The organism is Puniceibacterium antarcticum (genome assembly GCF_002760615.1).
Lineage (GTDB): Bacteria > Pseudomonadota > Alphaproteobacteria > Rhodobacterales > Rhodobacteraceae > Puniceibacterium > Puniceibacterium antarcticum.
This window is the reverse complement of record NZ_AWWI01000121.1, coordinates 115344-340604: the sequence shown is the minus strand read 5'-3', so window position 1 is coordinate 340604 and position 225261 is coordinate 115344. Positions and strand designations below refer to the sequence as shown.

Sequence of the window (225261 nt, the reverse complement as noted above, 5' to 3'; positions counted from 1 at the left end):
TTCTCCTGTTTTTCTCGCGGCGCCATGGGCAGCGATATGCGAAATACGGTGCGTCCGGGCACGGATTCCACGGAAATCCAGCCGTCGTGTTCCGACACGATCTTGCTGACCAGGGCCAGACCAAGACCGGTGCCGTTTTCCTTACCCGAAACGAAGGGTTCAAAAATCTCGTCTTTGATGTGGTCCGGCAGCCCCGGGCCATCATCGATGATCTCGATCTGCAGTGGCAGCGACTGGCCCGTCCCGTCGGCACGGCGCAGACGGAAGCTGTGTTCGTAAAAGGAATGCAGCCGGATCGTGCCGCCCCGGGAATCTGCCGCCTCCGAGGCATTCTTGACCAGATTCAGCACCACCTGCAGCAACTGATCCGGATCGCCATAGGCCATGGGAAGCGAGGGATCGTAATCCTCGACCATCTTCATATGGGCGCCAAACCCCAGCAGAGCCGAACGGCGGGCACGGTCCAGCACGTCATGCACATTGACCTCGCGCCGTTCGGGCGGGGACAGGTTGCCGAACTGTTCGACCTGTTCCAGAAGCTTCACGATGCGACGTGTCTCTTGAACGATCAGATCGGTCAGTTCCAGATCATCCTTGGTCAGCGACATGGACAGAAGCTGCGCCGCGCCGGTGATGCCGGCAAGCGGGTTCTTGATTTCATGCGCCAGCATTTCGGCCATGCCGATGGCAGATTTCGCGGCGGATTTCACCGAATGGCTCTGGGTCATGCGCCCGGCCAGTTCGCGCGGGGAAATCAGCAGGATGGTCCAGCCGGGACGCCCCTGCACCGGTGCCATCTGCAGATTGCACACCAGCGGCGCGCGGCGCCCGGTGCCCACATCCACGTCATTGACGAACAGCGGCGTGCCCTGCGCACGGGCGCGGGCCAGACTTTCCTCAAGCGGGGCATCGACGGTCAGCCGGTCCCAGATCGGCTGACCCATCAGCCATTTCGACGAGTTGTTCATGAACCCCTCGGCGGCAGAGTTCATGTCGGCAATCCGCTCTTCTGCGTCCAGCAGGATCGCGGGCACTGGCAAGGATGACCAGAGCATCAGGTCGGTTTCGGCGTTCATGCGGCAACCTTTGCGGGCAGCGCAATGATGTCTGCGATCAGGCAAAGCACCTCAGCCGGATCCTGTTCGGTCAGCACCCGGCGGCGCAGATCTGTCGGCGTCACGGCCTGATCCATATACCAGCCCAGATGTTTGCGCGCGACCCTCCCCCCCAGATCGACACCGTAAAAGCCAAGCATCGCATCGTAATGGGCGCAGATCATGTCTGTCAGTTCCGTTCCTTGAGGGATTGTCGGCGGCGGGGTGTCGTAAAGGTCAGCCGCAATTTCTGCCAGCGCCCAAGGGCGGCCCTGCGCGCCCCGGCCGATCATCACGCCATCCGCGCCAGACTTTGCCAGTGCGGCACGGGCGGTGGCGGCATCGGTGATGTCGCCATTTGCGACGACGGGGATGTTCACGGCCTCTTTGACCGACCGGATCGCTGCCCAGTCGGCAGCGCCCTTGTAAAACTGGCAGCGGGTGCGGCCATGTACCACAACCATCTGCACACCCGCTGATTCCGCCCGGCGGGCAAGGTCAGGCGCGTTCAGGCAGTCGCTGTCCCAACCCAGCCGCATCTTGAGCGTCACGGGCACGTCGACAGCACCCACAACCGCCTCAATCAGGGTCAGCGCGTGATCGGGGTCGCGCATCAGGGCAGACCCGGAATAGCCGCCAACGACCTTTTTCGCCGGGCAGCCCATGTTGATGTCAATGACCCGCGCGCCGTTGGCGGCAACCATCCGCGCGGCTTCGGCCATCCAGTAGGCATCACGCCCGGCCAGCTGGACCGAGGTCTGCGCCGCATCCAGACCCAGTTCGGCCCGTTCGCGTGTACCGCGCCGGGCCTGCACCATTTCCTGGCTCGCGACCATTTCGCTTACCACCAGACCCGCTCCAAAGCGGGAAACCAGACTGCGAAAGGGCAGATCGGTGATTCCCGCCAGCGGGGCCAGCAGAACCGGGACAGAAAGCTGTGTCTGGGCCAGCCTAATATTCAAGCGCCTATTCCTTGTGCATTTGACCAGCAGGTAGCGCGGGCATCCGTAGCATACAATGACGAGAGACTGTTTTGACGCCCTAGAATTCCTGTTTGCTTAATTCTTCGGCAGAAACCCGCTAGAGATTGCACAGCCTTCGCGCAGAGCCTAAACCGAGGGCCAGCAAGAGGACGCGCCATGACAATCGCCGCTTTGATCGTTGCCGCAGGCAAGGGCACCCGCGCGGGTGGCCCGATTTCCAAGCAATGGCAACAGATTGGCGGAAAAGTCGTTGCGCGCTGGACGCTGGAACGCTTTGCGCATCTCGATCATCTGATCCTTGTCGTGAACAGGGACGATATGGGGATTGCCCATGAGGTCTGCAATGGCCTGCCGGTCACGCTGGTGGCCGGGGGCGCGGATCGCGCCGGATCGGTGCGCGCGGGGCTTGAGGCCTTGGCCGATCTGGCGCCCGATCTGGTGCTGATCCATGATGTTGCGCGGCCCTGCGTCGATGCGGCTGTGATAAGCGCTGTGATTGCCGCCTTGTCCGGCGCTGATGGCGCGGCCCCCGCCCTGCCTGTCACCGACGCGCTTTGGACCGGTGAAGGCGAGCGTGTCAGCGGCACACAGGACCGCACCGGGCTGTATCGCGCGCAGACACCGCAGGGGTTTCGCTATGACGCGATCCTTGCCGCCCATCGCGCCCACCCCGGCGGTGCGGCGGATGACGTGGCCGTGGCACGCGCCTTTGGCATTGATGTCGTCATTACCGACGGTGATGAGCGCAACCTGAAGATCACCACCCCCAGCGATTTCGCCCGGGCCGCAGCACTACTGGAGAGCAAGATGGATATTCGCCTGGGCAACGGGTTCGACGTGCACCGATTCTGCGAGGGGGATCATGTGATGCTTTGCGGTGTCAGGGTGGCGCATGATCACGGGCTGGACGGCCATTCGGATGCTGATGTGGGCATGCATGCGGTGACCGATGCGCTTTATGGTGCCTTGGCCGCGGGCGATATCGGTCGGCATTTCCCGCCCTCGGATCCGCAATGGAAAGGCGCCGAAAGCCATATCTTTCTGCGCCATGCCGTAGAATTGGCACGTTCCAAGGGGTATGAGATCAGCAATATCGATGTCACGCTGATCTGCGAATACCCCAAGATCGGCCCTAATGCGGCGGCGATGATGGAAAAGATGGCTCAGATCATGGAGATGCGGATGGATCAGGTTTCAATCAAGGCGACCACCTCGGAACGACTGGGCTTTACCGGGCGCGGCGAAGGGATCGCGGCGCTGGCCACCGCCGCACTGGTGCGGACATGAGCAAGATCATCGCAACCGTTCTGGGCGTCGGCTATCTGCGCCCCGCACCGGGCACCTGGGGGTCGCTCGCCGCGCTGCCGCTGTTCTGGGTCCTGCATGTGCTGGGCGGTTTCTGGCTGGCCCTGCTGGCCGTGGTGGCGGTCTTCGCGCTTGGCTGGTGGGCCACAGAACGTGAAATCGCCGGCAAGGCGGACCATGACCCGTCCGAGATTGTCATCGACGAAGTGGTCGGCCAGTGGATTGCGCTTTTGCCGATCTCATTCGGCGCGGGCATGATGGGGGCCGAAATCACACGGCTCTGGCCCGGCTGGGTCGCGGGCTTCCTGCTGTTCCGGCTGTTCGACATCTGGAAGCCATGGTTTGTCGGCTGGGCCGACCGGCGCGGCGATGCCTTGGGCGTGATGCTGGATGATGTGATCGCCGGGCTGTTCGCGGCGCTGGTGGCAATTGTCATGGCTGGCGTGGCGCATGGGCTACTGATGTGAGCGGACCCCTCCCTGACACCATTCTGGAACGTGCCAAAGCGCAGGGGCTGACAGTCACCTGCGCTGAGAGCTGCACGGGCGGCATGGTCGCGGCGGCCCTGACCGATTTGGCCGGATCCTCGGCGATCTTTGAGCAGGGATTCGTGACCTATTCCAACCGCGCCAAGCAGGAGATGCTTGGCGTGTGCGCCGCAACGCTTGAGGCGTTCGGCGCGGTGTCCGAACAGGTCTGCGCCGAGATGGCGGCAGGCGCGCGGGCGGCGGCGCAGGCCGATGTGGCGGTGTCCATCAGTGGCATCGCGGGGCCGGGCGGGTCCGAGTTCAAACCCGAGGGCCGGGTGTGTTTCGGCCTCGCGGATGCCAGGGGCGTGCAGTGCGAAACCGTTGAATTTGGCGCGTTGGGCCGCGCAGCAGTGCGCGCGGCGGCGACAGAACATGCGCTGCAGCTGATCCTTGCGGCGCTGAGGCGTGCCTGATCAGCCGTAAAGCTCTTTCGCGCGGCGTTCAAAGGCACGCACGATACGCTGCATCGCCTCGTTGAACACCAGCCCGATGATGCGCTGCAGCATCGTGTTCTTGAATTCGAAATCGACAAAGAACGACACTTCGCAGCCGCCTTCGATATCGTGGAACGCCCAGTTGGATTTAAGATAGCGGAATGGCCCGTCGAGATATTCGGTGTCTATTCTCATGTCTTCGGGGAACAGCGTCACCCGGCTGCCGAACTTTTCGCGAAACACCTTGAAGCTGATCACAAGGTCGGCCAGCATCACGCTGGCATTGCCTTCGGGTGTGACAGAGCGCACCCGGGCCGCCGCACACCACGGCAGAAACTTAGGATAATCCTCCACATCCGCCACCAGATCGTACATCTGCTGGGCCGTGTAGGGCAATGTCTTGGTCTCGGAATGGGTCGTCATGGGCCCTCGTCTCTGGCTGCGTGCTGATCGCGGTCGCCGCGGCCCGTTTGCGCCGTGACATTGGCTGTGCATGTCGTATGCTGCGCCCGGAAAATCAAGGGAAACCAACAAGAGAGCCCTATGACACAACGTCTCTATGTGATCGACGAAATGATTTCGGCCAAGGCCATCGCAGCCAGGATCGAAGTGCTTTGCCATAAAATTCACACCGAATTCGACGGTACAGACAAGCTGGTCGTCGTCGGCCTGCTGCGCGGATCCTTTATCTTTATCGCCGATCTGGTGCGCGAACTGACCCTGCCGGTCGAGGTCGATTTCCTTGAAGTTTCCTCTTACGGGGATGCGATGCAAAGCAGCCGAGAGGTGCGCATTCTCAAGGATCTGCGCGGCCAGATCGAAGGGCGGGATGTGCTGGTGGTCGAGGACATCGTCGACACCGGCTATACGCTGAGCCACGTGACCAACCTGCTGAACTCGCGCAATCCCGCGCGGCTGCGCACCATCGCCCTGCTGGACAAGCCCTCGCGGCGCGAGGTCGATTTCAAGGCGGACTGGACTGGCTTTGAAATACCGGATGAATTTGTCGTCGGCTATGGCATCGACTACGCGCAGCGCAACCGCAACCTGCCCTATATTGGCAAGGTGCGTTTTCCGGACGCAGACGCACCAGCAGAGTGATCTGGCGGCGGCTTTGCAAATTGCAAATTCGCGAAATGCAGATCACAGTTGGTCATTTGCAGGAACAATTTTGCAAATTTGCAAACAGCCCGAGGACTTTTGAGTTGTTCGCCCCAAAAGTCTGGGGCGGCTGACACAAGGGCCGGGTCGGTTTGGTCCAAGAACACCCAAATTATTACCGATGATCCGTCCCAATCTGCGCCGCCAGATCAGAGGCCCCTCGTCCAGAAACAACTGTCACAAAAACTTTTATTGCGCGGGAACGCTTATACAAGGTTACCTAAGGGCACGCATAGGGAGATCATGATGAAGAAGACACTTGTTCTGCTGGCTGGTCTGGCCGTCTTTGGCGGCTCTGCGGCCTTGGCTCAAGCCGATTTTTCGGGTCAAATCAAGGCCCGTCAGGGCCAGTTCCAAATTCTGGCAATCAACCTGGGTATTCTGGGCGGCATGGCCAAGGGCGAAACGCCCTATGATGCCGAGCTGGCGCAGCATGCGGCAGATTCGCTGGTGGCGGTGTCGCATATCTATGAACCGCCGCTCTGGCCCGAAGGGTCGGACAACATGAGCCTTGACGGCACCCGCGCCCTGCCCTCGATCTGGGATGAGCGCGACGATTTCCTGTCGAAATGGGCCGCGCTGGGGACGGCTGTGAGCGGCATGCAAGAGGTCGCCGCCACGGGACAAGAGGCGATTGGCCCGGCGCTTGGCAAGGTCGGTGGCGCCTGCAAGGCCTGCCATGACAAGCACCGCGCGCCCAGCGGCTGAGGCCCTTCATGCGCAAGACATTGATCCTTGGCGCGCTGGCGGCCCTGATGGCCGCCGGTGGTGTTCTGTTTGTGACCCGCGCCCAACCTGTTGACAGCGCAGTGTTTTCCGGCCTGACCGGCGATGCGGCACAAGGTGAGGTGGTGTTCACTGCGGCGGGCTGTGCGTCCTGCCACCATGCGCCGGACGCGACGGGTGAGGCCAAACTGGTGCTTGCCGGTGGTCAGCGGTTCACCTCGGATTTCGGCGTGTTTCTGGCCCCCAATATCTCGCCCGATGCACGGGCGGGGATTGGCAGCTGGAGTCTGACGGATTTTGCCGGTGCTGTGAGCAAAGGCGTCACGCCAGAGGGGCAGCACCTCTATCCCGCCTTCCCCTATACCGCCTACACCCATATGGCGCCACAGGAGGTGGCCGACCTCTGGGACTATCTGCAAAGCCTCCCGCCAAGCGACACGCCCAGCCTGCCGCATGAGGTAGGATTTCCCTTCAACATCCGCCAGAGCCTGGGCGTATGGAAGATGCTATTCATGACAGATCAATGGGTTGCACCAGACACAGAGGACGAGACCCTGACCCGGGGCCGCTATCTGGTCGAGGCGCTGGCCCATTGCGGCGAATGCCACACGCCGCGCAATGTGCTGGGTGGATTGCAGCGCGACGCCTGGCTCAGCGGTGCGGCGAATCCCAACGGCACAGGCCGCATTCCGGCACTGACACCGGACAAGCTGAGTTGGTCAGAAACGGATATCGCCTATTACCTCGAAACCGGCTTTACCCCCGATTTCGACAGCGTCGGCGGGCACATGGTTGCGGTGGTGGAGAACTTTGCAAAGCTGCCCGCGTCAGACCGCGCAGCGGTGGCCGCTTACCTGAAGGCGCTGCCGCAACCAGCGGAAAACTAGCGAAAACCGGCATATGGAAAGCGTATGGAAACCGTATGGTTTTTATATGGCTGCGCTACAGAAAAAGCGCAGAGAGCGGACGGCCCTCTGCGCTTTCTGTCTTTGCAATTATGCAAATCCAACATCGCAAACTCTGCAAACGCCGCGTGCTGCAGTGCCCTGCAAACCCGACAGGCGTCAGGCGCTGGCGAGCTTCAATTCCCGGGCGGTGCGCAGACGGGCGAAATCATCGCCCGCGTGGTAAGACGAACGGGTCAGCGGCGTTGCCGACACCATCAGGAACCCCTTGCCCAGCGCCGCGCGTTCATAGGCGGCAAATTCATCCGGGTGCACAAAACGGTCCACGGCATGGTGTTTCGGTGTGGGCTGCAGATACTGGCCGATGGTCAGGAAATCGATATCGGCGGCGCGCATGTCGTCCATCACCTGCATGACGGCCTGACGATCCTCGCCCAGACCGACCATGATGCCGGATTTGGTGAACATCGACGGATCCATTTCCTTGACCCGTTGCAGCAGACGCAGCGAATGGAAATAGCGCGCGCCGGGGCGCACCTCTGGGTAGAGGCCTGGCACGGTTTCAAGGTTGTGGTTGAACACGTCGGGGCGTGCAGCGACGACCTTTTCCAGTGCTTCGGGGGCGCAGCGGATAAAATCGGGCGTCAGAATCTCGATCGTGGTGCCGGGGCTGCGGTGGCGGATGGCGCGGATGGTCTGGGCAAAGTGTTCGGCCCCGCCATCTTCGACATCGTCGCGGTCGACCGATGTGATGACCACATGGTTCAGGCCCAGTTTCTGCACCGCATCGGCAACGCGGCCCGGTTCAAAGGCATCCAGCGCCTCTGGCGGTTTGCCGGTGGCGATGTTGCAGAAGGAACAGGCGCGGGTGCAGACCTCGCCCATGATCATCATCGTCGCATGGCCCTGCGACCAGCACTCCCCCACATTGGGGCAGCCTGCCTCTTCGCAGACGGTGACAAGCTTGTGTTCGCGGATAATGCTGCGTGTTTCCGCATAGCCCTGACCGCCCGGCGCCCGCACCCGGATCCAGTCGGGTTTCTTGGGCTGGGCGTTGTCCTTGCGCCGCGCCTTTTCGGGGTGGCGCTGCTCGGGAATTTTCAGATCTCGCACGTGGTATACCCCGCGTAATTTTTTAAGACTTGATGCATAGCATAAGCAACTGCAGAGGGCAGTACCAGTGCCGCATAGCCGTCATGCAATGCGGAGCATTCCAAAATTTAACGAGTATGCCCTCTGTTCTGCCGCTTTTCCCCCGCTGCCCCACAGACCGGTTCACCACGCGCCGGGGCACAGCGCCGCCATTGCGCAGCCCTGCGGTATGATGCCTGATAAGAAAATCCTATCGAAAGTCGAAATAATTTTCATCGGGAACTATCGGCCTGCGCGCACCGTTTCGTCGGTGCAGAACATCAATCCGGAGGGAAGTCCCATGACCAAGCGTCTGACAACAACCGGCGGCGCGCCAATGCCCACCAATGACACATCCAAGACGGCAGGCCCGCGTGGTCCGCTGCTGCTGGATGATTATCAGCTGATCGAAAAGCTGGCGCATCAGAACCGCGAGCGAATCCCCGAACGGGTCGTTCATGCCAAGGGCTGGGGCGCCATCGGCACCTTTACTGTGACCCATGACATTTCTCACCTGACACGGGCGAAACTGTTTTCGACGGTCGGCAACAGCTGCGACGTGCTGGCCCGCTGGTCCACCGTCGCCGGTGAGCCGGGTGCCGCCGACGCCGAGCGCGATGTGCGGGGGTTTTCGCTGAAATTCTACACCGAAGAGGGCAACTGGGACATGGTCGGCAACAACACGCCCGTGTTCTTTGTCCGTGACGCCTACAAGTTTCCGGATTTTATCCGCACGCAGAAGCGTCATCCGCGGACAAATATGCGCTCGCCCGAGGCGATGTTCGATTTCTGGGCCGCCCAGCCCGAATCGGTGCATCAGGTGACGATCCTGATGTCGGATCGCGGGATTCCGGTGAATCCGATGCATATGAACGGCTACGGCTCTCACACCTTCAGTCTGTGGAATGACGAGGGCACGCGGACTTGGGTCAAGTTCCACTTCAAGACGCAGCAGGGCCACAAGCATTACACCAATGCCGAGGCGGAAATGTTGATCGGCAAGACGCGGGAAAGCTATCAGGAGGATCTGTACAACGCGCTCGATTCCGGGGAATTCCCGAAATGGACGCTGAAGATTCAGGTGATGGAAGAGGAAATGGCCAACGAGGTCGATTTCAACCCGTTCGATGTGACCAAGGTCTGGCCGCATGACCAGTTTCCACTGATCGAGGTGGGCGAACTTGAGATGAACCGCAACGCGCCGAACTATTTCCAGTATGTGGAGAATGCCGCCTACAGCCCGTCCAACGTTGTGCCGGGCATCGGTTTCAGCCCTGACAAGATGCTGCAGGCCCGGGTCTGGTCCTATGCGGATGCGCATCGCTATCGTCTGGGCACCCATTACGAGGCGCTGCCCGCCAATGCGCCGAAGAATGCCGAGGTGCAGCACTATCACAAGGATGGTGCCATGCGCTTCTTCACCAATGACTTCGACAACCCCGATGCCTATTACGAGCCGAACCAGTATGGCGGCCCGGTGGCGGACCCGTCGGTGACGGAACCGGCACTGAAGATCGACCCGGAAGCCTTCCGCTATACCCAAGAGGTGACAGAGGCGGATTTCATCCAACCCCGCGCGCTCTATGCCGAGGTGATGGATCAGGACGAGCGTGACAGGCTGCATGACAACATGGCCGCCGCGATGGGGCCGTGCTCAGAGAGCGTGACCGAGCGCTGGCTCGCTGTGCTGAAACGGGTGCATCCGGACTATGAATCGGGTGTGCGCGAGGCGCTGAAAACCGCCGGGGACGTGAACGCGGTGCCGGTCACGGATGACACCCAAGTCGACGCCGCCGAGTGAGCAGCACCGTCCCCCGCACAGACGACTGAGCGGGGGACGGGAAAAGGGGTTTGGAAAGAAATTTACAGATTTAAGCACGGATCTGACCGTGGCAGGGGCGCTGCCCCCGACGCCCTGACGGGCGCCTCCCCCGGGATACTTCCGGGCAGATGAAATCTGTGGGACTGTCTGGCTGCGGCGGGGCCATGGCAGAAACCGCGGGCCCTAGCCCAGACGGTGGGTGACAGCCTAGCCGATCAGCCCGCCGCCTGCGCCAATCGTTTCGTCATAATGGCGGCGCAAGCGCTGCAGTGCGATGCGCAGCACGATCTTGCCAGAGCGGGCCGACCAGCCTCTGCGTTTTTCGGCCGTTTCCAGCCCTTCGAGATGGCAGCAGCACCGCACTGCCACATCGGCAAGTCCGGGGCCGAGGTCTGCCAGCGCGGCTGAAACGCGGCTGTGGGCGGCTGTGGCGCCGCGCGGGATTTCTGTCCCACAACGGCTGGTCTGCACACCGGCGGTCAGGAACTGTTCCCAGTTCTGGCCGATGCGCGCCCCCATCTGGCTGAGTTCGAAATCCTCGCGCAGGCGCTCTCCGGCGCTGACCAGATCATCGCCGAGAAAGGGGGTGCCATCGCGATCGCGCCGCCGGGCCAGAGCGGCCAGCGGGCTGTCGCCGACTGCATAGCGCGGACGCAGGCCGCGCGGATCGGTGTCCTGACGTTCCATCGCCTCTTCGGCGGCGCGTCCGGTCAGCGGGCCAGAGGTAAAGCCAGTCTGCGCCTCGGCAAAACCGCGCAGGCGGCTTTCCTGTTCGGCCATCAGCTGGGTCAGGGCAGAGCGCCCCGCCGCCGTAATCCGGTAGCGCGCGATCCGTCCCGGGGTCACGCAGACGATCCAGTCCTTGAGCGCCATGGCCTGGGCGATGGTGCTGTCAACCACGGCGGTGCGGGTCGCGCCCCCCTGGGCCGTATCGCGGACCACGACGGCCTTGTCCATCTCTGCCGCCACAGCCAGAACCGCGCCGGGTTCGCTGAGCCGTCGCAGGATCCGGCGCGCTTCGCGGGCCAAGGTTTTTTGATCGACATTGGCGGGGTATGCGGTGACTGAAGCATTCATTTTGGCAGTTTCCTTTTCATGATGTCCGATGATCGGGGAGAACAGCTGTTGACCCAGACGGCGCAGCGCCGCATCAACCAGGGGATCATCGCGGCGGCTTTCCAGTTTGCGCACCTGACGCAGCACGGTTGAGGCATGGCAGCCCGCTCGTCTGGCCAGCACCCGTATCGGCAGGCCGGTTTCGATATGGGCGAGGTAGTGGCGCGCAGCGTCCGGCAGCCATGCGGGCAGGGCATCGTCGGTTTCGTAGCTCATGCTGCGGATCATCGTCCGGCTTCCTTTGCAGCTGCTGAGATACCCACAGAGATATCCCCACCTTATTGCGGAACACTTGCGTGTTATTGTTACTTCATGGTTAACAAATTTACACTTACGTAAGCATTGTTGCGAAACTCTAAACAGTTGTGAAGGGCGCGGGCGGTTTCTGGCGCCACCGCGCAACACCCTCTTTTCGTGTGCCATGCTGATGGTCCATTCAATGAGGAAGACCCCAATGACCGACGCCCTTCGCATGCTCGAATCGATTCGCCGCCCCCGGCTGCTGATCCGCACCGCCCGGATCGGGATGGCAGACTATCGGCGCAGCGCGCAATTGCAGAGGCTGCTTGGGGTCAGCCATCTGCCGGACAATGGCACCGCCCTGCGCCAACTGATCACGATCGAGGAGGGGCTGGAGCAGCAGCGCAGCGCCAGCGCTGCGGGCTATTCGCTCAGCCGTCATATCGAAGTGCTGGTCGCAATGATGGGAGAGGCGCAGCTGCTGCGCGCCTCTGGTCCAATCACTTTGATTGCCGCAGAGTGATGCGGCCCCTCCAGCGTGTCAGCTGAAATCCGGATCGCAAAGCCGCGATCCCGGCCTTCGGCAGAAGGCAGGACCGCGGGCTGATGATGTCAGGTCAGACCAGATGCGCCTTACAGCAAGGCATCGGGCATGGACGCTTTTTTCTGCGCGACAAAGGCGTCAAGCGCCTCGGCAATGGCCGGGTCCAGCGCAGGCTGCTGATAGGTGGCCAGCTGCTGTTTCACCCGGAGGGTGGCCAGCGCCATGGTGTCACGGGCGCCCTCCTCGCTCCAGGTTTCGAACGGTTTGTAGTCGAACAGATCCGAGCGCCAGAAGGCATCCTTGAAATTCGCCTGCGTGTGCGCGCAGCCGAGGTAATGGCCCCCCGGCCCCACCTCGGCAATTGCCTCCATCGCCTGGGCGTTTTCGTCAATCTGCACCCCACGTGCGAGGTGATGCAGCGTGCCGAGCTGGTCCGCATCCATCACGAATTTCTCGTAAGAGGACACGAGCCCGCCTTCGAGCCAGCCGCAGGCGTGCAGCATGAAATTCACGCCGGACAAAAGCCCCATATTCAACGAGTTGGCCGTTTCATAGGCCGCCTGCGCATCGGGCAGTTTCGATCCGCAGAACGCCCCGGCAGAGCGGTAGGGCAGACCCATCCCGCGCGCGAGCTGCCCCGCGCCATAGGTGATCAGCGAGGCCTCGGGCGTGCCAAAGGTCGGCGCGCCGGAGTTCATGTCGATCGAGGTCACAAACGCGCCGAAGATCACCGGCGCGCCCGGGCGCACAAGTTGGGAATAGGCGATGCCGGCCAGCACCTCGGCCAGCACCTGCGTCAGCGTGCCCGCAACCGACACCGGCGCCATCGCCCCGCCGACAATGAAGGGGGAGATGATGCAGGCCTGATTGTTGGCCGCATAGATTTCCAGCGCCCCCATCATCGTGTCGTCAAAGGTCATCGGCGAGTTGATGTTGATGAGGCTGGTCATCACCGTGTTGTCCTGCACGAACGTCTTGCCAAACAGCACCTCGCACATCTCGACGCTGTCCTGCGCGCGGCTGGGTTCGGTGACCGATCCCATGAAGGGCTTGTCCGACAGCGTCATGTGCGCGTGCAGCATGTCCAGGTGGCGCTTGTTCACTGCAATGTCGGTCGGCTCGCAGACCGTGCCGCCGGAATGGTGCAGCCATCTGGACATATAGCCCAGCTTCACAAAATTGCGGAAATCCTCCATCGTGGCATAGCGGCGGCCCTTTTCGGCATCATGCACAAAGGGCGGCCCGTAAACCGGGGCAAGGACAAGGTTCCTGCCGCCCATCACCACATTGCGCGCTGGGTTGCGGGCGTGCTGGGTGTACTGGGATGGCGCGGTGCTGCAGAGCTGGCGCGCCAGACCGCGCGGGATGCGCACCCGCTCACCCTCGATCTCGGCACCCGCATCCTGCCAGCGCTTGAGCGCGGCGGGATTGTTGACAAAATTCACGCCGATCTCGGCCAGCACGGTTTCGGCATTGGCCTCGATGATCTCAAGCGCCTCTTCGCCCAGAACCTCGAAATTGGGAATGTTGCGTTCGATGTATTTCGCCGTCTCGATGCTGATTGCCGTGCGTTCGGCCCGCCGGGCCGCCCCGCCACCGCCACGTGCCCTGCGCTGTGTGCCTGCCTCTGCCATATCGCTCTTCCCGTGGTGACGTCTGTTGCGGCCTGTCTAGTCCAGAGCGCGCGGCCAGCGGATCAGAATAGCGGCGGATCCGGTGCAAAAGCGACATTGTCCCGGCTGGTCCCGCCTGTCTGCGTGCCCGCCTGTCTGCGCGCCGGAGTCGAAATTCTTAAAATACCAGCTTTAAAGAAGTGTTGAGAGATTCGACCGCAAGACAGACGCAGATGCGCCGACAGGGCGCCGCAACCTGCCATTGAAACGGGATCGTCCGACATGAACCGATATCTCTCTGCCCTTTCCCTGACCCTTGCCGGCCTCTGCGCCGCGACGTCCGCCCATGCCGAAGATCTGTGTCTGGGGTTTGGGCCGCAAACGCCGCGCGACATCGGGTTGCGTGTCGGAATGAACCCGCGCAGCTTTTCCCCGGCACCAGCGCCAGACAACATGAACCTGTGCAATCTGCACACCCACACCAATGCCGAACACAAGGGGCCGGGATTTTCCATCTATGCCGGGGACGGGGAAAATGGCGGCTATCAGTGCAACGAAACCGCCACGCTGAGCGCGTCGGAACTGAAGGATCCGGCCGGTGGCCACGGCGCCTTTCACGGCGTGAAGCCCGGCGACACGATCGAGGTGCACTGGGTGTTCACCTCTTGTGACGTGAGCCCGGGGCCGGGACTGGGAGCGTGCTCTTCGGCGGCTTGCGCCAATCCGCAGCTGCGGGTCGAAGCGCAGGCCTTTCTGGTGGTGAACGACCCCAGCGCGCTGGATTTCACCGAATTCGCCAAGGTCACGGTTGGCCCGAACGGGCGCTTTCAGCCCACCGCCCTGCCCACGGGTACGGGCACCCCGGTGCTGTTCGCCGGATCAACCACCGGGCCGCAATACACAGAGGCGACGTGTTCGCCGCTGCAGGTCACCTGGAATGTGCGGCCCAACTGCGCGCGGCTGGACATCTCTTCGCTGAACCGCTGGGTGGCCGAGGAAAATGTCTTTGAAGAGGAACACAGCCATGGCGTGCGCCAGCTGGTGACCGCGCCGGAACTGTTGTCGTCGATCAACTGACGGCTTGCTGGTTGGGTGAGGCAGTGGGGGCGCTGCCCCCGTCGCCCTTGCGGGCGACTCCCCCGGGATATTTTTGGGCAGATGATACGGGGGGTCTTGTACGGATGGAGGGCAAATCGCCACCTTTGGTCGCGGATTTGTGCCATGCGCAGGCCCGGCGCGGTTGGCATCGCACAAAGGCGGCGCGCGGGGTGACTGCCCTCTTGCGCCGCGCGGCGCTTGGCCCTAATGGGCTGGCATGACCCAGACCCAGCATGACCGCCTGTTGATTATAGACTTTGGCAGTCAGGTGACGCAGCTTATCGCGCGTCGCCTGCGCGAACTGAATGTCTATTGTGAAATCCACCCTTTCAATCTGGTGACAGAGGCCTTTCTGGCCGAGTTCGCCCCGAAAGCGGTGATCCTGTCCGGTGGCCCCGCCTCGGTCTTTGACGAGGGCGCGCCGCGCCCGCCCGCAAAGGTGTTCGAACTGGGCGTGCCCGTCCTGGGCATCTGCTATGGCCAACAGGTCATGATGCATATGCTGGGCGGCCATGTGGAACGTGGTCATGGCACAGCCGAATTCGGCCGCGCCTATGTCACGCCGAGCGAGGATCGCATTGATCTGCTCAAGGGCTGGTTCCTTGATACGCGCGAACAGGTCTGGATGAGCCATGGCGACCATGTGAGCAAGATCGCTCCGGGGTTTGCGGTTTACGGCACCTCACCCAACGCGCCGTTTGCGATCACCGCCGATCTGGAACGCCGGTTCTATGCCGTGCAGTTCCACCCCGAGGTGCATCACACGCCGAACGGTCGCACGCTCTATGAGAATTTCGTCAGGGACGCCGGGTTCACCGGTGACTGGACGATGGAGGCCTACCGCGAGGAAGCCATCCGCAAGATCCGCGAACAGGTCGGCGACAAGAAGGTCATCTGTGCCCTGTCCGGCGGCGTCGATTCCTCGGTTGCGGCGATCCTGCTGCACGAGGCGATTGGCGATCAGCTGACCTGCGTCTTTGTGGACCACGGGCTGCTGCGTCTGAACGAGGCGACCGAAGTGGTCACCATGTTCCGCGAACATTACAACCTGCCGCTGATCCATGCCGATGAATCCGAGCTCTTCCTTGGCAAGCTGGACGGCGTCAGCGACCCCGAGACCAAGCGCAAGATCATCGGCGGTCTGTTCATCGACGTGTTCCAGAAATACGCGAACGGGATTGAGGGCGCCGAATTCCTTGCCCAGGGCACGCTTTATCCGGACGTGATCGAATCCGTGTCGTTCAGCGGCGGGCCTAGCGTCACGATCAAGAGCCACCACAATGTCGGCGGCCTGCCCGAAAAGATGGGGCTGAAGCTGGTCGAACCGCTGCGCGAGCTGTTCAAGGATGAGGTCCGCGCGCTGGGTCGCGAGCTGGGTCTGCCGGACAGCTTTATCGGGCGGCATCCCTTCCCCGGGCCGGGTCTGGCGATCCGCTGCCCCGGAGAGATCACCCGCGAAAAGCTGGAAATCCTGCGCAAGGCCGACGCTGTCTATATCGACCAGATCCGCAAGCATGGGCTTTATGACGAGATCTGGCAGGCCTTTGTGGCGATCCTGCCCGTGCGCACCGTGGGTGTGATGGGCGACGGGCGAACCTATGATTTTGCCTGCGCGCTGCGTGCGGTGACCTCGGTCGATGGCATGACCGCAGATTATTATCCGTTCAGCCATGACTTTCTGGGTGAAACCGCCACGCGGATCATCAACGAGGTCAAGGGAATCAACCGCGTCACCTATGACGTGACCTCGAAACCTCCGGGCACGATCGAGTGGGAGTGATCCACCTGACCGGCACCCTGCGCTGCGCCCCCGATCAGCAGCAAAATGTGCGAGACGCCCTGCCCGACCATATCGCGCTGACCCGCGCTGAACCCGGCTGTCTGGAATTTGAGGTGGTCGAAACCGCGCCGGGCCTGTTTGCCGTGTCAGAGCTGTTCAGCGATCAGGCCGCCTTTGACGCCCATCAGACCCGCACCCGCGCAAGCGCTTGGTTTGCCGTAAGCGAGGGCATGGTGCGCGAGTACAAGATCACCACGGTCTGATCCGGCCTTGCCGATTTCCGCCCGCTCTGGACAGATGTTGCGGGGCGTGATCAGACCTTGCCCCTGAGCCGACATCACCAGAGGATAAGCCATGTATGCGCCTGATGCTCAGGACATAAGGATCATATCGAACGATCTTGCAGAGCGTGACGGGCTGACGCTCATTTGTGTGTTTCGCAACGAATTTTATCTCCTGCCAGCGTTTCTGACTCACTACCGCGCTTTGGGTGTCTCGCGGTTCATACTGCTCGACCAGGGGGATGTGATGCTTCTGGACAGCACCCGCCGCTATGGTGACAGCGTGATCAAAGAGGAACGCCCGCCACGGCGGCGCAGCAAAACCGACTATCGCCAGATCCACCTTTGGCGCACGGCGCTGGCGAACCGCTTTTGTGACGGGCGCTGGATGGTGCAATGTGACGTGGACGAATTTGCTTCTCTGCCCGAAGGCCGCCGATTGGACCAACTGGCCCGGCGTCTGGAGTCAAATGGCAAGGCCGGTGCCTGGGCCGGCATGATCGACATCTACCCGCGTCACATCAGCGATCTGGGTCCAGAAGCCGACGCCGCCCAGGACCCCCGTGAGGGCCAATGGTATTTCGATGCCACGCGGCACTTTTCGCTGCGCCGCGACGGCAGCGCACCGCGCCATCACTATGCAGGCGTGCGTTCGCGGCTGAACCGTGCACATCTCGCGCATGCAAAACCCGTCGGTCTCTGGACTGCGCTGAAACTGAAACTGCTGGGGGCGCGCAAATCCCCCTCTGGCCGGTTCGTGAAGCCGCTGCTGCAAAAGTGGCAGCGCGGCAATTACTATCTCTCCTCACATGAGACCACGCTGAAACTCAGGCCGCATGTTCTGATCCCGCTGCTCCATTATCGCTACACCCCGGCGCTTTATGAAAAGGTCGGCTGGGCCATGGACAGCGGTGGCTATTCCAAGGGCAATTCCGATTATTTCACAATCAACAGCCTGCTCGCCAATATGACCGCCGCAAATGCGTCTTTTTTGGCGCCCGTCTCGCGCAGGCTCACCGGCTACAACGACCTCAAAGCCACCCGCAACGCCAGAGGTCTGGACTAGGCGCGCCCAGAAAGCGGCCTCTTCTGCCCAGTCATGATATGCAGGGTTGCCAAGCGCACCAAGGTCGGCAAGACAGTCGCAACCATGCCACAACTTTGAAAGCATCCCGATGAGCGATACCCTGCGCGCAGGCCTCTGGATGATCGGGGCCATCATCTCCTTTACCTCGATGGCAGTTGCGGGACGTGCGGTGTCGCTTGACCTCGATACCTTTGAAATAATGATGTATCGCAGCATGATCGGACTGGTTCTGGTGCTGGTCATCGCCAGCATGGCACGCACGCTGAGGCAGATCACCACCCGCAGTCTGGGCTGGCATCTGATCCGCAACATCAGCCATTTCACCGGCCAGAACCTGTGGTTCTATGCCATTGCCTCGATCCCGCTGGCGCAGGTCTTTGCGCTGGAATTCACCTCTCCGCTCTGGGTGATCGTACTCTCTCCGCTGGTGCTGGGCGAGAGGCTGACCCGGACGCGGGCGATTGCGGCGCTCTTCGGATTCATCGGCATCCTGATCGTCACCCGCCCCAGCCCCGAGACCATGAACTTTGGTCTGCTCACGGCCGCGCTCGCCGCAATCGGCTTTGCCGGATCTGCGGTGTTCACCCGCCGCCTGACCCGGACAGAGACGATCACCTGCATCCTGTTCTACCTCACGGTGATGCAGGCGGTCTTTGGCCTGATCTGTGCGGGATTTGACGGCGATATCGCCTGGCCCAGCGCCGCAAGCTGGCCCTGGATCCTGGTGATCGGCTGTGCCGGTCTGATGGCGCATTTCTGCCTGACCACAGCGCTGAGCATTGCACCGGCGACCGTGGTGATGCCTATCGATTTCGCGCGTCTGCCAGTGATTGCCGTTCTGGGCATGCTGGTCTACAGCGAACCGCTGGATCCATTCGTGATTCTGGGCGCGGCGATCATTTTCGTGGCGAATTATTACAATATCTGGCACGAAACCCGTCCCCACCCCCGAAACGTAACGTAACGAAGGCATGTCGCCTTTGTGACGTTCGGTCAATTATTGAACAGTTTGTTAACCACTGTAGCCTTTTCTCTGAGGAGAGAGACATATCATGAGGGAAGAGGACAGAATGAAGACTTTATTGGTCGGCGCTTCGGCGCTCGCCTTTGCCGCTGCCGGTTCCGTATCGGCGGGCGGTATCGAACGCACCACGCAATCCGCCATGGTGCTCTATGAAACCGGCAACCACGCAGAACTGTCCTTTGGCTTTGTGTCGCCAAGTGTCAGCGGCACGAGCGTGAATGGGCAGGATATCGACAACGTCGCCAGCTCCTTCTGGCTGCCAAACGCCTCGATCAAGATGCAGCTGAGCGAGACGCTGTCTGCCGCACTGATCATTGACCGTCCCTTTGGTGCGGATATCGCCTATGAAGACGGGAACGCAGTGCTGGGCGGAACCACTGCCGAAGCCTCAAATACGTCAATCACCGCCTTGCTGAAGTATCAGTTCAACCCGAACTTCAGTGCCTTTGGTGGTTTGCGCCATTCGCAGGCCGAGGGGGAAATCCATCTGAAGGGCACAGCTTATGGCCCCGTCAGCGGCTACAACGTCGACCTCAAGAGCGACAGCGCCTATGGCTATGTCCTGGGGGCGGCTTACGAGCGGCCCGATATCGCGCTGCGCGTGGCGCTGACCTACAATTCCAAGATAACCCATGACTTCAAGACCACGGAAAGCGGGCCGTTCCCCGCTCTGAACGGCAGTTCGACCACGGACGTTGATCTGCCCGAAAGCTGGAACCTCGAATTCCAGTCTGGCATCGCCAAGGACACGCTGCTGTTCGGCTCCGTGCGCCACGTGAGCCATTCGCAGTTCCGGCTTGATCCGGACAGGTTCGTTGCTATCACCGGCGACGGGCTGATCGATCTTGAGGATTCGACCACCTATCGTCTTGGTGTGGGTCGGCGGTTCAACGAAAAATTCTCCGGCTCCATCGCTGTCGCGTATGAACCTGCCGGTGATGAGCTTGTCTCGCCCCTCGCGCCGACAACGGGGTATACCAGCCTCACCGTTGGCGGCAGCTACAATATCGCCACAAATGTAACCCTGTCGGGCGGAGTCAATTACACATGGCTCGGGGATGCAAAGCCGGAAACCGGCACGCCCGATGTGGCCCGCGCAGATTTCGAGGACAACTCGGTGGTCGGCGTCGGCATCAAGATCGCTTACAAATTCTGAAAACCCTCGCGTGAATGTCACGACCGCCTGGCACCACGTCGGGCGGTCTTTTCCGTGTGCATGGTGACAGCTGAAACGTTGCAGGCGCGAAATGTCGTGAAGCCGCAGGTTCCGGGTCGCCCCGGCCACGGGCCCCGCCTAATGTCCCGGCAGGACAGGCAAGACGGAACCGCGCGATGACACAACAAACCTCTCTCTCGGGCCGGGCCTGGGGCGAACTTGCGCTTCTGGCGCTGATCTGGGGCGGCTCATTCCTGTCGATCCGCACCGCCCTGGATGAAATCGGGCCATTCACCTCGGTGCTGCACCGCACCTTCTGGGCGATGCTGGTGCTTTGGGTCGTGATCGCCCTGCGCCGCATGCCCCTGCCGCGCGATCCCCGGATCTGGGGCGCGTTTGCCGTCATGGGGCTGCTCAACAATGTCATCCCGTTTTCCCTGATGGCCTGGGGGCAGCTGCATATTCCCACCGGGCTCACCTCGATCTTCAATGCCGCGACGGCAATCTTTGGCGTGCTGGTGGCGGCGCTGGTCTTTGCAGATGAACGGCTCAGCGCGCGCAAGGCGCTTGGCGTGGTGCTGGGCTTTGCCGGCGTGGCCATCGCCATCGGCCCCGGTGCGCTGACCTCTTTGGACATCACCTCGCTCGCACAACTTGCGGTTCTGGCGGGCACGCTGTCCTATGCCTGCGCCGGGGCTTGGGCGCGCAGCACCCTGCGCGGGGTGCCACCGCAACTGGCGGCCGCGGGCATGCTGACCGCATCGACCCTGATCATGGCGCCGCTGACCCTCTGGGCTGAGGGCGTGCCAAGCCTGACGCTGCATCCCGTCACCTGGGCCGCCATCGCCTATTACGCGGGCATCGCGACGGCGCTGGCCTATCTGCTGTATTACCGCGTGCTTGCCATGGCGGGCAGTGGCAACCTCATGCTGGTCACGCTGCTGATCCCGCCCGTCGCCATCACCCTGGGCGCGCTGGTGCGGGGCGAGGCACTGTCGCACAACGCCTACGGCGGCTTTGCCCTGCTGGTGCTGGGGCTGGTGGTGATCGACGGGCGCATCTGGGCGCGGCTGCGCGGGGTTTGACCTTGCCGCGCGCGCTGGCTACCTAGCGGGGCAACTCCTCTCTGATCAAAGGCGCGCCTTTCATGCTGTACGATTCTGCCGATGCCTGGCATGCCGCCCCTCGCAAACGGGTTCTGCTGTTCGCCATGTCCGGGCTGGGCAAGACCCATGTGTCCAACATGCTGCGCGACGGTGGCGACTGGTTTCATTACTCGATCGATTACCGCATCGGCACCCGCTACATGGGCGAATACATCGCCGACAATGCGAAACACGAGGCGATGAAGGTCCCGTTTCTGCGCGAGCTGCTGATGAGCGATTCGATCTACATCGATTCCAACATCACTTTTCACAACCTCACCGCCGTGTCGTCCTATCTGGGCAAACCCGGTGCTGCGGACAAAGGCGGCCTGCCCATCGCCACCTACCAGCGCCGTCAGGATCAGTTTGCCCGCGCCGAAAAGCAGGCGCTGCTCGACACCGGCTATTTCATCGACCGGGCCGAGGGGCTGTATGGCTATCCGCATTTCGTCTGCGACACCGGCGGGTCGATCTGTGAATGGGTCGATCCCAAAGATCCCGCTGACCCAATCCTGTCAGAGCTGTCGCGCCACTGCCTGATGGTCTGGATTCGCGGTACCGAGGCGCATACCGCCGAACTGATCCGCCGGTTTGACCGCGCGCCCAAGCCGATGGCCTATCAGCCGGAATTCCTGCTGCGCGTCTGGCGCGAATACCTGTCCCTGCATGACTGCGCCGAGGGGGACGTGGACCCCGATGCCTTTATCCGCTGGACCTATGCGCAAGCGCTGGCCCACCGCCAGCCACGGTACGAGGCGATGGCGAACAACTGGGGCCTGACGGTGGATGCTTCTGATCTGGCCGACATCACCACCCCGGCAGAATTCGACGCGGTGATTGCAGCGGCGCTGGCGGACAAGGCCTGAACATACATCGCTAACGCTGCCTGCACAGCAATCTTGTGATACGCGCCGCCCTGCCCTATCTCTGACCGCCCGAGATGTAAGGATCCAAAGATGCCCATCAAGCTGCCCTCTGACCTGCCCGCCTACGCCGTTCTGTCGCGCGAGGGTGTCATGGTCATGCCCGAGGATGCGGCCAGCAAACAGGACATCCGCCCGATCCGCATCGGCCTGCTCAACCTCATGCCGAAAAAGATCCAGACGGAAACCCAGTTCGCCCGGCTGATCGGCGCGAATCCGTTGCAGATCGAATTCAGCCTGATCCGCATGTCCGAACACGAGACCAAGAATACCGCCGCCGAGCATATGGAGGCCTTCTATCGCCCCTTTTCCGAGGTCGAGGCGACGGGCGAGAAATTTGATGGTCTGATCATCACCGGTGCGCCGATCGAACATCTCGACTTTGAGCAGGTCACCTACTGGGGCGAACTGCAGCGCGTGTTCAACTGGACCCAGACCCATGTGCATTCCACCTTTGGCGTCTGCTGGGGCGGGATGGCGATGATCCACCATTTCCACGGCGTGCAGAAACATCTGCTCGACCACAAGGCCTTTGGCTGTGCGCGGCATCAGAACCTTGACCCTGCCTCGCCCTATCTGCGCGGCTTTTCCGACGATATGGTCATCCCCGTCAGCCGCTGGACCGAGCTGCGCCGCGACGAGATCGAGGCCGCAGGCCTGCCTGTGCTGATCGACAGCCCCGACACCGGCCCCTGCCTGGTCGAGGATGCGGCCCATCGCGCGCTCTATATCTTTAACCATCTGGAATATGACAGCGACACGCTGAAACAGGAATACGACCGCGACGTGGCCTCTGGCACGCCAATCAACATTCCGGCCAATTACTACCCCTCGGACGACCCCAGCCAGAAACCGCAGAACCGCTGGCGCAGCCATGCACATCTTCTTTATGGCAACTGGGTGAGCGAGCTCTACCTGACGACTCCGTTTGACATGACGCAGATCGGCACATCGAGCACCGATTTGCGCAAATAGCCAAAGGTGTCCCGCATGACCGCCCGTCTCCTCTCTGTGCTCTCGCTTGTCTTTCTGACCGGCTGTTCCGTGATCATCGACAAGCGCGCCAACACGCGCGAGGCTGAGGCGATCCGCGACTGGCCGCCCCTCGGGCAGTTCGTGGATGTGGGCAACGGGCGCAAGGTTCATGCCTATGTGACCGGCTCCGGCCCCGATCTGGTGCTGATCCACGGCGCGTCGGGCAACCTGCGCGATTTCACCTTTGATTTTGTGGACCGGGTCAAGGATCGCTACCGCGTCATCGCCTTTGACCGGCCGGGTCTGGGGTATACCGACCGCGCCGCGCCCGCCTATGGCGGTGCGTTCAATTCAAAGGCCGAAAGCCCGGCGGAACAGGCCGACATGCTCTGGGCTGCGGCGCAAAAGCTGGGCGTGAAAAACCCCATCGTGCTGGGCCATTCCTATGGCGGATCGGTCGCCATGGCCTGGGGGCTGGACCATCCGGCGGCGGGTCTGGTGATTGTCGCGGGCGCCACCATGCCCTGGCCCGGTGATCTGGGCCTGTCCTACACGGTGCTCGGCTCATCTGTTGGCGGGGCGGCGGTGCCACCGCTTGTCACCGCCTTTGCCAGTGACGCGCAGATCACCTCTGCCGTGGCAGGGATCTTTGCCCCCAATCCCGTACCTGCGGGCTATACCCAATATGTCGGCCCCGGCCTGACCCTGCGCCGCGCATCCCTGCGCGCCAATGCGCGCCAGGTGGACAGCCTGCGGCCCCATGTGGTTGAAATGTCCGCGCGCTATCCCGGGATCACCATCCCGGTCGAGCTGGTGCATGGCGGTGCCGACACCACCGTGCCGCTGGAGGTGCATTCCCGCCCGCTGGACGCGCTGCTGCCCAACAGCCACCTGACCGTGCTGCCCGGTGTCGGCCATATGCCACATCACGTGCAGCCACAGGCCGTGGTGGACGCGATTGACCGCGTGGCGCGCAAGGCGCGGCTGCCCTAAGGCAGCCCTGCCCCTGCCGGGTTGCGCACAAACCGGCGTCGCAATTTTGCGTATTTGAAAAGAGAAGAAGCAGGGGGCGGCTCTGTTGCTGACAGGGCATGGCCGGGATCAGGGCCATGGTGCGCGCTTTGGGGTTTGCGGCATCTTGTGGACATCGGGTGCCGCGCATTGCGTTAATCCGCTTAACATCCCATATTGCCTTCAAAATACAGGACAAGTTTCATGGATCTTCCGTTCGACGGCGCCATCAGCGCTTTCTTCGAAAACGACGCCCCGAAAGAGGTGCGCGATGCCATTCAGCGGGGCGACAAGGATGATATCCTGTCCCACAACTACCCCTATTCCGAAGAAATGCCGAAAAAGGCCTATGAGAAAGAGCTGGAAAAACTCCAGATCGAACTGGTCAAGATGCAGTCCTGGGCCAAGGAAACCGGCGCGCGCATCGCCATCCTGTTCGAGGGGCGCGACGGCGCCGGCAAGGGTGGCACCATCAAGCGGTTCCGCGAAAACATCAATCCACGCGGCGCGCGGGTTGTGGCCCTGCCCACGCCCTCAGATACCGAGGCGACGCAATGGTATTTCCAGCGCTACATCACCCATCTGCCCGCTGCGGGCGAGATCGTGTTCTTTGACCGGTCCTGGTACAATCGCGGCGTTGTCGAACATGTCTTTGATTTCTGCACGCCCGATCAGCGTCAGCTGTTCTTTGCGCAGGTGCCGGATTTCGAAAAACTGCTGGTGGCCGATGGCATCCACCTGTTCAAGGTCTGGCTGAACGTCGGGCAGGCCGAACAGCTGCGCCGCTTCCTTGATCGCGAAAAAGATCCGCTGAAACAGTGGAAACTCAGCTGGATCGATGTAGAGGGGCTGAAACGCTGGGACACCTATACCAAGGCGATCCCTGAGACGCTGACCATCACCCACACCCAGGCCGCGCCCTGGACCGTGATCCGTTCGGATGACAAGCGCCGCGCGCGGCTGGCCGCCATCCGCACCGTGCTGTCTGCGCTCGATTATCCCCGCAAGGACAAAAAGGCACTGGGCAAGATCGACACAAAGATCTGCGGCGGACCCGAGCTTTGGGATGCCTAAGCGCGGCTACCATCACGGCAATCTGCGGCAAGCGCTGGTCGATGCCGCCCTCACCCTGATCGAGGCGAAGGGCCCGACCGGTTTCACCCTGTCCGAGGCCGCGAAACAGGCGGGCGTCACCCCGGCGGCGGTCTATCGTCACTTTTCGGGACGCGAGGATCTGATCGCCGAAGCCGCGCTGCAGGGCTATGAGATCTTTGCCGACCTCATGCAATATGCATATGACAACGGCCAGCCCTCGGCCCTTGCCGCATTCGAGGCGACAGGCCGCGCCTATCTGGCCTTTGCGCGCAAATATCCCGGCCACTACATCGCGATGTTCGAAAGCGGCATTTCGGTCAATCACTCGCCCGAACTCGCCGCCATTTCGGCCCGGGCACGCGGCGTGCAGGAACGCGCGGCGGCTGGCCTGTCGCAACACATCCCCCCCGCCAAACGCCCACCTGCGGCCATGGTTTCAGCCCATATCTGGGCGCTGAGCCACGGGGTTGTTGAGCTTTACGCGCGCAATTCTCCGGGTCTGCAAAGCCCCTATCCGCCCGAGGATCTGCTGGAATCCGGCATCGGCATCTATCTGCGCGGTCTTGGCCTGCTGCCGCCGGACGTCTGAGCGTCAGATCGTTTCGACGCGAGGTTTTCTGCCGCTTCGCTGCGTCAAATCAAGGGTTTGAGCGCGAAGGGCGATGATCTGTCTCTCTGGGTATGGCCGAAACGCCTTAGCGCCGCAGCCGCGCCAGCGTTTGCGTGATCTGCTCTTCAAGCACGCTCAGCAGGGTGCCATTGTCGAAGCGCTCTGCTGCCACCTCTGCCGCGCGCGCGCCGATGCGCTGCTTGTCTTCCGGGGTCAGCAGCATGGCACGCAGGGTCTGCGCATTATAGGCCTCGGCGTCATATTCATCGACCATGAATCCCGTCTCTCCTGCGGTGATCGCCTCGGGAATGCCGGCGTGGCGGGTCGTGACAATCACGCAGCCAGCCGCCATCGCCTCCTGAATCGCCGTCGGCAGGCCTTCGGTGTTGCGATTGCGCGCGGTGACCGAATGCTGCAGGAACATCTCTGTGCGAACCATCGCGTCGCGCACCTGATCATGCGGCAGCGCGCCGGGCAGCGACACGGCATCCTGCAGACCCAGCTCTTGTACCAGGGCACGCGCCGGTTCCAGCAACTCTCCGTCGCCGATCATCGTCAGCCGGGCTTGCGGCGCGACCTGATGTGCCGCGGAAAAGGCACGGATGGTCAGCAGCGGCGCCTTCTTCTCAACGAACCGCCCCAGCGCCATGCAGGACCCGGGCACCTTCTGAACGGCGCGAAACCGCGCGATGTTCACGCCCGACGGGATCACATGCGCATTCGGATGCGTCACCCCGACCGAGGCGAGGTTGTCCAGCAGGAACTGCGACACAGCAAAGACACCCGCAAGCCGGGGCATCATTTTCTGATAGGCGCGCTGCACATGCTTGTGACGAATGCGCGACGATGCATCCGAGCCCCGGAAATAGCAGAACATCGGAATTCCTGCCGCCGCGGCGATGGGCGCGGTGGTCACGCCCTGCGGGCCAAATTCCGACAGGATGAAATCCGGCCTGTGCGTTTGAAGAAAGGCCAGCATGGCGCGGCGCTCTGATCCGAACGGCACCGATTGCGTGCCATGGGTCACGTGATTGGCGGCACGCGCAAAGGGTGCGATGATCCTGTCCGTGCCCTCGTGCTCATGTGCCGAGCGGATGAAAAAACGTCCGTCCAATGGCCGCAATCCGCTGTCCTTGTCCGCAAGAACACAGGCAGCACCACCGAAAAGGTGATCGATGTGCCGGTTCACAAACGTCTGACCCGGCGAATAATAGGATTCAACGGCAATGCAGGGTTTCAAAACAGACTCTTTTCACCCTTATTGTTCATCTTTGCCCTGCAGATCCTGACGCAAGTCGTCAAACAGAGCGTCCCATTTATCAAGCACCCGGGTCAATTCATATTTCTGAACGCTCTGAGGTGCGCGTTCAGACAGAAACTGCCTTGATTGCGTGTCCAGCATTGCCGAGTTCATCGCCTTTGACAAAGTCATATCGCTGGCATCCTCTGTGATCAACCAGCCATTCTGGCCCGGGATGACGAGAGACCGGACAGCAGGCGTGGCGGCAAATCCGATCACCGGCGTGCCGCGCGCCATGGCCTCGGCCAGAACCAGACCGAAGCCTTCGAATTGCGAGGGATGCACCAGCAGCGACGCCCGGCTGTAGATCTCGAAAATCCGCTCCGTAGCGCCGGGCAGGGTGACCTGCCCGTTCAACCCGAGTTCCGAAATCATCGCTTCAAGCCTCGGCCGCTCCGGCCCCTCACCGTAGATGGCAAGGCGCCATTCCGGAAACGCCGACGCAACCAGCGCCCAGGACCGCAGGAGCATGTCAAACCGCTTGACCGGAACAAGCCGACCAACCCCGATGACAAGGCATTCGCGCGGCAGGTCCCGGACCGGTTTTTCCGGGATTTCTATCGGATTGGGCAGCACCCGAAGCAGGGCAGTACCAGTATCCGCCTCCAGATCCGCAAAATGTTCTTCCAGCGGGAAAGACACTGCCGCAGCACGTGCCAGCGCCGAAAGCGTGGCGCGTGCCTTGGCGTCTCTTGGCTGAAACAGACGGTGCGGATGGTTGTGCAAAGAGGCGATCACCGGCACCCCGGCAAGCGCAGCACCGACCCGGTCGATGGCGCTGATCGCGCTTCCCATGAAGCCGATCACGACATCGGGTCTATTGTTGCGGTAATGCGCCCTCAGGGCGGCGACAAACGGCGCCTGCATGAGAGAAAAACGCGCGGCTTCAGTCAGACGCCCCGAAGGAATGAACCGCCGCGCAACTTGCGCAGAAAGTGCAGCGCGCCATGTCTGCCTGTGGGTCCACAAATTGCAGGGGCTGACCCCCGAGGAAAACCCGTAGACCGGCAGCGACATGTCCTTGCTGAAGGAAAGAACCTCCACCTCATGCCCGCGCCGGGCCAATTCAAAGGCCACATCCCGAAGAACTCGCTCGGCTCCTCCGTCCGCGCCGGAAAGCCGCCCGATCACAAAGCTAAGTTTCAAGAACAGTCCCCCTCAAAGGCGCAGAGTTTCTTTCATACGCTCACGAGCAGAGGCGATCTCGCCACCATGACAATAAAAAAGCCACGCTGTGCTCTGTGACAGCGTGGCATCTTGTTGCGATTCCGCAGCTTCAGCGCTTGGAGAACTGGAAGCTCTTACGGGCCTTGGCGCGACCGAACTTCTTGCGTTCCACGACGCGGCTGTCGCGGGTCAGGAAGCCTGCGGCTTTCAGGGCTGCGCGCAGCGAGGGGTCGTAAAGCTGCAGAGCTTTCGACACACCATGCTTGACCGCGCCGGCCTGACCGGACAGACCGCCACCCTTGACCGTTGCGACAACGTCGAACTGGCCTTCGGTGCCGGAAACAGTGAACGGCTGCTTCAGGATCATCTGCAGCACGGGACGTGCGAAGTATTCGTTGATCGGCTTGCCGTTCACGATGACCTTGCCGGAACCCGGCTTGATCCAGACGCGGGCGACCGCATCCTTGCGCTTGCCGGTCGCATAGGCACGACCCAGCGCGTCACGCTGCGGCTCACGCGGGGCGGCCATCTGGACAACAGCTTCGATGTTGGCAGCTGCGCCCAGCTCTTCGAGGGAGTTGATTTGCTCAGCCATTATTTTGCCACCCGGGTGTTCTTGGAGTTCATCAGCTTCACATCCAGCACTTCGGGGCTCTGCGCCTCGTGGGGATGCTCGCCGCCTGCATAAACGCGCAGGTTGGTCATCACGTCACGGCTCAGACGGTTGCCCGGAAGCATGCGCTTGATCGCCTGAACGACAACGCGCTCGGGGTGCGCGCCTTCCAGGATCTGCTGCTTGGTGCGGGACTTGATGCCGCCCGGATGTCCGGTGTGCCAGTAAAAGTTTTCCTGACGCTTGTTGCCGGTCATCTGCACTTTTTCAGCGTTGATGATGATCACATTGTCGCCCATATCCATGTGCGGTGTGAAGGTCGGCTTGTGCTTGCCACGCAGGCGCATGGCGACGATCGAGGCGAGACGGCCCAGCACCACGCCTTCGGCGTCGATGATGATCCATTTCTTCTCGATGTCTGCAGGTTTTGCAGAAAAGGTTTTCATATTGGGGTTACCCTTGGTTTTGACGTGTCCCGGACCAATTGCTTAGGCGCAGTGGCCCGCGAAATCCGATTGCCGGGTTATACGGGCTGCGCGCGCACAGTCAAGCGCGCAATGTTTGAATTATACATTACAAATCAATTACTTAAAATTACGGTATCCAGATACCCCACATTTTACGCCCTCACCGCAGCCCCGACCCCATCCGCCGCGGGCTCGCCCCTCACCCCGCGCCAGAAACCGGCGCGCACTGCAGGTGCGCCCCGCGGGATCAAGCCCGCATATCTAAAAGCGTGGGATCAAGCCTGCACATCTGAAAGCACGGGATCACGCCCGCTCAGACGGAAATCTGCTCGGGCGGGTTGTCGAGCAGCCCCCGCAGCCGCCACACCGCCGCCTCAAAGCTTGCCAGCGTGACCTGCGCATTGACCGCAATCCGCACCGCATGGGGGGCAAAGCCGTCGCGCAGCGCGAATTCATCCGCAGACCGCACCTGAACCCCCTGCGCCTCGGCCGCCTGACAGAAGGCCCCCGCCCGCCAGCCCGCAGGCAGCTGCAGCCACAGAAACGGCATGTCCTCGCGCCAGACCAGATCATGGGTGCCCAGCACATTCACCGCGACCCGTATATACCTCTCCAGCTCGTCGCGCACCCGCGTCATGATCTCGGGCGTCTCACCCCGTGTCAGGATATCCTCGGTCAGATCCGCCAAGGGCCGCGCGAGACCAAAGAACCCGTGTTCTGCCACCCGCCGCAGATCCGCCCGCCGCCCCTGTGGCGCAATGGCAAAACCGATGCGCAGGGCCGGCGTGATGGTCTTTGAGATCGACGAGACGTACCAGCTTTGCTCGGGCAGCAGCGCGCGATAGGCCAGCTCGCGCGCCCGCCCCACCCGGTAACAATCATCTTCAAGGATCTGCAACCCGGTGCGCCGCGCCACCTCAGCAATCTCGCGCCGCCGCTCCAGTGGCGTGAACAGCCCCGTCGGATTGTGCATCTCGGGCGAGGTGCACAGCAACTGCGCCCCATGCTTGCGCACCAGCGCCTCAAGCGCATCCGGTACAATGCCCTGGGCATCCATCGGCACGCTCACCACCTCGGCCCGCAACAGCTCTGCCGCCCGGCGAAAACCCACATAGGTCAGCTCTTCCAGCAGCACCACGGGGCGCGGCCCGCGCAACACCGCCTGCATCACCAGCGAAATGCCGCTCTGCCCGCCATGGCTCAACACAATATCCTCATTGTCGAGCGACCCAAGCGGCGTACCCTTCAGCCAGCCCATAACCGCGCGGCGGGCAGGCTCGAACCCCTCGCGCGACGGATAGTTGAGCAGATTGAGCGCAGGCCGCTCTGCCAGACGCCGCAAGGCATCCTGAATCATGCTGACCTGCCCCATATCGGGCAGTCTCGGCGACAACAGCCGCACCTGATCGGTCTCTTCAGGGGTATTGTGCCGCTGCCATTTGGCGTCAAGCGCCGGCACCCGCGCCTCCGGGTCCGCCACAAAGGTGCCGCGTCCGACCTCGGCCCGCAACGCGCCCTCATCCGTCAGGATGGTATAGGCCCGCGCCACCGTGCCCGGCGTGATGCCCAGTGACCAGGCAAGCTCTCGCACAGGCGGCAGCCGGTCCCCAACGGCAAGCGCCCCCTCCTCGACCGCCGACCGGATCGCCCCGGCCACCGCCCGATACTTGGGACCCGCCCCGCCTGACTCATAACGATTCAGAATTGTATCCATTACAATCTTTCGCTCGACGCCGCGTAACCGGCATTGTATCAATAAATAGTAGCAAAACCGCTACATTGTGTCAATACAATTTCAAGGAGTTCTCCCATGACACCGGCATCGCACGCCCCGCATATCGCCTTTCTCAGCGCCGAGTCCAACCTCGCCCCGCTGCCGGCCTTTGCGTTGTTCGCGGCGGTGGTGCTGACGAAATGGAGCACCCGACACCGCACCCGCAAGGCGCTCGCCAAGCTCGAGCCGCACATGCTCAAAGACATCGGCCTGGACTCAGACGCCGCACGGCACGAGGCCAGCCGCATGTTCTGGCAGGGCTGATCCCTGACCTGTCAGACCTCTTCCCTGGGCGCGGCTCTGCCGCGCCTTTTTTTTGCGACTCGCGGCTCTGCCGCGCCCTTTTTTGTCTCCGCCGAAAGCACGTCCTGCCAAGCGTTCCACAGGCACACAGGGCCGTCCCAAAGAAATTTTATGCCTCCGGCGGGGATATTTATGGACAGGTGAGGCGTGGACTCCGCCCCCCCCTTCATCTGCCCTTAAGTATCCCGGGGGTGTGGGGGCTGGCCCCCACTGCGACGCTCATCGTCGGGGCGGCAGTGAATAGGTCAGCGACGCACGCGCCACAGGCTCCGGCGCACCTTCGGAAAACAAAAGAACGTCACAGACCGACAGCGCCCGCCCCAGCTTCAGCACCCGGCACTTGGCCAGCAGATCCTGCCCCGCCGCCGGTTTGCGCATAAAATCAATCGAACAATTCGTGGTCACTGCCAGCGCCTCCTGCCCGATGCGCGCCATGGTCGCGACATATGCCGCCACATCCGCAAGCGCGAACATCGACGGGCCCGACACCGTGCCCCCGGGGCGCAGGTGTTCGTCGCGCACGAACAGCCGCATCACCAGCAGATCCTCGTCCAGCCGGTCGATCCCGAACATGCCCTTCACTTGTGGGAACACCTCGTCCAGGAACGGTCCCATCTCCTCGGCTGTTACTTTGAGCGCCATGCTTGTCCTCCCCTGACCTGCCCGGATAAGCTGCCGCCAACTGTCGGGGAGGACAAGATGCCAATCATCATCCGCAAGGACACCGGTGCCGTCCGGCATCTGACGCTCAACGCGCCGGACCGGCTCAACCCACTGTCGGACGCCATGCTCGCAGCCCTTCAGGCCGAATTTGTCGCGCTGATGGATGACCGCAGCATCCGCGCCGTGATCCTGTCGGGCGCGGGCAAGGCGTTTTGCGCGGGGCACGACCTGAAAGAGATGACCGCTGGGCGTGCCGCCACAGATGGCGGTGCCGCCTATTTCAAGGATCTGTTCGACCGGTGCGCGGCGATGATGCAGACCCTGCCGCGCCTGCCCCAGCCGGTCATTGCGCAGGTGCACGGCATTGCCACCGCCGCCGGCTGCCAGCTTGTCGCCTCCTGCGACCTTGCCATTGCCGCGACCGGCACGCGGTTCGGCGTCAACGGTGTGAACATCGGGTTGTTCTGCTCCACCCCCATGGTGGCCCTGTCGCGCAACATCCCGCGCAAGCAGGCGTTTGAGATGCTGACCACTGGCGCCTTTATCGACGCCGCCCGCGCCGCCGAGCTGGGGCTGATCAACCGCGTGGTTGCATCCGAGGATCTGGAGGCCGAGACCCTCGCCCTGGCCCAGACCATCTCGGCCAAGCTCGGCTCTGCCGTCACCCTCGGCAAGCAGGCGTTTTATGAGCAGATCCAGATGCCACTGGACCGCGCCTATGCCTTTACCGGCGATGTCATGGTGAAAAACATGCTGGAGCATGACACGGAGGAGGGTATCGCCGCCTTTTTAGGCAAACGCAGCCCGGAGTGGTCGCAATCCTGACCCGTATCCGCAGCCATACGAAATCCATACGCTTTCCATATGCCGTCCATAACGCGGTTTCGCTTGCCTCGTGACAAGTCCTCGCAAACCGCCTAAAGGGGCGGCATGACACAAGAGCTACATATCGTCGGCGGCGGAATGGCCGGATCCGAGGCCGCCTGGCAGGCCGCAAACCGCGGCATCCCAGTGGTGATTCACGAGATGCGCCCAAAGGTGAAGACCTTCGCGCACAAGACTGAAAACCTTGGGGAAATGGTCTGTTCCAATTCCTTCCGTTCGGATGATTCCGAACAGAATGCGGTCGGTTTGCTGCACTGGGAAATGCGCACGGCGGGCGGCTTGATCATCAACACCGCCCATGAACACCGCCTGCCTGCTGGCGGCGCGCTGGCCGTGGACCGCGACGCCTTTGCCGCGACCGTGACCGAAAGATTAAAGTCGCATCCCAACATTCGGATTTCATTCGAGGAAATCAACGAACTGCCGTTTGACGGCCAGTGGATCATCGCCACCGGCCCGCTGACCTCCGAAGGGCTCGGCCGCGCGATTCAGGCGGAAACCGGCACCGAAGCGCTGGCGTTTTTCGACGCCATCGCGCCGATCCTCTATGCCGACAGCATCGACATGTCCAAGGCCTGGATGCAATCGCGCTATGACAAGGGCGAGACCGAGGAAGAGCAGCGCGCCTACCTCAATTGTCCCATGGATAAAGACACTTACGAGGCGTTCATCGACGCGCTTCTGGCCGCCGAAAAGACCGAATTCCACGAAGGCGAGACAGCCGGATATTTCGATGGCTGCCTGCCGATCGAGGTGATGGCCGAACGCGGGCGCGAAACGCTGCGCCACGGGCCGATGAAACCAGTCGGGCTGACCAATCCGCATCAACCGGATATTAAGGCACATGCGGTAGTGCAGTTGCGCCGGGACAATGCGCTTGGCACGCTGTTCAACATCGTCGGCTTCCAGACCAAGATGAAATATGGCGCGCAAAAGGATGTGCTGCGCCTGATCCCGGGTCTTGAAAATGCACAGTTTGCCCGCCTTGGCGGCATCCACCGCAACACCTTCCTGAACTCTCCCACCCTGCTCGATCACCAGATGCGCCTGAAATCAAAGCCGAATATACGCTTTGCCGGCCAGATCACCGGGGTCGAGGGCTATGTTGAATCCGCCGCCATGGGCCTGCTCGCCGGGCGTCTTGCCACGGCGGAACTGTTGGGGATGGACCTGCCGCAGGTGCCGCAGGACAGCGCCCATGGCGCGCTTGTGCATCACATCACCGGCGGGGCCGAGGCAAAGACCTTTCAGCCGATGAACGTGAATTTCGGCCTGTTCCGTCCGCTCGATGGCGTAAAAGGTGGCAGACGCGGCCGCGTGACCCGCTACAAAGGCTACACAGACCGCGCGAAAGAGGCCTGGACCACCTGGCTTGACACCCAGACACTGGACGCAAACGCCGCAGAGTGATTAACTGACGGAATGGCCAGAACATTCCTCGACAAAGTCTTCGGCGTAAAGACGCCGGGGAACATGCCACCCCTCTTCGAGGGATGGTCCAGCGCTGACGAGGCCGAGCTGGCCGAAAATGGCTATGCCACCCCGGCACGCGCCGCCAAGGCACTGGCGAAACACCTGCCAGAGCGCGACCAGCCGATACTGGATTTTGGTTGCGGAACAGGGCTTTCCGGGCAAGCGTTAAAGCAGATCGGCTTTCAGGTCATCGACGGTTGCGACATCTGCCCGCAGATGCTGGCCCTTGCCGGGGAAAAGGCGCTGTACCGCGACCTCGCCCTTGTGAGCGCTGAGGATCCGCTGAACCTCGCCCCCGGCAGCTATGCCGCGATCACCGCCATCAGCGTTCTGGGCGACAGTGCCGCACCGCCAACGCTGCTTGACCGGCTGATGTCCAGCCTTACCACCGGCGGCAAACTGGTGTTTTCCATCAACGACCACCTGCGCCGGAAACGCGGCACCATGGCGCGGATGAACGAACATCTCGACACTGGAAACGCGCGGTTGCTGCACGCAAAACACGGCGCGCACCTGCCGGGGATCGATCTGAAATCCACAGTCTATATCCTTGAAAAGAATTGACCTTCATCACGCGCTTTGCCCCGTCCCCCACCGGCCCGCTGCATCTGGGACATGCGTTTTCCGCGTTACTGGCCGAAGGCAGGGCACACGCCCGCAAGGGTCAGTTCCTGCTGCGGATCGAGGATATTGACCGCGCGCGCAGCAAACCGGAGTGGGAGCGGCAGATCTATGACGATCTCCACTGGCTGGGGCTGCACTGGGATGCCGCCCCCCTGCGCCAGTCCGACCGTCAGACCAGCTATGACGCCGCCCTCGACACGCTCTGGAAGCGTGGCCTGCTCTATCCCTGCACTTGTACCCGCCGCGACATTGCCGATGCCGCCAGCGCCCCGCAAGAAGGTGCCGCGCCCGTCACCGGGCCCGACGGCCTTGTCTATCCCGGCACTTGCCGCGCGCACCCGAGACACGGGCAGCGCCCCCACGACGCAGCCCTGCGCCTTGACATGGCTGCCGCGCTCAAGACACTGCAAAGCCCGGCCAGGCTCACCTTTACCGAAACCGGAACTGGCTCACAGGGCGAAACCGGCCAGATCATCCTCCTGCCAGACACCCTGCTGCACGACGTTGGGGATGTGGTGCTGGCCCGGCGCGACATGGGCACCTCCTATCACCTCTCCGTGGTGCTGGACGATGCCGCTCAGGGCATAACCGAGGTGACCCGCGGCGCCGATCTGTTCGAAGCGACGCAAATTCACGTTCTGCTGCAAAGGCTTCTGGGCATTGTGACCCCGAGCTATCACCACCACAGGCTGATCCGGGACACGGCGGGTAAACGCCTCGCCAAACGCGACGATGCGCGCGCCCTGTCGAAATACCGCGCCGAAGGCTGCACGCCTCAGGACATCCGCACCATGGTCGGTCTCTGACTCAACCCGCGCTTCTTCTCTTCAAAAATACGCAAAAACCGACCGCGCCACAGCCACAGCGCTCAGGCCATGGGCGCCATCAGCTCAACCTCGTCGCCGTCCCGCACCGCCCGATAGAAACAGCTCCGCCGGTTCGTGTGACAGGCCGGACCGGTCTGGCGCAGCACGACAAGCAGCGAATCCCGGTCACAATCCACCCGCAGATCCACCAGTTCCTGCACATGACCCGAGGTTTCGCCCTTGATCCAGAATGCCGCGCGCGACCGGGACCAATAGGTCACCCGCCCGGTCTCAAGCGTGCGCTCCACTGATTCGGCGTTCATCCAGGCCATCATCAGCACCTCGCCGCTGTCCGCATCCTGCGCAATCGCGGGAATCAGACCGTGCGCATCATAGACCAAAGTCGAAGGATCGAAGGGCATAGTGAAAAAACCTTTTTGCATCGGCGATATTGGCCCCTATTTAAGAGGCAGACAGCCAGAGGGAAAGCCATGTCCGGCGAAAACGATCTGATCAAGCTCTACTCAACGCGCATTTTGGCGCTTGCGGCGGATATTCCGAACACCCGGCGGCTCGACGCCCCCGATGCGACGGTCAAGAAGCGCTCGCCGCTCTGCGGCTCCACCGTGACGGTGGATCTGAGCTTGCAGGACGGCAGGGTCAGCGCCTTTGGTCAGGATGTGAAAGCCTGCGCTCTGGGGCAGGCCTCGGCCTCAGTTGTGGGGGCGGCGATTATCGGCTGCACGCCGGATCAGATTGTGACGGCGCGCGATGCCCTGCGCGCGATGCTGAAATCCGGCGGACCGGCACCCGCAGCCCCCTTTGACGGGCTCGAAGTGCTGCGCCCGGCGACGGAATACAAAAATCGCCACGCCTCGATCCTTTTGACGATCGAAGCAGCGGCAGAGGCAGTGGAAAAAGCGCTATCGTCGCGCTGTGCCTGATCGCGCGGCGATTTCAAGAAACATTAACTGACATTCCTGCGCCGTTAACCCAAGATTAACCGTGATCGATCAATATCTTGGCCAGGGCGCAGGGACAGGCCAACAAAAATAAAAAAGCCGCCGCACTTCCGGGAAGAAGGCGGCGGCAAGTGGCGCAAACCGTGGGATCCGGGTCCGCTCAGACTTGGGGGCAGGCAACCCCCGTTCAGGCAGTGTCAGACGCGGCGCATCAAATTTGGGACAGGATGCAAAGGCGCCCGGAACGGTTCACGCTGGCAGGAAACTGGGTCAGCTGAGGGCAGGCAGATGCAGGCCGACAACAAGCATGACGATAAGACTGAGAGCACCGATACAATCGGCCAAAAGCGTGTGTTTTGACCGGTGGGCGGCTGTTCTGATCTGATCCAACATCTTGTCACCTCCATTGACATCTCTCTGTTGCCTCTTTGTTCTCATATTCTTTACCTTGTGTAAAGAACTTTATGAGAACAAATGAGAACATCTGGGAACAGACTGTGTCCGGTTGGCGTACGATCCCTGCGCCGCACTCACCCCACCGAGATCAACCGGATCGCCTCATCCTGCCGCATCAGCCACAAAAGCACCCGTGCCGCCTGCCCTCTCGGGCTGGTCAGATCAGGGTCTTCGGCCAGCAATTTGCGGGCATCAGACTGTGCCACGGCCATCAGCCCGGACTGATGTTCCAGATCTGCAATGCGGAACTTCGGCAGCCCGGATTGCGCCGTGCCGATCAGGTCTCCGGAGCCGCGCATTTCCAGATCAACCTCCGAAATGCGAAACCCGTCTTCGGTTTCACGCAGCGTGGTCAGTCGTTTCGATCCTGTCTCACCCAGGGGCGGTTGGTACAGCAGCAGACAGGTCGAGGCTTGATCGCCCCGTCCGACACGCCCGCGCAACTGGTGCAGCTGGGCCAGACCAAAGCTTTCGGCCTGCTCAATCACCATGATCGTGGCGTTTGGAACGTTCACACCCACCTCGATCACCGTTGTCGCCACCAGAACCGCAGTGTGTCCCGCCACAAAGGCCGCCATCGCGGCATCCTTTTCGGCAGGTGGCAGCTGACCATGCACCAGCCCGACAACACCTTCCCCCAGCACCGCGCGCAGACGCTGGAACCGTTGCTCTGCGGCCATAAGGTCGACCTGCTCACTTTCCTCGACCAGCGGGCAGACCCAATAGGCCTGCCGCCCCTCGGCGATGGCCTTGCGCAGATGGGTCACCACCTCGTCCAACCGGTCCAGCGACACCAGCGCGGTCTGGATCGGTTTGCGCCCGGGCGGTTTCTCGTCCAGCACCGACACTTCCATATCGCCATATTGCGCCAGGGCGAGGCTGCGCGGAATAGGCGTCGCCGTCATGACCAGAACGTCGGCACCAGAACCCTTGCGGCCCAGCTCCATCCGCTGGCGCACGCCAAACCTATGCTGTTCATCAACTATGGCGACGCGAAGATCCTGAAACTGCACGTCTTTCTGGAACACCGCATGGGTTCCGACAAGAATCTGAATATCCCCCCGCTCCAGTGCTGCCAGTTTTGCCTGCCGTTCGCTCCCCTTGTCTCGCCCGGTCAGCAGCTCCAGCACCACGCCCGCCGACTCGGCCAGCGGCTGCAGCCCTTCCAGATGCTGGCGCGCCAGAATCTCGGTCGGGGCCATAAGCACACCCTGGCCATTTGATTCCACCGCGACCAGCAGCGCCATGAAGGCGACCAGCGTCTTGCCCGACCCGACGTCACCCTGCAGCAGACGGTTCATCCGCTCGGGCAGCGCCATATCTGCGGCAATCTCCTCGATCGCGCGCAGCTGCGCGCCTGTTGGGCGATAGGGCAGTGATTGCAGCACCTTGTTGCGCAGGCGCCCTGTCCCGGCCGAAATGATGCCCGCCGCCCGCCGCCGATGCGCACGGGCCAACGCGAGGGTCAACTGATGGGCCATGAACTCGTCATAAGCCAACCGCTTGCGCGCAGGCGCCGTAGCACCCAGATCCGCCAGTGTTTCCGGCGCATGAGCCCGGCGCAGCGCCTCGCGCCACTCCGGCCAGCCCTCCTTGGCCTTTTGACCTGGATCGATCCATTCCGCGAGGTCCGGAAGCTTGTCGAGCACATCCGCCGCCGCTTTGGTCATGGTCTTGAGCGTAAGGCCCGAGGTCAAAGGATAGACCGGCTCAAACGACGGCAGGCTGTCCGCCTCTGCGCTGGTCACCACATGGTCGGGATGCACCATCTGCGCCACGCCATCAAACAGTTCGACCCGCCCCGAAACAATGCGGCGCTCGCCGGTCGGCAGCAGTTTCGAGAGGTAATCGCCGCGCACATGAAAGTAGACGAGCTGAAAGGCGATCTCGGAATCCTGCACCGTGATGCGATAGGCGCCGCCCTTGTTGCGCGGCGGGCGGTGCTCACCGATCTCAACCTCGACCGTGATCACCCCGGGCAGAACCGCATCGCGGACGCTCGCGCGCAGGGCCCGGTCGATGCCGGAATGGGGCAGCGTAAAGGCCAGATCGCGGGGCGCCACGATATCCAGCTGGCCCAGCGTCTGCGCCACCTTCGGTCCAACACCGGCGAGCTTTGTCAGCTCACCAAAAAGCGGAAACAGAACCTCCGGACGACCGCTCATGCCTGCCCGATCAGGGTCAGCCAGCCGTCCTCATCCAGGATCTGAACCCCAAGTCCTGCAGCCTTCTTCTCTTTCGAGCCTGCCCCCGGCCCCGCTACAAGGATATCGGTCTTGGCCGAAACCGACCCCGAAACCTTGGCCCCTAAAGATTCGGCGCGCGCCTTGGCCTCTGCCCGGGTCATCCGTTCCAGCGTGCCGGTAAAAACCACAGTCTTTCCCGCAACCGGACTGCCATCCGTCTTTGGCCGCTCGGCCTCCTGCACCTCCAGATGCGCCAGCAGCCGCTCGATCGAGGCGCGCTCGGCTTCCTGCGAAAAGCTCGCGGTAAGGGACTGCGCCATGACCTTACCCACGCCGTCGATGGCCAGAAGGTCGGAAAAAGCCGGATCTTCGGGATCAGCTGCGGCGCGCATGGCCGCATGAAATGCATCCCATTTGCCATAGTGCCGCGCCAGAAGTGCCGATGCCTGTTCGCCCACATGCCGCAACCCCAGAGCATAGATCAGCCGCCGCAGCGCGATCTTGCGGCGGTCCTCGATGGCGGCAAACAGATTCAGCGCAGACTTTTCGCCCCATCCCTCGCGGTTTTTCAACAGCTGCAGACCAGACCCGTAGTTTCTCTGCAGATCAAAGATATCCGCAGGTTCCTTAATCCAGCCATCAAGGTAAAGCTGTTCCACCTGCTTGGCGCCCAGCCCCTCGATATCAAAGGCGGCGCGGCTGACAAAATGCTTGAGCTTTTCGACAGCCTGCGCCGGGCAGATCAACCCTCCGGAGCAACGGCGCACAGCATCGCCCTCCTCTCGAATGGCATCGCTGTCGCACTCGGGGCAGCGTGTCGGAAATTCGTAAGGCTCTGAATCGGCTGGCCGTTTGGTCAGGTCCACATCTGCAATCTTGGGGATGACGTCGCCAGCGCGATAGACCTGCACCCAATCCCCCACACGGATGTCACGCCCTTCGCGGATCAGTGCCCCGTTCGAATCCTTGCCTGCAATGTAATCTTCATTGTGCAAGGTAGCGCTGCTGACCACCACTCCCCCGACGGTCACTGAGGAAAGCCGTGCAACCGGGCTAAGCGCGCCGGTACGCCCGACCTGAATGGTGATGGCATCCAGACGCGTCCAGGCAAGTTCGGCAGGAAACTTATGCGCAATCGCCCAACGCGGCGTGGTAGAGCGGAACCCGAGCCGTTCCTGCAGCGCAAGATCGTTCACTTTGTAAACGACGCCATCGATATCATAGCCCAATGTGGCGCGCTGCTCTTCGATCAGGGCGTAATGTTTCAGGATCTCTGCCGGACCATCACAAAGCTCGGTCAGGGGGTTGGTCTGAAATCCCAGCATGTTCAGCCGCGTGATCGCACCGAGTTGAGTGTCGCTGAGCGTTTCAGAAAGCTCCCCCCAGGCATAGGCGAAAAATTTCAAAGGCCGGGCGCGGGTGACTTCGGCATCCAGCTGGCGCAGGCTTCCGGCGGCAGCATTGCGCGGATTGGCAAATGTCTTCTGACCCTTTGCCAATTGCCGCTCATTCAGGGCGGCAAAATCCGCGTGGCTCATATAAACCTCGCCGCGCACCTCCAGCAGGTCCGGCGCGCCATCGAGTGTTTCGGGAATATCCGCTACTGTGCGCGCATTGGCCGTGACATTTTCGCCCACAGCCCCGTCGCCGCGGGTGGCGGCCTGAACAAGACAGCCCCTTTCATAACGCAAACTCAGCGACAGACCATCAATCTTCGGCTCGGCCGTGTAACGGAGCTCTGCTGTATCATTCAGACCCAGATACCGGCGAACCCGCGTGTCAAATTCGTTTATTTCCTCGGCTTCGAAGGCGTTGCCAAGCGACAGCATCCGTATCGCATGGGTGACCTTTGAAAACCCGTCAGCAGGTGCTGCGCCGACCTGATCACCTGGACTGTCGGCGCGCTTCAAATGTGGGAAACGCGCTTCCAAGGCCGCATTTCGCAATTTAAGACGGTCGTATTCGCTATCTGCAAGCTCTGGCGCATCTGCTGTGTGATAAGCAGTGTTCGCATGCCCCAGTATCCTGGCGAGCCGCTCGAGTTCTGTACGTGCCTCAAGCTCGCTTAGCGCGTCTACCCCAATATCTGCCACCAGTTCCGGCCCTCTGAAAGTCGTTTATCCCGGCTCACTGATAGGCGTGGGACCCGCGCAGGTCCAGAGGCAGCATCACCCGATCAGGCGGACGGCTCAAGCGCCAATCGCAAGCGGCGTCGCGCGATCCTTTCCGCCATCGGGGTCGCGCAATACATAGCCACGCCCCCAGACCGTTTCGATGTAGCTTTCCTCGCCCGTTGCTTCCGACAGCTTCTTGCGAAGCTTGCAGATAAAGACGTCGATGATCTTCAGCTCGGGCTCGTCCATTCCCCCATAGAGATGGTTCAGGAACATCTCTTTCGTCAGCGTCGTACCCTTGCGCAGACTCAAAAGCTCCAGCATCTGGTATTCCTTGCCGGTCAGATGAACCGCCGTTCCATTCACATCGACGGTCTTGGCATCAAGGTTGACCGAGATTTTGCCCGTATTGATGATCGACTGCGAATGGCCCTTAGATCTGCGTATGATCGCGTGAATACGCGCAATCAACTCATCCCGATGGAAGGGTTTGGTCAGATAATCATCTGCGCCAAATCCGAATCCCTTGATCTTGCTCTCCGTATCGTCGGCACCAGACAGAATGAGAATCGGTGTTTCAATCCGCGCCAGACGCAACTGACGCAAAACTTCATGCCCGTTTATATCGGGGAGATTGAGATCCAGCAGAATAAGATCGTAGTCATAAAGCTTGGCCAGATCGATGCCTTCTTCGCCAAGATCAGTGGCGTAGACATTCAGGTTGGCGTGGGTCAGCATCAGCTCGATGCTTTTTGACGCCGTAGGATCGTCTTCGACCAGAAGCACTCGCATAAGCTGTCTCCGTTCAGGAACTAGTACAAAACTGAAAGTGAACAAAAAAGGTTAACGCCCAATTACTTTAACATGATCAACGCGAGTCAGGCCAGCTTAGATAAGATACAACTCAGGGTTGCCTGTACTTCTGTAACGTTGTTGCCTTCAGAGCATCCTCGCCAAATGTGGCGACCGCCTTCACCCAGGCATGCAGCTCATCTTCGCTTAAATTGTACCGTTCCAAAGCTTGATCCTGGGTCAGAAGTCCATACAGAACGGCACGAACGACTGTCGCCTTGCGTGATGCAACCCAACGTTTTGTTTCAGGCGGCGGCAGATCCGCGCGTGTCATGACCGAACCATCCGGCAAATTCACGGCCCTTGGACCGTCTATCTTTTTCAGGTACATCTCGCGTTCCAATCTTGTCCTTGCCTATATGGACGGAACGCGTTTAACGGCTGGTGAAACAGCCCCTTGAGAATACCTCGGATTTTCCTATATTCCCGAGGATCATCAGGAGAATACAATGCCCCTCGACCTGCCCAAGCTCAACTCGCTTGGCCTGCCAAAGCCGGTTTCGCAAACACGTGTCGTCGTCGCCATGTCCGGCGGTGTGGACAGCTCTGTCGTGGCAGCCCAGCTGGCGGAGGAAGGCTATGATGTCGTGGGCGTCACGCTGCAGCTCTACGACCATGGCGCCGCACTGGCCAAAAAGGGCGCCTGCTGTGCCGGGCTCGACATCCATGACGCGCGTCGGGTGGCCGAAACCATGGGCTTTCCGCATTACGTGCTCGATTACGAAAATGTCTTCCGTGAAGCCGTGATCGACGAGTTCGCCGAAAGCTATCTGGGCGGCGCAACACCCGTCCCCTGCATCCGCTGCAACGAACGGGTCAAGTTCAAGGATCTGCTGCAAACGGCCAAGGATCTTGATGCCGACTGCATGGCGACCGGCCATTACATACAGCGCAAGGTGGGCGCCAACGGTCCGGAACTGCACAGCGCGGCCGATGCAAACCGCGACCAAAGCTACTTCCTGTTCTCGACAACGCCAGAGCAACTGGACTACCTTCGCTTTCCCTTGGGGCACCTGTCTTCCAAGGCCGAAACCCGTGCTTTGGCAGCAAAATATGGGCTCAGCGTTGCCGACAAGCCCGACAGCCAAGACATCTGCTTTGTGCCAAATGGCAACTATGCCAGCGTGATCGAAAAGCTGCGCCCCGGTGCGGCAGAGCCCGGCGAGATCGTCGATACGGAGGGCACGGTTCTGGGCATCCATAACGGCGTCATCCATTATACGGTTGGTCAACGCCGCGGTCTTGGCATCGGGGGGCTGGCCGATCCGCTTTATGTGGTGAAGCTGGACGTCGATGCAAAAAAAGTGATCGTCGGGCCGAAAGAGCTGCTTTCGACCCGCGTTGTTCCGGTGCGCGAGATCAACTGGCTTGGCGATGAGCCCTTCGACAGCCGCCCGGAATGGCGGATTGCTGTCAAGGTCCGCTCGACCCGCCCCCCGCGCGAGGCGATCCTGCGCCCCCTTTCGGCGACCGAAGCAGAGGTCGAACTGATCACCCCAGAAGAAGGCGTCTCGCCCGGTCAGGCCTGTGTGTTCTACGACCCCGACAGCACGCGTATACTGGGTGGCGGGTGGATCTGGCGTGGGCAATAGGCCGCTGACCTGATCGCGGCTCCTTGCCCAGACTCCGGCCAGCCCTCGCTCTGGCCGGAGTGTGTTTCGCAAGATCAGTGTGCTTTCTAATATAAATAGCGCTTAATTCGAAACATTTTTCCACAAATTCTGACAGTGACGGCGAACAATGGCACGCCTGTTTCACCATACTCACCCGTACCCACCGAAGAAGCAGCCCGCTCAGCCTCCGTCCAATTTCATCTGCCCCAAAATATCCCGGGGGAGCCCGCGCCCGCGCGGTCGGGGGCAGAGCCCCCTCCTGATCACGTCAGAAACCTACAACCGTGGCGGATGCCCTCAGACCCGCCGCAGTGCAAGAACGGCGTTGAGCCCGCCAAACGCAAAAGCGTTGGACAGCGCATATTCCACGGCGACGTCCCGTGCCTCATTGGGAACAACGTCCAGAGCGCATTCCGGATCAGGTTCTTCGTATCCGATCGTCGGCGCGATCACTCCGTCGCGCAGCGCCATGATGCAGGCCAAAAGCTCGACCGCACCGGTGCCACCAATCAGGTGTCCGTGCATCGACTTGGTTGACGAAATCATCAGCTTGTCCGCATGGGTGCCAAAGACATCCGCGACGGCGGCACATTCCGTCTTGTCATTGGCGGCGGTGCCTGTGCCATGGGCGTTGATATAGCCAATCTTATCGCGCGGGATGCGCGCATCGGCCAAGGCACCGGAAATCGCACGGGCAGCGCCCTGTTTGGACGGCATCACGATGTCCGACGCATCAGAGGTCATGGCAAACCCGACGACCTCAGCCATGATCTCTGCACCGCGCGCACGAGCGTGTTCAAATTCCTCAAAGACAAAAATCGCGGCACCCTCGCCCTGCACCATGCCGTTGCGATTGGCGCTGAAGGGGCGGCAGGCGTCGCGGCTCATCACGCGCAGGCCTTCCCAGGCCTTGACCCCGCCAAAGCAGAGCATGGATTCGGACCCACCCGTCACCATGGCCTTGGACATGCCGGAGCGCACCATCGCAAAAGCCTGAGACATCGCATGGTTGGAAGAGGCACAAGCGGTCGAGACCGTAAAGCTCGGCCCCTTGAGGTTGTACTGCATCGAGACATGGCTGGCGGCGGCGTTGTTCATGAGCTTGGGCACAACAAACGGATGCACCCGATTCTTGCCGTCTTCATAGACCGAACGATAATTGTCATCCCATGTGCCGACCCCGCCCCCGGCGGTTCCCAGCACGACGCCGGTTGTCGCGGCCAGTTCGCCCCCGAAGGTCAGACCAGACTGTGTGATTGCCTCTTGCGCCGCCATCAGGGTGAACTGGGTGAAACGGTCATAAAGAGTCAGCTGCTGACGGTTGAAGATCGCCTCCGGCTCGAACCCCTTGACCTGACCGCCGATCTTGATCGACAGGCGGTCCACATCGCGAAACTCAAGTTCAGCAATGCCACAACGGCCTTCGCGCATGGCCTCCAGCGTTTCCGGGACGTTTTTTCCAAGTGCGTTGATCGTGCCCGCACCTGTGATGACAACGCGATTCACGAGGTTTTCTCGTCCACCAGCCGCTGGATGCCCTCGACGATCGACCGCACGGATGAGATGTCGAAATCGCTTTCTGCCGGATTGTTTGCATTAAAGGGGATGTTGATGTCAAAGGCCTCTTCAATGGCAAAAATACTCTCGACAAGGCCGAGACTATCCACACCCAAGCTTTCGAGCGTGCTGTCCATCTGCACCTCGTCCACATCAAGCAACGCCTGTTCTGCGATGATTTCGCGTACTTTCGTTTCGACGTCCATGGCCAAAGTTCCTTTGCCGTGCCCTCTTCCCGCTGATTTAGTCGGTCTCATCCAGCTTGGAAACCCGTTTCTGCAGCCCGGCAAAGTCCCTCATAAGCCGGGGCAACCGGCGCAGGGCCTTGTAGCTTTCCAGATGCGTCTCCATCTTGACGGCCGGATATCCCAACATCACGCGGCCTGCGGGGACGCTGGACAGTACCTTGGTGCCGCCACCCGTGATTACATTGTCGCCGATGCGGATGTTGTCGCTGACCCCGGTCTGTCCGCCCAGCACAACGTTGTTGCCCAGCACGGTGGACCCGGCGATTCCGACCTGCGAGCAAATCAAACAGTCGTGCCCGATGATGACATTGTGGCCGATCTGAACAAGATTGTCGAATTTTGTGCCATTGCCCACAAGGGTGTCGCGCACACTGCCCCGGTCGATGCAGGTGTTGGCGCCAACTTCGACATCATCGCCAAGTGTCACGGCCCCCAGCGAATGGATACGCGCCCAAGCCTGCGCATCCTCGCCCCCCGTGCCGCCCAGCGTATCACGAGCACGCTCGACCCCGGAAACCTCGGGGGTGACAAAAGAAAATCCATCTGCGCCGATAACCGCGCCAGGCTGGGCAATGAAGCGCGCGCCGATGGTGACCCGCGCGCCAATACGTACGCCAGAATGCAAAAGCGCGCCGTCGCCGAGGGTGGCGTCCCAGCCGACATGACACTGCGGCCCGATGACCGACCCTGCTCCGATCCGCGCACCCGCAGCAATGATGCTGTAGGCCCCGACTGAAATACCCTGCCCCAGAACCGCCGTAGGATCGATCAATGCGGTCGGATGAACACCCACATCATATCCCTGCCCCTTGTCCATAAGCGCCGAAAGGCCGGACATGGCATAACGCGGGCGCTTTGACAGAATGGCGGCTTTCAGCCCGTAGCTGCGCCAGTCGGCATCTGCCCAGAGCATTGCCGCGCGCGCCTGCCCCTGTCCCAGCGCCGCCGCATAGTCCGGGCGCATGGCAAGCGCGAGCTGGTCAGAGGTGGCGGCGCCCGGCTCACCTATGCCGGTCACGACAATATCCAGATCCCCCTCAGCCTGTAGGCCAAGAGAGGATGCAATGTCTTTTATGCTGTGGCGCATGCCAGCCTCCCGGGAATTATCCGGCTGGTTTTAACTGCCTTGTGTCGGCAGGACCACCCCTGCATCACTCAGCGCCGCCCAGATCCGCGCATCGCGATCATAGATGTCGCGGCGATAGTTGATCCTGCCCTTTGCCGACGTAAACGCGGTGCGATAAATCAGGTGCACCGGCACAGGCGTTTCAAGCGAGATCGTGGACTCTTTACCAGTGCGCAGCCGCGACTGGAACACCCCCTCTGGGTCATCTGTCTGACGTGACAGCAGCGCATAAGCGAAATCCTTGGGATCCCCCAGCCGGATGCAGCCATGACTGTAGGCGCGCACCTCGCTGTTGAACAGGCTCTTTGACGGGGTATCATGCAGGTAGATGTTGTACTTGTTTGGGAACATGAACTTCACCTGCCCCAGCGCGTTGCTGGGCCCGGGCGGCTGGCGCATGGAATAGGGAAAGCTGGACGCCGAATATTGTCCAAATCCGGCGGCCCGATTCACCGATTGCCCACGGCTGTCGGTGATCTCGAGATGCCCAACGGCCCCCGGATTGTCGCGTAGCTTCGGCAGATATTCTTTCACCACAATCGAGCGTGGCACGTACCAACTGGGGTTGACGACCATATATTCCATGACGTCGGAAAACTCGGGCGTTTCACGATCAGCCGGAACTGCCCCGATCACCGAGCGCGTTTCAAAGGTCACCTTTCCGTCGTCTATGATCTTGGCGTTGAATTCGGTCAGGTTCACGCGGATGTGACGCTTGCCCAGCCCACCGGGAAGGTTCAGCCAGCGTTCCCGCTCCATCGCAACAAGGATGGACTGAAGCCGCTCTTCAACACCTATGTTGATCTGCCCCAGCGTGTCACGCCCGGCGACACCATCGGCGGTCAGGCCATGGTCACCCTGAAACTGCATCACGGCGGCCTTCAGATCGGGATCATAGCTCGCCGAAACGCTGCGCCCCATGTATCCCATTGCAATCAGCCGGTTGCGCAACGCCACAACAGCGGGTCCGCTTTGCCCCGGCTCGATCTTGCCCGAATTCACGACAGGACCCCATCCGCCCTGCGTCAGCTTGCGCTCAAGCAGCATCTTTTCCTTCATCAGCCGCGCATATTCCTGTGACTGAGGCGCGAGCGCACGGATGGCGGCGCGAGGGTCATTCTGCATCAGCGATGCCAACGTCAGCGCGGGATCGCGCAGCGGCACTTCGCGCTTGATACCCGACACCACATCACCAGGCTTCAGGATACCCGTCTGGATATCATGCGCGTATGCCACAAAGGCACGCGTTAGCGCCACTTCGACCTCGCCCTGCTCTTGCGCATTTCGCACAGTGCCCATCATGGCAATCAACCCGTCGGCGCCATAGCGGGTGGCTGGCAGACCGTGCGACTTGGCTTGCGCCAAAGCTTCGAACAAAGCCTGACGACGCGCCAGATCCTGCGCCGAGGCGCCTGTCCATATAGGCGCGAAGTCCCGCGCACGATAGAAGGCCGCAATACTGTCGTCCTTTGCCAGGGCTTCGGCGACCGCCAGCTTGTAGGACGTGACTTGCGCCTGCCCGACCTGTGGCACGGACAAGCCAAAAGAGGCCGCAACCAAAGCGACAAACAGGGCCCGACGAGGCAGAAAGGGCAGATGAAACGGCATTACAGTATTTCCCGATGCGACGATGCGAATATTTCCGTTGTCTCAGAGTGGCTTGACCACTGTCCACTCACTTTTGTCGTGATCGCCGAACTGAGGCCGTATTGGTACCCAACTGTATCCCTTAGGATTTGGTTCCAGTGCGACTCGGCCACAGCAGACCAATTTTGAGCAGATTCTCGCCGAAAAGGCTTGAAAAACAGAAAACGCAATTTTTTCGGGTTACAGAAAATTCACCATTGTGACATAACTTTCTTGCATTCTGACACGAATTAGCACCGTCCGCGCAACGTCGTGGACATACAGGTACAGACACGGGACAGGCTCTTTACCATGACCAACGCAAGCGCGAACGGTATCTCGCGACGCGGCCTTCTTGGCGCGTTCGCAGCAACCATGATCACGGCAGCACCGACTTACGCCAACGCAGCAGGATTTCTGCGGGGCGGCGGCGACATCAGACGGGTCAAGATGTACTCGGGGCGGACAGGCGAACGTCTTGACATGATCTACTGGGTTGAGGGCGATTATATCGCCGATGCGGTTAAGGAAATAACCTATTTCATGCGCGATTGGCGCAATGATCAGATCAAGAATATCGACCTGCGCACTGTCGATATCATGGCGGCGGCCCATAACGTGATGGATGTCAGCGAACCCTACATGTTGATTTCCGGCTATCGCAGCCCCGAAACCAACGCGATGCTGCGGGCACGGTCTTCCGGCGTGGCGCAGAACTCTCGCCATTTGGTCGGACAAGCCGCAGACCTTCGTCTCGCCTCTCGATCAGTCAATCAAATGGCGCGCGCGGCGTCTGCCTGTCATGGTGGCGGCGTAGGGCGCTACACGGGCTCCAATTTTGTACATATGGACTGCGGTCCTGTGCGGTCTTGGGGCAGCTGATTCTGGCTTCGCACGCAACAAGATGACTTTCGAACAACGGGGCGCTTTCGGGCGCCCCTGTTTCATGTCTGAGACTTGACAAGAAACAGTCACTCTATCGGTGCACCCGTTCTCCATAAGTGAAAACGCAGCAACAACGGTTTTGTTCCGGGGTCCCGGATTTTTTCTGAAATTTTCTACAATTCGTCTGAAAGTACGAATGGCGCGGTTGACGGGGCTCGAACCCGCGACCCCCGGCGTGACAGGCCGGTACTCTAACCAACTGAGCTACAACCGCGCATCGCAACGGAGGACTTATGGGCAGTGATGGCGCGGTTGACGGGGCTCGAACCCGCGACCCCCGGCGTGACAGGCCGGTACTCTAACCAACTGAGCTACAACCGCTCACTGCCGCATGGTCTCCCAAGCGTGTGGCGGTAATAGGGGGAGTGTTCTGCCCCGTCAAGCGAGGAATCCAAGAAATTTCACTCCGCTGCGAAACAACGCTTAACCCCGGCACAGATCCGCATTTCTTGCAGCTTTACCGATCTGGCAAAGGGATGAATTCACTGTCATCTCCGGGTGGCAAGTGGAATCGGCCATTGGACCAGTCCCCGCTCCGCCAAGCCTCTTTCGCCTCCTCGATCCGTTCTTTCGACGAGGCGACAAAATTCCACCAGATATAGCGGGGGCCTTCCAGCGTCTCGCCTCCCAACAGCATGACCCGGGCACCCTGCTCTGCCGCTGTCAGGCTGATATGATCGCCCGGGCGGAACACCATCATGCGGCCCGCCTCATAGCGTACTCCTGCCACCGTTACGGCGCCTTCGACCACATAGACACCGCGATCCTCATGATCGTCCGGCAAGGGCAGCGTCGCACCGGCCTGCAGAACTGCATCGGCATAGAACATCTCAGAGGCGGTTTTGACCGGCGCACGTTCCCCATAGGCGGCCCCCAGGATCAGCCGCACCTGCTTGCCGTCTCCCTCGATCATCGGCAACTCATCACGACCTGCGTGGATGAATTCGGCTGGGCGGTCCTCGTGATCCTTGGGCAGGGCGACCCAGGTCTGGATACCAAAGAAGGGCATAGGCTCGGTTTGGGTCGCGTCATCGGTGCGTTCAGAGTGGGTTATTCCATGTCCGGCAACCATCCAGTTCACCGCGCCGGGTTCGATCCAGGCATCCGTGCCGAGCGAATCTCTGTGATGCATCCGCCCCCGGTAGAGATAGCTGATGGTTGCGAGACCAACATGCGGGTGCGGCCGCACGTCCATGCCCCGCGACGGTAGAAATTCGGCCGGGCCCATCTGGTCGAAAAATATGAAAGGCCCCACCATCTGGCGTTTGGGGGCGGGCAGCGCGCGACGCACTTCGAATCCCCCCAGATCCCGCGCACGAGGCACGATCACAGTCTCTATGGCATCGACCTCGTTTCCAGTCGGGCAATGCGGATCAAGGGCAGGATTCCAGCTCATGGCGTACGCTCGCTTTGTGTTTCAAGAGGAGCCTAGACATTGGCTGCCCATGCGTAAACATGTCAGCTCTGTACGATACCTGATCGCGCGAAGAGAAATGAAAAACCGTAGAAGGTCGCGTTATCGATGTGTACTTCTGCCAAGTTTAAGGTATTGCGTTTTTTTTGTTCGCAAAACTCAGAATAACACTAAGTGAGGCTGGGTTGGGGCTGAACCGAACCTGCATCCTGGGCTTTGCACAAGAATAAAGTTTAGAAAAATTTATTTATACATGATTATCTTCACTCAAAAACTTAGGCTCTGCTCCCTTTTGGGAGACCGCTTCAACCTGAGCGTTCAGGATTTTTGCGCAATCTTGGCAAAGCGCAAAGTCGTTCTTTTCATCTGTCTCGCAGTTACGGTGATGATCACCATGGATACGTCCAGACCACAGGTCACGCTTGACCTATGGATGAAGGCGGTTGTCTGGCCTGCCTCTGTTGCGGCTTTCCTGACGCTGTATGTTGTCGGTTTGGCGATCTTCGGCGTGATCCAGATCAAGATCATCGATGTGGTCTTCCCCATCCAACTTGTCAGCGTGCTGAGCTTTATTCCTGCAGGTGCGGTCGGCGAATACCTGTCTTGGTATTTGACGAACAAGGTGTTCGAGGTCGATGTGATGGCGCGGGTAATTTTCTTTCTGCCCTGCCTTCTGGTGCTGGAGACCGTATTCTACCGGTTTGTCCTGCCCACGATGCTGCCGATGGCAGAGCTTGCATGCGCTGAAAAAATCGCAACTGCGACGATTGCGCAACCTGCGCTTGCGACACCTGCAACCGCAGCGACGGAGGATGGAAAAGCACCCGAAGTGCGGTATCTGCTGATCGGTAATCACCGGGTACCCGTGTCCCGTATCCGCCACATCGAAGCCCGGGAACACCATGTCCGCGTGACGATGGACAGCACGATCCTCACCCGACGCGCCCGACTTGGGGACATTGTCGCCCAAACCTTACCCGAAGACGGATTCCAGCCGCACCGCTCTTGGTGGGTGTCACGAAACGAGGCTCTGGAGATAGAGCGTGAAGGAAACCGTCACAGTCTGAAGCTCCACGACGATACTCGCATCCCGGTGGCCCGCACTCGCCTGTCCGAGGTGCAGAATTGGGTCGCAGAACATTCTGACAAAAGTGCAGATCTGCACTGCGCGCAGTCAGATAAAAGGCTCAAAGTTCCCGGAACCTCAAAGGCGCCCGCGAACCATATACGACCGGCAAACAGGCACAGCGTCTAACGGCACAGTTCAGAATGCGGCAGACAGTTCGCCAATTTCAGATGATGCAAGCTGGGCATCAATCGGGACCGAAACAGGATCCGCCAATGCATGAGTCGCCAGGATCACGCCAAGAAACACCGCAACCCCTATCTCCAGCCAAATGAAATTTGCCCGCTTCACAAAGCGCTTCCAGTTCATGTCGATATGCCTCTGCCCGGCGTTTTGCTTTTGAAGCCAAGGTGGTCAGAACTGCCCAAAGCGCAAGGCATAATGTTGTGACAATTTTTTAGTTTATAGCTTTGGAACAGCCGCGCCGCCCGCGACAGAACAAAGCCTTTCCGCTGGAGGTTACGCCAACATCGCAACGTCGTGCTCAGCGTGTTTCGGGTTCAACCCGGGACGTAAAAAATCGGATCTTCGCGCCCGCTCAAGGAAAGAGGCCGCGAAGATCCGAGTACGGTGTATTCCCAACGCCTTGAGCGGGCGCAGATGACGAGACAGGCCTATTCAGCATGAATCGTGAAAACTCTGTACCAGAACCCTGCCGGTCAGACGGCCCATTTTTCGCGAACGCCAATTTCCATCTGGTATGATGCGATCAGCCGGTCGACGGCCTCGCGCGCAACCCGGTTGTTATTTTCGGAAAACCCAAGGCTCGCCACCATTTTCCAGTGCCCGTAAATCAGCGTCACAAAGAGATATCCGATTTCATGGCAGGCGCTTCGGCTCAGCGACGGATCGTTCACACGAACCTCTTGTGCGATGGTGGACTGAAGCTGCGCATAGTGATTGTGCAGGCTTTGTCGCACTTTTTCCGATCCGGTCGCCAACGACATCATGGCATCATAGACCCCATCATCCATAGGTTTTGCCAGATTTTCGCCGGCAAGAAAATTGAAATAGAAGTCCAGAAACAAAGAGAGCCGCCCGCTTTTGTCCGCATTCAAAATCCCCTCCGCCAGCGCCTCTTCATAGGCGGCGGCAAGACCATCGCAGACCGAAACCATGAGTTCTTCAGGATTCGGAAAATAGTGGCGGACCAGTTGCCGTGACATCTCTGCCTCTTGCGCGATCAAGTCGTAAGACGGCGTGGGCAATCCGTGCTTTCCGATGGTTCTGATGGCTGCCTGCACAATAGCAGGTCTGCGGATGTCCGCGATGGGTTTGACCATTTGAAATTCCACACTTAATTTATCTGAACACAATATTAACCATATGTCTTAGGACACAGCAGAATGAATGTCCAATCACCCCGGAATGCACGGAGATTAAAAATCGCGCTTTGCAAAACTCTTGGGCAGTCACACAGAGCTATGGCGCAGTGTTGTGGCAGGCTTCAGTAAGAAAAAATGTGGCGCCTCCATCTGCATCTGGCCTAGAGTGATGATCCAACGCTGAGTTCAACAGCGTTGCAGAATGGCAAGATACCACACAGGATACCACGGTTCTGCGACCTGCCCACCCCAAGAGGTCAGCTAATCAGCCCGCCCAAACGCCCAAGCATCGGCGGGAATCCCTAGGGGCACGATATCATTGCCGCGTTCTTATTCGGGAGATAGTTGAGAACGTTGCGCATGCTGGTCGTGGCCCGCGCATTGATCGCTTCTGTGGTGACGGAATCGTAACTTTCGACCGTAAAAACTTCAGTACTGCCATACGGATGGCCAGGCTGATCTGCTGAGAGCTCTTTTGCCTCAGGGTCGCAATCATCTCGGAAACTCCTATACCTCAGGCAGATCAATCCTGAGCCCTGAACCGCCCGCATATAAAAGGTCCCAAGAGAACACGATTGATCAAAGATGAAGAGATTCCATCTTCCTGCCTTTTGGACTGCGCTGACCGCCGCGCTCTTCACCATGGCGATGCACCCCGCCCATGCTCAGGGCATGCCGGATGCCTCGACTGGTCCGGTCGACGTGGGCGTAACCACTGCAGAAATACAGACGGTGCCCTATATCTTCACCCCGCCCGGGCGCGCGGTTGCATTTCAGGATGCGAATATCCATCCCACCGATCTGAGGACCGTTGAACGGATCGATTACGATCTGGATGCGCAGGTCGCCACAGGGGATCTGACGTTCACCCTGCAAAGCGAACGCTATGCCGCCGCCACCTCCGCCGAGGCGGAAAAAAAGGGTGCAGAGGATGCCCTGTCGTGGGCGCAGCAGAAGGTGGATCGCTATCGCAATCTGGTGGGGTCGGGTGTGACCCAGGCAGATCTTGACGCTGCCGAGGCGTACCTGCTTTAGGCAAGGGCAACGCTCAGCTGTGCAAAATCCGCCGTGACCGACGCCAATCTTGATCTGGTCGGCACAGAGATCCGCAGCCCCATCGACGGCATTCCCTCTGAACCCGCAGTATCCATCGGCGCGATTGTCACCGCAAATCAGGCCGATGCGCTGGCCACGGTCACCCGGCTCGACCCGATCTATGGGGGCATCACCAAATCCATCGCCCGCATGCTGCGCTTGCACGAACGCATCAGTTCAGGCGAGCTGACGCGCGGCCAAAGCCTTGACGCGAGCATGACGCTTGAGAACGGCACGCTTTATGATGGCATGGACACCTTCGTCAGCCCAAGTACCTCGGTTTCGACAGCCACCGGCACGCTGGATCTGCGCTTTCAGTTCGACAACCCAGACCGGCTGATCCTCCCCGCACAGTTTCTGCGCGTTGCGGTGACGCTGGGCACGACGCAAGCGATTGAGGTGCCACAGCGGGCGACACTGACGGCCTGCTGACCGCCTTTGTGGTGCGCGACGGCACAGCCGAACAGGTGACCCTGGCCGAAGCCGGCAGCTTACCAGAACATCTGGATCGTCACGAACGGGATTACGCCGGGTGGCGGACATTTCGCGACGCTGAGATGGCCGGGTCACTTTTTTCCAAGGGCTTCCTTCAGCAGATCGGCCTGCATGCTCAGATCTGCAAACAAGCGCTTCAACCGGCGGTTCTCGTCTTCCAACGCCTTCATCTGGCTGATCATGGACGCATCCATGCCGCCACACTTCGCACGCCACTTGTAGAAAGACGCCGTGCTCATGCCGTATTCCCGGCACAGCTCGGCAACCTGCAAGCCACCTTATCCCTGGCGCAGCATCGCAAGGATCTGGAGTTCGCTAAATCTCGTCATCTTCATCAGAGTCTCCTCAGTCATCTTGCTGAGAAAATTCTACGTCCGCATCCCCTTAGTTGCTGGGAGAATTACCGCGCTGAAGGCGGTGAAAATATACCTGCTCAACGATGGAAAAGATACGGTCGCTGCGGTCTTTGCCAACCTCGGATTCAACTTTGGCGGCAGCAGGTAGAATTCCGCCGTGGCTTTTATAAAGCTGCGCGATTTTGACGAACGCACAGAGGAAGTTCTTGGGGCCGAAGCGCTGGTTGGACGTGCCAGTGCGCATTTCGCCGGTTACCGCGCGGGGCAGATCATCTTCATTCAGCCCCCGGCTATTCAGGGCCTTGGCAATTCATCGGGCTTTTCGATGTATCTTGGCAACCAGCGCGTCAGATCTGCAGAATTTGCGCACCAGCGTTGCGGCTGACTGTCCTGCCCAGCGCATCGATATCTATCAGCAAAAGGTTGAAACCTTCGGCCTCAACCTGTTCGAAATCAACGCCATGCTGTCCATCATCTTTTCCGGAGCCGAGGTGGTCGTAAAGGCAGTCGCTCGCTACCGCATGCAGCCCGACAATATCGACGACTGGCATGCCCGCAACGGCCGTGGGGAAATGGTGCCCTTCTCGGCATTTGCCACAACCAGCTGGCAATCGGCGGCCAACCGGCTCGTGCGCATGGACGGCTCTACCGCGATCGAGATTTCGGGATCAGAAGGCACCAACACCAGTTCGGGTGAGGTTATGGATCGGATGAGGGCGCTGACCGCAGAGCTGCCCGGCGGTTACAGCGTCGCCTAGACAGGGCTGTCCTATCAGGAACGCCAGTCGGGCAGTCAGGTGCCCTATCTTTATGCCTTGTCGGTTCGGGTCTTCTTCCTCTGCCTTGCCGCACTCTATGAAAGCTGGTCGATCGCGGTTTCGGTCATGCTGGCTATGCCCATCGGCGTTCTGGGCGCCCTGCTGGCGACCTGGCTTTCCGGTCAGCAGAACGATGTCCATTTCAAGTTCGGCTTGCTGACCACAATCGGCCTTTCCGCCAAGAACGCGATCCTAATCGTCGAATTCGCCCGCGACCTTGAAGCGGTCGACTCCAGCACCCTCGAGGCGGCGCTGAACGCCGTGCGCCAGCGGTTGCGCCCGATCATCATGACCTCGCTGGCCTTCATGCTTGGGGTTCTCCCGCTGGCAACGGCGACCGGGTCCGGGGCGGCAGCGCAGAAATCCATCGGCATCAGCGTCTCTGGCGGCATGTTGACGGCGACAGCCCTTGGAATACTTGCCGTACCCGTCTTTTATGTGGTCATCCGCAAGATCACCTTTGGAAAAAAGCCAAAACTGAGGACGTCGCAGAGCGCGGCACCTCAGCGTGCGTGCAGTCCGTCGACAAAAATATCAAGCAGGCGCAGCACCTGCGCCTCCCACTCCGGATCGGGCGCACGTCCGTAACACAGCGCATAAACCGCCGACAGCAGATCTTCGGCAGTCACATCGCCCCGCATTGCCCCCTCTGCAACGGCGCGCGCCAGCAGTTGCCCCAGCGCCGCCTTCATCCGCGCCGAAAGCTCGGCGAACAAGGCCTTGGAGTCATCCGTCGCCACTACGGCGAGCGCCCCCAGAAGTCCGCGTTTCGTGGCCACCAGACCCACAACCGCATGCAGCCAGGCGCGCACTGCGTCAGCGCCGTCACCGGTCTGCTCCAGTTCGGAGGCGAGATTGATCAGCTGTTCGACCTCGTGGCGGTAAACCGCCTGAAACAGCGCCTCGCGCGTCGGGAAATGCCGATAGAGCGTGCCGATGCCCACGCCGGCACTGCGCGCGACCGCCTCCAGACTTGCCCCAGGGCCACCCTGCCCTAGAACCTCCTTTGCAGCCTCGATCAGCCGGTTGCGGTTGCGCTGTGCGTCAGAGCGCGGTTTGCGGCGGGTAGAGTTCATCTTCCTGCAAGTCTTCCCTTGATAAACGGAGGCATCCTCCGTATAATGCTCTCGACACTGGGGTCACAGACCCATGTCATAACTCCCCACTATACCCGCAGGGTTGCACAGGCCACCCGCCCCCGTAGATCTCGTACCATAAAGCCAATGGAGGATGCATGTCCTATCCCATCAGCCTGACCGTCAACGGCCTCCGCCGCGACGTCACACTCGAAGACGCGCGCGTCACCCTTCTTGATCTTCTGCGCGAACGCCTGGCGCTTCCGGGCACCAAAAAGGGCTGCGACCGTGGCCAATGCGGCGCGTGCACCGTGCTGATTGACGGTCGGCGCATCAATTCCTGCCTCACCCTTGCCGTCACGCTGGACGGTGCCGAGGTGATCACAATCGAAGGCCTTGCCAATGGGGATATGCTGCACCCTGTTCAGGCCGCATTTGTCGAACAGGACGGATTCCAGTGTGGCTACTGCACCCCCGGCCAAATCATGAGCGCGGTCGGCCTGATCGCCGAGGGCCACGCCGGAACTGACCCCGAACGCATTCGCGAAGGGATGAGCGGCAATCTCTGCCGCTGCGCCGCCTATCACGGCATCACCCGGGCGGTCAGCGACGCCACCCGCCGCATGGCCGAAGACAAGACAAAGGCATCCGCATGAACCTCTTCGATTACATCCGCCCCACCTCAGTTTCTGACGCTATCGCCGCCTGGCAGCCCGGTGCGGCCTATCTGGGCGGAGGCACCAATCTTGTGGATCTGATGAAAACCGGTGCCCTGCGGCCGGGCACGGTTATCGACATTACCCGCCTGCCCGGCGTTGACCGGATCGAAACCCTGCCCAACGGCAGCACCCGGATCGGCACGCTGGTGCGCAATTCGGATCTGGCCCATGATCCCGATTTCGCAATGGCCTTCCCGATGGTGGCAGAAGCGCTGGCCTCTGGCGCATCCGGACAGCTGCGCAATGCCGCGACACTGGGCGGCAATCTTCTGCAGCGCACCCGCTGTGCGTATTTTCAGGATCCGCACAGCGCCTGCAACCGCCGCTTTCCCGGCGCAGGCTGCGATGCACGTAACGGTGACAGCGACAATCACGCCATTCTCGGGTGGAGTGACGCCTGCACTGCCACCAACCCATCGGACCTGTGTGTGCCGCTCATGGCGCTTGACGCCGTCGTGGAAACGCAGGGACCACAGGGCAAACGCGACATCGCGCTTGCAGATTTCCACCATCTGCCCGGCGCTGCACCCCATCAGGAAACCGCGCTTGAACCGGGGGAACTGATCCTTGCCATCCGCCTGCCTGCCAATGCGACCGCATCGCGTCATAACAGCCGATACCTGAAGGTACGCGAGCGGACCTCTTTCGCCTTCGCCCTCGTCTCGGCCGCAGCGGCGCTGCAACTGGAGAATGGCCGGATCAGCGCAGCGTGCCTTGCCCTTGGGGGGGTCGCCGCAAAACCTTGGCGCGTTCCGGCGGCAGAGAAGCTGATGCTGGGTCAGATCCCCGGTGCCGATCTGTTCCGCCGCGCCGCCGAGGTGGCACTGGAAGGCGCGGTGCCCTCTGGCGACAACGGCTTCAAGATTGACCTTGCCCGTCGCACCGCCGCCCGCGCCCTTGCACTGGCCGCCGCAGGCACGCCTGCACAAATGCCTGCCCTTCCTGCCTCTGTTTTCGGAGAGTCCGCCCATGTCTGAAACACTGCGCTTCGGCTCAAGCTCGGGCCAACCCACCACCCGCCGTGACGGGATCGCGAAGGTGACCGGCGCCGCCACCTTTGCAGCCGACAACCATCCTGACGGGCTGCTCTATGCGGTCTATGTCCCTGCAACCATAGCACGGGGCACGGTCACCCATCTGGATGTCACTGCCGCCAAGGCCCATCCCGGTGTCGTCGAGGTGCTGACCCCGGACAATTGCCCACCTTTGCCGGGAGGCCCGGACACAAAGCCGTTCAGGTTTTCCTTCAGCTTCGAGGCGCTGCAGGACAACACGGTGCGCTATGCCAACCAACCCATCGCGCTGGTGCTGGGCGAAACCTTCGAGGCCGCAACCGAAGGCGCCAAACTGTTGAACCCGCAGTACAACGCCTTGCAGCCCCGGCTGGGACTGGACGGCACAACGCCCTTTCCCACCAACGGTGACGGCTTTGGAAAACCGGGCACCACTGTGCACGGTGATCCGGATGCGGGCCATGCAGCGGCTTTGCAGGCAGTGGATGTCACCTACGAAACCCCCGCACAATATCATAACGCCATGGAAACCCACGCCATTGTCGCAGACTGGGACGGCGATCACGTGACACTCGACCTGCCCAATCAGGCCATTGTCATGTCCTGCGCCGCTTATGCCCATCACCTTGGCATTCCAGCAGAAAATGTGACGATCCGCAGCCCTTACCTGGGCGGCGGCTTCGGCTCAAAGGTGATCATCAACGGGCCACAGATGCTGGCGATCATGGCCGCGCGCATGACTGGGCGGCCCGTCAAGCTGATGCTGCGCCGCGATCAGATGTTTGGCCCCACCGGGCATCGCGGCGCCACCCGACAGCGGCTGCGCATCGGCATCGGCGCGGATCACAGGATGACCGTGCTCGACCACGACTCCCGCGCCACAACGTCGTCGTTTGAAACCTTCGTCGAAAGTGCGGCAAATGCTTCGCAGGGGCTGTATGCTTCGGGTGCGCTGCGATCCACACATCAGGGCGTGCGCATCGACTCAGGCACCCCCGGCCCGATGCGCGCACCCGGTGAAGCGACGGGATCCGCCGCGCTGGAGTGCGCCATGGACGAAATGGCGTTTGAGGCCGGGATCGACCCGCTGGAGTTCCGGCTGAAGAACTATGCCGAAAGAGAGCCGGGCACGGACAAGCCCTACTCCTCCAAAGCGCTGCGCCAATGCTACGCTCAGGGTGCGGAACGATTCGGCTGGGCCGGGCGCCCGCTTGCCCCGCGCCAGATGAAAGATGCCGATGGCCTGCTGGTCGGCTGGGGCATGGGTACGGCGCTATTCGCGGCGCCGATGTTTGCCGCTCAGGCCCGCGCCGTGCTGCGCCCGGATGGCACCGGCCTGGTGGAAACCGCCGCCAGCGACATGGGGCAAGGCGCCTGGACCGCTTTGGCCCAGATCGCCGCCGACAGCCTTGGCCTGCCACTGGATCGGATCGAATTCCGCTCCGGCAGTTCGGATTTGCCCGATGCCGGGGTTGCGGGCGGCTCGGCCCATACTGCCAGCGCCGGTGGGGCACTGCATGCTGCAGGCACGGACGCAATCCGCCATCTCGCCGACATTGCCACCAAAGATCCCGCCTCACCTCTGTTCGGCACTGGCAATGCCGGGGTGATCGCCCGGGCCGGGCGGCTGCACGCAAGCGATGATGACAGCCGCAGCGAAAGCTTTGCCGATATCATCGCCCGCGCCGGTGGCGCAGAGGTCGAGGGCAAGGGCAATGTCTCGCGAAGTCCAGAAGCGGCAGAGGCCCATGCCATGTATTCGCATGGTGCCGTCTTTGCCGAGGTCAAGGTTGACCCGGACCTCTTTCAGATGCGCGTGACGCGCCTTGTCGGGGCTTTTGCCGCCGGGCGGATCATCAACCCAAGGCTGGCCGAAAGCCAGTTGATGGGCGGCATGATCTGGGGCACCTCCTTTGCCCTGCATGAAGAGGCAAAGTTCGACGCGCGCAGCGGCAGGATCATGAATGCCGATTTCGCGGGCTATCACATCCCGGTCAATGCCGATGTGCAGGGGCTTGAGGTCATCACCGTGCACGAAGATGACCCCTATGTGAACGCGCTTGGCATCAAGGGTGTCGGGGAAATCGGCATCACCGGTACCGTCGGCGCCATCGGCAATGCAATATGGCACGCCACCGGCACCCGCGTGCGCCGCTTTCCGATCCGCATTCAGGATCTTCTCGCCGGGTCGTAAACGTACGGGCCCCCGACCGGATCGACCGGTCGGGGGCACATCTGATCTGCGCAACCTCAGCGAATGGTGCCTCGCGCGTCAATCACCAGCGTCAGGCCATCGCCCCGCTTGTGCCACGTGTCTGATAGGCGCCAAAGCCCTTGGCGCCCAGCACCACGCCATCCAGCACAATCGTCTGACCGCGCAGGATGGTGCGCACCGGCCAGCCCTTGATCTGCATGCCCTCATAGGGCGTGTAGTCCGACCCGTGGTGCAGACGTTCCTGTGTAATCACCTCTTCCCGCGCAGGGTCCCACAGGGTGATATCCGCATCCGCCCCGATCACCAGCGCGCCCTTTTGCGGGTATAGCCCGTAGAGCTTGGCCGGATTGGTCGAGGTCAACGCCGCAAAGCGTTCCAACGTGATCCGCCCCTTGCTGACCCCTTCGGAAAACAGGATCGGCAGGCGCGTTTCCACCCCGGGAATACCGTTGGGCACCCACTTGAACGACGTGCGCGCGCGGGGATTGTCCTTGCCCGTCCCGTCCGATCCTTCAAAGAAGAACGGGCAGTGATCGGACGAAAACACCTCGAAGGTGCCATCTCGCAACCCTTCCCAGATCGCGTTCTGGCTGTCGATGTCGCGCGGCGGCGGAGAGCAGACGTATTTCGCCCCCTCAAAATCCATGTTCAGACCCTTGAGGTCATCGCGGGTCAGCGCGATGTATTGCGGGCAGGTTTCGGCATGCACCTTCATGCCGCGCTTTTGCGCCCACTGGATCTGCTCCATCGGATCGCGCCCAGACACATGCACAATCATAACCGGCACATCGGTCAGCTGCGCATGGCTGATCGCGCGATGGGTCGCCTCACGCTCGGCAATCTGGTGATGCGCCTCGGCGTGGTAATAGGGCGCGGTCTTGCCCTGTTCCTCCAGCCTGCGGGTCATGTGTTTGATCGCGTCATGTCCCTCGGCATGGACCATGACCAGCGCGCGTTCGCGCCGCGCAACCTCAAACACCTCCAGCAGTTCGGCGTCGTTCAGCACCAGATCGTCATAGGTCATGAAAACTTTGAACGAGGTATAGCCATCGCGCACCAGCGCGGGCAGTTCCTGACCCAAAACCTGCGGCGTCGGGTCCGAAATCACCAGATGGAACGATACATCTGTGTAACACTGCCCCTCGGCTTGTGCGTGATAGGCGGTCACACAATCGCGCAAGGAGGTGCCTTTGACCTGCATCGCAAACGGCAGCACCGTGGTGTTGCCCCCCGCCGCGGCCGAACGTGTGCCGCTCGCGAAATCATCCGCCATCACCGTCCCGTCCGAGGTCGGTTGTGCCAGATGTACATGCGCATCGATCCCGCCGGGCAGCACCATCAGACCGGTGGCGTCAATCTCCTCCTTCGCGCCCTCGATCCGGCTTGCAATATCGGTGATCACCCCGTCGCGGATGCCCAGATCGGCGCGGAATCGATCCGAGGCGGTGACAATCGTCCCACCCCGGATGGCCAGATCATGGGGCGCGCTCACGAGGCCAGCGCCAGTTCGGACACCACCTGACCCAGCGCCGCCGTCAGCTTGTCCACCTGCGCGACCGAGTTGTAATGCACCATCGACACGCGCAACACGCCGCTATGCCCTGTCTCGCCCAGATCCTCGATCAACCGACGCGAATGGAAATCCCCAAACCGGATCGCAATGCCATGGGCATCCATCGCCTGCGCAATCACACCCGAATCCAGCCCGTCAAAGCGAAAGGCAATTGTCGGCACGCGGTTGCTCGCAAAGCCGCGTCCGATCATCCGGCACTCATTGCGCGCCGTGATCCAGTCGATCAGTCGCTTGGCCAGCACATCTTCCTGCGCGGCAATGCCTTCAAAAGCCATTTCCAGCAACTGACGTTTTGACCCTCTGCCCCCCATACGCGCGCCCAGATCCGCGAAATAGTCCACCACCGCCACAGTGCTGTAGGCGAGTTCGTAATTGGGGTTACCCGGCTCCAGCTTGCCCGGCACTTTGTCCTTGCCGTAGAAATAATGGTACTGACCATCCAACTCGCGCAGCAGGTCATACTTTCCATACATCACGGCGTGGTGGGGCCCATAACACTTGTACATGCTGAAAATGTAGTAATCGACATCCCAATCCTGCACATCAATCGCCCGATGCGGCGCATAGGCGACGCCGTCCACACATAGCTTTGCCCCCTTCTCATGCACAAAGGCCGCAAAGTCCTTGACCGGGTTCATCCAGCCCAGAATGTTTGACGCGTGATGCACGCAGACCAGTTTGGTCCGCTCGGTCATCAGCGGTTCCAGATCCTGCAGGCGCATGGTCAGGCTTTCTGGGTCCAGCGGCCAGTTGCGGACCACAATCCCGAATTCCTCAAGCTCTTTCCAGGGGCCGATATTGGATTCGTGATCCGCATGGCTCACCACGATCTCATCCCCCGGCTGCAGCTGGCGTCGCATCGACGCAGCCAATGTGCGCATCAGCTGGGTCGTCGACGGGCCAAACACGATTTCTTCAGCATGCGCGGCATTTACCAGCGTCTGTGCGGCCTCACGCCCCAGCCGCAGCCCTTCGGCGGCGGCCTGTGACACCGCATAACTGCCGCCAATCTGCACATTACGGTGGATCAGGAATTCGCTGATCTTGTCCACGGCCCCGCCCAGGATCTGGCTACCCCCGGCGTTGTCAAAGAACACCCAAGGGGCTGCAAGCCCCGGAAACTGCGCCTGCACATAGTCCAGATCAATCGCATCGCTCATATCTTGTCCATTCGTCATAAGTCTTTAGTGGTTCAGCACGGCGCTGAGGAAATTCTGCGTGCGCTGTTCTCTTGGCGCGCCCAGCACCTGCTCGGGTGGGCCGGTTTCGATCACCTCGCCCCCGTCCATGAAAATCACCCGGTCAGCCACCTGCCGGGCAAAGCCCATCTCATGGGTCACGACAATCATTGTAACCCCGGTCCCGGCCAGCGCTTTCATCACATCCAGCACCTCGCCCACCATCTCGGGGTCCAGCGCCGAGGTCGGCTCGTCAAACAGCAGCACCTGCGGCTCCATCGCCAGCGCGCGGGCAATCGCCACACGCTGCTGCTGCCCCCCGGACAGCTTTTCAGGGTATTTGTCGGCCTGCTCGGCAATACCGACGCGGGCAAGCAGCGCGTTGGCATGATTTGCTGCCTCTGCGCGGCTGGTTCCCCGCACCCGGCGCGGGGCAAGCATGACGTTTTCGCGCACCGTCAGATGCGGGAACAGGTTGAAGTTCTGGAACACCATCCCGACCTCTGCCCGCACTTTGGCTAGGCTGCGGCCCGCAACAACCGGAATGCCGTCCACAAGGATCGCACTGTCGCGGCTGAACTCCTCCAGCCGGTTGATACAGCGGATCAGCGTGGATTTGCCGGACCCGGACGGGCCGATCACACAGACCACCTCGCCCTTCGCAATTTCAAGATCGATGCCGCGCAGCGCCTGGAACGTTCCATAAAACTTGTTGAGGGCGCGAATGCTGACTGTGCTCATCTTCGCCTCCCTGAATTGAAGTGTCTTTCAAGGTAGGACACCAGCAGCACCAGCGGCCAGAGAAAGGCCAGATAGATCAGCGCGGCGCCGATCAGCGGTGTCGGGTTGGCCGCCAATGCCTGCGCCTGGGTCGCCTGTTTCAACAGATCCGGCATGGCGACAACAGAGGCAAGCGCCGTGTCCTTGACCACATTGATCGAATTGTTTGTCAGCGGCGGAATGACGATGCGAACTGCCTGCGGCAGGATCACGTCAAACATCGTATGGCGATGGCTCAGACCCAGCGCCGCTGATGCCTCAAACTGACCATTGGGGATCGCCTCGATCCCTGCGCGGAAAATCTCGGCCGTATAAGCGCCCGATACAAGCGTCAGTGCCGTCATGGCAGAGACAAAGGCAGTGAGGCGCAAACCGACAAACGGCAGCGCATAATAGACCACGATCAGCAGCACAAGCAGGGGGATCGACCGGAAGATGTCGATATAAATCCGCATCAGGATCCGCACCGGTGCCACCGCATAAAGCCGCAGCAGCGCCACAACCAGACCCAGCACCAACCCCGCCACGATGCTTGCCGCGCCCAGTTGCAGCGTTAGCCAAAGTCCATCCAGCAGCATCGGCAGGCTGCGTTTCAGCACCGCCATGTTCAGAAAGGTGTCAAAGACGTCCATATCAAACTTTCACGTCAGAACGCGGCCCGTGGCACAGACCGCGTTCCTTTGGGTTACTTGAGTGTCGGCATATCCATGACCGTCGCGGTCGATGTGCTCGATTCGGGGGCTGCACCAAACCACTTTTCATGCAGGCTGGCGATCACGCCATCCGTCTTCAGCTCGGTCAGAACCTCGTTCACCTGCGTCGCCAGCGGCGCATCCTTGGCGAACATCATAGAATATTGCTCTCCGGTCAGGATGCGCTGCACAACCTTCAGTTCCGGCTTGTCCTTGGCATAATACTGCAGCGCAGGAATATCCGAGATATAGCCGTCAATCCGCCCAGCGACGAGGTCGAGCATGGCAGGAGCCAGACCTTCGTAGCGGCTGATCGTACCAAAGCCGAGCTGTTCAGCATGGTCCGTCGCCCACATGTCGCCGGTGGATCCGGTATCGACCCCCACAACCTTGCCCGACATTTCGTCCAGACCTGCAGGACCATCGGCCAGAACGGTCAGCGACTGGTCGCTGTCATAATAGGGCTGCGCAAAGCTGACGGATTCCAGACGCGCGGCAGTGATGGTGATCGAAGACATCGCTATGTCGATCCGCCCCGACTGCACCGCCGAAAACAGACCATTGAACGGAATGTTCACGATCTCGACCTCGCGGCCCAGCTTTTCCGCAACGGCGTTCACAAGATCGACCTCGAAGCCCACATTGGCGCCAGAGGCATCCTGAAACTCCCACGGCACGTTGCCGATATTGGCGCCGACCTGCAGCGCCTGCGCCCAGGCAGCCCCACCCAACGCGCCCGAAGCCGCCAGTGCAATGGCCGCAACTTTGGTGATTTTTCCAAACATGATGCAGATTTCCCTGTTGTTTCTATTTTTTACGATTCAGACTGGTCAGACTGGTCTGACCGGTCTGACCGATTTGAAGCACGCCCGGCCCGATCATGCAACCGGATGTTTGGCGGTCCAGGAAAATTGGCGCTATAGACGCGCGATGCCGTAACGAAAGGTCAAGAATGAACCACCAAAGCGACAAGGCACCCGTGACCCAGGCGATTGCGCGCAAATTGCAACAGATGGTGCGCAGCGGCGTTCTTAAACAGGATGAAAAGATCCCGTCGCAGCGAATTCTGTCAGAACAGTTGGGTGTATCGCGCGCCTCGCTGCGCGAGGCGCTCCTGACGCTTGAAACACTGGGTCTTGTGCGCACCTACCCCGCGCGCGGTACCTTTGTGGTGGGCCAGCAGAGCGCCCGCGACAGCGCGCCCGAACCCTGGCGGTTCGAAGCGCAGTATTCCATTCTCGAAGTGTTCCAGTCCCGCCTGCTGATCGAATCAGAGCTGTGCCGCCTTGCCGCGCCGCATGTGACGCCCGCGATCGCCGAGGTGCTGGAACAAGCCACCAACGTTTTTGAACAAGCCTGGAAGGATGGCGACCTTGTCAGCCATGTTGAGGCAGATCTGACCTTTCACGCCCGCATCGCCGAGACCTGCCCGAACGAGATGCTGAAACGGCTTTACCACTCGATCCGCGATCTGCTGACAGAAAGTCAGCGGGTGCCGATCCCGAACACGGCCCTTGTACGCATGCAGGCCTCTATTGCCGAACATCGCGCGATACTGGACGCATTGCGCAGCAATGCGCCCGACCCGTCCGCCGCCGCCATGGCCGCGCATATCCGCAACACAGCCGCCTGCGCAGGCATTCGGATTTAACCCGAAATTCGGTCGAGTGACGGGCGGCCCGCTCGCGGGCCGCCCGCACATGTCAGAAGTTCAGCGAAATGTCGCGATGGACCGAACTGCAGGACGCGACGAACAGCGCCTGTTCCCGAGGCAGGCGTGGCTGCTGACGCAGACCAATGGTGCCCTTTATCGCCAGATCGTAGGCCTGCAACGCGGGCAGCAATTCGCGCTCAGCCCGGCTGCGCCAGTCCATCTCACCGGCCAGAAGTTCCTGCGCCTCGGCAAGGTTCTCCATCGCCTGCTCGGAATCGGGCGAACGGCTGTCGATCTCGCGCCGCGCATCCGACAACAGGCTGCGCAGGTCGTTTGCACCTGCCACTTCGCCGACCATTCGCTCGACTTCCTTGAACCGCGCATCCGCCGTATCGCGATCCATGCCCGGCGCATCGGCCACCAGCGCATCAATCGGCGCCTTCAGCGCGGCCAGCCCTTCGGCACCGGCAATGATCTGCTTGAGCTCGACCATCGGCTGATAGGCCTGATCCACCGTGCGCTGATACAGGCTGCGCGTACGGCGGTCATTTGCGGTGATCTTGCCGTATTCCGCCTGCGTCGCGGCCCAGCTTTCAGGGATCTGTGCCAGCAACGCGGCCTTTTCGGCCTCTAGCCGGTCAACCCGCGCCTGCAGTGCCTCACTATCGCCGAACCCCCGGCTGATACGCAGGTTCAGATCATCCAGCGTGGTGTCGATCCGGCGTGCATCGCTTTCCAGCCCCCGCACAAAGGTATGTTCAGGCCGATAGGCAACAGCCCCCTCCCGAAGCTGCACCTTCAGCGCTTCGATCTCCTGCATCAGCTGCATCGACTGTCTTGCCTTTTCAATGCCCTCAGTAAAGTCGCGCGCCAATCCCCTGGGCAGATAGGACAGATCCAGCGCACCTGCCGTGTCGATTGCGGAACTGATGGCATCACCATTCTGACCGAATTCCTGCGCCACATAGTTTTCAACACAATACTGCAGGGCCGGATTGATCGGCGGCGGCGCGGTTTCCGAGGTCAGAGAGGCCCGCGTCGGCAGATAGTTCACCAGCGGCGGATAGGCGGCGACAACAAGCAGAGCAACAATCTGCAAGCCGATAAAGGCGACAACTCCCTTGTAGATCTGAATCGTGCGCACCGCCGCTGGGGCCACACCGCGCAAATAGAACAGCGCAAAGCCAAAGGGCGGCGTCAGGAAGGAGGTCTGAAGGTTCAGACCGACCATCACGCCAAGCCAGACCGCCGAAACGTTCGCTTCCGGATCAGCCAGCAGGATGGGTGCTACGATGGGCACCACGACCACGGCAATCTCGATGAAATCGAGAAAGAAGCCGAGCACGAAGATTACACCCATCACGATAAGAAACTTGGTCCAGAACCCGCCCGGCAACCCTTCGAGGAAATGCTTGACCAGTTCTTCGCCGCCAAAGGCACGGAAGGCCGCTGTCAGCATCGCCGCCCCCAGCAGGATGATGAACACCAGCGATGTCGTCTTGGCCGTCTCGACCATGACGCCCTGCAGGGCGTCGTCGGTGTTATAGGCGCGATATCCGCTCCAAGCGATGGACAAGACGATCAAGAGCACCCCGACGCTGGCCAGCTGAATGCCAAGGATATCCCTGTCGGACCGCACGTTCTGGATGTTGGTGTTGAAATTACTCAGCACAAAGGTCAGCAGCAGCATTCCCAAAAGCGCCATGACCGCAGGCACATAGCGCAGCCTGCCGCCCGGATGCAGCCGGTAGCCTGCCATGACCATGGCCCCCACTGCACCGATGGCCCCCGCCTGATTCACCGTAGCGATACCTCCGATGATCGACCCGAGCACCAGGATGATCAGTGCCAGCGGCGGCACCATGGCCAGAAATACCTGACCGGCAAACCGGAAGTCATACTTGCCCTCATATGGCACGGCGGGTGCATATTTCGGACGTATGATTGCAACGCCTAGGATGAAAAGGATGTAAAGCCCGACAAGCAAAAGTCCTGGCACCAGCGCGCCAAGGAACATGTTACCTGCTGAAGTCGAGACAACCGCGAATTCCGATGGCATTACAATCTCGCCCGTCACCGCCTTGTACAGCGTCTGACGCGTCTGCCCCGCCTGATCGGTGGCCGATGCCAGCTGGTCAGCAAGGATGATCAGCACGATTGAAGGCGGAATGATCTGCCCCAGCGTGCCGGAGGCGGCGATGATCCCCGAGGACAGCGGATTGGCATAGCCGTTGCGCATCATCGCCGGCAATGAAATCATACCCATGGCGACCACGGTTGCACCAACGATGCCGGTGGTGGCGGCCAGAAGTGCGCCCACAACAACCACCGAAATCCCCAGACCTCCCGGGATAGGCCCGAACAGCTGTGCCATGGTGACCAGCAGATCCTCGGCGATCTTCGACCGCTGCAGCATGATCCCCATGAAGATGAACAGTGGAATCGCAATCAATGTGTCGCGTTCAGGTTCCCAGTACACGCCGCGCAGGTTCGTCACCCCCGCGCTCAGCCATTGCGACGGCCCACCTGCGGCAAAAAAGGCGTCGGTGCTGCCCATGAAGATATACCCAGACCCCGCCGCCAGAAGGACGGTGATGATCGCTGATCCCGGCAGGGCAAAGGCCACCGGATAGCCCGACCCCAAAGCCGTGGCCATGATAACGATCAGCAGGAGAAGAAAGAAAAGTTCCATATCGGTTCAGTCCTGCCTGCTTACATCATTTCAGCGTGCGTCTCGCGCGCGCCGGGTTCACCGCGCCGGTCGGCGACGGCCTCAAAAAACTGCGCGACGAACTGAAACATCATCGTCACCGCAAAGACAGCTAGAAAACCGGCCATGAAGTATTTCACGTACATTCCGAAACCGGACTGCGTCACCTCGAACACTAGGATCGGTCCGACGATGATGCTGGACGACGACCCGAAGCCGATGATCAGGATCGTCCAGCACAGCATCATGCCCAGCAACACCGCTCCGAATGCGTTGGTGCGCCCCTGTTTCTTGCGTGACATACCCGCATACAGCAGATCCACCCGCACATGCCCGTCCTCAAGCAAGGTATAAGCCGAGGCGAACAGGAACAGAGCGCCGTACCAGAACCGTACGAGATCGGCCATGAAGGCCTGTTCATAGGAAAACACGAACCGGCTGAGCACGATCAGAAGCTCTGCCAGCACGACCAGCAGGGCAAGCCAGGTGAACGCAACGCCGCGTGTGACGGCGGCGATCAGGATCCCCAGCAGGATCAGCGGCACGTGGAAATAGACGCCGCGATACTGCGACCGGCCCAGATTTCCCGCGATGTCAGATCCGACAAGCTGATCCAGCGTGCCATCCACCCGCATGAAGGACAGCAGCGCATCACCGACACCCACAAGCACCACCACCCAGAATGCGGCGCGGATCAAAAAGGTGTTGAACGCCGTGATCCGGGCTGCCTCGTCGCGCAGCGCCTCATCGGGGCGGCGCATGACAAGCGCCACCGCCAGCAGGGCGAAAGCCGCATAAAGCGCCACCTGCAGAAAAGAAAGCGCCCCACCCCCGGTCATGATCGCCGAGGCGCCGGGCAACCCGAACCAGTAAGTGAGAACTGAATTGGCAAGAAAGGCCACCATCATGGCCAATATGATCCAGCCAAAAGCACGCGCGACAATAGCACGGCCTGCGGTCGTCTCTGTCATCCTAAAATCTCCCCGTCCCGCGTATTTTTATCGCCGGTTATTTTTCCGGGACAGGTGTGCCTGGCCCGGTGTCGCCCGGCCCTGATCGGGCCGGACAAAGATCCTGCTTCAAATATCGAGGAAACGGTTGCGCTTGGCGATATAGGGCGCGTCGGAATAGTTGGTCCAGACTCCGACGTTCTTGCGGGCTTCAAGGTAGCTGTCGACAATTTCTGCCGCCAGCGGGCTGTGATCACGGGTTTCCATGATCACTTCCTCGGACGCCGCACCAAAGGCCTCATAGACGTCATCGTTGAACTCGCGCAACTCAACGCCGTATTCGTTGATCAGACGGTTGAGGTAGATACCGTTTTGATAGTTGGTCTCGGCGGGCTGCATCGCGTTCTCTTCGGCGCAGGCGACCATGATCAGCTTCTTGTCCTGTTCGGGCACTGTCGCCCACCAGGACGCATTGATGCCGATGTCGACCTGCGATGCCGGTTCGTGGAAACCGGGCCAGTAGTAGTATTTGGCCGCCTCATAGAGCTTCAGGAAATAGTCATTCCACGGCCCCACCCATTCTGTCGCATCAATGGCGCCCGAAATGAGGTTTTCATAGATCTGCCCGCCGGGCAGCGACACGGGAGAGGCGCCGACCTTGGCCATGACGTCGCCGCCAAGCCCCGGAATACGCATTTTGAGCCCCTTGAGATCCTCGGGAGAGTTGATTTCCTTGTTGAACCAGCCGCCCATCTGCAGGCCAGTGTTGCCGCAGGGAAAGCCGACAATGCCGAATTCATCCCCCAGCTTGTGCAGCAGTTCCTGACCGCCGCCAAACTTCATCCAAGCGTCCATTTCTGTGTAGACCAGACCAAAAGGAACAGCGGTGAATGGTGCCCAGCCGGGGTGCTTGCCCTTCCAGTAATAATCGCAGCCGATATAGGCCTGTGCGTTGCCCGATGCGACCTCGTCAAAGCTGTCAAAGGCGCCGACACGTTCGCCTGCGGCAAAATACTGCACCGCGATACGGCCTTCGGTCAGTTCCTCGATGCGGGCGGCGCAACGCTGTGCGCTGGTCCCCAGACCCGGAAAGTCGCGGTTCCAGGTCGAAACGATGACCATGTCCATCCGGCCTTGCGCAATCGCCGGTGCTGCAAGTGCCGCAGCCCCGACTGTACCGCCAGCAGCGGCCTTCAGAAATTTCCGTCTTTGCATTGGTCGTATCCTCCGTGTTGGTCTGCCGCATCGCCCCTCCCCGGGACGTTTTTTTCCATGCGGCGACTATTTTGTTATATCCCGGTGCTTTGCGCACCCTGTCGTCCAGTACGTGCCCCACCGAGATAACAGTGATGTGGCGCGCCATAGTCCCCGGGCAACCACAGTCCTGCACCTTGATGGCAACCCATATCTCCCTCGCCTGTATTTTGTGCAAAACCTCAGATTTTCGTCTGTCAGTAGGTCTGTTTCAGTCTCAGGCGCGGAATTGTAATCAATGGATTGCCCCTCCCACAGCGCCTTAACTTTCCCATCCTGTCAAGCCTCCAGCAGCCGCTGCACGGTGGACCTAAGTACTGTTTCATCTTCTGGGCTCTGCTGCGGGTTGCCACCCCTGTGCCCCCATACGGTCGTGAGCTCAGCATATTGCCCGTTAGACATGTGCTCAGCTTCGGCCTTGATGTCGCGGGCGCGGAAATACAGGTCCGTACTGGCCGCCATATGCACCGTGCGCGCGGTGATCGCGCCCAGCGCGGCCCGCAGATCGCCGTTGAAACGGTCATTGTCGCTGATGTCGCAGCGCTGCCAGGTGTCGAGCAGCGACAGCAGGTTGTGCGGGTCGCGGTGCAGGAATGTCTTGTCCCAGGTTTCGGCGAGGTAAGTCTCGATGTCGTCGTAACCAAGGCTTTCGTACACCCGCTCGCGATAGAACGCCTGCGACAGCGCCCATCCCGCATAGACCCGCCCAAAGGCGCGCAGCCCGCGATCCGGATGCGCGCTGAACGCTTGGCCGTCCCAGGCCGGATCGGTGGTCAGCGTGGCCCGCAATGAATCAAGGAACACCCAGTTGTGCACCGAGGTCTTTGCCGTGCCGCAGATGGTAAAGATCCGCGCCACCGCATCGGGAAACAAGGCCCCCCAGTGCAGCGCCTGCTGCGCCCCCATGGACCAGCCATAGGCCAGCGCCAACTGGTCGATGCCAAGGTGCTGCGTGATCAGCTGGTGCTGCGCGGTCACATTGTCCACATGGCTGAAGCGCGCAAACAGCCCGGTTTCCGGGTTGCGCTCCATATTGCTGGGCGAAGAGGATGCACCGTTGCCGAACATGTTCACAGCGACGATGAAATACTTGCTCGGGTCCAGCACCCGCCCCGGCCCGATCAGCCAGGCGACATCAGCGTCCACAACGCCGTAAGAGGTCGGATAAAGGATCGCGTTCGACCGGTTGTCGTTCAATGTGCCATACGTGCGATAGGCTAGGGTCGCCTTTGGCAGCACCTCGCCCGACTGCAGGACAAAGTCCGCGATATCATAATGCTGCAACTGGGGTAGCGGATCTGTCATGTGGTACTCTCCTGTCTGAGTGACGCGAAGAGTTGCACAGATGCCCGTCAGCTCAAACGGCTTTGCGTGGCTACCAGGCCGCCAGCGCCATGCTCGGCACCGTGCGCATATCCGCCTCTGCGCCGCGATCCACATAGTCCCAGGTCGCAAGCGCGATCATCGCGGCATTGTCCGTCGCCCAGCGCAAAGGCGGCAGACAGGGGATTATGCCCGCCTCGGTACAGATGTCCTCGACCAGCTGGCGAATCTGCTGACTGGCCGCAACGCCGCCCACCACCACCAGCGATTTTGCCGCGTGTTCGCCCAGCGCCCGGCGCACCTTGGTGCCCAGCACATCCAGACAGGCTGCCACAAAGGACGCCGCCACATCGGCGCGATCCACACCGGGGTCCTTTTCCAGCATCCGCGCAACGCTGGACTTGAGTCCGGAAAAGGAAAACTCGTATCCCTCACGGATCATCGGGCGCGGGAACCGATGCACCGCCCGCCCCGTCGCCGCCAGCCGGTCCAGTGCAGGCCCACCCGGCATGCCAAGGTCCAGCATCCGCGCCACCTTGTCATAGGTCTCTCCGACGGAATCATCGCGGGTGGTGCCCAGAACGGTGATCTCTGTCGCGCTGAGCATATGACACAGCAGCGTATGCCCCCCCGACACCAGCAGCAGCAGGGCCGGATAGGTGATGCGCTTTTCCTCCAGGTCAGGACTGCGCAAATGGCCGCGCAGGTGATTGACGCCAAACACCGGCTTGCCCCAGGCCAGCCCCAGCGCCTGCGCCGTGTTCACCCCCACGATCAGCGACCCGATCAGCCCCGGACCGCGCGTGACGCCAATGGCCCGGATGCGGCTGATATCCCCATCCACCACCTTCAGCACCTTGCTAACGGTGGGCAGAACCGCCTCAAGATGTGCGCGGCTGGCCAGTTCGGGAAAGACGCCGCCAAATTCCGCATGGATGTCGAACTGCGACACAGTCTCGCAAGCGATCACCCGCCCCCCGCGATCCACAAGCGCGACAGAGGTGTCATCGCAGGATGTCTCGATCCCTAGAACAAGGTCCGCTGTGCTCATGCCAGATACTCCGCCAACTCTTGCGCTGATAGCACGCCGTGCCGTTCGATCACCGGCGGCACCTTGCGGCAATTGACCAGAGTCGAAGGTATTGCGCCACACTCACGCCCCTCGATCACCAGATCCGGCGCGCCGGTCAGCTGCGCGGCGGCGGCGGCGGCGGTGCCCAGCGTGCCCAGCCCCGACCGGTTCGCGCTGGTGACCAACAGCGGCCCGGTCCGGTTGATCAGCTCCAGCAAAAAGGCATCGTCGGGAATGCGGAACGCCAGCTCTTCGCGGTCCTGCAACCACGCCGCCCGGCCTGTATCCCGCAGCCCCACCGCCATGGACAAAGCCCCGGGGCAAAAGGGCGACGCGACCAGCACGCGCACCAGATCGGTCACGTCAGCACCAATCGCCTCAAGCTGAGCAATATCCGAAATCATCACGGCCAAGTTTTTGTGCGCCGGTCTGTCCTTCAGCGCGAAAATCCGCGCCACAGCGCCTGCATTGTCCGGCAGGGCAGCAAGGCCAAAGACCGTATCCGTCGGCAACAGCACCACGCCGCCTGCGGCGAGGCAGTCCGCCGCGCGGTCCACAACGGGGTTCGCTGCTGTGCTGGTCAAGGCGTGGCGTCCTTCAATCTCTCATGGGCTCTCATGGGCCGCGACAAACGGTGCCGGGGATCTAATGCGCGCGCCCTGCCCGCGCAACACCAAACCCACTTAGAAACCCTCAGACAGGCCCCAGACCTTCGGCTGACGTGATCGGCTCCAGCACGGCAACACCGCCCACATCCGCGGGCGGGCGGCGGGTGGCCTGAGAAAATATATCGAGGCCCGGCGGATCGATCTCCATCCTATGCAGACCGTTCAGTGCTTGCGGGTCCAGCCGCAACCGTGCCAAAGGGCCGGCCACAGCAATCTCGCCGCGGCTCTCGATCAGCTGCCCCAGCACCGCGTCAGGCTGGTCACAGCCGACCCCCTCAAGCCGCCCCTCAATGTAAAAAGCCCAGAACGCCAGCCCGCCCTGCGCCGGGCGCATACTGCAGATCGGCAGAGCGCTGGTCTTGCGCGCCTCAAGCATCAGCAACTCAAGCGCCGACACGCCCGACAACCCGACTGACCCTGCAAAGGCCAGCGCATTGGCAAAGCTCACCCCCGCGCGGGTCGACGACAACCCACCCGGGCCAAGATCGACGCAGATCTCGACAATATCGGCCAGCGTACAACCAGCGCCGTCCATCAAAGCGTGAAACAGATCACCAAGATTTTTGGACTGCGTCGTGCAATCCTTGGCATGAATCTCATGCAGCAACGCGCCAGTGTCAGACAACAGCCCCAGCCCGAAGGTCGCCGAAGATGTCTGGATGATCAGCCTCATGTCAAACCCCTGCGTCCGGCCATCTTGCGCGAAGCTGCGCCATCAGCCCCTGCCAGCGCTTACCGGTGCTGGCAAAGGTGTAAACCCGCCCCTCGCTCTCCGCGTCCTCAAAGCTGATGGCGATGCGCAGCGGATCGACAAAGGCCTCCGCCACCCGCTCCCCCCATTCGATCAGCGCCACGGAGTCGGGAAAGAATTCTTCGATCCCAAGGTTGTAAAACTCATCCACCCCGCTCAGCCGATAGGCGTCGATGTGGAACACCTCGAACCTAGGGCAGGTGTAAATGTTGGATATTGCATAGGTCGGGCTCGACGGCTGTTCGGCGCAGTCAAGCGCGCGGCAAAGCGACGTGACAAATGTGGTCTTTCCCGCCGCCAGCGGTCCATCTAGCAGCACCACATCGCCCGGGGTCAGCGCCTCTGCGATAACCCCAGCCAGCGTGGCGGTTTCGGCCAGCGTGCCGCTGGCCAGAACCAGCGTATTTGCCGCCTTGAATGCGTCTTGCGAACCCTGTGGCACCGCTCTGCTCTCCGACATCATGGATTTCGGGGATCCCCCCGGTTCGCGCAGGGCAATACCCGGTTCGTGGCCGAAGTTCCAGTTCAGAACCGCGCGACGCGGTATCCTCAGGCCACGCGCTGCCCCAGTGACCAGACCGACACCGGGCGCGCCGTCTTTCCGACCATGCGCAGCCGCACCAAATCAGCACGCAGCCCGGGCACAATCCGCCCCCGATCTTCCAGCCCGACGGCCCGCGCCGGGGCGCTGGTCACGGTCGCCAGTGCTTTTGGCAGATCGCCGGTCATCTGCGCCAGTTGCACCGCCGCCGTCAGCAGCGCTGCCGGGACGTAATCCGAACTCAGCACATCCAGCAGCCCATCGCGGGCCAGATCCGCCGCCGCCACATTGCCGGAATGCGACCCGCCCCGCACGATGTTGGGCGCACCCATCATCACCGCAATGCCCGCCGCACGGCAGGCCTGCGCCGCCTCTTTTGTCGTTGGAAATTCGGCAATCGCCACACCATGGGCAGCACTTTGTGCCACATGTGCGGCGTTGGTGTCATCGTGGCTGGCCAAAGCCGCACCAAACCGCGCGGCGGCGGCTACGGCAGCAGCTTCGTGCCGGGGGCCGAACGTTGCCTGAAGCTCTTTCAGCTCGGCCACATAGGCGTCAAAGACCTTGTCCTCCAACCCATATTTGCCCTGAATATACTGGCGGAATTTGCCCACATCGACAAACTGCCGCTGCCCCGGCGTGTGGTCCATCAGACTGACCAGACCGACGCGATCCTCGGGGCCAAAGCCGTCAAGCTCGTCCGACAGGGTCTGCGAACACATCTCGGCGCGCAGGTGCAAATGGTGGCTGATGCGCAGATGCCCACCTGCGCGCAGCGCGTGGATTTCCGACGCCAACGCGCGGGCATAGGGTTTGTAGCCCATGCCGGTGGGCGATTTGATTGACCCGACGCGCAATGCGTCAAACACCGTGGTGATGCCACAGGCCGCAAGCTCACCGTCATGGGCCAGAATCGCCGCCTCATGTGGCCAGTCGACGCCGGGGCGCGGGCTCAGGTGGCGTTCCAGATTGTCGGTGTGCAGCTCGATCAACCCAGGGCTAACCAGATCGCCGCCGCAGTCAATCGCCCCGGCAGGGACCTGCGCGCCCGTGTCGATCTCTGCGATCAGCCCGTCGCGGATCACCAGCGATCCGGTGACAATTTCGCGCTCCATCACAAGGCGGGCGTTGGAAAGGATAATTTGGTCCGTCATCATCTGCACTCTTTCAGGGGCCGGGCGTCTTGCCTGCACAGGGCGTGCATTGGCCGGGATCGGGATAGGGTCAGACCGCTCACGCGGTATCGTTTTGTGACAGGGCGCTCAGCGCTGCGGTAAGCGAAACCTCAAGCGGGCCACCGTTGTCGATATGCACCACCTCGGCCTCGTCGGGCATGGGCGGCACTGCGCGGGCAAGGCGCCGGGTGATCTCGGCGCCTTCTTCGCGGCCCCGCGCACCCAGCCGTTCGGCCAGTACCTCGGGCGCGGCACTCAGCGACAGGATCAGCACCCGGGGAAAGACGCCGATCGCCACAGGCAACAGCGCGCGCGACAGGTTGGCGATCACGTCCTGACCCGCGCGCACCCGCTCCACCGCCTCGATTGGCACACCGTAAGACAGGCCATGCGCCCCCCAGGACAGGGCAAAGGCCCCCGCCTCCTGCAGGCGTCTGAATTCTCCGGATGTGACCGACAGGCAGGCCTCGGTTTCGTCTGTGGGCCGGGTGATGACGCGGCGCACCTCGTAAAGGTCGGGCCGCGCGTCGCTTAGGGCGCGGATCAAAGTATCCTTGCCCACGCCCGAAGGGCCCACAACTGCGATCAGTCGCCCCATCATGCGGGCACCGCCTGCGGCGAAAACACCGTCACATCCACCTCTCGATCCGCAATCTCCGCCCGGGCCGGTGCGTCATGAAAGATCCCGACCAGCGCCGCGCCGCGCGCCTTGGCGTCACGGATCAGCTGCAGCACCACGGCGCGGTTGACGGGGTCGAGCGAGGCTGTCGGCTCGTCCAGCAACAGGACCGGATAGGGATGCACAAAGCCGCGCGCGATGTTCACCCGCTGCTGTTCGCCCCCCGAAAACGTCGTCGGCGACAGACCCCACAGCCGCTCGGGCAGGTTCAGTTGCGCCAGCAGCGCCCCGGCACGGTCGCGCGCCTCACCCTCTTCCATCCCCAGCGTCAGCAGGGGATCGGCCACCACATCCAGCGCAGGCACCCGGGGCACCACCCGCAGGAATTGCGATACATAGCCCAGCGTCCCGCGCCGCAGCGCTGACACCTGCCGGGGTGTGGCCGTGGCAAGGTCCAGCCCCGCCACTTCGATCACCCCACCCGCAGGGGCATAATTGCCCTGCAACAGCCGCAGCAGCGTGGATTTGCCCGATCCAGAGGAGCCGGTCAGCGCGACACATTCCCCCGCCCGCACGGTCAGCGCGGCACCCTGCAGCACCGGGATCACCGTTCCACCCTGCGCATGCAGGGCAAAGTTCTTGGACACGTCCGCCACGCGGATCATCACCTGAGCAGTCATGTGGGCAGCACCGAATTCACCAGAAGTTGCGTATAGGCATGTTGCGGATCGTCCAGCACACGGTCCGTCAGCCCCTGTTCCACCACCTGTCCGTGGCGCATCACCATCAGCCGGTCGGCCAGCAGCCGCACCACCCCGATGTCATGGGTCACGATCACCACAGACAACCCCATCCGCCGCACCAGACCGCGCAGCAGATCCAGCAGCCGCGCCTGAACGCTGACATCCAGACCGCCGGTGGGTTCGTCCATCAGCACCAGCTTCGGCCCGGTCACAAGGCCACGCGCAATCTGCAAACGCTGCTGCATGCCGCCGGAAAAGGCGCTGGGGCGGTCGTCGATCCGGCCCGGATCAATCTCGACCCGCTCCAGCCAGTCCTCGGCCGTCTTGCGGATGTTGCCGTAATGCCGCGCACCACCCGCCATCAGGCGTTCGCCCACATTGCCGCCCGCACTGACGTTCATGCGCAACCCGTCGCGGGCGTGTTGGTGCACAAAGGCCCAGTCGGTGCGCATCAGCCGCCGCCTCGCAGGCTCCGGCAGGGTCAGCACATCCTGCCCCTGATAGACCACCTGCCCCGCATCCGTTTCCAGATGCCCCGCCAGACAGGACAGCAAGGTCGATTTGCCCGACCCGGATTCACCGACAATCCCCATGACCTCACCCGGGTACAGATCAAACACCACATCCTTGCAACCGATCCGCGCGCCGTAAGACCGCGTAAGACCCGAGACCGACAACAGAGGTGTGTCCTCCAGGACCAGGGCTGTATTCACCACATTCATGCCCGCCGCTCCATGCAATAATCCGTATCAGAACACTGGAACCGCCGCGTGCCCTGATCATCGGCCACGATCTCGTCCAGATAGGTATGCGTCGCCCCGCAAAGGGCACAGGCGCCATCAGCCTTGGAGGCCTCAAACGGGTGATCGTCAAAATCAAGGCTCTGCACGCTGGTGAACGGCGGCAGCGCATAGATCCGCTGTTCCCGCCCTGCGCCAAACAGCTGGATCGCCGGGCTTTCCAGCCGTGGGTTGTCGAACCGCGGGATCGGCGAGGGGTCGAACACATGCCGCCCGTTCACCAGCGCCGGATAGGCGTAAGAGGTCGCAATCGCGCCGTGCCGTGCGATGTCTTCGTAGAGCTTCACATGCATCAGCCCGTATTCCTCCAGCGCGTGCATCCGACGCGTCTCGGTCTCGCGCGGTTCCAGAAACCGCAGCGGCTCGGGGATCGGCACCTGATAGACCAGCACCTGATCACTGCGCAAAGGCGTTTCGGGAATACGGTGGCGGGTCTGGATCACGGACGCCTCAGCGGTACGGGTGGTGGTCGCCACCCCCGCCACCTTAGCAAAGAACGACCGGATCGACACGGCATTTGTGGTATCGTCCGACCCCTGATCGATCACCTTCAGCGTATCTTCGGGCGTCAGGCAGGCCGCCGTCACCTGCACGCCACCCGTGCCCCAGCCATAGGGCATCGGCATCTCGCGGCTGGCAAAGGGCACCTGATAGCCCGGCACAGCCAGCCCTTTGAGGATCGCGCGACGGATCATCTTTTTCGTCGGCTCATCCAGATAGGCAAAGTTATAATCGCTCATTCCGCAGCCTCCATCTGTGCTTCGGTTGCCTCGCGGCGCAGGCGTCGGATCAGCTGCAGCTCGGCCTGAAAATCGACGTAATGCGGCAGCTTGATATGTTCGAGAAACCCGGTCGCCTGAATGTTGTCGCTGTGCATCAGCACAAATTCCGCATCCTGCGCCGGGGCGCCGACATTGTCCTCGCCCAGCTCCTGCCATTGCAGCGCGCGATCCACCAGACTCATGGAAATCGACTTGCGCTCGCACCGGCCCATAACCAGACCATAGCCCCGGGTGAACTGCGCAGGCTCCGTGCGCGACCCGGTGAACTGGTTCACCGTCTCACATTCGGTCACGACAATCTCGGCAAAGTCGATGGCAAAGCCCAGCTCGGGGATCTCGACAGCCACTTGGACCGTTCCAATGCGCAACTCACCGACAAAGGCATGGGTGCGCCCGTATCCGCGCTGCGTCGAATAAGCGAGGCCCAGCAGAAACCCCTCATCCGCCCGCGCCAGCGCCTGCAGCCGCAGCGGCCGTTCGGCCGGTAATTCCAGCGGCGTGCGGGTCAGATCCGGCGGCGTGGCATCGCTGCGCGGCTCATCCCGCAGCAACCCTTCGCGTCCCAGATGGTCGGACACGCGGGACCGGGTCTGTGGCGCGGTCTCGGCGATCTTCGCCGCCGCGGCCTCGTCCCCTGCCGCCAGCGCGAAATCCACCAGCCGGTGGGTATAGTCAAATGTCGGCCCCAGCACCTGCCCGCCGGGGATATCCTTGAACGTCGCCGACACCCGGCGTTCGCATATCATGGCCCCCGTGTCGATCGGTCTGGATGATCCGAGACGCGGCAAGGTGGTGCGATAGGCGCGGATGAGAAAGATCGCCTCGATCAGATCACCCCGCGCCTGCTGCACCGCCAGCGCCGCAAGGTCGATGTCATAAAGCGACCCCTCGGACATCACCCGCGCCACCGCCAGCGCCAGCTGTTCGGCAATCTGCGCCGTGCTCATTGCAGGAAGCGACCGGTCCCCCCGGCGTGCCTCGGCGAGCCAGGTGTGGGCGGCGGCAATCGCCTCTTCTCCGCCTTTTGCTGCGACGTACATCAGCCATCCTCCGCAATGCGTGTGGACCGGGGCAGCGCCGCAAGGCGGCTGCCGCAGGTCAGAAACAGATCCACCCCCAGCGGATAAAGCGCGGCGTTCAGGCGCAGGGCATCGGCATCCGGCAGCGACATCTGTACCTCCGTCTCGATCCCCGGGCCGGTCAGGCGCGGGCCATCCCCAGAAATCTCAGCCATTTCAACGATCAGCGTGGCAGAGCGGTCGGGATAATCCGGCGTGCCCACCGGATAGGGGTTGAGCGGTCCCAGATCGTCCCAGCGCCCCACGGCAAAGGCCGCCTCTGCCGCGCTGCCCGCCTTGGGCGCGCCGGTGTGAAAGGTCAGCCAGTCCTGCGACTGCGCTGCATCGCCGGTCAGCAGCACCGGTGTCGTGCCATCCGTCAGGGTCAGCAGCAACAGTGCCGCCGCCGGGGACAGGCCCGGAACCTCGGGGCCTGTGATGTTTTGGATCGTTCCAGGGCAGGCCATTGCCTGCATCGCCGCGCGAAAGGCACGGGCCGACTCCTGCGGTGGGTTGGCAAACCCTGCGGCCAGCGCGTTCATGCGTCTTCTCCCCGGACCAATGTCTCAAAATTCACCCGCGTCGCTTCGGCCTTTCGGGCGATGATGTCGCGGTGCGCGGCCTCTTCTGTGGCAAGCGGCTCAAGCACGCTCTGGCGCACAACATCCGCATCAGTCCCCTGCATCAGCGCATCCACCAGCGCGGCGCGGGTGGCATGATCGCGGCTGCGCCCCTGCACAAAGGCATGACCTTCGCGACCATCCTCCAGACGCAGGGCACAGCGCGTCGCCGTCACCTCGCCCAGATTGAACGGCGCGCCAACACCGCCGGTGCGGCCCTGCACCATGACTGATCCGGCCTCGGGCGCGCGCAGCCAGCTGTGTTTCGGCATCTCACCCAGTCCCGCCAGACAAGCGGTCAGGGTGTCGGGGGCTGATCGGGCCAGCAGGCCCATCCATTCGGCTCGGGTCATGATTCCTCGTCTATATCGACAACTGGACAACTCTTGATGCGACAACTATACAAATACACCCCAAAGGCAAAGTGAAACTTTGATGACAGCGCAAAACCGAAGCCCAAAATCGCACAGCGCCCCGGGGATATCCCGAGGCGCTGCAGGCAGATCAGCACAGGCACACGGCAGTGCTATTCGTAGCGATCCAGAAAATCCTCGGCCGACAGCTTGCGGAAATCCTCCAGCCGGGCGCGCAGGGTGGCGTGATCCCAGTCCCACCATTCCAGCGCCATCAGCCGCTCTGCCGTTTCCTCGGGCAGACGGCGCCGGATCGGCTTGGCCGGCACCCCGGCGACGATCCAGTAGGGCGGCACATCCTTGGTCACAACGGCCCCCGACGCAACGACCGCACCATGGCCCACCGTCACCTCAGGCTTGACCATCGCCATGGCGCCGATCCAGGTGTCATGCCCCAGATGCGCGACCCGCGACTGACGCTGCGCGAACCAGTCCTGATCCACCTCCGCATCCTCCCAATAGTCACTGGAACGATACAGAAAGTGATGCAGCGACGCCTTTTCCATCGGGTGATCCGTCGCCCCGATCCGGGACATAGCGGCGATATTGGCAAACTTACCGATCTGCGCATTGGCAATATCCGCCATCCGGTCACAGTAGGAATAATCCCCGAGATGGGAATGTGCCACGCGACTGCCCTGCCCGATCTCGACATAGGCGCCAAAGGTGCAATCCTCGGTGATCTCGCAGCCGGAATGCAGGAACGGCGCGTCGGGACTTAGTCTTACTGACATGGCTCAGCTTCCCTTGATCAGCCTGCGCCGCAGCCAGCCCGACAGCGAATCCATGGCAAAGACCATCATCACGATCAGCACGATGTAATAGGTGACCTCTTCCCAGTCCTTCTGGGTGATGATCGCCTGCGTCAGCAACAGCCCGATACCACCCCCGGTGATCGCGCCGATGACCGTGGCAGACCGGGTGTTGGATTCCATGTAGTACAGGATCTGGCTCAGCAACACCGGGATAAGCTGGGGAATGACGCCGAATCGCGCCCGGGCAAAGGCGCCCGCGCCGGTCGAACGCACCCCTTCGATCTGTTTCGCGTCGACGTTTTCCAGCGCCTCGGAAAACAGCTTTCCGAAGGTCCCGGTGTCGGTCAGCATGATCGCCAGGGTGCCGGTCAGCGGGCCGGGGCCATAGGCGCGCGACAGAACCACCGTCCAGATCAGCCCGTCCACCCCGCGCAGGAAATCAAAGATCCGCCGCGTGACCTGCCGGAAGACACCCAGCGGCGCAAAGTTGCGCGCAGCCAGAAATGCGACCGGCAAGGCAATCATCGCCGCGCCCGCCGTGCCCAGAAACGCCATCAGCACGGTTTCGAACAAAGCCCAGAACACCTCTTTGTGGCGCCAGACCTGATTGTTCCAGACATCCGACCAGATCGCCCCGGCCTCGCCGCCAAAGGCGGCTGCGGCCAGCGTGCCCGGCGACATGCCGTAATACTTGCTGTCGAGGGTGAAAAAGAACAGCTCCCAGCCGGGGAAATAGCGCATGATCTCGGTCTTGGAGCGGGTGATGTTCACGCGCCCCTCGGGGGTGGTGATGGCCACGCGGTTGCGCGCGACATTGATCCAGTCCGGGACCGGCCCCTCGGGGAAACGCGCCTCGACCCCGCCCGATCGTGTGGCCGATGCCGTGATCGTGCCATAGCCCGGAATGTCGAACCGCACATCGCTGGTGCCCGAAAGCGTCACCAGATAGCCAGAGCCGAGATCGACAACCGTCTGATCGCCGGTCTGAACCCAGTCCGGGCTTTGCCCCTCGGGATAACGCCCCTTACGTTCGCCCTCTACTGCAACCTCGACAGCGCCCGAGTTGTTGTCGCGGGTCACATGGACCTTGTAACTGACCATATCGGCCATCAGGATCCTGCCGTTTTCACCATTCGCATCGGCGATGACCTGCGGGCCGTGAAAGGCAAAGAAGATATAGACCAGATAGGTCAGCACCAGCAGCGGGATGCCAAAGATCCAAAGCCGCATCCGCGACATGCCGCGCGAGGTGTCGGTGTAATAGGCGCTGATATCGCTCATGCCTTGGCCCCTTTGGTCAGACGGTTGCGCAGGGAACCGCCAAGCTGATCCACGGTCACGATGGTGACAAACAGCAGAATAAAGATCGCCGCCGCCTCGTCGAACTTGCCCGGCCCCCAGGACATGGCGTTGCGCAGATCATACCCCAACCCCCCGGCCCCGACAAAACCCAGGATGGCAGAGGCGCGAATGTTGATCTCGAACCGCAAGAGCGCATAGCTCAGCCAGTTGGGCGCGACCTGTGGCACGATGCCAAACAGCATCCGCTGCGTCCAGCCCGCCCCGACCGAGCGCAACCCTTCCAGTGGCCCCTGCGGCGCGTTTTCGGCCACTTCGGAAAACAGCTTTCCCAGCGCGCCGGTGGTGTGCACGGCGATGGCGATCATCGCCGGGATCGGCCCGCCGCCCAGGATAAAGATCAGGATCAGCGCGATGACGATTTCCGGCACGGCGCGAAAGATGTCCAGCACCCGACGGATCGGCCAGATCGCCCAGGGCGCCGGTGCAAGCCCGCGCGTCACCAGCAGTGACAGCATCCCGCCGATCAGCGCACCAATCAGCGTTGCGGCCCCGGCGATGTTGATCGTCTCGATCAGCGACGGGAAATACTGCCACAGCAGCGCGGGCAGGTCATAGGCCTTTTCCCAGGCTTCGGACATCACGTCAGCGGGAAAGTCAAAGATATGGGGCAGGCCGTTCAGGAAACCGCCGGCATTGCGGTCATTCGCGGTCAGGAACCCGGCGACCAGCAGCAGAACAAAAATCAGCACTCCCGCCCCGCTATAAAGGCGGCGCAAGCGCATTTCGGAAAGGTACAACGTGGTGACGTCGGCCTGACGGGCGGCGGAGGAGGCTGTGATATCTGTCATGATACAAAACGGGCGCAGAGGGGAATGCCCCCTGCGCCCAGTCTTTTTTCTCAGCCGCCGATCTCGGCCTTGCGCACGGCAATGATCGTCTCATAGGCGTCATGGGTGATCGGGGTGAAACCGGCGGTTTCGCCCGAGGCAACGCCATAGGCGCATTCCGGATCGGTGGTGATCAGGTTCTTGACCATCTCGGTCATCTTGGTCTTCACATCCTCGGGCAGGGCTGTGCGCAGAACAACGGGGCCTTCAGGGATCGGCTTGGATTCCCAGATCTGCACCAGATCGTTCATGTCGACGATTCCGGCATCTGCGGCCTTGCGCAGTGCGCCCGAATTGTAGCCGTCTTCCCAGTTGCCCAGACCGTCGGCCCAGGTCACACCCGCATCAACGTCGCCGTTGTTGACCGCAACGATGGTCTGCTCGTGGCCACCGGTGAACACGACCTCACCGAAGTAATCGCCGCTCTCCATGGATGCGCCGGTTTCCTGCGGGATCTCGACAGACGGGATCAGGAAGCCGGAAGTCGAGTTCGGATCACCAAAGCCGAATTTCTTGCCCTTCATATCCTCAAGCGATTTAATGCCGCTGTCTGCGCGGGCAAAACCGATCGAGTGGTAGGAATAGGCTCCGTCCAGGTTGGTCTTGACCAGAACAGGGGTCACGACGTTCGGGTCCTGCAGGTAGACGGCAGCATAACCCGACGCGCCCAGGATCGCCATATCAAGCGTCCCGCCCAGCAGACCCTGAATCACACCGTTATAGTCGGCGGGGGTGAAGATCTTGACCGGAACACCCAGCGCTTCGGTGGCGTGATCCGCCAGGCACTGGTTCGCCGTCATGCGGTCTTGGGCGTTCTCGCCACCCAGAACGCCGATGTTGAATTCCTGGATGTCTTGCGCCATCGCGGCGCTTGTCAGGGCGGTCGTGGCCAAAATGGCCAGTGTCATGGTCTTGAAGGTCATCGAATGTCTCCCAAAGGATGTGGACCAGCCCCCATTCGGACGCCGGTATCGTTCAAAAAGCGTCAGACTGCGGCCTTCGCCTCGCGGATGGCGGTGACGGCTGCGGGGGTTTCACGGATCTCAGTCGAGGTCGCCTCTTCCGAGAAATCCGCACCGGCGCCATAGATGTCGCGCGCAACGCCGGTGGTGAGCTGTTCGGGCGTGCCGTCAAAGACGACCCGGCCCTGCTTCATACCGATCACCCGGTCGCAATAGCGCCGTGCGGTATCAAGCGTGTGAAGGTTGCAGATGACGGTGCGCCCATCCTCGTCATGGATGCTGCGCAGCGCTTCCATGACCGCCTGCGCGTTCATCGGATCAAGCGAGGCAATGGGTTCATCCGCCAGCAAAATCTTGGGGTCCTGCATCAGCGCCCGCGCAATGGCGACGCGCTGCTGCTGACCACCCGACAGGGCCTCGGCCCGTTTGGCGGCATGTTCGTGAATGCCAAGCCGCGCCAGAATCTCGATCGCGTGGCGAATGTCGGCCTCTGGCCACATGGCGGTCAGGGCGCGCAGAGTGCCGGTGCGGTAGAGCGTGCCATGCAGCACGTTCGACACCACATCCAGCCGCGGGACCAGATTGAACTGCTGAAAGATCATCGCGCAGTCGGCATGCCAGCCACGGACCTGACGGCCCTTCAGCGCGGTCACGTCGCGTCCGTCAAAGGTGATGCGCCCGGAGGTTGGTGTTTCCAGCCGGTTGAGCATCCGCAGCAGGGTGGATTTCCCCGCGCCAGAGGCTCCAATGATTCCGATCATCGTGGGGCGCGCCACATGGATCGAAACCCGATCCACGGCGGTTGCTGCCCCAAAGCGGCGTGTCAGGTTTTCGATCTGTAACAAGGGGCCCCCAGGCTTGCGTCTGGGCGGTGTCTAGGGGCCGTTCGTGACAGAGAGACGACGCATATATGACAGTTTCACTAAGGCTCCCGTCAAAGACGTATGCGGCGCTGAACCACCCTCAATCCGGGATTTTATGTCGCCGTCTCAAGGGCCTGTGCGGCAACAGCCTCTGGCGAAAGGGCGCCGGCATGCTGGATCACCTCGCGTGACAACTGGGCCCCGGCGGCAATATTCTGCGCCATTGTCCCACCCGACAGGGCACTGACAAGGTATCCCGCGTTGAAACTGTCCCCCGCAGCGGTCGAATCAATCACGCGGGCCACCGGCGCGGGGGCCACAGTCACGCTCTGACCATCCAAAGCACCCAGAATCGGATCCGCACCGTTCTTGACAATCACCTCTGTCACGCCCGCCGCCTGATAGCGCGCCAGCGTGTCTTCGGGCGAGCCGTCACCGAAATGCGCCGCCTCATCGTCGAAAGAGGCCAGCACGATATCGCTCAGCCCCGCAAACCGCATCACGACCTCGCGCATCTCGTCCATCGTGGCCCAAAGGCGTGGCCGGATATTGGGGTCAAACGCCACCTGCCCGCCCGCCGCGCGGAACTTTGTCAGCGCAGCAGCCAGAGTGTCTCGCCCCGCGCCTTCCAGCACGGCCAGCGTGATGCCAGACAGACAGACCAGATCAGCGCCGTCAAAGGCCTCCTCCAACTTTGCGCCATCCTCAGCCATCCGCCGCGCCGCACTTTGACTGCGCCAGTAGGAAAAACTGCGCTCGCCGTCCTTGAGGCTGATCATGTACAGGCCCACGGTCCGGTCCGCATGACGCTGCACATGGCGCGTGCCGACCCCGGCGGCAGTCATGAACCCGGCCAACTCGTCCGAAATCGCATCCTGACCAATGGCCGAGACGAAATCGACACTCCAGTCACGCGGGCACAGATGGCGCGCATACCAGGCCATGTTGAACGTATCTCCGGCAAATCCCTTGCGGAACGCCGCACCATCCGGCGCGATCTCGACCATGCATTCGCCAACAAAAACCAGACGCATCGCTCTACTCCTCATCCGAAAACCAGCTGTGATTGGTGGACCGAATCTGCTGGATGATCGCCTCGATCGTGCCCAGATGCGCGCGCATCGCCTGCACCGCCCCGTCGACGCTGCCCGATCTCAGCGCGGCCACAATGGCGATATGATCGTCATAGGCGCGCTGCGATCCCGATCCCAGCGACAGGAAGCGCACCCGGTCCGTATGCGCCTTGTTTTCGCGGATCACATCCCAGACAAAACCCACGCCCGCCCGCGAACACAGCACCTGATGGAACACATCGTCCAGACGATGGAACGTGGCCTTGTCCCCTTTGGTCACGGCGGCCTTCTGCGCGTCAAGTATGGGCTGAAGCGCGCTGAAATCTTTCTCGGTAAAGTTCAGCGCCGCCTGACGCATCACCTCGACCTCAATGGCCGAACGGATGAACCGTGCCTTGCGCACATCCGCAATGTGGATCTTGCTGACCAGCGTCGCCTTCTGCGGCTGGATCAGCAGAAAACCCAGCTTGGACAGCCGGTAAAAGGCGTCGCGCACCGGCTGGCGCGACACGCCCAACTGTTTGGCCACTTCGGATTCCGACAGCTTGGTGCCCGGCGGCAACGCTAAGGACTGCACTTGCGCATACAGCGCCTCGAACACCTGATCGGTGACAGAGGACCGCGTAACGGTTTCGAGCGGGCCAAGAACAGCTATTTCGGTCACCACACGGCTCCTCCGGATTGACTTGAGATTCAAACTAGCATATTAGTATGCCAGAATACTAGGTGGTTGTAATCTAATCAACCTCACACGGATCCAAAAGCGAGCAATTCCTTGTCCAGACTGCACCCTGACAGATTGTTTCCCATCGACGACAGCACCCGTGGCCTCGCCCGCGCATTGCATAACAGCATCAAAGACCTTCCGATCATCAGCCCGCATGGCCACACCGACCCGCGCTGGTATGCTGAAAACGCGGCCTTCCCCGATCCCGCGCAGCTGTTTGTCACGCCTGATCACTACGTCTTCCGGATGCTGTTTTCGCAGGGTGTGCCGCTCGAATCCCTTGGGGTCCCCCGCGCCGATGGCGGGCCTGTCGAAACCGATGGCCGCAAGATCTGGAAGCTGTTTGCCGATAATTATTACCTCCTGCGCGGCACCCCGTCGCGGATGTGGGTTGACCACGCCTTTGCCGAAGTCTTTGGCATTGAGCAGGAATTCACCCCTGCCACGGCTGACGCGATCTATGATCATATCAGCGATTGCCTGACGAAACCTGAATTCCGCCCCCGCGCCCTGTTCGAACGGTTCAACATCGAACTGATCGCCACAACCGAAAGCGCGCTGGACGATCTGAAATGGCACAAGATGATCGGCGCATCCGGCTGGACCGGTGGCAAGGTCGTCACCACCTATCGCCCCGATTCGGTGGTTGATCCGGAATTCGACGGTTTCGCCGCCAACCTCGCCACCTTTGGCGACCTGACCGGCACCGACACCCAGACATGGGCCGGATATCTGGATGCCCACCGCATCCGCCGCGCGTTTTTCAAGGAACATGGCGCGACGGCATCGGACCACGGCCACCCAAGCGCGCGGACCGAGAACCTGTCGACCCAACAGGCCGAAGCCCTGTTCGACCGCATCAAGGGCGGCAAAGCCACGCCAGAGGATGCTGATGCCTTCCGGGGTCAGATGCTGACCGAGATGGCAAGGATGAGCATGGACGACGGTCTGGTCCTGCAGATCCACGCCGGGTCGCGGCGCAACCACAACCCCGGCATCCTGCATAAATTCGGCCGGGACAAGGGATTCGACATCCCCGGTCGCACCGACTTTGTAAACGATCTCAAGCCATTGCTCGACGCTTTTGGCACGCAACATGAACTGTCGATCATCCTGTTCATGCTGGATGAAACCACGCAAAGCCGCGAACTCGCGCCGCTTGCAGGGGTCTACCCCGCACTCAAGCTCGGCCCGCCCTGGTGGTTCTTTGACAGTGCCGAAGGCATGAAGCGGTTCCGCGAAAACGTGACCGAAACCGCAGGCTTCTACAACACCGCCGGGTTCAACGATGACACCCGCGCCTTCTGTTCCATCCCCGCCCGGCATGACGTCGCCCGGCGCGTGGATAGTGCATACCTCGCCACGCTGGTCGCCACAGGGCGGCTGAACGAGGACGAGGCTTACGAGGTCGCACAAGACCTCACATACCGGCTTGTGAAAAAAGCCTATCGGCTCTGACAAAGCTATTCTAGGGAGGAGACCCAAGATGACACTGACCAAGACACTGATCGGCACCCTGCTGACCACCGTCGCCCTGACCGGCGCCGCCTGGGCAGAGTGCGAAATCACGCTGAAATCGTCCGACACACACCCCGACGGTTACCCCACCGTCGAAGCGGTCAAAGCCATGGGCGAAGCGCTCAAGACCAGCTCGGATGGCCGCATCTGCATCGAAATCTTTGCCTCTGCACAGCTGGGCGAAGAGAAAGACACGATCGAGCAGACCCAGTTCGGCGTGATCGACCTCAACCGCGTCTCGCTTGGACCGTTCAACAACATCGTGCCCGAAACGCAGGTTCCGTCCCTGCCCTATATCTTCCGCTCGGTCGATCACATGCACACGGTGATGGACGGCCCGGTTGGTGACGAAATCCTCGCCGCCTTTGCCGGTGCCGATCTGGTTGGCCTGACCTTCTACGACGGCGGCTCGCGCAGCTTTTACAACTCGGAAAAGCCGATCACGTCGATGGCCGACATGGCAGGCATGAAATTCCGCGTGATGCAGTCGGACATGTTCGTCGACATGGTCTCGGCTCTGGGCGCCAACGCCACCCCGATGCCCTATGGCGAGGTTTACTCTTCGATCCAGACCGGCGTCATCGACGGGGCCGAAAACAACTGGCCCTCCTACGACACCTCGGGTCACTTCGAAGTCGCCAAATACTACACGCTCGATCAGCACCTGATCGTGCCCGAAGTGCTGGTGATGTCCAAGATCAGCTGGGACAAGCTCAGCCCCGAAGATCAGGCGCTGGTGAAACAGGCCGCCAAGGATTCGACCCCCGTCATGCGTGATCTCTGGCAAGCCCAGGAAAAGGCATCCGAGGACAAGATCCGCGCTGCCGGCGTCGAGATCGTGACCGACATCGACAAGACCCCCTTCATCGAAGCGATGGTCCCGGTCTATGAAAAGTACGTCACCGACGACAAACTCAAGAGCATGGTCGAGCGCATTCAGGCGACTGAATAACCTCTGATCCCTACCGCGGCCCGTGCCCCCCGCGCGGGCCGCACCTTTTTTCCCTTGATTGAGCGGACTCCATGAAAAACGTCGCGCTGGCGACCGGCCTTTTGGCGCGGTTGGCCCTCTGGATCGCCGGGATCGGCCTTGTCCTGATGACTGTGATCATCGCGGCGCAGGTTGTGTTCCGCTATCTCCTCAACTCTTCCCTGATCTGGAGCGAACCCGCCTCGGTCATGATCATGGGCTGGTTCATCTTTCTGGGCGCCGCCGTGGGCATCCGCGAAGGTTACCACCTCTCCTTTGACATCCTCCTCTACGTGCTGCCCGAAAAGGCCAAGCTGTTCCTGCACACGGTGTCGGATCTGGTGGTCGCGGGCTTTGGCGCCGGCATGGTCTGGTTCGGCTGGGAGCTGGCGGAAAAGACCTCTGGCAACATGGTGCCCTCGCTCGGCATTTCGGGGGCGTTCGATTTCATTCCCATCGTAGGCGGCGGCGTTCTGGTCGTGCTGTTTTCGATTGAACGGGTGGCGCGCCGCGCCGCCGGATTGCCCACCGCCCGCTTTGGCGATGACGCTGACATAGAGGCCTGAACACATGGAACTCTGGGTACTTTTCGGCACCTTTGTGGTGCTTCTGCTGATCGGCACACCGGTCGCCTTTTGCCTTGGCGTGTCGTCCTTTGCGACAATCGTCTATCTGGGTCTGCCCCCGGTGGTGGTGTTCCAGCGGCTGAATTCGGGCGTGTCAGTGTTCGCGCTGATGGCGATCCCCTTCTTCATCTTCGCCGGTGATCTCATGGTGCGCGGCGACATTGCCCGCCGGCTCGTCGCCCTTGCCGGGGCCATGGTCGGGCATCTGCGCGGCGGGCTGGGGCAGGTCAACGTGCTGGCCTCCGTCATGTTCGGCGGCGTGTCCGGCTCGGCTGCCGCTGATGCCTCGGCTGTGGGCGGCCTCATGGTTCCGCAGATGAAGGAACGCGGCTACGGCGTTGATTATGCTGTAAACCTCACCGTCGTCGGCTCGATCATCGCGCTGCTGATCCCGCCCAGCCACAACATGATCATCTATTCGATCTCGGCAGGCGGCAAGATTTCCATCGCCGATCTCTTCACCGCCGGCATCATCCCCGGCGCGATTCTGGCCCTGTCGCTGATGACCGCCGCCTATTTCGTCGCCCGCAAACGCGGCTACCCGACTGAACCCTTCCCCGGCCTGCGCGCCCTTGGCCACATCTTCCTCTCGGCGGTGCCCGGCCTGATCCTTGTGGCGATCATCTTTGGCGGCGTGCGCTCGGGCATCTTCACCGCCTCGGAATCCTCGAACATCGCCGTGGTCTATGCGCTGCTGGTCACGCTGCTGGTCTACCGCACGCTCAGCTGGCACGACTTCATCGAGGCGACATTTGCCGCCGTACGCACCACAGCCATGGTCCTCATGGTCATCGGCTGCGCGGCCGCCTTCGGCTGGCTGCTGGCCTACACCCGTGTGCCCGCCGCGATGGTCAGCGCCCTGCAGGGCGTGTCCGACAACCCCATCGTGATCCTGCTGCTGATGAACGTGATGCTGCTGATCCTCGGCACCTTCATGGACATGTCGCCGCTGATCGTGATCACCACGCCGATCTTCCTGCCCGTCGCGGTCGCCTTCGGCATCGACCCGGTCCACTTCGGCGTGATCCTGATCCTCAACCTCGGCATTGGCCTGTGCACACCGCCCGTCGGCGCCGTGCTCTTTGTCGGCTGCGCCGTGGGCCGCATCCCGATTTCCGAAGCGATGAAGTCGATCTGGCCCTTCTACGGCGCGGCCTTTGCCACGTTGATGGCCGTCACCTACATCCCGGCGCTGTCGCTCTGGCTGCCTGCGCTCTTTCACTAAGGGACAATAAGATGCTGAAAACATACCCCGAAGTCGATGCAGACCCCGGTGTACGCCGTCAGGTTCTGTCCGAAAACGAACAGCTGATGGTCGTCGCCTTCCGGTTTCAGAAAGACGCCCAAGGCAAGCTGCACAACCACCCGCATGTCCAGTCAACCTATGTTCAGTCGGGGCGTTTCACCTTCACCCTTGATGGTGAAGCCTTCGAGGTCGGCCCCGGCGACAGTTTTGTCATCCCGTCCGAGGCACGCCATGGCTGCACCTGCCTTGAACCCGGCACGCTCATCGACACCTTCACACCGCGGCGCGACGACTTTCTGTAAGCGCGCGAAGACGACACCAACCCAAAGGACTCTCCCCATGACCGACGCACAAACCCGCTACGCCATCGACCCCGCCACCGCCAAGACGCTCGACACACAGGGGCTGCGCGATCATTTCCATGTGGGGGATCTGTTCCAGCCCGGTCAGATCAAGCTGATCTATTCCCATTACGACCGCCTGCTGGTCGGCTCTGTTGTGCCCGATGGCGCCGCACTGACGCTGGACCACATCCCCGAAACCGGCACCAAGACCTTTCTCGAACGCCGCGAACTCGGCGTGCTGAACATCGGTGAAACCGGCGAAATCACGGTCGGCGGCGACACCCACACCATCGAAAACGGCGAAGTGCTCTATGTCGGCATGGGCGCCGGTCCGGTGACCTTCTCGGGCAAGGGGCGTTACTACGTCCTCTCCGCCCCCGCGCACCGCACCTGCCCCACCCGCCTGATCAAGATCGCAGATGCCCGCCGGGTCGAACTGGGATCGAAAGAACAGGCCAACGAACGTGTGATCATCCAGCTCCTCCACCCCGAGGTCTGCGAAAGTTGCCAGCTCCTGATCGGCTACACCCAGTTTGCCGAAGGCTCTGTCTGGAACACCATGCCCGCCCACCAGCATGACCGCCGGATGGAGGCGTATCTTTATTTCGACATGACCGCCGATCAGCGCGTCTTCCACTTCATGGGCCAGCCCTCGGAAACCCGCCACATCGTCATGGCGAACGAAGAGGTGGTGATTTCCCCGCCCTGGTCGATCCACGCCGGTGCCGGCACAGGCAGCTACACCTTCTGCTGGGCCATGGCCGGTGACAACATCGACTTCACCGACATGGACATGATCCCGATGGGGGACTTGCGGTGAGCTTTTCGCTTTCAGGTAAAACCGCCCTCGTGACCGGTGCCAATACAGGCATCGGTCAGGCCATCGCCATCGCGATGGGCGAGGCTGGTGCCACGGTCATCTGCGCGGGACGCTCCTCCTGCGCGGACACTGTTGGCATGATCGAAAACGCCCGCGAACTGCGCCTTGATTTCGCCGACCCGATGGTAGCCAAGGACACCTTCGCCGCCGAACCCATCGACATTCTGGTGAACAACGCAGGCATCATCCGCCGCAATGACTCGGTCGACTTCACCGAAGCCGACTGGGACGATGTGATGGATGTGAACCTCAAGGCGGTGTTCTTCAATTGTCAGGCCTTTGCCAAGGCCATCCTCGCCCGCAGCGGCACCGGCAAGATCGTCAACATCGCCTCCCTGCTGTCGTTTCAGGGCGGCATCCGCGTGCCCTCCTACACCGCCTCAAAGCATGGCGTTGCCGGTCTGACCAAGATCCTGACCAATGAATGGGCGGCCAAGGGCATCAACGTGAACGCCATTGCGCCGGGCTATATCGAAACCAACAACACCGAAGCGCTGCGTGCCGATCCTGACCGCAACAAGGCGATCCTCGAACGCATCCCCGCAGGCCGCTGGGGCGAGGCCAAGGATATCGCCGGCACCGCAGTATTCCTCTCCTCGCCCGCCGCCGATTACATCCACGGCGCGGTCCTCAACGTTGACGGAGGCTGGCTTGCCCGCTGATCTGCTCCCCCTCACCCGCTCAGATGCGCCGCAGCCCGGTCTCGGCATCGTCCACCTTGGCCTTGGCGCGTTTTTTCGGGCCTTTGGTGCCGTCTATATCGCTGAATCCATGGCGAAATCTGGCGGCGACTGGGGCATTCTGGCCGCCAGCCTGAAAAGCCCCGGCACCCGCGATGCGCTCGCACCACAAGGCTATGCCTATACCGCGCTGGAAACCGGCCCCAATGGTGACACCACACAGGTGATCGAAGTGATCACCGACATGATTGTCGCGCCCGAGAACCCCGCTGGGCTGGTCGCCGCCATGGCAGATCCTGCAATCCGCATCGTGACCCTGACCGTCACTGAAAAGGGCTATTGCCACAATCCCGCGACAGGTGATCTCAACCTCGAACATCCTGACATCGCACATGACCTGACCAACCCCCTGCCGCGCAGCGCACCCGGTTTCCTCGTGCGCGCGTTGCAGGCCCGTCGCACCGCAGGCCTGCGCCCCTTCACAGTTCTCAGCTGCGACAACCTGCCCCACAACGGTGCCGTCGTGCGCAAGGCCGTGCTGGATCTGGCCCAGGCCATAGATCCGGATCTGGCCGCCTGGATCGAGACCGAGGGCCGCTTTCCTGCCACGATGATCGATCGTATCGTTCCAGCGACCAAACCCGCCGATCTGGACCGGGTGTCCGCGCTGACCGGCACATATGACGCAGCCCCCGTTATCCACGAACCTTTCCGCCAATGGGTGGTCGAGGATGACTTTGTCGATGGCATGCGCCCCGATCTGGGTGCTGTCGGTGTCGAACTGGTCAGCGATGTCGCCCCGTTCGAACTGATGAAGCTGCGGATGCTGAACGGCACCCATTCGTCGCTTGCCTATCTCGGTTACCTCGCCGGCCATCAGACCATCGCCGACACCGTGGCCGACCCGGTCTTTGCCGATTTCGCCCGCCGCCTGTGGCAGACCGAAATCATCCCGACCCTGACCGCCCCAGAAGGCACCGACCTCACCGCCTATGCCGACGCCCTTCTGGAACGGTACAAAAATCCGGCGATCCGGCATCTGACCTGGCAGATCGCCATAGACGGCAGCCAGAAACTGCCCCAGCGCCTGCTTGGCACCCTGAAAGACGCGACGACACCCTGCCCGGGCCTCTGCCTCGCCGTGGCGGCATGGATGCGCTATGTCGGCGGTGTAGACGAAAAGGGCGCGACAATCGATGTGCGCGACCCGCTGGCCGAGACTCTGAAACGCCTCTCTGACACTGCCAATACCGGCGAAGACAAGGTCGCCGCCCTGCTGTCCCTGCGCAACATCTTCCCCGACCAAATCGCGGGCAAGATAAAGGCACCCGTGACCGCAGCCTATCACACCCTGATGACACAAGGCGCACGCGCCGCCGTTCAAGAGGTCCTGAAATGATCGAAAGCTGGCGCTGGTACGGGCCTTTTGACACCATAACCCTGCCCGAAATCGCCCAGACCGGCGCCACCGCCCTCGTGCACGCCCTGCACGAGGTGCCCTATGGCGAAGTCTGGACCAAAGATGCCATCGCCACCCGCAAGGCGGAAATCACCGGGGCCGGATTCGACTGGACCGTGACCGAAAGCCTGCCGGTGCACGAGGCGATCAAGCGTGGCGATGGCGATCTGGCAACCCTTTTTGCCAATTACCGCCAGTCCATGGCCAATCTCGCTGCCAATGGCATCACCACGATCTGCTACAACTTCATGCCGCTGATCGACTGGACCCGCACCGACCTCACCTCTCCTCTGGCGCGTGGCGGCACCTGCCTGCGTTTTGATCAGGCGCGCATGGCGGCGTTTGAAATCCACATGCTCGCCCGCACCGGGGCCGAGGAGGATTATTCCCAAGAGGTGCGCAACAAGGCGGCGATCTGGTTCCAGCAATCGTCTGAGGCAGACCGCGACGCCCTGCTGCAGGCCATCATGGCCGGCCTGCCCGGCGCTTTTGACCGCTATGACATCGCCGGTCTGCGCAACGCTTTGGAACGTTACAACGGCATCGACCGCGCCACCCTGCGCGCCAATTACAAACGCTTTCTGCAAGAGGTCATTCCCGCAGCCGAGGATCTGGGCATGGCCTTCTGCGTCCACCCGGACGATCCGCCGCGCGACATCCTTGGCCTGCCGCGCGTCGTCTCGAATGCCGAAGATATCGACTGGATCCTCTCCGCCGTGGACAGCCCCGCCAATGGCCTCACGCTCTGCTCAGGCTCGCTTGGCGCAAACCCGGCCAATGACGTGCCAGCCATTGCAGAACGGTTCGCCCGCAGCATCCGCTTTGCCCATCTGCGCAATGTGCACAAGGACCCGGATGGCTCGTTTGAAGAGGCGGCGCATCTGGACGGTGACACCGACATGGTCGCGCTGATCAGCGTACTGCTGCGCGAAGAGGCCCGCCGCCGCGATCAGGGTGAACCCTTTGCCCAGATCCCCATGCGCCCGGACCACGGCCATGATCTTTTGTCCGATCTGGAACGTGACAATTTCCCGGGCTATCCGCTGATCGGGCGCATGCGCGGGCTGGCCGAACTGCGCGGCGTCATCCGCGCGCTCGAACAGATGCCGCTATAAAGGCAGCGCTGTTGTCGATTTGATCTCTTCCATCGACAACAGCGCGGTCACGTTATGCACCCGCACCTCTGAAATCAGCGCCTGATAAAAGGCGTCATAGGCGCGCGCATTCCTGACCCGCACCTTCAGGATATAATCGATATCCCCCGCCAGCCGGTGCGCCTCCTGAACCTCGGGGCGTTCCTTCAGCGCCTTCAGGAACGCCTGCTGCCAGGCGGCCTCATGCTCGGACGTGCGGATCAGCACAAAGAAACACGCCTCGAATCCCAGCGCCTCAGCGTCCAGCGCCACGGTCTGCGCGCCGATCACCCCGGCCTCGCGCAATTTGCGGATTCGGTTCCAGACCGGCGTCTTGGATGACCCCACCGCCTTGGCAATATCGTCCAGGGACCGGCTCGCATCCGTCTGCAGCTCGATCAGGATTTTCCGGTCTGTGTCGTCGATGCGAACCATAGTTCCGCCTTTTGCCCCGCGACGAAACCAGATGTCCGCCTATGGCGTCCACTTAGAACAAATGTCCTTGTTTTCGCAATACCCTAGCCAGAAAGCAGGACAAAATTCTATATACAGGGTACAATCGCAGCCACAGCCCGGAGTAGCCCGATGCAACATTTCCCGATCTTCGTCGCCCTCGCCGGTCGGCGCGTCGTGCTGTCCGGTGGCGGTGAGGCGGCTTTGGCCAAACTGCGCCTCCTGCTCAAGACCGAAGCACACCTGACCGTCTTCGCGCCTACCCCCGCGCCCGAGATCGCGACATGGGCCGATACGGGCCGCCTGACGCTGATCCGCCGCGCGATGGAGCCGGGCGATGCCACCTGCGCCGTGCTGTTCTACGCCGCGGACGAAGACGCGGCCGAGGATGCGCGCACCACCCGCATCGCCCGCGCCGATGGCGCGCTGTGCAACATCGTCGACAACCTTGCCGACAGCCAGTTCATCACCCCCGCCATCGTTGATCGTGACCCGGTCACCATCGCCATCGGCACCGAAGGCGCGGCGCCCGTGCTGGCCCGCGCCATCAAAGCCGATCTCGAAGAACGCCTGCCCTCCAGCCTTGGCACGCTCGCGCGCATCGGCAAGGGCTTTCGCAAGATGGCCGACGCGCTGCCCATGGGCCGCAAGCGGCGCGACTTCTGGTCCGATTTCTATTTCGGTGCTGGCCCGCGCGCCCTGACAGAGGGCGAGGATCAGGTGCGCGATACCCTGAACAGCCTGCTCGACCAGCACCTGATGGCCGAGGAAAAGCCAGGTCATGTGGCCTTTGTCGGCGCAGGCCCCGGTGATCCTGAACTGCTGACCCTCAAGGCCCGCAAGGCGCTGGACACGGCGGATGTGGTGATCCACGACCGCCTGATCAGCGGCGAAATCCTCGAACTCGCCCGCCGCGAGGCGGTGATGGTTGATGCCGGGAAAGAAGGCTTCGGCCCCTCGATGACGCAAGAGCATATCAACGCCCTGATCGTCGAACATGCACAGGCGGGCGCGCAGGTGGTGCGGCTGAAATCTGGCGACCCGACCATATTTGGTCGTCTCGACGAAGAAATCGACGCCTGCACAGAGGCCGGTGTCACCTGGCATATCGTGCCCGGCATCACCGCCGCCTCTGCCGCCGTCGCCGAAATCGGCCAGAGCCTGACACGGAGGCAGCGCAACGCCTCGGTGCGATTTCTCACCGGACACGACATGACGGGCTTTGCCGATCACGACTGGAAGACGCTGGCCCGCACTGGAGAGGTCGCCGCGATCTACATGGGTAAGAAAGCCGCGCGCTTTATTCAGGGCAGGCTGATCATGCACGGCGCCGATCCGGCAACCCCGGTCACGGTGATCGAAAACGCCTCTCGTCCCGATCAAAAGGTGATCGCCGCAACGCTCGCCACCCTGCCCGCAGACCTGGCCGAGGCCGCGATGAGTGGCCCCGCCCTGACCCTTTACGGTCTTGCCCCGCGCGCCGCACAGGCCGCCCTGACCAGCCTCAAACAGCAGGAGTTTGCCTGATGCCCCGTGATTTCAAACCCAAGGTCGTGACCGCCAATGCCCTGCTTGAAGGCGATGTGATCTACCTCACCGAAGATGACAGCTGGACACGCGAGCTGAAACAGGCCGAGGTCATCACCGATGAGGCCGTCGCCCAGATCCGTCTGCTCGACGCCTCCTCGCGTGTGGCAGAGGCGGTCGGCGCCTACCTTGCCGATGTGATCGACACACCGGATGGCCCCGAACCGGTGCATTTCCGCGAGGATTTCCGCCGCAAGGGCCCCTCGAACCATTTCCACGGCAAACAGGCCGCAGGGCAGTGACAAAAATCTTGTGAAAGATTTTTGCCAATTCTTTTTCTTGAAAAGAATTGGTCCCGCCCCGCCGACAGGAGACCAGAATGTACCGCTATTCCGATTTTGACGCCGCCTTCGTGGCGACGCGCAACCGCCAGTTCCGCGCCCAGGTCGAACGCCGCATCGACGGCTCCCTGACCGAGGATGAATTCAAGCCCCTGCGCCTGATGAACGGGCTCTATCTGCAGCTGCACGCCTATATGCTGCGCGTGGCCGTGCCCTATGGTACGCTGTCCTCCGCCCAGATGCGCCAGCTGGCCTATATCGCGGAACGCTGGGACAAGGGGTATGGCCATTTCACCACCCGCCAGAACATCCAGTACAACTGGCCGACCCTTGGCGATGTGCCGGACATGCTCGACGCGCTCGCCGAGGTGCAGATGCACGCCATCCAGACCTCGGGCAACACCATCCGCAACGTGACGGCGGATCATTTCGCCGGCGCCGCCGCGGATGAAATCGCCGACCCCCGCCCGGTCGCCGAACTGATCCGCCAGTGGTCCACCGACCACCCGGAATTCCAGTTCATGCCGCGCAAGTTCAAGATCGCGATCACCGGATCACCCAATGACCGCGCCGTGACCCGCGCCCATGACATCGGCCTGCGCATGGTCGAACAGGATGGCGCACGCGGATTCGAGGTTCTGGTGGGCGGTGGCCTTGGGCGCACGCCGATGATCGGCAAGGTCATCACCGAGTTTTTGCCCGAGGCCGATCTGCTCCCCTATCTCGAAGCGATTGTGTCGGTCTGGAACCTGATCGGGCGGCGCGACAACAAGTACAAGGCGCGCATCAAGATCACCGTGCATGAACATGGCATCGACGAAATCCGCCGTCTTGTCGACGCGCGCTTTGCCGAGCTGCGCCCGGCCTTCGGCGGTGTCGATCAGCAGATGCTGGCCGAGTTCCGCGCGCAGTTCGCCTCGCCCGTGCTGAAATCTGCGCCGACTGATGCTTATGACACCGCCTATGCCAAGGATCCGGTGTTCCGCTCTTGGGCTGACACCAACCTGACCGCCCATCGCGATCCGGATCATGCCATCGTACAGATCAGCCTCAAGGCCCACGGCGCCACCCCCGGCGACGCCTCTGCCGATCAGATGCGCGCCATGGCCGATCTGGCCGAACACTACGGTCATGGAGAGCTGCGGGTCAGCCATGAGCAGAACATCGTCCTGCCCCATGTGCACAAATCCGACCTGCCGCAGATCCACGCGATCCTGCAGCAGCATACCCTCGCCACCGCCAACATAGGCCTGATCTCGGACATCATCGCCTGCCCGGGCATGGATTACTGCGCGCTGGCCACCGCCCGCAGCATCCCCATCGCACAGGAAATCGCCACGCGCTTTGACGATCTCAAGCTTGAACACGAAATCGGCGATCTCAAGATCAAGATCTCGGGCTGCATCAACGCCTGCGGCCATCACCATGTGGGCCATATCGGCATCCTCGGACTCGACCGTGCGGGCGTTGAAAACTACCAGATCACGCTGGGCGGGGATCACACCGAAACCGCAGCCCTTGGCGCGCGCACCGGCCCCGGCTTTCCGGCAGAGGAAATCGTGGGCGCGGTGGAAACCATCGTGCACACCTATCTCGACATCCGCGAAAGCCGCGAAGAGACCTTCATCGACACCTTCCGCCGCACGGGCATGGCCCCCTTCAAGGCCGCGCTTTATCCGGAAAAAGAGGCCGCGCGGAATGCTGCATGATCGCGCAGCCCTCCGTTTGCCTGACGAATTCTCAGGCGACGGCGTGGCGGATCTTGCCCCCCTGCGTGCCCGCGTCGCGGCGCTGAACGCCCGTTATCGCCATCATGGCGCGACGGACGTGCTGCGCGGCGCGCTCAAGGACCCCGAGGCCGGGCGCATCGCCATGGTGTCAAGCTTTGGCGCGGAATCCGTTGCCCTGCTGCACCTTGTCGCCATGGTGGACCGCAACACGCCGGTGCTCTTCATCGACACCCGCCTGCTGTTTGCCGAAACGCTGGAGTATCAGGCCGAAATGGCCGAACGGCTGGGCCTGCGCGATGTGCGCATTCTCAAGACCGATGCAGAGACGCTGAAACAGCGCGACCCCTACGGCGCGCTGCGGTTTTCCGACACCGATGCCTGCTGCGCCCTGCGCAAGACCGTGCCGCTGGAAAACGCGCTGCAGGGGTTCGATGGCTGGATCACCGGGCGCAAACGCTATCAGTCCGGCACCCGCGCCAGCCTCGATTTTTTTGAACTCGAAGAGGCGACAGGCCGCATCAAGGTGAACCCGATGGCCCACTGGGCGCCCGAGGATATCACCGCCTATATGGACGAAAACCGCCTGCCCCGGCACCCGCTGGTGGCACAGGGCTATCCGTCCATCGGCTGCCAGCCCTGCACCAGCAAGGTCGCCGCGGGCGAAGATGCGCGCGCCGGGCGCTGGCGCGGCCAGAACAAGGAAGAATGCGGCATCCATTTCATCAATGGACAGGCCGCCAGAAAAGGAGAGAGCGCATGAGCGTGATCGTCACCGACACAGGCTTTGCCCCCGACGACTGGACCGGCGGCTTTGCCGCCCTTGATGCGGAACAGACCAATGCCGCAGCCCTCGACATGCCCTCGGACACGCCGGAATCCGCGCTGAGCGGCGCGGTTCTGGCCGCCCCCATGCTGCGCATCGCTTTTCCGTCTTCCGCGGACGGGCGCGGCTTTACCCTCGCGCGGCTGCTGCGCCTGCGCGGCTACACCGGCCGCCTGCGTGCTCAGGGCCATGTGATCGCCGATCAATACGCCATGGCGCGCCGGTCGGGCTTTGACGAGGTCGAGATTGACGACGCCCTTGCCGCCCGTCAGCCCGAGGATCAGTGGCTGTTCCGCGCCAACTGGCAGGACCATGACTATCAGAACCGGCTGCGCGGCTGACACCAGCGCCCAAGTGACGCCTTTCCCTGACAGACACCCCAAGTTAAGAAGGTGCCGGACCCAAGCGTCCGGCAAGTGAAACAAATGACCGAGCACCGCCCCGTGAGCCAGACCGTGACAGACGCCACCGCCGTAAAACGCCCCACCCTTCCGGATGCGCAGAAAGTCACCGAGGTGACGCACTGGAGCGACCGGCTGTTTTCCTTCCGCATGACGCGTCCCGCCAGCATGCGCTTTCGCTCCGGCGAATTCGTGATGATTGGCCTGATGGGCGAAGCGGACGCAAAGACGGGCAAGAGCAAACCGCTGCTGCGCGCCTATTCCATCGCCTCGCCGTCCTGGGATGACGAGCTGGAATTCTATTCGATCAAGGTGCAGGACGGACCGCTGACCTCGCGCCTTCAGCACATCCAGGTGGGGGATGACATCATCCTGCGCCCCAAACCCGTCGGCACGCTGGTGCATGACGCCCTGCTGCCAGGCAAACGGCTCTGGCTGTTCGCCACCGGTACCGGTTTTGCGCCCTTCGCCTCGCTCCTGCGCGATCCGCAGACCTATGAGGATTACGAAGAGATCATCATCACCCACACCTGCCGCGAACTGGCGGAGCTGACCTATGGCGCGAAACTGATCGAATCGCTGCAGACGGACGAGCTGATGTCCGAGCTGATCGGCCCCGAGAACCTTGCCAAGCTGCGCTATTACCCGACCACCACCCGCGAACAGAGCCCCAAGATGGGCCGGATCACCGACCTCATGCGCGACGGCAGCCTGTTTCGCGATCTGGGCGTGCCCCAGCCGACGCAGGACAGCGACCGCGCCATGGTCTGCGGCAACCTGGCCTTCAACCTTGAGATCAAGGAAATCCTTGAAAGCTACGGGCTTGAGGAAGGTGCGAATTCCGACCCCAAACATTACGTGGTCGAAAAGGCGTTTCTGGACTGAGATCTGTTGCGCCTGCGGCATTTTCGAAGGCCGCTATGCCCCCGCCCCCTGAGAGGGCGGGCAAACAGTGTCAGGGGGCTTTGCCGCCATCCCCTGAGGGGGCAGACAATAGAGTCGGGGGCTTTGCCCCCCGGGCCTGCGGCCCGTCCCCCAGGATATTTTTGGGCAGATGAAACCCGGAGCTGTTCATTCAGCAGCCGCCCTGCCGGGATGGATCGGGCGCCACATCCTCTTTGGGCGCAAAACTGGCGCCGGATGCGGTGGAAACCTTGGGGTTTCGCCGATTTGCCGCTTGAAACGCAGGTCTGTGGCGATTACCTTGCGCCCCTGACGCGAAGGACACAAAAGGAATTACACCATAGCCCGCAGACCCCATAACGCGCCCCCAACGCGCGAAACCGGCCCCCGCATCAACGATCGCATCCGTTCGAATGAAATTCGCCTGATTGGCGCGGATGGCGAAAACGTGGGCGTCGTGACCCCGGCCCGTGCCATGGAAATGGCAGAAGAGGCCGGCCTTGATCTGGTCGAGATTTCTCCCAATGCGGCCCCGCCGGTCTGCAAGATCATGGATTTCGGCAAGTTCAAATATGAACAGCAAAAGCGCGAAGCCGAAGCGCGCAAGAAGCAGAAGATCATCGAGGTCAAGGAAATCAAGTTCCGGCCCAACACCGACATCCACGACTATGAAGTCAAGATGCGCTCGGTCTTCAAGTTTCTTGAGAATGGCGACAAATGCAAGATCACGCTGCGGTTCCGTGGCCGTGAGATGGCGCACCAGAATCTGGGGCGCGAGCTGCTTGAGCGGGTCGCAGAGGATGTGAAGGAAGTGGGCAAGATCGAGAACATGCCCAAGATGGAAGGCCGCCAGATGATCATGATGATCGGACCGGTGTCCAAATAATCTGATCCAGTCCGGGTTTTTCAGGGGGGTGCGCCACGGCGCGCCCCTTTTGTTTTGCCCCATGCACATGCAGCTAAACCGCAAAAAGTTCCCTCCCTTGCAAAAAATAAACAGTGTCGGCAAGGACATACCGTTCCTGACATTCCCCGTCAGCGGCGTTACGCTCACCCTTGGGGAGTCGATCTGTCACACTTGAACGGAAGGAGAGTCTCAATGCCTCACCCCTCTTCAACCGGCACGCCACGCACCATCGTGACCTTTGCCGGTGCGCTCGGCGGCTTTGCCGTTGCGCTTTACAATTATCTCACACCGCTGACCGGCGTGAACGGCACCGCTGGCGCCTTGCTTGTGGTCGTCGCCTGTTTGCTGATCGCCATCGCCGCGATCCTGATCCAGCTCAGCCGCAACACCACATGGCGCGGCGTGCTGCGCTTTATGGTGGGGCTGGGCGGTGTTCTGACCGCCGTGGCCGCCTATTTCCTGCACGAATGGGTGCTCATGGCCGCCATGGGTCTGGTGATCATCGGGCTGGCCTTTGACATTGCCCAGACATCGCAGACAACCACGGGGGTTCCCGCATGATCCGTTCTTCCTCGGCCCTGACGGCCGTACTCCTCAACGCGACCCTGATCGTCGCCCCCACCATCACCCTTGCGCAGGACACGGCAACGCCCGAATCTCAGGCCGCAGAGCCTGCGCAGACCGCGCCGCAGACCACAGAGACGCCCCAGCCCGCGCAAGACGAGGCTGCAACGGCAGACGAAACCGCGCCGGATGAGGCCGACACCGCAGCCCCGGACCGTTTCCCCGGCGTAGTTGACCCGATCCTCGCCACCACGACGCGGACCCGCTCTGACATCCCGCTGGTGCCCGAAACCGCCACCTGGGACGGCTTTCATGGCCAGCTCAACGCACAGAAATATTCACCCCTGGCCCAGATCACCACCGACAATGTCGCTGATCTGAAAAAGGTGTGGGAGGTGCACACAGGCGACGTCTCTGACGGCTCCGGCGATGTGCCGGCCACGGTCTGGTCCGCGACACCGGTCTTTGCCAATGACACGCTCTATATCGGCACGCCGTTCTATCGCATCCTCGCGCTGGATCCGGCCACCGGCGACGAAAAGTGGTCCTTCAACACCGACTCCACACTTGAGGCGCTGACCCAGCCCGCGCTCAAGAACCGCGGCGTGTCCTATTGGGAAAACCCCGAACCGGTCGCGGGTGAGACCTGCCAGAAGATTGTCTATATCGGCACGATGGATGCCCAGCTTTTTGCCGTTGACGCGGATACCGGCGAAAAATGCACCCGCTTCGGCAAGGACGGCGTGCTGGATGTGAACCAGTGGAACACCGTGAACGACCGTTTCCCGTTCTCGGTCCTGCAGCCGCCGACAATCACCGGCAATCACGTCATCCTCGGCTGGGCGGGCAAGGACTGGGCCTATGCCGAAGCCCCTCCCGGTGCGGTGTTTTCCGTCGATCCGCAAACGGCCGAACTTCAGTGGGCGTTTGAAACCCTGCCCGAAGAGATCCGCCAGAAGACCGGCACCGCCAACGTCTGGACCCATATGTCGGTGGATGAGGGTCTGAACATGGTCTATCTGCCGGTCTCCTCGCCCTCGCCCAACTATTGGGGCGGCAACCGGACCGAGGAAATCCCCTATGCCACCTCGACCACCGCGCTGGATCTTGACACAGGCGAGGTCGTCTGGTCGCGCCAGTGGGTGCACCATGACATCTGGGATTACGACATCAACTCTGCCCCGACCCTGATGGACATCACCGTGGACGGACAGGAAATCCCGGCCCTGATGCAAGGGACCAAGATGGGCTTCCTGTTTGTGGTGAACCGCGCAACCGGCGAAGACGTCTGGCCGATCGAGGAACGCCCGGTTCCCGGCGGTGACGGCACGGTGGATGGCGAATACTATGCCCCCACACAGCCCTTCCCGACCATTCCCGCGCCGCTGCTCGATCAGGCGGAAAAGCCCGAAATCTGGCCAATCGCCGATATTGTCGGCATGGGCTCCTGCAGCAAACTGTTCGACAACCTCTGGTATGAGGGCTTGTATACCCCCCCCACCACCAAGGGCGAAGGCACGCTGGCCTACCCGGACTCAGCCGGTGGCGTGCAATGGGGCGGCGTGGCGTTTGATCCCGAAAGCCAGACCGCCATCGTCAACACGTCGCACATCGTGCAGTATATCAAACTGTTCTCGCGCGAAAATTACGACGAGCAAACCGGTGGTTCAGGCAATGAAAACGGCCTTTATCCGCAGGAAGGTGCAGAATACGGCATGTCGCTGAACAACGCGCAGAACTGGCTGGGCATGCCCTGCTGGAAGCCGCCCTTCGGTGAACTGGTCGCGCTCGACATGCACACCGGGGACGTCAAATGGCGCAAGCCCATTGGCTCGTCGCAAATGTACGGCTTTTTCATGCCCGAAAGCATGGGTTCGCCCACCATCGGCGGCCCGGCTGTGACCAAGGGCGGTCTGGTCTTCATCGGTGCCACGATGGATGCCAAGGCCCGCGCCTACAGCCTTGAGACCGGCGAAGAGCTTTGGTCCGACCAGATGGAGGCCCCCGTGGTCGCCAACCCGGCGGTCTATGAATACCAGGGCCGTCAGTATGTTGCCTTTATCGGCGGCGGCAATTCGATCCTGAAACCCGCCGTGGGTGATCAGGTCGCGGTCTACGCCCTGCCGGAATAAGCTCTGGCGCTTGAAAACAACAAAGGCCGGGGGCAGTCACCTACTCCCGGCCTTTTCTTTGGAACGTTCTGATAGCGTGTCAGCCTTCACGCGGGCGTGGCCGTGTCGGGATCTCTTTCAGCAGCCCGCCGACCCCCATCCCGGCAATATCGCGCGGCGTGACCGGGACACCGCACAGCATCCGCTCCATCACCCAATCCGCGCCGTTCAGCGCGGGCGAACGGGCACAGCCCGGCAATCCGATCACCGGCACCCCGTTCAGATCGCCGTAAAACAGCAAGTTCCCCGGATCGACCGGCATGCCGTAATGGATCACCCGCCCCCCCGCCGCACGCAGCGCCGACGGTGCCACATCCGCAACATCCGACGTGGCAGACGCGGTCAGAATAAATATCGCCTCGGCCTCGGATGCGTTAATCGCGGCGGCCAGCGGCGCGGTCTCATGGCGCACGAGGCAGATGTCGTCCAGCGCCCCCCCCAGCCGCTCAAGCCTGTCGCCAATCGCTTTCTGCCCCTTCACCCCGTCATCCGATTCGACAAAGGTCTGGATCAGCTGCGCGCGGCGCACGGTCACGGGGCGCATCCGCAACCCGTCCTGCCCCAGCACGCAGGAACGTTCCAGCGCCACCTCGGGCACGGCGTAAGAGATGATCTTGACCGTCGCCACCATGCCCCGCAGCGCCATGCGCTGCCACTCGGGCACCGTCGCCACGGTGATCATCGGATGCACGGCATTGATCGCATCGATCTTGGCGGCCTCGACCTCGGCCACCCCCAGACACTCGGCAAAGATGTTCACACGCCCGGTCGCGGCCTTGCTAATGCGCAGCCCCGCGCGCGCCGCATCCGGCACCAGCGCCTGCGCCAGCCGCGCGGCAGCGGCATCCTCGGACACATCGCCCGCCTCCAGCCGCGCCACAATCACTTCGTCCACGCCCGCCGCGGCCAGCGTCGCGATATCCGCCACCGCCAGCAGCTTGCCCTTGCGCAGCCGCCCGCCGTCCAGCGGCACGGAATGCGCCAGCACCGCGCCCTCGGCCTCACTCAAAGGAACGCTGCCAAAGATCACGCGCCGCGCCTCAGCACACGCGTCATCTCGGCAATCACCGACACGGCAATCTCTGCCGGGCCAGAGGCCCCGATATCCAGACCAACCGGCGCATGGATGCGCCCGATCTCCCCCTCAGAAAACCCCAGCCCCTCCAGCCGCGCCACGCGCTTGGCATGGGTGCGGCTCGATCCCAGCGCCCCGATATAGAAACACCCCGACCGCAGCGCCTTTTCCAGCGCCGGATCATCCAGCTTGGGATCATGGGTCAGCAGCACCAGCGCCGTGCGCGAATCCAGCCCCTCGGCCTCAACCGCCTCATCCGGCCAGTCGTTCACGACCCGTTCCCCCGGAAAGCGCGCGGCAGAGCCAAAGGTCTCGCGCGGGTCGATCACCACCGGATCATAGCCCGCGATCCGCGCCATCGGCACCAGCGCCTGCGCGATATGCACGGCCCCCACCACGATCAGCCGCAAGGGCGGGTTGTGAATGGCGACAAAGCGGCGCGTGCCCTCCTCGAACCCCGACCGGTCCATGCGGAACCGCTCGGGATAGCCCTCAGTGACCAGCACCCGCGCGCCAGTCTCCAGATCCGCCACATAGGCGACGGGCTTGCGCGCCGCCCGCGCCGCCACCAGATCAGCCAGCATCGCCTCGGACAACACAGCCCCCACCGGTTCCACCAGAATGCGGATCGTGCCGCCACAGGCAAGGCCCACGGCAAAGGCATCGCCGTCACTGACGCCAAACTCCAGCTCGCGCACGCCGCCGTCTTCCAGCGCCTCAAGCGCTTCGACAATCACCGCGCCCTCGACACAACCGCCGGAAACCGACCCGACAATCTCGCCCGCCCCCGATATCGCCAGCTGCGCGCCGACGCGACGCGGCGCCGATCCCCAGGTTTCGATCACCGTGGCAAGCGCGGCGCCGACTCCGGCCCGGTGCCAGGTCAGTGCCGTCTCCGGTGCGGTATCAAATCTGTCCATGTGCAATCCCTCCAACGGGTGTCTATCATGCCCTTCAGATGTGTCGCCCCCTCCCTTGGTGCAACGGCCCAGCCCGCACCACCCGGAAATCAGGGCGTAAAGTTCGTCAAGCAGACCAGACACCAGCGCGCGCCGCAGACGCGCTCCGTGGGATCACCCCCGGCGCAGGGATCACACCGCCTGCGTCACGTCATAGCCATAGAGCCAGTCGAACTGATGCACCATCCGCCCGGGCGCAAACCGCCCACCCGCGCGCAGCGCCAGATGCGCCGCCCCCCGGATCAGCGGATTGCTCAGATGATATTTCCAGGCATTGCCAGTGGCCGCGTTGATCACCTGCACCGCGCGCGGACGGCGCAGCGTCTGATACCGCCCCAGCCCCTCTGCCAGACCGTCCCGCTCCAGACAGGCGGCCAGCGCCCAGGCATCCTCCAGCGCCATGTTCGCGCCCTGCGCCAGAAACGGCAGCGTTGGATGCGCCGCATCCCCCAGCAGCGCCAGACCCTCGCCATGCCAGCGCTTGGCCACCGGATGGCGGAACAGCCCCCACAGCCCCGGCGCCTTAACCCCCGCCAGAAGCGCCGGCACATCCCCGCCAAAGCGCGCAAAGGCGCGGCGCAGGTTCTTGGCATCGTCGCGGTGGGTCCAGCCTTCCTCGGTCCAACTGCGGCGCTCCTCGACGGCGACAAGGTTCACAAAATCCCCGCCCCGCAGCGGATAGCTCACCAGATGCCGCCCGGGGCCCATATGCACCCGCGCCTCTGGCGGATGGTCGCAGGTGTTGGGCACCACCGCGCGCCAGGCCACCTGACCGGTGAACCGCGCCGGGGCCTGCCCGTTCAGCACGCCTCGCGCCACAGACTTCACCCCATCCGCGCCGATGATCAGATCCGCCGGACAGCTGTCACCATTGGCGATCACCGCCACGGGCTGTGCCCCCATGCGCACCCCGCTCACCCGCTGCAACAGCCGAATCCGCACGCCCGCCGCCCGCGCCCCGTCCGCCAGCAGCCCGATCAGATCAGCCCGATGCACAAAGTGATAGGCCTGCGCCCCGTCAAGCCGCGCCAGATCCAGCCGCAGCACCTCTGCACCGTCCCGGTAATCACGCAAGCTCACCGCACCGGCGCGTACAGCTCCCTCCAGCGTCAGCCCCAGCGCCTCCAGCACCCGCAGCCCGTTGGGCGACACCTGCAACCCGGCGCCGACCTCACAAATCTCGCCCGCCTGTTCCAGCACGACCACATCCGCGCCACGCTGACGCAGCGCCAACGCCGCCGCCAGCCCGCCGATGCCGCCCCCGATCACCGTGATCTGACTGCCCTGCAGACCCATTTCCGAAATCCCCTGCCCGAATGCCAAACGCCGGAGCATTGCCCCGGCGTTCTGATCTCTGGTCTCGCGCGCTGAAAAAGCCAGCCCGTTCGTCGCTTGCTCACACGCCGTTCAGTCGTCCCGGTGCACTTTCTCGCGCCGCTCGTGACTTTCCTGCGCCTCAAGGCTCATGGTCGCAATCGGGCGCGCATCCAGCCGCTTGAGGCTGATCGGCTCTCCGGTCACTTCACAATATCCGTATTCCCCGTCGTCGATCCGGCGCAGCGCCGCATCGATCTTGCTCACCAGTTTGCGCTGACGATCCCGGGTGCGCAGCTCCAGCGCGCGGTCGGTTTCCTCGGACGCGCGGTCGGTGACATCGGGGATGTTGCGGGTGCCGTCTTGAAGACCCTCGATCGTGTCACGACTGTCGGCCATCAGGTCAGACTTCCACGTCAAAAGTTTGCGACGGAAGTATTCAAGTTGACGGTCGTTCATGAACGGTTCGTCTTCTGCCGGACGGTAGTCGTCGGGAAGAAAGGATTCTGCTTTCATCTTGGTCCCCTCATAAACGCCCACATCTGTCATGGTAATGTCCTCAGATATCTGGCACTTCTTAACGCAGCACTTAACCCAAGCCCCCCCATATGTCACTAGCCAATAGCAATGGGTTGCGGGGTTTCTGGGCCAATGTGACGACACTGCACAAGGAGCGCACAGTGATGAAATTCGAGGGAACGGATGACTATGTCGCCACCGGCGACCTGACCATGGCCGTCAATGCCGCCGTGACCCTGGAACGCCCCCTGCTGGTCAAGGGCGAACCCGGCACAGGCAAAACGGAACTGGCACGTCAGGTCGCAAAGTCCCTTGGTTTGCGCATGATCGAATGGAATGTGAAATCCACCACCCGCGCCCAGCAGGGCCTTTATGAATACGACGCCGTCAGCCGGTTGCGCGACAGCCAGCTGGGCGATGAGCGGGTCAATGACGTCTCCAACTACATCCGCAAGGGCAAGCTCTGGCAGGCCTTCGAGGCGGATGAAAAGGTCGTTCTGCTGATTGACGAGGTCGACAAGGCCGATATCGAATTCCCCAACGATCTGTTGCAGGAACTCGACCGGATGGAGTTCCACGTCTACGAAACCGGCGAAACCATCGCCGCCCGCCAGCGCCCCATCGTGATCATCACCTCGAACAACGAAAAGGAACTGCCCGACGCCTTTCTGCGCCGCTGTTTCTTTCACTACATCCGCTTTCCCGAACCCGAGACCCTGCGCAAGATCGTCGAAGTCCACCACCCCGGCATCAAGGACGCGCTGCTGACCACCGCCCTCACCCAGTTTTACGAGCTGCGCGACCAGCCCGGTCTCAAGAAAAAGCCCTCGACCTCCGAAGTGCTCGACTGGCTGAAGCTGCTGCTGGCCGAGGACCTGACCGCAGAAGACCTCAAACGCGACGGCGCCAACGCCCTGCCCAAACTGCACGGCGCGCTGTTGAAAAACGAACAGGACGTGCACCTGTTCGAACGTCTGGCCTTCATGGCGCGGTGTCAGGGGCGGTAACCCGTTCCCACTGATCCGCAGGGCACCGGCGAACGTATCCTGATCGAGCAGGATGGATGGGACAGCCCGATGCCAACGATCTTTGACCAGCGTATGACCGCACAGATAGACGGCGATTTTGTCGTCTTTCTGATTGGCCTGCGCATCAACACGCCGTGGAAGGTCACCAAATGGCTTCCCGCTGTTCGTGCCATGCCCCGGATGCTGCGCGAACTGGACAGCAGGCCAGCGTCTGAAACCGGCTTGCTCGGCCATTCTCAGGCCGGTCTGGGCACGATCATCCAGTATTGGCGCAGCTTTGATCATCTTGAGGCTTACGCAAATGCCCGCGACAGCGCGCATTTCCCGGCGTGGGTGGCGTTCAACAAACGGATGAAGACCTGCCGCGCCGATGTCGGCATCTGGCACGAGACCTATCTGGTGCGCGCCGGCCAATACGAAACGCTCTATTCCGGCATGCCGCCCCATGGCCTTGGCAAGGCGGCAACCCTTGTTCCGGCCACCGGCTCACGCAGCGGCGCGCGCACGCGACTTGGGGGCACCGCCCCGCAATCAGAGGTTTAGCCCCCGGCGTGAACGGTGGGGACAAGACATGCAGCGTCGCAAGGTTCCAGATAGGTTCCCACAGGGTTCTGACGTGAAAAGACGCTGCACCGCAGCAGGCACCTTCCCGCCGATCAACGAAATCGCACGCCGGAACAAGAATGCGCGATCCGGGTTAGCCCTGCACTGTCCCTCACGCACTAGAAAGGTGCTACCATGAAAACCATGCAGGACGCGTTTCACCACACTCTCAAAGACATTTATTACGCCGAAACGGCCATCTCGAAAGCCTTGCCAAAGATGGCCAGCGCCGCCACCGGCAAAGAGCTGAAGGCCGCCTTTACTGATCACCTCGAAGAGACCAAAGAGCAGATCAAGATCCTCAAGGCCGTCTTCAAATCCATCGACCAGAAGCCCGAGGGCGAAAAGTGTGATGCGATCGAAGGCCTGATCAAGGAAGGCGAAAGCATCATCGAAGAGGCCAGTGGCAAGGCGCTGCAGGCCTGCCTGATCGGGGTCGCGCAGGCCGTCGAACATTACGAGATCGCCCGCTACGGCACCCTGCGCGAATGGGCCAAAGAGCTGGGCCACACCGAAGCGCACGATTTGCTGACGCAGATCCTCGACATGGAAAAGGCCGCAAACGCCAAGTTGACCGGCATCGCCGTCGAATCCGTCAACGCCTGATCTGCCCAACGCCCGACGCCAAGGGGCCAGTCACACCTGTGGCTGGCCCCTTCATATTTCACCACGGCTCGCAATTTGATCAAAAATTCCCTTGGCGCCTCCCGCCCTCTCCCGCTAGGTCTGTACCAAAAACATTTGCATGACGAATTGAGGACAAAGATATGAGCACCCCCATCACCATCCGCCCCCTGCGCCCCGAAGACAAAGACCAGTGGGCCGCCCTCTGGACCGCCTACCTCACCTTCTACGAAACCTCGCGCCCGGCCGCGCTGTATGACACCTATTTCGACCGTCTGATCGGCACCGACCCGCAGGATTACAGCGCTCTTGTCGCCGAACAGGACGGCAAACTCGTCGGCCTCGCCCATTACCTGTTTCACCGCCACGGCTGGTCGGTGGAAAACGTCTGCTACCTGCAGGACCTTTATGCCACGCCCGACACCCGCGGCACCGGCGTCGGCCGCGCCCTGATCGAAAGCGTCTATGGCGTCGCCGACACCGCAGGCGCGGCGAACGTCTACTGGCTCACCCAGGAGTTCAACACCACCGCGCGCCAGCTTTATGACCGCATCGGCACCAAGACCCCGTTCATCAAATACTCCCGCAGCTGATATCCCCTGCGACCCTCGGGCGCGCGTAACTCACATGGACTCTGCCCCCCGGGCGCGGTACGGCTGCGCCCCGGACGGGGCCCGCCCCGCCGCCGCACCGCCCCGAGGAGAGCCGGACATGATCGTGATCGCAGCAGCGCTTCTGGGCGCATTGACAGGCGGCTTCAAGGCCCGCAACCGCAAGGGCAATGCCGCCGACATCGCGCAATACGCCGCAGGCTTCGGCATCTTCTTTGCGCTGATCGGGCTGATCGTGACAGTCGCCCTCGACAAGATTTTGCTGTAAGGCTCGGGGCATGTTTGTCCCCTTCTTCCAAAACCTGCGCAACGCCGCCGTCCCGGTCTCCTTGCGGGAATACCTCAGCTTTCTCGAAGGCATGAAGGCCGGTCTTGCCACCTATGACGCCGAGGCATTCTATTACCTCGCCCGCACGGCGATGGTCAAAGACGAACGCCACATCGACCGCTTTGACCGCGCCTTTGCGGCCAGCTTCGAAGGCCTCGACCAGATCCCGATGCAATCGGTCATGGACGCCGTCGACATCCCCGCCGACTGGCTGGCCAAGATGGCCGAAAAACACCTGAGCGCCGAAGAAAAGGCCGAGATCGAGGCGCTTGGCGGTTTCGACAAGCTGATGGAAACGCTCAAGGACCGCCTCAAGGAACAGCAGGGCCGCCATCAGGGGGGCAGCAAATGGGTAGGCACGGCCGGCACCTCGCCCTTTGGCGCCTATGGCTACAACCCCGAAGGCGTGCGTATTGGTCAGGACGAATCGCGCCACAAGCGCGCGGTCAAGGTCTGGGACAAACGCGAATTCCGCAACTTCGACGATTCCATCGAACTGGGCACCCGCAACATCAAGGTCGCCCTCAAACGCCTGCGCAAATGGGCCCGCGACGGCGCCACCGAAGAGCTGGATCTTGACGGCACCATCCGCGCCACCGCCGAACATGGCTATCTGGATGTGCAGACCCGGCCAGAGCGGCGCAATGCGGTCAAGGTGCTGCTGTTTCTCGATGTCGGCGGCTCGATGGACCCGCATGTGAAAGTGGTCGAAGAGCTGTTCTCTGCCGCCCGCGCCGAATTCAAGCACATGGAATATTTCTACTTCCACAACTGCCTCTACGAAGGCGTCTGGAAGGACAACAGCCGCCGCTGGGATGCACAGGTTCCCACCGCCGAAATCCTGCGCACCTATGGGTCTGATTACAAATGCCTGTTCATCGGCGATGCCTCCATGTCGCCCTACGAAATCGCCTATCGCGGCGGCGCCAATGAACACTGGAACGAAGAGGCCGGACAGGTCTGGCTGGAACGCGCCCGCGCGCAATGGCCCAGCAATCTCTGGATCAACCCGATGCCGGAAAAACACTGGCAATACACCCAGAGCATCGCAATGATCCGCGAAATCTTCGAGGGTCAGATGGTCCCCATGACCCTTTCAGGGCTTGAGACCGGCATGAAATCCCTCACGCGCTGAACCGCACTTTCCGCCATAGGTGCGCGCCCCCTTTCCGTCTGGACCACCGTTTCATCTGCCCTTAAATATCCCGGGGGTCCGGGGGCTGGCCCCCGGCACAGCCACAAAGGCACAGCGCCGCCCCTCGGCCATCCTCCAGACCTGTCCCAAATGCACCGGGAGCCCGCACATGACACGCCCGCTGCCGCCCCTTGCCATGATCCTGCTGCTCTGGGCTGCGGGGCTCGGCGCGGCCGGGCAGTTCGCCAAGATCTCCGTCGCCTTCCCGGCGCTGCAACTCACCTACCCCGAGGCCGGCGCCGCCCTTGGTTTCGCCGTCTCGCTGCTCAGCTTCATCGGGATGGTGCTCGGCCTTGTGGCGGGCATGATCGTCGCGCGGCTTGGCTACCGCAGACTGCTGCTGACCGGGCTGGTGCTGGGCGCACTGATGTCGGCGCTGCAGGCCAGCCTGCCCGCCTTTCCCCTCCTGCTCGCCTCCCGCCTGATCGAGGGCCTGTCGCATCTGATCATCGTCGTCGCCGCCCCGACCTTTATCGCGGAACTGGCAACCGACCGGCTGCGCCCTTTCGCCATGACGCTCTGGAGCACGTTTTTCGGCCTCGCCTATGCCCTCGCCGCCTGGGGCGGCCTGCCACTGATTGCAGCCTATGGCCCCGGCGCGCTCTTTGCCCTGCACGCCGCCTATATGGCGCTGATGGCCGGGGTGCTCTGGCGCACCCTGCCGCATCTCGACCGTGTCAAGGACACGCCCCTGTCGGTCAAAGAGATGCTCAGACAACACCTGCAGATCTACCGCGACCCTCATCTCAACGCTGCCGCCCTTGGCTGGCTCTGCTACACGCTGACCTTTGTGGCGCTGCTGACCGTGCTGCCGCTGGTGCTGGGCCCCGACGCGCCGTCATGGCTGCTCGGCGTGTTGCCCCTGACCTCGATCGCGGTGTCGATGACGCTGGTTGTGGCCCTGCTCAAACTGATGCCAGCAATCCGGGTGGTGATGCTGGGCTTTGGCCTCTCTGCTGCAGCCGTCTGCCTGATCCTTGCGCAGCCGGGCGCGATCTGGCCGGTGGTCACACTCTTCGCCACGCTGGCGCTGGTGCAGGCGGGCAGCTTTGCCGCCATCCCGCAGCTCAACACCACGCCCCGCGACCGCGCGCTCGCCAATGGCGCGGTGGCGCAGATGGGCAACCTCGGCAACCTCGCGGGCACACCGATCCTGCTCGCGATGCTCACGACCTTTGGCGCCACCGGCGGGCTGGCCGTGACGCTGGTCTGCTATCTTCTGGGTCTTGGCCTGCACCTGCGGGCGGCCGCCGCAAGGGCACAAAGGCCCCGACGCACAGCCATATGAAAACCATACGGTTTCCATACGCCGTCCATATGCCGTTTTTCGGGGTCTGATCAGACCTCAGGACATCTCGGCCAACCGGGCAACGTAGCGCGCCAGCGTGTCGATCTCAAGGTTGACGCGGTCACCTTCCTCCACATCCCCCCAGGTCGTCGCGACCTTGGTATGAGGAATGAAATTGATGCCGAAATCGCAGCCATCAACCTCGTTCACGGTCAGCGAGGTGCCGTTGAGCGCAACAGATCCCTTGGGGGCGATGAACCGGGCAAGCGCCTTTGGGGCGCGCAGCACAACACGGGTGCTATCCCCTTCATCTTTCACGGAAATCACCTCAGCCTGACCATCCACATGGCCCGACACGATATGGCCGCCCAGCTCGTCCCCGACCTTAAGAGCACGTTCGAGGTTCACCCTGTAACCCACTGACCAGGAAGCGATATTCGTCTTGCTTACAGTCTCCGCGCTGATCTGCACATCGAACCAGTCGCTGCCCAGTGCCACCGCCGTCAGGCACACGCCGCTGCAACAAATCGACGCGCCGATATCAATGCTCTGCGTGTCGTAATCGGTGACGATCCGCGCACGCAAATCGCCACTCTGTTCGAGCTCTCGGACTTCTCCGATATCGGTGATTATTCCGGTAAACATTTGATTTGCGCCCCTTTTCCCGGCCAGCCCGCAGGGGCTGTGCACCGTTCCGCACCTGGCCCCAGTGTCGCCGGTCTCGGTCGATCCGCTGGGGTTTCAGGGCATTGGATAGTGCGCTCGCATCAGCAACGCAACCATCAGGCGCATGGCAAGGCCGCTTATCCCGCCCGGCGCCGCCAGCGGTGCAAGACATCCGCTCCCACGGAGCGGGTCTCGACCAGATCAAAGCGCGGCGCCTCGATCAGACGACCGATTCCCATGGCCCCAACCCCCGGACGACCCTCAGCACCAATGGCCAGACCGGCGGTGAAACCGATCAGCGAATCCACCAGATCCGCCGCCAGCAAGGTCGCCGCCAGCGTACCGCCCCCTTCGCAGAACACCCGCGTCAGCCCCGCCTTGCCCAGCCCCTGCAGAACCGACGCCGCATCCACCTGCCGCCCCTGCAGCGCAGCGGGGATCAGTTTGGCGCCAAGCCCTTCCCAGGCCTTTCGAATTTCACTCGGTGCATCCGGCCCATGACAGATCCAGACCGGCACATCCTTTGCGCTGCGCGCCAGTTGCCCCATAAGCGGCAGGTCAATCAGGCGGGACACGACCACACGTACCGGCTGCGCCCTGCCGCCAAAGCCGCGTACGGTCAGCGCCGGATCATCGCTCCGCGCGGTGCCCGCGCCCACCATCACCCCATCGTGGCGCGCACGGATCCCATGCACCAGATGGCGCGCCGCAGGACCGGTGATCCAGCGGCTTTCCCCGCTGGCCGTGGCAATGCGACCGTCAAAGCTGCTGGCAAGCTTCAGGGTCACAAAGGGACGGCCCTGCCGGGTGCGCAGAAAGAACCCGGCGTGATCCTCGCTCGCCGCTTCGGCCATCATACCGGTCACAACCTCGATGCCCGCCGCCCGCAGCATGGCAAAGCCTTTTCCCGAAACCCGTGGGTCCAGATCCTGCACTGACGCCACAACCCGTGCAACACCCGCATCAATCAGTGCCTGCGCACAGGGGGGTGTCCTGCCATGATGCGCACAGGGTTCCAGCGTGACATAGACGGTCGCCCCACGCGCCGCCGCCCCAGCCTGTCCCAAGGCCACAACCTCGGCATGCGGGCGGCCACCGGGCTGGGTCCAGCCCCGCCCGACGATCCGATCTCCGGCGACAATCACGCAACCGACAGATGGGTTCGGCCAACACAGCCCAAGCCCTCGACGGCCCAGGCTCAGCGCATGGGCCATATGGCGCAGCTCCGCTCCGGTCATCACCGCCCCGCTCACTTGGTCGGGGGCGTTTCGGGCCGCAGTTCGCTCACGAACTTGTCGAAATCATCTGCCGCCTGGAAGTTCTTGTAAACACTGGCAAACCGCACATAGGCCACGGTATCGATCCGCGCCAGAGATTCCATGACGATCTCACCGATCTGTTTGGACGGGATGTCAGTCTCGCCCATGCTTTCCAGCCGTCGCACGATGCCGCTGATCATCTGATCCATGCGCTCAGGCTCGATCGGACGCTTCTGCAAAGCGATACGAATAGAACGTTCCAGCTTGTCACGGTCAAAATCTTCACGGCGGCCATTGGTCTTTATCACCACCAGATCGCGCAACTGCACCCGTTCATAGGTCGTGAAACGTCCCCCGCAGGCCGGACAAAAACGTCGCCGCCGGATTGACACATGATCTTCGGCCGGACGTGAATCCTTCACCTGCGTGTCAATATTTCCGCAAAACGGGCACCGCATGGGCCGTCCCCCTCGATTTTTGAAATCTGCCTCTGGAATGGGGTTATCCCCTGTTATCCACATCCACTATAGGAGGGCGGCCATAAATTGGGTAGCAGGAATTTTTACGCCCCAGATGATGCGCCTTTACCCTACAAAACCTGCGCAAGCCGCCCCTGCTCCGCCTTCAGCGGCTCAGATGCGCCACAACCTGACGCATGTGGGGCGCTCTGCGATGTTCGAACAGGTAGATCCCCTGCCACGTGCCCAAGGCCAGCACGCCATCACTGACCGGAATCATCAGCGACACGGGCAGCAGCGCCGCCTTGATATGCGCTGGCATATCATCCGGCCCTTCATAGGTATGGGCCAGATAGGCCATGGAGGGATCCGTCGTCGGTGGCACCAGACGATGAAAAAAAGCGTTAAGATCGCTCTTTACCTCGGGATCGGCATTTTCTTGAATCAGCAGACTGGCCGAAGTATGGCGGATGAACAACGTTAGAAGACCCGTCCCCTTGACCCATCCCGCCACATCGCGGGTAAATTCATAAAGCCCCGGCCCCTCTGTCGAAAGTGTGAAGCTTGTCTGCAGACATGCCATCTGTGCAATTGTCCTTCCCGAACTAACTTTTCCTCCGGGACGCCGCGTCATGACGATGCAGCGCCAGTCTGAGGAGGCGATCATGAACGAGATGACACCACAGCGGCGGCTGACAGCCAAGGACTTCGATCCGAAACTTCTGGAGCTCTATGACTTTTATGCCCATGGGCAGATCTCGCGTCGGGAATTTCTGGACCGCGCGGGAAAATACGCCGTTGGCGGCCTGACTGCGGCAGTCCTGCTGAACATGATGCTGCCAAACTATGCGCTTGCTGAACAGGTGTCGTTCAACGATCCCGACATTACCCCGGAATATATCACCTACCCATCCCCGCAGGGCCATGGAGAAGTGCGCGGCTATCTGGTGAAGCCCGCAAATGCCGCGGGGCCCCTCCCTGCCGTGGTGGTGGTCCACGAAAACCGCGGGCTAAACCCGTATATTGAGGATGTCGCGAGGCGGGTTGCCAAGGCCGGCTTCATCGCGCTGGCACCCGATGGCCTGTCCTCTGTCGGGGGGTATCCGGGCAATGATGCCGAAGGGCGTGATCTCCAAAGCACGGTCGACGGCGAAAAGCTGATGAATGACTTCTTCGCCGCTTACGAATTCATGGCCGGCCATGACGGCACCACAGGCAAAGTAGGCTGCGTCGGCTTCTGTTATGGCGGCGGTGTGTGCAATGCGCTGGCGGTGGTCTATCCGGAACTCGGTGCGTCTGTGCCGTTCTATGGCCGTCAAGCCGCCGCATCAGACGTTCCGAGGATCCAAGCGCCGCTGCTGCTGCAGTATGCCGGGCTAGATGAGCGAATCAATGAAGGCTGGCCCGCATATGAAGCCGCGCTAAAAGAAGCGGGAAAGACCTATACGGCGCATATATATGAGGGCGTAAACCACGGCTTTCACAACGATTCCACACCAAGGTATGATGAAGCAGCCGCAAATCTAGCTTGGGATCGCACCATAGCGTTTTTCAACGAGCACCTCATGGAGTGAGAAGCGCCGCCTTGTTCCAACCGGACCGTCCCTGCAGGACGGTCCCTTAGGCTGACTGCTCAGACACCACGCAAATTACAGAGGGCAAGTCGTCATCCACGCCGAACAGCAGCGGCGTTCCATCGTCCGAAACCGTGGGCATCTGGGCAACCTGTGACAGAGTTTCGCGACATTCAGCAAGTTTTGTCGCAGGCACCTCGATTTCAATCACGGTCAGTTCGTTTTCAAACGATGACCCGCTCGCGGCAAAGGCTGCTGCGGCGACAAATATCAAACTTGCAGTTGTGGCGAAAAGGCGTGTCATCGTTTTCTCCTTTGCGTTTCGAGGAGGTAACGCTGTCATTCGGCAATTGGTTTCATGTGCCGCCAAAACGAAGAACAGCGCCTTCAAAAGAAGACTTCCCCCGGATGCAACAGATGGCGGGACTCGCGCGTTGATCCTCCAAGGAAACAAGGAGTTCTCATATGACAGCCAAGACGCTTTTCATCACAGGTGCCTCGTCCGGCATCGGTGCCGCCACCGCCCGCGCAGCTGTGGCCAAGGGCTGGAACGTCGGCCTGTTCGCCCGCTCCAAAGACAAGATCGACGCATTGGCCCAAGAGCTGGGAAAGGCCGCCATGGCCCTGCCCGGCGACGCGACCAGCCTTGAGGACCAGCAAAAAGCGATGGCCGCCATAGCCGAATCCTTTGGCAGCATTGACGCCGTCTATGCCAATGCAGGAACTGGGCTAAACACATCCGGCACGGATGCGGGCGACCCAGAGGAATGGCAGGCACTGGTTCAGCTCAACATCCTCGGCGTTCTCTGGACTGCCAAGGCGGCGATGCCGTACCTCAAGGACAGCACCGGACACCTGCTGATGACCGGTTCCGCCGCCGGGCGCACCCATATCAAGGGATCGGTCTATGGCGCATCGAAATGGTTCGTGCATGGCTATGCTGGCAATCTGGCGGAAGAGATGCGGGAATGGGGCGGTCGCTGTACGGTGATTGCGCCAGGCATGGTCGACACGTCGTTCTTTAAAGAAGCGAAACCGGACAAGCTGAAACCCGAGGATGTCGCCGATGCCGTCATGCATGCGCTGACGGCAGATCCGCGTGTCACTACGCGCGAAATTTTTCTAATGCCGACACACTGACCGGGAATCGGGCACGGGGGCTGCTTCGTGCCCGACACTCTGGCTGAACAGGCGACTTTTGGCCGGAAAGGGTCGATCAGACCTGTACCACGGCGCCACAGCAACTAGGGTTCGCCGTGATGATTGAGCACCTTATCACAGAATATGGCCTGATTGCCGTCTTCATCGGCTGCGCACTGGAGGGCGATACCGTCGCGATAACCGGCGGGGTACTGACCTTTCAGGGGCTTCTGAGCTTCTGGCCCGTTGTGCTGGCGGCGACAGCCGGAGCGATCGCAACCGACACGGCAACCTTCTGGCTGGCCCGCAGGTTTCGCGAACATCCCCGTGTTTTGCGTGCCGTGTCCCATCCGCTGTCGCAACGGTTCACGGCGACCCTGCTGTCGCGTCCGCTCTTGCTGGCCTGCGTTTTCCGTTTCATTCCGGGGGGACGCACCGTGGCACCAGTCATGCTGGCAACGGCCTCTTCCATCCGGGGCAAGACCTATACAATTGCGACAATCATGTCGGCCGGAGTCTGGGGATTGCTGATGGTGTCGATGGGCCGGGAACTGGGCGAATTCATGACCGAAACACTGGGTCATTTCACCAGAACCGAGATCATCCTTCTGGTTGCGCTTGTGATCCTCGCGCTGTTTCTGCTGAGCGCGGTCTGGCGCTATTTCCGCGCAGATACTCCTAAAACGTGAAACGGGCCCGCGCTGGCGGACCCGTCTTTCTTACAACATTTCAAAAGCTTATTGATCGAGGAACGAGCGCAACTTGCGCGATCGGCTCGGGTGCTTGAGCTTGCGCAGCGCCTTCGCCTCGATCTGACGGATCCGCTCACGCGTCACGCTGAACTGCTGACCGACCTCTTCGAGCGTGTGGTCGGTGTTCATGCCAATACCGAACCGCATCCGCAGAACACGTTCCTCGCGCGGGGTAAGCGACGAAAGCACCCGCGTCGTGGTTTCCTTCAGGTTCTCCTGAATGGCGGAATCCAGCGGCAGGACGGCATTCTTGTCCTCGATGAAATCGCCAAGCTGCGAATCTTCTTCGTCGCCAATCGGCGTCTCCAGCGAAATCGGCTCCTTGGCGATTTTCATCACCTTGCGGACCTTCTCCAGCGGCATCTGAAGCTTTTCGGCCAGCTCTTCCGGCGTCGGTTCACGCCCGATTTCGTGCAGCATCTGACGACCGGTGCGGACCAGCTTGTTGATCGTCTCGATCATGTGCACCGGGATACGGATGGTGCGTGCCTGATCCGCGATGGACCGGGTGATCGCCTGACGGATCCACCAGGTGGCATAGGTCGAGAACTTGTAACCACGGCGGTATTCGAACTTGTCCACGGCCTTCATCAGGCCGATGTTGCCCTCTTGAATGAGGTCAAGGAACTGCAGGCCACGGTTCGTGTACTTCTTGGCGATAGAGATGACGAGGCGAAGGTTCGCTTCGACCATTTCCTTCTTGGCCTGACGGGCCTCTTTTTCGCCCTTCTGGACCTGCTGCACGATGCGGCGGAATTCGCTGATATCCAGACCGACATACTGGCCGACCTGTGCCATGTCCGAGCGCAGTTCTTCGACCTTGTCCGCCGAACGTTCGATGAACATCTGCCAGCCACGACCGGATTTTGCGGCCATACGCTCCATCCAGTTCGGGTCCAGCTCGCGACCACGGTATTCATCGACAAATTCGCGGCGGTTGATGCGCGCCTGATCCGCCAGCTTCACCATGGACGAATCGATGACCATGATCCGCTTGTTGATGCCGTAAAGCTGATCGATCAGCGCTTCGATCCGGTTGTTGTGCAGATGCAGTTCGTTCACCAGCAGCACGATTTCCGAACGCAGCTTCTGATAGCGGCCTTCGTCATCGGCGCTGAAAGAGCCATCCTCGTTCAGGGTGGCCGAAATCCGGCTGTCCTGCATCGCTGCCAGTTCTTCGTAGTCGCTGGCGATGGTGTCGAGCGTTTCCAGAACCCGCGGTTTCAGCGCGGCTTCCATCGCGGCGAGCGACATATTGGCCTGCTCGTCCTCTTCCTCGTCATCGTCACCGCTGATCGGATTGCCGTCAGCGTCCAGCTCTTGCTTGCCATCGTCGGACTTGCCCAAATCCGACGAAGCAGCGGAGGTATCGACGACCGGAGTGTCCAGTTCGCCGTCTTCGCCCAGCTGGTTGCCGAATGTCGTCTCAAGATCGATCACGTCGCGCAGCAGAATGTCTTCGGAGAGAAGTTCGTCCCGCCAAATGGTGATCGCCTGAAAGGTCAGCGGGCTTTCGCACAGCCCGGCGATCATCGTGTTGCGCCCGGCTTCAATCCGCTTGGCGATGGCGATTTCGCCCTCACGGCTCAGCAGCTCGACCGAACCCATCTCGCGCAGGTACATCCGCACCGGATCGTCAGTGCGGTCCAGCTTTTCGCTGTTGCCCGACGACAGGGCGACATCCTTGTTGGACGAGGCGTCGACCAGTTCGGTCGAGCCTTTTTCCTCTTCTTCGCCATCTTCTTCGTCGGTGACCTGGATGCCCATTTCGGACAGCATCGACATCACATCCTCGATCTGATCGGAACTGACCTGATCAGGCGGAAGAACTTCGTTCAACTGGTCGTAAGTGATGTAGCCACGTTCACGCGCGTCAGCGATCATCTTTTTGACGGCAGCCTGGCTCATGTCGAGCGAGACTTCGTCGTCCTGGACTTCTGGCTTGGCGTCGTCGTTATCTTTGGCTGCCATATGGTGCTCCTGTCAGGGGCGGGTGAAGGGGCGCGGATGCGGCGAAGTGATTCGTAAAAACGAATCAATAGCGCGGTATCCTGATTCGCACACCCGTTTACCCTGATTTGTTTACTTATTCCTCACCAATCTAGTGAGATTTCCTAGGTTTGCCACCACGGGTGGCATCTAATGATTCGAACAGCGTCCGACTACGCTGCAATTCTTCTGCATCCAACTGCACCCCATTCGCGGCTGTGACATAATCCGCGCTGTCTTCTTGCTGCGCCCGCTGCGCAGAAGAACGCGCCTCTGCGGCCTGACCCAGCCGCCATGTGACGGATTCATCCGCAAGATCCCCCTGCAGATCCTCAACACCTTCGGCAATACCCAGGGTCTGCCTGCGGTGCGCCTCCAGCTTCGCCAGCTCCTCTGCCACGGTCATCCGTGCCAGGTCGGCATTACCGGGATTTCGTACGCAGGGAGTTATGGCAACGTGGCGTGCCGAATACAGGGTTTCAAGGGCCTGTCCACCAATTGCTGCCTCAGCAAGGCGCCGCACCTCTGCCGGGGCCTGCCCCAAAGAGCGCAGAAGACAGTCGCGCAAATCGCGGTGCACGGCATCACTGCAGGGCATCAGTTCAAGCTGCGGCTCGAATTCATCAACCAGTTGAGGGGTAGAGAGCAATGCCGCGAGGATCACCGCCTCACGCAGCTGTTCCTGCGCCTGTTCGCCAGCCGAAACAAGAAGCGAGGCCTTGGCACTGGCGCTTGGCGGTTTTGGTGCATTCCAGGCCGTCTTGCCCCAGCCGCCAGACGTCCGCTTGGCTGGCCGCTGACGGAAGAGGCCCCATCGCAACTGCTTGATATCTTCGCCATAATGGCTGCGCAGACTTGGATCCTTAATCTGCATGATCCTCTCGCGCAGCACCTTGTCCAGCGCGGCCTTGCGTTCGGGACTGTCGAAAACCTTCCCTTCCGTCTCGCGCTGCCACAGAAGCCGCACCATGGGTATGGCGGCATCCAACACCTTGCGCACGCCCCCTGCCCCCTCGGCCCGGATCAGATCGTCCGGATCCTTGCCCTCTGGCATAAGCGCAAAACGCAGCGATTTTCCGGACTCCAGCAAGGGCAGCGCCAGATCGATCACCCGGTAGGCGGCGCGCACCCCCGCCGTGTCGCCATCCAGCGCTACAACCGGTTCCTGAGATATCCGCCACAGCAGCTGCAGCTGCATTTCCGTCACCGCCGTGCCCAAAGGCGCCACCGCCGCGCCAAAGCCGGCCTCGACCAGGGCAATCACATCCATATAGCCCTCGGCCACGATCAGCGGCTGACCTTTGCCCGCCGCCGCACGGGCGGGGCCGTGATTATAGAGGTTGCGACCTTTGTCGAAGAGCTCTGTCTCGGGCGAATTCAGGTATTTGGCGGTGTCGCTCGGGTCCATCGCCCGGCCACCAAAGGCGATGCAGCGGTCGCGCGCATCGCGAATCGGAAACATGATGCGGTTGCGAAAGACATCATAAGGCTTGCCGCCCTTGGACGAAGCCTTACCCAGCCCCGCGGCCATGATCAGCTCTTCGGCGACCCCCTTGCCACGCAGATGCTCCCAGAGCGCCTGCCAACCGTCCGGCGCCAATCCGATACCAAACTTTTCCCGCGTCGCTTCGGACAGGCCACGCTTGTCCAGATAGGCCCGCGCCGCGCCGCCCGCGCCGGTCTTCAACTGCAAGCGATAGAAGGCGACAGCCATTTCCATGACCTCTACCAGCTGCGTGCGACGATCCGCCTTGACCTGCGCTTGCGGATCCCGCTCCGGCACAGGCATGCCCGCCTCGGCGGCGAGGATTTTTATCGCCTCCATGAACTCGACATTCTCGGTCTCACGCACAAAGGAAATCGCATCCCCTTTGGCATGGCAGCCAAAGCAGTAATAGAATCCCTTGCGGTCATCCACATGGAAAGACGCGCTTTTTTCCTGATGGAAGGGGCACGGCGCCCACATGTCACCCTTGCCCTGATTGGATTTATGCGTGTCCCACATGACTTTGCGCCCCACGACCTGAGACAGGCTCGTGCGTGTGCGCAATTCATCCAGGAAACCAGGGGGCAGACTCATGCGCGTATTATCCCAAGCGGCCGTGCCAAAGTCCAGTGGCACGAACAAAGCTGGCATGGACAAGGGGCTCTGCCCCCGTCCGCGCGTTGCGCGGCCTCCCCCGGGATATTTGCGGGCAGATGAAGCACACCAACATTTCGGCCTTCATCTGCCCTTAAATATCCCCGCCGGAGGCATCACAAGTGTTCAAAACCTGTGACACCCAAATCCGGGCGTCACGCCTGCCGCGCGCGCCGCTGGATCAGTCTTATTGCTTGAGGCAAGCCTGCGCCCAGCTGTCGCCCACACCAGCGCCCAGCTGGTCCTGCGGCAGGGTGTAGACCCAATCGACCACGGCAGGCACAATCGCTGCGTATTTCTGGGAGGGGCCTTTCAGGCTGGCTTCGACCTGCTGTTTCGCAGCACCATTGTCCGCACCTGCGCTGCGCGCCCCAACCGCCTGCATCACCAGTCCGGCCTGCAGAGTGCATTCCGTCTTATCCAGCGCCAGTGCGCCCGTGGCGGTCAGGGTCAAAGCCGCCAGTGCGGTCAGCATCGTGAATTTCATAAGCAAGCTATCCTGTGTCTGCGGAATTATGGTCACAGGATAATGCCTGCCCGGGGCACTGTCACCCATGCGACGGTGCGCTGATTGATGACATTGCCGTGTGATCGCGTCTTGTGCCGTGCGGATCATCCGGCATAGGCGGCCCTGCGTTCTGTCGCGTCCAGCACATGGGGCTGGGCGACGGGGCGGCCTTGTTCATCAAAGAACGGGCTTCTGCGGGCCGTGCCCGCGAGATAGGCCTTGGTCGAACGGCGCAGCAGCCCGCCAAGCATACCGATCAGTCCCTTATCCTTTTTCGGGGCTCCGGGTTCACGCAGCGCCATTTTGGTAAAACCGAGGCAAGCGACAGGTCCGAAGGGCGCGATATCCGCAAACAGCGGCCGCCACAGGCCCGCCAGCGGCACTTTGGATGTGCCTACGGTATTGGCCAGCGGCGTGCCGCAACAGGCCGCGTACCAGCGGTACAGCCCCTTTTGCGACAGCCGCAGGCAGGCGATTTGCGCAACCCCAGCCGTGATCTTGATGTGCGCAGGCAGCACCTGAACCAGCGGAGAGCCGCCGCCCGGTTCGAGCTGGTCCGCAACCTTCATATGATGAGCGAAGGCGCGGCAATCGGCGCAATAGCAAATCAGATGGCAGACGTCGTGTGGGGTGACATCGTGCAATACGCCCCGGAGTGCGCCGCAGCGGCAGGAAAAGTCGAGATCACCCGGCATGAAGCGCACCCCTTGCTTTGTCGCGTTTGCAGCAACTCTTCCCGATCAAGAGAAGAAAGAAAAGCTGCAAGGCGTGCGCGCTGTGTTTTCGTCACAGACCCTTTGCGCGGTAGCTGGCCGCAACCTTGCCGATCGAAACAAGGTAGGCCGCCGTGCGCAGATCCTTGACGTCCCCGCGCCCATGCCAGACCTCGCGCATGGATTGGTAGGCAATGCGCATCGTGTCATCGAGGCCGGAGCGGACCAGTTCAAGCTCGCCAGCGCCGCGCAGGTATTTCTGTTTGAAATCCGGGCTCAGCGTCCAGGTCTTGCCCAGGGATTCGGAGATCCGTTCAAGCTCGTCCACCACCAGTTGGTGACGCGATTCCTCCTGGCGGCGCTGCATGCGGCCAAAGCGGATGTGGCTGAGGTTCTTGACCCACTCAAAATAGGACACGGTTACGCCCCCGGCATTTGCATACATGTCCGGAATGATGATCGTGCCCTTTTCGCGCAGGATATCGTCGGCACCGGCGGTGATCGGGCCATTCGCGGCTTCGACAATCAGCGGGGCCTGGATCTTGTGCGCGTTGCCGAGGTTGATGACCCCCTCAAGCGCTGCGGGAATCAGGATGTCGCAGGGTTCTTCCAGAACGGCGTTACCGTTTGGCGTGACAGAACCGTGCGGATAGCCGGTGATGCCGCCGTTTGTGGCGATCCACTGGTGCAGATCCTCGACATCGATGCCATTCGGGTCGGTCACCGCGCCGTCCCGTTCGATCACAGCGGTGATGCGGCAGCCGTCTTCCTCGCTCAGGAACTTGGCCGCGTGATAGCCCACGTTGCCAAGGCCCTGCACGATGACGCGCTTGCCGTCGAGCTTGCCCGACAGGCCGGCCTTCGCGATATCCTCTGGGTGGCGAAAGAATTCGTGCAGCGCGTATTGCACGCCCCGGCCCGTCGCCTCTGTCCGGCCCTGGATGCCGCCGGCATTGATCGGCTTGCCTGTCACACAGGCGGCCGCGTTGATGTCTGTGGTGTTCATGCGGCGGTACTGATCGGCGATCCAGGCCATTTCGCGTTCACCCGTGCCCATATCGGGCGCTGGAACGTTCTGAGAGGGGTGGATCAGGTCGCGCTTGACCAATTCATAGGTAAAGCGGCGGGTGATCAGTTCCAGTTCGTGTTCATCATAGTCGCGCGGGTTGATCCGCAGTCCGCCCTTTGAGCCGCCAAAGGGGGCTTCGACCAGCGCACATTTGTAGGTCATCAGCGCAGCGAGCGCCTCGACCTCGTCCTGATGCACGTTGGGAGCGTAGCGGATGCCGCCCTTGACCGGTTCCATATGTTCGGAATGCACCGACCGGTAGCCGGTGAAGGTCTGGATGCCGCCGCGCAGCCGCACGCCAAAGCGCACCGTGTAGGTGGCATTGCAGACACGTATCTTTTCCTCAAGGCCAGGGCTGAGATCCATCAGCGCCACGGCGCGGTTGAACATGAGGTCAACACTTTCGCGAAAGCTCGGCTCGTGGATGGGGGTGGCAGACATAGACTTCTCCATTTGCGACGGCGACAGCGACTCAGTTTCGCCTGTTTTTCGTGCACCCACCCTAGGACAACCTATCCCGGATGACGCCCCCCATTCTGCCTATGCGCGACACTCCGCAGCGGACTGCCCTGCACAAGACACAGTTGAGCGCTGCGTGCCGTCGCAAAAGACGCAGAAAAGCCTTCAGAATATACTAAAATCGCCTGCTTTTAGGGGACCTTGACCGCGTTTAGTCGAATTTTGTCAGATCGCCCGGAACCGGGCCATTGCCTGCGATCATGGCGGCGATCATATCGGCCATGGGACGGGTCAGCGGCCCGGGGGTGACGCCGCCCACGGCAACGCGCCGCCCCAACCGCCACCACATGCCCGGGCGCCAGCAGCGCGATTGCGGCTGTTTCAGAATCAGGGTGAAGCCGTTCGAGGGTTTGAACGCGAAGACCCCGCGATCAATCTTTTCCACATCGGCGATGCGCGCCAGAACCGTGCCGGTGCTGTCGCGCAATTCGTGTTCGGTCAGTTCGATGGCGACGGTGGTGGCGCGCATCATTGCGTAGCCCAGCCAGAGCGCGCAGGTGCCCATTGCCAGCAGAAGGATTTGCCAGACCACAGTCGGCGGCGTTGTCGCGGCGATGTAGATCAGCATGACGCCGAGGATCCAGAGCATGCCAACGCCCACCACCCGCCGATACGCCGAGGCGCCGACCTCTGCCAGTATCCGTGTATCGCTCATCCCTGCCCCTCCGTTCGGTTTGGCCGCTCTATAGCGGATCCGGCGGGAGCGGAACAGGTGGGCTGATCTGCGGTGATTGCGGCGAAAGTCAGCGGATCAACCTGCGCAGAGTCTAGACCGGCAGAGTTACCAAATGGTTGTCCCAAGCGCGCGGTGCCGTGTTGAGGCGGGACAAGGCACCGTCGGCGACGCTGCACAGCCCGCCCAGACCGTCCGTCGTCATGAAGCCGGATTGTGCCGGGCCAACGCCCGAGACATCTGCACGGCTGATCATTTCCTGGAACGTTCCATTGGAGTCGAACACGCTGAGCACGCCCCCGTGCGGCGAGGTCAGGGCGACCTGCGCGCCGTTCCCGCTGAAGGCGATGGAGCCTGCATAGCCCTGCATCCGCATCTGTTGCGGTTCGGGGGCGGAGGCCAGTATCGGGGCCGATCCGCGACGGTGCAGCCCTAAAAGAGGCGTGAAAACATCCCCCGCCTCCTGCGTCTGCATGGCAAAGGCGACCAGCCCGTCGGACTGCAGGGCAAGGTGGCGGATCGAGTTCTGGTGCAGTTCAGGCGCGAGGGTGATCTGTTCAAGCAGCTCCCCACTGGCGCTGAAATAGCTGAGGTTCGGCATCATGGTGTCGAGGTTGAGCTTGGTCCGCTCATCATCCAGTGCGGTGCGAATGCCGCCATTCGCAATGACCAGATCATCACTGCCCGGCAAGCGCGCGATTTCATGCGGGCCGATGCCCTGTGACGCCCATTCGCCGGTGCGCCGATAGGCGCGCGTGGCATCCCAAAGGCCGATGACACCCTGCCCCGAGGCGGCATCAATCTCGGACGTATAAAGCACATCGCCGGCAGCGGAAAAGGCGCCATGGCCATTGAAACGGCGACCCTCTGGCAGGGACAATTCGTGAAGCACATGGCCATCCGCGCAGTCGATAACGAGCGCATAGGTGCCGGGACGTCGGGCAAAGGCCACGGCCAGCGGCTTGTGCGGGTGACCGGCGGCGGCATGGCCACGTGCAGGCAGCGGGACGCGGAATGTGTCCTGCCCCGAGGTGCCCAGACCGAACAGCGCATAGCTGCCGTCCGGTTCACGCGCGGCGGCCAGATAGCGGGGGTTGCCCGCATCGGCCCATGTGAGCGTGGGCAGCGCAGAGGCGGCAAGCAGGGAGGTGAGGAAGGTGCGGCGTGTGGCCATGATCAGTCCCCGTCCCCGGCGTTGAAGCCTTTGCTCACCCCAAGGGCGGGGCCGACTTCGGACAGGACAGCAACCTCGGCCGCCTTGACCTTTTGTTGCAGGATCTCGACCTTGAGCCGGTCGCTGACATCGCTGACCATGTCGAAAGTCGGATCGTTCAGCTCTGCCGCCGTGCTGGCCGCAGCGGCGAACGCCGCGTCGGTTGCGGGCAGGGGCGCGTCAACCAGCGTGTCGGTCAGGTTCTGCAAGGCGTTGATTGACAGGGTGACGTTGCGCAGGGACCGTTCGGAGCGGCGCGCCTCTGCCCGGTTGGGGCGGGGGCTGTCAAAGGTGCCAAGCGGGCGGCCAAGGCGTTCGTTGGCCGTGAATTCCAGACCGGCGACGAGGTTGGTGTAAAGGACCTGAAGCCCCTCTTCCCTGGTCAGGTAGGTGGTGTTGCCCGGCGCGCCAGCGGTGCGCAGGGTTTCTGCATATCCATCTTTCCACGCGTCCGACACTTTGCCCGCGATATCCGCCAGATCGGCGGTCACGGCGCGGACCAGATCGCAGGTATAGGGGGCGGTTGCATCGAACTGGTCATCATAGAGCAGGAATTCCAGCGCAAAGAGGCCCCGTGCGGCGACCGAGACATCCTTGAACGCCTTGGGGTCTTTCACGATGGGGTCTTCGTCGGCGATCAGGCGGGACAGGCCCTTGGGGGTCATCCCCTTGGCATCTGGCCAGAAGGCGATGATGACCGAACGGCCCTCGTCCTCGACCGGGCCGAAACGCAGATGGCTGACGCCCATCCAGGCGTCAAAGGCGGCGTTCCAGTCGGATTTGAGCGTGTCGGGTTCGCAGCTGTCGGCGGCAGCGTCGCTGAGCGCGGCGGTGGTGTCGGCAAAGGCGGCGTAGCCCGGCAGGATGTAATCATCGACGGCATGAGCCAGATCAGCAAGGGCGGGGCTGGCGGTCAGGGCCAGCGCGGCGATGAGGGCGGGAAAATGTTTCACAGGCTCTCCAGATAGGTGATCAGGGCGGCGCGATCGGTGGGCGGCATGTCCATCACGGCCTGTTTCTGCGGCTCGGCTTCGCCGCCATGCCACAACACGGCCTCGAGCAAAGTGCGGGCGCGGCCATCGTGCAGATAGGTTTGCAGCCCGCTGACGGTTTGCGTCATGCCGATGCCCCAAAGCGGCGCTGTGCGCCATTCACTGCCGCTGGCCAGACCATCGGGGCGGTTGTCGGCAAGGCCCGGGCCCATGTCGTGCAGCAAGAGGTCTGTATAGGGCCAGATCAGCTGAAAGCTCTGCTCGGGCTGACCGTCAAGCCGGGAGGTGACAAATTTCGGCTGGTGACAGGAGGTGCAGCCGGTTTCGTAGAACACCTGCTTGCCCTGCAGCACCGTCGGGTCATCCACATCACGCCGCGCGGGCACGGCGAGGTTGCGCGCGTAATAGGTGACAAGGTCCAGACCATCAGCACCGATTTCGCTGTTCTCAGGGCTGCCGGTGTTGCCGTTGGGCGCGGCGCGGCAGTCAGCCTCTGCCGCTGTGCAATCGCCGTAACCTGCGGGGAAGATGGGCGTGGAAATGCCCATGTCGCCAGCAAAGGCCCCGGCGGATTGTTCGCGGATCGACGGGGCGCCGGCCTTGTAGCCAAAGCGGCCCAGCATCGGGCGGTTGAATTGCGCCGACCAGACCTTTTGCGCACGGCCCGAAATGCCATCGCCATTGGCATCCTTGGGGTCGGCAAGGGCAAGGATATCCTCGGCCGGGATCGCCTCAAGCAGGCCGAGGCCGATCATTTGCGGGGCGACCCGTGGCGAGAGCATCGCGCCGGGGGCCAGCGGGCCATAGCCGAGGTCAGCGGCCTTGTAGGTCGGCACACGCAGGCTGGCGGTTTCGCCGCCAGAGAGGGTGATGGGTTCATCCGCATAGGAGACGTCGAACCGGTATTCGGCCTTGTGGCCCTGAATGGCGAAATCCTGCATCTGACCGCCATAGGTCGGATCGGGGCGTGTGCGCGGCCCACCCTCGCCTATACCGACAAGGAAGGCTTCGATCTCGCTCATCGGTTCGTCATCGGCGGCGGGGACAGAGACGCGCAGGAAGATCGACACGGCGTCATCATCCGGCCCCTCGGGCGGGTGGCCGCGACCATCCTTGAGATGGCAGGACTGGCAGGAGCGGGCGTTGTAGAGCGGGCCGAGGCCGTCAGAGACAAGAGTCGACGACGGGGACGACACCCAGAGCTTGCGGAACAGGCCATCGCCGACCTTGAAATCCAGTTCTTTCTCAAAGGCCATATTGCCCGAGGACTGGGAAAAGGCATCTGCCGTGTCGCGCGCCCGCACTGTGGCGGCGCCACCGCCATTCGCCTCGAACGGTTCAGCGGTGGTGAAATCCGCGGTGGGGCTGGTGGCGGCGCGGATGCGTGCGATCTCGGCCTTGGTGCGGGGGATGGCATCCAGATGCGGATGCGCGAGGTCTATGGAGCTGTCGGACTGTGCTGGTGGCGCGAAACCGGCGCAAACAAGAAGGGCGGCGATCATCGTGAGCTGCAGGCGTGCAAGGGGAGTCATGCTGAAACGTCCATGGGAAGGGCCCTACCCAGACAGGTGCCGGACCGGGCTTAATTTGTGGTCAAGATGCAGGTCGCACGCGCCAAGTTCAACCCGGCGCGCCGCTGCATCTTTTGGGGCAGTTTACTGGAAGACTGCGTTGGGATCGTCCAGACTGTCCGATCCTTCGAGCGTGATACCGCCGAGATCAAGTGCCGTCACAACCCGTTCAATCGCACGGGTCTGCACCACAAGGGCATCCACCGCGGACATCACCAGCTCTTCGCCTGTGTCATTGCCGCGGGCCAGCATCATATCATAAGCCATGCCGTCTTTGGTCGCGTCCACGATCTGGGTCATCTCGACCATGGTCGCGTCCAGATCATCGCGCAGTTCGGCGTCGGCCGGGGCGTTCACTTCCCCCACGAGGTCAGACAGGGACGCACCGTGGATTTTAGTACCATCGAGGCGGGTGTATTCGCCAAGATAGGCCTGCTGGATGCCCAGAGCGTCGTAATAATGGCTCCACTGGGTGTTGTCCGAGAAGCAGTCATGCTCTTCCTCGGGGTCGTTGAGGAGCACGCCCAGCTTCATCCGCTGGCCAGCCAGTTCGCCGTAAGACAGGGATCCCATGCCGGTCAGGATAGCCGTCAGCCCGGCGTTTTCGTCGGAGGTGAGGGCCGTGCGTGCATCGCCTTCGGGTGCCCATTGTGCCACCATCCATTCGAGGTCTGATAGCAGCAGGTCAGACGCCGCGTTCAAGTAATCGCCGCGACGGTCGCAATTGGCATTGGTGCAGTCGTCACCAGCGGCATAGTCGGTCCAGGACCGTGTGCCGGCACCTGCGTCGGTGCCGTTCAGATCCTGCCCCCAGAGCAGAAACTCTATGGCATGATAGCCTGTGGCGACATTCGCCTCGACCGCGTCAGCCTCTTGCAGGGAATTTTCAAGCAGGTCCGGGGTAATTTCCGATGCGTCAACTGTCTGACCAGACAGGGTAAAACTGGGGTTCGCAATGACGTTCAGCGCGGCGTAGGCGTTTTCATCCGTCGCGCCGCCATAGGCTGCATCCACATAGTCGATCAGACCTTCGTCCAGCGGCCAGGCGTTTACCTTGCCTTCCCAGTCATCGACGATCGGGTTGCCGAAACGGTAAACCTCGGTCTGCATATAGGGGATGCGGGCGGCGATCCAGGCGGTGCGGGCGTCGGCCATGGTCTGTTCGGACGGTGTGGCAATCAGCGCCTTGATCGCGGCGTCCAGCGCCTGTGCGGTGGTCAGGCTATCGGCGTATTTTGCAGCGGCAATATCGGCGTAGGTGCCAATAACTTCTGACTTTTCAACGGCCAAGGCCGGGCAGGCCGTCAGGGCGGTGGTGGCCAGACTGGCGAGAAACAGGCGTGTCATATGGAACCCTCTCCGTAAAATAACCGGGTAATTTACCCGCTGTGCGACGGAATCGCGATGGCTGCAACCTGACCAATTCACTCAGACAAGTCAAATCCGATTATTTTAGTGGGTCATGACAGCGCCCCCGGCAGCCCAAAAAAATCATGGAATCCTGCCGGGGTTTTCTGGCCCTGATCAGACCAAAATCACCGTATGGAAGGCGTATGGAAATCGTATGGTTTGCGTATGGCTGCGACTATGGCGCAGGGGTCAGCGGGTCACGACAGAATCTCGAATTTCAGCACATCGACCATGCCCCGGTCGGTGATCTTGAGCGAGGGAATGACCGGCAGGGCGAGGAAGGCGAGTTGCAAGAACGGCTCTTCCAAAGTGACACCCAGAGACCGCGCGGCGGCGCGCAGATCGGTCAGGGCGTCGCGCACAACCTCAAACGGTTCAAGGCTCATCAACCCGGCGACGGGCAGCGAGAGTTCGGCGAGGATCTTGCCGTCTTTGGCGACGACAAAGCCGCCCTCAATCTCGCTCAGTCGATTGGCGGCGAGGGCCATGTCGGCGTAGTCGACACCGACGCAGGCGATGTTGTGGTGATCGTGACAGACGGTCGAGGCGATGGCCCCCGATTGCAGGCCGAAACCACGCACGAACCCGGTGGCGATATTGCCGTTCTTGCCGTGGCGTTCTATCACCGAAATCCGCGCCAGATCGCGGGTGGGATCGGGGTGTTTGTCGCCTTCGTGCACCGGGATATCCTCGTGCAGGTGGTCGGTCAGGATCTGGCCCGGGCGGATGCCGATCACGTCGGTGGCGCTGCGGTTGGCGCGGGCGCGGAAATCGATGGCACTGACCTGCGGCGCGCGGACGGAATTGCGGCCCACCGGGTCGATGATGTCGCGCGCGGCAAAGGCGGCGTCATTGACCACCCTGCCCGCGCACAGGACCAGCTGCGCATTGCAGCCGCTCAGCGAGTCGATGGCGACGATATCGGCGCGCTTGCCCGGGGCGATCATGCCGCGATCCTTGAGGCCAAACGCCTCAGCCGCGGACAGAGACGCGGCGCGATAGGCGGCGAGCGGTGGCGTGCCAAGGGCGATCAGCGTGCGGATCATGTAATCAAGGTGGCCATGTTCTGCGATGTCCAGCGGATTGCGGTCATCGGTGCAGAGGCACATGTAGGGCGCTGTGCGTTCGGTGAGCAGCGGCTGGAGCGCGTGCAGATCCTTAGACACGGACCCCTCGCGGATCAGCACCCGCATGCCCTTGCGCAGTTTTTCGAGGGCTTCGGGGGCGCTGGTTGCCTCGTGTTCGGTGCGGATGCCTGCCGCGATATAGGCGTTGAGGTCACGGCCCGAGAGCAACGGGCAATGACCGTCGATATGGCCGCCGTCGAACAAGGCCAGCTTTTCCATCGCCTGTGGGTCGCGGTGGATCACGCCGGGGTAGTTCATGAATTCGGCCAGACCGATCGCCGAGGGGTGGCCCATCAGCGGGGCAAGATCCGCAGCCAGCAGTTCGGCCCCGGCGGTTTCCATATGGGTCGAGGGCACGCAAGAGCTGAGCTGGACGCGGATGTCCATCACGGTGCGCTCGCTCGCGGATTGGAAATAGCGGATGCCGTCGGCGCCGATGACATTGGCAATCTCATGCGGGTCGCAGATGGCGGTGGTGACACCACGCGGCGCGACGCAGCGGTCGAATTCGAACGGCGTGACAAGCGAGGATTCGATGTGCAGATGCGTGTCGATGAACCCGGGCACAAGGGTGAGCCCGGTGACGTCGATCACCTCTGTGCCTTCGTAGCCGTCGCAGATGCCGACGATGGTGTCGCCGCAGATGGCGACATCGCCGGTCAGCATCTCGCCGGTCATCAGATCAAAGATCTGACCGCCGCGCAGGACCAGATCGGCGGGTTCGTCGCCGCGTGCCTGTGCAATACGCTGTGTGAGATTGGACATGTGTCAGCCCCCTGTTGTCAGAATTGCCTTTGGTTCAGCCTATAGCGCAATGATGCCAAGGTGCCACTGACCTGCACAGATTTCATGAAGGGGGCGGGACAAAAAAAAACGGCGGGTGTTCTCCCGCCGCTTTTTCTGACGCAAAGCTTGCGCCGGCTCAGATAGATTTCATGTGAATGCGTTTAGCCCATGCGGGATCTGTCTTCATCCTTCATGTCATTCACATCGCGCCGGCTGGTAAGCGCCACGATAAGAGCCGCAATCAGGGTGAGAGCGGCCAATCCAGCAAGGAATATGTCCGTCGTCATAGCTCTTTCCTCATGTTGCCTTTGGCTGTTCAACGCGCGCGGAACCTTGCAAGTTCCGGAACCCGTGGGCTGTTCACGGGTTTGGGATGTAAGGAGGCATCACAATGCTAAGAAGTTTCGATGATCTTGTCAGATATCAGGCCCGAATGGGCGAAGATCGCTTTCCCATCACCGACCTTTTGTTCAATGCGCAGGACGGCGCGCTGAAATACCTGATGGTGGATACAGGCGGCTGGCTGGACAGCCAGCAGGCGCTGGTTGCGGCCTCTCTGGTCGGGGAGATGACTGTGGACACCGCCGAGGTGGTGCTGAAGGCGACGCCCGAGGAGTTTGCACAAGCGCCGCGCTGGGAGGGCGAGCATCAGCCGCTGTTTCCGATCCTGAGCAATCTGCCGCCGCTGGTTGTGGGGCCGTTTGGCGGGACCTATGCGCCGCTGGCGCTGGCCGCCGAGATCGACGCCGAAACGGACGCCGAAGACGCGGACAGGGACCCGCGCGCAGAGGCCGCGATGAAGCGGTTCGAGACGGCAAAAAGCTGGCTGGGGGTGGATATCTTTGGCCGCGACGGCGCACTGGGCGTGCTGGACGATCTGCTGCTGGACCCTGAAACGGGGCGGATCACCCATCTGGTGATCGACAATGGCAAGGTTCTGAGCGGCAAGCTGCTGGTGGTGCCCTATTCGGTGCTGCGCTACCGCGCGGGCGGCGGGCATCTGGTGCTGGACACCAATGCCGAAGCCTTGGGGAAGGCGCCGCAGATAGATCAGATCGACCGGCTGGAGCGGCACTGGCATCACGATGTGCACAATTACTACATGATCCCGGTCTGACCGCTCAGGCGTCGGAGGCATAAAGCGCGGCTTCGACGCTGGCCTCTTCCTCGGCCGCGGCGATCTGGCCGACCTGTGCCGCATGGGCGCGGGCGGCCTGGGCAAGGGCCGCAAAGATGCGGCGGTGGGCGCGGCGGTAGAACAGGTGTTCGGGATGCCACTGCACGCCCATGGCAAAGGGGTCTGTGGTGCGTTCGATGGCCTGGATCATGCCACCGCTGTCGCGCGCAGCGACACGTAGCTGATCGCCCAGACGGTCAACGGCCTGAGAATGCAGCGCGTTGACATAGACCTGCGCCTGCCGCGTGGTGCGGTAGAGCAGGCTGTCAGGAGTCACATTCACACATTTGCGCGGCAGTATCGTCTTGTATTGTTTGGAATCGTAGACGCGATAGGCGTCCTGATGCAGATTTCCGCCGAGCACAATGTTGAGCATCTGCGAACCGCGACAGATCCCGAGGATCGGCAGGCGTTTTTCGAAGGCGCCTTCAAGCACGGCCTTTTCCAGCGCGTCGCGGTCGGGATCGAGGCGGACGCCCATGCGCAACTCGCCACCATAAAGCGTTGGGGCGATGTCGTCGCCGCCGCCGATGATGACGCCATCAACTGCGTTCAGATCAACCTTTTCCGACCCGCTTTGCCAACGCACGGAGCGCGCGCCCGCGATCCAGAGGCTGAGCTTCATCAGCGGATAGATCCGCCAGCCTGACTTGCGCGAGACGGTGACACCGATGACGGGGCGATGTTTCTTGCTGAGCAGGCTCATAAAGCTGCCTGCACCATCGTCCTTGAGGCCTTGGTCCAGTCCCCCCGCAGGGAGGTGAAGGAGCCGCGGTGCTTTTTCCAGCCGTCTTTGAGCTGGTCCAGGAGGGCGGCATTCTGCGCGATCTTTTCGACCGTCACCCAGCGGTTCCATTCCAGCGCGAGGGACCAGTCATCCTCGTCCATGCGGCAATCGGGCAGACGGTAGTGATAGGTCGGGCGCGCGCCGATGGGTTTGAGGTCCATCACCTTGCCCACGCGATCCGGGTCCAGATGGGTGAACAAAGCGAGCATATCGAGCGCGTGGTTCCGCGACGGTGCCTTTTTGAGGTAAAGGTCGATGAGCGCGGTCATGTCCGCGATGCCCCCCCGGGCCAGCGCATCCACAAGCGCGCGCGGATAGGGATCGACAAAGGGCAGCGCGCGGCGCGACAGGTCAATATGCGCCTCGTCACGCAAGGCATCCTCGTACAGCGCAAAGGCGGTCAGGATCGGCAGGACGTCGGAGAGATCAGTGCCCGTCACCTCTGGATTGAAATGCACGCCGAAGCCGAGAAAGATGCCGGCATTGGTGCCGGTGGCCCCTGCCCTGCGCAGGCTTTGCAGGACGGCATCCAGCTTCGGAATGTCGGAAGGCTGCAGCGGGGCTGTCACGATTTCGACCGGCACCACGGCGGCGGCGATTTCGCGGATGCACTTTTCCAGCTGGGTTTCGGCATCAGCCAAATAGCGGCTGTCGAGATACACTTCGACGTCGCCAAGGCTGCTGCCACGCAGGACACTCCCCTGTTCGGGGCGGGTGTCGATATCGCCGCCCAGGTCCTGTTGCATGATCTCTGCCACACGTTCCTCGGACAGGCCACCAAGTTCCACCTCGACCCCAACGCGGCGGATTTCACCGGCGTTTGTGCGGGGCATGGGGAGATCTATCAGAGAAACGCTCATCTTGGGGCTGCTCCTTTGCGGGGGCGGTCAGTAATCGCCCGCTTCGGGGATGAAATCGGTCAGGGTGAATTCGACACGCACGGTATAGATGTCGTCAATGGCGCCTTGTTCAAGTTCACCGCCCAGCTGGGTGGAAAAAGCACGAATCAGACGCGAGCCAAGCCCGGTGCTGTTTGAGGGTTCACAATCCTCTCCGCTGCAGGTGTTCGAAATCTCGATCACTGCGCGGTTTGCGCCCACCCGGTTGAAGCGGATCGAAACACGCGAGGCACCATTCGGATCGGGGCGGATGTATTTCACCGCATTGGTCAGCGCCTCTGCGGTCAGCAGTGACAGCGGGACCGCCTGATCCGGGTAAAGTTCGACATGCTCAAGATTGGTCTCAAGCTTGACGCGTGACGGGCTTTGATCCGCCACAAGAGACATCTGATGGATCAGATCGTCCAGCAGGCGCCCGGCATCCACATGGCCCAGATCTTCGGTCTGGTAGAGGTTGCGGTGGATCGTGGCGAGGCCGCGGATGCGTTCCTGGAGACGGCGCAGAACCTGTTGGGTCTCATAGGAATCGCTTTGGCGGATCTGCATGTTCATGATCGAGGAAATCAGCTGCAGGTTGTTCTTGACCCGATGATGCACCTCTTTCAGCAGGATCGTCTTTTCGCGCAGGGCGTTTTCAAGCTGCGCCTCGTCCTGCAGGATGGCGTCGGCCATGTGCAGGAAATCGCTCTCCATGTCGCGCAATTCAAGCGCCATCTGATCGCCGGCCGTGACCTGAGGCACACGGCGGTTGCGGGCGAAGTTGCGCATCTGCTGGCTGAGCGTGCGCACATGGCGGATCACCAGACGGTTGATGGCAAGAAAGGCCACGATGACGCTGGCCGCCCACATGAGGAACGGCAGCAGCTTGGCAAAATCGTTGACCTGAACGGCCGTGGCAGCGCTGCCGTCCTGTGGCCAGATGCTGAGCGCGTAGACCAGCCCGGGCACCAGTGGGGCGACAGCAAAGATCCGGGTCTGACCATCGGCGCTGCGCGCCTTGAAGCTTTGCGCGGTGGTTTGCGACAGGGTGGCAAGGTCGAGCGCATCCGGCAGCAGTTCAACCGTGTGTTCGCGGGGCGAGCGCGAGGACAGCACCTGCCCCGAGGTGTTGAAGGTCAGCAACTCGGCCATATCGCTGTCGGGATCGGGCAAGGCGCTGTCACGCAGGCCGATCGCCGGGATCGACAGCGCCACATAACCTGCGAGGGTGTCGTTGCGATAAAAGGGTTCGGCGACCATCAGGACCGCGGTCTTGCTGATGCGGGGGGCCTCGTTCAACTGGACGGTCGAATGGGGATTGTTGACGATAAACTGGAAATTCGGCGAAGTCGAGATATCGATGACCTCTCCAGACGAAGAGCAGCGCAGGATGCCATCCTCGGACAGGATACCAGCGAAGGACACGCCGGGCTTTGAGGTCACGTATTCCTTGAACAGGGCGGAACACTGCGCGTCATCGTCCGGAAACAGGATCGCCGCAGAGCCGAGCGCCTGAGCGGCGCCCAGAGCGCGCAAGATGGTCTGACGTTCGCCAGAGGCGGCGGATTCCGTCAGTGCGGCAAGGCTGAGCTGCGTGCGGGCACGGGTTTCTTCGCTCAGCTGCGCGGTCTGCATATAGGCGACCACCCCCAGGGGAATGAGGGCGATCGACAAAAAGCCGATGATGCGCGCCGCCAGCCCGCCGGGCAGCGGGCGGGGGCCTGCAGCTGCGATCATGTTAACCTACCGACGCTGTTCTGTTGCCTGAGATCACCGCAAGTGTGGCACCATCGGTCATCTCCAGCGCCTCTCCCATGTCGAGATGCATGAGTTCAGCGAGGCGGGCACGGGCGCGGTTGGTGCGGCTTTTGATTGTGCCGACAGCGACGCCGCACATGCCGGCCGCCTCTTCGTAGGAAAAGCCGGAGGCCCCGACAAGAATAAGCGCCTCGCGCTGTTCATCGTTGAGTTTGGCAAAGGCCGCGTGGAAATCGGTCATCTGCAGGCGGCCGTCATGAGCCGGCTTTTCGGAAAGCGAGGCGGTGTAGACGCCGTCGACATCCGCGACTTCGCGACCGGCCTTGCGCCGGTTGGAATAATAGGTGTTGCGCAGGATCGTGAACAGCCAGGCGCGCATGTTGGTGCCAGGCTGGTAGCTGTCGATCTTGGTCCAGGCCTTCACCAGGCTGTCTTGCACCATGTCATCAGCCAGCGCGCCGTTGCGCGTCAGGCTGAGCGCAAAGGCACGCAGCGCCGGAAGGTGTTCGACGATCTCGTCACGGGGATCACCGCTCATTTTGTATCCCCATGATTTCCGTCACCCTGCTGATTTTTCAGCTGAGAGAGCAGATCCAGAAATCTGTCGGGAACTTTTTCGTCCAGCATGTCCTGATAAACCCGCTTGAGGTTTTCATCGATTACTTGTGACTGCTGTGCCTTGTTGCGATCCTGCGCCATTCTCTTACCTTGTATTTTGGATGCGCCCCAGCACCCCAACCCGTCGACAGCGCCGCAGCGCCATGAGAAAACGACAAAAAACCGCTTTTGCCGCGCTCTTCTCGGGAACTAACTGGCGCTGCAGACGTTTGGTTCCAGAAAAAGTGCAAGAAGGACAATAAACATGACACAGGTGGATCTCAGCAGCGAAGTTGGCGCTGCTCTGCCGTACCTTCGGCGTTACGCGCGCGCTCTGACGGGCAGTCAGAGCAGTGGTGACAACTATGCGGCAGCCACTCTGGAGGCGGTTCTGGCCGACCGCAGCATCATCGAGGAGGCGTCTTCACCCAAGGCCGGGTTGTTCGCGATGTTCCACGGTATCTGGGTCACCACAGGTGCGCCCGTGGAAGCCGAGGATGCAGGCCCCCGGGCGGCTGCCCAAAAACATCTCCAGCGTCTGACGACAAACAGCCGAGAGGCGCTTTTGTTGCATACGATCGAAGAATTCACCATCGACGAGGTGGCCGAGATCATGCAGATCGGCGATGACGAGGCCGAAAAGCTGCTGGATGTTGCCCGCCAGGAAATGGCAGACGGCATTTCCGGCCGGGTTCTGATCATCGAGGACGAGGCGATCATCGCCATGGACCTTGAAAGCATCGTGGCCGATCTGGGCCACCGGGTTACAGGTGTGGCACGGACCCGCGAGGGTGCGGTCAAGCTTGGCACATCCGAAGCGCCGGACCTGATCTTGGCCGATATCCAGCTGGCGGACAATTCGTCGGGTGTGGATGCGGTGCGTGACATCCTCGCCCAGCTTGGCGATCGTCCGGTGATCTTTATCACCGCCTTCCCCGAGCGTCTGCTGACCGGCGAGCGGCCTGAACCGGCCTTCCTGATTTCGAAACCCTATTCCGAAGATCAGGTGCGGTCGGCAATTTCCCAGGCGATGTTCTTTTCATCAACAGAAACGCTCAAGGTCTGAGGCACGGGTGAAGCGACCGTCGTCGCTGGAAAAAGAAAAGCGCGCCCGGAATTCCGTGGCGCGCTTTTGCACGTGTTGACTTAGGGCGCGGGTGTCAGACCTTGCGGACAAACCGCATGATCAGCGCGACCACGAACAGTACGAGGAAGATCACAAAGAGGATCTGTGCGATCCCGGCAGAAGCAGAGGCGATACCGCCAAAGCCGAAGACACCAGCGATGATTGCGACGATAAAGAACATAAGAGCCCAGTAGAGCATGTGTTCAACTCCTGATTGGAAAGGTCAGACGCGGCTGCCGACCGACCGAGGCCCGGCCAGAAGCCAGATGATGAAGCCAAGGATCGGGAGGACGAGGATGAGCAATGTCCAGAGCACCTTTGATCCGGTGCTGCGGTTGGACCCGAAGATCGAGATGATCGCGTAGAGGTCCAGCCCGAGGACAATCAGGCCGCCCAGCCCTGCATATTCCAGCATGTGACGTTCCTTTGTTTGATCCCGCCACTGTCGGTCAGGATTTCTGGCAGATTAACGTCACAAAGCTGTGTGAGGTTCCCATGACGGCTTCGAAATTCAACCGACATGCACCAAGTGCCTGGACTCTGTGAGTTTGCCGGTCCGGGGTCCGGGCGCGCCTTTCCGCAGGGAAGGAAAGGCGTTCTGGGCGGTGCTTGTGTGCAGGTTGGCCACCGGAGACGTGTCTTCAGCACCTGCCGAAGTACTCGCTGACGAGGGGGAGGAGGGGTGCGAAGCGGCGGCGCAGGGCCTTGCTCGGGAACGCAAAAACCGGAAAACCAGCATGCGATACGGGGAATTGGTTACTATAAACAGGTGGTTACGTTAACCAGTGTGAACGAATCCCCCCATTTTCCGCGCTATTTGCAAAGATAGGTGCAGAATTTGTGATAAGGTAAACCTCTGTTACCCTGTCAGCCAAAAGGAGTTTCATATGCACTTCTCGGTCCTTCCCCCCTGGGCCGCCCCCATTTCGACGGGCCATCCCTTCGGCCTGCCCGGAACCAGCGACCAGACCAAAAGTGTAACGCGTGTTCCCACCGTTTCAAAGCAATCGTCCAGCGACTCAGGCATGATGCAGGAAAAATCGCCCTCGCAGTTCTGGCGGGTCGTCGGTGGACAGCCTGACCCTGCGACTCATGTCGCGCCACCGTCTATCATGCAGCTGAAAATAAGCGCCCTGTTGGAACAGCAGGCCCCGCTTTTGCAGGACACCGCAGAAGAGCGCGAAAAAGACGCGGATGAAGTCCGCCGCGACGCCGGCGCCGAAGAGACGGAAAGCGAGGTTCAGTTTGAGGAAGCCCGCCCTGATGCGCCGCAAACGCCGTCATCGTCGGGGTATGGCCAGCTTTCCGAAATGGCGCAGGACGCTGGTGCAAAGATTGAGGGCATCACCGCCTGAGGCCCGATCCTGGAGCGAAACGCCCCTGCCCTGCCACGGACCCCCGCCACAGCATGTGAGCGGGGCCGGGCGCTGAGCCAAGAATGGCTGCCGCAACAGCATCGCTTTTCATGCCCGGACTGATGTCCTATAAGCGGGCAACCGCATGCGCAGCCCAAGGGCATCGCGCGACAGGAACCGGGCGAGGATGGCATGACCAAGAAAACTTATGACTCTGACGTGGCCTTTATTCAGGCACTTGCAGAACTTTTGCGTGAAAACGATCTGACCGAATTGCAGGTCAAACGGGATTATGGCGAAGACGACAGTCTGAACGTCCGGGTGAGCCGCATGCAGCCGGCCCCCGCCCAGAATTATGCTGCGCCCCCGGCGCCCGGCTACGGCGCGCCAATGGCACCAGCGGCACCGGCCCCTGCGGCTGAAATGGCCGAAGATCCCGCATCCCATCCAGGCGCGGTCACCTCTCCCATGGTTGGCACGGTCTACATGCAAGGCGAGCCGGGCTCGCCGCCCTTCATCCGCGTCGGCCAGCAGGTGTCCGAAGGCGACACGCTGCTGATCGTCGAGGCGATGAAGACGATGAACCACATCCCGGCGCCCCGCGCGGGCACGGTCAAGCGAATCCTTATCGAGGATGGCGCCCCGGTCGAATACGGCGCCCCGCTCGTGATCCTCGAATAAGGCACAGGCAATGTTTGACAAGATTCTGATCGCCAACCGCGGAGAAATCGCCCTGCGAGTCATCCGTGCCTGCCGCGAGATGGGTATCGCCTCTGTGGCTGTGCACTCGACCGCCGACAGCGACGCAATGCATGTGCGCATGGCAGATGAAACCATCTGCATCGGCCCGCCCTCGTCGACCGACAGCTACCTGTCGATCCCAGCGATCATTTCAGCCTGTGAAGTCACCGGCGCGCAGGCGATCCACCCAGGTTATGGCTTTCTGTCCGAGAATGCGAAATTCGTGCAGATCGTCCAGGACCACGGGCTGACCTTTATCGGGCCGACCGCAGAACATATCCGCGTCATGGGTGACAAGATCACCGCAATCGAGACGATGAAGGCGCTGGGTGTGCCCTGCGTTCCCGGCTCTGGCGGCGCTGTACCCGACTTGGACAGCGCCCGCAGCATGGGCGCCGAAATCGGCTATCCGGTGATCATCAAGGCGACAGCCGGTGGTGGCGGACGCGGCATGCAGGTTGCGCGGAATGATTCGGAGATGGAGCGCGCCTTTCTGACCGCCCGCTCGGAAGCGAAGGCCGCCTTTGGCAATGACGAAGTCTATATCGAAAAATATCTGACCACGCCGCGCCATATCGAGATCCAGCTGTTTGGCGACGGCAAGGGCGGAGCGGTGCATCTGGGCGAACGCGACTGTTCGCTGCAGCGGCGGCACCAGAAGGTGCTGGAAGAGGCCCCCGGCCCCTGCATCAGCGAAGAAGAACGCGCACGGATCGGCAAGGTCTGCGCCGATGCGGTGGCCAAGATCAACTATGCAGGCGCGGGCACGGTCGAGTTCCTGTATGAACAGGGTGAGTTCTATTTCATCGAGATGAACACCCGCCTGCAGGTCGAACACCCGGTCACCGAAGCGATCTTTGGCGTTGATCTGGTGCGCGAACAGATCCGCGTGGCCGCAGGGCTGCCGATGTCCTTTGTGCAAGAGGATCTGAAGATCAACGGCCATGCGATCGAAGTGCGCATCAATGCCGAAAAGCTGCCGAATTTCTCGCCCTCTCCGGGGCGGATCACGCAGTACCATGCGCCGGGCGGTCTGGGCGTACGGATCGATTCCGCGCTGTATGACGGCTACAAGATCCCGCCCTACTACGACAGCCTGATCGGCAAGCTGATCGTGCACGGGCGCGACCGGACAGAGGCGCTGGCGCGTCTGAACCGGGCGCTGGGCGAGTTGATCGTCGATGGTGTGGATACGACAATTCCGCTGTTTCATGCCTTGCTGGAAGAGCCTGACATCCATTCCGGCAATTACAACATCCACTGGCTGGAACACTGGCTGGATCAGACGCTGAAACAGGGCTGAGGCGCGACATGAGCGCGGTTGCGCCCAAGACTTTTCGAAAAAGTCTTGCCAAAAGTTTTCTGAAAACTTTTGGCGGCGCGGCGTCGTGACTGTCTCGCCGGATCTGTTGTTGCAGGCCTATCGCAACGGCATCTTTCCAATGTCAGAAAGCCGCGACGACCCGGATATCTTTTGGGTTGACCCGCAGCGGCGGGGCGTGTTTCCGCTGGATGGCTTTCACGTCTCGCGCAGTCTGGCGCGCAGGCTGGTGCGGGGTGGCTATAGCGTCACCATCAATACGGATTTTACCGGCGTGATCGACGCCTGCGCAGACCGTGCAGAGACCTGGATCAATGCCGAGATTCGCGCGCTTTACACCACCCTCTTTGCGCTTGGGCGCGCCCATTCGCTGGAGGTCTGGCAGGAGGGGGTTCTGTCGGGCGGGGTCTACGGCGTCACCATCGGCGCGGCATTCTGTGGCGAATCGATGTTTTCGCGCCGTACCGATGCGTCAAAGCTGGCGCTGACCTGGCTGGTGGATCACCTGAACCGCACCGGGTTCACCCTGTTTGACACGCAGTTTCTGACACCGCATCTGGCGTCTTTGGGCGCGGTAGAAATCAGCCGGATCGAATACCATAACCGGCTGCAGCGGGCGGTGGCACAAACAGCCGATTTTTCAGGGGTGCCGCTGGCGGCGTCCGCTCAGGACGTTCTGCAGCGCATGACCCAGACGTCGTAGCGCGGGTGGTCCATGGCGTTCAGCGCCGGGGCCGAGGCGACCATCCAGCCGCGAAAGATCGGATCCGGCTTGCCCGTCTCGCGAATCGTGACAAAGGCATAGGCATCGCCTGCCGGGTCATCCTCTGGGTAGCGGCAATCGTCCAGTTCCACATCAATGCGCCCAAGAGCCTGATGTTCACCGTTGGACAGCTGCATGTCGGTGACTTTGCCGCTGAGCTTGTCCAGAGCGCGCAGGGTTGCGCCATTTGTGTCGGTCACGGCCTCCTGGGCGGAGGCAGAGGTGGTGATCGCCAAGATAACAAGCACTGCAAAACGGATCATTTAACCCTCTTTTCGCAGGGTCTCACCGGGGTCAGGGACGCCGATGCGCTGCTGCGGCTCTGATTTGTGGACATGGTTATTCCGGGCTCCACGCCTCGTAATCGCTTCGATCCTTCGGGGTCACGCGGCGGATCGACCCGGCAGGCGCATAGGCCTGCGCCGTGCCCGTGAGGTTTTCCTGATGCGGTTTTTCCCAGACCTTGTGGGCCATGGGCCGTTCGGTCGGGGGTTCCTGATAGGTGTGATGCAGCCAGCCGTGCCATTCCGGACCGATCCGCGTGGCTTCGGCTTCGCCGTTGAAGATGACCCAGCGCCGCTTGCCGTCAGCGGTCTGATAGAAGATGTTCCCTTGCGAGTCATCGCCCACCCGCTGGCCTTTGCGCCAAGTGTAGAGTTGGGTGTTGAGCGTCTGGCCGTTCCACCATGTCACGGCGCGCAAAAGGGTGCTGAGAATGCCCATGGATGACTCCTCTGAAGGTCTGTGCCCTCTATGAACCATCCCGGGATCAAGGTCCAGCGCGGCCTTGCCGCAGCTGCATCCTCAGCCCCCGGGACAGCCGGATTTTCGCCTACAATTCAAAGGGTCTGAGGTGCCAGTGCGGTCAGTTCGATTTCGATGCGGTATTTCGCATCGATCAAGCCGCATTCGATCATCGTGGCGACCGGCGGATTGTCCCCGAAGGTTTCCGCTAGGATCGGCCAGCATTTTTCGAAATCCGATGCGAGCGGCAGATAATAGGTCACCCGGACAGCATCAGAAAAGCCCGCCCCGGCCTGACGCAGGGCCCAGCCGATGGTGCCAAGCGCCGTGCGGCACTGTTCTTCGACCGTGTCGCCCTGCCCCACCGTTCCGGCCACATGCACAAAGCCACCGGCGACAACGGCGCGGCAATAGCCGATCTTTTCCTCGAAAGGACTGCCGGAATGGATGCGTTTGATGGTCATGAGGAGGTCCTTTCTGGGGTGGCCAAGACGGATCAGATCAATCCTCTGGCCGCGACAAAGTCAATATGATCCGGCAGGCCCCGGATGCAAAAAGGGCGGGGTTTCCCCCGCCCTTTGGTCGTCCCATGAGGAAAGATCAGCCCGCTGTTGCAGGCTCTTTCTTCTGGTCGGCGTAGATCATCAGAGGCCTGGCGTCGGAATTCACCGCCTCTTCGTTCACCACAACCTCGATCACATCGTCCATGCCGGGAAGTTCGAACATGGTTTCGAGCAGGATCGCTTCGAGGATCGAGCGCAGGCCACGGGCACCGGTCTTGCGCGCAATGGCCCGTTTCGCAATCGCCGTCAGCGCGTCGTCGGTGAAGGTCAGCGCGGTGTCTTCCATTTCGAACAGGCGCTGGTATTGCTTGACCAAGGCGTTTTTCGGCTGGGTCAGGATGGTGACCAGCGCGTCTTCGTCCAGATCTTCGAGCGTCGCCAGAACCGGCAGACGGCCGACGAATTCCGGGATCAGACCGAATTTCAGCAGATCCTCTGGTTCAAGCTCTTTGAAGACCTCGCCCACGCCGCGCGATTCGACGTCACGCACATCGGCACCAAAGCCCATGGCAGAGCCCTTACCGCGCTGCGAGATGATCCGATCCAGACCCGCAAAGGCACCGCCGCAGATGAACAGGATGTTGGTCGTATCGACCTGCAGGAATTCCTGCTGCGGATGCTTGCGCCCGCCCTGCGGCGGAACGGAGGCAACCGTGCCTTCCATCAGCTTGAGCAAGGCCTGTTGCACACCCTCACCCGAGACGTCGCGGGTGATCGAGGGGTTTTCGGATTTGCGGGTGATCTTGTCGACCTCGTCAATATAGACGATGCCGCGCTGCGCGCGTTCGACATTGTATTCCGAGGATTGCAGCAGCTTGAGGATGATGTTTTCCACATCCTCGCCCACGTAACCAGCCTCGGTCAGTGTGGTTGCATCCGCCATTGTGAACGGCACATCCAGGATGCGCGCCAGCGTCTGTGCAAGCAGCGTCTTGCCGCAGCCGGTGGGGCCGATCAGCAGGATGTTGGATTTGCTCAGCTCGATATCGTTGGTCTTTTGGCTGTGGTTCAGACGTTTGTAGTGATTGTGCACCGCAACCGACAACACGCGTTTCGCCATCTGCTGACCGATGACGTAATCGTCGAGCACATTGCAGATATCACGCGGGGTCGGAACACCGTCAGCCGCCTTGAGGCCCGAGCCTTTGGTCTCTTCCCGGATGATGTCCATGCACAGCTCGACACATTCGTCGCAGATGAACACGGTCGGCCCGGCGATCAGTTTGCGGACCTCATGCTGGCTTTTGCCACAGAAGCTACAGTAAAGGGTGTTCTTGCTGTCACCGCCAGAATTCGTCGCCATTTCGCACCTTTCTTCACCGCCCGGCAGCGTTCCACGACGGTGAAATCCCTGCCAGCCGCTAAGTTCCCGTCAGTCTAAGACAGGCATTTCCGCTCTACAATCGCAAATTTTGCTGCGGGCGGGTGTTATCGCCCGCAGACCTTAATGCGATCTTAAGACTTTGCTTCTTCAACGGCTTCGCGGCTTGTCACGATCTCGTCGATATGGCCCCAATCCTTGGCCTCTTCGGGCGTCATCCACAGATCGCGATCAAGCGCCTTTTGAACCGCTTTGAGGGTCTGACCGGAATGCTTCACGTAAAGCTGATACATCCGCTCGCGCGTTTTTTCTATGTGACGGGCCGAAATCAGGATATCTTCGGCCATGCCCTGCGATCCGCCTGAGGGCTGGTGAATCATGATTTCGGCATTCGGCAGGGCAAAACGCATGCCCTTTTCGCCGCCGATCGCAATCACCGACCCCATTGAGGCGGCCATGCCACAGACCAGTGTAGACACCTTCGGTTTGATGTACTGCATGGTGTCATAGATCGAGAGGCCCGCTGTCACCTCGCCCCCGGGCGAGTTGACATACAGGCTGATTTCCTTGGACGGATTCTCTGACTCAAGGTGCAGCAACTGGGCCACGACCAAGTGGCTCATCCCGCTGTGGATCGGGCCGTTGATGAAAATGATCCGTTCCTTGAGCAGGCGCGAAAAGATGTCATAGGCGCGTTCGCCACGGCTGGTCTGTTCAACCACCATGGGCACAAGGTTCATATAGGTTTCTACTGGGTCTCTCATGTCGGCCTGCCTGCTGCTGATGTGTAAAGTGTCTAGCGTCTTGCGGTTACCAGAGTCTTAGTGTTGGTGACTCCTGCCTGCAAGGGTCCGTCATCAAATAGGGTTACGAGGTTCAGCCGACAACCACCCCGCGACCACAGCACCGACACAAAGCCGGGGACGCCCGCAGGCGCCCCGGTTCAGATCGTCTTGTCTGTCCGCACTCAGGGTGCGGTGCTGCGCAGATAACCGACCATCCCGGCGATATCCGCGTCTTTCTTCAGACCGGCAAAGGCCATTCTGGTGCCGCTCACTGCGGCCATTGGGTTGGCGAGAAAGGCCGCCAGAACATCAGCGCCCCAGACACCGCCATGATCCGATATGGCGCTGGAACAGCCAAAGCCCTGCGCCCAGGTCTGCACTTCGGTGATCAGCGGATCGCCGGCGCGGACCATCCCCGCCCCGGCCAGTGTGCCGCCCGCCGCAAGCGTTCCCCTCAGGAACGCCCGGCGCGAGGCCTGTTTTGGATTGGTATCGAACGTCATGTCCTGCCTCCCTTCATATCAACACATGCGCTTATGTGAATGAAAATGCCAAATTTTTCATGTATGCGGGCGGGTGGTGGGGCCTAGGCCCCGACCACCGTCACACTCGTGTTGTCCGCAGGTGTCACCGTGCCCTGCTTGCGGATGTGGCTTTCGACCACGTCCCAGATCGGCGGGCCTTCGGTGCCTTCATTGACGCTTGCCCAGCCGGCCACCACATAGCTGCGGGCGGGGTCGATCGCGTCGCCGGTGGACAGCAGCGTCATGTCCGAGATCCGTTCGCCCTGTGGTTTGGTCACGTCGATGCGGTAGCCGATGCCACCCACGCGCACCATGTCGCCGCCCTGCTGGTAGAACGGGTCCGGGTTGAACAGGTTGTCGGCCACATCCTCCATCACCACCTTGAGGTATTCCCCCGTCATTTCGGTGCGGTAAGCGTTGGGATAGGTCATGGAAGTCATGTTCCAGATATCCTCGCGCGTGATGTCCTGACCGGGCAGGATCGACGGACCCCAGCGCACGCCGGGCGACAGGGCAATCTCTGCCTCGCGTTCGGACAGCAGCGCGTCACAGATCACGTCATCCCAAGAGCCGTTGAAGTTGCCACGGCGGTAGAGCAGGCTGCCGGCTTTGCCGATCACCTCGGACATCTCGGCCTCATACGGGGCGCGCTGTGCGTCGATCAGCGCGGTCATGGTGGGGTCGGGAGTTATCACGTCCGAGAAGATCGGGATCAGCTTGTGGCGGAATCCCATCATCCGCCCGTCGCGCACATCCAGATCGACGCGCGACACAAATTTACCGTTGGAGCCTGAGGCGACGATGATCGTCTGCCCCACCAGCACGGGTTCGGGCAGCGCGTCGTGCGTGTGACCGGACAGGATCACGTCGATGCCCGTCACCACACTGGCCATCTTTTTATCGACGTCAAAGCCGTTGTGCGACAGCAGAACCACCAGACCGGCGCCCTGTGCGCGGACCTCGTCCACCATTTCCTGCATATGCTGGTCACGGATACCAAAGGAGTATTCGGGGAACATCCAGCCGGGGTTGGCGATGGGCATATAGGGAAAAGCCTGACCGATCACGGCAATCTTGACCCCGCCGCGTTCAAAGAACTTGTAAGGCGCGAAAGCTTCGGCCGGTTCGTCCCATTCGGCATCAAAAATGTTCTGACCGAGCGCGGCAAAGGGCAGCCCGGCGACAATCTCGTTCACACGCTCAGAGCCGAGGGTGAATTCCCAGTGAAAGGTCATGGCGTCCGGCTTCAGCCCGTTCATCACATTGACCATGTCCTGCCCCGCCGTCTGGTAGCAGGTGTAGGACCCGTGCCAGGTGTCGCCGCCATCCAGCAGGATCGCATCGGGTCGTTCGGCGCGGATCGCATTCACCACGGTTGCCACCCGGTCCAACCCGCCAACGCGGCCATATTCCGCCGCGAGCGCCGAGAAGTCATTATAGGTCAGCGCATAGGCCGAGGGCGCGCCATCGTCGATGCCGTAAAGCCTGCGGAAATCCGCGCCGGTCACATGCGGCACCTTTCCCCGGTTGTCACCGACGCCGATATTCACCTCGGGTTCGCGGAAATAGATCGGTTTCAGCTGGGCATGGATGTCGGTGATGTGGATCAGCGACACATTCCCGAAGGTGTCGAACTGCAACAGCTGGTCCTGCGTCAGCCGCTGCTGCGCGGCAAGGCGCGACCAGTTGCCGAACCCGCTGCCCCCGACCAAAGCCGAGGCGGCCATGGAAACCTGCATGAAGTCGCGACGAGAGATCATTGCGGACCCTTCCGAAAATTACACATGCGCATGTATGCATGGATTGTCAGTGAAAAACCCCGCGCAGGCCGTGCCGCGCGGGGGATTGGATCAGTTGCGGACTGAGGGGGCTTCGACCCCAAGACCGTTGCCGCGCGAGGCGACATAAAGCTCAAGCGCCACAAATTCCGGGCTGCCGGCGCTGAAGGTTTCAGCGCGGGTGTCGCGGATACAGCCCTGAAACCGGTCCTGCACTTGATTGAGCTTGGTGTTCTTGAGGCGGTACACCGGAAAGCCGTTGATCTGACCCTGGCTCAGGTGGTCGGCGCGGATGTAGTTGCCATAATTGTCCTCATGGCAATTCGCGCAGGACAGCTCAAGCTGACCGTAGCGCGTGTAATACATCTCTTTGCCCTGCTCCCAGGTGGATTGCACCGGACCATCAACCGCCACGTTGACCGGCATGCCGCGCGAGGGCACGGAAATCAGCGCCTCCATCGCGGTCATCTTGCCCGAGGTGTAATCATAAGGCTCGGCCTTGAGGTTCTCGGTCCGGCAGTCGTTGATCTGCATGGCGAGGGTGCGGACCTCTCCGGCAGTTTCATTCCACTTGGGATAGGTCGCGCGCACGCCTTTCATGCTTTCCATCACGTCGCCGTGGCAGGAGGCGCAGGATTTGCCCGCCTCACCCTCGACCGTGTCCCAGGTGATCTGTGCGGCGTCGACCGCCAGAAAGGCGGGATTGTCGAAATCGTCCATCTGGGTCAGCTGGGTGTCCGGTTCACGGAACCGCCAGCCGGAATAGATCTCGGTCAGGCCATCAACATAGGCCGGGGCTGGGGCATGTGTGGTGATCTCGATCTCGCCATTCACGACGAGTTCGTTTTCGTCCGCATCGGCCCAGCCAAGTGTCGCCGTGGCGATGAGGCCGACCGCCAGAGCGGTTGTTGTTCTCAGCATCTTGTCCCTCCCATTGGGGCGCCGGACCTTTTGCAGGCCCGGTCGCTGCTGTTCTCAGCCGACGGTGATCGGTTTGCTGTCTTCGTAGACAGAGCCGTCGTCATCATACCATGTGAACTTGAATTCGCCCGTTTCCGGCACAGTCGCCTGAAATTCGAAATACGGGTTGGTCGAGATCGCTGGTTCCATCGTGACGTCGATCACGTTTTCACCGTTAAAGTCGCAGGTGAAGCGGTTGATGATCGACCGCGGGATCTTGTTGCCGTCGCTGTCCTTGCGCTGGCCGGATTCCATCTGGTGGCTGATCAGCGTCTTGATGGTGATCACCTCTCCGGCAGAGGCCGAAGCGGGAACCTTGACGCGGGGTTTTACGCCTGATGCCATGTGTCTGACTCCTTAACTCAGCCGCCGCAGCCGCCGATGGTGACTTTGATCGTCTTGCTCGTGCGCGCGAAGGTGCCGTCGCCCAGCTGGGCAATGGCAATCACGTCCTGCGTCCCGGCGAGGCGGATGCGTGTGCTGGCGGTCTGACTGCCGGCCAGCGGGCCAAAGGCAAATTTCGCCACGGGCGGCGTCGGGTTGCCTGCGGCGAGCACCAGAATGGCGCTGGCACCGGGGGCGCTGACCTCGATCGGCACGGTGTTGCCGTTCTCGGCAATCTCGGGCGCGATCAGCTCGACCCCTCTGTCGGCCATCTCGGCCCCGCCGGTGAATTCGGCGATCAGATCATCGACCGCCGCAGCATTGGCGCGAAAGGGCAGAAAGCTGACCAGCGCGGCACCTGCCCCCATGGCCAGAGCTTCGCGTCTTGTGAAATCCATTGTGGTCTCCTTATCTTGCGGCGCGGACGGGGCGCTCTGTGTCTCTCAGCGCGATGCGCTTCACTTCTGGCTCAGACCGCGTATGACTTTGGGGCCGGTCACTGTTGTTTCAGCGTCGTCAGGAAGGCCACAACATCCTCGACCTGCTCGGCGCTGAGCAGCGGCTGCAGATCGCCCTTGGCCGCCTTGCCGCTGAATTCGTCACCCGGGCGGATATACCCGGCAGTCTTGTAGAAAGACGGCATGATCGTGCCCGGAAAAGTATGTTTGGCATTGGCGACAAGGCCGCGCAGCTGCGCACTGTCCCAGCGGTCACCCACACCGTCGAGGCTCGGGCCGACAGTGCCCTGAAACGCCGCATCCAGCGACGAGATCTTGTGACAGGCGACGCAGTTGCCCGCCCCACGGTCCGCGAGCACCTTGGCGCCTGATGCGGCATCGCCGGGTGTTCCGGTGAGCGACTCCGCAATGGCACCGGTGTCGCTGAAGGACACGTCGCCCGGCGCAACCGGGTTGGCATATGCCGCGCCTGCTGCCAGCGTCATGGCCAGAGTGAGTGTTGTGAATCTCATGGTCCCTCCCTAGGCTTTTCGATGTCGTGTCGTATCAGCGTGACATTCAGCGTAGCATGACGACTGCCTTGCGCAACACACATTCACACAAATGAATTCTTGCGCATATTAGTCTGTCTTGCCGTTATCGCGTTCCTGAATCATTCTGGCATGGTATCGCTGAAAATCCTCATCGGTATCAAGCGCATATCGCTTTTCATTCACCCAAGTGAACATATCCAGCGTGGTGCCCGGCCCAAAGGCCCCCGGCATGGTTGCCACGGCCGCATCGGCTGCCGACTCACCCTCTGGCACCTCTTCGGGCAGGAAGAGGATGGTCGGGGTGAACATCACACGCCATTTGCGCGCCGCCTGCTTTTCGCTCAGCACCTCGCCGTCCAGATCGGTGACTTCGGTGTCGCCGTGCAGGTTCAGCTGCACGACAAAGTAGTTGTCGGCGATGTATTTGCTGATCTCGGGGCGCGGGAACACCTCTTCGTGCATCTTGGTGCAGTAGATGCAGCCGCGCTGTTCAAAGAACAGCACCAGACGCTTGCCCTCGGAATTGGCCTCGGCCAGATCCTCGCGCAGATCCTTGAAGGTGTCGCGCATCCATTCGGTTTTGTGCAGGCCATCGTCGCCCAGCTCTGCCGCCCAGACCGGCAGTGCCATCAGCATCGCCGCCGCCGTCATCATCAAACGTTTCATAGTGCCCCCTTATCAGCCAAGTGATGTAAACCCCGGAAACCAGCGGATCAACGCATCGGCAATCAGATTGACGCTGTCCGTCACGATCAGGAACGCAAAGATGATCAGCATGACACCCATCACCTTTTCGGTATAGGCCAGTGCGCCGCGATGCCGCGCCGTCCAGCGCAGGAACGGGCCCGAGAACAGCGCTGCCACCACAAAAGGCGCGGTCATACCCAGACCGTAGACCATAAGCAGCAGCCCCCCCCGCCAGATATCCCCCATGCCCGAGGCGATCATCAGGATCGACGCCAGCGCAGGCCCCACGCAGGGTGTCCAGCCAAAGCCAAAGGCCAGCCCCATAAGATAGGCGCCCAGCACGGTGGTGGGTTCAGCGGTGCTTTCCATCCGCGCCTCGCGGTACAGAAGCGGCACCCGGATCACACCCAGAAAATGCAGGCCGAACACCAGCAGCACCAATGCCGCCAGATAGCTGAGCGGCTGGCGCCAGTCGGCAAAGGCCTGCCCCAGCGCGGTCGCCCCCATCCCCATCAGCACAAAGATCGTTGTAACCCCCAGCGCAAAGAACACCGAGGACAGCAGCAGACGCCGTTGCGCGCCCGGCGCGATGCCCGCGTCACTGCGCAGCTCCGACATCGACAGCCCCGCCATATAACACAGGTAAAACGGCACCATCGGCAGGATGCAGGGGGTAAAAAAGCTCAGGATGCCTGCGAAAGCGGCACCGGCAAACGACATGTCCAGCATTTCGGGGGCCTGTCCTTGATCAATTCACATATTCAGATTATGTTGTGCGATCAGGAAACGTCAATCGGATCATGGTCCCATGTCACGGATAATCGCAAGCCTCGCGGCCGTTCTGGCGCTGTGGACAGGGTCCGCAAGCGCCGATCCGACGCTGATCATGGTGCAGCAACCCGGTTGTGTCCATTGCGCCATGTGGGACAAGGCCATCGCGCCGATCTACCCCAAGACGCCCGAGGGTCAGTTTGCCCCGCTTGTGCGTGCCGAACTGCGCGCGGGCCCGCCCGAGGGCATCAGCTATGCCCGCAAGGTGACCTTTACGCCGACCTTCATCCTGATTGACGACGGCCAGGAACAGGCAAGGATCGAAGGCTACCCGGGCGAGGATTTCTTTTGGGGGCTGCTCGGTAAGATCCTGCAGGACCACACAGATTTCACGCCGGGGGCCTCGTGATGCACCTCCCCCGACCCTCACCGCATTTTTCCTTCAACGAACCGGATCTTTCGCAATGACCCTGCCCGTCCTGAGCAACGACATGTCCGACGCGGAATTTGACCGCATCGCAGACAAGGCCAGCAATGCCGCGGCCTTTCTCAAGGCGATCAGCCACGAGGGGCGTCTGATGATCCTGTGCCATCTGGTGACTGGCGAAAAGTCGGTGACCGAGCTTGAGGACCTGCTGTCCGCGCGGCAGGCCGCCGTGTCGCAGCAGTTGTCACGTCTGCGGCTCGAAGGGCTGGTCGTGCCGCGCCGGGATGGCAAGACGATCTATTACCGTCTGGCCGATGACCGCCCGCGCAAGATGCTGGAATGCGTCTACGACTTGTTCTGCAAGGACGACTGAGCACAGGTCGTGTCAGCCTTGTCCTGACCAGACGTCACTTGCACGTATAAGAATGCGTCCACATACTTTGCCCTCACTTCATCTAAGCTCTGGGGGAGGGAGCAGGCGTGCTGAACAAGACTTGCGAACATCTGGCGATTGGCCGGTTTGGGGCCTATTTCTGGGGCTGGGCGGCTGTTCCCGGCTGGCCTGCAACGCGGCTGTGAGCTTTGCCGGGGCTGCGCTGGGGTTGCGCCAATTTATCATGGGCTTTGAACCCGCCGGGTGATTTCAGCTGGATGACACACGGGACGTTTTGATCAACCCCCTCACATGCAGAAGGCGGGGGCGGCCTTGCAGCCTGCCCCCGCCCCCTCTTTCACGCAAAGCGCCGTTTTATTCGGTGACGCGCACCGAGGTCATGCGATCCGGTTCCCCGACAACGGCACCATTGGCCCCGGTGCCGCGTTTGATCGCATCGACCACATCCATGCCATCGGTGACCTCGCCCACAACGGTGTACTGACCGTTGAGGAAGTCGCCGGGGGCGAACATGATGAAGAACTGCGAATTGGCCGAATCCGGGCTCTGGCTGCGGGCCATGCCGACAACGCCACGCTCGAATGGCAGGTCCGAGAATTCTGCCGGAATATCCGGCAGATCAGAGCCGCCCATGCCGGCCTGGCTTATGTTCGCGCCTGCCTTGCCAAATTCCACATCACCGGTCTGGGCCATGAAGCCGTCGATCACCCGGTGAAAGACGACGCCGTCATAGGCACCTTCCTTGGCCAAGGAGGTGATCTGCGCCACATGTTTGGGCGCTACATCGTCAAAGAGGTGAATGGTGATCGTGCCATTCGCCTCTCCGGCGACGTCGACCTTCAGGTCAGTGGCCAGAGCCGGGCTCGCGACCAGTGCCAGCAGCAGCGCAAGCTTATGCATCTGCGGCCACCTTGACCGATACCATACGGTCGGGGTTCGCGGGCGGCTCGCCCTTGGTGATGGCGTCCACATGTTCCATGCCGGAAATCACCCGGCCATAGACCGTGTACTGACCGTTCAGGAAATGGTTGTCCTTGAAGTTGATGAAGAACTGCGAATTCGCCGAATTCGGGTTCTGGCTGCGCGCCGCACCAATGGTGCCACGGTCATGCGGCAGCTTGGAGAATTCGGCGGGCACATCGGGGTGCTCTGACCCACCTGTGCCGGCAGAGCGCAGGTTAAAATCCTTTTCCATGTTGCCGTTGGCCACATCGCCGGTCTGGGCCATGAAGCCGTCGATCACCCGGTGAAAGCAGACGTTGTCATAAGCGCCGGCACGCGCGAGCGTCTTCATCCGCTCCACATGTTTGGGGGCGACGTCGGGCAGAAGCTCGATTGTGACGGTGCCGTCCTTGAGTTCCAGCAGGATCGTGTTCTCGGGGTCTTTGATATCAGCCATGTCATGCTCCCTTAGCTTAGGCGTTGCGCCTTAGGTAATGTGCCGCTGCCTGAATGCCAAGACGGTGGATTGACCTCTCTCGCGGGCTCCGTCAAACCTCGGGGCAACATTTTGCAGGAGGGTCCCATGGGCTGGAAGACACTTGATCAGTTGGAATTGAACGGCAAACGCGTGCTGGTGCGGGTCGATATCAACGTGCCGCTGGAAGATGGCCGCGTGACCGACGCCACCCGGATCGAGCGGATTGCCCCCACCATTGCCGATATTCTGGCACAGGGTGGCAAGCCGGTCCTGCTGGCGCATTTCGACCGCCCTAAAGGCAAGGTCGTGCCAGAGATGAGCCTGCAGCAGCTGGTGCCCACGCTGGAAAGTGTCCTGGGTGTGGACGTAGTTTTTGTGGCCGATTGCGTCGGCCCGGCCGCCGAGGCCGCTGTGGCGGCGCTGCAGCCGGGACAGGTTCTGCTGCTGGAAAACACCCGTTTCCATGCGGGTGAGGAAAAGAACGACCCCGATCTGGCAGCGGAGATGGCCAAGCTGGGCGACATTTATTGCAACGACGCGTTTTCTGCTGCGCACCGCGCCCATGCCTCGACCGAAGCACTGGCGCGGCTGCTGCCGTCCTGCGCGGGCCGCCTGATGGAGGCCGAGCTGAGCGCGCTGGAAAAGGCGCTGGGCAATCCCGAGCGTCCGGTTCTGGCGGTTGTGGGCGGCGCGAAGGTGTCGACCAAGCTGGAGCTGCTTTCGAACCTCGTGGAAAAAGTCGATATTCTGGTGATCGGCGGCGGGATGGCGAACACCTTTCTTGCGGCACAGGGCGTGGATGTAGGCAAGTCGCTGTGCGAGCATGACATGACCGGCACCGCGCGGGAAATCGCCGAAAAGGCCGCCAAGGGTGGCTGCGAGATCCTGCTGCCGCGCGACGTGGTTGTGGCGCGCGAGTTCAAGGCCGGCGCCGAGAACGAGGTTGTTCTGGCCGAGAACTGCCCGGCGGACGCGATGATTCTGGATGCTGGTCCCGACAGTGTCTTTCACGTCGGTCAGGCGCTGGAACGGGCAAAGACACTGATCTGGAACGGGCCACTCGGTGCGTTTGAAATTGCCCCCTTTGATGCGGCGACAAATGCGGCCGCCGCCCACGCCGCCAAGCTGTCGCGCGAGGGCAAGCTGGTATCGGTTGCAGGTGGCGGTGACACGGTGGCCGCACTGAACAAGGCGGATGCAGCCAAGGATTTCACCTATATCTCGACCGCCGGTGGCGCGTTCCTTGAGTGGATGGAAGGCAAGACCCTGCCGGGTGTGGCAGCACTGGGCTGAGACTTTGCGGGACTCCCCTCTGGGGGATTCCCATCGCGGGGTGTTTGTGGCATAACCAATGGGCGCGCCCGCAAGAGGCGCGACCCAGAGGCAGAGCCATGAGCATCCTTCGCACCCCCCCCGCGCTTGGCGCGCTGGTCTTTTTCACCATCACCCTCAGCCTTGGGGCCTATTTCACCTTTGCCGCCGTGCAGGGGGATTATGGCGTATTCCGCCGCGCCGAGATCATCATCGAATCCCAGCACCTGACAGAGGAATTGCGCCAAGTGCAGATCGAGGTGGACCGGATGGAAAACCTGACCAGACGCCTGTCGGACGACTATCTGGACCTTGACCTGCTGGATCAGCAGGCGCGGGACGTGCTGGGCCTGATGCGCACGGATGAGATCACCGTGCGCTGACAGCATGACTGTCGCGGTCGGCGCATTTTCTTCCTCAAGAATATACAGCGCACCCTTCAGAAATTTCCGGACAAAATTGTTTTCCGGAATTCATGCCACCCCGAGCATCGACCATCAACACATCGACCATCAGCGCGCTTTACTCGGGCGCACTGGGGTTTTACCCTGAGACTGGTTTAACGCTGAACCATCCGACGCACCCTGGGGGGGATCCTGTACATGGCGATCCGCAAAAGCACCACGCCGGCAGAGGTCTCGGCCGAGACGCTGACCCGCTACTATCGCAACATGCTGCTGATCCGCCGGTTCGAGGAAAAGGCCGGCCAGCTTTACGGCATGGGTCTGATCGGGGGGTTCTGTCACCTCTATATCGGTCAGGAAGCGGTTGTCGTGGGCCTTGAGGCCGCCGCCGAAGAGGGCGACAAGCGCATCACCTCTTATCGCGACCACGGCCACATGCTGGCCTGCGGCATGGATCCCAACGCGATCATGGCCGAGCTGACGGGCCGCACGGGCGGCTATTCCAAGGGCAAGGGCGGCTCTATGCACATGTTTTCGAAAGAGAAGCATTTCTACGGCGGCCATGGCATCGTTGGCGCACAGGTGCCGATCGGCGCAGGCCTTGCCTTTGCCGACAGATACAGGGGCAGCGATCGTGTGACATTCGCCTATTTCGGGGATGGCGCCGCCAATCAGGGTCAGGTCCATGAGACCTACAATATGGCCAACCTTTGGGATCTGCCGGTGATCTTCGTGATCGAGAACAACCAATATGCCATGGGCACAAGTGTGCGGCGCGCGACCCAGTCGCCCTCGCTCTGGGAACGTGGTGCGGCCTATGGGATCAAGGGTCAGGAGGTTGACGGCATGGATGTGCTGGCGGTCAAGGCCGCAGGCGACACGGCGGTCCACCACTGCCGCACCGGCAAGGGGCCGTATATCCTGGAAATCAAGACCTACCGCTATCGGGGCCATTCCATGTCCGATCCGGCCAAGTACCGCACCCGCGAAGAGGTTCAGAAGATGCGATCCGAGCGCGATCCCATCGACCATGTCCGCAACATTCTGCTGAGCGGCAAACATGCGACCGAAGACGCCCTGAAAGCCATCGACAAGGAAATCAAGGGCATCGTCAACGCCGCTGCAGAGTTCGCCCGCGAAAATCCCGAACCGGAAGCCTCTGAGCTTTGGACCGATATCACCGCCGATCTGCAGGCCTGAGGAGACGACGCATGCCCATGGAAATCCTCATGCCGACTCTGTCCCCCACGATGGAGGACGGCACGCTGTCGAAATGGCTGGTCAAGGCGGGGGACCGGGTCAGCTCTGGTGACATCCTAGCCGAGATCGAGACGGACAAGGCATTGATGGAGTTCGAAGCTGTCTCTGAGGGCGTGATCGGCATGCTGCTGGTCGCCGAAGGCACCGCCGGGATCAAGGTCAACACCCCGATTGCAGTCCTGAACGGGGTGGAGGACAGCACAGCAAAGGCCCAAAAAGCGCCACGCACCGCTGCAACCGCCCGGGCCGCACCCAAAGCACCCCGCCCCGATGCCGCACCGCCGCTGTTTGCTGACTGGCCCGAGGGCACCAAGGTCAAGACCCAGACCGTGCGCGAGGCCTTGCGCGATGCCATGGCCGAAGAGATGCGCCGCGACGACACGGTGTTTCTGATGGGCGAAGAGGTCGCCGAATATCAGGGCGCCTACAAGATCAGCCAGAACCTGCTGGAGGAATTCGGATCAAAGCGCGTGATCGACACGCCGATCAGCGAACATGGCTTTGCCGGGATCGCGGTGGGGGCTGCCTTTGGCGGATTGCGCCCGATTGTCGAATTCATGACCTTCAACTTTGCTATGTCCGCTATGGATCAGATTGTCAATTCCGCCGCCAAGACGCTGTATATGTCCGGCGGGGAGATGAGCGCGCCGCTGGTATTCCGGGGGCCAAATGGTGCCGCCGCCCGTGTGGGCGCGCAGCATTCTCAGGATTATGCGGCCTGGTACGCCCATATTCCAGGACTGAAGGTCGCGATGCCCTATTCCGCCTCGGACGCCAAGGGCCTGCTGAAATCCGCCATCCGCGATCCCAATCCGGTGATCTTCCTTGAAAACGAGAGCCTTTATGGCCGCGCCTTCGACGTGCCGGTGCTGGAGGATTTCACTGTGCCCTTTGGCAAGGCGCGGATCTGGCGCGAGGGGCGTGATGTCACGCTGGTCAGCTTTGGCATCGGCATGAGTTATGCTCTGGAAGCGGCGGAGATCCTTGCCCAGGGCGGCATAAGCGCCGAGGTGATCGATCTGCGCACCCTGCGCCCCATGGATACCGCCAGCGTGATCGCCTCGGTCCGGAAAACCAACCGCTGCGTCACCATCGAGGAAGGCTTTCCGGTCGGCTCCATCGGCAACCACATCTCGGCCGTCCTGATGCAGGAGGCGTTTGATTTCCTTGATGCGCCGGTGATCAACTGCAGCGGCAAGGATGTGCCGATGCCCTATGCCGCCAATCTGGAGAAGCTTGCACTGGTGAGCACCCAAGAGGTTGTCGCGGCCGCCAGAAAGGTCTGTTACCGATGAGTGGAATGACAGGTCCGGGCCGGAGTGTGCCCAGCCCACCGATATGTCAGGCAACCCGCCTGCTGTTGTGTCTGACGGCAGCGGAGGATATTGCAGATGCTGGTTGAGATCCTGATGCCTGCCTTGTCCCCGACCATGGAGGAGGGCACATTGACGAAGTGGCTGGTCAAGGCGGGCGATACAATCGCTGCGGGTGACGTGATCGCCGAGATTGAGACAGACAAGGCCACTCTGGATTTCGAGGCAAGAGACGATGGCGTGCTCGACCAACTCCTGATCGCCGAAGGCACCACAGGCATCAAGGTGAACACCCCTATTGCGATTCTGCTGAATGGCAGTGAAAGCCGCCAGAGCGCAGCTTATCCGGTCGGCACGCCACCCTCCAAGCCGCTTCTGGCCCCTGCAGGCAACGGCAACGCCGCGCCACAGGAGGGCGGCCGCGTCTTTGCATCCCCGCTCGCACGGCGCACCGCCGGGCATCAGGGGCTGGATCTGGCGCAGATCAGAGGCAGCGGACCACGCGGACGCGTCGTTCTGGCGGATGTGCTGACTTCTGCCTCTGCCGATCCGGCAAAGGCCGCTGAACCAGCAGAGGCGCCGTCGCACCCCCCACCGGTAGGTGCAGTCAACGACAGCGTCACAAAACTCTATGCTGACCGCCCCCATACCGAAGTGCCGCTGGACAGCCTGCGCAAGGTGATCGCCGTGCGCCTGACCGAAGCCAAGCAGAACATCCCGCATTTTTATCTGCGCCGCGACATCCGGCTTGACGCCCTGCTGGCCTTGCGCAGCGAGGTCAATCAGCAGCTTGGCCGGCCTGGCATCAATCTTTCGGTCAATGATTTCATCATCAAGGCCTGCGCGCTGGCCCTGCAACACACGCCCGAGGCGAATGCCGTCTGGGCTGGTGACCACATCCTGCGCTTTGATGCCTCGGATGTGGCGGTGGCCGTGGCGGTCAAGGGCGGTCTGTTCACGCCGGTGCTGCGCGATGCGGAGGCAAAAAGCCTATCGACCCTGTCAGCGGAAATGAAAGACCTCGCCGCAAGGGCGCGCGCGCGCAAGTTGGTCCCGCAGGACTATCAGGGCGGCAGTTTTGCCATCTCCAATCTCGGCATGTTCGGGGTCGAGAACTTTGATGCCGTGATCAACCCGCCCCAGAGTGTCGTCCTCGCCGTTGGCGCGGGGCTGCGCAAACCGGTGGTCACAGAGGCGGGTGACATCGCAGTTGCCACTGTGATGTCCGTGACGCTGAGTGTCGATCACCGGGTCATCGACGGTGCGCTGGCTGCGCATCTGCTGAAGGCCATCGTTCACAACCTGGAACACCCGATCACCCTGCTGATCTGAGGGCCTGGTCTGAACGCGCGTTTATCCGCCTCAAATGTGTTTCATCTGCCCCGAAATATCCTGGGGTGAATGAGGATCCTGCCCTGCAGGATCCTCAGAGGGGCAAAGCCCCTGCCTGAAACAAAAAGAGCGCCCCCTGAAAGGAGGCGCGCTTTGGGGTCATGTCTGGTCTGCAGACAACGGCCCTGCGCCTCAGGCGCCGCCGCGCAGCAGCTGATCCATGCTCACCGAAGGCTGTGCACACCCCGCCTCGCCAACGATGCGCGCCGGAACACCGGCGACGGTCTTGCAGGGTGGGACATCCTCAAGCACGACGGAGCCTGCGGCGATGCGTGAGCATTTACCGATCCTGATATTGCCCAGCACCTTGGCGCCAGCCCCGATCAGAACGCCGTCACCGATCTTGGGGTGACGATCCTCCTCTTCCTTGCCGGTCCCGCCCAGCGTGACCGAATGCAGCATCGACACATTGTCGCCCACCACGGCTGTTTCACCGATGACGATGGAATGTGCGTGGTCGATCATTATGCCGCGCCCCAGCTTTGCCGCCGGATGGATATCGACGCCGAACACCTCGGAACAGCGCATCTGGAACAGATAGGCCAGATCGCGACGCCCCTCGCGCCAGAGCCAGTTGGCAACGCGATAGCTCTGAAGCGCCTGAAAGCCCTTGAAGAACAGAAGCGGCTGAAGGAACCGGTGGCAGGCCGGGTCGCGTTCGTAAACCGCGACGATATCGGCACGCGCCGCCATGGCCAGTTCAGAATCCGATTGATAGGCCTCATCGCAGATTTCGCGCAGGATCTGTTCGGACATCTCGCCTGAGGCGAGCTTGAGCGAGGTGCGATAGGCCAGCGCGCGCTCGATCGTCGGGTGGTGCAGCACGGAATAATGCACCATGCCGCCCAGCAGCGGCTCGGAGGCCACGGCATCTTCGGCCTCGTGCATGATACGGGCCCAAACCGGATCGAGTGCGGCGATTTTTACGCGTGTCTCAGCCATGACGTCTCTCCTTTGACCCTGAGTCTATATCAGATAGGTTCGGGACAGGAAAACGCAAAGGTTTGATCAGTGTTGTCTGAAGGAGGAATGATCCGCGCAGGCTGCGGCCTTGTGCTCAGCGCGGATGTCGCTGATCGGAACGGCTTTGAGCGGGGGGCTGCGGCCATCGAATGCGATATGGCGCCACCCCGTCGCATCAGCGCACCCAGAACGGAGACCAGACAGGCGCTGAAGTCCGGATCGCGCAGAGGTGGCTCTGGCAGCAGGGACCACTTGCCGGCCCGCGCCATAAGCGTGCCATTGCCCCAATGCGGATGTGCGCGCCCGAACCGACGGCGATAGCGATCCGCGGCATCAGCCTCTGCGATCAGCTTGTCGGCGGCTGTGTCCCGCGCGCCCGGGCTGTCCAGAAGCAGCGCCCGCGCGGCCAGGATCAGATCGCTGTGCAGCACCGGCCTCATGGCGCAAAGACGCATGAGGCGAAGGGACCGGGACCAAACCGCGCCGAAATCTGCGCCACGGTGATGCGCTCCGCACCACCGGCGGCATCTGCGGCCTGCATCGCGGCGCTGCAAGTCCAGGCGGGACTGGTGGTTCGTGCCTCGCGCAGCGTTGTCTCGCCTCGCAGCACACGGATCAAATAGGCCTCGATTTCTTCACCGAGCGGCACATCGTCCAGATCCCAGCTGTCGCCTTCAATCCGGGTTCGCCGGATCCAGCTGAACACAAGGTCGCCGCCAATGCGACGCAGCGTCAGATGCACCGGGCTGTAGGGACGCAACCCGTTCCCGTCAAAGCTGTGTTCCTCATGACCATACGAGGGATCATCGAAAGCACGCGGCGCCGGGCCAATCCGGTAATGACGCATCAGTCGGCGTTGTGACGCCGCCAACGCGATCTGCGGTGGCACACCATTCAGCAACACAACCTGCGATCCGACCGGCCAGACCGTGGGTTGCAGCGCATCACTGCCAAGCTGCCCGCGCAGCCGATGCGTCAACCGCCAGATGTTCGCCCCGATCAATTGGGCATCGCGGAACTGAAACAATTCCCAGTGTCCGGGTGTGCCATCGCCGATGGCCATAAGGTTCCCGCCCGCCAGCAGCGCAGCATCGCTGATCGATTCAAGCGTGCCAAAGACCATCCTGACCTGCAGCGACTGCCCACGGTCGATCAGGCCCGGCCGGGCCGCAGACAACGCCGTCTCTGTCACCCCCATTGTGGCGCGCGCAGAAATGATCTCGTTCAGAGCATAATCGGCATCTGTGGCCGCGTCATAGACTGCAACGCTGCCCGGCCAGGGGATGGCAGAGACGGCGAGGTGCGGCGCATGCGGCACCTCATCCCCGGTGATCAGCGGCAGATCCATGAAAACCGACAGCACCGGCGCCGCCGGGGTGACCGGGCGCAGGTTGACCGCGTCATCGGGAAAGTGCGACGGGGTGTAGAGCCCCGGGTCGATGCGCACCGCGTCTATCATCTGCTGCGTGGTCACCTCGACCCGGTCGATCCGCGCGAGCACCGGCCCGGAGGGCGCGGGCAGTGACACGATATCCCCGGCCCCCAGCGCCAGCTTTGACGGCGGCAGGGCAAAGCGCAGGGTGTCGCGCGACAGTCGCGCTTCGGACAGCCAGCGTTCGAGAATCTGACGCCCTTCGGAGCGGGTCAGCGACAGATCCAGATCGCTTTCGGCGACGGCATGGGTTTCATCGTCCGGCAGAACTGTTTCCTCGGCCACGATCTGATGGTCTCCATCGGCCTGCACGAACCGTAGACGCACACGTCCGGCCATGTCGACGGACGGGCCCCGGGTTTCCTGCAGATCGCCGTCGATCTCCTCGCTCACTGCCAGATCCTCAAGGCGAAGAGCGGTGGGGGACAGGCCGGTGCGGGTGCGGAATTCCAGCACCCCGCCGCGCTCGATCGTGTCAAAGCCATAGGCCAGCATCAGCGGCTGCAGCGCGCGGCGTGCATCCGCCACGTTCGTCACGCTGTAGCCGCGCACAAAGCCGAACAGCCGTGAGGTGTCATAGGCCGAAAGACCGGCACGTTCACAGATCTCGCCCACGACAGACGCAAGGGTGCGCGCCGAAACCCGCCCGTTCAGCCAATGCCCCCGGCGGTAGTTCGGCCCGTCCGACCACAGGGTGTCGGTGTTGGGAAACCATGGATAGGGACGCGCGTCCCAGGCCCACACAAAGGCACGCGACATATCGACCATGGGCCCGTTGTATATGTCAGAGGTCGGATTGTTGGCAGGGTCGTTCCAGAACCCATGTAGCACCCGAAGGTACTGGCGCTGGATCAACTCGTCCCGCAGCCCGCTTGAAAATCTTGGCAGAGTTGATTCCGAGGACTTCGGGTCGATGAACTTGTTGGGCTGGTTGGTGCCTTTGTCGATGGCGGCACAACCAAGTTCAGTAAACCAGACCGGTTTCGACGCCGCAATCCAGCTGGTGGGCTGATTCTGGCGCAGCCCGCCGATCCGGTTGTGATGGGGCTGCGACCACCAGCTGCGGATGTCTTTATAGCGAAACACCCAAGGTTCGTCATAGGCGCCATCGATAATCGCTGCGCGGCTCTGCGCGACCGCATCCTCGGGCGTGGGATAGTACCAGTCGTAACCTTCGCCCCCAGCCACATTAGCGCGCAGATAGTCGAGGTTGTAGATCGAACCGGCGTCTGCATCCGCATGAGAACCGCCATCCCGCCAATCCGAAAGGGGCATGTAATTGTCGATGCCGATGAAATCGATCTGATCATCGCTCCACAGGGGGTCGAGGTGAAAAACCACGTCGCCGCTGCCGTCTTGGGGATGATAGCCGAAATACTCACTCCAGTCGGCGGCATAGCCCAGCTTGACGTCAGCGCCCAAAAGGATGCGCACCTCGGCCGCCAGTTGCCGCAGGGCTGCGACCGCCGGGAACCCCACATGGTCGCGGATCTGGGTAAGGCCAGGCATTTCCGAGCCGATGCAAAAGGCGCCCACCCCGCCGGCTGCAGCACAAAGGGCGGCATAATGCAGGATGAAGCGGCTGTAAGACCACTCCTCTGGACCGGAATAGCTGACCTGCGCGTTGCTCACGTCAAAATCCGACGCGGTGACACTGCCGAAAAAGGCCGCAACCTCGGCCTGCGCCAAAGCGGTGCCATCGCTGCTGCCCGCACGCCCCGGCGCGTGGTCCAGAGTGATACGCCCACGCCAGGGCAGCACTGGCTGGTCTGTGGCGTCAGAACAGGGATCGGGCAGCGTGTTGCCCGCCAGTTGCGCCATGAGAATAAAGGGATAGAACATCACCGACAGGCCATCGTCGTTCATCTGGCGGATCGACTGGATCACCGATGCGTCCGCTGGTGTACCGCCATAGACCGGGCGGCCCGCCTGCATCGGTACCAGATCGGCCGCAGCGCGCCCAAGGCCAGAGACGGACCACGGCATCGGCTTTGCATCAAAGTCGTTCTGTTCGACCTTGGGGCGGAGGTCGCAGCGTCCACAGCGCAGATCAGAGCCGAACCAGCTGACCACCAGCGACACCGCCTTGCAATTGGGCAACTCATCCTGAAGCATCTTGAGAGAGGTGTTGAAATCCGGCAATTCAGAAGGGGAATTGACGTTCTGCACATCATAATGCCCGCTGCCGTAGTTCAGATATTGCGAGGCCGTGGACAGGGCGTATTCGCCCGTGCCGGGGATAATCGCGACGGCCTTGACCACAAGCGGCACGTCGCCTGCATCCGCAAGCTCCGGCCGGGTCACTTCAAAGTTGAACTGTGGCACGCGGTTGCCGAACGGGGCCAGCGCCAGATCTTCGATCACCACATAGGCTGTGCCACGATAGGCCGGCACCTGGCCCACGCCCTCGACTGCCTCGATCCGGGGATCGGGCAGCTGATCGATGCGGCCCGTATAGACGCGCATGTTCAGATCCTTGACCGCCAGTTCAACACCGTCCGCCCAGACGCGGTTCACGCTGGTGATCTCACCCTCGCACAGGGCCAGCGCCAGACTGACGTTGTAGCTGTAGCTCTTGACCTTGGGCTGGGGGGCGCTGCCCTTGCCGCCACCGCTTTTCCGAACGATCTCGGTGAAGTGCGTGGCCCAGATCACCTGCCCGCCAAGCCGCATCCGACCATAGACCTGCGCAATCGGCGCGCCTTCGCCTGCACCCGTCAGGCGGAACCGGTCAACACGGCCCGTCTCGACCGTCTCGGTCCCCTGCCCCAACACACGCTGATCCAGTGCGCGGCCAAGCGTTGCCCCCGCAAAACGTCCGACAGCCGCTGCCGAAAGTCCCAGAACAGAGCCGCCAATCGACCCGCCGATGGCAGCCCCCGCTGCGGAAAGAACAAGTGTCGCCATCATTCAGCCTCCTGCGGAAAGTCAAAGCGCGCAGCGATGCGCCTTTGCCACGGCGCGCTCAGCGCGCTTTCGATCACGCCATGCCCGCAATACGCATGGATAAACGCCGGATGCGCCCCGATTTGCGATTGCAGCCCCAGATGCTTGGCCACAGACCCATCCCGCATCCGGAACAGCAACACATCGCCCAGACCCGCCTGTAACAACGGTTTGGCCACCAGATGTCGCTGTCCGGCGCGCAGCAGCACCTCGTCGCCCTGCGGCTCGGACCAGTCCATGGAATAGGGGGGAATAGGCTCAGGCTCCTCACCATAAATCGCGCGCCAGATCCCGCGCAGAAGGCCAAGGCAATCGCACCCCGCACCCTGACAGGACGCCTGATGGACATAGGGCGTGCCGATCCAGGCGCGGGCCTGGATGATGACCCTTGCGGAGATGCTCATCTGCGGCTGCCCCCGCTGGTTGTCTTGGCCCCTCCAGGCGCAACCACCAGCCAGTCATCTTCTGGGAGGTCAGGAAAGCCTTTAAAATTCAATATGTTGTTGAATTTTAGACGACATGTCGCCAAACGCTTGTCGCATCCCGCCTCAAGCCGGATCTGATCGCCGGGCATCACCTCTGCGCGCAAGGGTTCCCAGATCTCGATCCGGCGCTGGCCGCCCCTGCTCTCATCGCGCTTAATCGGGCTGCTCAGCCCCTGTGCGGCGCCACTTTGCACAATAAGCCGACCGCGCAGGAACCAACCGTCATCGACTCCGTCCAGCAGGTCAAGGATCAGCGTCGTTGTGCCTTCGAGCGCCAGCAAATCGCCGTCGTAGGCATAGCCGGGCGCATCGAGGTCGAAGCTGCACGAAGAATCCCCCAACACCGCAGAGCAAGGCTTCTGAAAGACCCGCCCCATGGGACGGTTCAGCGCCTCGCTCAGGCCCCGCAGCTCGGCCTGAAACGCGCCGCCCGAACGGCGGATTTCACCGATCGTGCCGCGAAACTGGAGTGTCCGTTGGCTCACATCCGCCCAGTTGACCAGCCAGGCCCGCACTGCAGCATTGTCATAACGCCCTGCGGCGATATCCGCCTCGGTGATGGCGTCGCTGCGGAGCACCCCCATCGCCTCGGTATTGTCTACCGAAAGGCCGGTGCTCTGCTGCAGCGCCATCGCCGTAAGACCGGTATCGGCCCTAAACCAGATGCTGTCAAAGCTGAGGTCGGTGTCGTGATCGGTAAAGCCAAGCCGCACACCATCCCGGCGCGTGACGGCCCAGGCCCGCGCAACAGTGGTGATGCCGCTGGCCATATGAGCCGCAAATTCAGCAGACAGGGTCATCAGATTCGCACCTCGACCACAGGCACATCCGGCGCCGTGCCCGCCTGAAAACTGGCAACGCTCGTCAGGATCCTGTCAGAGTCGAACCGCACCGGCACATCGAATTCATAGCCTGCGCTTATTGCGGCACCAGCCTCGGGCGGTACAGAAAAGGTGATCTGGCCCGTTGCAGTGTCGACGGTGTAGTCGGTGCCTTCGCTCAGCTCAGCCCCCTGAATGGCGGCGCGCACCGAGCCAGAGACCGGTTTGGTGATGAGGCGGGCATAGCTGCTGTCGCCGGATCTGTAGCTCTTGATCAGCTGAAAGCTCTGCGTCACACCGTCCCCTGTGGCGATGAGCTGATCGCCGTTGTGTGGCGTTCCCGAGGGTTTGCAAGATTTGAAATCTGACCAATCCTTCCAGCGAAAACCGAAAAGCTGCCCGCGCCGTGCCTCGAAAAACGCAATCAGCGCCGAGAGATCATCGAGAGAGCGCATGCCCATGCCCGCGTCATAGCGGCGGCGCGAATGCGCCCAAGGGGTATTGCGTTCCTCATGACCACTGGCGAGCGTCACCACGTCGGTGCGCCGCTCTGGCCCACCCACCGAACCAAAGCTCAGGCTGGCAGGAAACCGTATCTCGTGAAAAGTCATGCCCCGTCTCCCTCATTCAGCGATTGCGCTGACCCTGGCCCAGCGCACGCCCCATCTGGGCGGCGATCTGGCTCTGGCTGCGCTTGAACCCCTGCACATCCGGGGTCGAAATGTTCATCACCACCGTCACAGGCGCTGATCCAGCCGACGCACGCACACCCAACCGGCCGTCCGCACCCCGCGCCAGAGGCATGATCGCCTCGGGTCCCGCCTCGCCCATCAGCCCGGTGCCGCCGCGCATCGGAAATTGCATCGGACCGGACACGACGCCGCCGCTGGCGAAAGGCATGACACGTCCTTGGGAAAAGCTCGCCCCATTCGCGAAAGGCGAAACGCTCCCGAACAGGCCGCCGATCCCCGCGCTCAGCAGCCCGCTGACATGGTCCGCCACCGGTTTCACAGCCGCGCGATAGGCCGCGGAAATCATGCTGCTGGCGACCGTTTGCAAGGCATAAGACAGCTTTGCACCGTCCAACACGACACCGTCGATCGCCTTGGACAGGCCCCGGCTGAGCGAGGATTCAAAGCGCGCCACGCCACGTCCAGTGTCGGAAAAAGTCTCGTGGATGCGGATCATCTCGGCATTAAAATCCGCCGCCATGCCGCTGGCACCCTGAAGCGAAGTTTCCAAAGCATCCACCTGATCTGCCAATGTCTCGAATTCAGTCATCCCGCATTCCTCTCTTGTCCGGATAGGCGGCGGCCAGCTCTTCCAGCCGGGCGCGGCCCATGGGCGCAGCGCCCGCGTCGCTGCCCAGAAGCAGCTGCAACTCTGCCGGGGTAAGCGCCCAGAACTGGTCCGGGGTCAGCCCGAGGCCGCGCAGACCCGCACGCATCAGCGCGGCCCAGTCAAAGGACGGAGCTTCAGCCATTGTCGGCGTCCGCTGGCAACATGAAGGCCCGCGCCAGCAGCTCGGCCGCAGCCCGGGCCGCAGCCATCGGGCCGCCCTCGATCTCGGCTGCCAGCAAATCAGCAGCCCCACCCTGCCAGCCGCCACCGCGAAGGCCCGCCACGATCAGTAACAGCACATCGCGGCTGGAAAAGCGCGCGCCCTCGAACCGCTCGACCAACGCGACAAGCGAACCGCTCTCCAGTCCCGCCTCAAGTTCAGCCAGCGACCCCAGGGTCAGCCGCATGACATGCGGTACCCCATCAACGACCAGTGCAACCTCTCCCCGCCACGGATTGGCCATGGCTCAGGCCGCCGCCACAAAACTGAGGCGGCCGGCAGAGGCCAGCGACATTTCATATGTCGCTTCACCATTATGCGATCCCGCATATTCCAAACTGGTCACCTGAAACGCGCCCTCAACCACGCCAAAATCAGGAATGACCACCTGAAAATTCGGTGTCTCGCCGTCGAAAAAGATCTGCCGAGCGCGTTCATCGGTGCTTTCATCCCTGAACACACCCGAACCGGAAATTGCCGCCGTTTTGACACCTGCCCCCGCCAGAAGCTCGCGCCATCCGCCCTGACTTTCCAGTGATGTCACATCGACCGTCTCGGCATTGAAGCTCACTCGCGTCGCACGCAGGCCCGCAATTGTCTGGAACGCGCCATCTCCGGTCAGATCCACCTTGATCAGAAGGTCCTTGCCATTCTGGGCACCCATATCCGTTACTCCATTGATCGTGTTACATGAAACTTACGCGCCATCTTGCGGCAGCGTCACGGGTCAGACATCCTCGACCCGGGCGCGAAAGGTCATCTCGACCCGGCGCACCGTCGCACTTTCGCGTTTGGCCTGCGCGCGCAGGAACCGCAGTCCGACCAGCCGACCACGATCCAGCATGAGGTCGGCGTCCTGCAGCGCATCACTGACCGCGACGGCGACTTCCTTAGCAGCGTGAAAACCTGACTGCTCGGTGATCACGGCAACCGTCAGATCATGCCAGGCGCCGGTTCCTAATGCATCGGATGCGTCCCGGACCTTTTCCGCTCCAAGCGTAAGATAAAGATCCGGTAATGGTCCCGACGGCAAAGAGTCGTAGATATCGCTGCCGACCCGGGCACTGACAGCCGCATCAGCCAATAGATGCTGATAGACCGCAGCCTGCAGGGCGGCTGCATTTGCATAGCTCATGACGCCACCTCCTCTTCGGAAAGGCAGCTCAGATATCGCCCCTGAGTATCCGCTTCGGTCACGACCAGAATGCGAAACCTGCGCAACCCCAACAGCAGGCGCTGACCAGGCGCGGGTCGGTTGGATTGTCCCGGAGGTGCGGCACGCACCATGATGCGATAGCTCGCGGTAGACAAAGGCCCTGTTTCCCCCGTCGTTTCGCGCCCGGTGCGGGGCATCAGCTCTCCCCAAAGGATTCCCAGAACGGCCCAGCTGGCCGTCTGGCCCCCCGCACCATCCGGCATGGACATCGGTGTCTCAAGGACAAGCCGATGCTTCAGAACAGGCGGCGTCACGAGGTAAACCCCATCCGCACCGCGCAGTAGCGCGCAATCAGGCTGGTCACACCAAAGGGCATGCATCCCTGGCTCAGCCCGACATCATGGCGGTATTCATCATAATGCGCAGCCAGCATCAGCACAGCCTGGGCAATATCCGCAGGCAGTTCCTCGAACGTCGACGCAAGACCAGCGGTGAAGCGTATCATCGCAGTGGCGTCCGTAGGAATTGTCGGAAAACAACCAGAGCGCATTCGCAGGCATGGCACATGTGCGTCAAAATCAACACGATAACGCGTTGGATCAACAACCTGAATCACTCCCGGCTCTCCGACAAGGATCAGCGGATCCAGAATCGTGTCCGGCTCTATCAGCCGGAACAGGCTGACCTCTGCCACAGAAACCACCGGCGCCACGGGAAAGGGCTGGCGATCCACGCTGTTCCATTCGCTCAAAAGCAGCTGAAAGCTGCGTCGCAGCAGTACCTTTCCGGTCCGCCCTTCGATCGCCGCAATGGCGGCCCGCAGGAACGAGGCCAGAAGGGTATTCTGAAGGTCATCTTCGGCAAAACCGCTGCCCAGCCTCAAGTGCCGCTTCAGCGACTCAACCGGCAGCGCCGCTTCAGCCACCAAGGTCTCTTCGACTAACATCATGATCTTTCTCCGCAAACCTCTCTGGGCCCCCCGAAATCGGGGAAAGACGGGCGCGCACCACTCACGTTGCTCGGACGGAGGGGATCAGCTAGACAACGCAAGCTTTCACACGGGTGCGCGCCCCATGGCGGCTGACCTCTCAGCCCACCCCCATGTTCAGGCGATCAGGCTCAGGCCAGGCTGCAGCGCAGTACCTTGATCGCGGCAAAATCGCTCACATCTCCGCCCACACGTTTGGTCGCGTAGAAAAGGACATGAGGCTTGGCACTGAAGGGATCGCGCAGAATCCGCAGATCGGGGCGTTCGGCAATGGTGTAGCCGGCCGAGAAGTTCCCGAAAGCAATGGCACAAGAGCCACTTGCGACATCGGGCATATCCTCTGCGATCAGCACCGGATAACCCAGCAGGCGCGCAGGCTCGCCCGCGCTGAACCCATCGGACCACAGGTGGCGACCATCCGCGTCCTTGAGCTTGCGCAGGCTGCCGGCAGTCTTCGAATTCATAACGAATGTTGCACCGGCGCGGTATTGTGCGCCCAGCGCATAGACCAGATCAATGATCGCATCGCCATCGCCGATGCCGCCGTTGACGCCGGTTGGCACATAGCCGATCTTGCCCCAGGTCCAGACAGAGTTCCCAACCAGTGTGTGGTTCAGGAAACCGCGCGGCTTGTCCACTCCGTCACCGCTGACAAAAGCCGCCGCTTCGGCACGGGCAAATTTGTCGGCAATCCGGCCTGCCAGCCAGGCCTCGATGTCAAAGGCGGAATCGTCCAGCAAGCGCTGGCTGGCCTTCGGCAGGGCGTTCAGTTCGAACAACGGGATCGAGATCCGGTCGATCTGCGGTGTGCCCGTCTCAGCGGTCGACGCCGTCTCGTTCGCCCAACCTGCACCGGCATCGTTGCGGTCGATCAGCACATCAAAAGACGACGCTTCGACGTTGACCACATTGGCAATCGCGCGGATCGAGGCGGTCGCGGCCAGAACCGACTTCACCGTCTCCGATGTTGCCGGATCGACAAGATAACCGCCATCGCTGTTGACGGTCGTGGACATCGCCTTGCCTTCGATCTCGAGACCGCGCAGTCCGTCGTCATCCCCGGAACGTAAATAGGCATTGAACGCCTTCTGATGGGGTGCCGACAGATCGGCAGAGGCTGACAGCGCAGGGCGCGCGCTACGGAGGGATTTTCGATCAATCATGGTCATACGCTCATCCTGTTGCTGCATTTTTCCGTAAAGGTCGGCTTTCAAAGCCTTGATATCCCCGACAAGTCCCGCAATTGCAGAGCTTACCCGGGTGGCCGGAGACAGATCTTCCCCGGTCCGAGAATGGGTCTCGGCTGTTGTCATCTCAGTGATGTCCTTTGCTAAAAGGCTGGCGTCAGGTGCCGGCCATTTCCCGGCGCGCACCCTCAAGCGCCTGCGCCAACTTGCACAGCACGGCATCGTCCAGGGTTTCCCCCTTCGCCGCCACCCGCGCACTGGGAAGCATCGGGAATGTCACCAGCGACACCTCCCAAAGCTCCAGTTCCGTCAAGAGCCGCTGGCCCTTGTCATTTTTTGTGGACCGCAGCGTGCGGTAGCCGATCGACAAGCCGTCAATCGCGCCGGCCGCGATCAGCGCCGCCGCCTCGCGGCCCTTCTCGACCGTATCCAGCAGCCGGCCCTTGACGTAGAGACCGCGCGCATCCTCGCGCACCTCGTCCCAGATCCCGATGGGCTGAGCCGGGTCATGCTGCCAGAGCATCTTGACCGCACGTCCCTCAGCCGACAGCCGCTTGAGAGAGGCCATGTAAGCCCCTGCCGCCACCACATCATTGCCCTGATCGCAGGCCCCAAAGAGCGAGGCATAGCCTTCAATTCTCGTGCCCTCGATCACCCGCACCTCAGAGTCGAAACGACAGAATTTATGTTCCAGAGTCATGTCCCAACCTTTCCATTTCAGACGTTCCATTTCGGGCACCCAAAATTGTTATAAAATTTGGCCCTCAGGGCGTCCCACCTTTCACCTGAAACACACGCATCGCTTTTCGCTTTGGAGGCGCAGCCAACAGGCCGCGAACAAGCGGTTCAAGTTTAAGGCGAAACGCTTTAATGTGCCGCGTCCAGCAAGCCCTGCAACGCCTGTGCCAGGATCACCCCAACCACACCGTAGACCGTCAGCCACAGCCGCCGCTCCAGACGCTCGATCAGCGCTTCGATCCGTTCCAGCCGCGCATCCAGCGTCGTGAATTGCAGTGCCGACAACCTCTCATGTGCCTCAAGCTTCAGCCCCGGCGCACAGTCAAAAGCTTCAAACCCCAGCCGCCGCTCAGTCATTCTTGGCCTCATCCAGCGCAGGCAGGCCCAGCAAGACGCGCTTTTCCGCTGCGCTCAGAAACTCCGCCGCCGCAACGCGCGCCCATTGCGCATCGCGCTCCGATGCAAGCGCCGGAACCTGATCCAGATCCGGTTTCAGCTCCAGCGCTTCGCCCGCATAGGCCGACAGCCACGCCGAAACCGATGCCGCGACCCGCGTTGCCAGCGGCAGCACCGTCAGACGATAAAACGCCCTGTGCGCCTCCTGATAATTCGCGAAGGTTGCCTCGCCCGGAATGCCCAGCAGCATCGGCGGCACACCAAAGGCCACCGCGATTTCGCGCGCCGCCGCCTCCTTGGTCTTCTGGAACTCCATATCTGCAGGGGAAAAGCCCATCGGCTTCCAGTCGAGCCCGCCTTCCAGCAGCATCGGCCGCCCGGCATTGCGCGCGCCCTGATGATGCGTCTCCATTTCCGACACCAGCCGTTCATACTGCTCCCGGCTCATCTGCCCGCCCGCGCCATCAGTCGACTGATACACAATCGCCCCCGACGGCCGCGCCGCATTGTCCAGCAGCCCCTTGGACCAGCGGCTGGCCGCATTGTGCACATCGAGAGCCGACGCCGCCGCCTGCATCGGCGAAAGGCCGTAATGATCGTCCTGCGGATGAAAGCTCTTGATGTGGCAGATGGGCGAGACCTCTCCGGTCACATCAAACCGGTGCTTGCGCCCGCCCACCGCATATTCATAGGCCACCGGCCAGCCATCCGCGCCCGGCACCAGCCGCATCCGCTCAGACCGCAGCACATGCAACTCCAGAGGCACCGACTGATCGCTCATCACGGCCTCAAGATAACCGTCCCCGGACAACAGAAGCTGGCCGTACAGCGCCTCGAACAGTTCTGCACGGCCCTGCGCCCCGTTCGGACGACGCACCAGCGCCATCACCGGATGCTCCTCGTACCGCCGCTGGCGATCCTGCAGAACCAAAGGCAGCGCCGCTGCCGCCTCCGCAATCAGCTTGACGGCGCGAAACCCCACCGGATTGCCGGCAAAGCCCGTCCGGGTCAGCGTCGCCGTATCGCGCGGGCTCCAAGCCACCCGCCCCGCGCTCAGATGTGCCACCACAGGGCCTGTCGCGCTTGCCTTGAGTTCGGGCGCATCTGTCTCTGCGCGGCGTCGCAGGAATTGAAAAACCATTCGTCTCGCTCCTCAGGTTCCGGTCTCGTCAGGGCACAGGGGCACCCCCGCCGGGGCCATCACGCGCCCCCGCCCGATCCATTTGCTCTCTTGGTGAACCGCTCTCTGCGGGCTTGCGACAGGCGGGCCTGTCATCCTCAAAAACCACCCTAGTCAGACAGGGTTAACAACGCTTCATCACAGCGTGCGCAGCCTCGGGTGGCGCCATGTGGCAGCTGGCAGAATAAGCAGCTCGCTCAGCGCCCAGACCAGTGCATCCACGCGGTCGGGGCTGCCCTTGCCCGCATAGCCCTGCCTGCTCATCCGGCACATCTGATCTTCCAGCAGACCTAGGCCGCGCGCATGAGCGACCCGCCCCTGCTCATACAGCGCCGCCACCGGTTCCGCCCGCGCAACCTTGCCCTTGGCCGCATGGACCTTGGTCACCGGCAGCAGCGGATCGATCTGACGCAGCACCGTCTCGACCATGTCACCGCCCTGGTTGACCTCCGCCACCAGGCGGTCCGCCCCCCATTTTTCCATGGCCTGCACGGCGGCATTCGCCCAGCCCAGTGGCCCCAGCCCCTGCACGCTGCAATCCTCCAGCACGACGGCACGCCAGTCTTGCGGCGGCCCGTTCGTCTGGGCACCCACCACGATGATACCGCATTCATCGGATCCCGCCTTGCCGGTCACCGGTGGATCCACCGCCACGACGATGCGATCAAAGGCAGGCAGATCTTCGATCCCAAGCGCCTCCAGCGCGGCGCGGCTCCACAGGGCCCCTTCCACATCCTCCAAAAGCACGCCGTCCAGCTCCTGCCGCCCCAGTCGGGTCCCGTCGTAGCGCGCCCTGACCTCTTCCAGAAAGGACTCCGCCAGATTGGCCTTGTTGGTTTCGGTTGTGGCATGGGTCACCACCGTCGAAGACGAAGCCAGCAGCTCTTTCAACACACCCACATTCCGCGGCGTCGTCGTTGCGCAGACCTGTGGACGCTCTCCCAGGCGCAGACCGAACTGCAGCATGTCCCAGGTGTCCTGACCCTTTTTCCATTTCGCCAGCTCATCCACCCAGGCCGCATCAAACTGCGGCCCGCGCAGGGATTCAGGATCATGCGCCGAAAACGCCATCGCCTCAGCCCCATTCGGCCAGCGCAGCGTCTTGCGCGTCGCCGACCAGACGGGACGGCGATCCGGCGGTGAACAGGCGATGATCCCGCTTTCGCCAAAGATCATCACCTCCCGCACCTGATCCAGCGTCTCGCCCACCAGCGCCACACGCTTGCAGCGCCCCGGGTCCAGCGGCCGCGCCCCTTCGACAGCGGCACGCACCCATTCAGCACCCGCGCGAGTCTTGCCAGCCCCGCGCCCCCCCAGAATGACCCAAGAGCGCCAATTGCCGTCCGGGGGCAGCTGATGGTCCATCGCCCAGAATTCGAAAAGATACGGGAGAGCCAGAAGCTCTCCCTCACTGAGTTCGGAAATGAACTCATCCCTCACGGCAGCATCGACGGAGCCGAGCCAGGCGGCACCCGATTTCAGATCGTGCATGCTCAAGGTCAAGCCCGTAGCCATGGACAACACCTGCCCGTTGCTTTTCGACAATTTCAATTTCAGCCTCCGTTTCTCTGGCTGCCCTCAGCCAATAACGTGTGTCGGAAAGAAGCTGGCCAACCTCCCTAGTCTGGCCCAAATTCTCATCTTCAACCTTCGACCTCAGTGCGACGATCTGCTGTGTGATGCTCTTGAGTGTCTCCGCGATTTGCGCGCGTGTCGTTTCTAGTTCAGAAAGCCGTGTCTCTTGCCTGATCAACGTCATAGTCTGCCCATGCCTTCTTTCGTGGATCTCCGCCCTCGAACGAGACGAAAAAAGCGGCCAACCGGATGTCTCCGGGGCCGCTTGCTCATCTCTTCCAGCATGCAAAACAGATACCTCGGACCGTACGCAAAGTCAATCCGAATTCACAGCGAACGAGCCTTTAACCATTTGTTTAATAATTATTTATTGAAGCATATGCCTTTCTGAAAGCAGCGTTATCAAATCCCAAAACACTCAAACCTCACCATGCTGACGCGCAAATCCCGCCCCCTGTGGCAAAGCCCGCTTTCCTCCGTGACCGATATCTGAGACTGTCCTTTGCGTATCAGACGGAGGACAGATATCATGGAATGGGCACGCGCAACTTGTGCAGACGGACGCATTATAACCGGCGTGATCAGGGGGGATGCCCTGCATCCACGCGCACATCTCGGCGCCGAAGAAGACACCGGCGCGCCCGAGCCGCTGGCCAATCTCACCCTCCTCCCTCCCTGTACTCCGGCCAAATTCATCGGCCTCTGGAACAACTTCCATGCCGCCGCCGAACGCAATGGCTGGACCCCACCCGACCATCCGCTCTATTTCCTGAAACCGGATACGGCGCTTTCTGGTCCCGGCGCGACAGTGACCCTGCCCGCTTGCGCAGGCCGCGTCCTGTTCGAGGGCGAGCTGGGCATCGTCATCGGCAAGACCTGTCACAACGCCACCGCGGATCAAGCTCAGGATGCCATTTTCGGCTATACCTGTGTGAACGATCTGACCTCGATCGACATCCTGAACGCCGATCCATCCTTTCCACAATGGACCCGCGCAAAAGGGTTTGACGGCTTCGGGGTCATCGGGCCGGTGATCGCGACCGGGCTTGACTGGCAGGCGCTGACCATCAAGGTCCTGGTGGATGGCCGCGAGCGGCAATCCTATCCGGCTTCGGACATGATCATGCCCCCGTCCCAGATCGTCAGCTTGCTGTCACGCGACATGACGTTGCATCCCGGTGATGTCATCGCCTGCGGTACCTCTATCGGCGCGCGCCCGATCAAGGTCGGCAACAAGGTCGAGGTCGTGATCGAAGGAATCGGAACACTGACTGTGACGCTGGCGGCAGAGGATGCCGCAGGCTGAAGACTGTCCCGCGTCGGCAAAGCAGAACCTCGAACGCCCAGCCTCGAACCTGAAACACATTCATCGCTTTTCGCGTTGGAGGCGCAGCCCACAGGCAGCGAATAAGTGAGACAAGTTCAAGGCGGGATGCTTTAGCGCGGATAAGCAAAAAGGCGGGTTTCCATCGAAACCCGCCTCTTATCCAGTTACCCAAACAGCAATGCTCACTGATTGGCGCGCTCAGCCTCAAGCCGACGATAGGCCGCAACATTCGCATTATGCTCGGCCAGCGTCTCGGCAAAGACATGGCCATCCGCCGGATCCAGCGTCTTGGCGACGAAGTACACATAATCCGCCGTATCCGGGTTGAGCGCCGCCAGAATGCTCGCCCGTCCCGGGTTTGCAATAGGGGTCGGCGGCAGCCCCGCGATGACATAGGTGTTGTAGGGCGTCGATGCATCCAGTTCCGATCGGCGCAAACCACGCCCCAGAATGCCCTCACCGTTGGTGATCCCATAGATCACCGTCGGGTCCGTCTGCAGCCGCATTCCAGTGTTCAGGCGGTTCACAAACACTGCCGCCACCTGTTCACGCTCGGACGGGATGCCCGTCTCTTTCTCGACAATCGACGCCAGCACAAGCGCTTCTTCGGGTGTTTTCAGCGGCAGGTCCGGCGCGCGGTTGGCCCAGGCATTGGCAAGGATCAGCTCCTGTGCCTCCTGCATCCGCCCGATGACCGACGCCAGCGTATCCCCAGGCTGGATCTCGTAGCTGTCAGGCGCAAGCGTGCCTTCTGCGGGTATATCGATGACATCGCCTTCCAGCACATCAACCTCTCGCAGCTCGTTCACCACCTGCCAGCTGGTCACGCCCTCGGCCAGCGCGACGCGGAACCGCGTATCTGGCTTTTGCTTGACGGCATCATATTGTTCCGGTGCCGTGCCATCGGCAGGATTAAACTCGATCACATCCTCAAACCGGCCCGACACCGGATCCAGCTCGCGCACCTGCACATCCGCCTGATTGATGCCGACGCGGTACACAACTTCCGTGCCGCAGGTGCTCGCGCCGCCCTTGGTCACGATCTCCGTGATTTCCGACATCGAGGATCTTTCGGGCACCAGATAGCTGCCCGCCTTCAACTGCGCCGACTTTTCGGCGTAATCCGCGCCCAGCCGGAACAGGGTTCCGCTGCTGACCGCACCCTGGCTTACCAGCTCATCCGACACGCGCCGCATGTTCGACCCGCGCTGCACCGTGACGCAGATCGGCTGCGCCAAAGGGCCCGCATCAGAATATTCCTGCTGCGCCCAGATCAGCACACCGCCGGCCAGAAAGACCAACACCACAAGAAAGGTCAGCGCGTTAGAAGCGATATTGCGCCACATTAGTCCACCTTCCCGAAAATCACCGATGCGTTGGTGCCGCCAAACCCAAAGGAATTTGACAGCGCGTAACGCACCTTGCGTTCCCGCTTGGCATTGGGGGCAAGGTCCACCCGGCTTTCGACCTCTGGGTTGTCAAGGTTGATGGTCGGCGGCGCCACCTGATCGCGGATCGCGAGGATCGAAAAGATTGCCTCGATCGCGCCCGCAGCGCCCAGCAGGTGACCTGTCGCCGATTTGGTCGACGACATGGTGACGTTGGAAGCCGCATCTCCCAGCATCCGTTCAACCGCGGCAAGTTCGATGGTATCCGCCATGGTCGATGTGCCATGTGCGTTGATATAATCCAGATCCCCCGGCTGCAGACCGGCTTTTTTCAGCGCCATCCGCATGGACCGCTCAGCCCCGTCGCCATCCGATGCAGGCGCGGTGATGTGATAGGCATCACCCGACAGACCATAGCCCAGAACCTCGGCATAGATATGCGCACCACGCGCCTTGGCATGTTCGTATTCTTCCAGCACGACAATACCCGCGCCCTCGCCCATGACGAAACCGTCGCGGTCGCGGTCATAGGGACGGCTGGCCTTGGTTGGATCATCCGCATGGGCTGTGCTCAGCGCCTTGCAGGCGTTGAAACCAGCAATGCCGATCTCGCAGATCGCGCCCTCGGCCCCTCCGGCAATCATAACATCGGCATCATCATCGCGGATGATGCGCGCCGCATCGCCAATGGCATGGGCACCCGTGGAACAGGCCGTCACAACCGAATGATTCGGCCCCCGGAACCCAAAGCGTATCGACACCTGACCCGAGATCAGGTTGATCAGCGCCCCGGGAATAAAGAACGGGCTGACCCGGCGCGGGCCCTTTTCCTTGATCAGCAGGGCGGTCTGGGCAATGGAATTCAGCCCCCCGATCCCCGAGCCGATCATGACACCGGTGCGGTCCAGACTCTCGCGGTCCTCTGGGGCCCAACCGGAATCCTTCACCGCCTGTGCCGCAGCAGCCATCCCGAACAGGATGAAATCATCAACCTTGCGCTGCTCTTTCGGGCTCATCCAGTCATCAGCGTTGAACGTACCGTTACTGCCATCCCCCACCGGGACTTCGCAAGCATAGGTGGTGGCCAGAGCACTCGCATCGAAACGGGTGATCGGCCCCGCTCCTGATTGCCCGTCCAGCAGACGGCTCCAGCTCTCTTCGACCCCGCAGGCCAGCGGAGTCACAAGACCCAGGCCTGTTACCACTACTCGACGCATGCCTTTGCACCTTCTCTAAGTTGCTCTTGATCCCGCTCTTACCCTGCCGACGTGCAATGGGGCAAGACCATGCGCGCGCAGTCTGGCCAAGATCTGCCAGACACAAGCCTGTGCAACTGCACCAAAATCAGGCGAATTGCGCGCCCAGATCCGCCGTCGCCCGCGCAACCCAGTGGTCCTGCAGCCAGTCGCAGGGCTTGGAATAGCGGATCAGGGACTTGCCATAACCTTCAATCGCCTCTGGCATCTTGGGATGGCCGTGGAAACAGACAACCCTTGCGTCGTCGGGCAGCTGAGGTTTGCGGATGTAATTGCCCGGAAACGGGTTGCAGTCATATTTGAAGCTGACCACCCAAGGCTCGGGGATATAGACAAACTCACCGCGGTCCATCGCCTTGTGGCTGGTATAACGCTGCTCGGACCCGCGCGCCGTTTCCACCTCTTTATAGGGGTTGGCGGCAAGGTCGTCGTAAAGATAGCCGTGCACCTCGGGATCAAAGCGAAACACCGATCCGTGCCCGGTCGGCCGCCCCTTGCGCTTTTCCACCCAGTCGTGACGCATGGCCACCTTGCCCGGCTCCAGCGCCAGCAGCGGATCGAGCGATCCGGTGATCACCACATCAAGGTCAAAGCCCAGAAACGGCCCTTCCAGATCGCGCACCAACCCCCGGCGAAACAGCGAAGTCTTTCGCATCGCCCCCTGCCGGTTCGCCACTGCCAGTGCCGCATTCATCGGCTCCTGAAACGGCTCCTCCGGCAGCGGCAGAACCTCAATCTCCGGGTGCAAACCATCGGCTTGTTCCGTCATGCAAAAGAACCGCACCGGCACCGACAGATTGCGTCGCACCCCGGAGTACAGCCGGTTCACATATTCCGGGCCAAACAGCGTGCCCCATTTGATGCAGATGATATTGGCAACCACAGCCGTTTCCTCCGTGTTCCCTCGCCCTTAACGCGGAACTAACAGGCACACCAGCCCTGCATCGGGATGCAAGCGCTCCCTGAATGTCCTGGATTATTGCGCGTGCATACCACCCGGACCTAGGCTGAAGCCCGGACCACCCCGCAACATTCCAGCTCCCGGAGCACAAACATGCCCCAACCAGACGATTCAAAGATTGCCGAGGCCGCCTATCTGATCTGGCTCGATTCCGGCAAACCCGATGGCCAGGACGAGGCGCATTGGCACCGTGCCAAGCTGGCGCTGGCCGCAAAGGCCAACCGCAAACGTGCCAAGAAAGCCGCCAATGAGCCGGCCCCCGCCAAGGCGAAAGCCGCGCCAAAGGTAAAGACAGCTTCCAAAACCTCGGCCAAACCCCGGGCGCCGCGCAAGGCAAAGGCGCCCGAGTAGACCCACGCCAGAGGGCAATCAGGCGGCGGGCATCCGCCGCTCGACGATCTCGGCCCACCAGCTACAGCCCGCCGGGATCGCGTCGTCGTTGAAATTATATTCGGGGTGATGCACCGACGCCGTATCGCCATTGCCCACAAGAATATAGGCTCCGGGCCGCTCTTCGAGCATAAAGGCGAAGTCCTCACCCCCCATGACCAGCGGCGCCTCAGCACAATCGCCAGACACGGCGCGCGCCACATCTGCGGCAAATTTGGTCTGTTCTTCGCTGTTCACCATCACCGGATAGTTGCGCACATAGTTCAGCACCGCCTTGGCGCCCATCGCCTCGGCCACACCGTTGCAGATGGCCCCCATACGGCTCTCTGCAAGATCACGGTTTTCGTTGGACAGTGTGCGCACGGTGCCCTTGAGCATCACCCGCTGCGGAATGACGTTATAGGCCTTGGACGAGGATTCAATTGAGGTCACCGACACCACAAGCTGGCTCACCGGATCGGCATTGCGGCTGGTGATGCTTTGCAGCGCGGTGATGATATGCGCGGTCACAAGCGTGCTGTCGATGGTCTCATGCGGCTTGGCGGCATGACCACCCTTGCCCTCGATCGTGATGTCAAACAGGTCGGTTGCGGCAAAGAACGGGCCGGGCCGGATTGCAAATTTTCCCAGCGGCTGTCCCGGCCAGTTGTGCATGCCGTACACTTCCTGGATGCCGAACCGCTCCATCATCCCGTCCTTGCACATCTCGCGACCACCGCCGCCACCCTCTTCGGCAGGCTGAAAGATCACCGCGACAGAGCCGTCAAAGTTCCGCGTTTCCGCCAGATACTGCGCCGCCCCCAGCAGCATGGCCGTGTGACCGTCATGGCCACAGGCATGCATCGCCCCGGGATTGGTCGAGGCATAGTCCACACCGGTCTGTTCGGTGATCGGCAGCGCATCCATATCTGCGCGCAGCCCGATGACCTGCCCCTTGGTGTCGCTCTTGCCCTTGATGATGCCGACAACCCCGGTCCGCCCTATTCCCTCGACCACCTCGTCACAGCCAAAGGCCCGCAGCTTTTCCGCCACCAGCGCACTGGTACGGTGCGTCTCGAACAGCAATTCGGGATGGGCGTGCATATCGCGGCGCCATTCGGTAATATCAGAATGCAGTTCTGCAAAGCGGTTCTTGACCGGCATGAGGTCTCTCCTGTGTCAAATTCTGGCGCACCCTGCCCGAGCCGCCTGAGGGCTGCAAGGCGGCACATGTAAAACCAGCGCCGCCCGGCAGAAAATTACCTAGTGTTCTTCGGGCATTGGCCCAATCTTTGCTCAGATATTCGGCCCCGGCACCATCCGGCTGCCGTCGCTGAACCGCGCCATGCGGAACCGGCTCAGATCGTGCCCCGGTGCCTCGCCCCGCACCAGCGCCGCCGCGATACGGCCAAACGCCGGTCCAATGCCAAAGCCATGGCCGCACATGCCCGTCGCCACGGTCAGCCCCGGCAGGGCCGCCACACGGTCAACCACCGGCACCACATCGGGCAGCACGTCGATCATCCCCGCCCAGACCCTGCGCGGCTTGACCGGCCCAACCTCGGGGAACGCCTCTGCAAAGGCGTCACAGGCCTCCTGCGCCTTGGCCAGATTAGGCGGCGGCGTCAGGATGCGCATCCGCTCGAACGGCGATTCCTCGTCATCCGCCCAGTTGCGTGGCGTGCCCCAGGCATCGGGAAAGCCTGCGGGCGCGCGCACATGCAGACGCACATCAAAGCCACCGGATTTCAGCACCTGCAGGTATTTCGGAATCGCGCGCACCGCATCGGGGCCGACATAAAGTTCGGACAGGGTCGATGGCGCGATGGTATAACCGCCATCGGCCCGGGGCCGGAACGCCGTGCGGTGGTCCACTCCAGCCCCGCCCGTCACCTGCGGCAATGGCCCGGTTTCCAGCGCGGTGGAGCGCACCGAAAGCTGCGGAATGCTGACCCCATGACGCCGCAGGAACAGCGAAGACCACGCGCCCCCGGCCAGCAAAACCTCGCCCGTCTGGATGCGGCCCTTTTCGGTATGCACCCCCGCCACGCGGCCCGCCGCAATATCCAGCCCACGCACTGCGCAATCCTCGACAATCACCGCACCGGCCTCGCGCGCCAGACGCGCAAGCTCGGGCACCGCAACCCAGGGCTCGCCCTTCATGTCCGACGGCGTGTGCAGCGCACCGGGCCAGTCGCCCTTGATCCCCGGCAGCACAGTGGCAAGTTCGGCGCGCGACACCAGATGGCTGTCCAGACCATGGCCCGCCGCTGAATCAAGCCACGCCTGATAGGCCGCCATGTCCTGTTCGCGCCGCGCCAGATAGGTCACCCCCACCGTGCGCACGCCCAGCCGGCCGTGACATTCCGCGTCCAGATCGCGCCAGTGCTGCTGCGCCTCTTGCGCAATGGGGATCTCGGCCGGATCACGCCCCTGTGCGCGGATCCAGCCCCAGTTGCGCGAACTTTGCTCGGCCGCCACGCGGCCCTTTTCCAGCAGGGTGACCTGCACCCCCTGACGGGCCAGGAACAACGCCGCCGAAACGCCGATGACCCCGCCGCCGATCACCACAACCTCGGATGCGGCAGGCAAGGCTGCCGTATGCTCGGGCGCGTCGTCGCGTGTGAATGGGAACCTCATGCCGACAGATGCTCCAGAAGCCGCTCCATAAAGGCCTGACCCGCCTGAAACTGCGCCACGGTGATGTATTCATCCGGCTGATGCGCCTGCGCGATGTCGCCCGGCCCGCAGACCACGGCAGAATACCCCGCGCGCTGGAACTGGCCCGCTTCGGTGCCGTAAGAGACGACATTGACCGAATTGTCCCCGGTCAGCTGACGCACCAGACCCTCTGCCGCGCCCTCCTCTTCGGGGATCAGCGCAGGCACGTCGAACCGCTGCTCGACCTCGATCTTCGCATCGGGATGCACCGCCTGCATCGCGGCCTCGACCGCGCGCACCTCGACCATATAGGCGTCGCGCCAATCCTCAAGTTTTTCACCCGGCACCGCGCGGAAATCCATGCTGAACCGGCAATCCTTGGCGGTGATGTTATGCGCCGTCCCGCCCGAAATCATGCCCACATGCGCCGTGGTCCAGGGCGGCACAAAAGCCGCAGCCAGATCGCTGGGCGTGGCCGCACGGCTTTCGGCATTGCGCGCATTCGCCCATTCGATCAGCGGCGCGGCATACATGATCGCATTCACCCCGGTGTGCATCAGCGATGAATGCACTTCGAATCCCTGCACATGGGTCCAGAAACCCGCACCGCCCTTGTGGCCGGTCACGGCCTTCATCATCGACGGCTCACCCACGATCACGGCGGATGCCTTGGGCAGCGGGCCCTGCATCGCCTCGATCATCGGCGGCGCGCCGGTGCAGCCGATTTCCTCGTCATAGCTCAGCGCCAGTTGCAGCGGACGTTTCACGCCGCCATGATGCGCCTCGACCAATGCCCAGATCGCCAGCGCATCGAACCCCTTCATATCCGTGGTGCCACGCCCGTAGAGCTTGCCCTCACGCTCGACCACCACATAAGGGTCCGACGCCCAGGGCTGCCCATCCACAGGCACAACATCCGTATGCCCGGACAGCACCAGACCGCCTTCGATCTCGGGGCCGACATGGGCGAACAAGGCGGCCTTTTCGCCGGTTTCGTCATAGTGGCGATGGGCTTTGATGCCGTGGCTGTTCAAATAGTCCTCGACCCAGTCGATAAGCGGCAGGTTGCTGTCGCGGCTGACGGTGGGAAACGACACAAGCTTGTCCAGCAGATCACGCGGAGTCAGACGGGGAGGCATAGGAGTCCTTTCTGCATTATTTGCGCCGGACCATAGACCCATCAATCAGGAAGTCACAGGGGGGCAGATGTGTGTAATTGAGGCAGTTTGAAAAGCGCGCGCCAGCCGGTTCACGACCCTTCGACAGCGGCCCCGAACACCGCAATCACGACGCCAAGAGCGGCCAGAGCCGAAAAACCATCCGCAAGCGCCATCCGCCCCTGACGCCGCTCTTTCCAGCGACTCAGCGACCCGGGGGCGTGCCGTCTGCGGGTCATCGCCCAGATCGCGGATGTTGAACCGGATCCAAGCGCCGAAAAAATAGGCACATAGGCACGACACCGCCATGGCCAGTGGCGCATATCAGCCATAGCCGCATTCAGGATCGGCCCCAGTACCAGAAACCCGCTGCCGATAATCGACGCGAGCGGCGTCGCCGTTGCCCGCCACAGAGGTGAACGGGCCAGCGGCGGCAACAGCACAACATGCCCTGCCACCACGGTGGCCAGCAGGATCATAAGCTTCTGCATGTGATCGAACCTGAATCAGTAGCCGCTGTCTGATGTCAGAACGTAATGGCCCGGGCTCACCTGATCAAAGACCGACGGACCCGGCTCGTATCCCACCGGATGGATCGGCGACGGGATCGGTTTAAAGTTCAGATCCTTCTCGGATTTGCGACGGCGCGGATCGGCAATCGGCACCGCCTTCATCAACGCCTGCGTATAGGGATGCTGCGGGTTTTCGAACACCGCGGCACGCGGCCCCAGCTCGACAATCCGGCCCAGATACATCACGCCGACCTTGTGGCTGACCCGTTCCACCACGGCCATATCATGGCTGATGAACAGGAACGACAGGCCCAGTTCCGCCTGCAGCTCCATCATCAGGTTGACCACCTGCGCCTGCACCGACACATCCAGCGCCGACACGGCCTCATCGGCGATGATCAGCTTGGGGTTCAGCGCCAGCGCGCGGGCAATCGCCACCCTCTGCCGCTGCCCGCCGGACAACTCGTGCGGGAACCGGCGCAGGAACGACCGGGGCAGTTCCACCCGGTCAAACAGCATCGCGATGCGGTCATCCATGTCCGACCCCTTGAGGGTATCAAAGTTTCGCATCGGTTCCGCCACCTGATCGCTCAGGTTCATCTGGGGATTGAGCGAGGCGAACGGATCCTGAAAGATCATTTGCATGTCCAGCCGCGCGGTGCGCAGATCGCGCTGGTTCAGCGCCATGATATCCTTGCGATCCAGCTCGATGCTGCCCGAAAGCGGCTCGATCAGACGCAGGATCGACCGCCCCGCCGTGGATTTGCCACAACCCGATTCCCCAACCAGCGACAGCGTCTGCCCCTTCTGGATATCGAACGACAAATCCTCGACCGCATGCACATTGGCCACGGTGCTGCGGAAAAACCCACCCTTGACCGGGAACCGCGTGGTCAGGTTGCGCACCCTCAGCAGCACCTCGTCCGATCCGGGGATCGGCTTGGGCTCTTGCGCATCTGACCCCAGCAGCTTCATCGGCTCAGGCAGCGCCTTGCCGGTCATCTCGCCCAGCTTGGGCACAGCCGCCAGAAGCGCCTGCGTATAGGGATGCTGCGGATTCTCGAATATCTCTTCGACCGTGCCTTCCTCGACCTTCTTGCCGCGGAACATCACGACAACCCGGTCCGCCATCTGCGCCACAACGGCCATATCATGGGTGATGAACATCACCGCCGTGCCGGTTTCCCGCTTCAGCCGGTCGATCAGCGCCAGAATTTCGGCCTGAATGGTCACATCCAGCGCGGTTGTCGGCTCATCCGCGATCAGCAGGCGGGGCTTGCAGGCCAGCGCCATGGCGATCACCACCCGCTGACGCATGCCCCCGGACAACTCGTGCGGATACTGCGTCAGACGCCGCTCGGGTTCCGGAATACGCACCTGTTGCATCAGCTCCAGCGCGCGGGCTTCGGCCTCGTGCTTTGTCATGCCGCGATGCACGCGCAACCCCTCGGTCAGCTGCTTGCCCACGGTGAACACCGGGTTCAGCGCCGTCATCGGCTCCTGAAAGATCATCCCAATCTCGTTGCCGCGAATGGTGCGCATCAGATCCTGATCGGCCTGGGCCAGATCAATCTCGCCGCCCTCGCGGCGGTCAAACAGCAGCCGGCCCCCGGCGATATCGCCCCCACCATATTCGATCAGCCGCATCAGCGACAGCGACGACACGGATTTGCCCGACCCCGATTCCCCGACGACACAGACCGTTTCCCCCGGGCCGATCTCGAACGACACATCCTCGACCCCCACAACGGGGCCATCCTTGGTCTCGAATTCGACGCGCAGATTTTGGATCCGGGCGATGGCGTGGTCCAGCATGGGGGCCCCCTTGGAATGACAGATCCCGCCAAGTACCCCAGCGGTTGCCAAAGCTAAAGGCACTGTTGAAGCCGTGTCAAACCCAACCGCCCGGTTTCCCTTAGGCAAAGCCTTGCAATTTCTGCAAAGTCTGTTTCGATGGCGCCACCGTGTGGGATGACAGTGCGGAACCCTCTGAATTTGCCGCAATTAGACGGCAGATTGGCGGGCCCTGCGATTCCTGACACAACGAACAGTGGCCCCGGGCAAACCGGACGCCCAACAGGGAGTATACGAATGAAAATGAAAACCCTCTTGCTGGGGGCTGTGGCATCTTTTGCCCTGGCACCCGCAGCGATGGCCGAACGTGGCGAAGACGGCAATGTCAACATCATCTATTGGCAGGCGCCGTCGATCATGAACGCCTATCTTTCGGGCGGCACCAAGGATATCGAAGCCGCCAGCATCGTGATCGAACCGCTGGGCCGCTATGACCCGACCGGCGCGCTGGTCCCCTACCTTGCCGAAGAGATCCCGACCGTCGAAAACGGTGGCGTGTCCGAGGATCTGACCTCGATCACCTGGAAGATCAAGCCGGGCCTCAAATGGTCCGATGGTACCGATTTCACCGCCGAAGACGTCAAGTTCACCGGCGAATACTGCATGGACCCCGCAGGCGGCTGCGCCCAGTTCGCGAAATTCGACGGCGTGACCTCGATCGACGTGATCGACCCGCTGACGGTCAAGGTGACCTTTGCCACTCCCAAGCCGAACCCCTATGGCCCGTTCATGGGCAACCAGTCCCCGATTCTGCAAAAGGCGCAGTTTGAAAACTGCACCGGCGCTGCGGCCTCGACCTGCACCGACGAAAACTTTGCCCCCATCGGCACAGGCCCCTTCGTCGTCACCGACTTCCGCCCGAACGACGTGATCTCGCTCGAAGCGAATGAATATTATCGTGACCCGGCAAAGCCCGCCTTTGCCACCGTCAACTTCAAGGGCGGCGGCGATGCCAATGCGGCCGGTCGCGCCGTGCTGGAAACCGGTGAATTCGACTACGCCTGGAACCTCCAGTTGGCCCCCGATGTCATCGCCCAGATGGCCGAAGGCGGCAAAGGTGTACCGGTCGCGGCCTTCGGCACGCTGGTCGAGCGGATCGAGATGAACATGACCGACCCGTCGCCCAGCCTGCCCGAGGGCGAGCGGTCGACCGTTGCGCATCCGCACCCGATTCTGTCCGATTTCAACGTCCGCAAGGCGCTCTCCATGGCCATTGACCGCGAACTGCTGGTCGAAGTGGGTTATGGTCAGGCCGGTCGCGCAACCTGCAACCTCGTCCCCGCGCCCGAACTCTATGCTTCGGAAACCAACACCGATTGCATCGTTCAGGATATCGACGGCGCCAAGGCTCTGCTGGACGAAGCAGGCTGGACCGACACCGACGGTGACGGCATCCGTGACAAGGACGGCATGAAACTGTCCCTGCTGTTCCAAAGCTCGACCAACGCCGTGCGGCAGGATTTCCAGGCGCTGATCAAGGATTGGTGGAGCCAGATCGGTGTTGAAACCGAACTGCGCAACGTCGACTCCTCGGTCTTCTTTGGTGGCGATGCGGGTTCGCCCGACACCTTCCAGAAGTTTTATGCAGATGTGGAAATGTACGCCAACAACTTCGACGGCACGGACCCGCAGTCCTACCTGTCACAGTACCGTTGCGGCAACGAACCAAAGCCGTCGTCGCAGTGGCAGGGTGAAAACATCAACCGTTTCTGCAACGAAGAATATGACGCCCTGCTCGACGAGCTGGCCCAGACAGGCGAATTGGACAAGCGCGGCGTCATCGCGAAAAAGCTGAACGACATCATCACCAAGGACACGATGACCATCGTTCCGCTGGTTGATCGCGGTCGTGTCTCGGCACATTCCAACACGCTGGGGGGTGTTCAGCTCAACACCTGGGATTCCGAACTGTGGAATATCGCTGACTGGTACCGTATCGACTAAAATTAAGGCACAGGTGACGCGGCAGGCCTTGTCCTGCCGCGTCCACGCTGTCAACTAGGCCCGGATCAGCCTAGTCTGATACACCGCCGTGTCCGCCCACATGGACCCGGATGTCAAGAATAACGCCGCTTTTGCGCAGGATCCCAATGCCAATACCCCAAAAACTCATGACCCGAGGCGCCGCATGCTGACCTTTGCAATCCGACGACTGGTCCTATCTGTCCCGACGCTTCTGTTCATCAGTTTCGCGATCTTCATGCTGCTGCAGCTCGCCCCCGGCGATCCAATGTCCCAGGTGCCCCTGACCGTTCCGCCCGAGGTCAAGGAACAGATGCGCCAGGCGCTTGGACTGGGTGAACCGCCCCTCGTGCAATACTGGAAATGGCTGGTCCAGATCTTCTGGATCGAACCGCAGGTCCTGTGGGATCACTGGTTCGGCACCACCTTTTCCGAAGGCCAGCTGCGCGTGATCTCCTGGCAGACCCGCTCGCCGGTCATGGACATCGTGCTTCAGCGCATCCCGCAAACACTTTGGGTGGTCGGACTCTCCTATGTGGTCGGCGTCCTGATCGCACTGCCCATCGGCATCTATTCCGCCTACCGGCAATATTCGGTCTTTGATCAGGCCGGGACCTTCATCACGATGATCGGCTTTTCGATCCCGCCGTTCTTCACCGGCCCGCTGTTGATCGTGATCTTTTCCGTCCAGCTCGGCTGGTTCCCGTCGATCTATGACACCACGCTGGTGGTCAACAGCTGGGACACCTTCATGGTGCAGCTGCAGCAGATGATCATGCCCGTGATGGTGCTGGCCCTGCAGACCACTGCCCAGCTTTCCCGCTACATGCGCGCTTCTATGCTCGACAACCTCAACCAGGACTATGTGCGCACCGCCCGCGCCAAGGGCCTGTCAGAGGCGGTTGTGGTCATGGTCCACGTTCTGCGCAACTCGATGATCCCGGTGGTCACGGTAATTGCCCTTGGCGTTCCCGCGATCTTTGGCGGCGCCATCATCACCGAGAACGTGTTCAAGGTGAACGGCATCGGCCAGCTTCTGATCACCGCCCTCTTCGCCAATGACCTGCCGATGGTGATGACGCTGACCTTCATCTTTGCCGTGCTCATCGTCACGTTCAACCTTATTGCCGATATCCTCTACGGCGTCCTCGACCCAAGGATCCGCTATGACTAATCCCGCACCCGCAGCCATCACCGCACTCGCCGACAAGGTGCCCAGCAAACCGCCGCGCTCCAAATGGACCGATGTCTGGCATCAGTTTTCCAAACACAAAGGCGCGCTCATGGGCGCGGCCTTTCTGATCTTCATCACACTCGCGGTGCTCTTCGGATCCTGGATCTGGACACTGGACCCGCAAAAGCTCGACATCCGCAACAAAGACCTGCGCCCGATCTACACTGCCCTCTGGGATGGCGCGGCCAAGGTCGCTTGGGCCCATCCCCTCGGCACCGACAATCTGGGCCGTGACGGTCTGGCCAACCTCATCGCCGGGGGCCGTGCCTCTATGGCCGTGGGCTGGGCCGCCATGCTGCTGTCGCTGTTCATCGGCACCGCCGTCGGCGTGATCTCGGGCTATTTCAGACGGCTCGACGGGCCGCTGATGCGCCTGACCGACCTGTTCCTGTCCCTGCCGATCCTGCCGCTGCTGCTGGTCGCCGTGACGCTGTTCCGCCAGCCCCTGCGCGCCAGCTTTGGCCCCGAGGGCGGCATGTTCGTCCTGATCGTCGCGGTCATCGGCATCACCTCGTGGATGCCCACGGCCCGCATCGTGCGCGGCGATGTGCTCGCCCTCAAGGAACGCGAATTCATCCTCGCCGCCCGTTCCATCGGCACCACACCGTTCAAGATCATCCAGCGTCACCTGCTGCCCAACGTACTCTCGCCCATCATGGTCTCGGCCACACTTGGCCTTGCGACGGCGATCATCACCGAAAGCGCGCTGTCCTTCCTCGGTGTCGGCTTTCCGTCCGACTTTCCCACATGGGGCAAGATGTTGGCCGATGCAGTACCGCGCATGAACGACTTCCCCGAACGTGTGCTGCTCCCGGGAATCATGATCTCGCTCACCGTGCTGGGGGTGAACTACCTTGGCGACGGCTTGCGCGACGCGCTCGATCCCCGCATCCGCGGCCGTTAAGGTCGCTGGACATTCCCGGGTTCGCACGCCGAGTCGCACCCGGGAATGTGCCTGCCGTTAGCACTGTTATGCCATCGCATGAGATCTTGGATCGGATCATCGTGTTCAGCGCGCAGACAGAACAGGCTCCGAAACCTCCGCCCAGCGCCTCAGTAACAAAGCCTCAGCTCAATCAGCCATCAGCCAGGCCGCCACACCCTGCGCCATTACGGGGCGGAAATAGGCAATCATGCGGCCCTCGGGCGGCGCACAGGCGCCCTCGGCCCAAGGCGCAACACCGTGCAGAATCAGCCGGTGCAGCAGCAGCGCCTCGCCCGGTTCGGCATAAAGCGGCACCCGCGCACAGGTGTCGAACACCTCACGCCGGGCGGCCTGATAGGCCTCGGTCACATCCAGCTGGCTCCATTCCTGCGGATCATGGCCCGCAAGGGCTGCGCGCAAGGCCCGGCGCATCACCTCATGGCTGCCCTCCCAGGCCACCAGCGGGCTGGCATCACGATCACAGCGGGTCAGCGGCAGCCCCAGAATAAAGGCATGCGGCTCGGTGATCCTGCGCCGCTTGTCCGCGCCCTCTGCGGTGATCCCGTCCACATGCGCCGCATCGCGGTTGCGCCGATAGCGAAACGCCGCATCACTCTCTGTGGCGCGCGGGCGGGGATAGCCGGGATAAGTGATCGACAGCTGCGCAGGGTGCAGCGGGGGCAGCGGGCCAAGCGCATCAATCACCGGCCCCGCCAGCGGCACCCCGTCCAGACTGCCATCCATATCGCTCGGCAAGGCATCGACGCCAACAAACCACGTGCCTTCGCATTGCAATTGCGCCTGCATCGCCGGGTCCTGCGCAACCGCGCAGCCGATGCGATGCGCGCGCTCAGCCCATCTCAGCATGTCGGGATGGGCGGCAAAGTGGCTCCAACCCTTGCCCGCACGATCCGTCATCCCCAAAGCGCCTTGCGCAGCATGTTGGCCGCCACGCACAGGATGAACACCGCAAAGACCCGGCGCAGCACCAGCGCATCCATCGAATGCGCCAGCCGCGCGCCCAGCGGCGCCGTCGTCAGCGTCATAGACACCGCCACGGCAAAGGCGGCAATGTTGACCGACCCCAGCATAAACGGCGGGCTGACACCCTCGGGCACGCCGACCAGCACAAACGCCGCCACCGACGGCACGGCGATCAGCACGCCAAACCCCGCCGCCGTCGCCACCGCCCGGTGCATCGGCACGCCGAACAGCGTCATCAGCGGCACGCCAAAGCTGCCCCCGCCAATGCCCATCAACACCGACAGAAAGCCAACCGAAGGCGACAGGCTGGCCCGCACGATCCCGCGCGGCATTTCCGCCCCCAGCCGCCAGTCCCGGCGCCCAAACGCCAGATACAACCCGACCAGAAAGGCAGTCACGCCAAAGATCACCTGCAATGTCGTGGTGCGCAGCGACGACGCGATCAGCACGCCCAGCAACGCGCCCACGGCAATGCCCGGTGCCCAGCTGCGCAGGATCGACCAGTCCACCGCACCCCGTTTGTTATGCGCCATGACCGACCGGATCGATGTGACGATGATCGCCGCCAAAGAGGTCGCAAGACAGATCCGCATCAGGTGCGGGCTGTCATATCCCAGCGTCTGGAACACGTAGAAGAAGGCCGGCACATGCACGATGCCACCGCCAACCCCCAGCATCCCCGCCAGCAGCCCCGCAAAGGCCCCGGCCAGCATGAGAAGGCCAATCAGCGGCAAGAGCGTCGAAATATCGGGCATGGTCACATCCATCTGAAATTTTGCCCTTGGTAGACAGGCTCGGCTGCGGGATGGCAAGCTGAAAGGCCTTAATCAGGCCGGTTGCGCCTCTTGCATCCGCGCCAGTGCCGCATGGATCAGCGCAGGCCCGGCACCCTTTTGTGACGCGCCCTCGGACAGCACCCGCCGCCAGAGCCGCCCGCCCGGACGCCCCGCAAACAGCCCCATCATATGCCGTGTGATCTGATGCAGACGACCGCCGCTGCTCAGATGCGCATCAATGTAGGGAATCATCGCCAGCGCGATATCAACAGGATCGCGCGTCGCCGTATCCGCGCCAAAAATTCGCGCATCCGCCCCCGCCAGCACATCCCAAGGCTGATGATAGGCTGCGCGCCCGATCATCACCCCGTCCAGACCCGCCTCCAGAAAACCCGCCGCCTGCTCGAGCGTGGTCACGCCCCCGTTTACCGACAGATGCAGCGCCGGAAACAGCCCCTTCATCTGCATCACAAGGTCATAGTCCAGCGGCGGGATATCGCGGTTTTCCTTCGGGCTCAGCCCCTGCAGCCAGGCTTTGCGCGCATGGATGATGAAGCGATCACATCCCGTAGAGGCCACGCGCGCGATGAATTCGGGCAGCACCTCCTGCGCGTCCTGATCATCGACACCGATGCGGCACTTGACCGTCACCGGCACCTGCACAACCGCCTGCATGGCCGCAACGCAATCGGCGACAAGCCCGGGCTGTTTCATCAGCACCGCGCCAAAAGTCCCCGACTGCACCCGGTCCGATGGACAGCCAACGTTCAGGTTGATCTCGTCATACCCCGCCTCTGCCCCCAGCCGCGCCGCCTGCGCCAGCTCTGCGGGGTCCGACCCGCCCAGCTGCAGCGCAACGGGATGCTCATCGGGGTGAAAGTCCAGCAAATGCAACGCCCCGCCCCGCACCAGCGCCGGAGAGGTCACCATTTCGGTGTAAAGCAGCGCGTTCCTGGTCATCAGCCGGTGCAGATAGCGGCAATGGCGGTCCGTCCAGTCCATCATCGGCGCAACGCTCAACCGCGCGGAGTCTTTCGCGTCATACTTCAAAGCCGTGCTCCGTTCCTGTTTTCGTTGACCTGCCGCAGGCAAAGGCGTGTCTTTCCGGGGTTCACTTTGATCTTGCGAAAGATCCGCACGCCGCTGTTCTCCTGTCTAGCACAACCTGGCTGAGAGGAAACGGCGGCTGAATACACCTGCGGACAAGGGCCGTCAACGCGGCGTCCAGCCGGTCAGCTCCGTCCTTGCGCAGCACCCTCTTTTCGCGACGCGATGCGGGAACGGATCGCCCGCTCAGGAAAGCGGCCGGCGGGCACCAGCACGCAGACAACATGGCATGACATCATTCCTGGTGAAGGTTTTCAAAAAAACGCAATTGCCCGCATCCTTCTGGGCGTTGTGCCGACTGTCGGCCTCGTGCAGTCAGCGACACGCCCTAAAACCTCTCACGGATCGCCTTCAGAAGGGCGGCACTGGAAACCGGTTTCATCAGCCGCATATCCTCTGCCGTCAGCCCATCGCCGGACACCGTCGCATCACCTGCATAGCCTGACATGAAGATGAAAGGCGCATCGGGGCGAATCTCGCGGCAGGCCGTGGCCAGGGACGGCCCCTGCAACTGACCGGGCATCACGATATCTGTCAGCACCAGATCGAACGTCGGATCCTTTTCGAAGATGGCAAAGGCAAGATCGGCGCTGTTGGCCGGGGTCACGTCATAACCCGCCGTTTCAAGGATCTTGCGAAACAGCGCCAGAAGCTCCTCCTGATCCTCAACCAGAAGGATCCGGGAACGCCGGATCTGATCAGACGCCGCAGATATCTGTCCCTGCGCCGCGCGCTCCGTCGTGTGTTTACGCTCGGTCAATGCGCGGAAATACAGTGTAATTGTGGTGCCTTTGCCCAGTTCGGAACACACGCGAATCCCGCCAAAGGACTGCTTTACGAACCCCTGCACCATGGACAGGCCAAGTCCCGTCCCCTTTCCCACCTGTTTGGTGGTGAAAAACGGATCGAACATCCTCAGGATGACCGCAGGCGTCATGCCTATGCCGTCATCGCTGACCGACAACATGACGTGATCACCGACAAGAACGGTTTCGCTCGGGTCGCCGATCGGCTCCCCTTCCATGTACACGTTGGCAGTCTCGATTGTCAGCCGCCCGCCCCCCGTCAGGGCATCCCGCGCATTCACCAGCAGGTTGACCAATGCGTTTTGCAGGGATCCCTGGTCCACCCTGATCTGCCACAGATCCTCCTGCAGGGCCGTGGTTATCGTGACATTGCTCTTGATGGTCCGGCGCATCCACAACTCGGTTTCGCGCACCACGCCATTCAGATCCGTATCGACAGGTTTCAGCCGCGCCTTGCGCGCATAGGCCAGCATATTGCGCGTCAGACCTGCCCCGCGGCTGACGGCCGTAATCCCGGCATCGATCAGCTCCATCGCGTCGCGTTTGTCGACGACATCGCCCTGCAGACCATCCTTCAGAAGTTCGAGGTTGCCAAGAATGATGGCAAGGAGGTTGTTGAAATCATGCGCCACCCCCCCAGTCAGCTGACCGACCGCCTCCATTTTCTGCGATTGCCGCAGCTTTTCCTCAAGATCATAGCGGTCAGAGATATCGGTCATGTTGCCGAGGATTCGCACGGCGCTGCCGTCCTCGTCGCGAATGACGGTGATCTGATCCACCACATGCGCGTATCTGCCGTCCGCCTTCAGAAACCTGTAACGCGCTTCCCAGTTGTTTTTTTCACCGTTGATGACGGAACTGATGCCCGACAACACATCGCCCTGCTCGTCCGGATGGATGTGCTGGTCCCACCAGGTCATGTCCTGATTGATGTTCGACGCATCATAGCCAAAGATATCGACCATGTTTTCGGTCCAGCAGATGGTGTTGGTCTTCAGATTGCAGTCCCAGACGACCGTATGCGTCGCGGCGGCGATCAGCCTGAACCGTTCTTCGCTCACGCTGATCCGTTGCTCTTCGGTCTTGCGCGCGCTGATGTCGCGGGCCACCGCGACCCAATAGGTAACCTGACCATCGTCCCGTGTGATCGGAACGATATCAAGATCCATCCAGAACGGCTCTCCGCTCTTTGTGTAATTGATCAATTCTGATCGCACCGGCTGCCGGTTGCGCAATGAACTCGCAATCCGGCGCAGCGCGCTGCGTTGTGTCCCCGTCCCCTGAAGACAGCGTGGCGTCCTGCCGATGACCTCGTCGCAGGCATATCCGGTAAGACGCTCAAAGGCGTCGTTGACATAGATGATCTTCGGCCCATCCGGCTTGTCCAGCGGTTTGGCATCCGTGATGATGACAAGGTCGTTCAGACGTCCAATCGCAATTTCGAGGATCTTCAATTTCTCGTCGCGAACCTGCTCTGCACTCACATCCCGGAATGCCACGCCAAGCCCTTCTGACGTTGGATGGGCCGCCACCTCGAACCATTTCCCACAATCTTCATAAAACGCCCTGAACCGGCGGGTTTCCCCCAAAGACATGGCCTTGCGGTATTCCACCTCGAACTGCGTTCCCACGACCTTGGGAATTACATCCCAGATGCAGCGCCCGGTGATTTCTTTTTGAGACCGGCGCACAAGACCTGCGGCGCTTTTGTTGACAAAGGTAAGGGTCCAGTCCCTGTCCAGCGTCATGAACCCATCAGATATCCCCTCAAGCGTTTCCTCAAGCCGCAGGCTCAGGACGCTTGACTGGGTCTGGCTCTCGACCAGCTCGGAAATATCCTGAAAGGCACCCTGCAATCCCACAATCGCGTCCGTGCCTGCATCCCGGATCGCCTTGCCCGTCGTGCGCACCCATTTTCGCGCGCCCTGCGGCGTGACGATCTCGGTTATTTCGTCAAAACTGGTGCCCTGCGTCAAACCGGCCTCAATCGCCGCCGTCAGCCTTTCGCGATATTCGGGCGCGTGAAACTGAAGACTGTCTTCAACGGAAACCGTCCGGCGTGCGGGATCGCCAAGGATGGCAGCGGTCATCTCGCTCCAACGCACCGTCCGGCTCGCCATCTCCATCCCCCAGCCGCCCAGATTCGCAATCTCGCCCGCCTCTCTGACGAACCCTTCGGCATCTGTGACAGCCGCCTGCGCAGCCTGACGCGCCATGACCTGCTCAGCCTTGGTGAAAAAGCTGTCTCCCGCGTTTTCCTCAAAGCTCTCTCCGCCCGCTTGGGCATGTTGGCCCTGCGCGCCAGCCGCACCTTCGCTCTTGCGCAGTGCGGCCTCCAGAGTCTCCAGCCGCCGACGTGTTTCTGAAAGTTCGGCCCGCAGAAGGTTGATCATCTGGCGGCTGGCAGGATCGTCAGCCTCCCCCGTGCCGGATATGTCCTGTACGGTAACCAGGTGCATGGACTTGTCGCCAAAGCGAATATCGGAAATCTGCACGTTCACGTACAGCGTTTTGCCAAGGCTGTCGCGATGCTGGATCGCCGGGTTGTCGGATGGGACTGTGTTCGCACTGACAAGATCGTCAAACGATTTCGACAGGAACACGCTTTCAGCATAACCATAGAATTTCAGGGCCGCCGCATTTGCCGCCTGAATTTTCCTTGTAACAGGATCGAATACAAACATCGGATCCTGATAATTTTCGAAAAAATCAGACGGTACGTGAAGCATGTTACCTTAATCCAGTAAAAATATGCGCGTTCTCGGGAACCCTACACAAGTGAAGTCATCAGAACGCAATGAATTTGTGAGAAACGACGGGCAGAACTGCCCTGATTCCTGTTATTTATATCCTCCGGCTTTGCATTTACGCCCTCACCCTGTCGTGCAGATGCGCGGGCCCGGTGTGCGGGAATGCGGTCTCTGCCGACACCGCTATTGCGCCTTCAGCATCCGCATCAAAAGACCATCTTTGCGCCAGAACTGATGATACAGCGATGCCGCCACATGCAGCGCGATCAAGGCGATAAAGACCGGCTTTGCCCAGGTATGAAATTCGCCGTAGGGGTCACCGACATAATAGCCCAGCAAACCTGTGATCGGCACCGCGACCAGCAGCACATAGAAAAGCCAGTGGGAAATCCGGCCCGCCAGTTCAAGCGCACCACTAGATGCGGGCGGTGGCGGCACACCGTTCTTCAGCCGCAGGGCCAGCCGGACCACAACCAGCGCAAGGATCGCAATGCCAAAATAATAGTGCACTGTGGCCAGCTTCGCATCCAGCGCAGAAACCGGCTCGCCCTCTTCAGCTGCATCGACAAATGCAGTCATGCTTTCGCCAAAGATAAGCTGCGTAAAGACGAGTATGGCAATCAGCCAGTGCAGACTGATCTGCGCGATCGAATAACCGCGAACGGCGTGGGTGTCGTCATCTGCAAGGCTCATTTAAATGTCCCCGATAAGGAGTTTCACTACAATAAGAATCGCATGCAGTCCTTTACCGGATGTTAACGCAGATCAACGCGACCGCATTTTGACAGATCGCGCATCAATCAGGTGAAACTTGGCCAGTTCCGTCTGCCTGAAACCGGGCAGACCGCCGCTTCAGACGACCTCGATCACGGCCTTGTCGATGGCCAGCATATAGCCCTTGCGTGCGATGTTCTTGACCAGCAGCTCGCTCACCAGCTGGTTGCCCAACCCGTCGCGCAGCCGCTTGATCCGGGTGGCGCCGGCAGATTCGTCGCAATCGTGTTCCGGACGGCCCGAAATCACCGCCTCGATCTGGGCGCCGGTCAGCATCTCGCCGTCCATGCGCGCCTCGGCCAGCACGGCCAGCGTCTCCATCATCGCCTCGGTCAGCTTGAACCCCATGGTGTTCAGGTAAACGGTGTTCTCTTCCCGGGAAATGATCAGCGAATTGACCTGAATGCCCGACCGTTCGATCTGGGCCATGCGGCGGTTCATCGTGAGCAGCATCACCAGAAAGATCAGCGCCGCCACCATCAGCGCCGTGGCAAAGACCAGCAGCACCAGAATCACCATGCGGTAACTTGCCAGCGTCTCGGCAAAGGCGGTGCCACTCTGGGCCAGGATCTCCAGCAGCTTGATCTCGGCCTGATCAGCCAGATTGTCGTTTTCAACAAACAGCCGCTCGACCCGGGTGTTGAACGCCCCGGCATCGGGAAGGGCCAGCACCAGCACGCCGCCTGCGATCAGCAGCAGCGCAACGATGGCACCAATTCCAAAAGTGACGATACGGCTGCCCGCGCGGCGCGCCTCAGAAACGAAGGTAGTATTGTCCGGCACTGGACTTCCTTTGATTAAGCCCGGCCTCATCGAAAACCGACACCACGTTCAGCAGCGTCCAGCCTTGGCTGGACAGGCGCGCCCCCAGCTCGGCCTGTGCTGCCTGGATTGTACAGGCGCCGCTCAGCTCCGCGACACCATAGTGCAGGCGCAGCGGGTTGTCCTGTTTCGCCTTGTAATCGGCGTAGCAGGCAGCCTGCGCAACCCCGGCGGACAGCAGCGCCGGGACCAGAAAAGCGAGCGTGAGGACAATGGTTTTCATGTCACCCACGCTGGCGTGAATCCGCCGGATATTCAATGACCATTGGGTCTTTGGCCGCTGATATCGGATAGCAGGGCCGCGTTATTGCCTGACTTTGCGGGGCCGGGTCAGGGTGGTCGCATGGAGACGGACCAAAACAGGTGCGTGCTCATCCAGGCGTCCAGAGGCGCACAGACATCAGACAGGAGACCTCAAATGTCCCGCAAGTTCATCACCACCCTTCTCGCGGCCGCCGTTGCCCTGACCGGCCTGACCGCCGCCCCCGCATGGGCCGCAAACAACGACGCCCTCCTGCGCACGCTCGGGATCGGAACGGGCCTGCTGATCGTGGGTGCCGCGATCAAGAATGCCAATGACCACGACAAGCGAAAGGAAAAAGACCGCCGCGAAGAACGCGACCGCAACGATGTTCCCTTTGGCAGCGCCGGCAACTTCGGACATCACAACCAGGGCAACGGCTATGGGCATGACAACCGGGGTGGCGGTTTCGGTCACGACAAGCGCGGCGGCAAATTTGACCGTTACCGTGAACCGCTGCCGGGGCGCTGCCTGATCGAAACCCGCGATGGTCCCCGCGCATTCGAAGCGCACTGCCTGTCAAAACGCTATTCCGACAGCAACAAACTGCCGGACTTCTGCCGCAGCAAGGTGCGCACGCGTCAGGGCCGGGTCTCGGCCTATGATGCCCGCTGCCTCAGCAACAGCGGCTTTGAGATCGCCCGCCGCTAAGCGTCCGGGCCGCGAAAAGCTGCCGCCGCAAGCCCCCTCAACGGTGGTGGCCTGGCTGCGCGGGACCTGAAAAGGCCCGCGCAGCCCTCTTTTATTCAGCCCCGGGACATTTGATCTATATCAGTGCAGGGCCACACCGGGCTGCTATTGCCAAAGGCCCATGAGACAGGAGAATTCGATGGCTGCGCTTCCCTTTGACAGTACCGAGATCGAGGCGCTGGTGTTGCGCTTCAACGCCGTAATGGCCAAGGAAGGCATGGATATTTCCGATCCCGGCGGCAATGCCTCAGATGACGAAACCGCCGCGACCTTGCAAGAAACCGGGGGTGATCTCAGCCGTGACGAGATCACGCAAGAAATCGAAAGCATGAATGACGACCAGCAGGACGGGCTTGTCGCCCTGTTCTGGATCGGGCGCGGCGATGCGGACCCCGAACAATGGGACCAGACCACCGCCCTCGCCCGCCAGCAGCACGAAGGCCTTGTCAGCCGCTACCTTCTCGGCCAGCCAGAGGTTGGCGAGTTCCTGACGGAAGGTCTTGAAAAGATGCTCGAATACGGCGTCGACTGACAGCATGATCGCCGGATCGGCCCCGCCCCACGGGCCTGATCCGGAATGGTGACATGACTCCCGTCGCAGAACAGGCGCCGGGATCCCCACACAGGCAACCAATCCTGCGATGACACAGCCCGGCGCCGCGCCGTCAACGCCGTGCGCGAACCAAAAACAGCCAGCGCAGTCAGAACATCAAAAAGGGTGTTTTTGTTTCAACAGAGGCTGCGGGTGAGACCTAAATCCTCAAACCCATTCGGCCCCGCGTCAGCGCAAGCCGTATACCCAGTCGAATGGTGCGGTCGAGAAGACTCGAACTTCCACGGGTGTTACCCCACAGCGACCTCAACGCTGCGCGTCTACCAATTCCGCCACGACCGCACTGTCCCGACTTGGTGAGGGGCCGTATAGACGAGCCCTGAAGCCTTGTGAAGAGGAAAATGCAAGGTTTTCCACAACTTCTTATCAGCGCCACAAACACCCCCGCGCGGGGCTCAGGCAAAACGAAAAAGGGCCGGACAACCGGCCCCTCACCTCATGGCAGAAACCCGGACCTGCGCTGATCCGACCCTATTCGGTCACACAGAACAGCGGCAGCGCCGCCGCGGTCGCAACGGGCGCGGCAATGGCGGCAGAGCCCGTGCCCACCAGCATCATCGACGCCTTCTGGATCAGGCCCAGTCGCTCGGGCTGACCCGGGGCAAACACTTGCGATGTGTCAGACTTTGGCACCCTGATGGAATTTTCCATTGCCACCGGCACAGCTGTCACGTTTTTAGGCCGTTCAGTATTGAAACAGATATTGAAAATGCTGCCGCATATTTTCTGAGTCATTTCCGGATTCACCAATAGGACACAAAGCCTTGCGCCCAGCGCAGACCGATCTGCGCGGCCCGGCTGCCAAAATCGGACAAGGATCAGATCTTAAGGCAATGCGTTCCAGACCCCATCGCGCTTGCGAAAGATGCTGCGCGAATCGCAGCGGAACGACAACGCCTCTCCCTGAGCCACGTGGTGTTCGATCACCACCGCCCCGTCTTCAAGGATCAGAAGGTTCAGATCGTTCGGCTCTCCGCGCATGCGCGTTGACAGCCCCGTGCCCGCCTGCACCAGCAGCAGCGACCGCGCCGCGCGAAACGGCGCCACGCGCCAGGAATGCAGATGCCCGCACAGCACGATATCCGCGCCGCAGTCGCGCAAATGCAGCAGCCCCTTGTCGGCGCCGCGCATCACGCGCTTGCCCACATCTGTGTCATGTTCCGGCGGGTGGTGCATCATCACGATGCCGATCTTGTCCGCGCACCCATCCCCGCTCAGAAAAGTGCAGGCACGGCGCAGGCTGGACGGACGCAGCCGCCCGCGCTGCCAGGCCATAGGGTCGGTGGTATTCAGGCTGGTCACCACGTAATCCGGGCCCGAAACACAGGGCTCCAGATCGCGCGCGATGTGACGACGGAACCGCACCCAGGGCCGCATCATCCGTATCCAGAGATTGTCCAGCGGCGTGTCATGGTTGCCCGGCACCGCCAGCACCTGCGCATCAAGCCGGTCCATGAAGGCCCGCGCCGCCAGAAACTGATGATTGCGCGCACGCTGGGTGAGGTCGCCGGAAATCAGGACAAGATCCGGCGACAGGCTGTTCACATGTGCCACAAGCGGCTCAAGCAGCTCGGGGCGGTCGCGGCCGAAATGAATATCAGACAGATGGACGATGCGGCTCATGTGGCGGGGGAATCTTCCGGTGCGATCACATGCAAGGCTTCGGGATGCATCTGGAACCGGAACGGCGCCGACAAACGCACACGTTCACCATCCATCGCCACAAGCTGGCTGTGCGACTTGGTCTCGATCTCGATATCTGTGCCGCAGATCAGCTCGAAGTCCCGGTCGGGCTGCATCCCCTTGCGCGCCAGCCGCAGTGCCCGCAGCAAAAGCTGCCAGCGCGTCACATCGGGCAGCAGGAACAGCGCGAACTCGCCCTCGCGGATGCAATCGGCCCCGTCCAGCCCGTAATGTTCCAGCTGAAAGGCACTTCGCGCCACAAAGGCAAGCGGTGTCTTGGTGCGGATCACGTCACCCCCCACACGCACGGTCATCCGCACCGGCGAATTGAACGACAGAAAGGTCATCAGCACCGACCAATGCGCCGCGACCCGGGACCGCCCCCAGCGTTTATAGGTGCCTTCGCGCTCTTTCAGGATCTGCGGATAGATGCCAAGGCTTGCATTGTTCAGGAAAATCTCGCCATTCACCTCGCCCACCGGAAAGGGACGCGCAGTGCCGGTGGCGATCAGATCCACCGCTTCGTCGATATCCTCGGGGATGCCCAGACCGCGCGCGACAAAGTTGAAGGTGCCCTGCGGCACGATCCCCATGCGCCGCCCCGTCCCGGCCAGCTGGCCCGCAACGCCGGAAATCGTACCGTCGCCGCCCGCCGCTACGATGATGCCGAATCCGTCCTTCATCGCCCGCGCACAGGAATCCGCAACCCCCGTGCCCCGGCCCATCACACGCAGCTCAAACCGCCCCGGATAGCGTTCAAACGCAGCCTCAAGCTGCTTTGCCACATCCTGCTTGTCATCCTTCCCCGCGCGCGCATTCATCAGAACACAGACCCGGTCATCGGTCATGGGGGGTGGGGCCCTGAGCCCAGAGTCGCCGTGTGCAAGAACCATTACCTGTTCCATCATCTGTTGCCTGTGAAAGTTATCAAGCCAACGTGGCCAAGACAGCCGGGGTTCCATCACGGCTCTGCAATCGCTATCTGAAATAGGCGGAATATTGCAGGAGCGCGCAACATGGTGGAATGGCGGCAAAGTGACGGGCTGACGGAGTATACCGAGGCTGTCGCCTTCATGGAGGCCCGCGCCGCAGAGATCGCTGCCGGCACCGCAGACGAATGCATCTGGCTGGTCGAACATCCGCCGCTGTACACCGCCGGCACCTCGGCCAAACCGGCTGATCTGGTCGATCCCGACCGCTTTCCGGTCCACATGTCCCAGCGCGGCGGGCAGTATACCTATCACGGCCCCGGCCAGCGCGTCGCCTATGTGATGCTGGACGTGGGCAAACGCGGTCGCGACGTGCGCCGCTTTGTTCAGGATCTAGAGGCATGGGTGATCGCGGCCCTCGCCGAATTCAACCTCACCGGTCATATCCGGCAGGGCCGGGTCGGCGTCTGGATCGAACGCGACGACAAGCCGCTGATGGCATCCGGCGCCAAGGCCGAAGACAAGATCGCCGCTATCGGTATCCGCCTGCGCAAATGGGTCAGCTTTCATGGCCTGTCGATCAATGTCGAACCGGACCTGAGCCATTTCAGCGGCATCGTACCCTGCGGCATCACCGAATACGGCGTCACCAGCCTTGTCGATCTGGGCCTGCCCGTCACGATGGAGGATGTGGACGTCGCCCTGCGCCGCAGCTTTGATCTGGTCTTTGGCACGGTGCCTGCCTGAACCGCCCCCCACTGCGGCGTTTGTGCAGGATAGCCCCACACAAACGCCCCATCAGAGCGCATACAACCCTTTGTGACACCCCGCATGCGCGTAAACCCGCCCTGCCCCCTTGCACCTTTCCCGCAGCTTCTGCAGCCTGCCGGAAATTCCCAAGGAGATCTCATGTCCGACACCCAAGCACGCCCCTGGTGGCACACCGGCACGATCTACCAGATCTATCCGCGCTCTTTCATGGACAGCAACGGCGACGGCATCGGCGATCTGGCCGGCATCGAATCCAAACTCGACTACCTGTGCGAGCTGGGGATCAAGGCCCTGTGGATCTCGCCCTTTTCGCCCTCTCCGATGAAGGATTTTGGCTATGACGTGGCCGATTACTGCGATGTCGACCCGATCTTTGGCGATCTGAACGCCTTTGCCCGGCTGGCCGACGCCGCCCATGCCCGCGGGCTCAAGATCCTGATGGATTTTGTGCCTTCCCACACCTCGGATCAGCATGCGTGGTTCCGCGACAGCCGCTCGACCACGATGTCGGAAAAACGTGACTGGTATGTCTGGCGCGATCCCAAACCGGACGGCAGCCCGCCCAACAACTGGATCAGCGAATTTGCCGGCCCTGCCTGGACGCTGGACCCGACCACCGGGCAATATTACCTGCACATCTTCCTGACCGAACAGCCCGCCCTGAACTGGCACAACCCCGAAGTGCGCGCCGCGATGTACGATGTCATGCGCTTCTGGTTCGACCGGGGCGTGGACGGATTCCGCATCGACGCCTTTGAAAACCTCGCCCCCGAACCCGACCGGGGCGACAACCTGCCCAATCTTGAATGGGACCCAAAGACCGGCCCGGCCCGGTCCCTGCACGGCACCTATTCCAAACACCAGCCGCAGGCCTATGATGTCGCTCTCGACATGCGCCGCGTGGCCGAGGAATACAGCCCCTCCCGCCTGCTGATCGGGGAAATCTACGGATCGATCGATCAGGTCATGGGGTACTACGGCACTCATCATGACGGCTTTCAGCTACCCTTCAATTTTCAATTGATCGAGGCACCGTGGACCGCCCCCGCGCTCGCCGCAATCATCGCCGAATATGAAAGCAAACTTCCCGAAGGCGCTTGGCCGAACTGGGTGCTGGGCAATCACGACCGCTCGCGCATCGCGTCGCGCGTCGGCGCTGCACAGGCGCGCAATGCCGCCATGCTGCTGCTGACCCTGCGCGGTACGCCCACGATCTATCAGGGCGATGAGCTGGGAATGGAAAACGTCACCATCCCCCCCGATCAGGTCAAAGACCCGTGGGAGGTGAACGTGCCCGGCCAAGGCCTAGGGCGCGATCCGGTGCGCACGCCGCTGGCCTGGGAAACCGGCGAAAATGGCGGCTTCACCACCGGCACGCCTTGGCTGCCCATGGATCTCTCACCCGGCATTTCCGTCGCAGAACAGACCGGCGATGCGGCCTCGATGCTGGAACTGCACCGCCTGCTGCTGGCACAGCATGTGGCACACCCGGCGCTGACCCTTGGCGATCTGGTGGATGTCACCGCCACCGGCCCGGTGCTCAGCTATGCCCGCGTTCATGGCGACACCCGGCTGGATATCGCGCTGAACCTGTCCGACGCGCCTCAGCCGATGCCCTTTGGCGGCACCTGCCTGATCTCGACCCGCCCGGCAGGCCCCGGCGCGCCAGACACCCTCGCCCCGAACGAAGGGCGGCTGATGCAGGCGCCGTAAACACACAGCGGCCCCCCAACACCCAAGACCTGCAAGCGGCCCCACACGGGGCCGTTTTTTTTGCCCCGTGCGCAGACGTCCCTCCGGACAGAGTTGCGATGGCACTTCCCGCCTTGACTGGGCCGGTATTAAGACTTTGGTCACATACCCCGTCGTACGCTGCCTTAAACCTGCGATTCTCCAGAAGCCTGCCATATGAAAACCATACGCTTTCCAGACGGAGTCCAGATGCCGCAAATCGCGCCCTTTCCCCTTGTTTACCTGAATGAACGCGGCGTGAATCCCTCCTCGATGGGTCCTCTGCGCCGCGCTGTTGCGCGCACGATTGTGCAAAGGCTGGTCATTCTGCACCAATCACAAGGCCTGCGACAATAATTTCGCCGCTGCGGCAAAAGCGGTCATTGCCCGGACCGCGCGCTTTGCCTAAAACGGGTCATGAACTCTTGGGCGCAAACGGCTAACCGTCTGCGCCCTCACATTATCACCCTCGAGGAGGCACACATGGCAGACGCCGCCATCCACGGCCACGAACATGAGGATCAGCGCGGATTCTTCACCCGCTGGTTCATGTCGACCAACCACAAGGACATCGGGATTCTTTACCTGATCGTCGCAGCCATGGCCGGGTTCGTCTCGGTCGCCTTTACCGTGTATATGCGGCTTGAACTGATGCACCCCGGTGTGCAGTTCATGTGCATGGAAGGTGCGCGCCTCTGGCCGGCCGCCGTCGCCGACTGTACCCCCAACGGACACCTCTGGAACGTGCTGATCACCGGTCACGGCATCCTGATGATGTTCTTTGTCGTCATCCCCGCCCTGTTCGGCGGTTTTGGCAACTATTTCATGCCCTTGCAGATCGGCGCGCCGGATATGGCGTTCCCCCGCATGAACAACCTCAGCTTCTGGCTTTACGTCGCGGGCACCACGCTCGCGGTCTGTTCGGTGCTTGCACCGGGCGGCAATGGTCAGGCCGGCGCCGGTGTGGGCTGGGTGCTTTACCCGCCGCTTTCGGTGCGTGAGGGCGGCATGTCCATGGACCTCGCCATTTTTGCCGTGCACGTTTCGGGTGCCTCCTCGATCCTCGGCGCGATCAACATGATCACCACCTTCCTGAACATGCGTGCCCCCGGCATGACCCTGTTCAAGGTGCCGCTGTTCTCTTGGTCGATCTTCGTGACATCCTGGCTGATCCTGCTGTCTCTGCCGGTTCTGGCAGGCGCGATCACCATGCTGCTGACCGACCGCAACTTCGGGACCACCTTCTTTGATCCCGCAGGCGGGGGCGATCCGATCCTCTATCAGCACATCCTGTGGTTCTTCGGCCACCCGGAAGTGTACATCGTGATCCTGCCCGGCTTCGGCATCATCTCTCACGTGATTGCAACCTTCTCGCGTAAGCCGATCTTTGGCTACCTGCCGATGGTCTGGGCCCTGATCGCCATTGGCGCACTCGGCTTCGTCGTCTGGGCGCACCACATGTACACGGTCGGTATGTCACTGACCCAGCAGTCTTATTTCATGCTGGCGACCATGGTCATCGCGGTCCCCACGGGGGTCAAGATCTTCTCCTGGATCGCGACCATGTGGGGCGGTTCGATCGAGTTCAAGACACCGATGATGTGGGCCTTCGGCTTCCTCTTCCTCTTCACCGTGGGCGGCGTGACCGGTGTCATCCTGTCCCAGGCTGGCATCGACCGCGCCTATCACGACACCTACTATGTCGTTGCACACTTCCACTATGTGATGAGTCTGGGCGCCGTCTTTGCGATCTTTGCGGGGATCTACTTCTACTTCCCCAAGATGACCGGCAAGATGTATCCCGAATGGGCCGGCCACACCCACTTCTGGGCGATGTTCATCGGCGCAAACCTGACGTTCTTCCCGCAGCACTTCTTGGGCCGTCAGGGCATGCCGCGCCGCTACATCGACTACCCAGAGGCGTTTGCCACTTGGAACTACGTCTCGTCGCTCGGCGCCTTCCTGTCCTTCGCATCGTTCCTCTTCTTCATCGGTGTGATGGTCTACTCCCTGCGCAAGGGTGCGGCCTGCACACAGGCGAACCCGTGGAACGAATACGCTGATACGCTGGAATGGACCCTGCCCTCGCCACCGCCCGAACACACGTTCGAGCAGCTGCCAAAGCGCGAAGACTGGGACAAGGGCCACGCCCACTAAGCGGCTCATAGCTCTGCGATCAGGCTCCGGTACAACCGGGGCCTGATTTTCTAACTGGCCTTCGGTTTTGAGCAGGTCACTCTCGGACAAATACAGGATGCGCACAGGCCCGTGCCCCGCCAGAAACTGGCGCCGCGCAAAGCCCGAGCCAGAAATCACCATGCAAGATTTTACCAAACTGACTGCCGATGGCGCCTATGCTGTGATCAGCACACAGGGTCGCACCAAACGTGAAAAGACGATCCAGAATCTGCTCTATAAAAAGGGCAAGCGCCCTGCTTCGCTGGCAGAACAGTTGAAACTGCTGGAAATGTTCTTCAACGATGACGGGCTGGCGCAGTTCGAACGCACCTATTCCCTTGTCGCCGCAGCGCACAAAGCCTCTGAAATCCTTGATAAGGACGCGCTTGCCAGATTCCTGCCAAAGCTGGAAACCTGCTTTGACTGGGCCTGCACGCTGCCGATGCGCAAACAGCTGCGCAAGGACGGGCTGCACATGCGCTTTTCCATTCTCAACGTGCTGGTCAACGCCTCCGTGATGCTTGGCCTCGACACACGCTACACCTATGCGGATCAGGCATTCACCGCCCTGGCCGAGGTCAATCCCCGCAAGACAACCCATTACACCTTCAACTCCACAACCAATATCCTGAACACCGTCGGTGTCGCGCTGCTGATCCGCCCAGAGGCCTTCGGCGGCACCGCCAGACTCCTGCGCGGCCTGCTGTTCCACAGCCTCAGGATGAAATTTGCGGGCGATCTGCCGTCGGTGCTGCTGCGTATCGGTGTTCCGGCAACGCTGTCAGAGGTTGAACCGCCCTCCAACTTCATCAAATTCGAGGAAAGCTTTCGCAAGTTTTTGGCGATCAAGCGCGCCGCCGATGCCGCGAGTGACCAGGAAAAAAACACCCTTTACTGGTTGATCGCCGAAGAATGCGTCGGTCAGCACACAGCCGAGCAGAAGGCCGCACATCTTGAGAGCGTGCGCCGCATCCTTGCCCCCGGCTGGGCACTGGAAGGCCCGTGCACCGACTGACGCGCTGCTGATCCGGCTCTGAATCCGCATCGGGGCGAGACAAAATGGGCAACGTTTCCGTGTTTTCCAAAGTTCGTTTCCACCTATGCAACCTGCGTATCGCACCCTTCAGCCGCGGCCCTGCCCTGAACTTTTTACACCACGTTCCGCGCCGACCCGAACAGGAAGGGCATTGCAAGACCAGCCCGTTGGCTTTAGCCCTTTGGGCAGGCTGGTCGCGAACCAATTCAGGATGAACACAGCCCCGCGCGAGCAGCAATCATGCCAGATTTCACCAAACGGACCGCTGATGAAGCGTTTGCACAGATCAGCAGGCAAGGCCGCGCTCAGCGCTACAGGACGATAAGAAGGCTGCTCTACCGAAAATCCGAACGCCCCACGCCTCTTGATGAGCAGTTGCGCCTGCTGGAGATGTTTGCTGCGGACGAGACCCTCAACAAGTTCGAGCGCACATATGCCTTGGTTGCGACCGCACACAAGGCGTCCGAGACCGGTGCCAAGGACAAGCTCGCCTCTTTCATCCCCCGTCTGGAAAGCGGCTTTGCCTGGGCGCGCACCTTGCCAATGTGCAACGAGCTGCGCAAAGACGGGCTGCACCTCAGCTTTTCGATCCTCAATGTCCTGATCAACGCCTCTGTCCTGCTTGGTCTCGAACAGCGATACGACTATGCAGATCACGCTTTGACCACCCTAAAAGGGATCAATCCGCGCAAAACCGGTCGCTATACCTACAACTCGGCGACCAATATCCTGAACACGGTGGGTGTTGCACTTCTGATCCGGCCGGCGACGCTGCACGGCAGCTCGAATATCCTCGGGCTGCTGCGCAATCTGATCTATCATGGTCTCGTTCTCAATTTTGGCGGCAATTTGCACACCGTCCTTCTGAGATCCGGTATCCCCTCGACCCTGGCCGAGATCGTGCCGCCCTCAAGTTTCACCGAATTCGAGAGCAGCTTTCGCCGCTACTTGACCATCCGGTGCGCCTTGCTCGCCACGACAGACCAGGAAATGCAGGATCTCTACTGGCAGATTGCCGATCAGTGCATCGCCCAGCACGCCCCTGCTCAAAAGGCGGCCCATCTTGCCGCCGTGCGCCGTCATCTCCTGCCCACCTGGCAGATGGAGCCGTCGCAAGGCGTTTGAAACCCGGCCCTGCAAAGCTTGCGAAAATATACATAAATTGAACATTCCGCCCCTGCCGGGGCTGCGCCAATCTCCCCGTTTCACACACCCCGCACAGAGGCTGCGGCGTTTCGATCCGACGCTGTAGCTACTATCGCTGCCTTGCGCCCTTGGCTCAGACACGTTTGGCCATACTTGGTACTTCAAAGTGAAATCGAAACGCTTTAGAAACAGGTCAACATGCCTTATGACTGGACAACATCCGACCCCGCTGCAACGGCAATTGAACTGCGGCTCTGGCCGCATCAATCCCTGCCGCCCAAAGGCTTTGCTGCCTTCATCCTCGCCACTTTCACCATGGCCACGATTCCGCTCTTCGTCCTTCTCGGCACATCCCTTCTCTGGGCGCTGCTGCCGTTTCTGCTGATTGCGCTCAGCGGCATGTACTATGCCCTGCGCCGCAACGATCGCGACCGCCAGATCCTTGAAGTTCTCACCCTCACGTCCCAGGATCTGCACCTCGTGCGAAAAAATCCGCGCGGACCAGAGCAGGAATGGCATTGTAACACCTACTGGGCCCGCGTCGCCCTGCACGAAGGCGGCGGGCCTGTACCCTATTACGTGACCCTGTCCGGCTCCGGCCGCGAGGTCGAGATTGGCGCCTTCCTTTCCGAAGACGAACGCAAGACGCTTTACAGCGATCTCTCCAGTCGCCTGCGCCACCTGTCGCAAACCCATGGGCGCTGACCCGATGCTGAAAGCACTGTTCTGATGGCCCAGGCCCCCGCCGCGCCAAAACTCAAACGCACAGCCCTTCGCGCCGCTGTCTGCGTCTTCGGTCCCCGCCTGTCGCGCCATGGTGAGGCTTTGCTGCCCTCCGAACGCGCCGCACTGGACCTGCGCATCGCGCAAAAGGGCCGGACCCGCTCCCACGCAGAAACCGTGACCTTCCTCATCCCGCTGGTCAGCCCCGACCACGTGGGCGATTGGGATGCGGTCACCGCCCGGTTAAACCAGACCCTGCAAAGCCTGATGGATCAATCCGATCCCAGCTGGCGCGCCGTGATCTGCTGCCAGCAGAAACCGCCGCTTCCGGATGATCCACGGATCACCCATCTGCCCTTCAGCGATCCGACCCCGGGCAATGACAAATGGCGCAAGCTCGCTGCCCTGTACGACCACCTGCCAAAGATGTCGCTGAAACCAGGCTATGTGATCAGCTTTGATGCCGATGATCTGCTGCGTCAGGCCACAGTGGCCGAGATGCTCAAACGTCAGTCCCCGGGCGGGTATCTGGTGCGCGCAGGCTATGTGATGGACGCTGCGACCGGCGCCATTGCACTGGCCGACGCCCCCGACCTGTCAGCGCCCCTGCGCAAACCTTTCTGGAAACTCTGCGGCTCCTGCACGGCGCTGTTTCATGACCCAGACCTGCCGCAAAGCGCGGCCTTCCTGCGCAGCATGACCCAGCACGAACACCGCATGTTTCCCTATCTCGCCGGGCTGGCGGGCCAGACGCTTACACCGCTGTCACGCCCTTCGGTCCTCTATGTGCTGAACCACGGGGAAAACTTTGGAGCGCGCCGGGGCCGGGTCGGGTTCAAAACCCGTTTCGTCGACCGCTTTAAAATAACGGACCCGGCAACCCTGCTCGCCATCGCGCAGGACTTCCCCACCCCATGAGGAGCCCCCGGCTTCACCTGTCCTTAAATATCCCGGGGGAGTCGCCGACAGGCGGCGGGGGCTGGCCCCCTCCTTCCCCCCCGCTTGAATGCCGCGTCAGGGGCGCCGCTCAGCCCGCTGACAAACGATCCTTCAGCATCGGGCCCACCGCGGCAAAATCCATCTGTCCGGTATATTTGCCCTTCAGCACTGCCATCACCCGGCCCATGTCGCGGATCGAATCCGCGCCGACCTCGGCAACCGCAGCATCCACTGCGGCCGCGACCTCAGCGTCAGACAGCTTCTTGGGCAGAAACTCCTCGATCACCTCGATCTCAGCCAGCTCGCGCTCGGCCAGATCCAGCCGCCCGCCCTCTTCATAGACCTTCGCGCTTTCGCGCCGCTGCTTGACCATTTTGCCAAGGATGGCAAGAACTTCGCTGTCCGCGACACCGTCGTCATTGCCCTCCATCCGCACCGCGATATCGCGATCCTTGATTGCCGCATTGATCAGGCGCACCGTGGACAGACGGTCTACCGCCTTGTCCCGCATTGCCTGTTTCATCGCCGTCGTGATCCGCGTCCGCAGTTCCATGACCATTTCATCCCCGAGATTTTCCAAGCTAGGACCCTAAGCGAATCCAAAGACCGGCACAACCAGCCAGACGCTGCGGCAACCCCTTGTTTTCAGGGGAAATCGGATAGGCAGGCCGGGTCTTGACCCTGCCCCGCCCGCCCTTTAGACATGCGAAAGTTTGCCGCCCGACAGGAGCCCGCCCATGTCCCTCGCCCAGATCCGGAAACCCACCGCCTGCCTCGCCCTCGCTGATGGCACGATCTTTTACGGACAGGGCTTCGGCGCCACTGGCGATACGGTCGCAGAGCTCTGCTTCAATACCTCCATGTCCGGCTATCAGGAGATCATGACCGATCCGTCTTATGCCGGGCAGATCGTGACCTTCACCTTCCCGCATGTCGGCAATGTCGGCGTGAACCCCGAAGATGACGAAACCGCGGATCCGGTCGCGGCCGGCATGGTGGTCAAATGGATGCCGACACAATCCTCGAGCTGGCGCGCGGTCTCGCAGCTGTCGGACTGGCTGACGTCGCGCGGGCGCATCGCAATCGGCGGCATCGACACCCGTCGCCTGACCCGGGCGATCCGGCAGCAGGGTGCGCCGCATGTAGCCCTTTCGCACAATCCCGATGGCGTTTTCGACATCGGCGCGCTGGTGGAAAAGGCACGGGCCTTTTCCGGTCTCACCGGGCTGGACCTCGCCCGCGATGTGACCTGCGCGCAATCTTATCGCTGGGATGAAATGCGGTGGGCCTGGCCGCAGGGCTATCAGCCCCAGACCGATGCCCGTTACAAGGTTGTGGCCATAGACTACGGCGCAAAACGCAATATCCTGCGCTGCCTTGCCTCGGCCGGTTGTGATGTGACCGTGCTGCCCGCCACTGCCACAGCGGAAGAAGTACTGGCCCATAACCCTGACGGCGTGTTCCTGTCCAACGGCCCCGGTGATCCGGCGGCCACCGGTGTCTATGCCGTGCCGACGATCAAGGGCATTCTGGACCGCAACCTTCCGGTCTTTGGCATCTGCTTGGGCCATCAGATGCTCGCGCTCGCTCTTGGCGCCAGCACGATAAAGATGAATCACGGCCATCACGGAGCGAACCACCCCGTTAAGGATACTGAAACCGGAAAGGTCGAGATTACCTCGATGAACCACGGATTCGCCGTCGACAGCCAGACCCTGCCCAAAGGTGTGCTCGAAACCCACGTCTCGCTGTTCGACGGATCAAACTGCGGCATCCGTGTGAAGGACCGCCCGGTGTTTTCCGTGCAGCACCACCCGGAGGCAAGCCCCGGCCCGCAGGACAGTTTCTATCTGTTCGAACGGTTCGCAGAGTCGATGAAGCAGCTCTCAGATGCGCGCTGAGGATTGAGCGAACGTTAATTTAACGCAGCTTTAACCATGTTTACCTCATTCTGAACCTGTCAACAGACGGGGATCAGAATGAACAAACAGCTTCTGAACGATGTGTCGGCCAACCTTGCCCATGCCGGTGTCGCCGGTCAGCGGCCGATCAGCACAACCCTTGTCCAGTCGGGTCAGATCAGCGCCGCAGACATGCTAGCGGCGCTGGCTTGCGCGGCACAGGACGGCACAGCTCTTGACCGCATTTTGATCGCGGATGGCACCGCCACACCGCTTCAGGTTTTGTCGGCGCAGGCAATGCACTGGGGCGTGACGCTTCTGGATACCTTTGTCAGTCCACCCGATCCCACGCTCAAGAATCTGCTCGATCCGTCCTACTGCCTCAAACACGGCCTGCTGCCCTGGGCGCGCATGGGGGAAACCACGGTGATCGCGACCGCCCGCCCCGAAGAGTTTCAAACGCTGGCACCACGTCTGTCTGCGACCATTGGACCGGTGGTGATGGCGCTCGCGCTCGAATCGGACATTCAGGCGCTGATCGTTGCGCAACATGGTCGCGACCTTGCCGTCCGGGCCGAAACCCAGTTACCAGAAGATGAAAGCTGTCGCGACATCAACCGGGTGACCCTGCGGCGCGGGCTGATCGGCGGGGGGATTGCGGTCATGTGTCTGTCCGCACTGATCATGATGCCCGCCCTTTTCTTTGACGCGGTCCTGTTACTGGCGATTGTGACCCTGCTGATCGCGCAGGGGCTCAAGGTTGCAGCCCTGCTCGCCCCCACCCCCAGATTTGAACCGAATGAATCTCCGCCAAACCAGCGCAGGCCAACCGTGGCACTGCTGGTGCCCTTGTTTCGCGAACAGGATATTGCGGCTACGCTGATCACCCGCCTCAACCGGCTCAGCTATCCCAAGGCATTGCTGGACGTAGTTCTTGTGCTGGAAGCCGAAGACCAGCAGACCCGCGCTTCATTGGACCGCGCTCAATTCCCGCCCTGGATGCGGATCATCGAAGTCCCGCAAGGCAGCATCACCACAAAGCCGCGCGCCATGAACTATGCGCTCAGGTTTTGCCGTGGGGACATCATCGGGATATATGACGCCGAAGATGCGCCCGCCGCGAATCAGATCGACCGCGTCGTCGCCCGATTTGCCCGGACACCAGATCGTGTGGCCTGCCTTCAGGGCATCCTCGATTTCTACAATCCGCATGCCAACTGGCTTTCGCGCTGTTTTGCCATCGAATACGCCACCTGGTTCCGCATTCTGCTGCCCGGGCTTGCCCGGCTGGGATTTGCCATTCCCCTTGGCGGCACCACCGTGTTCTTTCGCCGTTCAGCGCTGGAACGGGTGCGCGGCTGGGACGCGCATAACGTAACCGAAGATGCGGATATCGGCATTCGCTTGGCACGCTATGGCTATGTCACCGAACTCTTGCCCACCGTCACTCGGGAAGAGGCCAACAATCGCTTCTGGCCCTGGATAAAGCAGCGCTCGCGCTGGCTGAAGGGGTACATGATCACCTACGCCGTCCACATGCGCAATCCGGGCCGCCTTTTGCGCGAACTCGGGTTCTGGCGCTGCCTTGGTTTTCAGATGCTGTTTCTGACGGCGATTCTGCAATTCCTGCTCGCCCCGGTGCTCTGGTCGTTCTGGCTGGTGCTGCTCGGGCTGTCCCACCCGTTGGGTGATCTCCTAGATCCTCCGCAGATGGTGGCGCTGACGGCGATCTTCCTGACCTCCGAAGCGATATCACTGCTCGTCAGCCTCGCCGCAGTGGCGCGCAGCCCGCATGACGGATTGCTGCTCTGGGTGCCGACGATGCTGCTTTATTTTCCGCTCGGCGTCATCGCGGCCTACAAGGGGCTCTACGAGCTGCTGGTTAAACCCTTCTACTGGGACAAGACAGCGCATGGCCACTCTCCGCCCGACCACGCCTGGGCGGACCGTCCCGTGACCTAGCTCTTGGACCGGCTGTCCAGCTTCAGCCGCGTCACAAAGGCGACCGAGATATGGTCGCGCAGCGCCCGATAGGCGGCGGCCTCGTCACGTTTGGTGATCGCATCCACAATGGCCATATGTTCGGCCAGCGCAATTTCGCCTCGTCCCTGCGCGGCGAGCGAGGTTGTCGCCATCAGTGCCATTGACCGGTGCACCAGATCCAGCTGCTGCACCAGATACCGGTTGTGGGACGCAAGGTGGATCTGCTGGTGAAACCGCCGGTTCGCCCGCGCGAGCGCCGGTGGATTTTGCAGCAATGCGCGATCATCGTCGACCATTTCACGCAGGACCTGAATCTCTTCTTCGGTGGCATGCCGCGCCGCCAGTCGCGCGGCCAGCCCCTCAAGCTCGGTGCGCACCACATAAAGCTCGGCCATCTGGTTGTGATCCAGCGAGGCGACGATCAGCGACCGCCCGTCGCGTGCAAGCAAAGACTGCGTTTCAAGCCGTTGCAATGCCTCGCGAATCGGCGTGCGCGAGACGCCGAACCGTTCGGCGAGGTCACTTTCCACCAGCCGGTCACCGGGCTTGTAGACGCCCACGTCGATCGCTTCGAGGATCAGCCTGTAGGCGTCCTTTTGCTGCGGCTTTATGTTGCTCATGCGCTGTCCTTTTTCCATCGGGCCAAGATAGCCCCCCCGCCCGTCGTCAATCAAGCGCACCCATCATTCCAATCCACCGTACACCCTCTGGGCAAGACCGGCCGGGCCAGACTGTCAGTCTGCGTTTTCTTAAAGCTTTTCACATTGATGCCGACTAATACTCTATCTGCAATTGCACCATCTTGCGACGGGGGATAGCGTCAGATCATGATCAAGCAAAGCTTCTCACATGTCCGCACATGGGTGTTCGACCTGGACAACACCCTCTATCCGCCTGCCGCGCGGCTTTTCGACCAGATAGAGGTGCGCATGACCCGCTTTGTCATGCAGGCGCTTGGCGTGGACCACGAGCGTGCCAATTTTCTGCGCGGTCATTACTGGCGCACCTATGGCACCACTCTGGCCGGGCTGATGCGCGAACATGATGTCGATCCCGGACCCTACCTGCAGGACGTGCACGACATCACCTTTGACGCGCTGGATCCCGATCCGCATCTGGCCAGCCTGATCGCGGCCCTGCCGGGGCGCAAGATCGTCTATACCAACGGCACCGCGCCCTATGCCGCACAAGTGCTCAAGGCGCGCGGACTCGATGCGGCGTTTGACGCGCTATATGGCGTGGAACATGCGGATTTTGCGCCCAAACCCGAACGCGCCGCGTTCGAGGCTGTGTTTGCCCGTGACGGTGTCGACCCCCTCTCTGCGGCGATGTTCGAGGATGATGTGCGCAACCTTGCCGAACCTCATGCCATGGGGATGCGCACGGTGCATGTGGCCCCCACGGCGGTAAAGGCCGACCACATCCAGTATCACACCGATGATCTGGGCGCGTTTCTGGCCCGCCTGACCTGAGGATGGATGCGGCGCGATGTTGCAGTGCCCCTGCCCGCCGACGCGCTAGATACTGACCCAGGAGGTCGTTATGGATTATGACATCGTGATTTCAGGCGGCGGAATTGCCGGCCTGACCGCCGCTGCCGCCTTTGGCGCGCAGGGGTTTTCTGTGCTTTGCGTTGATCCCGCCCCGCCCGTGACCGAGCGCGAAGCTGTTGGCGCCGATCTGCGCAGCACCGCGTTTCTGCAGCCTGCGCGCGGCTTTCTGGAACGTGCCGGCCTTTGGGACCGGCTGGCGAATCATGCCATGCCGCTGGAGGTCATGCGCATCGTTGATGCCGGTGGAGACAAACCGGAACCGCGCGTGATCAAATCCTTTGAGTCCGGCGATATTTCCGACCTGCCCTTTGGCTGGAACCTTCCAAACTGGCTGCTGCGGCGCGAGCTTTCGGCCCATCTGGAGGGTATGCAGACGGTTGATTTCCGCCCCGGCACGGCCACGACCGCACTGTTCACCCGCACCGCCTCGGCCCGGGTCAGTCTGAGCGACGGCAGCCGCGTGACCACCAAGCTGGTGATCGCCGCGGACGGGCGCAATTCGCCCATGCGGGAGGCGGCCGAGATCGGGGTGACCACCACCCGGTTCGGGCAAAAGGCTCTGGCCTTTGCCGTCACACATCCGATCCCGCATGAAAATGTCTCGACCGAAATTCACCGCACCGGTGGCCCCTTTACCTTTGTGCCGCTGCCCGATCTGGACGGGCGCCCGTCCTCGGCCATTGTCTGGATGGAAGATGCGGCCAAGGCGGATGCGCTGATGCAGCTGGATGTCCCGGCGTTCGAGGCGGCGATGACAACGCGGTCCTGCCAGCTGTTCGGAGTGCTGACACTGGCGAGCCAGCGGGGGCTCTGGCCGATCATCGCACAGGCGGCCAACCGGCTGTCGGGCGAACGCATCGCGCTGGTGGCAGAGGCGGCGCATGTGCTGCCGCCCATCGGCGCGCAGGGTCTGAACATGAGCCTTGCGGATCTGGATGTGCTGCTGGATCTGGCCGTTGCGCAGCGCGAGACGCTGGGCTCTGCCGCGATGCTGGACATGTATCACCGCAAGCGGATCGCCGATATCCGCACACGGGTGGCGGGGATCACGCTGCTCAACCGCGCCTCGATGGCGTCGGACCCGCTGTTGCGGGATATGCGCGCGGCGGGGCTGGATGCGCTTTACGCGCTCAAGCCTGTGCGCAAGACCTTGATGCAGGTGGGGTTGGGAACCGGGCGCAAATCTGTCGACGCGCCGTCCTGACCGGGGCCGCAAAGGCCGCCCGGCGCGTGGATACGCCGGACGGCCCAAAGGTTTCGTGATTTAGAAAACCTGATCTATGACCTTGCGCAGACGGGCGACGGTGCCATCGACATCATAAAGCTTGTCCAGACCGAACAGGCCTAGGCGGAAGGTGCTGAACCCGGCGGGTTCGTCACATTGCAGCGGCACACCGGCGGCGATCTGCATGCCCTTGGCGGCAAAGGCACGGCCTGACTGGATTTCGGGGTCGTCGGTGTAGCTGACCACGACGCCCGGTGCGCCGTATCCTTCTCCGGCGACGGATTTCACACCCTTGTCGGCCAGCATCTCGCGCACTGCCGTACCCAGCGCCCATTGCGCCTCTTTCAGGCGAGTAAAGCCATAATCCTTTGTCTCGATCATCGTGTCGCGGAACGACCGCAAGCCATCCGTGGGCATGGTTGCGTGATAGGCATGGCCACCATTTTCATAGGCCGCCATGATCTGGTGCCATTTCTTCAGGTCACAGGCAAAGCTGTCCGATGTGGTTTCAGCCAGACGCGCGACCGCCTTTTCGGACATCATCACGAGACCGGCGCAGGGTGTGGCCGACCAGCCCTTTTGCGGGGCCGAGATCAGCACATCGACACCGGTTGCCTTCATATCAACCCAGGCACAGCCCGAGGCGATGCAATCCAGCACCATCAGCGCGCCGACCTCATGCGCCGCCGCCGACAGCGCGGTCAGGTAGGCGTCGGGCAGGATGATCCCGGCCGAGGTTTCCACATGCGGGGCAAAGACGATGTCCGGCTTGATCTCGCGGATCTGCGCGGTGACCTCGTCAATCGGCGCGGGGGCAAAGGGCGCCTGCACTCCGTTACCGGTCTGGCGCGCCTTCATCACATGGGTGTCACCGGCAAAGCCGCCTGCCTCGAATATCTGGCTCCAGCGATAGGAAAACCAGCCGTTGCGCACGACCAGGACGGAGGCGTCGCGCCCGAACTGCCGGGC

Annotated in this window: 231 protein-coding genes, 3 tRNA genes and 2 pseudogenes (2 of these 236 running past the window's edge); 96 read left to right on the top strand and 140 right to left on the bottom strand. The window is 61.7% G+C overall.

The window, feature by feature from the left end:
- Together P775_RS18735 and dusB are read right to left on the bottom strand one after the other, a co-directional pair.
- Positions 1–1076 carry the 5' portion of a two-component system sensor histidine kinase NtrB gene (locus P775_RS18735; protein WP_099912404.1) on the bottom strand. Its footprint begins 7 nt before the window's first position, so the window shows 1076 of its 1083 coding nt (coding positions 1–1076); the start codon lies at positions 1074–1076; its stop codon lies beyond the left edge, outside the window.
- On the bottom strand, positions 1073–2056 hold the full coding sequence (gene dusB / locus P775_RS18730; RefSeq protein ID WP_099912403.1) for a tRNA dihydrouridine synthase DusB: 984 nt from the start codon (positions 2054–2056) through the stop codon (positions 1073–1075). Before dusB ends, P775_RS18735 begins: the two co-directional genes overlap by 4 nt.
- A 177-nt stretch (positions 2057–2233) precedes the next feature.
- Between dusB and P775_RS18725 the strand changes: the two genes are divergently transcribed.
- The 3 genes from P775_RS18725 to P775_RS18715 are packed head-to-tail and all read left to right on the top strand — an operon-like array spanning position 2234 to position 4325.
- Positions 2234–3364, top strand: a complete 1131-nt coding sequence (locus P775_RS18725; RefSeq protein ID WP_099912402.1) for a bifunctional 2-C-methyl-D-erythritol 4-phosphate cytidylyltransferase/2-C-methyl-D-erythritol 2,4-cyclodiphosphate synthase — start codon at positions 2234–2236, stop codon at positions 3362–3364.
- A complete protein-coding gene (locus P775_RS18720; protein WP_099912401.1) occupies positions 3361–3849 on the top strand; it encodes a phosphatidylglycerophosphatase A family protein in 489 nt (162 codons plus the stop codon). The genes P775_RS18725 and P775_RS18720 overlap by 4 nt, the downstream gene beginning before the upstream one ends.
- Positions 3846–4325, top strand: a complete 480-nt coding sequence (locus P775_RS18715) for a CinA family protein (RefSeq protein ID WP_245875758.1) — start codon at positions 3846–3848, stop codon at positions 4323–4325. The genes P775_RS18720 and P775_RS18715 overlap by 4 nt, the downstream gene beginning before the upstream one ends.
- Here P775_RS18715 and P775_RS18710 read toward each other — a convergent pair whose 3' ends face one another.
- Positions 4326–4769 carry a type II toxin-antitoxin system RatA family toxin gene (locus P775_RS18710; RefSeq protein WP_099912400.1) on the bottom strand — a complete coding sequence of 148 codons (444 nt, stop codon included), beginning with the start codon at positions 4767–4769 and terminating at the stop codon, positions 4326–4328.
- A 120-nt stretch (positions 4770–4889) separates the two neighbouring features.
- Here P775_RS18710 and hpt point away from each other — a divergent pair, with 120 nt between their 5' ends.
- From hpt to P775_RS18695, 3 genes are all read left to right on the top strand, one after another.
- Entirely contained in the window at positions 4890–5447 is a 558-nt protein-coding gene (hpt, locus tag P775_RS18705; protein WP_099912399.1) for a hypoxanthine phosphoribosyltransferase, read from the top strand.
- Positions 5448–5753: 306 nt separating this feature from the next.
- Positions 5754–6215, top strand: a complete 462-nt coding sequence (locus P775_RS18700) for a c-type cytochrome (protein ID WP_099912458.1) — start codon at positions 5754–5756, stop codon at positions 6213–6215.
- Between the two features lie 8 nt (positions 6216–6223).
- Positions 6224–7120, top strand: coding sequence for a c-type cytochrome (locus P775_RS18695; protein WP_099912398.1), 897 nt, complete (start codon positions 6224–6226; stop codon positions 7118–7120).
- 177 nt (positions 7121–7297) lie between these two features.
- Here the strand turns inward: P775_RS18695 and lipA are convergent, their stop codons facing one another.
- Complete coding sequence (lipA, locus tag P775_RS18690; protein ID WP_099912397.1) at positions 7298–8251, bottom strand: lipoyl synthase; 954 nt, start codon at positions 8249–8251, stop codon at positions 7298–7300.
- 319 nt (positions 8252–8570) lie between these two features.
- Here lipA and P775_RS18685 point away from each other — a divergent pair, with 319 nt between their 5' ends.
- Positions 8571–10070, top strand: coding sequence for a catalase (locus tag P775_RS18685; RefSeq protein WP_099912457.1), 1500 nt, complete (start codon positions 8571–8573; stop codon positions 10068–10070).
- Positions 10071–10298: 228 nt separating this feature from the next.
- On the opposite strand, the gene P775_RS18680 is transcribed toward P775_RS18685, so the two are convergent.
- The gene (locus tag P775_RS18680) at positions 10299–11435 is read right to left on the bottom strand and encodes a DUF6456 domain-containing protein (RefSeq protein ID WP_245875757.1); all 1137 of its coding nucleotides are present in this window, start codon (positions 11433–11435) and stop codon (positions 10299–10301) included.
- Positions 11436–11661: 226 nt separating this feature from the next.
- Between P775_RS18680 and P775_RS18675 the strand changes: the two genes are divergently transcribed.
- Positions 11662–11970 (top strand): DUF6477 family protein, encoded by a 309-nt coding sequence (locus P775_RS18675; protein WP_099912396.1) that lies wholly within the window; start codon positions 11662–11664, stop codon positions 11968–11970.
- Positions 11971–12080: 110 nt separating this feature from the next.
- On the opposite strand, the gene P775_RS18670 is transcribed toward P775_RS18675, so the two are convergent.
- Positions 12081–13625, bottom strand: coding sequence for a trimethylamine methyltransferase family protein (locus P775_RS18670; RefSeq protein WP_099912395.1), 1545 nt, complete (start codon positions 13623–13625; stop codon positions 12081–12083).
- Between the two features lie 261 nt (positions 13626–13886).
- On the opposite strand from P775_RS18670, the gene P775_RS18665 reads away from it, so the two are divergent.
- From P775_RS18665 to P775_RS18610, 12 genes are all read left to right on the top strand, one after another.
- Positions 13887–14681, top strand: a complete 795-nt coding sequence (locus P775_RS18665) for a delta-class carbonic anhydrase (RefSeq protein ID WP_180287499.1) — start codon at positions 13887–13889, stop codon at positions 14679–14681.
- A gap of 238 nt (positions 14682–14919) precedes the next feature.
- Entirely contained in the window at positions 14920–16482 is a 1563-nt protein-coding gene (guaA, locus tag P775_RS18660) for a glutamine-hydrolyzing GMP synthase (protein WP_099912394.1), read from the top strand.
- Positions 16479–16745 (top strand): putative quinol monooxygenase, encoded by a 267-nt coding sequence (locus tag P775_RS18655; protein ID WP_218967724.1) that lies wholly within the window; start codon positions 16479–16481, stop codon positions 16743–16745. Before guaA ends, P775_RS18655 begins: the two co-directional genes overlap by 4 nt.
- Before the next feature lie 91 nt (positions 16746–16836).
- On the top strand, positions 16837–17829 hold the full coding sequence (locus P775_RS18650; RefSeq protein ID WP_099912392.1) for a glycosyltransferase family 2 protein: 993 nt from the start codon (positions 16837–16839) through the stop codon (positions 17827–17829).
- 109 nt (positions 17830–17938) lie between these two features.
- Positions 17939–18814, top strand: coding sequence for a DMT family transporter (locus P775_RS18645; RefSeq protein WP_099912391.1), 876 nt, complete (start codon positions 17939–17941; stop codon positions 18812–18814).
- A 106-nt stretch (positions 18815–18920) separates the two neighbouring features.
- On the top strand, positions 18921–20030 hold the full coding sequence (locus P775_RS18640) for an OmpP1/FadL family transporter (RefSeq protein ID WP_099912390.1): 1110 nt from the start codon (positions 18921–18923) through the stop codon (positions 20028–20030).
- Positions 20031–20206: 176 nt separating this feature from the next.
- Positions 20207–21115, top strand: coding sequence for a DMT family transporter (locus tag P775_RS18635; protein WP_099912389.1), 909 nt, complete (start codon positions 20207–20209; stop codon positions 21113–21115).
- A 62-nt stretch (positions 21116–21177) separates the two neighbouring features.
- Positions 21178–22041, top strand: a complete 864-nt coding sequence (locus tag P775_RS18630; RefSeq protein ID WP_099912388.1) for an ATPase — start codon at positions 21178–21180, stop codon at positions 22039–22041.
- 90 nt (positions 22042–22131) lie between these two features.
- Complete coding sequence (locus P775_RS18625; RefSeq protein ID WP_099912387.1) at positions 22132–23073, top strand: homoserine O-succinyltransferase; 942 nt, start codon at positions 22132–22134, stop codon at positions 23071–23073.
- A 15-nt stretch (positions 23074–23088) separates the two neighbouring features.
- Positions 23089–24066: an alpha/beta fold hydrolase gene (locus tag P775_RS18620; RefSeq protein WP_099912386.1), complete on the top strand. Its 978-nt coding sequence runs from the start codon at positions 23089–23091 to the stop codon at positions 24064–24066.
- 222 nt (positions 24067–24288) lie between these two features.
- Positions 24289–25158, top strand: a complete 870-nt coding sequence (ppk2, locus tag P775_RS18615; protein ID WP_099912385.1) for a polyphosphate kinase 2 — start codon at positions 24289–24291, stop codon at positions 25156–25158.
- Positions 25151–25768 carry a TetR/AcrR family transcriptional regulator gene (locus P775_RS18610; RefSeq protein ID WP_099912384.1) on the top strand — a complete coding sequence of 206 codons (618 nt, stop codon included), beginning with the start codon at positions 25151–25153 and terminating at the stop codon, positions 25766–25768. The genes ppk2 and P775_RS18610 overlap by 8 nt, the downstream gene beginning before the upstream one ends.
- Before the next feature lie 106 nt (positions 25769–25874).
- Here the strand turns inward: P775_RS18610 and P775_RS18605 are convergent, their stop codons facing one another.
- The 5 genes from P775_RS18605 to P775_RS18585 all read right to left on the bottom strand — a co-directional run bounded on the left by P775_RS18605 (position 25875) and on the right by P775_RS18585 (position 31050).
- Positions 25875–27029: a glycosyltransferase gene (locus P775_RS18605; RefSeq protein WP_099912383.1), complete on the bottom strand. Its 1155-nt coding sequence runs from the start codon at positions 27027–27029 to the stop codon at positions 25875–25877.
- Positions 27030–27047: 18 nt separating this feature from the next.
- Complete coding sequence (locus P775_RS18600) at positions 27048–28235, bottom strand: glycosyltransferase (protein WP_099912382.1); 1188 nt, start codon at positions 28233–28235, stop codon at positions 27048–27050.
- 130 nt (positions 28236–28365) lie between these two features.
- Positions 28366–28851: a 30S ribosomal protein S9 gene (rpsI, locus tag P775_RS18595; RefSeq protein ID WP_099912381.1), complete on the bottom strand. Its 486-nt coding sequence runs from the start codon at positions 28849–28851 to the stop codon at positions 28366–28368.
- Entirely contained in the window at positions 28851–29315 is a 465-nt protein-coding gene (rplM, locus tag P775_RS18590; protein WP_099912380.1) for a 50S ribosomal protein L13, read from the bottom strand. Before rplM ends, rpsI begins: the two co-directional genes overlap by 1 nt.
- A 334-nt stretch (positions 29316–29649) precedes the next feature.
- Positions 29650–31050 carry an aminotransferase-like domain-containing protein gene (locus tag P775_RS18585; RefSeq protein WP_099912379.1) on the bottom strand — a complete coding sequence of 467 codons (1401 nt, stop codon included), beginning with the start codon at positions 31048–31050 and terminating at the stop codon, positions 29650–29652.
- Between the two features lie 96 nt (positions 31051–31146).
- On the opposite strand from P775_RS18585, the gene P775_RS18580 reads away from it, so the two are divergent.
- Entirely contained in the window at positions 31147–31374 is a 228-nt protein-coding gene (locus P775_RS18580) for a DUF1127 domain-containing protein (protein WP_099912378.1), read from the top strand.
- A 258-nt stretch (positions 31375–31632) separates the two neighbouring features.
- Here the strand turns inward: P775_RS18580 and P775_RS18570 are convergent, their stop codons facing one another.
- Complete coding sequence (locus P775_RS18570) at positions 31633–32055, bottom strand: PaaI family thioesterase (protein WP_099912376.1); 423 nt, start codon at positions 32053–32055, stop codon at positions 31633–31635.
- A gap of 57 nt (positions 32056–32112) precedes the next feature.
- On the opposite strand from P775_RS18570, the gene P775_RS18565 reads away from it, so the two are divergent.
- The 4 genes from P775_RS18565 to gluQRS all read left to right on the top strand — a co-directional run bounded on the left by P775_RS18565 (position 32113) and on the right by gluQRS (position 35864).
- Positions 32113–32901: an enoyl-CoA hydratase gene (locus P775_RS18565; RefSeq protein WP_099912375.1), complete on the top strand. Its 789-nt coding sequence runs from the start codon at positions 32113–32115 to the stop codon at positions 32899–32901.
- A 105-nt stretch (positions 32902–33006) separates the two neighbouring features.
- Positions 33007–34371: a methylenetetrahydrofolate--tRNA-(uracil(54)-C(5))-methyltransferase (FADH(2)-oxidizing) TrmFO gene (trmFO, locus tag P775_RS18560; protein WP_099912374.1), complete on the top strand. Its 1365-nt coding sequence runs from the start codon at positions 33007–33009 to the stop codon at positions 34369–34371.
- Between the two features lie 63 nt (positions 34372–34434).
- The gene (locus P775_RS18555) at positions 34435–34998 is read left to right on the top strand and encodes a class I SAM-dependent DNA methyltransferase (protein WP_245875756.1); all 564 of its coding nucleotides are present in this window, start codon (positions 34435–34437) and stop codon (positions 34996–34998) included.
- Positions 34995–35864 (top strand): tRNA glutamyl-Q(34) synthetase GluQRS, encoded by an 870-nt coding sequence (gene gluQRS, locus P775_RS18550; RefSeq protein ID WP_099912372.1) that lies wholly within the window; start codon positions 34995–34997, stop codon positions 35862–35864. Before P775_RS18555 ends, gluQRS begins: the two co-directional genes overlap by 4 nt.
- A 62-nt stretch (positions 35865–35926) precedes the next feature.
- Here gluQRS and hisI read toward each other — a convergent pair whose 3' ends face one another.
- Entirely contained in the window at positions 35927–36286 is a 360-nt protein-coding gene (gene hisI, locus P775_RS18545; protein ID WP_099912371.1) for a phosphoribosyl-AMP cyclohydrolase, read from the bottom strand.
- Between the two features lie 69 nt (positions 36287–36355).
- Between hisI and P775_RS18540 the strand changes: the two genes are divergently transcribed.
- Positions 36356–36808, top strand: coding sequence for an iron-sulfur cluster assembly scaffold protein (locus P775_RS18540; protein WP_099912370.1), 453 nt, complete (start codon positions 36356–36358; stop codon positions 36806–36808).
- A 548-nt stretch (positions 36809–37356) separates the two neighbouring features.
- Here P775_RS18540 and recG read toward each other — a convergent pair.
- The 4 genes from recG to sciP form a co-directional block, all read right to left on the bottom strand.
- Entirely contained in the window at positions 37357–39447 is a 2091-nt protein-coding gene (recG, locus tag P775_RS18535; protein ID WP_099912369.1) for an ATP-dependent DNA helicase RecG, read from the bottom strand.
- A complete protein-coding gene (gene ligA / locus P775_RS18530) occupies positions 39444–41564 on the bottom strand; it encodes an NAD-dependent DNA ligase LigA (RefSeq protein ID WP_099912368.1) in 2121 nt (706 codons plus the stop codon). The genes recG and ligA overlap by 4 nt, the downstream gene beginning before the upstream one ends.
- Before the next feature lie 93 nt (positions 41565–41657).
- Positions 41658–42374, bottom strand: coding sequence for a response regulator transcription factor CtrA (gene ctrA, locus P775_RS18525; RefSeq protein ID WP_099912367.1), 717 nt, complete (start codon positions 42372–42374; stop codon positions 41658–41660).
- A 112-nt stretch (positions 42375–42486) separates the two neighbouring features.
- On the bottom strand, positions 42487–42765 hold the full coding sequence (gene sciP / locus P775_RS18520; protein ID WP_099912366.1) for a CtrA inhibitor SciP: 279 nt from the start codon (positions 42763–42765) through the stop codon (positions 42487–42489).
- Between the two features lie 118 nt (positions 42766–42883).
- Here sciP and mnmA point away from each other — a divergent pair, with 118 nt between their 5' ends.
- Positions 42884–44026 (top strand): tRNA 2-thiouridine(34) synthase MnmA, encoded by a 1143-nt coding sequence (mnmA, locus tag P775_RS18515; protein ID WP_099912365.1) that lies wholly within the window; start codon positions 42884–42886, stop codon positions 44024–44026.
- Between the two features lie 318 nt (positions 44027–44344).
- On the opposite strand, the gene P775_RS18510 is transcribed toward mnmA, so the two are convergent.
- The 4 genes from P775_RS18510 to P775_RS18495 are packed head-to-tail and all read right to left on the bottom strand — an operon-like array spanning position 44345 to position 48586.
- Complete coding sequence (locus P775_RS18510) at positions 44345–45553, bottom strand: beta-ketoacyl-[acyl-carrier-protein] synthase family protein (protein ID WP_099912364.1); 1209 nt, start codon at positions 45551–45553, stop codon at positions 44345–44347.
- Entirely contained in the window at positions 45550–45810 is a 261-nt protein-coding gene (locus P775_RS18505; RefSeq protein WP_099912363.1) for an acyl carrier protein, read from the bottom strand. The genes P775_RS18510 and P775_RS18505 overlap by 4 nt, the downstream gene beginning before the upstream one ends.
- A gap of 37 nt (positions 45811–45847) precedes the next feature.
- Positions 45848–46939 (bottom strand): UDP-3-O-(3-hydroxymyristoyl)glucosamine N-acyltransferase, encoded by a 1092-nt coding sequence (lpxD, locus tag P775_RS18500; protein ID WP_099912362.1) that lies wholly within the window; start codon positions 46937–46939, stop codon positions 45848–45850.
- A 30-nt stretch (positions 46940–46969) separates the two neighbouring features.
- Positions 46970–48586, bottom strand: a complete 1617-nt coding sequence (locus P775_RS18495; protein WP_099912361.1) for a L,D-transpeptidase family protein — start codon at positions 48584–48586, stop codon at positions 46970–46972.
- 330 nt (positions 48587–48916) lie between these two features.
- On the opposite strand from P775_RS18495, the gene mepK reads away from it, so the two are divergent.
- Positions 48917–49486 (top strand): peptidoglycan L,D-endopeptidase MepK, encoded by a 570-nt coding sequence (mepK, locus tag P775_RS18490; RefSeq protein ID WP_099912360.1) that lies wholly within the window; start codon positions 48917–48919, stop codon positions 49484–49486.
- Positions 49487–49686: 200 nt separating this feature from the next.
- Here mepK and P775_RS18485 read toward each other — a convergent pair.
- From P775_RS18485 to P775_RS18475, 3 genes are all read right to left on the bottom strand, one after another.
- Positions 49687–49763, bottom strand: a tRNA-Asp gene (locus tag P775_RS18485).
- Between the two features lie 30 nt (positions 49764–49793).
- Positions 49794–49870 (bottom strand) — tRNA-Asp (locus P775_RS18480).
- A gap of 136 nt (positions 49871–50006) precedes the next feature.
- The gene (locus tag P775_RS18475) at positions 50007–50945 is read right to left on the bottom strand and encodes a pirin family protein (protein WP_099912359.1); all 939 of its coding nucleotides are present in this window, start codon (positions 50943–50945) and stop codon (positions 50007–50009) included.
- A gap of 271 nt (positions 50946–51216) precedes the next feature.
- Between P775_RS18475 and P775_RS18470 the strand changes: the two genes are divergently transcribed.
- Positions 51217–52218, top strand: a complete 1002-nt coding sequence (locus P775_RS18470) for a LytTR family DNA-binding domain-containing protein (protein ID WP_099912358.1) — start codon at positions 51217–51219, stop codon at positions 52216–52218.
- Between the two features lie 9 nt (positions 52219–52227).
- Here P775_RS18470 and P775_RS28175 read toward each other — a convergent pair whose 3' ends face one another.
- Together P775_RS28175 and P775_RS18465 are read right to left on the bottom strand one after the other, a co-directional pair.
- Positions 52228–52398, bottom strand: a complete 171-nt coding sequence (locus P775_RS28175) for a hypothetical protein (RefSeq protein WP_180287498.1) — start codon at positions 52396–52398, stop codon at positions 52228–52230.
- A 350-nt stretch (positions 52399–52748) separates the two neighbouring features.
- Positions 52749–53405, bottom strand: coding sequence for a TetR/AcrR family transcriptional regulator (locus P775_RS18465; protein WP_143520946.1), 657 nt, complete (start codon positions 53403–53405; stop codon positions 52749–52751).
- Positions 53406–53999: 594 nt separating this feature from the next.
- Between P775_RS18465 and P775_RS18460 the strand changes: the two genes are divergently transcribed.
- On the top strand, positions 54000–54449 hold the full coding sequence (locus P775_RS18460) for an efflux RND transporter periplasmic adaptor subunit (RefSeq protein ID WP_099912356.1): 450 nt from the start codon (positions 54000–54002) through the stop codon (positions 54447–54449).
- Between the two features lie 33 nt (positions 54450–54482).
- On the top strand, positions 54483–54941 hold the full coding sequence (locus P775_RS28170; protein WP_180287481.1) for a hypothetical protein: 459 nt from the start codon (positions 54483–54485) through the stop codon (positions 54939–54941).
- A 105-nt stretch (positions 54942–55046) separates the two neighbouring features.
- On the opposite strand, the pseudogene P775_RS18455 reads toward P775_RS28170, so the two are convergent.
- A pseudogene (locus tag P775_RS18455) lies at positions 55047–55339 on the bottom strand (transposase); the annotation flags it as partial.
- A 178-nt stretch (positions 55340–55517) separates the two neighbouring features.
- Here P775_RS18455 and P775_RS28165 point away from each other — a divergent pair.
- Together P775_RS28165 and P775_RS29010 are read left to right on the top strand one after the other, a co-directional pair.
- Positions 55518–55745 carry a hypothetical protein gene (locus P775_RS28165; protein ID WP_180287497.1) on the top strand — a complete coding sequence of 76 codons (228 nt, stop codon included), beginning with the start codon at positions 55518–55520 and terminating at the stop codon, positions 55743–55745.
- A pseudogene (locus P775_RS29010) lies at positions 55663–56766 on the top strand (efflux RND transporter permease subunit). The gene P775_RS28165 and the pseudogene P775_RS29010 overlap by 83 nt, the downstream one beginning before the upstream one ends.
- On the opposite strand, the gene P775_RS18440 reads toward P775_RS29010, so the two are convergent.
- Positions 56682–57254, bottom strand: coding sequence for a TetR/AcrR family transcriptional regulator (locus tag P775_RS18440; RefSeq protein WP_099912353.1), 573 nt, complete (start codon positions 57252–57254; stop codon positions 56682–56684). The pseudogene P775_RS29010 and the gene P775_RS18440 overlap by 85 nt on opposite strands.
- 158 nt (positions 57255–57412) lie before the next feature.
- Here P775_RS18440 and P775_RS18435 point away from each other — a divergent pair, with 158 nt between their 5' ends.
- The 3 genes from P775_RS18435 to P775_RS18425 are packed head-to-tail and all read left to right on the top strand — an operon-like array spanning position 57413 to position 61180.
- On the top strand, positions 57413–57910 hold the full coding sequence (locus tag P775_RS18435) for a (2Fe-2S)-binding protein (RefSeq protein ID WP_099912352.1): 498 nt from the start codon (positions 57413–57415) through the stop codon (positions 57908–57910).
- Entirely contained in the window at positions 57907–58950 is a 1044-nt protein-coding gene (locus P775_RS18430) for an FAD binding domain-containing protein (protein WP_099912351.1), read from the top strand. Before P775_RS18435 ends, P775_RS18430 begins: the two co-directional genes overlap by 4 nt.
- Positions 58943–61180: a xanthine dehydrogenase family protein molybdopterin-binding subunit gene (locus P775_RS18425; RefSeq protein ID WP_099912350.1), complete on the top strand. Its 2238-nt coding sequence runs from the start codon at positions 58943–58945 to the stop codon at positions 61178–61180. Before P775_RS18430 ends, P775_RS18425 begins: the two co-directional genes overlap by 8 nt.
- Before the next feature lie 91 nt (positions 61181–61271).
- On the opposite strand, the gene hydA is transcribed toward P775_RS18425, so the two are convergent.
- From hydA to P775_RS18400, 5 genes are read right to left on the bottom strand one after another with little or no spacing between them, the layout of a single operon-like run.
- Entirely contained in the window at positions 61272–62693 is a 1422-nt protein-coding gene (gene hydA, locus P775_RS18420; RefSeq protein ID WP_099912349.1) for a dihydropyrimidinase, read from the bottom strand.
- The gene (locus tag P775_RS18415; RefSeq protein ID WP_099912348.1) at positions 62690–63934 is read right to left on the bottom strand and encodes an aminotransferase class V-fold PLP-dependent enzyme; all 1245 of its coding nucleotides are present in this window, start codon (positions 63932–63934) and stop codon (positions 62690–62692) included. The genes hydA and P775_RS18415 overlap by 4 nt, the downstream gene beginning before the upstream one ends.
- Positions 63935–63958: 24 nt before the next feature.
- Positions 63959–64693: an amino acid ABC transporter ATP-binding protein gene (locus tag P775_RS18410; protein ID WP_099912347.1), complete on the bottom strand. Its 735-nt coding sequence runs from the start codon at positions 64691–64693 to the stop codon at positions 63959–63961.
- Positions 64690–65364: an amino acid ABC transporter permease gene (locus P775_RS18405; protein WP_099912346.1), complete on the bottom strand. Its 675-nt coding sequence runs from the start codon at positions 65362–65364 to the stop codon at positions 64690–64692. Before P775_RS18405 ends, P775_RS18410 begins: the two co-directional genes overlap by 4 nt.
- A gap of 53 nt (positions 65365–65417) precedes the next feature.
- A complete protein-coding gene (locus P775_RS18400) occupies positions 65418–66209 on the bottom strand; it encodes a transporter substrate-binding domain-containing protein (RefSeq protein WP_099912345.1) in 792 nt (263 codons plus the stop codon).
- A gap of 167 nt (positions 66210–66376) precedes the next feature.
- Between P775_RS18400 and P775_RS18395 the strand changes: the two genes are divergently transcribed.
- Complete coding sequence (locus P775_RS18395; RefSeq protein ID WP_099912344.1) at positions 66377–67075, top strand: FadR/GntR family transcriptional regulator; 699 nt, start codon at positions 66377–66379, stop codon at positions 67073–67075.
- Between the two features lie 52 nt (positions 67076–67127).
- On the opposite strand, the gene P775_RS18390 is transcribed toward P775_RS18395, so the two are convergent.
- The 23 genes from P775_RS18390 to P775_RS18280 all read right to left on the bottom strand — a co-directional run bounded on the left by P775_RS18390 (position 67128) and on the right by P775_RS18280 (position 89063).
- Entirely contained in the window at positions 67128–69770 is a 2643-nt protein-coding gene (locus tag P775_RS18390) for a TRAP transporter large permease subunit (protein WP_099912343.1), read from the bottom strand.
- Positions 69771–69790: 20 nt separating this feature from the next.
- Positions 69791–70759 (bottom strand): TRAP transporter small permease subunit, encoded by a 969-nt coding sequence (locus tag P775_RS18385; RefSeq protein ID WP_099912342.1) that lies wholly within the window; start codon positions 70757–70759, stop codon positions 69791–69793.
- 108 nt (positions 70760–70867) lie between these two features.
- Positions 70868–71953 carry a TRAP transporter substrate-binding protein gene (locus P775_RS18380; protein WP_099912341.1) on the bottom strand — a complete coding sequence of 362 codons (1086 nt, stop codon included), beginning with the start codon at positions 71951–71953 and terminating at the stop codon, positions 70868–70870.
- A 318-nt stretch (positions 71954–72271) separates the two neighbouring features.
- Positions 72272–73297 carry an alpha/beta fold hydrolase gene (locus P775_RS18375; RefSeq protein WP_099912340.1) on the bottom strand — a complete coding sequence of 342 codons (1026 nt, stop codon included), beginning with the start codon at positions 73295–73297 and terminating at the stop codon, positions 72272–72274.
- Positions 73298–73367: 70 nt separating this feature from the next.
- Positions 73368–74366: a tRNA (adenosine(37)-N6)-threonylcarbamoyltransferase complex transferase subunit TsaD gene (gene tsaD / locus P775_RS18370; RefSeq protein ID WP_099912339.1), complete on the bottom strand. Its 999-nt coding sequence runs from the start codon at positions 74364–74366 to the stop codon at positions 73368–73370.
- Entirely contained in the window at positions 74363–74971 is a 609-nt protein-coding gene (locus P775_RS18365; protein ID WP_180287494.1) for an L-threonylcarbamoyladenylate synthase, read from the bottom strand. The genes tsaD and P775_RS18365 overlap by 4 nt, the downstream gene beginning before the upstream one ends.
- Positions 74972–75080: 109 nt before the next feature.
- Positions 75081–75728 (bottom strand): hypothetical protein, encoded by a 648-nt coding sequence (locus P775_RS18360; protein ID WP_099912337.1) that lies wholly within the window; start codon positions 75726–75728, stop codon positions 75081–75083.
- Position 75729: 1 nt separating this feature from the next.
- Positions 75730–76266 (bottom strand): tRNA (adenosine(37)-N6)-threonylcarbamoyltransferase complex ATPase subunit type 1 TsaE, encoded by a 537-nt coding sequence (gene tsaE, locus P775_RS18355; RefSeq protein WP_180287493.1) that lies wholly within the window; start codon positions 76264–76266, stop codon positions 75730–75732.
- Positions 76267–76355: 89 nt separating this feature from the next.
- The gene (locus P775_RS18350) at positions 76356–77501 is read right to left on the bottom strand and encodes an alpha-D-ribose 1-methylphosphonate 5-triphosphate diphosphatase (protein ID WP_099912454.1); all 1146 of its coding nucleotides are present in this window, start codon (positions 77499–77501) and stop codon (positions 76356–76358) included.
- Between the two features lie 79 nt (positions 77502–77580).
- A complete protein-coding gene (gene phnN / locus P775_RS18345; RefSeq protein ID WP_099912335.1) occupies positions 77581–78123 on the bottom strand; it encodes a phosphonate metabolism protein/1,5-bisphosphokinase (PRPP-forming) PhnN in 543 nt (180 codons plus the stop codon).
- Positions 78120–78806 (bottom strand): phosphonate C-P lyase system protein PhnL, encoded by a 687-nt coding sequence (gene phnL / locus P775_RS18340; RefSeq protein ID WP_099912334.1) that lies wholly within the window; start codon positions 78804–78806, stop codon positions 78120–78122. Before phnL ends, phnN begins: the two co-directional genes overlap by 4 nt.
- A gap of 11 nt (positions 78807–78817) precedes the next feature.
- Positions 78818–79606, bottom strand: coding sequence for a phosphonate C-P lyase system protein PhnK (phnK, locus tag P775_RS18335; protein ID WP_099912333.1), 789 nt, complete (start codon positions 79604–79606; stop codon positions 78818–78820).
- Positions 79603–80424 (bottom strand): alpha-D-ribose 1-methylphosphonate 5-phosphate C-P-lyase PhnJ, encoded by an 822-nt coding sequence (locus P775_RS18330; protein WP_099912332.1) that lies wholly within the window; start codon positions 80422–80424, stop codon positions 79603–79605. Before P775_RS18330 ends, phnK begins: the two co-directional genes overlap by 4 nt.
- Positions 80421–81506 carry a carbon-phosphorus lyase complex subunit gene (locus P775_RS18325; RefSeq protein WP_099912331.1) on the bottom strand — a complete coding sequence of 362 codons (1086 nt, stop codon included), beginning with the start codon at positions 81504–81506 and terminating at the stop codon, positions 80421–80423. The genes P775_RS18330 and P775_RS18325 overlap by 4 nt, the downstream gene beginning before the upstream one ends.
- Positions 81506–82066, bottom strand: coding sequence for a phosphonate C-P lyase system protein PhnH (gene phnH / locus P775_RS18320; RefSeq protein ID WP_099912330.1), 561 nt, complete (start codon positions 82064–82066; stop codon positions 81506–81508). Before phnH ends, P775_RS18325 begins: the two co-directional genes overlap by 1 nt.
- The gene (gene phnG, locus P775_RS18315; RefSeq protein ID WP_099912329.1) at positions 82063–82497 is read right to left on the bottom strand and encodes a phosphonate C-P lyase system protein PhnG; all 435 of its coding nucleotides are present in this window, start codon (positions 82495–82497) and stop codon (positions 82063–82065) included. The genes phnH and phnG overlap by 4 nt, the downstream gene beginning before the upstream one ends.
- A gap of 173 nt (positions 82498–82670) precedes the next feature.
- Positions 82671–83291: an LbetaH domain-containing protein gene (locus tag P775_RS18310; protein WP_099912328.1), complete on the bottom strand. Its 621-nt coding sequence runs from the start codon at positions 83289–83291 to the stop codon at positions 82671–82673.
- A 3-nt stretch (positions 83292–83294) separates the two neighbouring features.
- Entirely contained in the window at positions 83295–84593 is a 1299-nt protein-coding gene (gene phnE, locus P775_RS18305) for a phosphonate ABC transporter, permease protein PhnE (protein WP_099912327.1), read from the bottom strand.
- Entirely contained in the window at positions 84590–85462 is an 873-nt protein-coding gene (phnE, locus tag P775_RS18300) for a phosphonate ABC transporter, permease protein PhnE (RefSeq protein ID WP_099912326.1), read from the bottom strand. Before phnE (P775_RS18300) ends, phnE (P775_RS18305) begins: the two co-directional genes overlap by 4 nt.
- A gap of 50 nt (positions 85463–85512) precedes the next feature.
- Positions 85513–86424: a phosphonate ABC transporter substrate-binding protein gene (gene phnD, locus P775_RS18295; protein ID WP_099912325.1), complete on the bottom strand. Its 912-nt coding sequence runs from the start codon at positions 86422–86424 to the stop codon at positions 85513–85515.
- Positions 86425–86486: 62 nt separating this feature from the next.
- Positions 86487–87308 carry a phosphonate ABC transporter ATP-binding protein gene (gene phnC, locus P775_RS18290; RefSeq protein WP_099912324.1) on the bottom strand — a complete coding sequence of 274 codons (822 nt, stop codon included), beginning with the start codon at positions 87306–87308 and terminating at the stop codon, positions 86487–86489.
- A 131-nt stretch (positions 87309–87439) separates the two neighbouring features.
- Positions 87440–88360 carry a sugar kinase gene (locus P775_RS18285; RefSeq protein ID WP_218967723.1) on the bottom strand — a complete coding sequence of 307 codons (921 nt, stop codon included), beginning with the start codon at positions 88358–88360 and terminating at the stop codon, positions 87440–87442.
- Between the two features lie 4 nt (positions 88361–88364).
- Entirely contained in the window at positions 88365–89063 is a 699-nt protein-coding gene (locus P775_RS18280; RefSeq protein ID WP_099912453.1) for a GntR family transcriptional regulator, read from the bottom strand.
- A gap of 111 nt (positions 89064–89174) precedes the next feature.
- Between P775_RS18280 and uxaC the strand changes: the two genes are divergently transcribed.
- From uxaC to uxuA, 9 genes are all read left to right on the top strand, one after another.
- On the top strand, positions 89175–90584 hold the full coding sequence (gene uxaC / locus P775_RS18275; protein WP_099912322.1) for a glucuronate isomerase: 1410 nt from the start codon (positions 89175–89177) through the stop codon (positions 90582–90584).
- 28 nt (positions 90585–90612) lie between these two features.
- Positions 90613–91596, top strand: a complete 984-nt coding sequence (locus P775_RS18270; RefSeq protein WP_099912321.1) for a TRAP transporter substrate-binding protein — start codon at positions 90613–90615, stop codon at positions 91594–91596.
- 71 nt (positions 91597–91667) lie between these two features.
- On the top strand, positions 91668–92180 hold the full coding sequence (locus tag P775_RS18265) for a TRAP transporter small permease (protein WP_099912320.1): 513 nt from the start codon (positions 91668–91670) through the stop codon (positions 92178–92180).
- 4 nt (positions 92181–92184) lie between these two features.
- A complete protein-coding gene (locus P775_RS18260; RefSeq protein ID WP_099912319.1) occupies positions 92185–93465 on the top strand; it encodes a TRAP transporter large permease in 1281 nt (426 codons plus the stop codon).
- A gap of 11 nt (positions 93466–93476) precedes the next feature.
- Positions 93477–93788 (top strand): cupin domain-containing protein, encoded by a 312-nt coding sequence (locus P775_RS18255; RefSeq protein WP_099912318.1) that lies wholly within the window; start codon positions 93477–93479, stop codon positions 93786–93788.
- A gap of 37 nt (positions 93789–93825) precedes the next feature.
- Positions 93826–94650, top strand: a complete 825-nt coding sequence (kduI, locus tag P775_RS18250; RefSeq protein WP_099912317.1) for a 5-dehydro-4-deoxy-D-glucuronate isomerase — start codon at positions 93826–93828, stop codon at positions 94648–94650.
- Positions 94647–95372 (top strand): 2-dehydro-3-deoxy-D-gluconate 5-dehydrogenase KduD, encoded by a 726-nt coding sequence (gene kduD / locus P775_RS18245; RefSeq protein ID WP_099912316.1) that lies wholly within the window; start codon positions 94647–94649, stop codon positions 95370–95372. The genes kduI and kduD overlap by 4 nt, the downstream gene beginning before the upstream one ends.
- Positions 95362–96789 (top strand): mannitol dehydrogenase family protein, encoded by a 1428-nt coding sequence (locus P775_RS18240; RefSeq protein ID WP_245875754.1) that lies wholly within the window; start codon positions 95362–95364, stop codon positions 96787–96789. Before kduD ends, P775_RS18240 begins: the two co-directional genes overlap by 11 nt.
- Positions 96786–97964, top strand: a complete 1179-nt coding sequence (uxuA, locus tag P775_RS18235) for a mannonate dehydratase (RefSeq protein ID WP_099912314.1) — start codon at positions 96786–96788, stop codon at positions 97962–97964. The genes P775_RS18240 and uxuA overlap by 4 nt, the downstream gene beginning before the upstream one ends.
- On the opposite strand, the gene P775_RS18230 is transcribed toward uxuA, so the two are convergent.
- Positions 97959–98417: an Lrp/AsnC family transcriptional regulator gene (locus tag P775_RS18230; protein WP_099912313.1), complete on the bottom strand. Its 459-nt coding sequence runs from the start codon at positions 98415–98417 to the stop codon at positions 97959–97961. The genes uxuA and P775_RS18230 overlap by 6 nt on opposite strands.
- A gap of 150 nt (positions 98418–98567) precedes the next feature.
- Here P775_RS18230 and cysG point away from each other — a divergent pair, with 150 nt between their 5' ends.
- From cysG to P775_RS18185, 9 genes are all read left to right on the top strand, one after another.
- Complete coding sequence (cysG, locus tag P775_RS18225; protein ID WP_099912312.1) at positions 98568–99962, top strand: siroheme synthase CysG; 1395 nt, start codon at positions 98568–98570, stop codon at positions 99960–99962.
- A complete protein-coding gene (locus P775_RS18220; protein WP_099912311.1) occupies positions 99962–100264 on the top strand; it encodes a DUF2849 domain-containing protein in 303 nt (100 codons plus the stop codon). The genes cysG and P775_RS18220 overlap by 1 nt, the downstream gene beginning before the upstream one ends.
- A 77-nt stretch (positions 100265–100341) precedes the next feature.
- Entirely contained in the window at positions 100342–102012 is a 1671-nt protein-coding gene (locus P775_RS18215) for a nitrite/sulfite reductase (protein WP_099912310.1), read from the top strand.
- Positions 102002–102793 carry a phosphoadenylyl-sulfate reductase gene (locus tag P775_RS18210; protein ID WP_099912309.1) on the top strand — a complete coding sequence of 264 codons (792 nt, stop codon included), beginning with the start codon at positions 102002–102004 and terminating at the stop codon, positions 102791–102793. Before P775_RS18215 ends, P775_RS18210 begins: the two co-directional genes overlap by 11 nt.
- On the top strand, positions 102790–103197 hold the full coding sequence (locus P775_RS18205; protein WP_099912308.1) for a DUF934 domain-containing protein: 408 nt from the start codon (positions 102790–102792) through the stop codon (positions 103195–103197). The genes P775_RS18210 and P775_RS18205 overlap by 4 nt, the downstream gene beginning before the upstream one ends.
- A gap of 84 nt (positions 103198–103281) precedes the next feature.
- Positions 103282–104142, top strand: a complete 861-nt coding sequence (locus tag P775_RS18200) for a ferredoxin--NADP reductase (protein ID WP_099912307.1) — start codon at positions 103282–103284, stop codon at positions 104140–104142.
- 358 nt (positions 104143–104500) lie between these two features.
- Positions 104501–105046 (top strand): translation initiation factor IF-3, encoded by a 546-nt coding sequence (gene infC / locus P775_RS18195; RefSeq protein ID WP_099912306.1) that lies wholly within the window; start codon positions 104501–104503, stop codon positions 105044–105046.
- A 213-nt stretch (positions 105047–105259) separates the two neighbouring features.
- Positions 105260–105628 carry a hypothetical protein gene (locus tag P775_RS18190; RefSeq protein ID WP_099912305.1) on the top strand — a complete coding sequence of 123 codons (369 nt, stop codon included), beginning with the start codon at positions 105260–105262 and terminating at the stop codon, positions 105626–105628.
- A complete protein-coding gene (locus tag P775_RS18185) occupies positions 105625–107763 on the top strand; it encodes a pyrroloquinoline quinone-dependent dehydrogenase (protein ID WP_099912304.1) in 2139 nt (712 codons plus the stop codon). The genes P775_RS18190 and P775_RS18185 overlap by 4 nt, the downstream gene beginning before the upstream one ends.
- A gap of 79 nt (positions 107764–107842) precedes the next feature.
- On the opposite strand, the gene P775_RS18180 is transcribed toward P775_RS18185, so the two are convergent.
- From P775_RS18180 to dksA, 4 genes are all read right to left on the bottom strand, one after another.
- Positions 107843–108832, bottom strand: coding sequence for a molybdopterin-binding protein (locus P775_RS18180; RefSeq protein ID WP_099912303.1), 990 nt, complete (start codon positions 108830–108832; stop codon positions 107843–107845).
- Positions 108829–109797 carry an XdhC family protein gene (locus tag P775_RS18175; protein WP_099912302.1) on the bottom strand — a complete coding sequence of 323 codons (969 nt, stop codon included), beginning with the start codon at positions 109795–109797 and terminating at the stop codon, positions 108829–108831. The genes P775_RS18180 and P775_RS18175 overlap by 4 nt, the downstream gene beginning before the upstream one ends.
- Positions 109798–109968: 171 nt before the next feature.
- A complete protein-coding gene (locus tag P775_RS18170; RefSeq protein WP_099912452.1) occupies positions 109969–111132 on the bottom strand; it encodes an FAD-dependent monooxygenase in 1164 nt (387 codons plus the stop codon).
- A 111-nt stretch (positions 111133–111243) separates the two neighbouring features.
- Entirely contained in the window at positions 111244–111666 is a 423-nt protein-coding gene (gene dksA / locus P775_RS18165) for an RNA polymerase-binding protein DksA (RefSeq protein ID WP_099912451.1), read from the bottom strand.
- 167 nt (positions 111667–111833) lie between these two features.
- On the opposite strand from dksA, the gene P775_RS18160 reads away from it, so the two are divergent.
- The 7 genes from P775_RS18160 to P775_RS18130 all read left to right on the top strand — a co-directional run bounded on the left by P775_RS18160 (position 111834) and on the right by P775_RS18130 (position 117346).
- Entirely contained in the window at positions 111834–112676 is an 843-nt protein-coding gene (locus P775_RS18160; protein WP_099912301.1) for an AAA family ATPase, read from the top strand.
- 69 nt (positions 112677–112745) lie between these two features.
- Complete coding sequence (locus tag P775_RS18155) at positions 112746–113240, top strand: DUF4188 domain-containing protein (RefSeq protein WP_099912300.1); 495 nt, start codon at positions 112746–112748, stop codon at positions 113238–113240.
- Between the two features lie 195 nt (positions 113241–113435).
- Complete coding sequence (locus P775_RS18150; protein WP_099912299.1) at positions 113436–113906, top strand: YciE/YciF ferroxidase family protein; 471 nt, start codon at positions 113436–113438, stop codon at positions 113904–113906.
- Between the two features lie 161 nt (positions 113907–114067).
- A complete protein-coding gene (locus P775_RS18145) occupies positions 114068–114517 on the top strand; it encodes a GNAT family N-acetyltransferase (RefSeq protein WP_099912298.1) in 450 nt (149 codons plus the stop codon).
- 34 nt (positions 114518–114551) lie between these two features.
- Entirely contained in the window at positions 114552–114803 is a 252-nt protein-coding gene (locus P775_RS18140) for a hypothetical protein (RefSeq protein ID WP_342749668.1), read from the top strand.
- Positions 114804–114813: 10 nt separating this feature from the next.
- Positions 114814–115998: a vWA domain-containing protein gene (locus P775_RS18135; RefSeq protein ID WP_099912296.1), complete on the top strand. Its 1185-nt coding sequence runs from the start codon at positions 114814–114816 to the stop codon at positions 115996–115998.
- A gap of 169 nt (positions 115999–116167) precedes the next feature.
- On the top strand, positions 116168–117346 hold the full coding sequence (locus P775_RS18130; protein WP_245875753.1) for an MFS transporter: 1179 nt from the start codon (positions 116168–116170) through the stop codon (positions 117344–117346).
- Positions 117347–117403: 57 nt separating this feature from the next.
- On the opposite strand, the gene P775_RS18125 is transcribed toward P775_RS18130, so the two are convergent.
- From P775_RS18125 to P775_RS18110, 4 genes are all read right to left on the bottom strand, one after another.
- Entirely contained in the window at positions 117404–117991 is a 588-nt protein-coding gene (locus tag P775_RS18125; RefSeq protein ID WP_099912295.1) for a riboflavin synthase, read from the bottom strand.
- A gap of 158 nt (positions 117992–118149) precedes the next feature.
- Positions 118150–119250: a bifunctional diaminohydroxyphosphoribosylaminopyrimidine deaminase/5-amino-6-(5-phosphoribosylamino)uracil reductase RibD gene (gene ribD / locus P775_RS18120; protein ID WP_245875752.1), complete on the bottom strand. Its 1101-nt coding sequence runs from the start codon at positions 119248–119250 to the stop codon at positions 118150–118152.
- 11 nt (positions 119251–119261) lie between these two features.
- The gene (gene nrdR, locus P775_RS18115) at positions 119262–119729 is read right to left on the bottom strand and encodes a transcriptional regulator NrdR (RefSeq protein WP_099912294.1); all 468 of its coding nucleotides are present in this window, start codon (positions 119727–119729) and stop codon (positions 119262–119264) included.
- 166 nt (positions 119730–119895) lie between these two features.
- Positions 119896–120303: a secondary thiamine-phosphate synthase enzyme YjbQ gene (locus P775_RS18110; protein ID WP_099912448.1), complete on the bottom strand. Its 408-nt coding sequence runs from the start codon at positions 120301–120303 to the stop codon at positions 119896–119898.
- 100 nt (positions 120304–120403) lie between these two features.
- Here P775_RS18110 and yghX point away from each other — a divergent pair, with 100 nt between their 5' ends.
- Positions 120404–121303 (top strand): YghX family hydrolase, encoded by a 900-nt coding sequence (yghX, locus tag P775_RS18105; protein ID WP_099912447.1) that lies wholly within the window; start codon positions 120404–120406, stop codon positions 121301–121303.
- A gap of 46 nt (positions 121304–121349) precedes the next feature.
- On the opposite strand, the gene P775_RS18100 is transcribed toward yghX, so the two are convergent.
- On the bottom strand, positions 121350–121694 hold the full coding sequence (locus tag P775_RS18100; RefSeq protein WP_245875751.1) for a hypothetical protein: 345 nt from the start codon (positions 121692–121694) through the stop codon (positions 121350–121352).
- Positions 121695–121768: 74 nt separating this feature from the next.
- On the opposite strand from P775_RS18100, the gene P775_RS18095 reads away from it, so the two are divergent.
- Both P775_RS18095 and P775_RS18090 read left to right on the top strand, forming a co-directional pair.
- Positions 121769–122443 carry an SDR family oxidoreductase gene (locus P775_RS18095; RefSeq protein ID WP_099912292.1) on the top strand — a complete coding sequence of 225 codons (675 nt, stop codon included), beginning with the start codon at positions 121769–121771 and terminating at the stop codon, positions 122441–122443.
- A gap of 119 nt (positions 122444–122562) precedes the next feature.
- Positions 122563–123132 carry a DedA family protein gene (locus P775_RS18090; protein WP_099912291.1) on the top strand — a complete coding sequence of 190 codons (570 nt, stop codon included), beginning with the start codon at positions 122563–122565 and terminating at the stop codon, positions 123130–123132.
- A 48-nt stretch (positions 123133–123180) separates the two neighbouring features.
- On the opposite strand, the gene rpoD is transcribed toward P775_RS18090, so the two are convergent.
- The 12 genes from rpoD to P775_RS29450 form a co-directional block, all read right to left on the bottom strand.
- Positions 123181–125166 carry an RNA polymerase sigma factor RpoD gene (rpoD, locus tag P775_RS18085; protein WP_099912290.1) on the bottom strand — a complete coding sequence of 662 codons (1986 nt, stop codon included), beginning with the start codon at positions 125164–125166 and terminating at the stop codon, positions 123181–123183.
- A gap of 130 nt (positions 125167–125296) precedes the next feature.
- Complete coding sequence (dnaG, locus tag P775_RS18080; protein WP_099912446.1) at positions 125297–127264, bottom strand: DNA primase; 1968 nt, start codon at positions 127262–127264, stop codon at positions 125297–125299.
- Positions 127265–127511: 247 nt separating this feature from the next.
- Positions 127512–127811, bottom strand: coding sequence for a hypothetical protein (locus P775_RS18075; RefSeq protein ID WP_099912289.1), 300 nt, complete (start codon positions 127809–127811; stop codon positions 127512–127514).
- A gap of 125 nt (positions 127812–127936) precedes the next feature.
- Positions 127937–128527, bottom strand: coding sequence for a DUF6151 family protein (locus P775_RS18070; RefSeq protein WP_099912288.1), 591 nt, complete (start codon positions 128525–128527; stop codon positions 127937–127939).
- A 91-nt stretch (positions 128528–128618) separates the two neighbouring features.
- Positions 128619–130055, bottom strand: coding sequence for a Glu/Leu/Phe/Val family dehydrogenase (locus P775_RS18065; RefSeq protein ID WP_099912287.1), 1437 nt, complete (start codon positions 130053–130055; stop codon positions 128619–128621).
- 229 nt (positions 130056–130284) lie between these two features.
- A complete protein-coding gene (locus P775_RS18060) occupies positions 130285–130788 on the bottom strand; it encodes a hypothetical protein (RefSeq protein ID WP_099912286.1) in 504 nt (167 codons plus the stop codon).
- A gap of 112 nt (positions 130789–130900) precedes the next feature.
- Positions 130901–131980 (bottom strand): DUF1513 domain-containing protein, encoded by a 1080-nt coding sequence (locus P775_RS18055; RefSeq protein ID WP_099912285.1) that lies wholly within the window; start codon positions 131978–131980, stop codon positions 130901–130903.
- A 2-nt stretch (positions 131981–131982) separates the two neighbouring features.
- Positions 131983–132972: an imelysin family protein gene (locus tag P775_RS18050; protein WP_099912284.1), complete on the bottom strand. Its 990-nt coding sequence runs from the start codon at positions 132970–132972 to the stop codon at positions 131983–131985.
- Positions 132969–134543 (bottom strand): di-heme oxidoreductase family protein, encoded by a 1575-nt coding sequence (locus P775_RS18045; RefSeq protein WP_245875750.1) that lies wholly within the window; start codon positions 134541–134543, stop codon positions 132969–132971. The genes P775_RS18050 and P775_RS18045 overlap by 4 nt, the downstream gene beginning before the upstream one ends.
- 123 nt (positions 134544–134666) lie before the next feature.
- Positions 134667–135929, bottom strand: coding sequence for an imelysin family protein (locus P775_RS18040; protein ID WP_099912283.1), 1263 nt, complete (start codon positions 135927–135929; stop codon positions 134667–134669).
- A gap of 260 nt (positions 135930–136189) precedes the next feature.
- Entirely contained in the window at positions 136190–137884 is a 1695-nt protein-coding gene (ade, locus tag P775_RS18035) for an adenine deaminase (protein WP_099912282.1), read from the bottom strand.
- Between the two features lie 182 nt (positions 137885–138066).
- Positions 138067–138192: a hypothetical protein gene (locus P775_RS29450; protein ID WP_281256105.1), complete on the bottom strand. Its 126-nt coding sequence runs from the start codon at positions 138190–138192 to the stop codon at positions 138067–138069.
- A gap of 104 nt (positions 138193–138296) precedes the next feature.
- Between P775_RS29450 and P775_RS18030 the strand changes: the two genes are divergently transcribed.
- Complete coding sequence (locus tag P775_RS18030; protein WP_099912281.1) at positions 138297–139022, top strand: PRC-barrel domain containing protein; 726 nt, start codon at positions 138297–138299, stop codon at positions 139020–139022.
- Positions 139023–139026: 4 nt separating this feature from the next.
- Here the strand turns inward: P775_RS18030 and P775_RS18025 are convergent, their stop codons facing one another.
- From P775_RS18025 to P775_RS28160, 5 genes are read right to left on the bottom strand one after another with little or no spacing between them, the layout of a single operon-like run.
- Entirely contained in the window at positions 139027–139788 is a 762-nt protein-coding gene (locus P775_RS18025) for a gamma-glutamyl-gamma-aminobutyrate hydrolase family protein (RefSeq protein WP_099912280.1), read from the bottom strand.
- A complete protein-coding gene (locus P775_RS18020; RefSeq protein ID WP_245875749.1) occupies positions 139785–140702 on the bottom strand; it encodes an amidoligase family protein in 918 nt (305 codons plus the stop codon). Before P775_RS18020 ends, P775_RS18025 begins: the two co-directional genes overlap by 4 nt.
- A gap of 54 nt (positions 140703–140756) precedes the next feature.
- Positions 140757–142484 (bottom strand): sensor histidine kinase, encoded by a 1728-nt coding sequence (locus P775_RS18015; protein ID WP_099912278.1) that lies wholly within the window; start codon positions 142482–142484, stop codon positions 140757–140759.
- 1 nt (position 142485) lies between these two features.
- Entirely contained in the window at positions 142486–143043 is a 558-nt protein-coding gene (locus P775_RS18010; protein WP_099912277.1) for an RNA polymerase sigma factor, read from the bottom strand.
- Positions 143040–143204: a NepR family anti-sigma factor gene (locus P775_RS28160; protein WP_180287492.1), complete on the bottom strand. Its 165-nt coding sequence runs from the start codon at positions 143202–143204 to the stop codon at positions 143040–143042. The genes P775_RS18010 and P775_RS28160 overlap by 4 nt, the downstream gene beginning before the upstream one ends.
- A 163-nt stretch (positions 143205–143367) precedes the next feature.
- Here P775_RS28160 and P775_RS18005 point away from each other — a divergent pair, with 163 nt between their 5' ends.
- The gene (locus tag P775_RS18005) at positions 143368–144168 is read left to right on the top strand and encodes a response regulator (protein WP_099912276.1); all 801 of its coding nucleotides are present in this window, start codon (positions 143368–143370) and stop codon (positions 144166–144168) included.
- 94 nt (positions 144169–144262) lie between these two features.
- Here P775_RS18005 and P775_RS18000 read toward each other — a convergent pair whose 3' ends face one another.
- Both P775_RS18000 and P775_RS17995 read right to left on the bottom strand, forming a co-directional pair.
- Entirely contained in the window at positions 144263–144427 is a 165-nt protein-coding gene (locus tag P775_RS18000; protein WP_099912275.1) for a DUF1328 domain-containing protein, read from the bottom strand.
- Positions 144428–144451: 24 nt separating this feature from the next.
- Positions 144452–144640 (bottom strand): PLD nuclease N-terminal domain-containing protein, encoded by a 189-nt coding sequence (locus tag P775_RS17995; RefSeq protein ID WP_425439921.1) that lies wholly within the window; start codon positions 144638–144640, stop codon positions 144452–144454.
- A gap of 475 nt (positions 144641–145115) precedes the next feature.
- Between P775_RS17995 and P775_RS17990 the strand changes: the two genes are divergently transcribed.
- The 4 genes from P775_RS17990 (at position 145116) to aat (ending at position 148348) form a co-directional block, all read left to right on the top strand.
- On the top strand, positions 145116–145583 hold the full coding sequence (locus P775_RS17990; protein ID WP_099912273.1) for a hypothetical protein: 468 nt from the start codon (positions 145116–145118) through the stop codon (positions 145581–145583).
- A 192-nt stretch (positions 145584–145775) separates the two neighbouring features.
- Positions 145776–146264, top strand: coding sequence for an acetyl-CoA carboxylase biotin carboxyl carrier protein (accB, locus tag P775_RS17985; protein ID WP_099912272.1), 489 nt, complete (start codon positions 145776–145778; stop codon positions 146262–146264).
- A 10-nt stretch (positions 146265–146274) separates the two neighbouring features.
- On the top strand, positions 146275–147627 hold the full coding sequence (accC, locus tag P775_RS17980; RefSeq protein ID WP_099912271.1) for an acetyl-CoA carboxylase biotin carboxylase subunit: 1353 nt from the start codon (positions 146275–146277) through the stop codon (positions 147625–147627).
- Between the two features lie 85 nt (positions 147628–147712).
- Positions 147713–148348, top strand: coding sequence for a leucyl/phenylalanyl-tRNA--protein transferase (gene aat, locus P775_RS17975; protein WP_099912270.1), 636 nt, complete (start codon positions 147713–147715; stop codon positions 148346–148348).
- On the opposite strand, the gene P775_RS17970 is transcribed toward aat, so the two are convergent.
- From P775_RS17970 to P775_RS17910, 13 genes are all read right to left on the bottom strand, one after another.
- Complete coding sequence (locus tag P775_RS17970; RefSeq protein ID WP_099912269.1) at positions 148312–148671, bottom strand: DUF2155 domain-containing protein; 360 nt, start codon at positions 148669–148671, stop codon at positions 148312–148314. The two genes, aat and P775_RS17970, sit on opposite strands and share 37 nt — an antisense overlap.
- A gap of 76 nt (positions 148672–148747) precedes the next feature.
- Positions 148748–149131, bottom strand: a complete 384-nt coding sequence (locus tag P775_RS17965; protein ID WP_099912268.1) for an NADH:ubiquinone oxidoreductase subunit NDUFA12 — start codon at positions 149129–149131, stop codon at positions 148748–148750.
- 116 nt (positions 149132–149247) lie between these two features.
- Positions 149248–149616: a RidA family protein gene (locus P775_RS17960; RefSeq protein WP_099912267.1), complete on the bottom strand. Its 369-nt coding sequence runs from the start codon at positions 149614–149616 to the stop codon at positions 149248–149250.
- Positions 149617–149752: 136 nt separating this feature from the next.
- A complete protein-coding gene (gene clpX / locus P775_RS17955; RefSeq protein WP_099912266.1) occupies positions 149753–151018 on the bottom strand; it encodes an ATP-dependent Clp protease ATP-binding subunit ClpX in 1266 nt (421 codons plus the stop codon).
- Positions 151019–151170: 152 nt separating this feature from the next.
- On the bottom strand, positions 151171–151800 hold the full coding sequence (locus P775_RS17950; protein WP_099912265.1) for an ATP-dependent Clp protease proteolytic subunit: 630 nt from the start codon (positions 151798–151800) through the stop codon (positions 151171–151173).
- Between the two features lie 203 nt (positions 151801–152003).
- Complete coding sequence (locus tag P775_RS17945; protein WP_099912264.1) at positions 152004–152324, bottom strand: c-type cytochrome; 321 nt, start codon at positions 152322–152324, stop codon at positions 152004–152006.
- An 83-nt stretch (positions 152325–152407) separates the two neighbouring features.
- Positions 152408–154105, bottom strand: a complete 1698-nt coding sequence (gene soxB, locus P775_RS17940; protein ID WP_099912263.1) for a thiosulfohydrolase SoxB — start codon at positions 154103–154105, stop codon at positions 152408–152410.
- A 90-nt stretch (positions 154106–154195) separates the two neighbouring features.
- On the bottom strand, positions 154196–155044 hold the full coding sequence (gene soxA / locus P775_RS17935) for a sulfur oxidation c-type cytochrome SoxA (protein WP_099912262.1): 849 nt from the start codon (positions 155042–155044) through the stop codon (positions 154196–154198).
- A gap of 54 nt (positions 155045–155098) precedes the next feature.
- Positions 155099–155428 carry a thiosulfate oxidation carrier complex protein SoxZ gene (gene soxZ / locus P775_RS17930; RefSeq protein ID WP_099912261.1) on the bottom strand — a complete coding sequence of 110 codons (330 nt, stop codon included), beginning with the start codon at positions 155426–155428 and terminating at the stop codon, positions 155099–155101.
- A 17-nt stretch (positions 155429–155445) separates the two neighbouring features.
- A complete protein-coding gene (gene soxY, locus P775_RS17925) occupies positions 155446–155865 on the bottom strand; it encodes a thiosulfate oxidation carrier protein SoxY (RefSeq protein ID WP_099912260.1) in 420 nt (139 codons plus the stop codon).
- A gap of 98 nt (positions 155866–155963) precedes the next feature.
- Positions 155964–156437 (bottom strand): sulfur oxidation c-type cytochrome SoxX, encoded by a 474-nt coding sequence (gene soxX / locus P775_RS17920; protein WP_099912259.1) that lies wholly within the window; start codon positions 156435–156437, stop codon positions 155964–155966.
- A gap of 108 nt (positions 156438–156545) precedes the next feature.
- Complete coding sequence (locus P775_RS17915) at positions 156546–157124, bottom strand: thioredoxin family protein (protein WP_099912258.1); 579 nt, start codon at positions 157122–157124, stop codon at positions 156546–156548.
- 12 nt (positions 157125–157136) lie between these two features.
- A complete protein-coding gene (locus P775_RS17910; protein ID WP_099912257.1) occupies positions 157137–157874 on the bottom strand; it encodes a cytochrome c biogenesis CcdA family protein in 738 nt (245 codons plus the stop codon).
- A gap of 79 nt (positions 157875–157953) precedes the next feature.
- Between P775_RS17910 and P775_RS17905 the strand changes: the two genes are divergently transcribed.
- A complete protein-coding gene (locus P775_RS17905) occupies positions 157954–158325 on the top strand; it encodes a thioredoxin family protein (RefSeq protein WP_099912256.1) in 372 nt (123 codons plus the stop codon).
- Positions 158326–158380: 55 nt separating this feature from the next.
- On the top strand, positions 158381–158716 hold the full coding sequence (locus tag P775_RS17900; protein WP_099912255.1) for an ArsR/SmtB family transcription factor: 336 nt from the start codon (positions 158381–158383) through the stop codon (positions 158714–158716).
- Positions 158717–159091: 375 nt separating this feature from the next.
- On the opposite strand, the gene P775_RS17895 is transcribed toward P775_RS17900, so the two are convergent.
- A complete protein-coding gene (locus P775_RS17895) occupies positions 159092–159637 on the bottom strand; it encodes a peptidylprolyl isomerase (protein WP_099912254.1) in 546 nt (181 codons plus the stop codon).
- Complete coding sequence (locus P775_RS17890) at positions 159630–160136, bottom strand: peptidylprolyl isomerase (protein ID WP_099912253.1); 507 nt, start codon at positions 160134–160136, stop codon at positions 159630–159632. Before P775_RS17890 ends, P775_RS17895 begins: the two co-directional genes overlap by 8 nt.
- A gap of 126 nt (positions 160137–160262) precedes the next feature.
- Between P775_RS17890 and P775_RS17885 the strand changes: the two genes are divergently transcribed.
- The 5 genes from P775_RS17885 to P775_RS17865 all read left to right on the top strand — a co-directional run bounded on the left by P775_RS17885 (position 160263) and on the right by P775_RS17865 (position 165777).
- Positions 160263–161450 (top strand): phosphoglycerate kinase, encoded by a 1188-nt coding sequence (locus tag P775_RS17885; protein WP_099912252.1) that lies wholly within the window; start codon positions 160263–160265, stop codon positions 161448–161450.
- A gap of 98 nt (positions 161451–161548) precedes the next feature.
- Positions 161549–161851 (top strand): FtsB family cell division protein, encoded by a 303-nt coding sequence (locus P775_RS17880; RefSeq protein WP_099912251.1) that lies wholly within the window; start codon positions 161549–161551, stop codon positions 161849–161851.
- 219 nt (positions 161852–162070) lie between these two features.
- The gene (gene pdhA, locus P775_RS17875) at positions 162071–163072 is read left to right on the top strand and encodes a pyruvate dehydrogenase (acetyl-transferring) E1 component subunit alpha (protein WP_099912250.1); all 1002 of its coding nucleotides are present in this window, start codon (positions 162071–162073) and stop codon (positions 163070–163072) included.
- Between the two features lie 11 nt (positions 163073–163083).
- Positions 163084–164427 carry a pyruvate dehydrogenase complex E1 component subunit beta gene (locus P775_RS17870; RefSeq protein WP_099912249.1) on the top strand — a complete coding sequence of 448 codons (1344 nt, stop codon included), beginning with the start codon at positions 163084–163086 and terminating at the stop codon, positions 164425–164427.
- A 96-nt stretch (positions 164428–164523) separates the two neighbouring features.
- The gene (locus P775_RS17865; RefSeq protein WP_099912248.1) at positions 164524–165777 is read left to right on the top strand and encodes a 2-oxo acid dehydrogenase subunit E2; all 1254 of its coding nucleotides are present in this window, start codon (positions 164524–164526) and stop codon (positions 165775–165777) included.
- A 192-nt stretch (positions 165778–165969) separates the two neighbouring features.
- On the opposite strand, the gene cysE is transcribed toward P775_RS17865, so the two are convergent.
- The 18 genes from cysE to P775_RS17775 form a co-directional block, all read right to left on the bottom strand.
- A complete protein-coding gene (gene cysE, locus P775_RS17860) occupies positions 165970–166779 on the bottom strand; it encodes a serine O-acetyltransferase (protein WP_099912247.1) in 810 nt (269 codons plus the stop codon).
- A gap of 29 nt (positions 166780–166808) precedes the next feature.
- Positions 166809–167240, bottom strand: a complete 432-nt coding sequence (locus P775_RS28155; RefSeq protein WP_180287491.1) for a DUF7742 family protein — start codon at positions 167238–167240, stop codon at positions 166809–166811.
- On the bottom strand, positions 167237–171139 hold the full coding sequence (locus P775_RS17850; RefSeq protein ID WP_099912444.1) for a baseplate multidomain protein megatron: 3903 nt from the start codon (positions 171137–171139) through the stop codon (positions 167237–167239). The genes P775_RS28155 and P775_RS17850 overlap by 4 nt, the downstream gene beginning before the upstream one ends.
- Positions 171139–171582 (bottom strand): C40 family peptidase, encoded by a 444-nt coding sequence (locus P775_RS17845; protein WP_180287490.1) that lies wholly within the window; start codon positions 171580–171582, stop codon positions 171139–171141. The genes P775_RS17850 and P775_RS17845 overlap by 1 nt, the downstream gene beginning before the upstream one ends.
- The gene (locus P775_RS17840; RefSeq protein ID WP_099912246.1) at positions 171579–172463 is read right to left on the bottom strand and encodes a DUF2163 domain-containing protein; all 885 of its coding nucleotides are present in this window, start codon (positions 172461–172463) and stop codon (positions 171579–171581) included. Before P775_RS17840 ends, P775_RS17845 begins: the two co-directional genes overlap by 4 nt.
- Entirely contained in the window at positions 172463–173095 is a 633-nt protein-coding gene (locus P775_RS17835; protein WP_099912245.1) for a DUF2460 domain-containing protein, read from the bottom strand. The genes P775_RS17840 and P775_RS17835 overlap by 1 nt, the downstream gene beginning before the upstream one ends.
- A 16-nt stretch (positions 173096–173111) precedes the next feature.
- On the bottom strand, positions 173112–173765 hold the full coding sequence (locus P775_RS17830) for a phage tail tape measure protein (RefSeq protein ID WP_099912244.1): 654 nt from the start codon (positions 173763–173765) through the stop codon (positions 173112–173114).
- A complete protein-coding gene (locus P775_RS17825) occupies positions 173758–173967 on the bottom strand; it encodes a rcc01693 family protein (RefSeq protein WP_099912243.1) in 210 nt (69 codons plus the stop codon). Before P775_RS17825 ends, P775_RS17830 begins: the two co-directional genes overlap by 8 nt.
- Positions 173960–174289, bottom strand: a complete 330-nt coding sequence (locus tag P775_RS17820) for a gene transfer agent family protein (RefSeq protein WP_099912242.1) — start codon at positions 174287–174289, stop codon at positions 173960–173962. The genes P775_RS17825 and P775_RS17820 overlap by 8 nt, the downstream gene beginning before the upstream one ends.
- 3 nt (positions 174290–174292) lie before the next feature.
- Positions 174293–174709 carry a phage major tail protein, TP901-1 family gene (locus tag P775_RS17815; protein ID WP_099912241.1) on the bottom strand — a complete coding sequence of 139 codons (417 nt, stop codon included), beginning with the start codon at positions 174707–174709 and terminating at the stop codon, positions 174293–174295.
- A gap of 63 nt (positions 174710–174772) precedes the next feature.
- Complete coding sequence (locus P775_RS17810) at positions 174773–175180, bottom strand: DUF3168 domain-containing protein (protein ID WP_099912240.1); 408 nt, start codon at positions 175178–175180, stop codon at positions 174773–174775.
- Positions 175177–175515, bottom strand: a complete 339-nt coding sequence (locus P775_RS17805; RefSeq protein WP_245875748.1) for a head-tail adaptor protein — start codon at positions 175513–175515, stop codon at positions 175177–175179. The genes P775_RS17810 and P775_RS17805 overlap by 4 nt, the downstream gene beginning before the upstream one ends.
- Positions 175512–176150, bottom strand: coding sequence for a head-tail connector protein (locus tag P775_RS17800; RefSeq protein ID WP_099912238.1), 639 nt, complete (start codon positions 176148–176150; stop codon positions 175512–175514). Before P775_RS17800 ends, P775_RS17805 begins: the two co-directional genes overlap by 4 nt.
- Positions 176151–176320: 170 nt before the next feature.
- A complete protein-coding gene (locus P775_RS17795) occupies positions 176321–177598 on the bottom strand; it encodes a phage major capsid protein (RefSeq protein WP_099912237.1) in 1278 nt (425 codons plus the stop codon).
- The gene (locus tag P775_RS17790) at positions 177534–178076 is read right to left on the bottom strand and encodes an HK97 family phage prohead protease (protein WP_099912442.1); all 543 of its coding nucleotides are present in this window, start codon (positions 178074–178076) and stop codon (positions 177534–177536) included. The genes P775_RS17795 and P775_RS17790 overlap by 65 nt, the downstream gene beginning before the upstream one ends.
- A 167-nt stretch (positions 178077–178243) precedes the next feature.
- Positions 178244–178471 carry a GTA head formation protein, RCAP_rcc01685 family gene (locus tag P775_RS17785; protein ID WP_099912236.1) on the bottom strand — a complete coding sequence of 76 codons (228 nt, stop codon included), beginning with the start codon at positions 178469–178471 and terminating at the stop codon, positions 178244–178246.
- Complete coding sequence (locus P775_RS17780; RefSeq protein ID WP_099912235.1) at positions 178464–179651, bottom strand: phage portal protein; 1188 nt, start codon at positions 179649–179651, stop codon at positions 178464–178466. Before P775_RS17780 ends, P775_RS17785 begins: the two co-directional genes overlap by 8 nt.
- A 177-nt stretch (positions 179652–179828) precedes the next feature.
- Positions 179829–181181: a DNA-packaging protein gene (locus P775_RS17775; protein ID WP_180287502.1), complete on the bottom strand. Its 1353-nt coding sequence runs from the start codon at positions 181179–181181 to the stop codon at positions 179829–179831.
- Between the two features lie 613 nt (positions 181182–181794).
- Here P775_RS17775 and P775_RS17765 point away from each other — a divergent pair.
- Positions 181795–182571 (top strand): fumarylacetoacetate hydrolase family protein, encoded by a 777-nt coding sequence (locus P775_RS17765; protein ID WP_099912233.1) that lies wholly within the window; start codon positions 181795–181797, stop codon positions 182569–182571.
- A gap of 203 nt (positions 182572–182774) precedes the next feature.
- On the opposite strand, the gene mltG is transcribed toward P775_RS17765, so the two are convergent.
- The 3 genes from mltG to P775_RS17750 all read right to left on the bottom strand — a co-directional run bounded on the left by mltG (position 182775) and on the right by P775_RS17750 (position 186119).
- Entirely contained in the window at positions 182775–183938 is a 1164-nt protein-coding gene (gene mltG, locus P775_RS17760) for an endolytic transglycosylase MltG (RefSeq protein ID WP_099912232.1), read from the bottom strand.
- Positions 183938–185197: a beta-ketoacyl-ACP synthase II gene (fabF, locus tag P775_RS17755; RefSeq protein ID WP_099912231.1), complete on the bottom strand. Its 1260-nt coding sequence runs from the start codon at positions 185195–185197 to the stop codon at positions 183938–183940. The genes mltG and fabF overlap by 1 nt, the downstream gene beginning before the upstream one ends.
- A gap of 127 nt (positions 185198–185324) precedes the next feature.
- Positions 185325–186119 (bottom strand): glycosyl transferase, encoded by a 795-nt coding sequence (locus P775_RS17750; protein ID WP_099912230.1) that lies wholly within the window; start codon positions 186117–186119, stop codon positions 185325–185327.
- 171 nt (positions 186120–186290) lie between these two features.
- Here P775_RS17750 and P775_RS17745 point away from each other — a divergent pair, with 171 nt between their 5' ends.
- Positions 186291–186548, top strand: coding sequence for a DUF2934 domain-containing protein (locus P775_RS17745; protein WP_099912229.1), 258 nt, complete (start codon positions 186291–186293; stop codon positions 186546–186548).
- 18 nt (positions 186549–186566) lie between these two features.
- Here P775_RS17745 and P775_RS17740 read toward each other — a convergent pair whose 3' ends face one another.
- From P775_RS17740 to P775_RS17720, 5 genes are all read right to left on the bottom strand, one after another.
- Positions 186567–187730, bottom strand: coding sequence for a M20 aminoacylase family protein (locus P775_RS17740; RefSeq protein ID WP_099912228.1), 1164 nt, complete (start codon positions 187728–187730; stop codon positions 186567–186569).
- 132 nt (positions 187731–187862) lie between these two features.
- The gene (locus tag P775_RS17735; protein WP_099912227.1) at positions 187863–189206 is read right to left on the bottom strand and encodes an NAD(P)/FAD-dependent oxidoreductase; all 1344 of its coding nucleotides are present in this window, start codon (positions 189204–189206) and stop codon (positions 187863–187865) included.
- Entirely contained in the window at positions 189203–190366 is a 1164-nt protein-coding gene (gene argE / locus P775_RS17730) for an acetylornithine deacetylase (protein ID WP_099912226.1), read from the bottom strand. The genes P775_RS17735 and argE overlap by 4 nt, the downstream gene beginning before the upstream one ends.
- A 110-nt stretch (positions 190367–190476) precedes the next feature.
- Positions 190477–190875: a hypothetical protein gene (locus P775_RS17725; protein WP_099912225.1), complete on the bottom strand. Its 399-nt coding sequence runs from the start codon at positions 190873–190875 to the stop codon at positions 190477–190479.
- A gap of 15 nt (positions 190876–190890) precedes the next feature.
- Positions 190891–192711, bottom strand: a complete 1821-nt coding sequence (locus tag P775_RS17720) for an ABC transporter ATP-binding protein (RefSeq protein WP_099912224.1) — start codon at positions 192709–192711, stop codon at positions 190891–190893.
- Positions 192712–192987: 276 nt separating this feature from the next.
- On the opposite strand from P775_RS17720, the gene P775_RS17715 reads away from it, so the two are divergent.
- The 3 genes from P775_RS17715 to P775_RS17705 all read left to right on the top strand — a co-directional run bounded on the left by P775_RS17715 (position 192988) and on the right by P775_RS17705 (position 196850).
- The gene (locus P775_RS17715) at positions 192988–194694 is read left to right on the top strand and encodes a peptide ABC transporter substrate-binding protein (RefSeq protein WP_099912223.1); all 1707 of its coding nucleotides are present in this window, start codon (positions 192988–192990) and stop codon (positions 194692–194694) included.
- Positions 194695–194878: 184 nt separating this feature from the next.
- The gene (locus P775_RS17710) at positions 194879–195886 is read left to right on the top strand and encodes an ABC transporter permease (RefSeq protein ID WP_099912222.1); all 1008 of its coding nucleotides are present in this window, start codon (positions 194879–194881) and stop codon (positions 195884–195886) included.
- Positions 195879–196850: an ABC transporter permease gene (locus tag P775_RS17705; protein ID WP_099912221.1), complete on the top strand. Its 972-nt coding sequence runs from the start codon at positions 195879–195881 to the stop codon at positions 196848–196850. The genes P775_RS17710 and P775_RS17705 overlap by 8 nt, the downstream gene beginning before the upstream one ends.
- Positions 196851–197018: 168 nt before the next feature.
- On the opposite strand, the gene P775_RS17700 is transcribed toward P775_RS17705, so the two are convergent.
- From P775_RS17700 to P775_RS17670, 7 genes are all read right to left on the bottom strand, one after another.
- Positions 197019–197789, bottom strand: a complete 771-nt coding sequence (locus P775_RS17700; RefSeq protein WP_099912220.1) for a hypothetical protein — start codon at positions 197787–197789, stop codon at positions 197019–197021.
- Entirely contained in the window at positions 197786–198610 is an 825-nt protein-coding gene (locus P775_RS17695) for a sulfite exporter TauE/SafE family protein (RefSeq protein ID WP_099912440.1), read from the bottom strand. The genes P775_RS17700 and P775_RS17695 overlap by 4 nt, the downstream gene beginning before the upstream one ends.
- A gap of 72 nt (positions 198611–198682) precedes the next feature.
- Entirely contained in the window at positions 198683–199681 is a 999-nt protein-coding gene (gene dusA, locus P775_RS17690; protein WP_281256104.1) for a tRNA dihydrouridine(20/20a) synthase DusA, read from the bottom strand.
- 385 nt (positions 199682–200066) lie between these two features.
- Positions 200067–203273 carry a PAS domain-containing hybrid sensor histidine kinase/response regulator gene (locus P775_RS17685; RefSeq protein ID WP_099912218.1) on the bottom strand — a complete coding sequence of 1069 codons (3207 nt, stop codon included), beginning with the start codon at positions 203271–203273 and terminating at the stop codon, positions 200067–200069.
- Between the two features lie 204 nt (positions 203274–203477).
- Positions 203478–203987: a cytochrome b gene (locus tag P775_RS17680; protein WP_099912217.1), complete on the bottom strand. Its 510-nt coding sequence runs from the start codon at positions 203985–203987 to the stop codon at positions 203478–203480.
- Between the two features lie 159 nt (positions 203988–204146).
- Positions 204147–204851 carry a winged helix-turn-helix domain-containing protein gene (locus P775_RS17675; protein ID WP_099912216.1) on the bottom strand — a complete coding sequence of 235 codons (705 nt, stop codon included), beginning with the start codon at positions 204849–204851 and terminating at the stop codon, positions 204147–204149.
- A complete protein-coding gene (locus tag P775_RS17670) occupies positions 204823–205113 on the bottom strand; it encodes a hypothetical protein (protein ID WP_099912439.1) in 291 nt (96 codons plus the stop codon). Before P775_RS17670 ends, P775_RS17675 begins: the two co-directional genes overlap by 29 nt.
- A 195-nt stretch (positions 205114–205308) precedes the next feature.
- Between P775_RS17670 and P775_RS17665 the strand changes: the two genes are divergently transcribed.
- Both P775_RS17665 and P775_RS17660 read left to right on the top strand, forming a co-directional pair.
- Entirely contained in the window at positions 205309–205842 is a 534-nt protein-coding gene (locus P775_RS17665) for a hypothetical protein (RefSeq protein WP_099912215.1), read from the top strand.
- Between the two features lie 178 nt (positions 205843–206020).
- Positions 206021–206413 carry a DUF3775 domain-containing protein gene (locus P775_RS17660; RefSeq protein WP_099912214.1) on the top strand — a complete coding sequence of 131 codons (393 nt, stop codon included), beginning with the start codon at positions 206021–206023 and terminating at the stop codon, positions 206411–206413.
- 276 nt (positions 206414–206689) lie between these two features.
- On the opposite strand, the gene P775_RS17655 is transcribed toward P775_RS17660, so the two are convergent.
- From P775_RS17655 to P775_RS17640, 4 genes are all read right to left on the bottom strand, one after another.
- Positions 206690–206776, bottom strand: a tRNA-Leu gene (locus tag P775_RS17655).
- 189 nt (positions 206777–206965) lie between these two features.
- Complete coding sequence (locus P775_RS17650; RefSeq protein WP_143520945.1) at positions 206966–207166, bottom strand: hypothetical protein; 201 nt, start codon at positions 207164–207166, stop codon at positions 206966–206968.
- Positions 207167–207319: 153 nt separating this feature from the next.
- Positions 207320–208117 (bottom strand): metallophosphoesterase family protein, encoded by a 798-nt coding sequence (locus P775_RS17645; RefSeq protein WP_099912212.1) that lies wholly within the window; start codon positions 208115–208117, stop codon positions 207320–207322.
- Positions 208114–209025 (bottom strand): diacylglycerol/lipid kinase family protein, encoded by a 912-nt coding sequence (locus P775_RS17640; RefSeq protein WP_180287488.1) that lies wholly within the window; start codon positions 209023–209025, stop codon positions 208114–208116. The genes P775_RS17645 and P775_RS17640 overlap by 4 nt, the downstream gene beginning before the upstream one ends.
- Before the next feature lie 168 nt (positions 209026–209193).
- Here P775_RS17640 and lipB point away from each other — a divergent pair, with 168 nt between their 5' ends.
- The 7 genes from lipB to P775_RS17605 all read left to right on the top strand — a co-directional run bounded on the left by lipB (position 209194) and on the right by P775_RS17605 (position 217609).
- Positions 209194–209853 carry a lipoyl(octanoyl) transferase LipB gene (gene lipB, locus P775_RS17635; protein ID WP_099912210.1) on the top strand — a complete coding sequence of 220 codons (660 nt, stop codon included), beginning with the start codon at positions 209194–209196 and terminating at the stop codon, positions 209851–209853.
- Between the two features lie 162 nt (positions 209854–210015).
- Positions 210016–211590: an alpha-amylase family glycosyl hydrolase gene (locus P775_RS17630; protein WP_099912209.1), complete on the top strand. Its 1575-nt coding sequence runs from the start codon at positions 210016–210018 to the stop codon at positions 211588–211590.
- Positions 211591–212091: 501 nt separating this feature from the next.
- Positions 212092–213765, top strand: coding sequence for a cytochrome c oxidase subunit I (ctaD, locus tag P775_RS17625; RefSeq protein ID WP_099912208.1), 1674 nt, complete (start codon positions 212092–212094; stop codon positions 213763–213765).
- 160 nt (positions 213766–213925) lie between these two features.
- Positions 213926–214801, top strand: a complete 876-nt coding sequence (locus tag P775_RS17620; protein ID WP_099912207.1) for a hypothetical protein — start codon at positions 213926–213928, stop codon at positions 214799–214801.
- 261 nt (positions 214802–215062) lie between these two features.
- Entirely contained in the window at positions 215063–215947 is an 885-nt protein-coding gene (locus P775_RS17615) for a hypothetical protein (RefSeq protein ID WP_099912206.1), read from the top strand.
- A 219-nt stretch (positions 215948–216166) separates the two neighbouring features.
- Positions 216167–216673: a DUF2244 domain-containing protein gene (locus P775_RS17610; protein ID WP_099912205.1), complete on the top strand. Its 507-nt coding sequence runs from the start codon at positions 216167–216169 to the stop codon at positions 216671–216673.
- A 24-nt stretch (positions 216674–216697) separates the two neighbouring features.
- Complete coding sequence (locus P775_RS17605; protein WP_099912204.1) at positions 216698–217609, top strand: hypothetical protein; 912 nt, start codon at positions 216698–216700, stop codon at positions 217607–217609.
- Positions 217610–217718: 109 nt separating this feature from the next.
- Here P775_RS17605 and P775_RS17600 read toward each other — a convergent pair whose 3' ends face one another.
- A complete protein-coding gene (locus tag P775_RS17600) occupies positions 217719–218183 on the bottom strand; it encodes a GatB/YqeY domain-containing protein (RefSeq protein ID WP_099912203.1) in 465 nt (154 codons plus the stop codon).
- Between the two features lie 184 nt (positions 218184–218367).
- Between P775_RS17600 and carA the strand changes: the two genes are divergently transcribed.
- Both carA and P775_RS17590 read left to right on the top strand, forming a co-directional pair.
- Positions 218368–219531: a glutamine-hydrolyzing carbamoyl-phosphate synthase small subunit gene (gene carA / locus P775_RS17595; RefSeq protein ID WP_099912202.1), complete on the top strand. Its 1164-nt coding sequence runs from the start codon at positions 218368–218370 to the stop codon at positions 219529–219531.
- Between the two features lie 78 nt (positions 219532–219609).
- On the top strand, positions 219610–221493 hold the full coding sequence (locus P775_RS17590; protein ID WP_245875745.1) for a glycosyltransferase family 2 protein: 1884 nt from the start codon (positions 219610–219612) through the stop codon (positions 221491–221493).
- Here the strand turns inward: P775_RS17590 and P775_RS17585 are convergent.
- Positions 221490–222134, bottom strand: a complete 645-nt coding sequence (locus P775_RS17585) for a GntR family transcriptional regulator (protein ID WP_099912201.1) — start codon at positions 222132–222134, stop codon at positions 221490–221492. The two genes, P775_RS17590 and P775_RS17585, sit on opposite strands and share 4 nt — an antisense overlap.
- Before the next feature lie 207 nt (positions 222135–222341).
- Here P775_RS17585 and P775_RS17580 point away from each other — a divergent pair, with 207 nt between their 5' ends.
- Together P775_RS17580 and P775_RS17575 are read left to right on the top strand one after the other, a co-directional pair.
- Positions 222342–222986, top strand: coding sequence for a pyrimidine 5'-nucleotidase (locus P775_RS17580; RefSeq protein WP_099912200.1), 645 nt, complete (start codon positions 222342–222344; stop codon positions 222984–222986).
- Between the two features lie 70 nt (positions 222987–223056).
- Positions 223057–224271, top strand: a complete 1215-nt coding sequence (locus tag P775_RS17575) for a UbiH/UbiF family hydroxylase (RefSeq protein WP_099912199.1) — start codon at positions 223057–223059, stop codon at positions 224269–224271.
- Positions 224272–224331: 60 nt separating this feature from the next.
- Here the strand turns inward: P775_RS17575 and P775_RS17570 are convergent, their stop codons facing one another.
- Positions 224332–225261 carry the 3' portion of an aminotransferase class V-fold PLP-dependent enzyme gene (locus P775_RS17570; protein ID WP_099912198.1) on the bottom strand. 195 nt of this gene lie beyond the right edge of the window, so 930 of the gene's 1125 nt are visible here — the last part of the coding sequence; the start codon falls outside the window, past its right edge; it ends in the stop codon at positions 224332–224334.

What these genes read in the sequence shown, in the direction of transcription:
- P775_RS18725 (WP_099912402.1), top strand. Translation starts at nt 2,234, where the DNA reads ATGACAATCGCCGCTTTGATCGTTGCCGCAGGCAAGGGCACCCGCGCG.
- P775_RS18720 (WP_099912401.1), top strand. Translation starts at nt 3,361, where the DNA reads ATGAGCAAGATCATCGCAACCGTTCTGGGCGTCGGCTATCTGCGCCCC.
- P775_RS18710 (WP_099912400.1), bottom strand. Translation starts at nt 4,769, where the DNA reads ATGACGACCCATTCCGAGACCAAGACATTGCCCTACACGGCCCAGCAG.
- hpt (WP_099912399.1), top strand. Translation starts at nt 4,890, where the DNA reads ATGACACAACGTCTCTATGTGATCGACGAAATGATTTCGGCCAAGGCC.
- P775_RS18700 (WP_099912458.1), top strand. Translation starts at nt 5,754, where the DNA reads ATGAAGAAGACACTTGTTCTGCTGGCTGGTCTGGCCGTCTTTGGCGGC.
- P775_RS18695 (WP_099912398.1), top strand. Translation starts at nt 6,224, where the DNA reads ATGCGCAAGACATTGATCCTTGGCGCGCTGGCGGCCCTGATGGCCGCC.
- P775_RS18685 (WP_099912457.1), top strand. Translation starts at nt 8,571, where the DNA reads ATGACCAAGCGTCTGACAACAACCGGCGGCGCGCCAATGCCCACCAAT.
- P775_RS18680 (WP_245875757.1), bottom strand. Translation starts at nt 11,435, where the DNA reads ATGATCCGCAGCATGAGCTACGAAACCGACGATGCCCTGCCCGCATGG.
- P775_RS18675 (WP_099912396.1), top strand. Translation starts at nt 11,662, where the DNA reads ATGACCGACGCCCTTCGCATGCTCGAATCGATTCGCCGCCCCCGGCTG.
- P775_RS18670 (WP_099912395.1), bottom strand. Translation starts at nt 13,625, where the DNA reads ATGGCAGAGGCAGGCACACAGCGCAGGGCACGTGGCGGTGGCGGGGCG.
- P775_RS18665 (WP_180287499.1), top strand. Translation starts at nt 13,887, where the DNA reads ATGAACCGATATCTCTCTGCCCTTTCCCTGACCCTTGCCGGCCTCTGC.
- guaA (WP_099912394.1), top strand. Translation starts at nt 14,920, where the DNA reads ATGACCCAGACCCAGCATGACCGCCTGTTGATTATAGACTTTGGCAGT.
- P775_RS18650 (WP_099912392.1), top strand. Translation starts at nt 16,837, where the DNA reads ATGTATGCGCCTGATGCTCAGGACATAAGGATCATATCGAACGATCTT.
- P775_RS18645 (WP_099912391.1), top strand. Translation starts at nt 17,939, where the DNA reads ATGAGCGATACCCTGCGCGCAGGCCTCTGGATGATCGGGGCCATCATC.
- P775_RS18640 (WP_099912390.1), top strand. Translation starts at nt 18,921, where the DNA reads ATGAAGACTTTATTGGTCGGCGCTTCGGCGCTCGCCTTTGCCGCTGCC.
- P775_RS18635 (WP_099912389.1), top strand. Translation starts at nt 20,207, where the DNA reads ATGACACAACAAACCTCTCTCTCGGGCCGGGCCTGGGGCGAACTTGCG.
- P775_RS18630 (WP_099912388.1), top strand. Translation starts at nt 21,178, where the DNA reads ATGCTGTACGATTCTGCCGATGCCTGGCATGCCGCCCCTCGCAAACGG.
- P775_RS18625 (WP_099912387.1), top strand. Translation starts at nt 22,132, where the DNA reads ATGCCCATCAAGCTGCCCTCTGACCTGCCCGCCTACGCCGTTCTGTCG.
- P775_RS18620 (WP_099912386.1), top strand. Translation starts at nt 23,089, where the DNA reads ATGACCGCCCGTCTCCTCTCTGTGCTCTCGCTTGTCTTTCTGACCGGC.
- ppk2 (WP_099912385.1), top strand. Translation starts at nt 24,289, where the DNA reads ATGGATCTTCCGTTCGACGGCGCCATCAGCGCTTTCTTCGAAAACGAC.
- P775_RS18610 (WP_099912384.1), top strand. Translation starts at nt 25,151, where the DNA reads ATGCCTAAGCGCGGCTACCATCACGGCAATCTGCGGCAAGCGCTGGTC.
- rpsI (WP_099912381.1), bottom strand. Translation starts at nt 28,851, where the DNA reads ATGGCTGAGCAAATCAACTCCCTCGAAGAGCTGGGCGCAGCTGCCAAC.
- rplM (WP_099912380.1), bottom strand. Translation starts at nt 29,315, where the DNA reads ATGAAAACCTTTTCTGCAAAACCTGCAGACATCGAGAAGAAATGGATC.
- P775_RS18585 (WP_099912379.1), bottom strand. Translation starts at nt 31,050, where the DNA reads ATGGATACAATTCTGAATCGTTATGAGTCAGGCGGGGCGGGTCCCAAG.
- P775_RS18580 (WP_099912378.1), top strand. Translation starts at nt 31,147, where the DNA reads ATGACACCGGCATCGCACGCCCCGCATATCGCCTTTCTCAGCGCCGAG.
- P775_RS18570 (WP_099912376.1), bottom strand. Translation starts at nt 32,055, where the DNA reads ATGGCGCTCAAAGTAACAGCCGAGGAGATGGGACCGTTCCTGGACGAG.
- P775_RS18565 (WP_099912375.1), top strand. Translation starts at nt 32,113, where the DNA reads ATGCCAATCATCATCCGCAAGGACACCGGTGCCGTCCGGCATCTGACG.
- trmFO (WP_099912374.1), top strand. Translation starts at nt 33,007, where the DNA reads ATGACACAAGAGCTACATATCGTCGGCGGCGGAATGGCCGGATCCGAG.
- P775_RS18555 (WP_245875756.1), top strand. Translation starts at nt 34,435, where the DNA reads ATGCCACCCCTCTTCGAGGGATGGTCCAGCGCTGACGAGGCCGAGCTG.
- hisI (WP_099912371.1), bottom strand. Translation starts at nt 36,286, where the DNA reads ATGCCCTTCGATCCTTCGACTTTGGTCTATGATGCGCACGGTCTGATT.
- P775_RS18540 (WP_099912370.1), top strand. Translation starts at nt 36,356, where the DNA reads ATGTCCGGCGAAAACGATCTGATCAAGCTCTACTCAACGCGCATTTTG.
- recG (WP_099912369.1), bottom strand. Translation starts at nt 39,447, where the DNA reads ATGAGCGGTCGTCCGGAGGTTCTGTTTCCGCTTTTTGGTGAGCTGACA.
- ctrA (WP_099912367.1), bottom strand. Translation starts at nt 42,374, where the DNA reads ATGCGAGTGCTTCTGGTCGAAGACGATCCTACGGCGTCAAAAAGCATC.
- sciP (WP_099912366.1), bottom strand. Translation starts at nt 42,765, where the DNA reads ATGTACCTGAAAAAGATAGACGGTCCAAGGGCCGTGAATTTGCCGGAT.
- mnmA (WP_099912365.1), top strand. Translation starts at nt 42,884, where the DNA reads ATGCCCCTCGACCTGCCCAAGCTCAACTCGCTTGGCCTGCCAAAGCCG.
- P775_RS18505 (WP_099912363.1), bottom strand. Translation starts at nt 45,810, where the DNA reads ATGGACGTCGAAACGAAAGTACGCGAAATCATCGCAGAACAGGCGTTG.
- lpxD (WP_099912362.1), bottom strand. Translation starts at nt 46,939, where the DNA reads ATGCGCCACAGCATAAAAGACATTGCATCCTCTCTTGGCCTACAGGCT.
- P775_RS18495 (WP_099912361.1), bottom strand. Translation starts at nt 48,586, where the DNA reads ATGCCGTTTCATCTGCCCTTTCTGCCTCGTCGGGCCCTGTTTGTCGCT.
- mepK (WP_099912360.1), top strand. Translation starts at nt 48,917, where the DNA reads ATGACCAACGCAAGCGCGAACGGTATCTCGCGACGCGGCCTTCTTGGC.
- P775_RS18475 (WP_099912359.1), bottom strand. Translation starts at nt 50,945, where the DNA reads ATGAGCTGGAATCCTGCCCTTGATCCGCATTGCCCGACTGGAAACGAG.
- P775_RS18470 (WP_099912358.1), top strand. Translation starts at nt 51,217, where the DNA reads ATGATTATCTTCACTCAAAAACTTAGGCTCTGCTCCCTTTTGGGAGAC.
- P775_RS28175 (WP_180287498.1), bottom strand. Translation starts at nt 52,398, where the DNA reads ATGAACTGGAAGCGCTTTGTGAAGCGGGCAAATTTCATTTGGCTGGAG.
- P775_RS18460 (WP_099912356.1), top strand. Translation starts at nt 54,000, where the DNA reads ATGAAGAGATTCCATCTTCCTGCCTTTTGGACTGCGCTGACCGCCGCG.
- P775_RS18440 (WP_099912353.1), bottom strand. Translation starts at nt 57,254, where the DNA reads ATGAACTCTACCCGCCGCAAACCGCGCTCTGACGCACAGCGCAACCGC.
- P775_RS18435 (WP_099912352.1), top strand. Translation starts at nt 57,413, where the DNA reads ATGTCCTATCCCATCAGCCTGACCGTCAACGGCCTCCGCCGCGACGTC.
- P775_RS18430 (WP_099912351.1), top strand. Translation starts at nt 57,907, where the DNA reads ATGAACCTCTTCGATTACATCCGCCCCACCTCAGTTTCTGACGCTATC.
- P775_RS18425 (WP_099912350.1), top strand. Translation starts at nt 58,943, where the DNA reads ATGTCTGAAACACTGCGCTTCGGCTCAAGCTCGGGCCAACCCACCACC.
- P775_RS18415 (WP_099912348.1), bottom strand. Translation starts at nt 63,934, where the DNA reads ATGAGCGATGCGATTGATCTGGACTATGTGCAGGCGCAGTTTCCGGGG.
- P775_RS18410 (WP_099912347.1), bottom strand. Translation starts at nt 64,693, where the DNA reads ATGAGCACAGTCAGCATTCGCGCCCTCAACAAGTTTTATGGAACGTTC.
- P775_RS18405 (WP_099912346.1), bottom strand. Translation starts at nt 65,364, where the DNA reads ATGGACGTCTTTGACACCTTTCTGAACATGGCGGTGCTGAAACGCAGC.
- P775_RS18400 (WP_099912345.1), bottom strand. Translation starts at nt 66,209, where the DNA reads ATGTTTGGAAAAATCACCAAAGTTGCGGCCATTGCACTGGCGGCTTCG.
- P775_RS18395 (WP_099912344.1), top strand. Translation starts at nt 66,377, where the DNA reads ATGAACCACCAAAGCGACAAGGCACCCGTGACCCAGGCGATTGCGCGC.
- P775_RS18390 (WP_099912343.1), bottom strand. Translation starts at nt 69,770, where the DNA reads ATGGAACTTTTCTTTCTTCTCCTGCTGATCGTTATCATGGCCACGGCT.
- P775_RS18385 (WP_099912342.1), bottom strand. Translation starts at nt 70,759, where the DNA reads ATGACAGAGACGACCGCAGGCCGTGCTATTGTCGCGCGTGCTTTTGGC.
- P775_RS18380 (WP_099912341.1), bottom strand. Translation starts at nt 71,953, where the DNA reads ATGCAAAGACGGAAATTTCTGAAGGCCGCTGCTGGCGGTACAGTCGGG.
- P775_RS18375 (WP_099912340.1), bottom strand. Translation starts at nt 73,297, where the DNA reads ATGACAGATCCGCTACCCCAGTTGCAGCATTATGATATCGCGGACTTT.
- tsaD (WP_099912339.1), bottom strand. Translation starts at nt 74,366, where the DNA reads ATGAGCACAGCGGACCTTGTTCTAGGGATCGAGACATCCTGCGATGAC.
- P775_RS18360 (WP_099912337.1), bottom strand. Translation starts at nt 75,728, where the DNA reads ATGAGGCTGATCATCCAGACATCTTCGGCGACCTTCGGGCTGGGGCTG.
- tsaE (WP_180287493.1), bottom strand. Translation starts at nt 76,266, where the DNA reads ATGTCGGAGAGCAGAGCGGTGCCACAGGGTTCGCAAGACGCATTCAAG.
- P775_RS18350 (WP_099912454.1), bottom strand. Translation starts at nt 77,501, where the DNA reads ATGACGGACCAAATTATCCTTTCCAACGCCCGCCTTGTGATGGAGCGC.
- phnN (WP_099912335.1), bottom strand. Translation starts at nt 78,123, where the DNA reads ATGATGGGGCGACTGATCGCAGTTGTGGGCCCTTCGGGCGTGGGCAAG.
- phnL (WP_099912334.1), bottom strand. Translation starts at nt 78,806, where the DNA reads ATGATCCGCGTGGCGGACGTGTCCAAGAACTTTGCCCTGCATGCGCAG.
- phnK (WP_099912333.1), bottom strand. Translation starts at nt 79,606, where the DNA reads ATGAATGTGGTGAATACAGCCCTGGTCCTGGAGGACACACCTCTGTTG.
- P775_RS18330 (WP_099912332.1), bottom strand. Translation starts at nt 80,424, where the DNA reads ATGAGCGATTATAACTTTGCCTATCTGGATGAGCCGACGAAAAAGATG.
- P775_RS18325 (WP_099912331.1), bottom strand. Translation starts at nt 81,506, where the DNA reads ATGTACGTCGCAGCAAAAGGCGGAGAAGAGGCGATTGCCGCCGCCCAC.
- phnH (WP_099912330.1), bottom strand. Translation starts at nt 82,066, where the DNA reads ATGAACGCGCTGGCCGCAGGGTTTGCCAACCCACCGCAGGAGTCGGCC.
- phnG (WP_099912329.1), bottom strand. Translation starts at nt 82,497, where the DNA reads ATGACCCGAGCCGAATGGATGGGCCTGCTGGCCCGATCAGCCCCCGAC.
- P775_RS18310 (WP_099912328.1), bottom strand. Translation starts at nt 83,291, where the DNA reads ATGTCAGTAAGACTAAGTCCCGACGCGCCGTTCCTGCATTCCGGCTGC.
- phnE (WP_099912327.1), bottom strand. Translation starts at nt 84,593, where the DNA reads ATGAGCGATATCAGCGCCTATTACACCGACACCTCGCGCGGCATGTCG.
- phnE (WP_099912326.1), bottom strand. Translation starts at nt 85,462, where the DNA reads ATGACAGATATCACAGCCTCCTCCGCCGCCCGTCAGGCCGACGTCACC.
- phnD (WP_099912325.1), bottom strand. Translation starts at nt 86,424, where the DNA reads ATGACCTTCAAGACCATGACACTGGCCATTTTGGCCACGACCGCCCTG.
- P775_RS18285 (WP_218967723.1), bottom strand. Translation starts at nt 88,360, where the DNA reads ATGCGTCTGGTTTTTGTTGGCGAATGCATGGTCGAGATCGCGCCGGAT.
- P775_RS18270 (WP_099912321.1), top strand. Translation starts at nt 90,613, where the DNA reads ATGACACTGACCAAGACACTGATCGGCACCCTGCTGACCACCGTCGCC.
- P775_RS18265 (WP_099912320.1), top strand. Translation starts at nt 91,668, where the DNA reads ATGAAAAACGTCGCGCTGGCGACCGGCCTTTTGGCGCGGTTGGCCCTC.
- P775_RS18260 (WP_099912319.1), top strand. Translation starts at nt 92,185, where the DNA reads ATGGAACTCTGGGTACTTTTCGGCACCTTTGTGGTGCTTCTGCTGATC.
- P775_RS18255 (WP_099912318.1), top strand. Translation starts at nt 93,477, where the DNA reads ATGCTGAAAACATACCCCGAAGTCGATGCAGACCCCGGTGTACGCCGT.
- kduI (WP_099912317.1), top strand. Translation starts at nt 93,826, where the DNA reads ATGACCGACGCACAAACCCGCTACGCCATCGACCCCGCCACCGCCAAG.
- uxuA (WP_099912314.1), top strand. Translation starts at nt 96,786, where the DNA reads ATGATCGAAAGCTGGCGCTGGTACGGGCCTTTTGACACCATAACCCTG.
- P775_RS18230 (WP_099912313.1), bottom strand. Translation starts at nt 98,417, where the DNA reads ATGGTTCGCATCGACGACACAGACCGGAAAATCCTGATCGAGCTGCAG.
- cysG (WP_099912312.1), top strand. Translation starts at nt 98,568, where the DNA reads ATGCAACATTTCCCGATCTTCGTCGCCCTCGCCGGTCGGCGCGTCGTG.
- P775_RS18220 (WP_099912311.1), top strand. Translation starts at nt 99,962, where the DNA reads ATGCCCCGTGATTTCAAACCCAAGGTCGTGACCGCCAATGCCCTGCTT.
- P775_RS18215 (WP_099912310.1), top strand. Translation starts at nt 100,342, where the DNA reads ATGTACCGCTATTCCGATTTTGACGCCGCCTTCGTGGCGACGCGCAAC.
- P775_RS18210 (WP_099912309.1), top strand. Translation starts at nt 102,002, where the DNA reads ATGCTGCATGATCGCGCAGCCCTCCGTTTGCCTGACGAATTCTCAGGC.
- P775_RS18205 (WP_099912308.1), top strand. Translation starts at nt 102,790, where the DNA reads ATGAGCGTGATCGTCACCGACACAGGCTTTGCCCCCGACGACTGGACC.
- P775_RS18200 (WP_099912307.1), top strand. Translation starts at nt 103,282, where the DNA reads ATGACCGAGCACCGCCCCGTGAGCCAGACCGTGACAGACGCCACCGCC.
- P775_RS18190 (WP_099912305.1), top strand. Translation starts at nt 105,260, where the DNA reads ATGCCTCACCCCTCTTCAACCGGCACGCCACGCACCATCGTGACCTTT.
- P775_RS18185 (WP_099912304.1), top strand. Translation starts at nt 105,625, where the DNA reads ATGATCCGTTCTTCCTCGGCCCTGACGGCCGTACTCCTCAACGCGACC.
- P775_RS18175 (WP_099912302.1), bottom strand. Translation starts at nt 109,797, where the DNA reads ATGGACAGATTTGATACCGCACCGGAGACGGCACTGACCTGGCACCGG.
- P775_RS18170 (WP_099912452.1), bottom strand. Translation starts at nt 111,132, where the DNA reads ATGGGTCTGCAGGGCAGTCAGATCACGGTGATCGGGGGCGGCATCGGC.
- dksA (WP_099912451.1), bottom strand. Translation starts at nt 111,666, where the DNA reads ATGAAAGCAGAATCCTTTCTTCCCGACGACTACCGTCCGGCAGAAGAC.
- P775_RS18160 (WP_099912301.1), top strand. Translation starts at nt 111,834, where the DNA reads ATGAAATTCGAGGGAACGGATGACTATGTCGCCACCGGCGACCTGACC.
- P775_RS18155 (WP_099912300.1), top strand. Translation starts at nt 112,746, where the DNA reads ATGCCAACGATCTTTGACCAGCGTATGACCGCACAGATAGACGGCGAT.
- P775_RS18150 (WP_099912299.1), top strand. Translation starts at nt 113,436, where the DNA reads ATGAAAACCATGCAGGACGCGTTTCACCACACTCTCAAAGACATTTAT.
- P775_RS18145 (WP_099912298.1), top strand. Translation starts at nt 114,068, where the DNA reads ATGAGCACCCCCATCACCATCCGCCCCCTGCGCCCCGAAGACAAAGAC.
- P775_RS18140 (WP_342749668.1), top strand. Translation starts at nt 114,552, where the DNA reads ATGGACTCTGCCCCCCGGGCGCGGTACGGCTGCGCCCCGGACGGGGCC.
- P775_RS18135 (WP_099912296.1), top strand. Translation starts at nt 114,814, where the DNA reads ATGTTTGTCCCCTTCTTCCAAAACCTGCGCAACGCCGCCGTCCCGGTC.
- P775_RS18130 (WP_245875753.1), top strand. Translation starts at nt 116,168, where the DNA reads ATGACACGCCCGCTGCCGCCCCTTGCCATGATCCTGCTGCTCTGGGCT.
- P775_RS18125 (WP_099912295.1), bottom strand. Translation starts at nt 117,991, where the DNA reads ATGTTTACCGGAATAATCACCGATATCGGAGAAGTCCGAGAGCTCGAA.
- ribD (WP_245875752.1), bottom strand. Translation starts at nt 119,250, where the DNA reads ATGACCGGAGCGGAGCTGCGCCATATGGCCCATGCGCTGAGCCTGGGC.
- nrdR (WP_099912294.1), bottom strand. Translation starts at nt 119,729, where the DNA reads ATGCGGTGCCCGTTTTGCGGAAATATTGACACGCAGGTGAAGGATTCA.
- yghX (WP_099912447.1), top strand. Translation starts at nt 120,404, where the DNA reads ATGACACCACAGCGGCGGCTGACAGCCAAGGACTTCGATCCGAAACTT.
- P775_RS18095 (WP_099912292.1), top strand. Translation starts at nt 121,769, where the DNA reads ATGACAGCCAAGACGCTTTTCATCACAGGTGCCTCGTCCGGCATCGGT.
- P775_RS18090 (WP_099912291.1), top strand. Translation starts at nt 122,563, where the DNA reads ATGATTGAGCACCTTATCACAGAATATGGCCTGATTGCCGTCTTCATC.
- rpoD (WP_099912290.1), bottom strand. Translation starts at nt 125,166, where the DNA reads ATGGCAGCCAAAGATAACGACGACGCCAAGCCAGAAGTCCAGGACGAC.
- dnaG (WP_099912446.1), bottom strand. Translation starts at nt 127,264, where the DNA reads ATGAGTCTGCCCCCTGGTTTCCTGGATGAATTGCGCACACGCACGAGC.
- P775_RS18075 (WP_099912289.1), bottom strand. Translation starts at nt 127,811, where the DNA reads ATGAAATTCACGATGCTGACCGCACTGGCGGCTTTGACCCTGACCGCC.
- P775_RS18070 (WP_099912288.1), bottom strand. Translation starts at nt 128,527, where the DNA reads ATGCCGGGTGATCTCGACTTTTCCTGCCGCTGCGGCGCACTCCGGGGC.
- P775_RS18065 (WP_099912287.1), bottom strand. Translation starts at nt 130,055, where the DNA reads ATGTCTGCCACCCCCATCCACGAGCCGAGCTTTCGCGAAAGTGTTGAC.
- P775_RS18060 (WP_099912286.1), bottom strand. Translation starts at nt 130,788, where the DNA reads ATGAGCGATACACGGATACTGGCAGAGGTCGGCGCCTCGGCGTATCGG.
- P775_RS18055 (WP_099912285.1), bottom strand. Translation starts at nt 131,980, where the DNA reads ATGGCCACACGCCGCACCTTCCTCACCTCCCTGCTTGCCGCCTCTGCG.
- P775_RS18045 (WP_245875750.1), bottom strand. Translation starts at nt 134,543, where the DNA reads ATGACTCCCCTTGCACGCCTGCAGCTCACGATGATCGCCGCCCTTCTT.
- P775_RS18040 (WP_099912283.1), bottom strand. Translation starts at nt 135,929, where the DNA reads ATGACACGCCTGTTTCTCGCCAGTCTGGCCACCACCGCCCTGACGGCC.
- ade (WP_099912282.1), bottom strand. Translation starts at nt 137,884, where the DNA reads ATGTCCAATCTCACACAGCGTATTGCACAGGCACGCGGCGACGAACCC.
- P775_RS29450 (WP_281256105.1), bottom strand. Translation starts at nt 138,192, where the DNA reads ATGACGACGGACATATTCCTTGCTGGATTGGCCGCTCTCACCCTGATT.
- P775_RS18030 (WP_099912281.1), top strand. Translation starts at nt 138,297, where the DNA reads ATGCTAAGAAGTTTCGATGATCTTGTCAGATATCAGGCCCGAATGGGC.
- P775_RS18025 (WP_099912280.1), bottom strand. Translation starts at nt 139,788, where the DNA reads ATGAGCCTGCTCAGCAAGAAACATCGCCCCGTCATCGGTGTCACCGTC.
- P775_RS18020 (WP_245875749.1), bottom strand. Translation starts at nt 140,702, where the DNA reads ATGCCCCGCACAAACGCCGGTGAAATCCGCCGCGTTGGGGTCGAGGTG.
- P775_RS18015 (WP_099912278.1), bottom strand. Translation starts at nt 142,484, where the DNA reads ATGATCGCAGCTGCAGGCCCCCGCCCGCTGCCCGGCGGGCTGGCGGCG.
- P775_RS18010 (WP_099912277.1), bottom strand. Translation starts at nt 143,043, where the DNA reads ATGAGCGGTGATCCCCGTGACGAGATCGTCGAACACCTTCCGGCGCTG.
- P775_RS28160 (WP_180287492.1), bottom strand. Translation starts at nt 143,204, where the DNA reads ATGGCGCAGGATCGCAACAAGGCACAGCAGTCACAAGTAATCGATGAA.
- P775_RS18005 (WP_099912276.1), top strand. Translation starts at nt 143,368, where the DNA reads ATGACACAGGTGGATCTCAGCAGCGAAGTTGGCGCTGCTCTGCCGTAC.
- P775_RS18000 (WP_099912275.1), bottom strand. Translation starts at nt 144,427, where the DNA reads ATGCTCTACTGGGCTCTTATGTTCTTTATCGTCGCAATCATCGCTGGT.
- P775_RS17990 (WP_099912273.1), top strand. Translation starts at nt 145,116, where the DNA reads ATGCACTTCTCGGTCCTTCCCCCCTGGGCCGCCCCCATTTCGACGGGC.
- accB (WP_099912272.1), top strand. Translation starts at nt 145,776, where the DNA reads ATGACCAAGAAAACTTATGACTCTGACGTGGCCTTTATTCAGGCACTT.
- accC (WP_099912271.1), top strand. Translation starts at nt 146,275, where the DNA reads ATGTTTGACAAGATTCTGATCGCCAACCGCGGAGAAATCGCCCTGCGA.
- P775_RS17970 (WP_099912269.1), bottom strand. Translation starts at nt 148,671, where the DNA reads ATGATCCGTTTTGCAGTGCTTGTTATCTTGGCGATCACCACCTCTGCC.
- P775_RS17965 (WP_099912268.1), bottom strand. Translation starts at nt 149,131, where the DNA reads ATGGGCATTCTCAGCACCCTTTTGCGCGCCGTGACATGGTGGAACGGC.
- P775_RS17960 (WP_099912267.1), bottom strand. Translation starts at nt 149,616, where the DNA reads ATGACCATCAAACGCATCCATTCCGGCAGTCCTTTCGAGGAAAAGATC.
- clpX (WP_099912266.1), bottom strand. Translation starts at nt 151,018, where the DNA reads ATGGCGACGAATTCTGGCGGTGACAGCAAGAACACCCTTTACTGTAGC.
- P775_RS17950 (WP_099912265.1), bottom strand. Translation starts at nt 151,800, where the DNA reads ATGAGAGACCCAGTAGAAACCTATATGAACCTTGTGCCCATGGTGGTT.
- P775_RS17945 (WP_099912264.1), bottom strand. Translation starts at nt 152,324, where the DNA reads ATGACGTTCGATACCAATCCAAAACAGGCCTCGCGCCGGGCGTTCCTG.
- soxB (WP_099912263.1), bottom strand. Translation starts at nt 154,105, where the DNA reads ATGATCTCTCGTCGCGACTTCATGCAGGTTTCCATGGCCGCCTCGGCT.
- soxA (WP_099912262.1), bottom strand. Translation starts at nt 155,044, where the DNA reads ATGCTGAGAACAACAACCGCTCTGGCGGTCGGCCTCATCGCCACGGCG.
- soxZ (WP_099912261.1), bottom strand. Translation starts at nt 155,428, where the DNA reads ATGGCATCAGGCGTAAAACCCCGCGTCAAGGTTCCCGCTTCGGCCTCT.
- soxY (WP_099912260.1), bottom strand. Translation starts at nt 155,865, where the DNA reads ATGGATTTCACAAGACGCGAAGCTCTGGCCATGGGGGCAGGTGCCGCG.
- soxX (WP_099912259.1), bottom strand. Translation starts at nt 156,437, where the DNA reads ATGAGATTCACAACACTCACTCTGGCCATGACGCTGGCAGCAGGCGCG.
- P775_RS17915 (WP_099912258.1), bottom strand. Translation starts at nt 157,124, where the DNA reads ATGAAACGTTTGATGATGACGGCGGCGGCGATGCTGATGGCACTGCCG.
- P775_RS17910 (WP_099912257.1), bottom strand. Translation starts at nt 157,874, where the DNA reads ATGCTGGACATGTCGTTTGCCGGTGCCGCTTTCGCAGGCATCCTGAGC.
- P775_RS17905 (WP_099912256.1), top strand. Translation starts at nt 157,954, where the DNA reads ATGTCACGGATAATCGCAAGCCTCGCGGCCGTTCTGGCGCTGTGGACA.
- P775_RS17900 (WP_099912255.1), top strand. Translation starts at nt 158,381, where the DNA reads ATGACCCTGCCCGTCCTGAGCAACGACATGTCCGACGCGGAATTTGAC.
- P775_RS17895 (WP_099912254.1), bottom strand. Translation starts at nt 159,637, where the DNA reads ATGCATAAGCTTGCGCTGCTGCTGGCACTGGTCGCGAGCCCGGCTCTG.
- P775_RS17890 (WP_099912253.1), bottom strand. Translation starts at nt 160,136, where the DNA reads ATGGCTGATATCAAAGACCCCGAGAACACGATCCTGCTGGAACTCAAG.
- P775_RS17885 (WP_099912252.1), top strand. Translation starts at nt 160,263, where the DNA reads ATGGGCTGGAAGACACTTGATCAGTTGGAATTGAACGGCAAACGCGTG.
- P775_RS17880 (WP_099912251.1), top strand. Translation starts at nt 161,549, where the DNA reads ATGAGCATCCTTCGCACCCCCCCCGCGCTTGGCGCGCTGGTCTTTTTC.
- pdhA (WP_099912250.1), top strand. Translation starts at nt 162,071, where the DNA reads ATGGCGATCCGCAAAAGCACCACGCCGGCAGAGGTCTCGGCCGAGACG.
- P775_RS17870 (WP_099912249.1), top strand. Translation starts at nt 163,084, where the DNA reads ATGCCCATGGAAATCCTCATGCCGACTCTGTCCCCCACGATGGAGGAC.
- P775_RS17865 (WP_099912248.1), top strand. Translation starts at nt 164,524, where the DNA reads ATGCTGGTTGAGATCCTGATGCCTGCCTTGTCCCCGACCATGGAGGAG.
- cysE (WP_099912247.1), bottom strand. Translation starts at nt 166,779, where the DNA reads ATGGCTGAGACACGCGTAAAAATCGCCGCACTCGATCCGGTTTGGGCC.
- P775_RS28155 (WP_180287491.1), bottom strand. Translation starts at nt 167,240, where the DNA reads ATGAGGCCGGTGCTGCACAGCGATCTGATCCTGGCCGCGCGGGCGCTG.
- P775_RS17850 (WP_099912444.1), bottom strand. Translation starts at nt 171,139, where the DNA reads ATGGCGACACTTGTTCTTTCCGCAGCGGGGGCTGCCATCGGCGGGTCG.
- P775_RS17845 (WP_180287490.1), bottom strand. Translation starts at nt 171,582, where the DNA reads ATGAGCATCTCCGCAAGGGTCATCATCCAGGCCCGCGCCTGGATCGGC.
- P775_RS17840 (WP_099912246.1), bottom strand. Translation starts at nt 172,463, where the DNA reads ATGACCCTGTCTGCTGAATTTGCGGCTCATATGGCCAGCGGCATCACC.
- P775_RS17835 (WP_099912245.1), bottom strand. Translation starts at nt 173,095, where the DNA reads ATGACTTTTCACGAGATACGGTTTCCTGCCAGCCTGAGCTTTGGTTCG.
- P775_RS17830 (WP_099912244.1), bottom strand. Translation starts at nt 173,765, where the DNA reads ATGACTGAATTCGAGACATTGGCAGATCAGGTGGATGCTTTGGAAACT.
- P775_RS17825 (WP_099912243.1), bottom strand. Translation starts at nt 173,967, where the DNA reads ATGGCTGAAGCTCCGTCCTTTGACTGGGCCGCGCTGATGCGTGCGGGT.
- P775_RS17820 (WP_099912242.1), bottom strand. Translation starts at nt 174,289, where the DNA reads ATGGCCAATCCGTGGCGGGGAGAGGTTGCACTGGTCGTTGATGGGGTA.
- P775_RS17815 (WP_099912241.1), bottom strand. Translation starts at nt 174,709, where the DNA reads ATGGGTGCCCAGAATGGCAAGGACCTTCTGATCAAGGTGGATCTGACC.
- P775_RS17810 (WP_099912240.1), bottom strand. Translation starts at nt 175,180, where the DNA reads ATGAGCTATGCAAATGCAGCCGCCCTGCAGGCTGCGGTCTATCAGCAT.
- P775_RS17800 (WP_099912238.1), bottom strand. Translation starts at nt 176,150, where the DNA reads ATGATGTTAGTCGAAGAGACCTTGGTGGCTGAAGCGGCGCTGCCGGTT.
- P775_RS17795 (WP_099912237.1), bottom strand. Translation starts at nt 177,598, where the DNA reads ATGCCGTGCTGTGCAAGTTGGCGCAGGCGCTTGAGGGTGCGCGCCGGG.
- P775_RS17790 (WP_099912442.1), bottom strand. Translation starts at nt 178,076, where the DNA reads ATGACTCTGGAACATAAATTCTGTCGTTTCGACTCTGAGGTGCGGGTG.
- P775_RS17785 (WP_099912236.1), bottom strand. Translation starts at nt 178,471, where the DNA reads ATGACTGAGCGGCGGCTGGGGTTTGAAGCTTTTGACTGTGCGCCGGGG.
- P775_RS17780 (WP_099912235.1), bottom strand. Translation starts at nt 179,651, where the DNA reads ATGGTTTTTCAATTCCTGCGACGCCGCGCAGAGACAGATGCGCCCGAA.
- P775_RS17775 (WP_180287502.1), bottom strand. Translation starts at nt 181,181, where the DNA reads ATGCACGATCTGAAATCGGGTGCCGCCTGGCTCGGCTCCGTCGATGCT.
- P775_RS17765 (WP_099912233.1), top strand. Translation starts at nt 181,795, where the DNA reads ATGGAATGGGCACGCGCAACTTGTGCAGACGGACGCATTATAACCGGC.
- mltG (WP_099912232.1), bottom strand. Translation starts at nt 183,938, where the DNA reads ATGTGGCGCAATATCGCTTCTAACGCGCTGACCTTTCTTGTGGTGTTG.
- fabF (WP_099912231.1), bottom strand. Translation starts at nt 185,197, where the DNA reads ATGCGTCGAGTAGTGGTAACAGGCCTGGGTCTTGTGACTCCGCTGGCC.
- P775_RS17745 (WP_099912229.1), top strand. Translation starts at nt 186,291, where the DNA reads ATGCCCCAACCAGACGATTCAAAGATTGCCGAGGCCGCCTATCTGATC.
- P775_RS17740 (WP_099912228.1), bottom strand. Translation starts at nt 187,730, where the DNA reads ATGCCGGTCAAGAACCGCTTTGCAGAACTGCATTCTGATATTACCGAA.
- P775_RS17735 (WP_099912227.1), bottom strand. Translation starts at nt 189,206, where the DNA reads ATGAGGTTCCCATTCACACGCGACGACGCGCCCGAGCATACGGCAGCC.
- argE (WP_099912226.1), bottom strand. Translation starts at nt 190,366, where the DNA reads ATGCCTCCCCGTCTGACTCCGCGTGATCTGCTGGACAAGCTTGTGTCG.
- P775_RS17725 (WP_099912225.1), bottom strand. Translation starts at nt 190,875, where the DNA reads ATGCAGAAGCTTATGATCCTGCTGGCCACCGTGGTGGCAGGGCATGTT.
- P775_RS17720 (WP_099912224.1), bottom strand. Translation starts at nt 192,711, where the DNA reads ATGCTGGACCACGCCATCGCCCGGATCCAAAATCTGCGCGTCGAATTC.
- P775_RS17715 (WP_099912223.1), top strand. Translation starts at nt 192,988, where the DNA reads ATGAAAATGAAAACCCTCTTGCTGGGGGCTGTGGCATCTTTTGCCCTG.
- P775_RS17710 (WP_099912222.1), top strand. Translation starts at nt 194,879, where the DNA reads ATGCTGACCTTTGCAATCCGACGACTGGTCCTATCTGTCCCGACGCTT.
- P775_RS17705 (WP_099912221.1), top strand. Translation starts at nt 195,879, where the DNA reads ATGACTAATCCCGCACCCGCAGCCATCACCGCACTCGCCGACAAGGTG.
- P775_RS17700 (WP_099912220.1), bottom strand. Translation starts at nt 197,789, where the DNA reads ATGACGGATCGTGCGGGCAAGGGTTGGAGCCACTTTGCCGCCCATCCC.
- P775_RS17695 (WP_099912440.1), bottom strand. Translation starts at nt 198,610, where the DNA reads ATGCCCGATATTTCGACGCTCTTGCCGCTGATTGGCCTTCTCATGCTG.
- P775_RS17685 (WP_099912218.1), bottom strand. Translation starts at nt 203,273, where the DNA reads ATGCTTCACGTACCGTCTGATTTTTTCGAAAATTATCAGGATCCGATG.
- P775_RS17680 (WP_099912217.1), bottom strand. Translation starts at nt 203,987, where the DNA reads ATGAGCCTTGCAGATGACGACACCCACGCCGTTCGCGGTTATTCGATC.
- P775_RS17670 (WP_099912439.1), bottom strand. Translation starts at nt 205,113, where the DNA reads ATGAAAACCATTGTCCTCACGCTCGCTTTTCTGGTCCCGGCGCTGCTG.
- P775_RS17665 (WP_099912215.1), top strand. Translation starts at nt 205,309, where the DNA reads ATGTCCCGCAAGTTCATCACCACCCTTCTCGCGGCCGCCGTTGCCCTG.
- P775_RS17660 (WP_099912214.1), top strand. Translation starts at nt 206,021, where the DNA reads ATGGCTGCGCTTCCCTTTGACAGTACCGAGATCGAGGCGCTGGTGTTG.
- P775_RS17645 (WP_099912212.1), bottom strand. Translation starts at nt 208,117, where the DNA reads ATGAGCCGCATCGTCCATCTGTCTGATATTCATTTCGGCCGCGACCGC.
- P775_RS17640 (WP_180287488.1), bottom strand. Translation starts at nt 209,025, where the DNA reads ATGACCGATGACCGGGTCTGTGTTCTGATGAATGCGCGCGCGGGGAAG.
- lipB (WP_099912210.1), top strand. Translation starts at nt 209,194, where the DNA reads ATGGTGGAATGGCGGCAAAGTGACGGGCTGACGGAGTATACCGAGGCT.
- P775_RS17630 (WP_099912209.1), top strand. Translation starts at nt 210,016, where the DNA reads ATGTCCGACACCCAAGCACGCCCCTGGTGGCACACCGGCACGATCTAC.
- ctaD (WP_099912208.1), top strand. Translation starts at nt 212,092, where the DNA reads ATGGCAGACGCCGCCATCCACGGCCACGAACATGAGGATCAGCGCGGA.
- P775_RS17620 (WP_099912207.1), top strand. Translation starts at nt 213,926, where the DNA reads ATGCAAGATTTTACCAAACTGACTGCCGATGGCGCCTATGCTGTGATC.
- P775_RS17615 (WP_099912206.1), top strand. Translation starts at nt 215,063, where the DNA reads ATGCCAGATTTCACCAAACGGACCGCTGATGAAGCGTTTGCACAGATC.
- P775_RS17610 (WP_099912205.1), top strand. Translation starts at nt 216,167, where the DNA reads ATGCCTTATGACTGGACAACATCCGACCCCGCTGCAACGGCAATTGAA.
- P775_RS17605 (WP_099912204.1), top strand. Translation starts at nt 216,698, where the DNA reads ATGGCCCAGGCCCCCGCCGCGCCAAAACTCAAACGCACAGCCCTTCGC.
- P775_RS17600 (WP_099912203.1), bottom strand. Translation starts at nt 218,183, where the DNA reads ATGGAACTGCGGACGCGGATCACGACGGCGATGAAACAGGCAATGCGG.
- carA (WP_099912202.1), top strand. Translation starts at nt 218,368, where the DNA reads ATGTCCCTCGCCCAGATCCGGAAACCCACCGCCTGCCTCGCCCTCGCT.
- P775_RS17590 (WP_245875745.1), top strand. Translation starts at nt 219,610, where the DNA reads ATGAACAAACAGCTTCTGAACGATGTGTCGGCCAACCTTGCCCATGCC.
- P775_RS17585 (WP_099912201.1), bottom strand. Translation starts at nt 222,134, where the DNA reads ATGAGCAACATAAAGCCGCAGCAAAAGGACGCCTACAGGCTGATCCTC.
- P775_RS17580 (WP_099912200.1), top strand. Translation starts at nt 222,342, where the DNA reads ATGATCAAGCAAAGCTTCTCACATGTCCGCACATGGGTGTTCGACCTG.
- P775_RS17575 (WP_099912199.1), top strand. Translation starts at nt 223,057, where the DNA reads ATGGATTATGACATCGTGATTTCAGGCGGCGGAATTGCCGGCCTGACC.